Below are 227,397 nucleotides of genomic sequence, written 5' to 3'. Positions count from 1 at the left end.
TTATTCACGGCCTCTGCTGTCGCGCGGTTTCAGCAAGGATACGATCGAAGAGACCATTATCCTGAAATCGTTCGCCGCGCTGCGTGAAAATCGTATCGACATCATCAGCGGCGCCGAAATCACCGCGATTCACCCTGACGCGCGCGTGGTCGATCTGGAAGGCGCCTGCCAGGAAAAATCGCTGAGCTACGACAAGTTGATCATCGCGCAAGGCTCGGCGGCTTTCATTCCGCCGCCTTTAAGAGCGTATCATGAACTGTTTTTTTGCCTGAATAGCCTGGCCGATTTAAAGACGCTGCGCAAATTTCGCCAAGGCATCCTGGGTCAAAATCGCCAGCCGGACTGGGCGATCATCGGCGGCGGCCTGATAGGCTGCGAACTCGCATCCGATCTGGCCGTTTCGGGGGACAGCGTGACGGTGTACCATGCGATGGACCGGCTGATGGAACGGCAATTGGTCGAGGAAGATTCGCTGTCGCTGCTCGAAAACCTGAATCATGCCGGCGTCGACGTGTTGTTGAATCAGTCGGTGCAGAGCATCGCCAATGAAGGCGACAAGGTCTGCGTATTGACCGAGGCGGCGGCCGAATTCGACGCGGTGATCGTGGCTTGCGGCTTCAAGCCGCGCACCGAACTGGCCGAACAGGCGGGGCTTGCGGTCGGCCGCGGCATCAAGGTCGACGAGTGTTTGAAGACCAGCGACGAGCACATTTATGCGGTCGGCGACGTCGCGGAACTGCCGAACGGCAAGTTGTACGCCTTTATTCTGCCTATCCGCAGCCAGGCGAACTGGCTCGCCAGTTTCCTGGCCGGTCAGGAAGAGGAAGGCTGGACGCCGCCCGTTTTTACGACCAAGGCGAAGGTGCACGGCTTCGAGGCGGCGCATCCTTATCATCTTTGAGCATTGCCTCTAGCGCGACGCTCGATTCTTATCGATCCCATGACAGAACACCGTTATTCCGACGCGGAGCGCGCCGCGCTCTATCGTGCGATCTACGAGCGCCGCGACATGCGTCATTTCCTGCCCGATCCGGTCGAACCCGAATTGCTCAGGCGTCTGCTCGATGCGGCGCATCATGCCCCGAGCGTCGGCTTCATGCAGCCGTGGCGTTTCATTCAGATCACCGCACATGACTTGCGCGCACGGCTTCATGCGCTGGTCGAGCAGGAGCGGCAGCGCACCGCCAAGGCCTTGCACGAACGCGAGGACGAATTCATGAAGCTGAAGGTCGAAGGCATTCTCGACTGCGCGGTCGTGCTGGTCGCGGCCTTATGCGACCGGCGCGAGAAAGCCGTGTTCGGCCGTCGCACGCTGCCCGAGATGGACCTCGCCTCGCTGGCCTGTGCGATTCAAAATCTCTGGCTCGCGGCCAGGGCGGAAGGGCTTGGTATGGGCTGGGTCTCGCTGTTCGAGCCTGAAGATGTTAAACAACTGCTGGCGATGCCTGACGACAGTCATCCGGTCGCGATCTTGTGTCTGGGCCATGTCGAACGGTTTTATGACAAGCCGATGCTCGAAGAGGCGCGCTGGGCGCAGCGGATGCCGCTTGACGATCTGTTATTCGAAAACCACTGGAATGGCCGTGCCGCAAATGTTTGACATTCAACCTTTGTCGCAGGCGCTGGCGCCGGCCTTGCAGGCCAAAATCGACCAAAAGACCAAACCGCTCGGCGCCTTGGGGCAACTGGAAGCTTTGGCGCTGCAAATCGGCCTGATTCAAAACAGCCTGTCGCCTTCCCTGACCAAGCCCTGCATCATCGTGTTCGCGGGCGATCATGGCGTGGCCGCTGCCGGGGTCAGCGCCTATCCGCAAGCGGTCACCGCGCAAATGGTCGCCAATTTTGCCTCAGGCGGCGCGGCGATCAATGTGTTTGCAAGGCAGCATCAAATCGATTTACTGATCGTCGATGCCGGCGTCAATGCCGATCTTTCGGCAATGCCCGGCTTGATTGATGCCGGCATCGGCAAGGGCACCGCCAATTTTTTGGAACAACCGGCGATGACCCGAGAACAGTGCGCGATGGCTCTCGCCAAGGGCGCCGAGCTAGTCTTGAAGCAGCGGGACCAGGGCTGCAATTGCATCGGTTTCGGCGAAATGGGGATCGGCAATACCTCGTCTGCGGCGTTGATCATGCATTGTCTGACCGGTTTGCCGCTGGAGAACTGCGTCGGCCGGGGCACGGGCCTCGATGATGCGCAGTTACGGCATAAAGTCTCGATATTACAGCAGGCGTTAACCCGGCATCCGGGACTGTCCGACCCGAGCGAGGTCCTGGCGACATTCGGCGGCTTCGAAATCGCGATGATGACGGGGGCTTATCTGAAGGCGGCCGAACTGAGCATGCTGATCCTCGTTGACGGCTTCATCGCCGGCAGCGCGTTGCTGGCGGCGGCCGGATTGCGCCCTGCCGTGCTTGATTATTGCGTTTTCAGCCATATGTCAGGTGAACAGGGGCATCGGGCCTTACTGGATCACCTGCATGCTCGGCCTTTGCTGAATCTGGACATGCGCCTCGGCGAAGGTTCCGGCATCGCGCTGGCTTATCCTTTACTGTTATCGGCGGTGGTTTTTTTGAATGAGATGGCGACGTTTGCTGAAGCCGGAGTGGATCGCGATTGATTATCTTTTGGGCAGAACCCCGCACGCATTGAACGCATGAAACGATTCTTCCTGCTGATATTCACGATCTGGCGTCAACAAATGAAGCTTTATCTGTTGGCGGCGCTGGCCGGCGCCGTTATCGGTGTTTTTGTTCTGGCGCCAAGCTATGATTATATCAGCGCCCGCGAGTCATCCTCCGATCCGCTTTCGTCAGTCCAATTTATGTTGAATCAGGTCGGCGATATGCTGACGGGTAAGATCTCGCACGGCAATTTGATGCTGTTGGCCTTTTATGCGGAAATCGGCGCGTTGATCGGACTCTTGTCCTTGGCTTTCTACACGCTCATTCATAATCGCGTCGTCCATATCGATTATTTGAAAGCGGAACTGGATAAGGATTTGCCTTCGATCATTCGCCAGGGGGAAGGCCCCTATCTGGAGTTTAAATCGACGTTGCGCTGGGACATGGCGGAGTCGCGCATCAATCGTTCGCTGGAGGGCGTGATTCTGAAAACGCTGGCCGGATTTTTGAACAGTCATGTGGGCGGGACGCTCTTGATCGGCGTTGCCGATAACGGCGAGATCATCGGCCTCGAAAAGGATTTTCAGACGCTCAAGAAACCGGATCAGGATGGCTTTGAACAGGCGGTGATGACCGCCATTTCGGCGAATTTGGGCGCCGATCTTTGTTCCTTCGTGCATGTGCTGTTCCATGTGATCGACGACAGGCACGTGTGCCGCTTGATCGTTTCGCCGGCGAACCGGCCGGTGTTCATCGATCAGGGCAACGCGCAAAAATTCTATGTGCGCACCGGCGGCGCGACCCGCGACCTGAACATCAAGGAAGCGCTGGATTTTATTGCCGGACGCTGGAAACGGGGCAAATAAACATGCAGGCCCGTTGTGGCGGATGCGGCTGACATGCGTCATCCAAAACTGTTCTTCTTGGCGCTCGGCTTTTACACTCGCCTTCCGTGCCCGAAAAATCTCGATTACCGACAGTTGCCGCAAGCGGCGGTGTATCTGCCGGTGATCGGCTGGTTGGTCGGCGCTTTGTCCGGGGCGGCATTTTATCTGGCCGCCGGGCTCTGGCCGCAAACGGCGGCGGTGATCATCGCATTGATCGCCGGCATTGGGGTGACCGGCGCCTTTCACGAGGACGGTTTCGCCGATGTCTGCGACGGTTTCGGCGGCGGTTACGGCAAAGAGCGCATCCTGGCGATCATGAAGGACTCGGCGATCGGCGTTTATGGCGCGCTCGGCCTCTTGCTGTTGCTGCTGCTGAAGATCAGCCTGCTTGGGGCGATGCCTGCCGTTATCGTGCCGTGGACGTTACTCGCGGGGCACAGTTTCAGCCGCTTGATGCCGCTGGGGTTGATGCGGCGTTACCCCTACGCGCGGACCGAAAACAGCAAAAGCGGCATCGCGATGTTCAAGCCCGGGATTGCCGATCTCTTTATCGCGGCCGCTATGGCGCTGTTGCCGTTCATATTCTTGCCGGGCAATTGTCTGTTGGCGGTCGTTCCTGTCGTGCTTTCCACGCTCTGGCTGGGGCGCTATTTTGACCGCCATATCGGCGGCTATACCGGTGACTGCCTTGGCGCCTGCCAGCAGGTCGCCGAGACGGTGTTTTATCTGAGTATCAGCGCCCTATGGACATCTATCTGATCCGCCATACCCGTACCGCGACCGAAGCGGGGCTTTGTTACGGACAGAGCGATGTGGCGTTAGCCGCTAGCTTCAGCGAAGACCTGTCGGCGCTGCAACAAAAACTGCCGGAATTGACCGAGGACTGCCCGGTCTTCAGCAGTCCGCTGAGGCGTTGTACGCAACTGGCCGAAAGGTTGTCGGTGAAGGTGACGACCGATGACCGCCTGCTTGAGCTGAATTTCGGAGCCTGGGAAGGGGTGCGTTTTGATGCGATCGAGCCCGAAATCCTGAGGCATTGGAGCGCAAATTTTGTCGAGTCCGCGCCGCCGAATGGCGAAAGCTTTACCGACTTATACGAACGCATCGGCGATTTCTGGCGGGACCTCTTGCAACAACCGTTAGAACAGGCGGTCATCGTAACCCATGCCGGCGCGATACGCGCCTTGCTCGCGCATGTGCTGACCCTGCCGCTGGCGAATGCGTTTCAATTGCGCATCGATCCGGGCTCTGTGCACAAGCTGCGCCATCAAAATGCTTATACCTACATCGATTATCTGAACAAATGATGAAACCCTTGGCCGTTTTCGGCACCAGTTCCGATGCCGGCAAAACCACGCTGGTGATGGCTTTATGCCGGATTTTTGCCGACCGCGGCATCAAGGTCGCGCCGTTCAAGGCGCAGAATGTTTCGAACAATTCGGCGGTGACCGTCGAAGGCGGCGAGATTTCCAGGGCGCAATGTCTCCAGGCCGAAGCCGCGCGCGTCGAGCCGAGCTGCCGTTTCAATCCGGTGCTGTTGAAGTCGCACGGCAACGGTTCGGTGCAGGTGATCGTGAACGGCAAGGTGTTTCAGAATCAGTCTATCGCCGACTACTACGACCATATCGGCGCCTTGCGGGGCGAGGTCGAAAAAGCGTTCAATGGCCTCAGAGACGACTTCGAACTGGTGATCGCCGAAGGCGCGGGCTCTCCGGTCGAGCTGAATCTTCTGGAGAAGGATTTATCGAACACCTTTGTCGCGAAGACTTTCAACACGCAAAACATTCTGGTTGCCGACATCGAGCGCGGCGGCGTGTTCGCATCGATCTACGGCACGCTGGAGTTGATGGACCCTATTATGCGGGCGAATCTGATCGGCGTGATCGTGAACAAGTTTCGCGGCGACCGGCGTTTTTTCGATGAGGGAGAGAAGATCATCGCGGAGCGTTTCGGCGTGCCGGTGCTCGGCGTCGTGCCGTTCCAGTCGCTGAATATCGACATGGAGGACTCGCAGTCGCTGCAGAACTACCGTCAGCGCCTCGGCGCGGTCAAGATCCGGATCGCGGTGATCGCCTATCCGGGGCTCAGCAATTATAACGATCTCGACGTGTTGATCGCAGATCTGGAGATCGATGTCGAGGTGATTCGAGACTACCGCCCGCTGGCCGCCTTCGACATGGTGCTGTTGCCGGGCAGCAAGACCGTGATCCGCGATTTGCATTGGCTGAAGCGGCAAGGGCTGTTTGCGGAATTACAGAAATTTGCCGGGCCGATATTCGGGCTTTGCGGCGGCTATCAAATGCTGTGCAAAACGCTGCACGATCCCGATGCGCTCGAACACGAGGTCGCGGGTGTCGAGGAAGGTCTGGGCCTGATCGATGACGAGGTGATCTATCAAAGCCCGAAGATACTCGCGCGCGGCGCTTACCGGCTGTTTTCGCATGAGGCGATAGCGGGTTATGAAATCCACTGCGGCCGCCTGCAAGCTTATCCGGTGTCTTATCAACAAGGCCGCATCGCCGGAACGCATGTGCACGGCGTATTCGATCACGACGGCTTTCGCGCCGACTATTTCAAGGCGATCCATCCGGCCTATCAGGGGTTTTGTTATCAGGAATACCGCAACGGAGAAATCCGGCGCTTCGCGGAGATGGTCGCCGCGCATGTCGATATCGATCGTATCTTGGCGACGTTATGAAGACTTTATTTACCGGCGGCGTCAAAAGCGGCAAATCGCGTCTGGCGGAAGCTTACATTCTGGAACAAACGGGCGGCCGCAAACCCTACTACCTGGCGACGACCGAGTTTATCGACGATGAAATGCGAAAGCGGATCGATGCGCATCAGGAGCGGAGGCAGGATGCGTTCGTCACGATCGAGGAGCCGGTCAAATTGCTGGCGGCTTTACAACAATGCCCAGGGCCGGTGCTGGTCGAATGCATTTCGATGTGGCTGAACAATCAGCTCTTTCACGGGGTTTCGGTGGCGGGAATCTTGGAAGAACTGGATGCGGTGATGCAATTGCCGTGCAGTATGGTGCTGGTGCATAACGAGGTCGGCCTCGGCATCATCCCTGACAATCGGCTGGCCAGGCAGTATGTCGATCTGTCCGGCAAGGCCGCGCAGTTGATTGCGGCGCATTGCGAACAGGTGTTCTTCTGCACGGCGGGACTGAAGTTGCAGATGAAATAAAGTGACCCCCAGGATGGATAGGCTAGCGCTTATCCGCCCTGGGAACCGGTACAGCGAATCAAAGCGCTTTTTGACGGCTTTGGAATTTCGGCATGTTGATCAAGATTTTGATTATTGCGAATCCCACTGCGGCATAAAGCAGGGTCGAGCCGGCATAGGGCGGATAATACTGAACGACGCGAGCGGTATATTCACTCCAAGAGAGCGGATCGTAGCGTCCTGAAAGCAGATAAAAGCTGCCGTTCGAGATCAGGAAGGCTATCGTGGCGGAAAGCATCACCATGCCGAAGGTCAATGATACGCCGACGAAATCGAGCACCGTATAGCGGCTGCAATAACGTCCAGCCAGCCACATCACCGCGTAAGTCGGAATCAGGAACACATAAGCGGGAGACACGCACCAGGCGCTGGTGCCGTTTGCGATCGCGAGATAATCGATCACTCCCGCCAGCACCAACAGAAACGCAAACAAGGACGGTTTCCGGTAGAAGCCGGCAAAGAAAAATACCGCCAGCGAGGCATCGGGCATATGCAGCATGTCGCCGAAGTGATGGAAGCGGGTCAGCACCATCAGCGCAATCAGTGCGATAGGGCAAGACCGTGTTTGCAGGCGTTGTGTCGTGGTCATGAGATTATCTCCAAGGTGATTCGGGTTATGCGCCGGTCCCGGCGCGCGGTCAGTTATTATAATGGATAGAAACGAAGAAGTTGCGGTCCGCCGTATTATAAGTATCCACCAGTTGGTATTGTTTATCCAGCAGATTATTGACCTTGGCGTTGATCATCCAGTTTTTGTCGAAATGATAGGCGGCGCGTAAGTCTAGCGTGGCGTAGCCATTGACATGAACCGTATTGCCAGGATCATCGAAACGGTCGCCTTGCAGCAGAAGCATGCCGCCCACATCGACAGGCCCGAATGAGCGGGACAGGTCGAACGACAGACTCTTTTGATAGCGGCGGTTTAAGCGTTTATTGGTCTCCCGGTTTTGCGGATCCAACAAAGTCATGTTCAGTTTGCCGTTCCAGCCTAAAATTTGCGTGCCGATTTCTCCCTCCAAGCCATCAATCTGCGCTTTACTGACATTTTGAGGTGTCCATGGCGAGGAGGGATTCGTTGGATTCACCGGCGCCCAATTGATCAGGTCATCAATATTGGTGTGATACGCGCGGACTTCCCATTGCACAAGCTTATGGTTGCCGGCGACGCCGATTTCGGCCGTCGTCGATTCTTCGGGCTTTAAATTGGTATTGCCGAAGGCAAAGCCCGTGTTTGGCCAATAAAGATCGTTGAAAGTCGGCGCCTTGAAGGCTTTGCCGAAGCTCGCAAAAGGGCTGATGCCGATCGGCGAGTTATATCGCCAGCCGATGTTGCCGGTGACATTGTCGCCGAAGGCTTCATTTTTATCCCAGCGCACCGAGGCATTGATGAAATGATCCTCGAAAACCCGGCTATGCAAATTGCCGAAAACGCCGAAATCATAGCGGGAGCTGGCGCTAAACTTTTGCGTGCTGTCGACTTCATCATTGCGGCCATCAAAACCGAGCAGCAGTTGATGGTCTTCGGTCAGGTTAAATTCATTCAGCCAGGTGCCATTCCAGCGCTGCGTATAAAAACGCGACGCAAAGACGCCGTTGGGTGCAAAATTATTATTGTCGTCAAAACTATGGCCGAGACGTACGGTCGATTTCCAGAAGTCGAACAAGTTCAGGCTGCCGGAGAGTGATGCCACCTCGTTGATGAATTTGGCTTTGTCCTGCTGGGTGCCGTCAAAATCACTTCTGCCTTCCGAATGCATAAAGGAGGCGTCAATTTCGGCATTATTCGCAAAGCGGTGGCCGAGGCGCGCATTCACGCCGGTGTTGTGATAGCCGTCGTCATCCGGCTGATCGACGCCGAAAAAGCCGGTCACCGGTTCGCGGGTATTAAATCCCTGGGTGTTGTAATGCGATGCGCCGACGCTATACCAGGAATTTTGCCACTTGCCGCTGACCGTGCCCGCTGCTCGCATCGTATCGTAATTGCCGCCGCCGGCATCCAGTGTGACCGTGGGTTTTTCGCTCTGGCCGCCTTTGCGGGTAAAGATCTGGATCACGCCGCCGATCGCTTCCGAACCGTAAAGGCTCGATTGCGGGCCGCGGATGATTTCCACGCGTTCGATCTGATCGATCGGAATGAACTCGAACGCCGTCGTGCCCAAGGTTGCAGAGCCGACCTTGATGCCGTCGATCAACACCAAGACATGATCGGAGTTGGTGCCGCGCATGAACACGCTGGTCGTCTTGCCGTCGCCGCCTTGTTGCGTCAGGTCTATGCCGGTGGTGCCTTTCAGCAGTTCGGGAAGGGTCTTGGCCTGCAGCCGTTCGATATCCTTGCGGGTATAGATCGTGCTGGCCGTGGCGAGCTCATTTTTGTCGACTTCCGACCGGGTTGCGGTCACGACCATTTCGGGTAAAGCGTTGGAGTCGCCGGGAGAGGTGTCCTCGGCCTGGGCAAGAGTAGGGAAGCCCGCCAGCAATAGCGAACCGAAAAGCAGTTTTTGCATGTTGTCCTCTGCGCCGCCCGCGCATTTGGGTGAGTTACACAGCGGAGGACGAACGCACAGGCAGGCGGGAAAACCGCCGTGATCGTGTCGCGGACAGCCCTCCGCTGTTCCGAGTGATACTTTCAGGCCGGTCTCCGGGCTCATAAGCGGTTTCCCTGCATCATCGCCTTCCCATGCTCGCGCACAGTGGCTGTTGATGATGCTTAACTTATTTACCGTTGCGGGGGCAGCGCCGGCCTTGGAGTTTCCTCACCGGCTTCCCGTTTAATCATTGACGAAATTGCATCAATGGAACCTTTAAGCAGGCGGTGATTATAGAGGGTAAGAGGTGGATGTCAATGAAAAAGAAGCATTTGCGAAAATCATTTCAAACATGAAAACGGATTGTCTCCGCTTGTAAGTCGAGATTGTTTCTCGCAGAAAAACTCCCACAGTTCTCCCATTACAAATCGCAAAGTTTCCCCGATACTAAATCTCATGTTGAGACGGCATGGCTGCACAATGACACGGCCGACAGCCACGGTCCGTAACGTATCGATTAGAAAAATGCAATGGCGTTGATATACATTACCGCCAACAACCGGACAAAACTTGGAGAACACCACAATGAACAGATTGCCCGAAACCGTCACCAGCAAATTCAACGAACTGTTTGCCGCTATTACCTACGCTGCCGATGATCTCAAAATCGAAAGTGCCGAGGCGAGCCTTTTAGGGATTTCGCTTCGGTAGCAGCGAAAATGGATGACTGCAAACGATTACAGATGCTGGACATGGAATTGAGAGCTTGTTTAAAACGATTCGAGGAAAGGCAACCAAGCAAAGCGGTTGCGAAACCTGTCCGGATTCGTTCACGCCGGATTCCCCGCAAGTCGAGTGGTACGCTAAGGGTAAGGATTGGCGAAAAAGTTATCGAACAGGCCACGATCTCGGATACCTTTGTGCAAACTCTGGCAACGCTCGGCTTGGATAAAGTCGCGCGACTGAATAAAAGGCTTTCCGGCATACCGTTGTTAGCCAGAACACCGGCTAACGGCTATCAAACTCAAAAACTCTATCAAGGCTGGTATATCACCACGCATTTCAATAGACCGACAGCAATTAAAATGTTGCAGGATGTTGGGAAAGAATTGCAGATACCAATTAATGTCGAAAATTTGAACAATCAACGCGGTTGAAAAAATCTAAAGCGTTAGTTAAAACGAAAAATAAAGGAATTAATCATGGAAAACTCACAAGACAAAAGCAATAAAGACAAAGCGTTAAGTAATGATGTTTTCGGGTTCGATCTTGATGAGTTTGAAATGTCTTTAAATAATGGGGGGCTTCAATATAATCTGGCTATTGAAAAGTTAATTCGTGAATATCCAGGCTATGAGAATGGCATGGAAGACATGGTCGAAGCCGCCAAAAAGGGGAATCAAGATGCTTTGAATTGGCTTGTGAATGCGGGCATTCAAATCGTTGTTCCATATGACTTATGGGAGAAGAATAATATTCAACAATGCTGGAGCTTTGTCTTAACGTTCTGCAAGGGGTATGAAACAGGCCCCCATTCCGCAATGGCTCGATTTTTTCTCGGCTTATTGTATTTAGCAGGGAAAGGCGTTGCGAGCAATAAAGAATTGGCGATTTCTAATTTTAAAAAAGCGGCTGAAGGTCCATTTTTAGACGAGCTTGGTAACGATGGCGGCTTTGAAGAAAATTTAGGGGAAGCTTTAATAAATATGTACTTAGATGTTTTTTCTGACCAAATGGCTTTGGATGAAAATGATATAAATGCTGAACTGACATATCGGCACTTAGAAGGTATTGGTAATATACTGTGTAATGGTCTTAGTGGAGATTATCCTTTTCTTTGGATTGACAAATACTTTATTTTATCGCTTCGGCTTAACGTATTTATTCGATCTGGTGAGTACTTATTGGCCGAGGAACACATCGAAGGTTTTTTAAAAGAAGTGACTGAGCATGAAAGAATATTATTTGAGCCTTTTCGTGAAGTACTTTTCCAACAGCTTAAACTTGATAAAACAAATCAAAGTTTGAAAGCAAAAGAAAGCGAACTAGAAGAAACCATGGCGATGTTCGCCCACAAATTCCGCAGCCCTCTGGATGCCATCATCTACAACACCACCCACGAAAACCAGGTCAAGCTGTATACCGAAGCCGCGCAGACCATGCGCGGTCTGCTGGATGTTTTCAGCATCATTTCCACCGACCCGGACGTGCTCAACGAAAGGCTGAAACAGGATCATCGTGGCACCGGCAGTCTTATGTCTGTCTTTGGTAAAACCCTGGATATGATCATGTTGCACCTGCTTTCCGCGTCGGCCACCGAGAAAATCCAGCAACATTATCTGGCCTATGCGAAAGCTCACGGTCTTTGTGCGCCGGAACTGAGCTTCAAAAGTTGGTATGATGACTTTTATGAGCTGGAGCAGCAGTTGCAAGCCGAGTGGGAGCAAAGTTACGCGCAGTTATTGATGCAATCCGCTGGATTGGAGGAACGTCTGGCGTGGCTGGAACAACATTTTTTTAAACTGGAAATAAAGGGCTTTGACGATGCGGACATTCGCTTCAAGGAGTTCTGGGTCAAGGAGTCGTTTTTAACGATTCTGCTCAATGAAATCCTGGTAAATGCCTTTAAATACTATTCGTCTCCAACCCGGCAGCCGGTGGTTTTGGAGTGGGCGGAGCGCGAGGGTTGTCGGGTGTTGAGCTGCCGCAATCCTTCAACGCGAAGCGAACGCACCATCATTAAGGGTAGCCGTAAGGGGCATGCGTTTTTATCGGCCTTGGCACGAAAAACAGGGAGTCGGTTTACCAAGCCCGCGCTGCAGGATGATTTTGTGGTCGAATTCGGCATTCTTAACAAATTTCTGTAAAGGCAGGGTGGAAGATGAGTTATTTTCTGTGGATAGAAGACTTTGATAATTCTGCAATAACTACGGCAAGTAACCTATTTTCCGGCATTATTGATAAACAGAGTTTTTCAGACAACAAGCGGCAATTAAAAGCAAACTTAGAAAAATTCGGAGTTTTTATTGAAACGAGTTTGGATGATGGGTTACGTTTCATTAGAAACGACTTGAACAAGATCGACTACATCATTTTAGATATTGATTTGCCTGCTTATACAGGGGAACCTAGTACTTGTCTCCTTGAGTTGCTCGAAAAATTTCATGGCTATAAAAAGCCAAATGACGAATCGGAAGATGAAGCGCTATTAGGGGAAAAGTGTAAGGAAGTGAGGCCGTATGCCGGCTTTCATATTTATTCGGAATTAGTAATTGAACTTGGCTTTCCAAAACAAAACATACTTTTTTGTTCACAGAATGGCGATAAATTGAGTTCCACGCTTGAAGCTTTTGAAAGCGCTAAAATAAAACAACCCAATATATATCCTAAATCAGAAGACTCTTACGCACATGAGTGGATTTTAGAAAATAGTCACAACTCTTACTCTAAACTGCGCCGCGGAATTATTGAAGGTTGTCAATATGCGAAGAAGCTAGACAGCAGTAAATTATATTTCAAAAATTTTACAAATAAAAACGAGCCCGCTGAGTTTAAGGATTTAATCAGTTATTTAGAAATATTAGAAGCGTTTTTACCTTTGCAAGAACCTAAAAACAAACACGCCTTGTATAAGCTTTTTGTCAGAACCCTTTCTCATGAATGGGATTCTGCAAAGTTTATAAAACGGGATAAAGAGAAAAATGATGCAGTTTTGGCTTGGATAATGCGAAATACACGGCATTGGATAACGCATAATTCAAACTTATTTTCCGAAATAAATGAAAAGCTGGTTGCTTATTTGTTTATGATAAACATGCTTGTTATGTTTAACTACGGGAATGGGGATCTTCATGGCTACGAAAAAATATTGCTAAGCCTATTTGAAAAGGAAGCATTATCGGAGAACGATTTTAAATCCAAAACGATTCCTGTTAGTGAAACATATCTTTCTTTAAAAAATATTGTACTAGACGAAAGCCATAAAAAAGATATAAAAATTGAAGATGCTTTTTATTTTAACGAACTGGCTAACAATATTCAGCTAAGTAATTCGCCAGTCCGGAATGATAAGCAATTATTCATTAAGTTGCTTTATCAAATGTTCTGGCTTTGTACATCCAACCCCTTTATTAGCACTGGAAATAGAAAAAGTCTTCTGGAAATAAAGTTTTATGACTTTAAATACGAAGATACTACTTATATGTTTGAATTGGCAAGGCACATTTTCTATTGCAGTTTTCCACCAGAGTAAAAATTATGAAAACTTTACAATTCACCACACACATAGAAAACAACGCCCAACTCCATCTAACGCTGCCCTCCGAATACGCCAATCAGGATGTGGAGTTGGTAGTGATTATTCAGCCGCGCAAGGAGACCGTCGAGCGGCAGAATTGGTTGGCGTTCATTAACGAAAGCTATGGCTGTTTGGCCGATACTCCTTTGGAACGCCCCGAGCAACCCGACCTGGATGAAGTCGGGCCCATTTCATGAGATATTTATTGGATACCAACGCCTGCATCGTTTTTCTGAACAAGCGTTCCGATCGGTTAAAACAGCGACTGGAAATGTGCCAGCCTCAGGAAGTCGTGTTGTGTTCGGTGGTTAAAGCGGAACTTCTTTACGGCGCGATGAAAAGCCAGAACCCGGTAGGCAGTTTGTCCAAAGTCGAAAATTTCTGCGCCCATTTTCAATCCTTGCCTTTCGATGATAAGGCGGCAGCATTTTACGGCAAGATACGCAGCGAGCTGAGCGCGATCGGAAAGCCCATCGGCGCCAATGATTTCATGATTGCCGCCATTGCGTTGGCTCATGAAGTCATTTTGATAACGCACAATACTCGGGAATTCGGGCGGGTCAAGGGATTGGCATTTGAAGATTGGGAAGAGTAAAAATCGAATGGTCGCAATGGTAAAAATCGAAATTCCAGATCAACTTTATCTTCAAACTCGAAATCTCCATGGCCGATAACCTAATCAAAACGCTTATTCGGGAATTGCCGCGTTATGCGGAAGAGGAAGGCGATTTTTACAGCGTCGATAGGATCAGTTTAATTCGGGCGATCAGCGAGCATCATGCGGTCGAGCCGGCTGTCGCCGAGAATACGGTCATGTGGTGCGAAAGGCTGCTCGATACTTTGTCGGTTTTGAACCTCGATGATCTTGCGAAAGGCGAATGGAGTTTCGTCTCTTTTCCGGCCCAGTTGCTGGCAACTTCGGTTTTGACCGCGATGAGCGACGGCGAATCACGTTTTTTTACGCCTCATTTCTGGAATACTCGGGATATCGACAACAGCCGCAAAGAGCAACAACGCGACGTGTTGCGCTGGATTGAGCAGGCGCGTTTTCAACATCAAATCAGTCAACAAGCTCAGCCGATTCGGTACTGTTACGTAGCCTGGAGTATCATCAAGCTGGACGGCAAAATTCTGTTCTACCAACGCGAAGATACAAAAAAGAATTTCGACAGAACAGCGGGTGATTATGGTTTGATCGGCGGACGCGCCAATCAGCATGACGTGTGGGGTGTGGCCGACAAGGCCGAATTACTAAAAGCGCTACAATCGCCTGATTCGCCCCTCATTAAAAACGCCTTGCCGGAAACCTTGAAGCGGGAATTGCGCGAAGAGGCTGGCTTGGTGTTTGATACACATTACAAATTCGAGCTCTGGCGTCGTTTGCAACCGTATCGACAAGTTCAAGGCGCGGCACCAAATCATGCCTTGACCGAGTATTATCTGGATATTTTTAATATCGAACTGACGCTTGACGGTTATTTGTTTTTACAGCAACGCGTGAATAGCGATTCTCGGCTGACTTGGCTTTCACTTGCCGACATCGAACGGGGGGAAACCACCGACGGCAAAATTCCGTACATCAAGGCGTTGTATGATGAATTTGCCGGCAATCATGCGGCGCTGGCCGCCGAGTTATCGGCCCTGCCGGACAGCTTTGTTCCGAGCTATTTGTCGGATAAGGAAAAATACGGCATTACCCTGCCAAGAAATCCAGAAAAACCCGTCATGGCGGGTGTGCTGGGTAAGGAAAAACCGCTGGATTTAGCATTAACTCCCCGTCAATTAGCGTTGATTCTTGGCCTGGCGGCACATTTGCGTGGTTTTGAATTCGAATTCGCATCGCTCGAAAAAAATATCGGTTTTCATCCTCATGGCTGGCTGGAAGTGGACGAACATTCGCCCATTCGGGCGGAATTGATGGAACTGGCGGCTTTTCTAAACGGCAGAGATTTGGTGATGGAAAATCGCCGGGATCGCTTATTTCGGTTGTCAATCAGACCTGAAACGGTTTTCTTTGCCGATGAATTATTTTCGTTTAGGGTTGCGGAGAATGAACTGGAAAATAAAGAAAGCATGGTGTCTATTTTGGTTAGCAGACAAGGCTTTACTACAGCTTTAGGCTTTGTAAAAGATAAAATTGAATGTTTTGAGTTGACTCGTGGTTTTGTCAAGCGGATGAAAAAGTTGGCCGATGGTGACTTTACCATTTACGATAAAGACGCGGTGAGCATCGAAGAGAATTATAAAAAAGGGTTGCATAAAGACCCAAAATTCAAGTCTTTGGGTCTTAGGAATTTGATTCGGCAGAATGGCAAGGACATTCGTTTTGTAGTGCCGTATATTTGCAAATGAATTCCAGCATGCTATGCGGATAAGGACCTACGCGGGCTATCGATATCAGCGAATATGAATTATGGCGCAATGGCGATGCCGTCTACAAAATGGATGATCCGTGCAGTGCGCCTTAACGAATGCAAAACACCGTCGTGGTTTATTGGCGACCTACGGCTTACCAGTGATTTTATCTTACCCCCCTCATAATTTATCTATGTTTGAAAAGCTTATTACCCGCAACGCCCTCAAAAACCTGGCCGGCCCAGCGGTTTTCGCGCGCGGCGAGGCGTATTATGAGGACGGCCAAGTAGGGCCGCTGCGCGAGACGGGCCGTAAAGTCAGCGCGCGCGTCGATGGCACCGAAACCTACCATGTCGAACTGCGGGACGACCGGGGACTATCTTGGACACGATTGCAGTTGTCCGAACGCGGCGGACGGTTTTTTCTGCAAACACTGCGTGGCGGTCGGTCTGGCCTGGCTTGCCGAACACGAAGACGGCAGCGGCCAGCGTCCCGATCCGTGGCGCACGATTCGGGACTATCTGGAGATCCAGTCGCCGGACACATTGATCGCGTGGTTGATGGATGCGGCGGAACAGGATGATCGCCTATACCGGACGCTATTGCTCAAGGCCGAGTCCGTTGCCGGCGGCGCTCATGCCGTCAAGGCCTATCGCGAGGCCATCGAGAAGGCGACCCAGGTTCGCGGTTTTATGGACTGGGGTGATGCGGGGGCTTTTGCGGATGAGCTCGATCAGGTTGTGGATGCGATAGCGACCTTATCGACGCCGGAGGATGCACCTATGCTGATGGAGTTGACCGAATATGCGATCGGACGCGTAGCAAAAGCGCTCGACAACATAGACGATTCCAACGGCGAGGTCGGCGGCATCCTGAGCCGGTTGGGCGATTTGCACCTGCAAGCCTGCCGGCTGGCGAAGCCGGACCCGCAAGCGCTGGCGGAGCGGCTGTTCCGGATGGAAATCTCGCCTGCCAATGATTACGGCGATATCAATGCGATGGCCTACCGCGACCTTCTGGGCGAGGCGGGCCTCCGCCGTTACCGGGAGTTGGCCGAGGCGGAATGGGCCAAGATCGGTTTTCGTGACGGCGACAGCCCTTATGATTTCCAGCGCTACCGTATTACCCGCATCATGGAGTTCCTGGCCGAAGCGAGCGGCAACGTGGAAGAACTGGTGGCGATCAAGGCGCGCGATCTGAGTACGGCTTACCGTTATCTGACCATCGCCGGGATATGGGCCGCGAACGGCCGGGATGACAAGGCGCTCGAATGGGCGGAACGCGGTCTGCACGCTTTCCCTGCCGCCACCGACAATCGATTGCGCGATTTTCTGGTCGCGGCTTATCTCAAAAGCCAACGCAACGAAGAAGCCTTGCAGTTGACCTGGGTGCAGTTCGAAGAGCGGCCAATCCTGGACCATTATAAAAAGCTGCACGCGGTCTCCGAACGGCTCGGCGTTTGGCCCGAACAGCGGGAGCGCGCGCTGGCGAAACTGGCCGACGCCATTGCCGGAGGAGCCGCCGCCGTAAGCTATTGGAAAACGAAGCCCGGCATGCCCGATTATTCCGTGCGGCTGCAAATCGCGTTGTGGGAAAACAACCTGGATGATGCCTGGACGGCGGCGCATGCGGGCGTCCGCGATCGGAATTTGCTGATCGAACTGGCCGGCAAACTGGAAAAGGAGCGTCCTGACGATGCCCTGGCTCTGTATCGGCAGATCATTCCGACCATCGTAGAACAAACCAACAATGCCGCCTATGCCGAGGCCGTCGAACTCGTGCGGAGGATCGAAAGCATTCTGAACGGCCCCGAACGAAAGCGCGAGTTTATGGATTATCTGGCGGAATTGCGCAGCCGCTTCAAACCCAAGCGCAATTTCATCAAGTTGCTGGATGAAGTGAGCAGACGGGCAGAATAAATTTTTAAGAGTTTGCGGGAACGTTCGGAATGTTCGCCTTGACGGAGGGTGAACATGATAAACTGCGCGCTTCTCCAATCATTTGTCCCGATAGTCCTTGCCACCGCTCAGCCTTTACGTGCACATTCCCTGGTGCATCAAAAAATGTCCCTATTGCGATTTCAATTCCCACGCGGTCAAGGAGGGCGCGCCCGAGACGGCTTATGTCGATGCCTTATTGCGCGATCTGGCCGAGGATATTCGGCGCTATCGCATCACCCGGCCACTCCACAGCATTTTTGTCGGCGGCGGCACGCCGAGCCTGTTTTCGCCGGAAGCCTTCGACCGTCTGTTGAGCGGCATTGCCGAACAGATCCGATGGGTAGACGATATCGAGATCACGCTCGAAGCGAATCCCGGCACTTTCGAAAGCGAGAAATTCGCCGAGTTTCGCGCGCTCGGCATCAACCGCCTGTCGATCGGCATCCAGAGTTTCGACGACACCTTTCTACAGGCGCTGGGCCGGGTGCATTCGGCGCGCGAGGCGCTGCGCGCGGTCGACATCGCGCAAAAGTCCGGCTTCGACAATCTGAACCTGGATTTGATGTTCGGCTTGCCGGGCGCGAGCAAGGACAACGGCGTCAACGATATTCGCACCGCGATCAGGCTGAATCCGACGCATATTTCGTTTTATCAGCTGACGCTGGAGCCGAATACCTATTTTTATAAATTTCCGCCGAAGCTGCCCAATGACGAGCTGATTTTCGCGACCCAAAAAGCCTGTCAGGCGCTATTGGCCGAGCACGGCTATGCGCAGTATGAAATTTCGGCTTACAGCCGGCCCGGAAGGCAATGCCGGCATAATCTGAATTATTGGCAATTCGGCGATTATCTGGGCATCGGCGCCGGCGCGCACGGCAAGATTTCGCTGGCCTTGCCGGCAAACATCGTCCGTACCAGCAAGCCGAGAGGACCAGAGCAATATCTGCAAGACACGCACGGGCAGGGCGGCGCACAGGCGATCGTGGTGCAGGAGTTGCCGCTCGAATACGTGATGAATCATCTGCGTCTGAAGCAAGGCTTCACGCTGGATGCGTTTACCGCGGCGACCGGCCTTGCGCCCGCCGCGCTGGAACCCGGCTTGTCGAACAATTGCCGGCAAAATCTGCTGATCCTTCAGGACGGCCGCTATGTTTGCTCCGAAAAAGGCTGGGATTTTCTGGATACGGTTTTGCAGAATTTCATCACCTGATTTTTTTCACCTACCCTTAGAGCTATCACTGTTATGCACGACTATCAACAACAATTCATCCGTTATGCGCTCGAATGCGGCGTCCTCAGATTCGGCGAATTCCAATTGAAATCCGGCCGCACCAGTCCTTACTTCTTCAATACCGGCCTGTTCAATACCGGCGCGAAACTGGGCCGCCTCGGACGCTTCTATGCGCAGGCGCTGATCCAGTCCGGCATCAAGACCGACATCCTGTACGGGCCCGCTTATAAAGGCATCCCGCTGGTCAGCACCACCTCGATCGCCTATGCGGAACTGACCGGCAGCGACATTCCGTTTGCGTTCAACCGCAAGGAAAGCAAGGATCACGGCGAAGGCGGCACGCTGGTCGGCGCGCCGCTGGCAGGCAATGTGGTGATCCTGGATGACGTGATCACCGCCGGCACCTCGGTCCGGGAGTCGGTCGAGATCATTCGCGCCGCCCAGGCGACGCCGGCCGGCGTCGTAATCGCGCTGGACCGGCAGGAAAAAGGCCTGGACGAACGCTCCGCGATCAGCGAAGTCGAGCAACGTTACGGCATGCCGGTCGTGTCGATTATCACGCTGGCAAACATCATCGGCTATCTGACCGAGAATGCCAGAGAACGACCCGGCGTGCTGGAGGCCATCACCGCCTACCGCGACCGCTACGGGGTTTAGCGAAAATTGCGGAGCATGGCAAAAAACCGGGCATTCAACTATGCCAAAATCAAATATGGTCTACACTTTAAAGCAAACTCTCCCGAGGAAGCGCTTGCGCTTCCGTTTGCGCGAGTTGTTTTCTTAACAGTTTGAATTTCAACATCTTGTTGATCCAGACATTCGACTCTTAACAGACGCATATTGAGAAACAAAAGGCTTGCCATGAGGAATCTGGAATTTAAAGAGCAAATGCGCGAATATTCGCAGTGGCGTGCAAAATTGATACAAACGATCGACATGTATCAGCAATGGCGTCATCGCTATGGCTTGCAGGATACGCAAAGCGACAATACGATTTTGAACATCCTGAGCGGGTTGAAGTCCGATCGGATCACGCTGGCGTTTGCGGCTGAATTTTCGCGCGGCAAGACCGAACTGATTAATGCGCTATTCTTTGCCGAAACCGGCCTGAGACTATTGCCTTCGTCGCCGGGCCGCACCACGATGTCGCCGACCGAATTGTTTTGGGATGAGGCGGGCGGCAGCTATATCCGCTTGTTAGCAATCGAAACGCGTCTGGAAGATATTTCCCTGGTCGAACTGAAACAGCAGCCCAAGCGCTGGAAACATATTCCGTTGGATTGCAATTCGCCTGCGCAAATGCAGGAAGCTTTCATGGAACTGATGGCGACAAAGCCGGTCGAGCGCGAGCTTGCCGAAAAACTGGGCTTATGGAACAAGCGCGAGGCCGCCGAGCAGGGCAACGCGAATCCCGATAAAGTGGAAATACCGTGCTGGCGGCATGCGCTGATCAGCTTTCCGCATGCTTTATTGAAGGAAGGGCTGGCCATCCTTGACACGCCGGGCCTGAACGCGCTCGGCACCGAGCCGGAATTGACCTTGAGCATGTTGCCGAGCGCGCAGGCGATCGTGTTTTTGCTGGCCGCCGATACCGGCGTGACCAAGAGCGATCTGGAAATGTGGCGCAGCCATGTATTCAAGGCCAGCAGCGGCAGCAAGCAAAGCGTCGCGGTCGTGATGAACAAGATCGACGCGATGTGGGATGATCTGGCCGGTGAAAAAGGTTATGAAAGCGCGATTCAATCGCAGATCAAGGCTTCGGCCGAAACCCTGAAAATCAATCAAAAGGCCATTTTCCCGGTGTCGGCCAAGCAGGCCTTGCTGGCCAAGGTCAAAAACGATACGGATTTGCTCGAGAGAAGCCGGCTGGCGACGCTCGAAAATTATCTGGCCAACGATATTTTAAAGGAACGCCGGACGATCCTGATGAATGCGATCATTCGCGACATCGGCTTCATGGTCAATGAGTCGTTGAGCCTGACCGATTCGTCTTACAGCAATTCGATTTCCCAACTCGAGGAAGTCAAAAAAATCGACTTCGAGAACAAGGACATGACCGGCAAATTGCTGGCCGAAATGCGTGACAAGCAGAACCAGTACATGGCGACGGTCGAGAATTTCCAGACCAGCCGCCAGGTGTTTTTGACGCAGGCAAAAATGCTGGTCGACTCGTTCGCTAAGGAAAGAATCGACGAGATCGTGAACAGAACCCGCGATGACATGGCCAAGAGCCTGACGACTTACAGCATGAAACAAAACATACGTAAGTTGTTCGATGAATTGCGCGATTTGCTACAGGAGTCGGTCGACCTGACCAATGAAACCCGCCGCCTGGTCAAGGCGATCCACAAAAAATTCAAGGATGAATACGGTTTTGTCGAGATTGAGCCGCAGCTGTTTTCGATCTCGACCTATCAGTTCGAGCTGGAGCAGGTTTTTGCCGAGGGCGAGGCTTTCCGCGCCAGCGCCAAGACAACGATGACCGAGCAAAGCATCGTGATCAACAAGCTCTATGGCACGTTAATCGCGAAGGCGCGGCACATCCTTAAGCAGGCGCACGACGATGCGGCGACCTGGAGCGGTAACGTGATGACGCCGCTGATGCATCAGATCAAGGATTACAAAAAGCAGATCGACGGACGCCTGTTGATGCTCAGAAAGATCAATGACTCGAAAGGCAACGTCGCCGAAAGCATTACCGCGCTTGAAGAGCAATTGAAACAGCTCAGAAGGCGGCGCGAAGAGCTGTCGATGATGATCAAGCTGATGCGGATGGAAGGCTTGCAGTTCGACAACAAGTGACTGTCTGCACGGGCGGTAATGCCTGTTGACGTTTGCCCCGTTTGACTTTCCCTAACCCCTTCTGGGGCGGGGAAGGCGAAGGGAATTTCGAAGAGAGTCTCAGAGTTTCCTGAAAATCAAATCCCACACCCCATGACCCAATTTGATGCCGCGCTGCTCGAATTTGGTCAGCGGCCGGTAGTCCGGGCGCGGACAATAGGCGGCGCCGGGGCTGGCATTCGCTAGCCGTTTTTGTTCCGATAGCACCGCCAGCATCTGTTCCGCGTAGTGCTGCCAGTCGCTGGCGGCATGAAAATAGCCTCCCGTCTTCAGTTTTCTGCTCAATAGCTCGGTAAAACCGGGCTGCACGATGCGTCTTTTGTGATGTTTTTTCTTCGGCCAGGGGTCGGGGAAAAACAAATGTACGCCGCTTAAACTGTCGTCCGGCACCCGTTTTTCGAGGATCTCGATCGCGTCATGGCAATAGATCCTGACATTGGTCAGATTCTTCTCTGCCAGCAGCATCAACAAGTGGCCGACGCCCGGCCGGTGCACTTCGATGCCGATATAATCGATTTCCGGATTCGCCGCCGCCATCTTCGCGAGGCTCTCGCCATTGCCGAAACCGATTTCGATACAGCGCGGCGCGTTACGTCCGAAGACCTCGGCAAAATCATAATCGATATTCGGATCGAGTCCGTAAACATGCCACTGGTTATCCAGGGCAAGCTGCTGACCGGCGGTCAGGCGCCCCTGGCGGCGAATGAAACTTTTGATTTTGCGAGGAAACTGAATTTCGGACAACATGGACGGATAGTAGGATACGCGGTGCGTACCGTTTCTGATGGTTTCGGATATTTGGGGTATTGGCAAGGTACGCACTCGGCAATTGCTCCTGCATTGCTCTACCTCCTGCATCCATGCAGTCGAGCGTACCTTGCTTCGTTCGAAAATGCGGGCTTAAAAAAATAAGCCTTCGATCGGCGAAGACGCGGAAGCGAAGCGTTTGCGCGGCATGCGTCCGGCCAAAAACGCTTCGCGCCCGGCCTCGATGCCTTTTTTCATCGCGGACGCCATCAGCACCGGATTTTTCGCGGCCGCAATCGCGGTATTCATCAACACGCCGTCGCAGCCGAGTTCCATCGCCATCGCCGCATCCGAGGCGGTGCCGACGCCCGCATCGACCAGAATCGGCACCTTCGCGTTTTCGACGATGGTCAGGATGTTATAGGGGTTCCGAATACCGAGGCCCGAGCCGATCGGCGCGGCCAAAGGCATCACCGCGACGCAGCCGATCTCTTCGAGCCGTTTCGCGGCGATCGGGTCGTCATTGGTGTAAACCATCACCTCGAAGCCTTCCTTGACCAGCTGTTCGGCGGCGATATAGGTCTGCGCGACATCGGGGAACAGCGTCAGCTGATCGGCCAATACTTCCAGCTTGACCAGTTTATGGCCGCCCAAGAGCTCCCGGGCCAGTCGGCAGGTGCGGACCGCTTCTTCGGCGCTATAGCAGCCGGCGGTGTTCGGCAGGATCGTGTATTTGTCCGGCGAGATCACGTCGAGCAGGTTAGGCTCGTCCTTATTCTGGCCGATGTTGGTGCGGCGGATCGCGACGGTCACGATCTCGGCGCCCGAGGCTTCGGTCGCGAGCCGGGTTTCTTCGAGATCCTTGTATTTGCCGGTGCCGACCAACAGGCGCGAGCGGTAGGATTTGCCGGCGATCACAAAAGAGTCGTCCTGGCCGCCGCCGATCGCATGTACGATCTCGATATGGTCGCCGTCTTTCAATGCCTGTTCGCCATATTGATCATAAGGCAGAATTTCCTGGTTCAATTCGACCGCGATTTTCTTGCCGTTCAATTCCAACGCGGCAATCAAGGCGGCGACGGTGCTGTGCTCCGCGCACTCGCGCGCGGCGCCGTTCACAATAATATTCATCGGTTAAGCTCCTTTGCTGTCCAGCGACCGGCGCTCGCGCACGGCTTCCGCCAGGCTGTGCAGCAGCGGCACGGTATCCTCGAAACTGAGGCAGGCGTCGGTAATGCTTTGGCCATAGGTCAAGGGTTTGCCCGGCACCACGTCCTGCTTGCCTGCGGCCAGATTGCTTTCGACCATCACGCCCATGATGCGGTGATCGCCGCCGGCGATTTGAGTGGCGACATCCTCGCCGACGATCAGCTGGCGCTGGCATTGCTTCAGGCTGTTCGCATGGCTGAAATCGATCATGATGTTCGGTCTGAGCTTGGCGTTGACCAGGCCTTCGGCGACCTGTTCGACGCTGACCGCGTCATAATTCGGCCGGTTGTTGCCGCCGCGCAAAATAATGTGCACATCTTCGTTGCCGGTGGTCGAGAAAATCGCCGAATGCCCGCCCTTGGTCATCGACAGGAAGTGATGCGGGCTCATCGCCGCGCCGATCGCATCGATCGCGATCTTGATCGTGCCGTCGGTCGAATTCTTGAAACCGATCGGGCAGGACACGCCGGAGGCCAGCTCGCGGTGGCCCTGGCTTTCGGTCGTACGCGCGCCGATCGCGCCCCAGGCAATCAGGTCGGAAATGTATTGCGGCGAAATCAGGTCCAGGTATTCGGTCGCGGCCGGCATGCCGAGATTCGCGACATCGAGCAGCAAACGGCGCGCAATGCGCAGGCCTTTGTTGATGTTGAAGCTGGAGTCGATATCCGGATCGTTGATCAGACCTTTCCAGCCGACCGTCGTACGCGGTTTCTCGAAATAGACCCGCATCACGAGCTGCAAATCTTCCGCCAGTTCGTCCTTGACCGCCTTCAAGCGCTTGGCATAATCGATCGCCGCGGCCGGGTCATGGATCGAGCAAGGGCCGACTATCACCAGCAACCGATCGTCTTCGCCGGTCAGAATGTGATGAATTTCCTGACGCGCTTTCGCGGTGGTTTCGGCCGCTTCGTCGGTAATCGGCATTTCATCATGCACCTGATAGGGCGCGATGACTTCCTTCGTCTCACAAATTCTCAGGTCGTCGGTTTTGTATTTTGTATGCATGGGATACTCGCGGGGCAAAAGCCGAATGCGGTTTAAAACCCCGTATTTTACTCTTTTTTACCGGTTTGGGGGTAGCTTTGCTGACGATTGATCCGGGCAAGGGCCCTCTTGCTATTGAAGGAAAACGGGTACCCAAGGATTTGTCAGGCAATCGCTAGCGTCAACTCTGTTTGCTCTCTAGTATCAGCGGAGAATCCGCGCGACAGGGGATGGCGCGTTGCGCCAAGAGCGGCAATTTTTCTACAGCATTGCTGCTGGCGCGGCATTAATAATCGAGATGTTATAAATAGTTATTTATAAACAATGAGTTATGTTTGGCACAAAGCTCGCAATAGAGGCTTTCAGGCAGAACGTGTTTGTCCTTTATGAACCCTATTCGGACAAGCTAAACGGACGTGGCCGATACCTGAAAATATTTTATTGGAGTTTAACAATGAACACAGCATCGATTCCTCTCGGAAATGACAGACGCATCAATCTATGGCGGTTTAATCAGGTGATGTTATTGGCGCTAGCCAGTGCGGCATCGCCTCGCGTATTGGCGCTGAATACCGGCACTGACCTGAATTTGTCTGCAAAACCCATTGCCGGCGGTATGGCCGGCGCGGCTTATACCAAGCCGCAAGAAGTTTCCGCGGCGTTGTTTGGCAATCCGGCCACTCTGACTCAGTTTAAAGGCTTCAATTTTGGCTTAGGCGCCGCCATCCTCGAGCCGGATGTGGACAATTATCAAAGCAATAACGGCTTCACCAACCGATCCCACAGTCTGGCGCAGAATTATATCGCGCCGGATGTGGCGCTCAGCGGAGAAGTCTTGCCCGGCTTTGTGGTTGGTGCCGGCGTCGGGGTGGATTCCGGCTTGGGCGCGGATTATCGCACCCATCCGATCAACGCCGGGGCCGGACTCGGCCTGGGTGGCGCCGGGCTCGGCGGCGCGGCGACATTGCCGTTGGACGTAGAGTTACTGTCGTTTAGCGCCAACGTGGGGGCGGCTTATGAGGTGACGCCGGATTTGTCGTTAGGGGCCGCATTAACGGTGGGATTCGGTTTGGGCCAATTCGGGACTGCCGGCAATACGACGGGGCTCGCCGGCTTGTCGGGCGATTTTGGCGGGACGACGTCCAGCGTACATGATATTTCGATTCGCGGCGCCTTGGGCGCAACCTATCAGCTCACGCAGGATGTGAAGCTGGGTGCCTCGATCAAGACCCCTCTGCAATACCACTATCAAAATGTCTTGTCGACCACCGTGGGCGGCAGCCAGGCATACCAGGACGTCAAGCTCGAACAACCGCTGGAGGTTACCTGGGGTATCGCGGCCAATGCGACGCCCAACTTGTTATTGGAGGCGGACGTCGCCTGGAAAAACTGGTCCAAATCGTCTTTGTATAAAGATGTCTACAAGGATCAATTCCTGGCCATGTTGGGTGGCCAATATAGCCTCGGCAACTGGCAATTCCGCTCAGGTTACAGTTATGCCTCAAAGTTGCTGCGCGACGAACCGAACGGCACGGTGGGCGGCTTTACAGGTGTAGGGACGCTGCCTTTGGACACCAGTGTTCCCGGTGTGCTTAACAGCAATGATTTGATTAAAGTCGTACAAACGACTTTAGGCCCGGTCGTTTGGGAGCATACCGTCACCGCCGGTGTGGGGTACGCCTTTACACCCAAGTTCAGACTGGATTCGTTTGCGGCCTATGCCTTTGAAGGCACCGCAGACCGCAGCACGCTGGCGTTGGGCGATTACCATGTGAATGCCAGCGAATGGGCGTTGGGGGCGGGCGCGAATTTCAAATTTTAACGGAAAGATGCCGAATAATCCGCGCTGGGATTATTCGGCAAATCCGGCCTATCGGTCAAATCCGCAATAAACGCTTCGCGTTTTGATACAACACCCGATCCAGCACCTCCTCGTGTAAACCGAGCCGTATAAAGTCATCGAGCGTTTGCCCCATCGCCCGGAACGGATACGAGCTGCCAAACAGCAATTGCTCCTTCATAAAACCGTTGGCCGCTTCCACATACAGGCTTCCGCCCGGCAGAAAAATATACATGTCCGGGACGACGTAAACGTTTTCATAGCGAAACGCGACGCCGATCATTTCGTTCACATACGGATAAAAACCGTGGTAGCAGACAATAGGCAAACCTGAAAAAGCCCTGGCCACCTTGCCGACGGCGACCGGATTGGCATATTCCAGGTTCGGCGTGGTCGGACCTGACATTAAAAACACCGGTACATCCAGTTGCTCGCAGGCGTCGTAAATCGGGTAGAGCAACGGGTCATCGGCCTGAATGGGCGGCGCGCCGAATCCGGGTTCTATGTTAACTCCCTTCAAACCCAGTGTGTTCACGGCCTTTTCAATGGCTTCGGCGATGGCACGGCTATCCAGCGCCTGCGGGTTTACCGAGGCGATGCCGATCAGTTCCGGGTGCGGCGAGGTAATGTCCCGGATGGTCTCGTTGGAGATTGTGATGTCGGGCGTATCGCGGCCGACGACGACCGCATGGCGGATACCCACCTCGCGAATTTCCTCGATAAACCCATCCAGGGTATGCGAGCGGACAAAGTGATCGTCCTGTTTAGAGCCCAAGCGGCGATTAAGCCATTTGGCGGTTTCGTATTCGGGTGTTGCCGGCGTTGCGCCATAAAAATCATGCAGAAACGCAGGTCGGCTGCGCATGTCGATTATCGGTCTGGACATCTTGTCAATTCTCGGATTTGGCTAATGTGTTGAAGCGATCTTCGCTTCGGCTGGTGTTCAAGCCACAGAAGCAGCAGGTATTGTGCCAAATGATCTTGCACAGCCTTAACGCTGGGGTTGCCGGTTGCATGTCCCGCAACGATTGCCGCTGTAGCGGCAATCGTTGTGATTCGCTGCTGCAAAATCGGCATTCAAATCGATAAGGCTCTCGGCAATCATTTAAAAAACAATAGGTTACGTGTTGGCATAATCGGTGCTAAAGCTTAAGTACAGTACCCATGCTTTGCAGGCATTGGGATTTTTCAACCGTACAAAGGCAATCAACATGAGTACATTAAAAGTCGTGGTTGTTTCGGGCAATCTAGGGCTGCCGTCCAAGACGCTCGCATTGGCCGAGCAAATCGTGGAAGCCATCAAGCAGCAAGCTTACCCGCAAGCTTGTATTGAAGTCATAACTCACAGCTTGGCTGATCTGGGCCCGGTGTTCGGTCCAGCCCGTCATCCGGGCGAGCTGAGCGATAGTGGCAAAGCCGTGCTGGATTCTATCGGGTCGGCCGACATCCTGGTAGCGGTCACACCGGTTTACAAAGGTTCCTATACCGGCCTATTCAAGCATGTGTTTGATTTTCTGGATGTGAAGGCGCTGAACGACGTGCCGGTGATTCTCGGCGCCACCGGCGGCGGGGAAAAGCATGCCCTGATTATCGAACATCAACTGCGGCCGCTATTCGGCTTCTTCGGTGCGCAAACCGTCCCTTCCGGCATCTACGCCACCGAACAGAACTATGACGGATCACGCTTTAGCGATGCCATCGTCAATGAACGCATCCATGCGGCAGCGCGCCAAGCCGTTGTCGCGGCGCTTATCCGCGCGGATCAAACCCAATTATGTGAAGTAGCTTAAGGAGAGCATCATGTCTGTACACGATTACGAAAAAATCCGTTCCGAAATTCGCACCTTGGTTGACGAAGTCATCCGGCCTAATGCCGAACAAACCGACCAGGGCGTTTTCCCGCGGGAGAATCTTGAGGCCTTGGGCCGGGCGGGTTGGAATGGCGTGCTGATTCCGAAGGAATACGGCGGCCTGGGTCTGGATCATGTCGCCTTTTCGATCGTGGCGGAAGAAATCGGCCGCGCCTGCGCTTCGACCGGCCTGGTCTATGTGATGCACACCGGTGCGGCGCAGACCATCAACTTATTCGGCAACCACGACCAAAAAGAACGTTGGTTGAAGCCTGCCCGCGACGGTTTGATCGGCACCTATTCGACCAGCGAAAAAGCCTCGGGCGGACACTGGTGGTTTAACTTCAGCGAAGCTTCCCGTGGCAACGACGATAACTATCTGCTCAATGCGGAAAAGTCATTTACCACCAGTGCCGGACAAGCGGATTACTATATTTTTCAAACCCGTTCGCCGGGCGCCAAAGGCCCTACCGATATCAGCTTCTTCATCGTCGATTCCAAACTGGACGGCATCACGCACGGCACCTGGGAAGCGCTCGGGGTGCGCGGCAACCACAGCGGGCCGATCACCTATAAGGATGTCAATGTGAAAAGCATCGATCGCCTGGGCGACGAAGGCCAGGGCAAAGACATCGTTTACCACGGCGTATCGCCGGTCTATCTGGTCGGTCTGGGCTCTGTCTGGCACGGTGTGGCCAGGGCGGCATTGGAAAAAGCTTCAGACCATCTGACCGGCACCATTCACCGCGATTTCAACCGCAAACTGTCCGACTACCAAGTGCTGCGCCAGCAATTGGGCGAGTCCAAGGTGTTGGTCGAAAGCCTGCGCCCCTGGCAGCACGATCTGGCGCGGCAATTGGACCAATTGCAGGCCGCCGGTCAGCCGCAAGGGCAAATCCTGCTGCCGTTGACCGAATTCAAGGTGCATGCGGCGGAAGTCGCCAATATCTCGGCACGCAACGCCCTGGATGTCAGCGGCGGTTACGGTTACAAGAAAGGCCCGATCGAACGCATCTTCCGTGATGCCCGCGCCGGCATCGGCATGGGGCCGTCGAACAACATCGCCCGCGAATGGATCGGCAAGGCGCTGGTGGGATTGCCGCTGGAGCTGTTCGAGGCAGGCGGCGAGTAAAGCCTGCAAGAGCGTTTCGATTTATCAACCTTTGCCACGCCTCGATGGGAAGGAATAGGCGCGAAGCCAGCCTTCTCAATCGACAGCCCCAGCTCAATATTTCGGAGATTCACATGTCACAGAATGATTTGAAAGCCACATTAGAGAACACCATTGCCGCCCTGCAACAAAATCCGGCGGGCGCCCGCCTGGTCTTCAAGGCGCAGACCCGCCTGCTCGATGGCGTGCGCTGCGCCGCCGAAGTGCGGGATTTTCCGCCGCTGATCATTGACGAACCCCCCGAGCTGGGTGGGGGAGACGCGGGGGCAAACCCGGTCGAGCTGATCCTGGCCGCGCTCGGCACCTGCCAGGAAATCGTCTATGCGGCCTACGCCGCCGTGTTGGGCATCCCGTTGGAGGCCGTCGAGGTGAGCGCCAAGGGCTACCTGGATCTCAACGGGCTCTTCGGCTTGCAAGAGGTGCCCTCCGGTTTCCAGAAAATCAGCTTCGAAACCACATTGAAGAGTCCTGCGGACCCGGAAACGATCAGCCAGCTGGTGGCGGCTGTGGAAGCGCACTGCCCCGTGCTCGATACCCTGACCCGGCCGGTCGAGGTGGCCGGTACGGTCATACTCAATGGCGCGCCGCTGAACGCCCTGGCCAGCGACGCCGCGTGAGGAAATCCACATGAGCCCATCACATCACAGCGACAACCCGATCAAATTCGCCTACTGGGTGCCCAATGTCAGCGGCGGCCTGCTGGTCAGTAAAATCGAGCAACGCACCAGCTGGGATATCGACTATAACCGCAAGCTCGCGCAAATCGCCGAGCGTAGCGGCTTCGACTACGCCCTCACGCAGATCCGTTTCACCGCGGGTTATGGTGCGGAGTATCAGCACGAGTCGGTCTCTTTCACTCATGCCCTGTTGGCGGCCACCCAGAAACTGCGGGTGATCGCGGCCATCTTGCCGGGACCCTGGCATCCGGCCGTCGTCGCCAAGCAGATTGCGACGATCGACCACCTGACGGCCGGCCGTATCGCCGTCAATATCGTCAGCGGCTGGTTCAAAACCGAATTTACCGCGATCGGCGAGCCGTGGCTGGAGCATGACGAACGTTATCGCCGTTCGGAAGAATTTATCCGCGCGCTGAAAGGCATTTGGACGCAGGACGATTTCAGCTTTTTCGGCGATTTCTACCGTTTCCACCATTTCACCCTGAAGCCGAAACCCCTGCAACAACCGCATCCGGAGATCTTTCAGGGCGGCAGTTCCAGGGCGGCGCGCGATATGGCGGCCCGGGTTTCGGATTGGTATTTCACCAACGGCAATACGCTGGAGGGCATCAAGGCGCAGGTCGACGATATTCGCGCCAAGGCGGCCAAGGAAGGCCATGCGGTCAAGATCGGCGTCAATGCCTTCGTGATCGCCCGGGACACCGAGGCGGAAGCCCAGGCGGTGCTGAATGAAATCATTGAAAAAGCCGACACGGAAGCGGTCAATGCATTCGGACATGAAGCCAAGCAGGCGGGAAAAGCGTCCCCGGAAGGCGAGGGCAACTGGGCCAAGTCCACATTCGAGGACTTGGTGCAATATAACGACGGCTTCAAGACCAATCTGATCGGCACGCCCGAGCAAATCGCCGAACGTATTGTCGCGTTGAAAGCAGTCGGCGTAGACTTGATCCTGACCGGCTTTTTGCATTTCCAGGAAGAAGTCGACTATTTCGGGCAGCGGGTTTTGCCTTTGGTCCGCGAACTGGAAGCGCGGCAAGCCGACCAAGTGGCCGCCTGATGAGCAAGGCGAATCCTCCCAAGCAGGCGCAGGCAAAGACTCAGGCGTTGTTCGACAAGGCCGAACAATTGGCGGCGGAGTTTGCCGCCACCGCCGTGGAACGCGATCGGCGCGGCGGCACCGCTAAAAACGAGCGCGACAGCCTGCGTCAAAGCGGCCTATTAAACCTGATCATCCCGGGCGAATACGGCGGGCACGGCCTGGATTGGCACGATACCTTGCAGATCGTGCGCATTATTTCCAGGGCCGACAGCTCGCTCGGGCATCTGTTCGGTTTCCAGCATTTGCTGCTGGCGACGCTGCGGCTGTTCGGCGACCAATGGCCGCATTATTACCGCGAAACGGTTAAAAACAGCTGGTTTTGGGGCAACACCCTGAACCCTCTGGACACCCGCGCCAAGATCAGTGCCGACGGCCAGGACTGGCTGGTGCACGGCACCAAAAGCTTTTGCTCCGGCGCCAGCGATTCCGATCATTTGATCGTATCGGCCTTGACCGAGGCGGGCGGCAAATTGGTCATCGCCGCGATTCCTAGCGATCGCCCGGGCATCCGGATTCATTCGGATTGGGACAATATGGGGCAACGACAGACCGACAGCGGCACGGTGGATTTTGATCGGGTGCGCATCTATGACCAGGAAATCTTGAGTCAGCCCGGACCCTTGGGCAGCGTGTTTGCCACCTTGCGTCCGTTGATTGCGCAGCTGGTGCTAATCAATATTTACCTGGGGATCGGGGAAGGCGCCTTGGCGGAAGCGATCGGCTATACCCGCAGCCAGTCGCGGGCCTGGTTTTTGTCCGGCGTGGAAAGCGCGACCCGCGATCCTTATGTGCTCAAAAAGTACGGCGAGTTTTGGGTCGATCTGAACGCCGCCGCGCTGGCGACCGATTATGCCGCCAGTTTACTGGATGCTGCCTGGCGCCAGGAAAATGCGCTCACCGAGGCGGAGCGCGGCAGCGTGGCGATCGCCAGCGCGACGGCCAAAGTCCTGGCCACCCGCGCCGGGTTGGACGTGACGCAGCGCTTGTTCGAAGTCACCGGCGCACGGGCTACCAGCGCCAAAGCCGGCTTCGACCGCTATTGGCGCAATCTGCGCACCCATTCGCTGCACGACCCGGTCGATTATAAGCTGCGCGATCTTGGCGAATGGGTGTTGAATGCCAAGCCGCCCACTCCGAGCTTTTACTCCTAAGGATCAACAATGAGTTACGACACAATAGAAACGGCGCTGGAAGCCATCCGCAACGGCGGCTTCGTGGTGGTGGCCGATGATGCCAGCCGGGAAAACGAAGGCGATTTAATCATCGCAGCCGAAAAAATCACGCCCGAACAAATGGCCTTTCTGGTACGGCATAGCAGCGGCGTCGTTTGCGTCTCCCTGCCGGGCGAGCGCGTCGAGGCGCTGCATCTGGAGCCGATGGTCGCGAGCAATACCGATGCCCATGGCACGGCATTTACCGTGTCGGTGGACTTGAACAAAGGCACCAGCACCGGCATTTCCGCCGCGGACCGCAGCGCCACCCTCCGGGCCTTGGCGAATCCCGCCTGTACCGCCGACAATTTTGCGCGCCCAGGCCATGTGTTTCCGTTACGCGCCAGGCCGCATGGGGTGTTGGCGCGGCCGGGACACACCGAAGCGGCCGGGGATCTGGCGCGCTTGGCCGGTCTGTATCCGGCCGGTGTGTTGTGCGAAATCGTGAACGACGATGGCAGCATGACCCGCGGCGAGGCGCTGCGGGCATTCGCCAGCCGACATCAATTGCCCTTTATCCGGATCGCCGACTTGATCGCCTATCGCCGCCGTAACGAACAACTGGTCGAGCACGTCTCGGAAGCCAGGATACCCACCGCCGTTGGGGTTTTCACCGCCCATGTTTACCGTTCCGTGCTCGACGGTTCCGAGCATTTGGCCCTGGTCAAAGGCCAGGTGACGGGACAGCAGAACGTCCTGGTGCGGGTGCATTCCGAATGTTTAACCGGCGATGTGCTTGACTCGTTGCGCTGCGATTGCGGCAATCAACTCAAAATGGCGTTGGCAAAAATCGAACAGGCAGGCAGCGGGGTTTTGGTTTACCTGCGCGGGCATGAAGGCCGCGGCATCGGTTTGGCGCACAAGCTGCGCGCCTATGAATTGCAGGATCAGGGCCGGGATACCGTACAAGCCAATTTGGATTTGGGTTTGCCTATTGATTCCCGCAGCTATGATGTCGGCGCCCAGATCCTCAGAGATTTGGGGGTAACGACGATCAGGCTCATGAGCAATAACCCGGCCAAGTTCAGCGAACTGGCGGGATACCGGCTGAAAATCGTCGAGCGCGTGCCGCTGGAGCCCGTTCCCAATCGCGAGAATATCGTCTATTTACGCACTAAATCCGAGAAGCTCGGGCATTTGCTGAATCTGGACAATCTGCCCTGGGAAACGCTGAGTGCGAAATGAATGCGGATGCAGGACACGACCATAATGAATTTGGAGACAAGAAAGTGAATGTTTTCTGGTTTTTACCGACGCATGGCGACGGCCGCTACCTGGGTTCGGCTCAGGGTGCGCGCGAAGTGAACTTGCGCTATTTGCGCCAGATAGCCCAGGCGGCGGATACTTTGGGTTATGGAGGGGTTCTGATCCCTACCGGCGTCACCTGCGAGGATTCCTGGGTGGTCGCGGCCTCGTTGATTGAATCGACCGAGAATTTACGGTTTTTGGTGGCGGTTCGTCCCGGCCTGACCACGCCCACGGTGGCGGCGCGCATGGCGGCTACCCTGGACCGGTTTTCCGGCGGGCGCTTGCTGGTCAATGTCGTTGCCGGCGGCGATCCGGTTGAACTGGCCGGCGACGGCTTGTTCCTGGCGCATGACGAGCGTTATGTCCTGACCGCCGAGTTTTTGACCGTCTGGCAGCGCTTATTGGCGGGCGAAACCGTCAGTTTTGCCGGCAAGCATATCCGGGTCGATAACGCGAAACTGGCCTTTCCGCCCGCGCAGACGCCGAGTCTGCCGTTATATTTGGGCGGCTCATCGCCTGCCGCCCATCAATTAGCCGCCGAGTATATCGACCACTATTTGAGCTGGGGCGAACCGGTGCCGGCGGTGGCCAAAAAAATCGCCGATCTCGAAGCTCGCGCCAGGCTGGCCGGGCGGGTCGTGCGTTACGGCCTGCGCATACACATCATCGTTCGGGAAACCGAAGCCGAAGCGTGGGCGGCGGCCAATGCGCTGATCCGCCATGTCGACGATGAGGCGATTGCTTCCGCGCAGCGCGCCTACGCCCGCTCGGATTCCGAGGGGCAACGGCGGATGAACAGTCTGCACCGAGGCTCCCGGCAAAACCTCGAAATCGCCCCCAACTTATGGGCCGGTGTCGGTTTAGTCCGGGGCGGCGCAGGGACTGCGTTGGTCGGCGATCCGCAAACGGTCGCCAAGCGCTTGCAGGAATATGCCGATCTCGGCATCGAAACCTTTGTGCTCTCCGGTTACCCGCACCTGGAAGAAGCCTACCGGGTGGCCGAATTGCTGTTCCCTTTGTTGCCGGTCGCAAAAGCCCCTGAAAAAACACGCGCCAAACCGGTGTTCCATTTAAGCCCCGTGGGCGATACCGGAAAAGTCGAGTGGCAAGCCAAGGCCGGATGAGCCGAGGCCGCGTCGAGACTGGCAATGCCATCGTATGTCCCCAAGCCCGTTATCAGAACCGAAAACCAGACCTTTACAGACCCCATCAACCTCGTCAACCCTGAAGCCCATGAAACTAGAAACGATCGCCGTACACGGCGGCTACAGCCCCGACCCGACCACCAAAGCCGTGGCCGTGCCCATTTATCAGACCACGTCTTACGCCTTTGACGATACCCAGCATGGCGCCGATCTCTTCGATTTGAAAGTGGCGGGAAATATCTATACCCGCATCATGAACCCGACTTCGGACGTGCTCGAAAAGCGCGTGGCCGCCTTGGAAGGCGGGATCGCCGGGCTGGCGCTGGCCTCCGGCATGGCGGCGATTACCTACGCGATCATGACCATCGCCGAAGCCGGCGACAACATCGTCTCCGCCGCCACCCTGTACGGCGGCACTTACAATCTCTTTGCCCACACCCTGCCGCAATACGGCATCAACGTGCGTTTTGCCGATTATCGCGATCCCGCAGCTTTCGAGACGCTGATCGACGGCAAAACCAAGGCGGTTTTCTGCGAATCGGTCGGCAACCCGCTCGGTAACGTGACCGATTTTGAACGGCTGGCCGCCATTGCCCACCGCCACGGCGTGCCGCTGATTGTCGACAACACGGTGCCGTCGCCTTATCTTTGCCGTCCGATCGAGCACGGCGCCGATATTGTCGTGCACGCGCTCACCAAATATCTGGGCGGTCATGGCAACAGCATCGGCGGGGTGATCGTCGATAGCGGCAAATTCCCTTGGGCCGAACATAAAGCGCGTTTCCCTCGCCTGAACGAGCCCGACGTGTCCTATCATGGCGTCGTTTACACCGAAGCCCTGGGGCCTGCCGCTTACATCGGCCGGGCCCGCGTCGTGCCGTTACGCAATACCGGCGCGGCCCTTTCGCCCTTCAATGCGTTTTTGATCTTGCAAGGCATAGAAACCCTGGCGCTGCGCATGGACAGGATCTCTGAAAACGCCGTCAAGGTGGCGCGCTACCTGCAAAACCACGTCAAGGTGGAATGGGTCAACTACGCGGGGCTCGAAGACCATCCGGATAAAGCGCTGGTCGATAAATACATGGGCGGACGCGCGTCCGGCATTCTGACTTTTGGCTTGAAAGGCGGCCGCAAGGCGGGAGAACGTTTTCAGGATGCGCTAAAACTGTTCACCCGCCTCGTGAATATCGGCGATGCCAAATCGCTAGCTTGCCACCCGGCATCGACCACGCATCGGCAACTGTCTCCTGAAGAGCTGGTCAAGGCGGGCGTCACCGAGGACATGGTGCGTTTATCGATCGGGATAGAACACAGCGACGACATTGTCGCGGATCTGGAACAGGCGCTCGAGGCGGCTTGACGCCGGAGGATTGGCGGACGCTTGGCAGATCCCGGCTCAACAAGCCAGGATCTGTCCGGAAATCAGATCATTATTACATTTAGGCATACTAATATTGATCTTGATCATTTTATAACTTGAGACGCGCATGCTATCTTGGAGTCAGTTGTGACTTCAAGGGACCTGTTTTTACTTATGTCTTTACTTGCCTTTGCTAATCCTGCCGAGATGGCGCTCTCGATTCGAGCGTCCGCCTTGGTTTTCGAAGATCCAAAGTCCAGAGAACTGCTCGATAGAATCAAGCGGGTTGCCCCGAGCGAGTTAAATGCACTGGTCATTGGCGAAACCGGCACCGGCAAGGAACTGGTTGCCCGCCACATCCACGAGCTGAGCGCCAGACGCAACGGGCCGTTTTTGGCGGTCAATTGCTGCGCCTTGTCGGAAACCTTGATCGAAAGCGAGTTGTTCGGCCATGAGAAAGGGGCTTTTACCGGCGCGGTGACGACCAAACAAGGGTGGTTCGAGGCCGCTTCCGGCGGCACGATTTTTCTGGACGAGATTGGCGATTTGCCGCAGTCGATGCAGGTCAAGTTATTGCGGGTCTTGCAGGAACGCGAGGTGGTGCGGGTCGGATCCCATAAGGCGACGCCCATCGACGTGCGCTTGATTGCGGCAACTAACGTCAAACTGGAAGAGGCGGTCATGGCCGGCCGGTTTCGTGAGGATTTGTACTACCGGCTGAATGTGGCGGCATTGAATTTGTTGCCTTTGCGGCAGCGCACCGGGGATATTTTGCCGTTGGCCCGGCATTTCTTGAAGGTCTACGGACAGCGTCTCGGCTGCCCCGGAACCACGATTTCCCCCGCCGCCAAACAAGCCCTGTTAACGCATCCCTGGCCAGGCAACATTCGGGAATTGGAAAATGCGATCCATCACGCCTTGTTGGTGGCTCGCGATCTGACCATTACGCCGACCGATTTAAATCTCTCTCAGGCGCTCAGTTTTTCTAAAACGGTAGAGTCCGAGGCGGGAGATTTTGAGAAACTGGACAGCGTCTTGCAAACCTTATGCGAGCAGGAACACCCGGATCTGTATGCCCGTGTCGAACACGCCTTGTTACAAGCCGCGTATAAGCACACCGGCCGCAATCAACTGGCTACGGCGAGGTTGCTTGGGCTGAGCCGGCACGTGGTGCGCGCCCGATTGATTCAAAACCATATTTTGGCATCGGGCGATGCGGAAACCGAAAAATATCAGCCCCCCTTGCCGAAGAGTGTCAGTATTCCGCCCATCGTAGTACCTGAGGTGATTCCCAAGGAAAGAGGCTACAAGGAAATTGTTTTCTCCGAAGCATCGCAGGAGTGTTGGGGATTTTGATTGATCCCTAATTGACAATTTAGGCCCGGATGTCCAGCGCTATCGATCCCGCGGCTCGACATCGCAAAGATGCTCGCTGCGCAGATAGCTCTCCGACTGCATTTCCATCAGCCGCGACACCGTGCGTTCGAATTCGAAGGCGCCGTCGCCTTCGGTATAGAGTTCGCGGGCAGGCACCTCGGCGGTGCAGATCAATTTGACCTTGTGTTCGTAGAGCGCATCGATCAAGGTCACGAAGCGCTTGGCCTCGTTCCGGTAAGCGGAGGTCAGTTTCGGAATGTTCGCCATGATGATCGTGCTGAATTCGCCGGCGATTTTCAGGTAATCGGCCGCGCCTAAAGGCTGCACGCACAATTCTTCGAAAGAAGTAAAGGCGACATCGCCATGCGCCGCAGTCAGGCGTACCGTGCGGCCGAATACCGGCAACTCGACCGGCTGCATTTCGGAAAAATGCGTCAATTCGTCATAGCTGTGCCGGAGGAATGCGTCGGCATCCGGGTCCAGCGGGGTGTAATAGGTCGTTTTCAACGCGTGCAGATGGCGGAGGCGAAAATCCTTTTTGGCCGCCAGCTGGATAATGTTGGCTTCATTCTGCAACACCTTGATGAAAAACAGGAACTGCTCCCGTTGCAGGCCGCCCTGATAAAGATCGTTCGGATGCCGGTTCGAGGTCATCACGGTTACGACGCCGAGTTCGAACAATTTGCTGAACAGGCGGCCCAGAATCATTGCGTCGGCGATGTCGGTCACATGGAATTCGTCGAAACATAACAGGCGCGTCGACTTTCTGATTTGCTCGGCCAGCACCAGCAAGGCGTCGGCGATTTTTTGCTGCCGGCAGCGGTGCACAAAGGCATGCACTTCGATCATGAAGGTATTGAAATGCACGCGCCGTTTTTGGGGGAACGGACAGGATTCGTAAAACAACTCCATCAGCATTGATTTGCCGCGGCCGACGCCGCCGTAGATATACAGGCTTTTGCAGCGGGGCGGGCGGCGGGAGAAAAATTTTTGCGCGGCCGGTTTGTTGTCGTGGCAGGCGTTGGCGGCAAGGTCGTTCAAGAGATCTTGCAGATGCGCCAATACGCCGTGTTGCGCGGCGTCATATTGAATATGCGCCTGATCGACCAGAGCGAAATAGCGCCGTTCCAGTTCGCAGGACAAGTCGGGCAAGGGGGAAAGGGGGGGCGGCTTGGCTTTCTTCAGGATTCTTTTCAGCATGACGCGAACAGGGTTGCGAAACGAAGATGGGCAACCGGATAATCAACCGATTTAGGGAACTCCTTAATTCAATTCCATTTTAAAGGCCGCAGGCAGGGGCGGCGTCGGCCGCCCCGAAAACCGAGTATTTATTCGGAAATCCGCTTAAACGCTCAGTGCGGCCTTATCCGCTTTCTCCCGGTAATTTTTGATCTGATCGAAATTCAGATAGCGGTAGGTATCCGCGGCCGATTTGTCGATCTGCGCGGCATATTGCATGTACTCCTCGACGCTCGGGATCTTGCCGAGGATCGAGCACACCGCCGCCAGTTCGGCCGAGGCCAGGAAAACGTTCGCGCCGTTGCCGAGCCGGTTCGGGAAGTTGCGGGTCGAGGTCGACACCACGGTTGCATTTTCTTTGACCCGCGCCTGGTTGCCCATGCACAGCGAGCAGCCGGGCATTTCCATCCGCGCGCCGGCCTTGCCGAAGGTGCCGTAATAGCCTTCTTCGGTCAGCTGGCTCTGGTCCATCTTGGTCGGCGGCGCGACCCACAGGCGGGTCGGGAGGTCCCCCTTCTGCTGTTCGAGCAGTTTGCCGGCGGCGCGGAAATGGCCGATATTAGTCATGCACGAGCCGAGGAAGACTTCGTCGATCGGGGTGCCGGCGACCTCGGACAGCGGCTTGATGTCGTCCGGATCGTTCGGGCAGGCCAAGAGAGGTTCCTTGATCTGGTCCATGTCGATCTCGATGATCTCCGCGTATTCGGCGTCCGCATCGGCTTCCAGCAATACCGGATTGGCGAGCCAGTCTTCCATCGCCTTGATCCGGCGTTCGATCGTGCGCTTGTCGCCGTAGCCTTCCGCGATCATCCATTTCAAGAGCGTGATGTTCGAGGTCAGGTATTCGCGGATCGGCGCCTCGTTCAGGCGAATCGTGCAGCCGCCCGCCGAGCGTTCGGCCGAGGCGTCGGACAATTCGAACGCCTGTTCGACTTTCAGGTCAGGCAGCCCTTCGATTTCGAGAATCCGCCCCGAGAATACGTTCTTCTTGCCTTTTTTCTCGACCGTCAACAGGCCCTTTTGCAGCGCCGCGTAAGGAATCGCATTGACCATGTCGCGGAGCGTGATGCCGGGCTGCATCTTGCCCTTGAAGCGCACCAGGACGGACTCCGGCATATCCAGCGGCATCACGCCGGTCGCGGCCGCGAAGGCGACGAGGCCGGAGCCGGCCGGAAACGAGATGCCGATCGGGAAGCGGGTATGCGAGTCGCCGCCGGTGCCGACCGTATCGGGAAGCAGCATCCGGTTCAGCCAGGAATGGATGATGCCGTCGCCGGGGCGCAACGAAACGCCGCCGCGGTTCATGATGAAGTCGGGCAGGGTATGCTGCATCTCGACATCGACCGGCTTCGGATAGGCGGCGGTATGGCAGAACGACTGCAACACGAGGTCCGCCGAGAAGCCGAGGCAGGCCAGGTCTTTCAGTTCGTCGCGGGTCATTGGCCCGGTCGTGTCCTGCGAGCCGACGGTGGTCATGTGCGGTTCGCAGTAGGTGTTCGGGCGGACGCCTTTGATGCCGCAGGCGAGGCCGACCATCTTTTGTGCCAGGGTATAGCCCTTGCCGCTGTCCTGAACGCTGCCGGGGCGGCGGAATACGGTCGAAAGCGATAATCCTAAGGCCTTCCGCGCCCGGTCGGTCAGGCCGCGGCCGATGATCAGCGGAATCCGGCCGCCGGCGCGGACTTCGTCGAGCAGCACGTCGGTTTTCAGTTCGAAACGGCAGACGATTTCCTCGCTGCCGTGGCGCTTGACCACGCCGTCGTAAGGATAGATGTCGATCACATCGCCCATCGACATGCCGGCCACGTCGCATTCGAACGGCAAGGCGCCGGAGTCTTCCATCGTGTTGAAGAAGATCGGCGCGATCTTGCCGCCGATGCAAACGCCGCCTTCGCGCTTGTTCGGAATGTAAGGGATGTCGTTGCCCATGTACCAAAGCACCGAGTTGGTCGCCGATTTCCGGGACGAGCCGGTGCCGACCACGTCGCCGACATAGGCGACCGGAAAGCCTTTCTGTTTCAGTTCGGTGATTTGCTGTTCGGCATTGGTGATGCCTTCGCGCGGCATTTTCAGCATCGCTTTCGCGTGCAGCGGAATGTCCGGGCGCGACCAGGCGTCCGGCGCGGGCGACAGGTCGTCGGTATTGGTTTCTCCGGTCACCTTGAACACGGTCACGGTCAGTTTGGCCGGGACTTCCGGCTTGGCCGTGAACCATTCCGCATCGGCCCAGGACTGGATCACCTGTTTCGCATAGCCATTGCCGGCATCGCTCTTGGCCTGCACGTCGTGGAACGCATCGAAAATCAGCAGCGTATGCGACAGCGCCTTCGCCGCGATCGGCGCCAGTTCGGCATGATCGAGCAGGTCGATTAAAGGTGCGACATTGTAGCCGCCGAGCATCGTGCCGAGCAGCCGGGTCGCCTCGGCGGGAGACAGAATCGGCGAGGTCGCCTCGCCTTTTGCGATCGCCGCGAGGAATCCGGCCTTCACGTAAGCCGCATCGTCAACGCCGGCCGGAATCCGGTTCGCGAGCAAATCCAGGATAAACGCCTCTTCGCCCGCCGGCGGATTTTTGATTAGTTCGACCAGCGCGGCGGTTTGCTGCGCGTCGAGCGGCTTCGGCACGATGCCTTCGGCGGCGCGTTCTTCGACGTGTTTACGGTAGTGTTCTAACATGGGGGAATTCCTTCGAGTATTCCTAGATAAAATTCAATGAGGGAGATGATAGGTTAATGTTGGGGATTGAACGTCCGCAAATACCGGGTTAGATCATCCAGACAGGCATGGGAAAAGTCCCAAAGGTCTTTTTTGAGGCTTGCCTCAAGGTTGCATTTTCTGCCGGCCTGTTTTTGTTCTGCATTCGCGCAGCCATCGTAACGCAGATAGACGCTGAGCCAAAATTTATCGAAATCCTTGGTTTTGATCGGTTTATTTTTGGCGGCCAAACAGTTTTGCCAAGCCAAGAGGCAATCGGCATAATTCGAATCTTTCGACTTGATCGTTTTGAGCAAGGTTTCCAGTTCGCCGCTGCCGTTCACATTCAACACATGACAGGATATTTGAACGTCCAACAATGCACTTGGATACCAAGTGTTTGTTGCTGAAATCGTCAGTTCAGAATCAAGCGACTTGATTGCTTGATTGACAAGTTGAACTCTGGCGTCGATGCCTTCTTGGTCCGCATCGATTAGGATGCCGATTTTGTCGAGGCCTTTTTTTTCGATATCGCGTTTGATTGTCTTTAGTTTGTTTTCGAGAGCCGTGAGCGACAAACCGCCCAAACATTCATATTCGGAGATCGTGCAAATCGGGGTGTCGACTTCAAAATCGGCAGTGGCAATTTCCTGCTTGAGACGTTCGATGAATAACTTGTCGTTTTCGCTCTCGACGATCAATAAATTGTTACTCACCGCGTATCCTTCCTTCGTGAGTCAGCGAATAGCGCAGTTGTTCTTTATCGATACCGGATGCGTCAATCAATCCGGTTTTCAGATTATTATAGAATTCGAAATATTGGGTATCGCATGTCTCGTTTTCGAACTGCACGTCGTTGAAGGCGCTGATGCATTCTTTCGAATGCGTAGTGATGAACAACTGGCAGTTAGCCGCGACACTGGCCTCGAAAATGATTTCCCAGAGTTTTTTATAGTTGGTGTAGTGGATACCGTTTTCGATTTCGTCGATCAATAAAAAGCCATCTTTGTTGGCCCAAATGGCGCATAGGATAGCAATGTAGCGATTAACACCTTCGCCTAAGGATGATAAAAGAACTAAGTTATCTTGGCCTTTTAACTTGAATTTTAGGACAACGCCATGTTTGGTTGTTATTTGTTTAATTGAGACAATATTGGGGTCAAATAACGATAGCGACTGATTTAAAAAATCTTCTTTATCCGAATCAACTAGTGACCCTAATAAAATAGCAATATCTTGCTCATTTAATTTTGCTGACGAGATATATGTAATTATTCCACTGAATTTTTTCCAAAAATCTATACCAAAGTCATTAGATTCGGGTTTTGTAAACATATACGAAGGGAGGCTCTTTTCGTCTTCATAGCCATCTTCATTTTTTAGAAAAAAAGATAATCCCTCGGTTGGTAACCCTTTATCACCGATTGACGTTGAATTATCTATGTAATCGCTAAGACGTTTAATTCGGCAGGATTTAAGATGGAGGGTTGAAAGTGTTATGTTATTTTCATTGGAGTAGAAAATGTCTAGTTCACAATACTTTATTTCATTTTGTCGCCTTTTTAGGATAGTGTCGAGCATGAATATCAAGTCGGAAGCTGTTTTTGAACTTAAAAATAGCTCGGCGGCCTCTAAAAATGCCGTCTTACCGACATTATTCTTGCCGCCAATCAAATTAACTTGACCAATCCCGGAAACCTTCAGGTCCTTGAAGCATTTAAAATTAGTGATTTCTAAATTTTGAATGGCTTGTGTTGGCATTGAAGGTTCATCAAGTTGAAATTGCGGTTGCACAAGATGCTGAGTGAAAAAAAGTGCTCAGCATCTTGTGCTTATTGGAACGGCGGATTTTATTCCATCGCGTCAACGATCGCGTTGCCCATCTCGATCGTGCCGGCTTTCGAATGCGGATTCAAATCCGGCGTTACGAACTTGCCTTCATTCACGACCTTTTCGATTGCCTTGATCACCCGGTCGGCCGCTTCCTGCTCGCCCAAGTGGCTCAGCATCATCGCGCCGGCCATGATTACCGCGGTCGGATTGGCCAGGTTTTTACCGGCGATGTCTGGCGCGCTGCCGTGTACCGCCTCGAAAAGCGCCGCGTCGTTGCCGATGTTCGCGCCCGGAATCAAGCCCAGGCCGCCAACCAGGCCCGCGGTCAGGTCGGACAATATGTCGCCGAACATGTTCGTGCAGACGACCACGTCGAACTGCTGCGGATTCATCACCATATGCATGCAGGCTGCGTCGATGATTTTTTCGTCGAACTGAATGTCCGGGTAACGCGCCGCGGTTTCGCGCGCGACATCCAGAAACAGGCCCTGGGTGTATTTCAGGATATTGGCCTTATGGCAGACGGTCACCTTCTTGCGGTTGTTCTCGCGCGCATATTTGAACGCATAGTCGATGATCCGCTCGGAACCGGCGCGGGTTACGACCGCCAGACTCTCGGCGATGTCCTTTTTCGGCGTCAGATAATGTTCGAGGCCCGCGTACAGGCCTTCGGTGTTTTCGCGAACGATCACGATATCGACATTGTCATAACGGGTCTTGACGCCGGGCCAGCTCTTGGCCGGACGCACGTTCGCATACAGTTCGTATTTTTGCCGCAGCGCGACATTGATGCTGCGGAAGCCGGTGCCGACGATCGTGGTCAATGGCCCTTTGAAGGCGACCCGGGTTTTGTCGAACGATGCCATCGTTTCTTCGGGCAGCGGCGTGCCGAATTTTTCGTGCGCGCCGAGGCCCGCGTGTGCTTCTTCCCACTGAATCTTTGCGCCGGACGCGTCAATCACTTTGACGGCCTCATCCATAATCGAAGGGCCGATACCGTCGCCTTTTATCAAGGTCACCAGATGCATTCAAAACTCCAAAAATAATAGAAAAAACAAGGATAATACACAGCAATGCCCGAGCCGGGCAAAAGTCTTACAAAACCGTAGCCACCAGCGCAAACACGAACACGAAGATCACGAACAGGGTGAACTTGGCGCGGCCGCCGAGCCCGGCCCACCAGCGTTTGCATTCGGCCTTCAGCGCGAGTTTGACGTTGTCCGCCTGGAAGATGCGCCGGCATTGGCCGCGAAACGACCGTTCCTCTTCGTCGGCGGCTTCCTGGTCGATCAGTTCGATGATCTTCGAATAATAACTCCCGCATTTGGGGCATTTCGTCTCGGGCAGCGGGTTTTCATGACCGCAAGCAGGGCATTTTTTCATCGGCAGCACCTCAAGCTTAATGTTCAAAGCAAAAAACAGGCCTGCTTATCTTAGGCCATTCGGCGAACAAAACAGACTCCAATCGTTCCCACGCTTCGGTGTCACTGCCATTAAGTTAAGGATGGCAGGTCCCTTCTCCCCCCGGGAGAAGGCTAGGATGAGGGGATCAAAATAAAGTATTTTTCCTTATTTTATTCCCCTCACCCCGACCCTCTCCCGAAGGGTGAGGGAGATAACCGCCTTGACTTAAGGGTAGTGACGCTTCGGTGTAAGAATACCTGTTCACCGCTCCAGCGGTGCCTCATCGTTATACATACATAAATAGATATATATTGTAACTCGAAACCGGCGCTAAAAGTGCGGGGAGGTAAGTGCATCTCCTCTCATGGACGCGATGCCTTCGGACAGGAGCGCTTGCGGCAATGGGCAGCGGAACTCGGCATAGAAACATTTAGCGGCAGATCCGGCCGTGCCTTTCCGAAAGCGATGAAGGCCGCAATTCATTTTTGTTAAACCTATACCGTCAAGCCGGCCCCATGCTTTCGCAGCCATTCCTTGCGCTCACGATAGTCCGGCATCACCTTGTCCACTTCATTCCAAAACGCATCGGTGTGGTCGCGGTGATGAAAATGACACAATTCGTGCACCACGATGTAATCGATGATTCGGGGCGGCGCCATCATGCACTTCCAGTGGAAATTGAGCTGGCCGTTTTTGCCGCAACTGGCCCAGCGGTAACCCATCTCTTTCACTTTAATGCCGGCGACGTCGACGCCGACCTTCGGCGCGAAGTAGGCTACCCGCTCACTGAAACGCTGCATGCCTTTGTCACTAAAATAAGATTCGAATGTCTGCCTGGCAGCTTCGGTGCCGCCCTGTTCGATCACGGCACGGCTCAGACAGAAACGGCCTTCTTTCAGTTGCAAGGCACAAGCCTGATCAGATACCAGCGACAGGCGATAGGCGCGGCCCAAGTATAAAAAGGTTTCGCCGTTGACCCATTCACGCGCCACGGCGCTGGCGTTCAGGTCTTTCCACTCGGCCAGATTACGATAAATCCAGAGGCGCTTGCTTTCGACCACCGCATCGACCTGTTCCGGCGTGTAATCTTCAGGCGGGCGCACGGTTACGACGCCGTTGCGTTCGATCACGATATCGGTCGTTTTACGCGGGCTGCCTGGCAGCAACTGGTATTCAATGTCTCGGACACGGCGCGTATTCATGCGTTGTTAACTCCCGCCGCGCCTTTCAGTAATTCGTCGTGGCGATTCTTGGCCAGTTTCATAACTTCGATTGCGATGCGTTCGCGGTTTTCTTTGAGTTCGACAATGCCGGTCAGGGTCAGTGCGGTTTTAATTTCGCTACGGGTTTTCTTTTGCTTGTCGCTGTTGTGCCAGAAATCGATGCTGCCAATGCTGTGCTGTAAGGTCTCAACGATGGCCTCCATCAGCGCCTTCATTTTGGGCTTGACATCAGCGGGCACTTCACCGTTGTCAAAGGCTTCATTGGCAATGTGCTCGTAGAATGTCGTTGCTTCCTTGCTCATGCCTTCCTCGCCTTGCTTGCGGCCTTCAATGGCCACGGCGCGCAGTTTTTCCAGCTCCTCGGCCAGTTTATCCCATTGATCCTGATACTGGTCAATCAGGTTTTCGACCTTCTCCGCCAAGCTTTTATAAAACGCCGGGTCCTCATCGTGATGCACGGTGCAGTGCTTGCGAATGGCGTGTTCCATTTCGCTGGCTTTGGCTTCCGCGTTGCCTCCAGCGTGCTCATTCAACTTGGCGATAAAGTCCTCCGACAACAGCTCGATCGGCGGCACCTTGGGGTTGATGCCCAGACTGATCAAATGCTCGTTGATCAGATCGCGCACTTTCTGCCCGGCATCGCCCAGATTCAGGCTGGTGTCTTTATAACGCTCTTTGGTCACCCGCAAAATATAACCCAGGCGTTTGGCCGGCACCCGGTACGCATGGGCGGCCTTGTTCGGCAGAATGATGTCCAGACTCATCAGGAATTTTTTCAGATACACGTCAAAGTCGGCGCGGATTTTCTCATCCTTCAGAAGCTTGACGGCCTCATGCACCACGGCGGCATCTTCCTCGACACTGGCCAACTGGCCCTCGACAAACTCGCGTACCTTGGCGACCTTGTGCTCGCTGAATAACTGCAACAGGCGCTGGTAGCGCTCTTCCAGCACCGGCATTTCCGAGGTGATATTTTTCAGCCCCAGGGCAAGTTCCTGCTGTTCATCGGCAGCGGCATACAACGTCAAAGCGTCGGTGAGGTTGTCGGTCAGGCCGATATAATCCACTACATAGCCGCGCTGCTTGCCTTGCTTCACCCGGTTGGTGCGGGCAATGGCCTGCAGCAAGGTGTGCTCGCGGATTTTCTTGTCGAGATACATCACCTGCTCGATCGGCGCATCAAAGCCGGTCAGCAGCATGTCGCACACGATCAGAAAGGCGATGCCGCTGTAGGATTTGTCCGGATCGTCAAAGTCGAACGGCTTGCAGAAATTGTCCACCGCATTCCAGGCTTTGGCTTGATTGCGCGCTTCGGTGATATAGGCCGCTTCGTTGGTGCCATCGCTGGAAATTACCACCGCCGCTTTCAGAAAACGAATTTTACGGATCAGCTCAGCATCCGATTCCAGCACCGCTTCCAGTTCGGCCACGGTGTCGGTCAGCGCCTGATGAATGGCTTTCTGGTAACGCACCGCCGCCAGTTTGGAGTGGCACACCACCTGCGCCTTGAAACCATTGGGAAAGATATGTTCCAGATAATGCTGCACCATATCCTTGGCAATCGCGGCAATGCGCTGCTCGGCTTCCAGCAAATCGCCGGTGGCGCCGTATTTTTTCTTAATCGCCAACAGCTCTTCTTCACTGCGATCCTTGAACAGATTTTCAAACCGGGTTTCAAAGCCGTGCTTATCGTTCAGTGCCGCATCGGCAGTGCGGCCCTCATACAGAATCTGCAAGGTGGTGCCGTCTTCCACCGCATCCATCAACCGGTAGGTATCGATGTAATCGCCAAAGCGCTTCACGGTTTTCTTTTCGCCGTGGCGCTCGGTAATCAATGGCGTGCCGGTAAAGGCGATGCGGGCGGCATTGGGGAAAGCTTCAAAGATGTTGTCGCCGAGATCCGAGCTTTGCGTCCGGTGCGCCTCGTCGATCATCAGTACGATGCGCGAGGAGTTATTGACCACTCCGAAAGTCTGGCTGGATGGGATGGCCTGATAGGTGCCCAGGGCTTCGGCGACTTTCAACGGCAAGCTTTGGTCGTGCAACTGGAACTTGTGCACCATCACCATGTTGATGTCGGAGCTGTCCGTGGCCAGTTGTTCGCGCAGCCTCTTGCGGCTTTCGATCACATGCACCCGGCCGCCGATCAGGGTGGCGGTTTCGGCGAGCTGCTCTTCCAGGTCCACCCGGTCGTTGATTAGCAAAATCTTGTAATCGTTCAGGTCGCGGGAGGCGCGCAGCATGCGGGCCACAAACACCATGGTCAGACTTTTGCCGGACCCTTGCGTGTGCCAGACCACGCCGCTTTTTTCCTCGACGGATTGTCCGTTGCGCAGCCGCTCGATGATTTTATTGGCGGCTCGGAACTGCTGGTAGCGGCACACCACCTTGATGCGCGGGCCGCCGTCGGTATCCATGAACACGCTGGATGTGCGCAGCATGCTGAGCAGGTTGGCTTTGTTCAGCATGCCGTTGACCAGCTTCTGCTGTTGGTTCATGCCTTCGGCCACGCTGTCCGGCTGTGGCCACTGGGTTTTCCAGGGGTAGAAATGCTCTTCACCGGAAGTGATGGTGCCGTAATCGGCTTCGACGCCGCTGCTGCGGATCAGCAGCATATTGCAGTGAAACAGGCGCGGTTCGCCTTCTTTCAACCCTTGTTGCTTCGTCGCCTTGCGTTGGTTCATATAACGCTGCAACTGCTCGAAGGCTTCCGCCATCGGGTTGGCGCAGGTCGGCCCGCCTTTTTTGCACTCAACCACGATTAGCGGAATGCCGTTCACGAACAGCACGATGTCGGGAATGATGAATTGCTTCACGCCGCCCGGCGTATCGATGCGGAACTGGTTGATCGCGAGAAAATGATTGTTCTCCGGGTTGGCAAAGTCGATCAATTTGACCACCGGGTCCTGCTCGCCGGTGACCTCGCTCATATCCACCTGAGCTTTGAACAGCAGCTTCTGTATGGCCTCGTTGGCTTCCAGCAGGGTGCGGTTAGGCTGGCGCAGAACCTGGTCCTGCAAATCCTGCAGTTGTTTATCGGTCAGCCAGGGCGTACCGTTGGCGGTCGTGTTCAACGCCGCGACGGATTGTGTAAAAACTTCCGGCAGCAACCACTGGCGAAAATTCAGGCGCAGGCTTTTGCTCGGGTCGGATGGAATATCCGGCCCCTGGTCGACGATCTCCCAGCCCAAGTCTTGCAACTGGTGCAGGAAGGGCTGTTCAACTTCGGTGTATTCAGACATCAGGCTATTCGAACGGATTGAGCAGTGTTACGCCGGTAAAGGCAAAATCCCGCACGTTGCGTGTCACCAGGGTAAAACCATAGCTCAACGCGGTCGCGGCAATCTGTTTATCCAGGGCATTTTCCGGATGAGGTACACGCAACCGCCCCCAGATCTGGGCTTCCTCCTTGCCAAAATCCAGGATGTTGTCAGCATAATCATTTAATAGGAATTGCAACCAGGTCTCCAGCGCCCGGGCCTGATCCAGGTCGCCCCTGTGCCGGATCAAATCGACGCCACGGCGTAACTCGCCGACGGTGACCACGCTGATATAGGTTTGCGCATCCTGGTCGGCGAGTTGACGAACGAAACGTCTGAGCCCAGCATTTGCCCGATCTTTTTTACGCATTTCACTGACGATGTTGGTGTCCAGTAAGTACATCAGTCAAACGGGTTCGGAGCCTGTTGATCCTCTACCCGGGCAAAGTCTTCATCGGTGCCCACATCGGGAATCTGGCTCAACACCTCGAGAAAAGGCCGTTTTTTCGGGCGCGTCAGCGCCTGCTCCAAAATTCGCCGGTGTTCGGCCTCGGCGCTGATGCCGTGGCGGCTGGCCCGCATTTTCAGTGCATTCGCGATTTCATCGTCCACGTTGCGCACGATCAAATTAGCCATCGTTGCTTACCTCATCGTAATTGCTGCATTGGCAGAATGATAGCATTGATAGCATGCAAATCCAATGCCTGGTTTTTACTCGGCCGGATCATCCGCAGGGATATTGTGTCCGACTGCCGCAAAAAAGTTGTTCGACTTCGATGTATTCGCTCATGCCTCTTCATCCTCCTGAGCAAAATCATCGCCGCCTGCCAACTCTTGTTCAATTTGCTCGATACTGGGCAGACTGGTTTGTAGTTCGGCAGGCAGAGAGTCGAGCAGTTTGTATTCGGCAATGCCCATGGGTTGGCTCTTATCGCCCAAGGCATATTCGGCCACTACCTTGTTTTTGCTCTTGCACAGCAAAAGGCCAATACTTGGGTTGTCATGCTCGCTTTTGACCTTGCGGTCCACAGCGGTCAGATAAAACCCAAGCTGCCCCAAATGTTCGGGCATAAACTTGCCGGCCTTGAGTTCGATCACCACATAGCAGCGCAACTTGAGGTGGTAGAACAGCAGGTCGATGAAAAACTCGTCTCCCCCCACATCCAACAGTACCTGTCGCCCGACAAACGCAAAGCCCGCACCCAGCTCCAGCAGGAATTCGGTCACGTGCTTCACCAAGGCGTTTTCGATCTCGCGCTCCTGCGCCTCGTCGGTCAGGCCGAGAAAGTCGAAACGATAAGGGTCTTTCAGCGACTCGCGCGCCAGATCAGATTGTACTTTGGGCAAACTGGCTTCGAAGTTGGTGACTGCCGCGCCGCTACGCTCCAGCAACCGGGTTTCGATCTGCATCACCAGAATATTGCGCGACCAGTTGTGTTCAATCGCTTTGGCGGCGTACCAGCGGCGAGTTTCGGGGTTGGGCAGCTTGTCCAGCAGCGCCAAGTGGTGATACCAGGGCAATTGTGCAAGCACCCCTTGCACAAATTCCGCATCCGGCCAGGCTTCGGCGAAAGCGCGCATGTATTTGAGATTACGCGGCGAGAAGCCCTTCATCTCGGGAAAGGCCGTGCGCAAATCATGCGCCAGCCGATCAATCACCTTGGCGCCCCAACCTTGCTCGGCTTGACGCATCAGAATCTCGCTGCCGATACTCCAGTACAGCCCCACCAGCTCGCGGTTAACGGCCAGCGCAGCGCGCTGCCGGGCGGTGTGGATGCGCTGTTTCAGCTCAATCAGCCATTCAGCGTAACCGCTGGGCGGAGGATTCAGGGATGCGGGGCGTTCGTTGCTCATGCCTTTGCCGCCGTGTTGGGTTCGTTGACATTGACCTGGACTTTACCGGTGAGCAGGTCGTGCATTAGGCCGGATTTTTTTTGTTTAAGTTTTATCAAATTGCGTTTTTCCTCAGCAATAAATTTCTGCGCTTGACTTATTCTTCTGCCAATCGCAATCTGCTCCGCAATATCCGGAAAAGGTACAGTCAACTCTTTAAATTCACCGAGAGAAACTCGCTCACGAGTCCCTTCAATTGATATTTTCTTGATTGCTTGTCTGCCGTAGCCAGAATTAAACCAAGAGGAGAAAAATTCAGCCCCATACTCCGAGGAAGGCCTTATCCGAATAACATCTTGGGTAACCACTGCACTTGACTCTTCCTCATAAACACAACTATCACAAGGAGGAGAGCCAACTTTGGCAAGCAGAATGTCATTTTTGCGAACATTGCAGAAGGCTAATTGGGCCGCTTTGAAGGGAGTAACATTTGAATTTGAGATACGGGTAAAGACTCCAGGCTTTATATCTTGGCAATACAAGACTGAGATACCTTCTTTTTTCAGCTCTGAAGTTAGAAGATCGCTTCCAAATGGGCCGTTTACGATATTCTTTGCTCCAAAGATATTTTTTAGAGAATCAAACTTCCACTCCTTCGGAATCCACCCAATCGGGGTTTCCTGATACAGTTCCGGAGCTTGTTCGTGGGGCGGGCGCAGTTTGCCGTCGGCGCCGATGCCGCGGGTAAAAAGATCGTGCATCAGCCCCGCTTTGATATGCTGGTATTTTTCAATCAGCGCTTCGGTTTTTTCGATGGCTTGGTCGATGGTTTGGAGAATCCTGGCGATTTTTTGTTGGACGTGAATTTCGGCGGGAATTTTGACAAGATGTTTCTCAAAATCTGACCGAATTATTCCATTTATGCTGGTGCCTTGGTTTAACTTCTTGAGTTCTTCCAATTCCTTAACAAGCAAAAAGTAAAGAAACAGAGTATCCGTCTTAGTCGGATCAGGATAAACACCTGTTATATCCTGACTGATCGCAATCGGCTCCTTTGCAATCGCTAATTTGCCTACACCTGTTCGCGTAACAACGAGAAGATTGCCTGGGTCGACCACTGATGTGGAGCTTGAACGAATACCACTTTCAGATACATATCGGCGAAACTCTCCAATCCCTCGACTGGTAAAGTCTGCTCCAGTTACCCACGGAATTGACCCTCCCCAATAACTTGCAATGTCAGTAGAGGGCGTCCCGCCATTCACAAGTTTTGAGAACAGCTTTCCAAGCTGGACTTCCATTAAGCCCCCCATCACTCCGTCGCTCCTGCGCATCCTTGCGCTCGCGGCACTTGTGCAGCCTCGGCAATTGTTCCCGACATTGCTCTACCTCCTGCATCCATGCAGTCGTGCACGTCGTACCCCAACTCCACCAAAAACGCTTTTAACTGCTCAGCCGCCGCATCGCGCTCGGCTTCGATGGTCTTGGCGGTGACCGCGTATTTGCTCCACAGGTTTTCAATGGCCTTGATGCAGGCGCGCTGGTCGGCGCGAAGATAAGCGCGGTAGGTGTGCATCAGTAGTTGCCGCAGGCGCTCGATAATCACCGTGCGAGCCTCGTCGGTGGAGATTTTTTCGCGGGCGCTTTGCACCAGTTCGTCGCGCTTGCCCTCGATTCCTTTTATCGTAGCCCTGAGCGTTTTGACTTCGTCTTCCAGCACTTTGTGGCGATCAAGTTGTGCCTCGATCTGCTCGGCTTCGCGCTGATAGAGCTCCGCATCGCCCATGTTCGGGTCGCGCTTGCACAGCCTGGCCATGCCTTTGGCTTCTTTCAGGCGGGCTTTCAGATCTTTCACTTGATCTGAATTCATCACGCCGGTGTCGTCGCTGTCTTCAAAGTCTTCCTCATCGGCGGCGGCAAACAGGGCTTGCAGCTCGGATAGCCGGGATTGGGCCTGTTCCAGCGCTTCCAGCACCTCGGGGAACTGGCTTTGCAGAATGTCCTCGTCCGGGATCAGCTCCGGCCCCCAGCCGCTGGCGGCGATGGATTTGAAATCGGCCTTGAGGACATCGACATAGTTGGCAAAGGCGCCGCGCACCTGGAAAGGAGTCAGCAGGTTTTGCCCGGCCAGCGCCTGTTCGATGCTGGCCAGCAGACTGCTGCGCATCACATAGACATTGCGCGGTTTGCCTTCCTGGTTCGCGGCATCGGGCGCCAGCGCTTCGACTATCGGCAAGTTGGCCTGCCACCAGTTTTCCAGGGTTTGCATAAATTCTTCGTGACGGGACATCACGCTTTGATGGCTTGCCACAAAGTCGGCGATTTCGCGCTTGTCGGCTAAAACCGGGGCAAAATCAAGATAAGTTTCATCCCGGCTGACAAAGGCATCGTCTTTCAATTGCGGGTAGTTTTGCCAGAAGTTCGCCAGGCTTTCGACTTCCACCCTAGGCACGCCGCCATGCAGATGGGCGCGCACGTCGTGCGGTTCGGGCGGCGGAGCGTTGTCCACATAGCGGCGGATATTGCAGTTGTAGTCTTCGGCGACGATTTCCGCCTTCGGCACGCGGCGGGCGTAGGCAGGAATGTCTTTATTCGCGCGGTAGGCGTAGATGATCTTGTCGATGTCTTCCGGGCGCAGATGGTTTTGCGCCTTGCCTTCGCGGTATTCGCGGTCGGCGTTGATGAACAGCACATGGTCGCGGTTGGCGGCGCCGTCTTTATTCATCACCAGAATGCAGGCAGGAATGCCGGTGCCGTAGAACAGGTTGCCGGGCAGGCCGATGATGGCCTCCAGATAGCCGTGCTCGATAAAGTGCTTGCGCGCTTCGCGCTCTTCGCCGCCACGAAACAGCACGCCGTGTGGCATCACCGTCGCCATGCGGCCGTTGTGCTTGAGTACGGACAACATGTGCTGGACGAACATCAAGTCGGCCTTTTTGCCTTTCTCCGGCATCATCACCGGAAAGCGGCCGGAAAATTTCAAATCCTTTTTGATGTAGTTCTGGCTGAACGGCGGATTGGCGACGACGCGGTCGAAGCGTTTCAATTCGTTGGTTTCGTCCAGATGCTGCGGCTCGCGCAGGGTGTCTTCCTGACGAATATCGGCATGGGAAATGCCATGCAGCAGCATGTTCATTTTGCAGATGGACCAGGTGGTGCCCATTTTCTCCTGGCCGTAGAGCGCCAGCTCATCGGCGCTGCCGCCTTTTTCGCGCAGATAATCGCGCATCTGGATCAGCATGCCGCCGGAGCCCACCGTCGGGTCGTAGACGCTCATACCTTCTTCCGGATCGCAGATTTCGACGCAGATGCGCACCACTTCGGCAGGGGTATAGAACTCGCCGGCTTTTTTACCGGCGGAATCGGCGAAGTATTTGATCAGCCATTCGTAGGCGGCGCCAAGCAGGTCGGGGAATTCAAAGTCGCTGTCCTTGAGCGGGATTTTTTCGAAGTTCTGCACGAAGTCGGCCAGGGTATCGTCATCCAGCGTACGCTGGCCGATCTTGCGGTTGAAGTTGATGCCCTTGAGCACGTCCTGTAAGGCGTCCATGTTATGGTCTTCGATCGCTTCCAGCGCCTTGTTCAGGGCGGAGCCGACGTTTTCCTTGACGTGCTTGAGCGCCGGACGGTCGATGATCTTTTCCTGGCCGTTCTCCACCACGGCTTCCTGCCAGCCCTGATTCCAGCGGGCGCGCGGCGGCACGAAGAAATATTTGCCGGAATAGTGGTCCGAATCTATCAGTGCTCCTTCAATATCGTCCGGTGACATGCCCTGGGCGGCAAACTGTTTGCGCAGTTCGGCCTGACGCTGATCGAACAGGTCGCTGGCCCGTTTCAGAAACAACATGCCGAAGATGTATTCCTTATATTCGCTGGCATCCATGCTGCCGCGCAGGTCGTCGCAGGCGGTCATCAACAGGTTTTCTAAACGGGAGAGGGTTAACTTCAATTTCATTCGTGTTCGGGGGGTTGGATTTTTTGAGTTATCAGTGTACAGGGTGGCTGGGGGATTTTGCACATAAAACGTTGACATTAACTGGCGAGCGAAAACGGTGCCGTTAATCACCCTGAAAAAATTACCAGGGACTCAGGTAAGTCAACATTGAAAATTTTCCAGACACCAAGATGACCGCAAGGCTCAATCAGTATCTTACCCCAATGAATTTGGCGTTTTTCTAGTAAAGTGGTCAATGTTAAAGTGGATTGCATGCCCACGCGGCGTTAATCGGCTGTATGAGGCCCCTTAAAAACAGATGAGGTTATTTGATGCAGTGTCGAATCGGCTGTGGCGCTTGTTGTATCGCGCCATCTATTTCTTCAGCCACGCCTTTACATCCTTTCGGTAAACCCGCTGGGGTGCGTTGCCTGCATTTGGATAGTGAAAATAAATGTTCAATTTTCTTGCAGCCTAGCCGGCCTCTTGTGTGTAGCGGCTTTCAGGCGACCGAAGATGCCTGCGGCAGCACTACGGAAGAGGCGATGGCTATTTTATCTGAATGGGAGATTTTGACGAGGACCGGTAACAAGGGCTGACTGCCGCGTATGAGGCACGGCCGTGCCGATTCGGTTTTTAAAATCCAGGTCAACAGGCCGCCGCAGACTATTGAGCCGGCTCCTGATTAATCATGTGGGTGGATAGTTGCTGCAAAGCATTTTGGATATTGGTTTTCAGCTGCGGGTCCATGGTCATTTCGTCCAGCGCTTTATTCATGCACAGCATCCACTGGTCACGCTCCGATTCGCCAATGGCGAAGGGCAAATGGCGGGCGCGCAGCATCGGGTGGCCGAATTCTTCGATGAACAAATTGGGACCGCCCAGCCAGCCGGACAGAAACTTGAATAGCTTGCTCTTGGCGGAGGCAAGACTGGGCTGATGTATGGCGCGTAGGCCTTGCGCCTCGGGCAGGGTATCCATATAGAAGTAAAATCGGTCGACCAAACTGAGGATGGCCTGTTCGCCGCCGATGGCCGCGTAAGGCGTGAGGGTTGTCATAACTAATTGCTCTTTAAAGTGGGTTTGCTGTTTATACTAGGGTCGTCAGGGACATAATTCAAGGCGGATTTTTTGCGCTTCCGAATTGTTAACGACGGCATTTAGGTTAAAATGCGCGCCTAGCCAAACTTCAACAGCCCCCCTTATGACCGAGTATACCGCCCCGCAAGTTGCCATTATCGGCGGAGGTCCGGCCGGGCTGATGGCTGCCGAAGCGCTGAGTCTTGCGGGCGTGCAGGTCGATGTTTACGACGCCATGCCATCGGTCGGCCGCAAGTTATTGCTGGCCGGCATCGGCGGATTGAATATCACCCACGGCGAAGCCTACGACACCTTCTGCGCCCGCTATGGCGATCGCCGGCCGCAGCTGCAAGCCGTTCTCGACCGGCTGCCGCCGAGCGCCTTGCGCGCGTGGGTGCACGGGCTGGGTATCGACACCTTTGTCGGCAGCTCGGGCCGAGTCTTTCCCACGCAGATGAAAGCCGCGCCGTTGCTGCGGGCTTGGCTGCATCGCCTGCGCAGTGCCGGCGTGCGCCTGCATGTGCGCCACCGCTGGCTGGGCTGGGATGCCGACGGCGCGTTGCGGCTGGCCAGTCCGGGCGGCGAAATTTCGCTCAAGCCGCAGGCGACGGTGCTGGCGCTGGGCGGCGCCAGCTGGCCGCAACTGGGGTCGGACGGCGCCTGGTTGCCGTGGCTCAAGGCTCGGGGCGTAGAGATCGCGCCATTGCAAAGCGCTAATTGCGGCTTCGAGGTGGCGTGGAGTGCGCATCTGCGCGATAAATTTGCCGGCGCACAGCTCAAATCGGTGGCGCTGACGTTTACCGACGCGCAGGGCCGCACCGAGCAGCGCCAAGGTGAAATGGTGGTTAGCGCGCATGGCGTGGAGGGCAGCCTGGTTTACGCGTTTTCGCAGCGGCTGCGCGAGCAGTTGAATGCCCACGGCAGCGCCACCTTCACGCTTGATCTGGCGCCCGGACGCGACGCCGCGCGGGTGGTGGCCGAAGTCAGTCATCCCCGCGGATCGCGGTCGCTCTCTAGCCATTTGCAAAGCCGCGTCGGCCTTACCGGCGTTAAGGTGGCCTTGCTGCACGAGGTGCTCGGTAAGGCACAATTTGCCGATGCGGCCACGCTGGCGGCGACGATCAAGGCCTTGCCGATCACCGTGCGCACCCCCCGCCCCCTCGCCGAAGCGATCAGCACCGCCGGCGGCGTGCGCTTTAACAGCCTCGATCAAAACCTGATGCTTACCGCTCTGCCCGGCGTTTTTGTCGCAGGTGAAATGCTCGACTGGGAGGCTCCCACCGGCGGGTATCTGCTCACGGCCTGTTTCGCCACCGGCTTGTGCGCGGGGCAGGGCGCGCGTGACTGGCTAAATCGCCGCCATCCGGCTTGGGCGCTTGGCAAGGGATAAACTCGCATTTGCCTAGGTGACGACTCCGAAGCAAAAAGCTGTATTCAATCAATGCGGAATTCAATTACAATCGGGCGTTTTACGTGCTCCGTTTAGCGGATAACGACTCGAATCGACTCGCAGCCGGGCGATAGGTTATTTCAGCGGAATGCATCTATATTTTTATCTCCCTCCATGGAGAATTGCCTATGCTCAACGCCAAGGGATTTTTTCATCAGTTCGTCGCGCTGGCCGGACCTTATTGGAATTCCGAAAATAAACGCTTCATCCGCAATCGCACATTGGCCTTGACCGTGCTGACCGTGATGCAGATCGGCATGGCGGTCGTGATCAATGCCTGGAGCGCCGCGCTTTTCGATGCGCTCGAACAACATTCGATGGCGGGATTGATCCAGCAGATCGGTTTGCTGGTGATTATCTTCGGAGCCGGCATCGCCATTACCTCGACGCATATGACGGTCAAGCGGAGTCTGCAGATCGGCTGGCGCAGCTGGCTGACCGAGCGGGTCAGCGGGCTGTGGATGGACGATGGCCGGCAATACCAGGTCATCTTCATGCCGGGCGAGCACGACAATCCGGACGGGCGTATCGCCGAGGATGTCCGCATCGTGACCGAAGAGGCGGTCCAATTGCTGCATTCGTTGTTTTACAGCCTGTTGCTGCTGATCAGTTTTACCCAAATTCTTTGGCGGCTCTCCGGTACGGTGGTTTTAGGCGGCATGCAGATTCAGGGCCATCTGGTCTGGATCGCGTTGATTTATGCGGTCGGCGCGTCGATATTGGGTTGGTGGATAGGGCGCCCCCTGGTCAAGGCGACCGATGCGCGGCAAACGGTCGAAGCCAATTTCCGCTTCGGTCTGGTCAAGGCGCGCGAAAACTCGATGGCGATTGCGCTGGTCCATGGCGAAGCGAATGAAAGACAGCGCTTCGGCTCACTGTTTCAAACGATCAAAGAGACTTACGACCGGCAAACCTTGGCCTGGCGTAACATCATGATGTTTACCTCCGGCTACTCGGTCCTGTCGATGGCCTTTCCTATTCTCGTCTCGGCGCCGCGCTATGTGCTGGGCTCGATTTCTCTCGGCACGCTGATGCAATCCGCGCAGGCATTCCAGCATATGGCGTCGGCATTGTCCTGGCCGGTCGATAACATGGCGGCGTTCGCCAATTGGCGCGCTTCGGCCGACCGCGTGCTGGGTCTGGTCGGCGCATTGGATAACCTCGAACAGGAAATGACCTGCCCCGATCCGCACCGGATTTGCCTGAGCAAATCGGAGATGTCGGTGCTGAGCATTCATGATCTGTGTTTGAACAAGCGGGATGGCGAGATGATCGCTGCCGGCATCAATATCGAAATCCGGCCGGCCGAACGGGTATGGGTCAACGGCAACTCCTCGACCGGCGCCAAACTCTTCAAGGCGATCGTGGGCCTCTGGCCTTGGGGCAGCGGGCGTATCGAACTGCCCGACGACGAGCCCTTGTTTTTGATGCCGCCGCGGCCTTATTTGCCGAGCGGAACGCTCTGGAGTGCGATCTGTTATCCTCAGGGCATCGAACGGTTCGGCACGATCGAGATCAAGGAAGTTCTGAACAAAGTCGGTCTAGAGGAATTGCAAGAGCAACTCGACGAGACCGAAAATTGGGATACCGCGCTGACCCGCGAGCAGCAGCAACGACTCGGTGCCGTGCGTTTGCTGTTGAATCGCCCGAAATGGATCTTGCTGCAAGAAGCGTTCGATTCGCTCGATCCTAAAGGCGAGGTGGCTATGTTGACTTTGATCCGCAATGAACTTCCCGAAGCCGCGATGTTGACCATCACCAATCAGCCGACCGCCAACGCGTTTCATCAGCGCCGGATTGTCCTTCCATAATAGACCGCAGGGAGAACGTCGATGACCTCTTTGAACGAACGTAACGAAGGCAAAAAACTGCGCGGGGTGAACCTCGGCGGCTGGCTGGTGCTCGAAAAATGGATCACGCCGAGCCTGTTCGAAGGGCTCGCCGCGACCGACGAGACCTCCTATTGCACCGAACTCGGCGAACGCGCGGATGCCTTGCTGAAGCAGCATTGGAATGCCTTTATCACCGAAGACGATTTCGCCTGGCTGGCAAAAGCCGGTATCAATGCGGTCAGGATTCCGGTCGGGCATTGGTTGTTCGGGCCGGGCTATCCTTACCACCGCGCCTATGGCGCATCGACGCAGCCTTTTGTCGTCGGCGGCCTCGACATTCTCGACCGCGCTTTCGACTGGGCGGAAACCTATGGCTTGCAGGTCGTGCTCGATCTGCATGCGGCGCCCGGCTGCCAGAACGGTTTCGACAACGGCGGCATCATGAATGTCTGCGAATGGCACACGAAACCGGAATATGTCGAGTATTCGCTGGATGTGCTCGAAAGACTGGCCGAACGTTACCACGGGCGCCGCGTTTTACATGCGATCGAGGTGCTGAACGAGCCGCGCTGGGACATTCCGACCGACTTTCTGAAACGCTACAATCAGGCCGGCTACGCACGCATCCGCAAGCATTGCAGGCCCGAAGATGTCGCGGTGGTCTTTCATGACGGCTTCCGCACGTTCCGCGAATACACCGGGTTTATGAATGAACCCGATTTTCGCAATGTCGTCCTCGATATCCACCGCTATCAATGCTTCGACCGTAACGACATCGACATGGACATTTACGGCCACATCCAAAAGTCCGCGATGCATTGGAAACAGGAGGCCGACGAGATCATTCAGGAGCTGCGGCAGCCCATCTATGTCGGCGAATGGAGCCTCGGGCTCAATCTAAAGATGGTTTCGCTGTGGGCGGAAGGTCCTTTCAACTACGCCCTCGAAAAGATGGACCGCTTCCAGATGGATGTCGGTTACCGCGCCTACGCCGACGCGCAACTGATCACCTTCGAAAAATACCTCGGCTGGTTTTTCTGGAACTATAAAACCGAAACCACGCCGGAGTGGTGTTTTCGCGATTGCGTTGAAAGAGGCTGGCTGCCGGCCCGATTCGATTGATGTCTATCAGGCGCTTGCCTTCGAAAATCTGCCCTTGTCGCGGTGGTGCCAATAAGCCGTCGCCAGTTGCTGGGCGGCTTCCTGGCTATCGGCCTTGCCGAGCAGCTTCAGCGCGACCGCGGCCGTGCCGATCACCGACGCTTCGGCGAATTCGTCGATCGTTTCGCCGCGCCAGACTTTAGCCAATTGGCCGGCGTCCAGTGCTTCCGGTTTGACATGGCGCTTCGCAAACAAGGCCGGCCAGTCTTCGTCGGAGAGTTCGCCGTGATGCACGCTTTGCACCAGGCAATCCATGTCCGGGTTGCGTTCGGTTTCGCCGCCTTCGCCTTTCAGCACCGCCGCATGCGGCTGCTTTAACAGCTGCGCGGCGAGTTGATGCACCGGCCGGTAGCCGGGGTGGAAGATGCCCTGGATGCTGTAGTCGGCGTTGAACGGGTTCAACAGGCGCACCAGGGTATGCACCGGCGAGCGCAGGCCCAGGATAGGGCGCAATCCGATGATCTCGTGCAGTTTCGGGCAAAAATGCTCCAGCGACAGATAGCTGAACGAGCGCTCCTGGAGTTGCTGCTTTGCCTCGGCAATCGAGGTCGCCGCGGACAGCCCCAGAAATCCGAGCATGTCTTCGGTGTAAAGCCGCCCGGCGGCAGGCCCTTTCGCGCCGTGCATCAGCACCCTGACGCCATTTTCGGCGAGCAGGAGCGCCGACAGCAAATACCAGGGTAGATGCCGGCGTTTGCCGGCGTAGGTCGACCAGTCCAGGTCGGCCAGGTCTTGTCTATCGCCGGCGGCAAACGATTCGCGCGCGGCCTGTACGAAACCTGCCAGTTCTTCCGGCGTTTCCTCCTTCACCCGCATCAGCATCAAAAACGCGCCCAACTGGATCGGCAGCACTTCGTCCGCCAGGATCATCCGCATCGCCTGATAGGCTTCTTCCTGGGTCAACGGGCGCGAGCCGTGTTTGCCCTTGCCGAGAATCCGGATGAATTCTGCAAACGGATGCTCGAGTTCGGAAGTTTGTAAATGGTGAGAGAAATTCATGGTCTTATCATCAGGTAATGATCGAGCAGCAGCGCCGCGAACAGCACCGTGAGATAAATGATCGAATAGGCGAAGGTCCGCATCGCGGTCTTGTTGTCCTTGCGCCGCATCATCAGGAGCGCGAAATAAATGAACACCAGCCCCAGCGGCACCGCCGCGGCGAGATAGATCAAGCCGGTCATGCCGGTCAGATAGGGCAGCACGGTCACGATCAGCAGCAGCAGCGTATAGAGCAGGATCTGCAGGCGCGTGAATTTGATGCCGTGCGTAACCGGCAGCATCGGGATGTTAACTTTCGCGTATTCCTCGCGCCGGGCGATCGCAAGCGCCCAGAAATGCGGAGGCGTCCAGACGAAGATGATCAGCATCAGCAGCAGCGCATAGGGATGCACCTCATTGGTCATCGCGGTCCAGCCGAGCAGCGGCGGGGTCGCGCCGAAGGCGCCGCCGATCACGATGTTTTGCGGGGTCATTCGTTTCAGGTAGACGGTATAGATGAACGCGTAGCCGAACAGAGACAGAAAGGTCAGCACGGCGGTCAACACGTTGACCTTCACGACCAACAGCACCATCGAGGCGACGCCGAGGATCGCGGCGAACGCGATCACCTGCGCGGCGTTCAACTCGCCTTTCGGCAACGGCCGGTTTTCGGTGCGGCGCATCTCCGCGTCGGCCTTGCGGTCGATAAACTGATTGATCGCGGCGGCCGAGGCAGAGGCCAAGGCAATGCCGGTAATGCTGTAAGCGAGCGTGTCGAGCGGCGGCATGCCGGGCACCGCCAGCAGCATGCCGACGATCGCGGTGAACAGCATTTCGAGGACCACATTCGGCTTACACAGGGTCAGATATTTTTTCCAGGCCAGGGCCGGAGAGAGGCTCGTCATCGTAAATCACACCAACGTACACAATTCTTATAGAATACAGTGAACGCTAGCCGATTGAAATAGTCGGAGGCGCTAACATTGGTCAACAAGAGGGAGTCATGAAAAAGCGATTATTTTGTGCAATAGTGCTTGGCCTGCCGGTTTATGCCGCCGCGACGGAACCGAAAGTAGCGGAACATCAACTGAAAAACGGCCTGAAAGTTTTGGTCCAGGAGGATCACCGCTCGCCGGTCGTGGTCTCGCAGGTCTGGTACAAGGTCGGTTCTAGCTATGAGCCGGGCGGCATCACCGGCATTTCGCACATGCTCGAACACATGATGTTTAAAGGCACCGACAAGCATAAGCCGGGCGAATTTTCCAGGATCATCGCCGAAAACGGCGGCGATGAAAACGCATTTACCGGCACCGATTACACCGCTTATTTTCAGACGATGAATGCGTCGAGGCTGGCGGTCAGTTTCGAGCTCGAAGCGGACCGGATGCGGCATCTGCATCTGTTACCCGACGAATTGAAAAAGGAACTGGAAGTCGTGACCGAGGAACGCCGGATGCGCACCGAAGACAATCCGCAGGCGAAGGTCGGCGAGTATTTCTCGGCGACCGCCTACACGAACAGCCCTTATCAGCATCCGGTGATCGGCTGGCCGTCGGATATTGCAAACTACAAGGTCGAAGATTTAGAGGCTTGGTACCAGCGCTGGTATGCGCCGAACAATGCGACATTGGTCGTGGTCGGCGATGTAAAGACCGATGAAGTCTTCGCGCTGGCCGAGAAATATTTCGCCGAACTGAAACCGAGCGAGATCAAGCCGATCAAGCCGCAAACCGAGATGCCGCAAGTCGGCGTGCGCCGGATTGTCGTGAAGGCGCCGGCCAAACTGCCGTATCTGACGATGGGCTACAAGGTGCCGTCGCTCAAGTCCGCGGAGCAGGAAGCGGAAGCCTATGCCCTGGAAGTGCTGGCCGGCGTCCTGGACGGCGGCAATAGCGCGCGGCTGTCTTCGCGTCTGGTGCGCGGCAAGCAGATCGCGGTCGGCGCCGGCGCGGGTTATAGTCTGACCTCGAAGCTGTCTTCCTTGTTCGAACTCGAAGGCACGCCGGCGGACGGCAAAAAAGTCGCGGACCTCGAGGCGGCATTCAAGAAGGAGATCGAGGATCTGCAAAAAAACCTGATCAGCAAGGAAGAACTGCAACGGATCAAGGCGCAGGTATTGGCGAATCAGGTCTATCAGCGCGATTCGAATTTCTACCAGGCGATGCAACTCGGCATGTTCGAAACGGTCGGTCTCGGCTGGCCAAGGGTCGATGAATACGTGAAGAAGATCAATCTGGTGACCGCAGAGCAGGTGCGCGATGTCGCGAAAAAATATCTGATCGAGGATCATCTGACCGTCGCCGTTCTCGATCCGCAACCGATTAACGAAAAAGCCGTCAACAAGGGAGACAAGTAATGCGTAGAAGTGTGTTGGGATTATTTTTGTTCGCGCTCAGTCAGGCCGTCTGGGCCTCGGTCAACATCGAGCATTGGCAGACGGCAGAGGGTTCCCGGGTCTTTTTCGTGCATGCGGGCAGTTTGCCGATCGCGGACATTGTGGTCGCTTTCGATGCGGGCAGTGCGCGCGACGGTAAGCGGGCAGGGCTTGCGGCGCTGACGACGGGTTTGCTGGAAGAAGGCGCAGGAACGTGGAATGCGGATCAGATCGCCGAGCGTTTCGAAAGCGTCGGCGCGAATTTCGGCGCGAGCATTTCGAGCGACATGGCCAGCGTCACGCTGCGCACGCTGACCGACAAGCCGCTGTTCGACAAGGCGCTCGACACGATGCATGTGATCTTGACTCAGCCCGCGTTCAGGGAGGCCGACTTTCAGCGCGAGAAGAAACGGACGCTGGCCGGCCTGAAACAGCGCGAGGAATCGCCCGGCGATCTGGCCGACATCGCCTTCTCGAAGGCGCTTTACGGCGATCACCCTTACGGGCATCCGGACAGCGGCCTGATCGAAACGGTCAGCCCGCTCAAAGCGAGCGACCTCCGCGCCTTTTACCGCCAGTATTACGTGGCCGCGAATGCGGTGGTCGTGATCGTCGGCGACTTGAGCAAGGAGCAGGCCGAGCAGACGGTCACGACCTTGTTGAAGGATTTGCCGACAGGGCAAAAGCCCGCGCCGCTGGCTGATGTCGTGATGCCGGCCAAGGCCAGCACTCAGAATATCAAGTTTCCTTCCGCGCAGACGCATGTATTGGTCGGCATGCCCGGCATCGAGCGCAAGGATCCGGATTTTTTCAGCCTCTATGTCGGCAATCACATCCTCGGCGGCAGCGGGCTGGTGTCGAAACTGTTCGATGAAATCCGCGAGAAACGCGGCCTTGCCTACAGCGCTTCCAGCGCGTTCAGTCCGATGCGCAAAAAAGGGCCTTTCGTGCTCGGTTTGCAAACGCGCAACGACCAGACCGGCGAGGCGTTGAAGGTGCTGAATCAGACCCTGGCCGATTTTATCGCCAAAGGCCCGACCGAAGCGGAGCTGACCGCGGCGAAGAAAAACATCACCGGCGGTTTTCCGATGCGTTTCGATACGAACAAGAAACTTGCCAATTATGTCGCGATGATCGGTTTTTATGACATGCCGCTCGATTATCTGGACACCTTCACGCAGAAGGTTGAGGAAGTGACCGTGGCTTCGATCAGCGATGCGTTCAAGCGCCATATCAAGATCGATCTCTTGCAGACCGTGACGGTCGGCAACGACGAGAAAACGAACGGTGGCAAATAAAGTCCGGATCATCGGCGGCGAATGGCGCAGCCGCCTCTTGCATTTCGACGATGCGCCGGGGCTTCGGCCGACGCCCGCGCGCGTCCGCGAAACCCTGTTTAATTGGCTGCAATACGATGTGGCCGGCTGCCGCTGCCTGGATTTATACGCGGGCAGCGGCGCGTTGGGTTTCGAGGCCGCCTCGCGCGGCGCGAAGGAAGTCGTGCAGGTCGAAAGCGATGCGAAGGCCTGTAAAAATCTGCGCGCAAATGCGGCCGTGTTGGGCGGCGGTAAAAACCGCATCATCGAGAGCGAGGTGGAACGGTTTTTAGCCGGGCGCCCGGAGCCCTTCGATCTGATATTCCTGGACCCGCCCTTCGCGAAAAATCTGGCGCTAAAAACCTGCCTGTTGCTGGAGCGGCACGGCTGGCTGGCCGGCCATGCGCTTATCTATGTCGAAACCGAAGTCGGCCTCGAATTGGAAGGGCTACCGGACAACTGGCAACTGTTGAAGCATAAAACGGCGGGCGAGGTGGCTTACCGCTTGTTCGCCAGAACATCAATATTAGACTAGACAAAATCCTCTTCCCGCAGGAGAGGGCGGCAATGCCATTAAGTTAAGCTTCGCTCCTTCTCCCTCCGGGAGAAGGCTGGGATGAGGGGATCAAAATAAAGTATTTTTCCTTATTTTTGATCCTCCTCACCCCAACCCTCTCCAACAGGAGAGGGAGCTTCCTTCTTAACTTAACAGACATGAGGTTGCTTTCCTCACCCCGCAAAATAAAAATCATCCGTGGGAGCGACGCCTACGTCGCGACTTGAGGCTTTAATCGCGACGTAGGCGTCGCTCCCACCACTCACCTATCGATTTTCACGGTAACGGCATTTGGAGGGCAGGGTGAGGGTGATCAAGTGGCATCCTTTCCTTGCAGCCCCCAATTCCTTTATGCGGCGTCTTGGGTTAAAATCGCCGCTTTTAAAAATCCCCCGAGTCCATGAAAATCACCGCGATTTACCCCGGCACCTTCGACCCGATCACCCGTGGGCATCTGGATCTGATTGCCAGGGCGTCCCGCCTGTATGACAAGGTCATCGTCGCGGTCGCGCTGAACAAAGGCAAGACGCCGTTGTTTACGATGGCAGAGCGCGTCGAGCTGGCCGCGGCGGTCACGACCGAATTTCCCAATGTCGAGGTCAGCGGCTTCGATACCCTGCTGGTCGAATTCGCGAGGAAGCAGGGCGCCCATGTGATAATACGCGGCCTGCGCGCGGTATCGGACTTCGAATACGAGTTTCAACTGGCCGGCATGAACCGCCGTTTGGCGCCCGAGCTCGAAACGGTGTTTTTAACCCCGGCCGAGCAATATGAATTTATTTCATCGAGCATGATCAGAGAGATAGCACAACTGAAAGGAGACGTAGCGAGCTTCGTTCCCGACCTTGTGCATCAGCGTTTAATCGAAAAATTTAGTTAGGAGAGTAGTACCGCATGGCCCTTAAAATCGACGACGAATGCATCAATTGCGATGTCTGCGAGCCGGAATGCCCGAACGGCGCCATATCCCAAGGCGAAGAGTTTTACGTGATCGATCCCGCATTGTGCACCGAATGCGTCGGCCATTATGACGAGCCGCAATGCATGGCGGTGTGCCCGGTCGACTGTATCGACAGGGATCCCGAGTATCCCGAGGACAAGGAATCGTTGTATCAGAAATATCTGAAATTAACGACGGCTTGAGAAGCAAGTAGCTCCGATTAGCGTAGCGAAATCGGAGGAATATTGCCATTTTTACATGCGTGCGATTACGCTACGTTAATCGCACGGTCCTGAACGTTCACTCCCCACTTGGGGGTTTTGCCTCCGGCGCCCACAAATCATCCAATTGCAAAACCACTTCGGCGAACGGCGCTGCCCGCACCGCGTCGTCATCTTTCCATGTGCCTTCGAGCAGCCAATGGCCGTTGGACAAACTGTAAACTTCCAGCGTGCGGATATCGGGATCGAGCAGCCAGAGCCAGTTGATCTCATGCGCGGCATAAAGGGGCATTTTGACCGCACGGTCGATGCGTGCGGTACCGGGTGACAGCACTTCACAGACCCAGTCGGGGGCGAGGCTGAAATAGGCCGCGTCGGGCAGCGTCGGCATGCGTTCCCGCCGCCAGCCGGCGAGGTCGGGAACCAGAATATGCGGTCCCAAATGCAGTTCCGGCTCGTCCATGATCCACCAGCCGCCGGGACCGCCGCGTCCGTATTGAAACGGATCTCCGAATTTCATGCCCAGGCCGGAACCCGCCAAAGCATGCTTGGGCGCCGGCCGGGGTTGGGTGATCAGTTGGCCGTGGATAATTTCACCGATCAGATGGTCGGGCAAATCGAAGAGGTCTTCGTAGGTCGCGAAGCGTTGTGCGGGCTGGTTCATGGTCTGCCTCGAATGACGATGCGGTATCGATGAATTTATCTTAACGCGTTCGTTCCGTTTAAGATAGCCATGTAGAATGCATCGCGTACCTTTTTTGGGGATTACCGATGATCGTAATGATTCAACCAGCCAAGAGTTGTCGAAGTTGCCCCGCTTGGCTTGTATTCGGCCCCGGTCCAGCCATCATAGCCTGATTGGTCGATCGCCGAAAATAGCGCAGCCCAATCGGCATGGCCGGTGCCGGGCTGTCCGCGTCCCGGACAGTCGGCAAACTGGATATGGCCGATACGCTTTGCATGCTCTGCGATAAACGCGGCGGGATTTTCGCCCATCCTGAGCATGTGGTAGATGTCGTATTGCAGGAATATATCCCTTCGTTTCAGTTCGTCCAGAACCGCCAGCATCTTCGCGCCGGTATCGATGATGAAGCCCGGCATATCGAGGCTGTTGATCGCCTCGAACACGGTCTTGACGCCCAAAGGCGAGAAGGCGTCGGCGGCCAGGCAAAGATTCTGTTTGAAGGTGCTCAGATAGTCGGCGTAGCGCGCCGGATCGAGACAGCGGCCGGGCAATACATTGATGGCGGCCGGCCGCAACTCCTTCGCATAGTCGACAGCCAGCGCCAATGCTTCCCGGAACTGATCCTGTTTTTCCGGCACGCAGGCTAGCCCTTCGCCGCCCTGCAACAAATCATCGGCCGGCACGTTGAACAGGACCAGTTGCAGACCCTGTTCGGCCAGCTTGCGCTTAATCGTCTCCGCGCCGAGTTCGTAAGGAAACTGAATCTCGATGGCGTTAAAACCGTGTTCGCGCGCGGCCGCGAAACGGTCGATCAGCTCGACCTCGGTAAACAGCATGCTGAGGTTCGCAGTAAAACGCGGCATCAGTCTTTCCCGTAAAGTTTGATCAATGTGGCCGGGTCCTGCTCCAGATAACCTCGGCTGCCGTGCAGCTGCATCAATTGCGCGGCGAGGCCCGACATCGGCAGCGCATTGCCCAATTGTCTGGCCAGTTCGGTCGCCATCTGCAAATCCTTCAACAAGGTCTTCACGCGCCATTTGACCGGCTCGAAAAGTTCGAGCGCCATTTCGGGGCCGGCGATCTGCAAAGGCTTCGAGTCGGCAAAGCCGCCGGCCAGCGCTGCCGGGATTTTTTCCGCATCGACGCCGGCGGCTTTGGCCAGCGCGATCATTTCGGCGATCACCAGCATGTTGCAGCTGACGATCATCTGATTGCAGATTTTGGTGGTCTGGCCGCTGCCGACCGGGCCCATGTGGGTCAGTTGTTTGTATAACGGTTGCAGCACCCGGCGGGCGATGTCGATATGATCGGGGAGTCCTCCCGCCATGATCGCGAGAGTGCCCTGTTCGGCGCCGCCGACGCCGCCGGATACCGGCGCATCGACCCAGCCCATGCCGCAGTTTTCGTGCAGCGCGGCCGCAAAGGTGCGGGTCTGGTTCGGATCGATGCTGGACAGGTCGATCAGCAGTTTGTCCGGCGCGCCGTGATCGATGATGCCCTGCTGCAGCGCCCATTCGACCGCCTGGGTGTCGGCCAGACAGGTGATCACCACATCGGAGGCGCGCACCAGTTCGGCGATGCTCGCGCAGGCCTCTGCGCCAGCTGCGACGACAGCTTGCAGTTTTTCCGGGCTGCGGTTCCAGACGTGGACCCGAAAGCCGTGCTGCAAAAGCCTCAGCGTCAGCGGCTTGCCCATCAGACCGATACCGATGAAGCCGAGGGTGGGATTAAATTCTGACATGATCGTATTCAGGAGGGTTGGGGGTGAAAGCGGTGAAGGCCGGGCTCAAGGCAGCAAAGCCGCTTCGAGTTTAAACAGTTTCCCTGGTTAACTCTTCCAGCAGCGTTTGCTGCTGGGCGGTGAATTCAAACGCGCATTGCTGAAGCTGAAACCAGTAGCGGCTGATCATCCCATAATTGTTGCTGACCAGACACTCTTCGAGGCTGTGCGCCTGTTTCCGGATGTTTTCGAGCCCGCAAAAACTCAGCGAGCCGTGCAGTTTATGGATGATTTGGCGGGCGAGATCGTATTGTTGACGATTCAGCGCATTCTGTATGCCGTCCAATTGCATCGGCAATTCTGCAAATAACTGCGAGAAAATCGTTAGCGCCAGCTGCCGGTCGTTACGGGTCTTGGTCAGAATCATCTGGAGGTAATCCGGGGCGTCGTCGTGCATGTCTCTTATTTTTTGCTAAGCGGTGGGCAACGCCCTACATGGAAACCTATTTTATGGGTATTATGTCCGGTTTCAAAGCTTACCGTATCGAATCGCCAATGCATCCCGTCGAATCCGCCTTGACTGTCCCGGCCGAATTACAAGAAATTCATGCCGCCAATCTGCAAAAAATGACCGAAAGGCTGGCCGAGCTGAACCTTGCGCTGCCGGGTTCGCCCGCGCTTGCGGAGTCTTTGCCGAGAGTCTGGTGCGGCAGCGCGTTTGTCGCCGAACAATGCGGCAAAAGCCCGGACCTGCTGATCGATCTGATCGACTCCGGTGATTTGACTCGCGTTTATCCGGCGAATTTTTACCCGGACCAGCTGAATGCGCTGGCCGTCGATTCCGAAAATGCCCTGATGTCAGAGCTTAGGAAATTCCGCCGCCGCGAAATGGTCCGCATCGCCTGGCGCGATCTAGCCGGCTGGGCAGACCTTCAGGAAACGCTGATGGATTTGTCGCAGCTTGCGGATGCCTGCATCCGCCATGCGCTCGATTTTCTCTACCGGCAGGCGACCGAAAAACGCGGGACGCCGGTATTCAGGGACGGACGCCCGATGCAAATCATCGTGCTCGGCATGGGCAAGCTCGGCGCCTATGAACTGAATTATTCGTCCGACATCGATCTGATCTTCGCGTTTCCGGAGGAAGGCGCGCTGCAGGACCGCAAAGAAACCAGCTACAGCGAATTTTTCACCCGCCTCTGCCAGAGTCTGGTCCGGGTGCTCGACGACATTACCGCCGACGGTTTCGTGTTCCGCACCGATATCCGGCTGCGGCCCTATGGCGACAGCGGCGCGGTGATCATGACCTTCGACGGCATGGAAAACTATTATCTGACCCAGGCCAGGGAATGGGAGCGCTATGCGATGATCAAGGCGCGCCAGGTCGCCGGCGACTTCGAAGCCGGCAAGCAACTGATGGCGATGCTGCAAGCCTTCGTGTACAGGCGCTATCTCGATTACGGCGCCTTCGAGGAACTGCGTTCGCTGAAACGGCAGATTACCCAGGAATTGAAGCGCAAGGACCGGATGGAAAACGTCAAGCTCGGCCCCGGCGGCATCCGCGAGATCGAGTTTATCGGCCAGGCCTTTCAGCTGATTCGCGGCGGCAAGGAAAAGTCGCTGCAAGTGCGGGGGATCATGGACGTGTTGAAACGCCTCGGCGAATTGAATCTCTTGACCGCCGAGGACGCCGAGCAGTTGCAGCAGTCCTATCGCTTCCTGCGCATCGTCGAAAATCACATCCAGCAATATCAGGACAAACAGACGCATGATCTGCCTGTCTCCTCCGAGGCGCGATCGGCGTTGGCTTTTTCGCTCGGCTTTGCCTGCTGGGATGACTTCAAGCGGGAACTGGACCGGGTCAGAAGCGCCGTGCACGAGGTGTTCGGCCAAGTCTTCTCATTGGGCAAACAGGAGAGCCCGCAGGAAGCCGGCCGGCTGGCCTGGAACGGCGACAACGATGACGCCGAACGGCTGAAAGCCTACGGTTTTGCCGATGTCGAGGCGACGCTCGAAAACCTCGAGGCTTTTAAGGATTCGGCGCCGGTGCGGCGGCTGACCGCGAAGGGCGCGGCCGTGCTGGACCGTCTGATGCCGCAGGTGATCGAGGCGATGCGGGAATTTGAGCGGCCCGACGAGGTGTTCAAGCGTGTATTGGATATTTTCACCGCGGTCGCCGGCAGGACGGTCTACCTGACCTTGCTGTCCGAAAATCCACAGGCCTTATCGCTGTTGCTGCGGCTGGCCGCGGCCAGTCCCTGGATCTGCCGCTATCTGGCGCAATACCCGGTGGTGTTCGATGAACTGATCGATGCCCGCTCGCTGTTCGCGCCGCTGAACAAAAAGGACCTGGCCGCGCAACTGGACTGGCTGTTGCATTCGACCGATGCCGAGGACCTGGAGCAGGTGATGATTCTGCTGCGCCAGTTCAAACAACAGCAGGTGCTGAAGGTCGTGGCGGCCGACCTGATGGGCGCGATCCCTTTGATGGTGGTCAGCGATTACCTGACCTATATCGCCGAAAGCATCGTCGAAAAAGTCGTCGAACGCGCCTGGCTGGCGCTCGTGCAAAAGCACGGCACTCCGCCCGGCTGCGACAGCATGCAGAGCGGTTTTGCGGTGATCGGTCTCGGCAAGTTCGGCGGCATTGAACTTGGCTACGGCTCCGATCTCGATCTGGTGTTCATTTACGACTGTGCTGACGACAATGCGTTAACCTCTGGCGACAAGCCGATTTCAACGGCCCAGTTTTACGGCCGGCTCGGCCTGCGCGTCCGGCACATCCTCGACACCAAGATGCTGTCCGGCGTGTTGTATGAAGTCGACATGCGCCTGCGCCCGAACGGCGACTCCGGCCTCCTGGTCTGTCATATCAACGGCTATGAGGACTATCAGAAAAATCAGGCCTGGACCTGGGAGCACCAGGCGTTGGTCCGGGGACGCTTCATCGCCGGCGACCCGAAATTGAAAGCCAAATACGAAGCCGTCCGTCATATGATCCTGAGCCTCCCGAGAGACGCCGAGGCGTTGAAAAAAGAAGTCAGAGACATGCGCGAAAAGATGCGCGCCTCGCTGGTCGAGAAGGAAAGCGGCAAGTTCGACCTGAAGCAAAGCAAGGGCGGCATCGCCGACATCGAGTTCATCGTGCAGTACGGCGTGCTGAGTCAGGCGGAAAAATTTCCGGCGCTGACGACTTATACCGACAATGTCAGACAGTTGGACGGGTTGGCCGAAGCGGGTTTTCTTTCCAAGGAAAATGCGAAAAACCTGAAAGCCGCTTATTGCGCCTATCGCGATTATGGTCATAAGCAAGTGCTTCAGGACGACCGTGCGGTGATAGAACCCTCCGAAGTGGCGGCGCTGAGTGCGCAGGTTGAGGCGTTGTGGGCAAGCATCATGGACGCGTAGTCGAGGGGAGGATGATTCCGCTGAGATAATTAAACATTGTTATCTGGCGCAGATAGTATGCGGCTCATCGCCTATCTCCACTGAATATGCTTGCGTGGCGTATCGCGCCGGGGGGTACTCAATAATGAAATGTGTGTCATTTGACCTGTTTCGCCGAGGCTGTCATGCGAAGTTTGCTTCCTGGGAGATATGGCACGCTAAGTGCTTATTTCTTTGTGATCCTACAAAAAATTTGGAGTATTACCGGCATCTAGCCTGGCCGGCGCCTCCGTCTCAGGATCAAATCGATTGAAAATTGCTTATTGACGTCACTCTCAGGATTGTTATGGCAATGTTTTCTCCTTCCTCAAGTTCTGTAGCTGCGGTCGTTTCGGTGCATTAAGCGAAATGACCTTATTCAATGTCTTCAACCCAGGGTCGCCGTGCAATGCGGCGATTTTGGGTTGTGTCGGCGGATTCTCTTGGTGTTCCCGCAAGGCCTCGGTTGTAAAAAATAGCAAGGAGATAGTCCGGTGGTTTAATTAAACTATGTTATTTGACGCATTTATTTCGCGTCATATCACGCATTTTGCTTGAAATACGCAAACAAGGGAGAGATGGCGCGGAAAAATAGTGCGATTTCCAGGCAATTGTGAGGAATCGATGTTGGCATTCTTCTGGGCGGGCTTGTTTTACGGGTGTCTGATTAGGCTTGAGAAGCACCAGATTTATTCGGTGTATGGATCGTAAGTGAGCGATAGATAAGGATTAATTAACAGAGGTGCGGCCAGGCATCCAATTTCCGCCGGTGGGGCGGATGACCATAACATAAAAACAGAACTCAATTTGTGGCACGGATCATGCTTAATGTTCATTCGGTAGATTTGACCATGAGCGTCGCGGGTTCGTCCTGGTCGACTGGCAGCGTAGGTCGCAAATCGCTTTGAGCCATCAAGCGGTAGTTCGGATAGGGTCAATTCGCCATGGCGTGATCAAAATCAATTGGTTAGTCCATCTCGAGAATGCCAATAGAATGCTCGCTACTCACTTAAAAACAATAAGATCGATATCCATTGGAAAGCTAATGAAAAACTCTAAGGCCTTGAAAAAAATAACTTTGTGTTCGCTGGCAACCGTTATTTCCGGAGCGGCGCAATTTGCTTACGCACATACGGTGATACAAAACTCCGTGACCACGGGCTCCACGACTTACAACAGCATCGTCATTGGGCACACTTGCGAATCCAAGGGTAAGAAAATTCCTGTCGTGGCGCAGAGTGTGTTATTTCCAACGGTCAGCCCAATCATCCTCAAGGGAGATCAGGTTTTTGACAGTACGCCGACCTTAACTCTTGGTGATGTTTTTGAGACGCCCGCCGTCATAGCTAAAGAGGCTCAAGGAACTCCAGGCACTCCAGGGTATAAACCGGCGGTTATCGCGAAAGCTGCGGTGCCTCTTGATAGTTTGGCGAATATCCCGCAATTGATTCAAAATAAGGACATTTTTAAGTTTCAGCGGGAAAAAACCGATGCAACCGGCAATGTGATCGGTTTCGAGGGCTTTAATGGCAAATTGGACCCGACATTGCACGGTCTGGTGCCTTTCAGAACATCAGGGTTGAATTTCAAGACGAGCTCGTGCGCCAAAAAAGTTTATATCAAGGTCGCAATCGCCGATATCTGCAAAATGTCTTTCCCGCCTCAAGAAGGCACGGCAAACCTCTGGATGCCTAATACTACAACAAAGTTTCCGAATGTGGTCGATGGCACCAGCGCAACCGCGTTTGCCGGATCGCCAGCGACTTTGACGGTAGAAAGGCCTCTTTCTACCAATCCGCTGCCGGAGGCCTGTGGCTCGGGGGATGATGTGTATATCTATCCTTCTAAAGCGGACATAGATGCCAATTTGCCAATCCAAAAGCGTTGGGGTAAATGATTTTTACCCAGGCGTGTTTTCAAGGAGCAATTGATGACTTCAGCTGAGAGGGTAGGTGTCTTCGAGCCTACGTTCCCGTATGCGCCGCTGGAATCCAGCAGCCAAGGGGGGCAAGCTTCGGATCCGGGATGCCGAGTCCGGCTCAATAGGTTCGGGGTTTGACTGTTGTAGCCGCCCAGGCGATTTTGCCGGGCGGCTTTGTCGTTTTGGCGGGCATGCGGGACGGCGTTGCATGTTATCATACCGCCTTATCGACGCTTTCGATCGAGAGTCAGGCTGCGCGCGAAACAATGCTTTGTTGAGAGTCCATTCAGGTGTATTTATGAAGAAAAAACGTTTAAATTACATTGTCTCGACGGCATTCGGGTTGTTTTTTCTCGATTATAGCAATAGCGTTCTGGCTCACACTCAGTCTGGATCGTTAGGCGAAAGCGCCAATGCCACCGATTTTTATGTGATTACCTGCGGCGAGGGCTCTGACCGGCTTGAAACGCAAGTGCGCAATATCACCGCTAAGGGGCCTCTAGTCAGCATTCAGGCGCACAGCGAGAATCTATCGTCGCATAGCACTGATCCTGTCAGTGGCGACACAGATTATGGTCCGGCCGTCCCGCTCAATGGCGGAGGAGGCGCTTATTATGTCACTGTCGATAAGGCTGGGGCCGGAGAAGCCGACTATAGCATGCAGTTTCATTGCATGAGCGGAATTACGCACACGGAGACTGCTTATCGAACGCTGCAGGATGATGGAGTGGCGTCGGTGTCGCCAGCTATCAAGCCTGAGCTGGTTCCGACCGTCATCAAGGATGAAGTACGGGTAGAGTCTGAAACCCTGAATGCGGTGGTTGTCGGGCAAGGATGTCGGGACCCCAAGGGAAAAGTTTTGCCAGTGATCGCCCAAAGCGTCTTATTTCCTACGGTCAACCCCAAAATATATAAGTCGGATGCGCCTCTAGGCGGGCCATCGTCTCTAACGCTTGGGGATATTTTGGGCACACCTGCCGAACTTGCCGAGCCCGAATCGGGCATTATCGGCACGCCGGGTTATCTGCCGGCGAAACCCCAGAAGTCGGCAGAACCGATTACGTCATTGGCCAATATCGTTCATCTGATTTCCAGTAATGATGTAATGAAACTTAGCCGGGAGAAAAAAGATGCTCTTGGCAACAGTATTGGTTTTGAAAGTTTCAAAGGAAAGCTGGATAGTTCTTTGCATGGAGTTGTGCCGTTTATGACTTCGGCGCTGCCCTTTAAAGCCGACTCATGCGCAAAGAGTCTGATAGTGAAAGTGGCGATTGCCGATATATGCAAAAAGAAGTTTCCACCCGTGCCCGGATCAGCTAATTTGTGGATGCCCAATACTACGGCTAAATTCCCGAATGCCGTGGATGGGACCAGTACGACCGCTTTCGGCGGCATACCGTCCACATTGACTTTTGTGCGCCCGATCACTGGGGATCCTGCAAAAGACCTGGACGAAACCGCCTGCGGCGGGCCGGGATATGATGTCTATGTCTACCCGTCCGAAGAAGATATCGATGCGAATTTACCGATCAAGAAATTTTGGGGGAAATGACTATCAAGCCATCCTCAAGCCTGAATGATCGGCGCATATCCGTAGTCCCTGAATTTAAATTTTTGAAAGTACGGCGGTACCATTATGAAAAAACCGACCTTAAAGTCTGTGTCCGGTGTAGGGTTATTTTTAACCGCATGCGGGTATACCTGCCTTGCCTGGGCCGATAGTCAAGTCGGGGCATTAGGAGCAGATCCGGGCGCCATCGACCGCTATCTGGTGACCTGTAGTGCCAACGGCTCGGGAGAGACGGGGCGTTTAGAGGTCCGTATCCGTACGATTTCAAACTCGAGTCCGCTGGTCAGTGTACAGGCGTATCAGGCGCCTACGGCAACGTCACCGGGCACCGCATCGAATACGACAGATCCGGTGGGCGGAGACGGGTCTGAAAGCGCTCCGGCCTATATCCCTGGTGTTGACGGTGATTTCTATGTCACCGTCGACAAGTCGGGCTCTGAAGCGGCGGATTATGAGCTTAATTATCAATGCCAAACGGTCAATGGCAGTACGAGTACGGGGACGGCAATCAATTTGCTTCAGGATCAATGAGGCAGTATGGCATTCGCTAAATCGGGTACAATTCGCAAAAATTGACCGGACATTTTTTCCATAGCCACCTCTAACGCTCCATGAATGATTTACTTGCACGGGCGAAAATACCTGCCGCCCAAACCGTATTCAGTGCGATTCTGTCGCTTATTCCCGTTCAAGCCCTATTGGCGGTTGATGTGGGGCAGAAGGCGCCTGAATGCGCATTAAATGGGCTAAGTGATGGGCAAAGCTATGATGCCAAAGCGCTTCGCGGCAAGGTAGTCTATATAGATTTTTGGGCGTCATGGTGCGGCCCATGCGCAAAATCCTTTCCTTTCCTGGCCGAATTGTCTGGTGATCTCAAAGGCAAGGGGCTAGAAGTGATAGGCGTCAATTTGGATGAAAATCTAGAGGATGCTAAAACTTTTGTCAGCCAATTCCCGGTGAATTTCATGCTCGCCAAAGATTCCACGGAGCAGTGTGCGAGTGCCTACGATGTGAAAGCCATGCCGTCTTCTTACTTGATTGGGCGTGATGGTATCGTGCGCCATGTGCACATGGGTTTTCGCTCGGATGAGGGCGCGGAGCTGCGTAAAACAGTCGAAGCGTTATTAGCAGAGAAGCCGGCCGGCGGTTAACGAAATGTAGTTAAACAATTACAGTTTCGTACGAGTTATTGATGAATTCATTTTTCAGCACCAAAGCCGCGTTCCTGTTTGCGGCAATCGTCATTTTGGCAGGCTGTGCTAAGGTCGCGCCTTGGGAGCGCGGCAATCTTGCCAAACCACATATGGCGCTTGATCCGTACCCTCTACAAAGTGCATTGCGAGCCCATAGCTATGGAGCTCGCGAGGCCGCCACGGGAGGAAGCTCGTCCGAGGGAGGTGGATGTGGCTGCTATTAAAGGGGATCAGGCGGCATTGGGCGGCGCAAATCCATCTCAATCTCCACTCGGCGCACTGACTGCCGCCGCGTTGGCCTTGCCTGGACTGGTGTGCCATACGGTTCAAGCGGCGGATGATCAGTTCGAAGTTCAATACGGTCATTATCAGGAGGAGAATCGCCAGCTTTTCGGGGTCGAGAGTAAATTTCGTCCGATCGAAGTCGATTCCCTGCAAGGCAGCGGCAACCTCAAATTAACGGACCGCGTCAAGTTTTCCTTCCACTACACGCAGGATACCTGGTCGGGTGCCACGCCGGTCTCGACGGCGCCTTTGGATATGCGTGGCAACAGCACTCTGAACTCCCCTGATGGCGTGACGGGCGCAACCCCACTCATCACTAGTACTGCGCCATTATTTTTCGACTCGCAATTAAATATATTGCGCACGAATGGGTTCGGAAAATTGATCGGTGGCGTCGATAACCGGTTGGTTCATACGCTTTCATCCGCTTCGCCGGAAACTCGGAAACAAGGCGATTTCAAGCTCGGTTACGAATGGGACGAAGCTGCGGTGGATGTCGGTGGCGGCATTTCGTTGGAGGACGACTACGAGTCGCGTTTCGTGAATCTGGGGGGGCGGCTGGATTTCAATCAGAAGTTGACGACTGTGAGCGGCGGATTGAGTTATACCGCTAGCGACACCAAGGCCAGACTGGATCACGATATTCTGGGATATGTCAACACCGACGCATATACCAATCAGATCGAGATTACTGGTGAGAATGGCAAAATCGTTCATGGTAATCGGAAGGATTGGGGCGCGCATTTCGGCCTGACGCAGGTATTGAACAAGAATGCGCTGATCGACGCCGGGCTCGGATATACCTATAGCGATGGCTATATGGAAAACCCCTATAAGGTCGTCGAGATCGCGTTTCTAGAAGCGGCAACAAACCGAGACTATGCCTATTCGGGACAGGTGCAGGCGTTCCTTGAACAAAGGCCGAATGTCCGGCATCAATTAAGCGGCAATGTTGGTTACAAGCAATACATTGGCGCCTTCGATGCGGCATTGCATTTCAATTATCGCTACTATGTCGACGATTGGGGCATCAACGCGCATACTTTCGAAGCGGATTGGGGGCAGCCTTTGGGTCGCGGCTGGACGGTGACTCCGCGAATTCGTTATTACTCGCAGGATGCGGCCGATTTTTACGCGCCTTATCTGACGACCCAGCAGAACTATGCCGATTTGAACCGCAAGTTGCTGCCGGATAATTTTTCGAGCGACCACCGCTTGTCGGGTTATGGCGCGCTGAGCGGCGGCATCACGATCGACAAACAATTCGCGAAGGGCGTCAATATCGGTTTGGGATTCGAGTATTACACCCACCAGGGCGGCCTGAAGCTGGGCGGAAGTGGCGAGGGCGATTACGCCGATTTCGATTACTGGGCCGTCAACGGCGCGCTGAAGGTGAATCTGGAGGCGCTGGCGGCGAGCGGCGATCATGGCAGTCATGCGCACCATCAGCACCATCACGGCGCGATGGCGCCGGCCGGAGTGATGTTTGATCACATGCTCGGCAAGGGCGGCTTCATGGTCGGCTACCGCTATATGTACGGCAGTCAAGGCGGCGACATGCTGCACGGCTCGAATCTGGTCGGCGACCAAGCCATCGTGGCTAACGGCTGCGGGCCGAATCCCTGCTTCGTCAAGCCGAACAGCATGGCGATGCACATGCACATGCTCGACATCATGTATGCGCCGACCGACTGGCTGAATTTGATGGTGATGCCGCAATTCATGGATATGAGCATGACGATGCGGCGTTTGAGCGGGGCGCCGCCGGACGACGAAGCGCCGGACGGCGGCGGTGTACACATTCCGCATCACGTCGAGAACGGCCACGAAACCGGCGGCATCAGCGACATGGGCGTTTATGCCTTATTCAAAGTGCTCGACGCCGGTCATCATCATCTGCACATGGGCCTGGGTCTCAGCATCCCGTTCGGCGACGTCGATATCGAACTGCGTCGCAACCACCAGGTGGACGGCGGTCTGATCCATTACGGCATGCAGCTCGGCAGCGGCACGCTCGATTTCAAACCGAGCGTGACGTATACCGGCAATTACGACAGCTGGTCATGGGGCGCGCAGCTCAGCGGAACCAAGCGGCTCGAAAAAAGCGGCGAAACTGGGTATCGATTAGGCGATATTTTCCAGTCGACCGCCTGGGGCGGCTACAATTTGACGCATTGGCTGTCGGCGAACGTACGTGGCGTCTATACGATCCAAGGTGCAATTGATGGTCAGTTCAACCAATACATCGATCAGCTGGGGCCGATGGATTATCCGATGAACTATGGCGGCCGTTTCTGGGACGTCGGTTTCGGCCTCAATGCCATGGTGCCGGGCGGCGATCTGGCCGGCAATGCGCTGGGCGTCGAATGGCTGCAGCCGGTCGGCACCGATTACAATGGCTATCAGCTGGACCGCGACGGCACCTTGTCGGCGACCTGGCATTATGCCTTCTAGTCGCGCGGGCTGCGCGTTTCAGCCCGCCGCGCTGCCGGGAAACTGAAAGCCTTGCAGTTTTACCGGCACGTCTTCAAGGCCATGGGCACGCCTTGCGAGATTCAGCTTTTTGCGAACACAGGCCAGGCCGCCCGGCGCGCCGCCGAGGCCGCGATGGCCGATGTCGCCCGCCTGGAAGCGCGCTATTCGCGCTATCGCCATGACAGTTTTCTCTCCGAAATCAATCGCGTCGCGGCGGCGGGCGGCCGCATCAGCGTCGACGACGAAACCGCCGGCCTGCTGAATTATGCCGCCACCTGCCATGAACAAAGCGGCGGACTGTTCGATATTACCTCCGGAATTCTGCGGCGCGCCTGGCGCTTTGACAGCGGCGCCTTGCCTGAGCAAGGCTTGATCGACGCACTGCTCGTGAAAGTCGGCTGGGATAAAGTCGTCTGGCAACCGCCGGTTCTCGAATTTCCGTTGCCCGGCATCGAACTCGATTTCGGCGGCGTGGTGAAGGAATACGCCGCCGACCGCGCCGCCGGCCTGTGCTGGTCGGCGGGAATCCGGCACGGGATGATCAATCTGGGCGGCGATATCAACGTGCTGGGGGCGCGCGCGGACGGCAGCCCCTGGCGGATCGGAATTCGCCATCCGCGCCACAAAGACGCGCTGTTGCAAACGGTGGAATTGGCCCGCGGCGCGATGGCCAGCAGCGGCGATTACGAGCGCTGTCTGACCATCGAGGGCGTGCGCTATGGGCACATTTTGAATCCGCGCACCGGCTGGCCGGTCAGGCATCTGGCGTCGGTCAGCGTGATTGCCGATTTCTGCGTGGTGGCCGGCAGCGCCTCGACCATTGCGATGCTGAAAGAGGCAGAGGGCCCGGCCTGGCTGGAGTCGCTCGTGCTGCCGCATCTTTGGGTCGATGTGAACGGCGAGGTGGGCGGCACTCTGCTCGGCGAGACGCGCTGAGTACGGGGCTTGCTTCCAAGGCGAAAAAATGCGCCGCATCAACCTTTTACCGAATCCCGGTATGGCCGGCGCCGACTTTATAGTACAATTCTTCCCTTACACCGGGGCGCATAAATTCAACTACCGGCAGCGTGCGCTTTGATACGAATCGGCGGCGATCGATGCCGCACGGATGTCTCCGGCGGACGAATTTCATATTTATACATTCATTAAGCACACTTTGGAGTATCGGAAATGACGATGGACGATAGAGACGGCTATATCTGGCTGGATGGAAAATGGGTTGACTGGCGCGATGCGAAGACTCACGTCCTGACCCACACGCTGCATTACGGCGGCGGCGTGTTCGAAGGCCTGCGCGCCTACCACGCCGAAAAAGGCACCGCTATCTTCAAGATGAAGGAGCATACCGACCGCCTGTTCCGCTCCGCGCACATCATGAGCATGCCGATGCCGTTCAGCAAGGACGACATCAACGAGGCGCAACGCGACGCGATCTCCAAGAACAATCTCGACAGCGCCTACATCCGCACGATGTGTTTCTACGGCTCCGAAGGCATGGGACTCAGAGCCGACAATCTGAAGGTGCACGTGATGGTGGCGGCCTGGACCTGGGGCGCTTATCTCGGCGCCGACAACATGGAAAAAGGCATACGGATCCGGACCTCGTCCTATACCCGCAATCATGTGAACAGCACGATGCTGAAGGCGAAGGCGAACGGCAACTATATCAACTCAATCCTGGCCTTGCAGGAAGCGAAGGCGAACGGTTATGACGAGGCGCTGCTGCTCGATCATGAAGGCTTCTGCGCCGAAGGCAGCGGCGAGAATCTATTCATCGTCCGTGACGGCAAACTCTATACGCCGGAGACGACTTCCGCGCTGGAAGGCATCACCCGCGACACGATCATGACGATCGCGGCCGAGCAGGGGCTCGAAGTGATCGTCAAACGGATCAGCCGCGACGAAGTGTATATCGCCGACGAAGCGTTCTTTACCGGTTCGGCCGCCGAAGTGACCCCGATCCGCGAGCACGACGGCCGCACGATCGGCAGCGGCAGCCGCGGCCCGATCACCGAGAAACTGCAAGCGCTGTATTTCGATTATGTCCACGGACGCAGGGACGACCATGCCGAATGGTTGACCTATACCGCGAAATAAATTTGCAGTCTAAACCTTTGGGCAAGATACTGGTCGTCGGCCCGTCCTGGGTCGGCGACATGGTAATGGCGCAGAGCCTTTTTATCGCGCTGAAAGCAGGCGACCCTGCCTGCCAAATCGACGTGCTGGCTCCGGCCTGGACCTTTCCGCTGCTGGACAGGATGCCGGAGGTGACCCGATCGATCACGATGCCGCTGACGCACGGTCAGTTCGGTCTGACCGATCGGATCAGGCTCGGCAGGCAACTCCGTAGCGAGGCCTATACCCGCGCCATCGTGCTGCCCAATTCCTGGAAGTCCGCGCTCGTCCCATTCTTTGCGAACATCCCAGTCCGCACCGGCTATATCGGTGAATGCCGTTGGGGCCTGTTGAACGATGCCAGAAGACTCGACAAGCAAAAATTGACGATGACCGTGCAGCGCTTCGTCGCCCTGGCGTTGCCGAAAAACGCGGCGCAGCCTCCCGCCTATCCGATCCCCTCCATTCCGATTGACCCTGAACGGCAGGCGGCGGTCTCCGAAGCTTTTCAAATCCAAACCGGCGGCAACATCCTGGCCTTGTGTCCCGGCGCCGAATACGGCCCTGCCAAACGCTGGCCGAGCGGCCATTTCGCCGAACTGGCGCGTAAGAAGATCGCCGAAGGCTGGCAGGTCTGGTTGTTCGGCTCGGAGAAGGACAGGGCGGTAACCGGGGAAATCAATCAAAAGACCGGCGGATTATGCGTTGATTTTGCCGGCCGCACGCAACTGGATCAGGCGCTCGATCTGTTGTCGCTGGCCACCGCGGTGGTCAGCAACGACTCCGGCCTGATGCATCTGGCGGCCGCGCTCGATAAGCCGCTGATCGCGGTCTACGGCTCGTCCGATCCGGGCTTTACGCCGCCCCTGCATGCCAAGGCCCGAGTCATATCATTGCAGCTGGACTGCGCGCCCTGCTTCAAGCGCGTCTGCCCTTTGTATCCGGAAGGCCATCCGGAGCATGCGCGCTGCCTGAGCGGCATCGGTCCTGAGCGTATTTTAGCGTTGCTGGCCGGGTAATTCAGCGTGCGGATCGCGATCGTCAAACTTTCGGCGTTGGGCGACATCGTGCATGCGATGGTGGCGCTGCAATTCATCAAGGCACAGTTTCCCGAGAGCCGGATCGACTGGATTGTCGAGGAACGCTTTGCGGGCGTGCTGGCGCACAATCCCGACCTGAACCAGATATTGACCGTCAATTTGAAAGCGCTGAAGACCGACAAGTCGCGCTTCTTCGCGGAGCTCAGAAAAATCCGCGCGTTTGCGGAGTGCCACTACGATTGGGTCATCGACGCGCAAGGCCTGATCAAGTCGGCGGTCGTCGCCCGCTTGATCGGCCAAAAGGTCGCCGGTTTCGATGCCGACTCGATACGCGAAAAAGCCGCCTCTTGGGTTTATCATCAGAAAGTCCACTGCGCCTATGATGCGAATACGATAGACCGCAATGCGGCGGTGCTGTCGCGGCCCTTGGGATTTGACATCAGCCGCGAGCAAATCCTGCATAAAACCCCGTTTCTGTTTTATCGGGCCCCATCGCCCTGCCTCGACGACTATCTGCGGCAAGACCGAAAGAACATCGTGCTGGTGACCGGTTCGACCTGGGACAGCCGGAATTACCCGGCCGAAAGCTATGTCAAAATTGCCGAGGCGCTAAAACAAAACTGCCTGGCCGTTTGGGCTAGCGATGAGGAAAAAGCGCGCGCCGAATGGATGGCGGCGCAAAGCGGCTATGTCAAAGCCTTGCCGAAGCTGGATTTGAACAGCCTGAAAGCGTTGATAGCTCGCGCCGATTTATTGATCGGCAACGACACCGGGCCGACGCACATGGCCTGGGCGCTGAACAGGCCGTCGATCACGATCTTCGGACCGACGCCGGTCAGCCGTGTGTATCAGACCGACATCAATCAAGTCGTCAAGTCCGCATCCGTGGTGAATCCTTTCAAATTGAACAAAAACGACTTTTCGATCCGCGAGATCGATGCACGCCTCATCATCGAACGGGCAGCCAGATTAATCGGATAGCAAGAAAGTCGTGGGGATTTATTGCCGCAACGCGTCGATTGTGGAATTAAGTGCCTCAACATTATGTCCTAAGGTCAACGCCGAGGTTTAAGAGCACGAGCGCAGGTTGATCAGCAGCCATGCTAACTATTTCGGCAAATCGCCAAGATTTCAGAGCGGAATGGCCCGGTTTTGCTCGCCGGCGAATTCGGAACGGGCAAGAAACGGGTTGCCGAATCGATTCGCCAAAACGCAAGGCGCGCCGAAGCGGATCAGGATGCAATTCTTTCGGCGATGCGTTATGCTAATTATAATGTGACCAGGGCGGCAAGAGTTTTGCATATTTCTCGCGCCACGCTGTACAGCCTGATCGATAAATATAATTTGCGTTTTGTCTCCAGCCAGGGCAAATCCTCTCGGGACCGGGAGTCATCGGCGACGTCATTAATATTTTAATTCTACTGTCACCCTTAGGTCTTAAAATTGTCATTTTTGCCGGCTCATCACAGTTGAGGGATTCAATATGGAAATCGTAATGGAAAAGGCTGCGACACCTTATCAATCCTTTCTGAACATTCTGCACGATAAAAACAAGCTGTCCGCCAGCGAATTGAAAAAGGTCGAGCGGATGCAGAAGTCTTCGGTTGCGGAAGGGCTGCCGCATTTGCTGGTCAAGCTGGGCTTGTGCTCCGAGCTCGACGTGGCCGATGCGTTTGTCGCGTCGGGGCATTTCGAGAAGACCGTGTCCGGCGAATATCCGTTGGAGCCGCAGTTGCCCGACAGCGTGTCGCTCAGGTTTCTGAAGAACTATCATGTGATCGGGATGGCTAACCGTGACGAAGAGATCGAGGTCACGATGATGGACCCGGAAGATCAATTCGTGATCGATGCGTTGAAACTGGCGACCGGCAAAAGGGTTCTAACGAAGGTTGGTCTGTTGTCCGAAATCGATGCGGCGCTGGAGATGCAATATGGCGAAGGGCGCTCGCAAATGGACAGGATCGTCGATGATCTGAGCGTCGATGAGGTCGGCGAGGAAGATCTGGAGCATTTGAAGGATTTGGCCAGCGAGGCGCCGGTGATCAAGATGGTGAATCTGATCATGCAGCGCGCGATCGAAACGAAGGCGTCGGATATTCATATCGAGCCGTTCGAGCATACCTTGAAGGTCCGGCTGCGCATCGACGGCGTGTTGCAGGACATCAATTCGCCGCCGGTCAAGTCGACCGCCGCGGTGATTTCGCGGATCAAGATCATGGCGAAGCTGAACATCGCCGAACGCCGGCTGCCGCAGGATGGCCGCATCAAGGTGCAGATGCTCGGCAAGGAGCTCGATTTGCGGGTGTCGACGATCCCGACGATGTACGGCGAAAGCGTGGTGATCCGTTTGCTGGACAAGGAAAACATGGTGTTCGATTTCGCGGCGCTCGGTTTTTCGGGGCGGCATTCGGAGCAATTCCTCGAAGTGTTGGCGCAGCCGCACGGCATCATCCTGATTACCGGTCCGACCGGTAGCGGTAAATCGACCTCGCTGTATGCGGCGTTGAAGATGCTGAATACCTCCGAACGCAAGATCATCACGGTCGAGGACCCGGTCGAATACCAATTGGAAGGCGTCAATCAGATTCAGGCCAAGCCGCAGATCGGCCTGACCTTTGCGGCCGCGTTGCGGTCGATCGTCCGGCAGGACCCGGATGTGATCATGATCGGCGAAATGCGCGATCTCGAGACCGCCAAAATCGCGGTGCAATCGGCATTGACCGGTCACTTGGTGCTGTCGACGCTGCATACGAATGATGCGGCGGGCGGCGTCACGCGTCTTCTGGACATGGGGCTGGAAGAATATCTGTTGAGTTCGACCGTTAACGGCATTTTGGCGCAGCGTCTGGTCAGAAAATTGTGTCCGCACTGCAAGGAGGGCCATCCGGCGCCGCCCGAGCTGGTTACCGAATTGAATCTCAAGCGTTATCAGCCGGAAGGCGACATCACATTATTCAAACCGGTCGGCTGCGCCTCCTGCGGCGGCGTGGGCTACCGCGGACGTCTGGCGATCATCGAGTTTTTGCAGATGACCGATCCGCTGCGCAAATTGATCATGGCGCACGAAGAAGCCGGCGAGATCCAGAAACTGGCGGTCGCAGAGGGCATGCGGACGATGTACGAAGACGGCCTGAACAAGGTGGTGCAGGGCGTCACGACCCTCGAGGAAGTGTTGCGCGTCACGACGGAAGCCTGATATGCCGCTGTATGCCTATAAAGCGATCAACAGCCTCGGCGAAACCGAGGAAGGGGTGCGGGATGCCAGCGACGAGGCCAGCCTGATCGGCCTGTTACAGGCGGAAGGCTACATTCCGATCAAGGTCAGCCCGGCCAGCGCAAAAAATTTTCTCGGCCTGAGTCTGGGAGCAAAACAGACCAAGCTGAGTCAAAAGGAAATCGGCATGTTTACCAGTGAACTGGCGACCCTGCTTGATTCCGGCTTGCCGTTGGATAAGTCGCTGACCGTGTTGATCGATCTGACCGAAGACAATGAAAAACTGAGCAAGCTGATTGCGAGGGTGTTGGAAAAGGTCAAGGGCGGCTCGTCCCTGGCCGACGCGCTGGACAAGCAGCCCGGCGTTTTTTCGCGTTTCTATCTGAACATGATTCGGGCTGGCGAGGCTGGCGGCAGCCTGGGCGATGTGTTGAACCGGCTGGCGGAATATCTGGAGCGCTCGCGCGAATTGAAGGACACGGTCAGCACCGCGCTGATCTATCCGGCGGTGTTGTTGGTGATGTCGCTGGCGTCGCTGTTCGTGATGCTGATTTTTGTGGTGCCGCAGTTTACCGAAATGTTTGAAAGCGCGGGCCAGCAATTGCCGGTGTCGACGCAGATCGTGGTCGGCCTCGCCGAATGGCTGCAGAGCTATTGGTGGCTATTGATCGGCGGCGCGATTTTTGCGGTCAGCTATATGCGCTTTCAATTGGCCGATCCGGTCAGAAAGAAGGTGTGGGACGGCCGTTTTCTGAAACTGCCGCTTGCCGACATGGTTATCGTGAACAAGGAAACCGCGAACATGACCCGGACCCTGGGAACTTTATTGGGCAATGGCGTTTCCATACTTTCCGCCTTGGTCATCGTCAAGGAGACCGTGGACAATCTGGTGCTGGTCGACGCGATCCAGTTTGCGGAAGAGGAGTTGAAGCAGGGCAAACGGATGTCCGATGCCTTGGTCAAAACCGGAATTTTTCCCAAAATGGCCGTGCAAATGATTAGAATGGGCGAAGAAACCGGGCATCTGGAAGAAATGCTGCTGCGTGTGGCCGAAATCTACGATAAACAGTTGAGAATCGCGATTCAGCGCATGCTGGCCTTGCTGGAGCCGGCCTTGATCATCACCCTGGGGCTGATGATCGCCGGCATCATCGTCTCGATTCTGCTGGCCATTTTGAGCGTCAATGATTTGGCTTTCTAAAGCGATGGCGTTTGGCGGGGCAGGGCGAAAGCCCCGCGGCCGTGCCGTTTTGAGAGTGAAGAGAAGTTTTTATATAAATTAAACATTGCTAATGGATAATGACAAACACATGAGACACATTTATCGTAAACAGAGCGGTTTTACCCTGTTGGAATTATTGGTCGTGTTGGCGATCATTTCGATGCTGGCCGGTCTGGTCGGACCGAAAGTCATGAAACATATGGCGGAAGCCAAGAGCAAAGCCGCAAAAGTACAGATTTCCGAATTGAGTCAGGCGCTGGAAATGTACAAGCTGGACATGGACCGTTATCCTACGTCTTCCCAAGGCTTGGCGGCGCTGGTCGAGTCGTCCGATAATGCAAAGCGCTGGAATGGCCCTTATCTGGGCAAGTCAAAAGTGCCGCTGGACCCGTGGCAAAATGAATACCATTATGTTGCACCGGGCGAACATGGGCCCTTCGATCTGTTTTCTTTCGGTGCGGATGAAAAAGAAGGCGGCGAAGGCGAGAATCGGGATGTGCTGAGCTGGGAGTAAATCCCTGCTCGCGCCGCTTGCAGCGATGGATATGTTGCCCGATCATAAGTCCTCTTGGCCGCTGCGGATAACGCGCTGAAATGATATGAGGCCTCTCTTGCAGGTTTCGCTGCGCCGATCCCAAGGATTTACCTTGCTCGAACTGCTGATCGTACTGGTCATCATCGTTCTCGGGTTTTCGGTCGTCGCGTTAAATTTATCCTCAGGCACAGGCGCTTTTGAGCACAAGGCCGTGGTCAGGGACGTCGTGTCCGCGTTGCGGTATGCCAGGGGCCAGGCGCTGATGAGGCATCAGGAGATGACCGTGGCGTTCGATCTTGCCAACAATACGTATAAGGTAGGCGACCGTGACAAGGACTATTCGATACCCGAGTCGATTGCGGTGACGGTGGTGACAGCGCAGAGCGAACTGACCGGAGAGGGTCAGGCCAATATCCGCTTTTTTGCGGACGGCTCTTCGACCGGCGGGCGGGTGGTTTTGGACCGAGGCGAGGTGTCGAAGCAAATCGACATCAACTGGCTGACCGGTCAACTCGAAGTCGAAGATGTTACGCGCGACTGACCGGAGCCAGGCGATGCTTGCGATGCAAAGACAGCTTAAATTTCAGCGCGGCTTTTCGTTGCTCGAAATTCTGGTGGCTTTTTCGATCATGGCAATCGCCTTGGGCGTGTTATTGAATATTTTTTCTTCGGGTCTGCGCAATGCAACGGTTTCGGAAGACTATACCGCCGCGGTGCAGATCGCCGAGGCCATGATCGCGATGCCGGGTGTCGAAGGCCCCTTGCAGTCAGGGCAGGCGTCCGGCGTGGTAAATGATAAATATCGTTGGGATCTGACGGTAACGCCTTTTGTTTTGACCGCCGAAGGGATCGATACGCAGGCCATTCCCGCCCAGTTATTCATGGTCACTGCCACGGTCAGCTGGGGAGGGCAAAATCGCCGAGGCGGTGGCGCAAGGCAGTTCGAGCTGACAAAGCTGAAATTGGCGGGGGTTGCCGTTGCGAAGCCCTAAGTCGGTTCAAGGTTTTACGCTGATTGAAGTGCTGCTGGCGATGACTCTGCTCAGCGTGATGATGACGCTGTTGTTTGTCAGCTTGAAAATGTGCGCGGAAAGCTGGGAAAAGGGCGAGAAAAAAATTTTTGAAGTCAGCGAAACCGCCGGCGTCGTCAATTTTTTTCAGCGCCATTTGGTGATGGCGAAGCCCCTCTGGAATGATTTTACCAAGGAAGAACGGCTTTTTTCCTTTCAAGGCGATCGCCAGACGTTGCAGTTCGTCTCTTCTTTTCCGGCCAGCGCGGGCAGAGCCGGCTTGCAGCTGTTCACGATACAATTACTGAACGAAAACAGGGAAAATGTCATAAAAGTGACGATTGCGCCGTTTTATCCTGTTGCCGAGGGCGATGAATGGATCACTGAAGAAGAGACCTTGATCAGGCATGTCGGCAATTTTTCGCTGGCCTATTTCGGCCAGGAAGCCGGAGAAAGCGAGAGCCGTTGGCAGGACCAATGGCTGCAAAGGGAGGAATTGCCCAAATTGGTCAAAATCAAGGTCGATCTTGAAAATCAAGTGTTCTGGCCGGAAATGACTTTCGAGTTAAAATTGGCGGGCGCCACAGATGCTTCAGGGGTGGCATCGGATCAATCCGGCGATGAAGATAGTCAGGATGCCCAAGGCGATGAGGAGGGCGCGCAAGACAATGCTGACGAATAATTCCGGAGGCCGCTGCGGAGATTTGATGGCGTTGCGCATGCGGCCGCTTGCGTTCGCCATGCCGAGACACCAAGGCTTTGCCTTGGTGTTGGTGCTGTGGGTGTTGTCGTTGTTGATGATCATGGCGGCAAGCTTTTCTCTGACGATGCGGCGAGAAACCGGGGTGATAGCCGGCCTCACCGGCGGCGCGCAGGCTCTGGCGGCGGCCGAATCCGGCATCGCGATGGCACAGATGATGCTGATGAACCCGGACCCGGCCAAGCGCTGGCATACCGACGGTAATATTTATCAGATACAATTTCTGAATGCGTTGGTCAGAATCCGCTTGCAAAGCGAAACCGGCAAGATCGATGTGAACAACGCGAATCAGGTGCAGCTGCAGCAACTGATGGCGCAAGTTCCCATTGACGAGGAAAAACAGACCGCTTTGGTTTCGGCAATCATGGATTGGCGCGATCCTGACGACCTCGTCAACATCGAGGGGGCGGAAAAAAAAGAATATAAAGAGGCGGGCAAACTGTATCAGCCGAGAAATAAGCCGTTTCAGTCGCTTGAAGAACTGCAAATGGTATTGGGCATGGATGAGACGATTTTGAAGCAATTGGAGCCCTTGGTCACGATATACTCCGGGCAGCCGCAAGTCGATTTGGCGCAGGCATCGAGAGAAGTGATGCTGGCTTTGGGATTGGATGCGGCGCTGGTGGAGCAATGCATGGAATTGCGCAGGCAAAGTGCGATAACCGGGTTGCCGATGCAGCCTGTGAGCTTGGGGCCGGGTTTCAATTGCGGATCGGGACAGGGCAACATCATTGAAATTATTGCCGAATCTCAACTTGAGAATGGTTCGGGCGCTATAATAAAAACCATCGTGACCTATAATCAGGTGGTGGGCGGAACGGCGGGCGGCGCGTTGCCGTTTCAAACTTTAAGCTGGAAACGCGAAGAAAGAGCCGATACATCGTTATTTTCCGAGGACAAGGACTCATTATTAGTGACGCCGAATGCTAAATCTTAATTCGACAATCGAACTGGATTTTAAAAAGTTCTTTAGATGGTGGCGGAAAGAGCTCGCTTTTTTGGTGCCTGAAAAACTCAGGGCGCTCATTAGCGACAAGCACGATACGGTCATCATAAGGACCCAGGGCAATCAATTCGAATTGACTTACGCCGGCGAGGCGCAAGAGCCTTTGGCCGTGCTGAGCCGTAATGAAGAAGGCGCTGCGCAATTCAGTGAATTGTTGGCAACGGATGAACGGCTCGCCAAGGCCCATTTTATTGTGCGTCTGCATCGTGCGGAAGGGATTTGCCGGGAGCTGGCGTTGCCGGCGGCCGCCAAAGAAAATCTGGCACAGGTGGTTGCCTACGAATTGGCGAGATTTACGCCGTTTAAACCGGAACAGGTCTATTTTGCGGTAAAATTACTGGATACGGCGGCTGAGCCCGGGCTGATCCAGGTGCTGCTGATATTGACCCCGCGCGAAGTGTTGGATGGCCTTTATGCGGATCTTACCGCGCTTGGAATTGCACCGTTATTCGCGGATTATGAAGACGCGGAAAATGATTTGGAGCAACTCGACGCAGCCTACGATTTATTCCCGGAGTGGCTCGGCGCCAACACCAGTAAAACCTCCCATCTGATCTATGCGGCGCTGGCGGGGGGCGTGATTCTGCTATTGGCGGCGGTGTTGTTCTTGCCTGTGCTGTTTGAATATCAGACGGTCACGCTGTTGCAGGAAAAAATCGATGCGATAGAGAAAGATGCCAAGAAGATCAAAGGCATGCAGGCAGAGATCGATGCCGTGATAGCGGAAACCGAAGATTTGATCAAGGCGAAAAACGCTTCGCCGCCCGTCATCGAGATGCTGAATACGCTGAGCGCCTTGATCAAGGACGACACTACCTGGCTGACTTATTTGCAGTTTGCGGACGGCCATCTGCAGATACAAGGCGAATCGCCTTCCGCTTCCGGCTTGATTGCGGTGCTGGAAGATTCGGAAACCTTTGCGAATGCCAAATTCGTTTCGCCGGTGACTCAGGATACGACGACCGGTTTTGAGCGTTTTCAGATAACGGCCGATATTGTCAAAGCGGAACAGTCCGGTGAGCAAAGAAAAGAATAGGAACATACAGCGCGGGTTGGCCGTCGGTCTTCTGGCCGCGGTGATTTTGCTGCTGATCGCGGTTGTTTTTGTGCCGGCGGTCAGCAAGTGGATGGATCTGCACGAAGAAAAAGGCCAGCTTGCGCTTAAATTGAGGCAATATGAAAGGATATTGGCCGGCAAGGATGCGGTGATCGATAGCGTCGGCACCGTCAAGGAAGCGATCCAGGAGCAAAACTATTTCAATAGCCAAAGTACCGAGGCGCTGGCTTCGGCCGAAGTGCAGGAGTTCATTAAGAAAGCGATCGTGGATGCGGGCGGCCAACTCAGCAGCACGCAAGCCTTGCCGGTAAAAAGCAAGGACAAATTCAGCCTGTTGACGGTCAGCGTGCGCATGACCGGCAATTCGGAGGTGTTGCGCTCAGTCCTCTATCGGCTGGAAACATCGACTCCGCTGATTATCATCGATCAGTTGGACATCCGGCCCATGCGCGGAGTCAGGAATCGGAACACCCGGCAGATTGAACAGACCAATGACTTGAATGTGAATTTTCAGGCGGTCAGTTTTATGAGAAAGAAGGCCGAATGAATATCAATATTAAAATTTTAAAATTGGTATCGGCTATTTGCGCGGCATTGCTCGTTATTATCGTTGCCGAATGGCTGCTCGCGAAATTTTCCGAAAGCCGCCTGCTGAGCTCAATCGAGTCTTCAACGTCGTCGGATTTTTCCAGCGAGCAGATTCCGGAAGTGGATCTGGGCGCGAAAACCGAGGAAAGTTATGTCGATCTGGTTGCCAGGCCGTTATTTTTAAAAGGCAGAAAACCGGTAGAAGAAGCTAGCTCCGAAAAAGAGAAGGAGCAAATCGGCAGCGAAACCTTTGATTGGCGCCTGGACGGAATTTTTACCGGAAAAAATGGCTTGTCCGCGTTGTTGAGCCGCACCAAGGACGCCGCCGTTGCCCCGGCCGTGGCGGGAGCCGTGCCTTCTGCGGCGCCCGGAGCAAAGGGCAAAGCCGATAACTATCGGAAAGTCGCGGAAAATGAGGACGTGGACGGCTGGCGCTTGACGAAGATCAAACCGGATCGGGTGGTTTTTGAGTTAGGCGGGGAATCCAAGGAATTGGTACTGAGAAAACCCAAGCCCAAGGAGTTGCCGCCGGAGCAAATTAAAAACCAGAATACGCAACAACAAAATCCGCGGCGGAATGCACAGCGACCGCTCGCAAAAACAAACGACACAGGACAAATACAGGACGATGCTATCCGGCGAAGGCTTAACAGAAGGCAACCCGTTGAATCCGAACCCGCTGAAGATGAATCCGAGACTAGCGAAAATGAAGAATAATTCAACCACCTTAAAAACAGCTTCATGTTTAGTTGCGGCGGGTTTAATGCTTTCCGGTTGCGAGTTTATGGGGCCGAAACCGGCGGAAAAACTGAAGTTGACGCCGGTATCCGAACCGGCTTTAAACGAAAACTCCGGCGTTTTATTTGAAGAACTGCAAAATAAAAAAGCGACTGAAGAGTCTTTAAAGTCAAAAATCGAGTTGTATCCTGCTTCCGGCCGTTTTTCGCCAAGACCATCATCGAGGGCGGGCGGCGGCTCCAGACAGCCGCAAGCCAAATCGGCTGGGCCCGGCACTTATAGCCTGAATTTCGACGAAGCCGATCTCGGCGAAGTCTCGAAGGTGATTTTAAGCGATATCCTGGGGCAGAATTATGTGTTGAGCCCGAAGGTTGCCGGTAAAGTGACCTTGCAGACGACCGAACCCTTGACCAAGGAAGAACTGCTGCCGGCTCTGGAAATGGTGTTGCGATTGAATAATGCGGCGCTGGTCAAGGAGGGGCGGATTTACCATATCGAGCCGGCCGCGGATGCCGTGTATAGCGCCGGCGTGGGGCAAGGCGCGGGTCAGGCGGGTTTTCAAAGCCGCGCGATTCCGATCCGCTATGTGGCGGCGGCCGATCTGCTCGAAGTGATCAAGCCGCTGTTGCAGGAAAAAACCGGCATCAGTGTGGATCCCGGCAGAAACGCGCTGATCGTTTCCGGGTCATCCGCGGAACTTGAGCGTATCATGGAATTGGTCGCCACCTTCGATATCGATGTGCTGCGCGGCCGCTCGTTCGGTCTGTTTACTTTGGAGCATGCGGCTCCCGAGGACGTTATCAAGGAGCTGGAGGCCGTGTTCGATTTGAAGGGCGGAGAAGAGGGCGGTGATTTTTTCCGCTTTTTGCCGATTGAGCGCTTGAATGCGGTATTGGCGATTACGCAGCAGCAGAACTATTTGCGCGATATTGAAAGCTGGGTGTACCGATTAGACCGGGCGACTTCGGCGCATGGCGGCGGCGTCAATGTCTATCGTGTTCAGCACATGGATGCGGTCGAATTGGCTGACGAATTGAACGCGATCTTTACCGGCGCCGCGATGCCGAGCAAGCAGGCCAAAGTCGCGCCAGGTCAAACGGCGGCTACGATAACCAATAAAAGTTCTACCGAAAAGACTAAGAGTTCGCAGCGGACGGCATCAACCGGAAAGACCGGCGATGCCTCGGTTTCCAATGTCGGTGAAAATGTCAGGATCATTGCCGATGAAGCGAACAATTCGGTTGTGGTCGTGGCGACGCCTCAGGAGTATGAGGTAATCCATAAAGTGATCACGCAGCTTGACGTCATGCCATTGCAGGTGTTGGTGGATGCCCAGATCGTCTCCGTCTCGTTGACCGATAATTTGGAATACGGCATCAGGTGGTACATCGAACACTCGTATGCGGGGGGAACTGGTGTTGCACAAAACAGAGGTGCACCCTTAAACTCGTCGACGCCAACTGCCGATGTAGGTATAAAATCGCTTGCGCTTGCGGCCGCTACGGGGGGATTCGGTTATGCTTTCGCAAGCGATTCAGGTGATATCCGAGCCCTTTTAACCTCAGAAGCGAACAAAGGTAAAGTCAACGTCATCTCGACGCCCTCCTTGATGGTCTTGAATAACCAGGAGGCATCAATTCAGGTCGGTGACGAAATTCCGTTAAGAACCTCGCAATCCACGAATGTCACCAATGTCAACTCAACAACCCCTATTATTGGAAATAGTAGTACCCAGACTTCGGGTGGATTAGTCACCAGCGGCATCCAACAGCGTAAAACCGGTGTGAAATTGAAGGTTAAGCCGAGGGTTAACGCCAATGGCATGGTCATCATGGATATCGAACAAAGCGTCGAAAGACCCGTTCAAACCCAGTCCAGCCAAATCGACTCACCAACGATCCAAACCCGCGAAATCACAAGCAATGTGGCGGTTTTAAGCGGGGAAACCATCGTGCTCGGTGGTTTAATCGACGACAATAGAAGCGTGGTAAAAGGAGGCTTTCCCTTTTTACATGAATTACCGTTGATTGGACCGTTGTTCGGTAACACGTCAAATACTCTGGCTCGAACTGAGCTGGTGGTTCTCATTACTCCGCGCGTCGTGAAATCCAATCAGGATTCAAGGCAGATAGCTAATGAATTCAAACGCAAACTGACCGGAATTTATGAAGACACTCCGGCGCCCTCACAGGGTTCACGGGTGAATTAGTCGGAACGGAAGCAGTCAGCGATGAGCGTGCTGCATGGGAACGAGAAAAAAGCATAACCGCTAGCGTTCCCGCGCTCATCGTGATACACAAAGATTCACGAAAGGGATCGCTCATTTTCTTGTTCCCAGGCCCATCCCGCTTGGGAGCCCATGACGCGAAGCGCCTGCTTCTCTGGGTGCCGGACGGGAGATACATCCCGTCCGTAACGTTTCACGGCCTTGGGCATGTATAACAATGAAATTCGCGTGGCGGTTACAGGACGAAACCGCCAGGGGCGGGTTAAATCGTTGAGTGGCTGCTATCCACCAAAACTTTCAGTGTTTGGCCGGGCTGTAAACCTTTAGACAACGCTACCGCGTTTGATTTGCGCAGATCGGTCACCGAAATATTGAATTTTCTGGAAAGCTGGGTCAGCGTATCGCCTTTTCTGACGGTGTAGCGGATCAAGCGCAGGCTGTTTGAGGAGGAAGCGACCTGTTGCTCGCGGCCTTTGATCGTCAGCTTGCGTCCGGGCGTCAGCGCGGCGTTTAAGCTGACACGGTTCCAGCTTGCCAATTCCTTGGGGCTGACGGCGTAACGCCGGGCAATGTTATAGAAAGTATCGCCTTTTTTCACGGTGTGGTAGCTTTCCGCGGCGCGGGAAGCCTTGGCTAAGATAAGCGATTTGGCGCTTGGGTTGGCGGCTGCAGACGGAATCTTCAAGATCGAACCGTAATTAACCGAGTTTCTCGCCAAATGATTGGTGCTGCGCAGGTTTTGCACCGTCGTATGATTTCTTTGGGCGATCGACGCCAAGGTTTCGCCGCGTTTGACCCTGTAGCTTGCAAAATTTTGCGCCAAAGACGGGCGCGCCTCTGCGGGTTTGATCACAGTGGGCTCGGGCTTATGATAATTCGATTCGGCAATGATCTGTTCTTCCTGTTCCGCGACCAGTTTCGAGTAGTTGACGCGCTCGTAATAGGGTATCTCGGCCAGATTCTTCTTAAACAGCGGCGCGTTTTTTACCGGTATCAACAAGCGATGCGGCCCGTCCGGCGCGGTGCACCAGCGATTGAAGCCCGGGTTTAATTTGAGAAACTCGCTGAGCGGTGTGTTGGCCATCCGCGCGGCCTTGCTGAGATCGATCGGCGCCTTGATGTCGACGACTTCGAAATAAGGTTTGTTCGGGATGTGGCGCAGAGGAATATTATAGCGCTCGGCGTTCGCGAAAATCTTGGCGACGGCGAGCAGCTTCGGCACGTAATGGTAGGTCTCATCGGGAAGGTTCAGCGACCAGTAATCGGTCGGCAAGTCCATGTCCTCGTTTTTTTCGATACATTTTCTGACATTGCCCTTGCCGTAGTTATAGGAGGCCAGAGCCAGCAGCCAGTCGCCGTTAAAGTTTTCGCTGAGCTGCTTCAAATAAGACGTCGCCGCTTTGGTTGACGCATAGACATCGCGGCGTCCGTCGTACCAGGAATTTTGCTTGAGTCCGAACTCTTGGCCGGTGGAAGGAATAAATTGCCAAAGCCCGGAGGCGGCGCTCTTTGAATAGGCGTCGGGAACAAATGAGCTTTCCACGACCGGCAACAAGGCCAATTCGCCCGGAATGTGCTTGGCCTCGATCTCATCGAGGATGAGGTGCAAATAGGGTTCCGCGCGTTGCTGCAAGGAAACGAGCGATTGCGGATGCTGAAGATACCAGCTGATCTCGCGATCAACGCGCTCGTTATCGATTTCGGGCAGGGCATAGAGCGATAACAGGCGCTCCCATACCGTTTCGTATTGGCCGCCGTGGCTTTTGCTATGCGAACGGTTAGAAAATCGACCGAAAAAACTACTGTCATCAGCTGAAACTTGCGGCGGCCTGTCGTAGGTGTGCAAGGAATCTTTTGAAGTCTGGGAGCAGCCAGCGGCGATCAACGAGAGCGACAGGGACAATAATTTGACTGACCTGTTAGAATTAATTTGCATTTTCTAACCCTTTTTATGTCTATAAGGTGCTGATTTGTGGCATCATAAAAAAACGACGCCCCCTTCAGCAGATTACTTGTCTGAATCCAGTTGCGAACAAGTGGCGGTTGTCATTTTTGCAAACGAATTTTAAAGCCGTTTGCTTCAAAGTATATAACATTTTTTTCGGAAAAACACCAACCAATCCTCATGTGTTGACATGCGATGAAGCGCGACTTTTTATTTTCCTACTATCAAACTCCGCGCGGCGAAGTGCTCAGGCGGCAGGAGACCGATTATTTGCAGCGTTCGATTACGGTCAGCTGCAAACAGACGATCTTGCAGATTGGCGCCTTGGGCTGGGAAACGGAATTGATCGACTGCACCTTATATAAGTATTATACCGTACTGGATGCGAGGGGGCTGGGCGACCCCGCGGTCAAAAAAATCCGGGCGGAAGCCAGTTGCTTGCCGTTGCAGTGCGATAGTGTGGATATGATCATCTTGCCGCATTTTCTGGAATTTGATCCCTGTTGCCTTAGGACCATGCGCGAAGTCGAACGCGTCTTGAAGCCGGAAGGCACCCTGGTGGTGGTCAATTTCAATCCCTGGAGTTTGCGGATACGCTATGAATATCTGTGGGAACGGCAGAAACATGATGCCTGGTCGGGGCATTTCATCAGCCGCACCCGCGTCATCGACTGGTTGAAATTGCTCAATTTCGAAGTTATTTTATTCACCGAATTCAACGCCAAATCGGTGCGTTCGACACACGGAAAATTTATGGACAATTGTTATTCATTGAGTGCCAGCGCCTATGCGATCAAGGCGATCAAGCGGCGTTACAATATCATTCCGCTGACGCCGGTTTGCGAAGCCGCGCCGCGTCTGGCGCTGGCCAATTCGATCAATCCTGCGACACGGGTCGGTTCATGACGGATACGGTGATCATCTATACGGACGGCGCCTGCCGAGGCAATCCCGGCCCAGGCGGCTGGGGCGTGCTGTTGAGTTATAAAGGCGTCGTCAAGGAATTATACGGCGGCGAAAAAGAAACGACCAATAATCGAATGGAGCTGACGGCGGCCATTCAAGGGCTCGAGGCGTTGAAAAAGGAATGCAGGGTGGAGGTGAATACCGATTCCAAATACGTGATGCAAGGCATCACCGAATGGCTGCCGAACTGGAAAAAAAGAGGCTGGAAAACCGCCGGCAATAAACCGGTCAAAAACGAGGATTTATGGCGCCGTCTGGATGCGGCCAGAAGCGGACATGCGGTCGAATGGAAATGGGTGAAGGGTCATTCGGGGCATAAGGAGAATGACCGGGCGGATGCACTGGCAAATCTTGGGATTGATCGCTTGAAGTAGGCTCAGGGCGCAAGGCGGCGCCTTTTACCCTAAACCTGAATCCTGCCTATTTCTTGCCCAGCAAATCTTTCAGTCCCGCAAAAGGATTATGGGTCGACACCGGAGCCGACGACTTCAGCGCATTCGAAGTTCCGAAACGCATTTCTTCGTAACGGGAATGTTCGTTGTCATGGCAGTAAACGCACAACAGCTCCCAGTTGCTGCCGTCGAGCGGATTGTTATCGTGATTATGATCCTTGTGGTGCACGGTCAGTTCGGGAAGATTTTTGGAGGTGAATTCCCGTGCGCAGCGTCCGCAAATCCACGGGTACAGCTTAAGCGCCCGCTCACGGTAGGTGTCTTCTCTAAGCTTTTGATTAAGCTTGACTTCGCTGACGAATTTCTGCATCTTGTCTTTGTCGAGGGGAGTTTTTTTCATGGTCATAATGCGAGCGGTTATAGAATTGATGATCGGGTCGTGAGGCGGTTTGCTGCATCGGCTTGTGTCGTCATCCGACACAGCGAGGTCATTAAAAACGGGCTCCGCTTCAAATTTTACCCGAAGTCAGCGCGCTTTGAATGGCGATTTTGAAAAAATGCGGCTCCGATGATTCATCTCGCGTATCACGCCGAATTTGATCCCGAGAAGTATCCGATTTTAAAACGCCTCGAAATGCTTTATGTTGAATGAGTAAAGGCCATGAACCATAGCTCTCCCGCCCCAAACAACCAAGCCGGAAGTCTAGATATCAGAGACTTGCTGGGCGATGTCCAGGCTGAATATCTCAGCGATTATTTAACGCTCTCGATCCGCAGCGAATTTACAGATGCTGCTAAGCGAAACCACGGTCAATACCTCCCTCGATTCGATAGTCTGATTCGCCTCGGTTGGCAAGCCATCCCACGGGCGGCCGGCAGGCGAAAATTCGCGTCTTAGTACCAAAGTACAATACTCAACTGTCAGTGATTGTGAAACAATCATAGCATCCGCTATTTTCAGTAGCGTCAGATTCTATACAAAACAAAGTCAGCAATTCCCCTGGTGGAGAGTATCAAACATGGCAAAATTCGGCATCGTAAAATTTGTGACGGGTGTAGTGAAGGCGGTTTCGGCCAACGGCGTCGAGCGCGTACTCCATACAGGGGATAAGGTCCTTCCGGACGAAGTCATCGTCACCGCGGATAACGGCAATGTCGTCATCGAATTCAATGACGGCATGACCATGGACCTCGGCCGCAATCAGCAGGCCGCGTTGAACGAAGATGCCTTGGTCCACCAGAATCCGGTCGAGCCAGCCGCCGTTCAAGCGGCGACCGGCTTGCACGGCGAGGTTGCCGCCGTTCAGCAAGCATTATTGCTCGATGCAGACTTCGATCCTAACAAGGCATTGAGAGCGACTGCCGCAGGCGAGGCCCAAGCTGCCGACGATTCCGCCGAGCCCCGCCCCGAGGGTAACAAAGGCCATGGCGCGGTTTTTGTCGTGGAGTATAACGATCCTACTTCGCAGCCGGACAGCGGTTACGATACGATTGGAATAAACTTCGGTTTTCCTCCGCCGATGGACGTGCTGATTTTAAATCCCGCACTCGCCTCCGACGCCCCCCCTTTTCTTGAAATAGCTCCTCCAGACGGGCAGGGAGGTCCTGGAGTAGTCCATGAGAAAGGTCTGCCCAATGGCTCAGATCCGACGTCGAACGCTCACATTGTTTCCGGAGGAAAGATTACCGTTGGGGACCCGAATGGCTTGTCCGATATAAAAACCATTACCATAGGCAATCAGACTTTTGATGTCGGGGGCAATAAACTACCCACCCTTGTTGGCCAAACGATTCCTGGAACGCACGGGACCATTACGATAACAGATTATGATGGTAAGGGGACATACACCTACACATATACGCTGACTGAAAATGTCGTCGATGATTTTCATACGACAAATGGCAATCCTGACCCTGGTCAGAATCCCGATGTTCCCGAGAATGATGGTTTTCATGTCACTGTCTCCGACAAGACCGGCGGCCGTGCCGAGGGCGATATTACCATCAGGATTGCGGACGACGTACCGACCGCGGTAAACGACACCGACACTATTCCCGGAGGCTCTTTCGATCCGGCAACGGGCAACGTGATCACCGACGCGGAAGGCGACGGCGGCGCCGACACCCAGGGCGCGGACGGCGCCACGGTGACGGCGATCGCCGGCAACAACCCGGGCGGCTCGGCGCTGACGCCGGTGGGCGGCGGCACGACCGTCAACGGCCAGTACGGCCAGTTGACCATCAACGCGGACGGCAGCTACAGCTACAGCCGCAGCGCCGGCACCCCGGGCGGGGTGAGCGATGTGTTCACCTACACGCTGACGGACGCTGACGGACGCTGACGGCGACGCCAGCACGGCAACGCTGACAGGGTAATCGCGCTTAAATCATCCCGATGACACGGAGTAAATAATCGTTATCCCATCCGGCCTTTAAGCGCTTGATTTTCACTCCCACCTTAGACGTTTTTTCAGCTTTGGTCAGGTTCAGGGCAATATGCCGGATCACCGCCAAGTTCGCCGCACTATGTCCTTTCCGCGTTCGATTGCTGTCCTCATCAAAGGCGATATCAAGCACCCAATGAAGATTATTTTCAATCGCCCAGTGTGCTCGCACCGCACGCTCCAATCGCTTCGGATCATGGGCATCCAGACTGCTGATAAAATAGCGCGTTTCCTCGGTTACTTTGTTATCGATTTCTCTTTTGGCCGTGACGGCGATAATACTTTGCAAGCCTTTCCAGCCATGCCGCTCTTGCAGCCAAGCAATGTCGGCGGTTGCTCGAAGCGAGCGCGTTTCGATTCGGCCATGCTCGCCGTCATAACTGACAGAGGCGACTGCCGGCGATAACGACGAGGTAAAAAAGGTAAGGACATCCTCATGCAGAGTACCCTGGTTGCCTTTCAGGCTCAACACATGGTCACCACCTTGCTGTTTAATCTGCTCGGCTATCTTCTTTTGGCACCCCATCGCATCGATAGTCACCACGGTCCCCGCTATATCCAGCCGTGACAATAACTTCGGAATGGCCGTAATTTCATTCGATTTGTCATCGACTTTGACCTACCCTAAAACCAGGTTATTTTGTTGCGCCCATGCGCTGACCATATAGATCGCGGCTTTTTTTGAGGCTTTGTCCACGCTCCGCCTTAAGCACTTGCCGTCGATCGCAATGACTTCCCCGTCGGTGAGACGGGCTAAATCAGATACCCAACGGGAAAAGCAGTCGCTAAACTGGTCGGTATCAATGGCCGCATACACTTCACCGAAGGTGTCGTGCGAAGGGATGCCATGCTCTAATCCCAGCAATTCAGTGAACCAGTCCTCTTTGGCTAAGCCAAATTCTTCAATCGCAACCCAGTTATCCGCTCCGCAAATCACTGCGCGGAGGCTGATAAAGAATATATCTTGCAGTTGATGCTTCTTTTGCCGGTTAACCCTAGGGTCTTTAATGCTCGAAAAGTGATGAATAATTGAAGGCGTTGGTTTTTCTATCATTGCAATTCAAAATGATAGACTTATTACCTCATCTAAATTCTATTTTCAAGTGCTTTTAAGCGCGATTGCCCTGATGCCAATGCCGCGTTGACGCAGTTGCAGGACAATATTACGGTACAACAGCAACCGTAAGCCATAAGACCGATTCGCCATACGGCGACAGGGATAAAGGATTGCCCCTCGGACATGCTCTGAAGCGGGACGGGTTATTCAACCCGTCCCAAACGTTTGCAGGCTTCAATGTCGGGGAGGAATGAAATCTCAGGTCGAGCGCCGGGATTTTAGGCGATGGCGATCGTTCGCAGGGTTTCGGCACGGAAGCGGTAATTTTTATTCAGGCAATGATCCAGCCATTTTTGCAGAAAATAATTTAACCGCCATTTGTAATTCATAATCTCAAGACTCAGGCCGGGATCCTTGTAAACCTTGGCGACGGCGGCGCGGGCGTGGTCGCTGATCACTTCGGCCAGGCGCAGGTCCAGATAGAGCCGTATCGTGACGGCGGGTTCCAGAAATTCCTCAAGATTTTTTTTGAAGCTGTGGCTCAGCAGAATCGTCAGCGTATAGGGCGAGCGTTCGAGCACTTCGAGATGCAGCGTCGAACTTCCTTCGGCAAGGCCGGTCGCGGTGTCGCGGTAGTCGAGCAGGTCGGGAATCAAGCGCAAGAGCTTTTGATAGTTGGCGGCGCAGACCTGTTCGAGGCAGAGCGATTTGTTGACCGGGTTCAGCTGGCTCATAACCGCGGCGAATCTTCGCTGTAGCAGGCATAGGCGCTGGCGGTCTCCCATAATACGACCTGAGACACATTCAAGCCGGCCTGTTGCAGGTAACGGTAGATCATTTTGCTGAGCACCTCGGCGGTCGGATGTTCGTCCAGGGCCAGGAAGCGTTCGTTGTTCGCGACCAGCATCGGGATGATCGGGTCGTCCTTGTGCAGCAGAAAATTATGATCGAGATGTTGATCGATATAGGCCTCGACGCAATCCCGAACGTCAGAAAAATCGCAGACCATGCCTTGGGCGTTAAGCTGTTCCTGCTGGATCGAAATGGAGGCTTTGACGCTGTGTCCATGCAGATGACGGCATTTTCCGGGATGGTTCATCAGCCGGTGGCCATAGCAAAAATAAACCTCTTTGGTTATCGTGTACATTTAAATCAACATCCTTTGATGCTTTTGATCGCCGCGGCGATTTCGAAACTGTGGGTGGTTGCTGGAGTGCAGCGAATGATCTCAATAAAGGCGGTGACCGGCGGGCCTTGCGGGCTTCTGAAGACATGAATCTCGGCGGCCTTGCCCTGCGGCAGCGCCTGGTCTGCGATAAACGAAATTCCTGCGCCGCTGATCGATTTACAATGACCTGACCTTTGCTCGGACGAACCGGCCAATTTGATGGTGATTTCGCTGCCAAGCGTCAGCCGCATTTGTTGGCGCTTCTCATTATAATCGGGCAAAATTTTAACCTGGATTGAGTGATAAAAACACAGGGATTTGAGCAGCATAGCCTTCGCATCCCGTTCGGTTTAGCCAAAGTTTACTATAAAAGTCTTGCCAGGGGCTAAAAATCCCGATGCCGAGTTTTCGCCGGCCATTAGCCCTGCAAAATCGTCTGAATTTCGGTAAGATGTGCGGATGACCCGATGCCGTTCAGTATGCAAGACGAGGGACATGCTTCGATTCACGTCAATAGGCAGGCGTTCGAATGGATTGGCATCGATTTTTTGGTCGCATCAATTGACTAAGCACAGACCGTTGAGTGGGAATAAATGAGTAAAGCAACAGTATTAACAGGCATCACGACCACCGGCACGCCGCACCTGGGCAATTATGTCGGCGCGATTCGGCCGGCGATCGCGGCGAGCAAAAACGACAATGTCGCGCCTTTTTATTTTCTGGCCGATTATCACGCGCTGATCAAATGCCAGGAGCCGGAGCGGGTCCGCCAGTCCAGTCTGGAAATCGCCGCGACCTGGCTGGCCTTGGGGCTCGATACCTCGAATGCGGTTTTTTACCGGCAGTCGGATGTGCCCGAAATCCTGGAACTGTCCTGGATTTTGACCTGCGTGACCGCAAAAGGCTTGATGAACCGCGCGCATGCCTACAAGGCCGCCATCGCGGACAATGAACAAAGCGGCGAAAATGATCCGGACAAAGGCATCACGATGGGTCTGTTCAGTTATCCGATTCTGATGGCGGCCGATATATTGATGTTCAAGGCCGACAAGGTACCGGTCGGCAAGGATCAGATTCAGCATATCGAAATGGCGAGAGACATCGCGGCGCGCTTCAATCATATTTACGGCGAGCATTTTGCCCTGCCCGAGGCGGTGGTCGAGGAGCACGGCGCGACCTTGCTGGGACTCGACGGCCGCAAGATGAGCAAGAGCTATAACAATACGATTCCTTTGTTCGAGCCCGAGAAAAAACTCAGAAAGTTGATCAACAAGATCAAAACGAACTCGCTGGAGCCGGGCGAGCCGAAGGACCCCGAGACTTGCACCTTGTTCAGCATTTACCGAGCGTTCGCGACGCCGGCCGAAGTCGGCGAGATGCGCGTGCGCTATGCGAACGGCATCGGCTGGGGCGAGATGAAGCAGGCCTTGTTCGAATACATCAACGAGCATATCACGCCGGCCCGGGAACGCTATGAGGCGTTGATGCAGGCGCCCGATCATATCGAGCAACAGTTGCAGGACGGCGCGCGCAAGGCGCGTGCGATCAGCGCCCCGTTCATCAAGGAGTTGCGCGATGCGGTCGGTATTGCCAGGATTTCCGCGTGAGCAAAATCACCTTCGGCGACTGGCTCAGGGAATCCTTGCAGTTTATCGGCCGCGCCCCGGTTACCTGGTTCGGCTGTTGCCTGATCATCGGCGTCTTGATGACGCTGGGAAAATTGTCCCTGGCGCTGGGCGTGTTCGTGTCGGTCAGCAGTCTGTTTGTCGGCGTCGGCGTCGCCAAATATATCGATCTGAAGTCCAGCGGCGACAATCCGGTCGCTTTGGGCTGGGCGGTCAAGAAAAGCCTGCCGCTGGCGATCCTAGCTGCAGGCAGTCTGGTGCTTTGCTGGGGAGCTTTCAGGGCGATAGCCGGCATTGCGGCCGGCGATTGGCAAAACATCGCCAAGTTTTTCTTCTATTGGGAATTCACCCCGGAAAACCTGCTGCGGCAAACGACGCGCGAATTGGCGATCTGGCTGTTCGGCTATGCCAATGTCGCGCTAATTTTTTGCCTTTTGATGCTGAACAGCTTCGCGAACTGGTTCAGCTATCCGTTGATGCTGTTTAGAAATTACGGTTGGAGCGCGGCGAAGGAAGAGGGCCGGACGGCGCTATCCGAATGTTCGAATGCGTTCTATAAATTGCAGGGCTTCATTTTTTTGCAGGCGCTGCTGTGCCTGTCGGTCACGCCGTTGTTGACGCCGGTGCTGTACATGCTGACATCGACATTGATGTATGTGTCTTATCAGAGCGTATTCGGCGGCAAGTCCAAATAAATTCCAGTCGGGTTCGATCGCCTAAGCGCTCCCGATCAGATTTTTTCAAGCAGCGGAAAGGCTTGTTGCAGTGTCGGCAACTGATCCGCGGGCAGTTCGAGCACCAGCTTGATCTGTTCGGCAAATTGCTGCTCGAGGATGCGGCCGTCCAGTTTTTTGAGCAAATACTCCAAGGGCTGCAACTGGTTGTAAGTCACCGCCAGCCTGACGCTGGTCATGGCGATGAAGGGTTCGATGTCGGCTTCGTCGATGACCCGTTTGGCGGCGTTGCCGTAGGCGCGGGTCAAACCGCCCGCGCCGAGCTTGATGCCGCCGAAATAACGGACCACCACCAGCAGCACGTCGATCAAATCCTTGCCTTCCAGGTGCTGAAAGATCGGCTTGCCGGCCGTGCCGGAGGGCTCGCCGGCATCGTGAAAACGGTAAACGAAGCCTTGCGGCGTCTTGAGCCGGTAGGCATAAACGATGTGCGTGGCGTCCGGGTATTCGGCATGCAGTGTTTTCAAATGCCGGACGACCGCTTGTTCGTCCTTGCAAGGAAAAATCATGCCGATAAAGCGCGATTTTTTGATGTTGTCTTCAATCGTGTGTTGGGATTTGACACAATACACGCATCACTCCGAAATTGGCCTGCAAATCGCGTATGATAACAACACATCCGCATGCTTCCGAAAAAATTCGCCATCCGGCCGACCGCCGGCGCCTGCTCGAAGAATTCAAGCGCTGGTTGCCGCCCGCCTCGATCCTGGCCGAGGCGGAAGCGTTAAGGCCGTATGAATGCGACGGTTTGTCGGTTTACCGCTGCCCGCCGTGGCTGGTTTTACTGCCGGAAACGGTAGAACAGATTCAACAGATCCTGCGCATTTGTTATCGCGAGGGCGTGCCGGTCGTGGCCAGGGGCGCGGGCACCGGGCTGGCCGGCGGCGCCTTGCCGCTCGACAATGGCGTGCTGCTCGGTTTGGCGAAACTGAACCGGATACTCGAAGTCGATCCCCGCAATCGGCTGGCCAGGGTGCAGCCCGGCGTGCGCAATATTGCGGTTTCGGAGGCGGCGCGGCCTTATGGATTGTTCTATGCGCCCGATCCGTCGTCGCAGATCGCCTGCACCCTGGGCGGCAATGTCGCGGAAAATTCGGGCGGCGTGCATTGCCTCAAATACGGTTTGACGACGCACAATGTGCTGGAGGTCAAGCTCGTGACAATGGAGGGCGAGTTGCTTACCTTGGGCGGCGGCGGACTCGAGGGTCCGGGGCTCGATTTGCTCGCGGTGGCGATCGGCTCGGAAGGACTGCTCGGCGTCGCGGTCGAGATCACGGTCAAATTGCTGCCCTTGCCGGAAGACACGCAGGTGTTGCTGGCGGCGTTCGACGCTGTCGAAAAGGCAGGGCAGGCGGTCGCCGGGATCATCGCCGCAGGGCTGCTGCCAGCCGGTCTGGAGATGATGGATCATACGATCATTCAGGCCGCGGAGGACTTTATCGGCGCCGGTTATCCGGTCGAAGCCGAGGCGGTTTTGATCGTCGAATTCGACGGGATGCGGGAACAGGTCGAGCAGGACCTGGAGCGTGCGGCCTACTTGCTGAAGGCCTGCGGCGCCTATCGGCTCGACATCGCCGCGACCCCGGAGGACAGGCTGAAAGCATGGGCGGGCCGGAAGGCGGCATTCCCGGCCGCGGGCCGGATCAGCCCCGATTATTACTGCATGGACGGCACGATACCGCGCCGTTTTCTGGCCGACACCTTGAAAAAAATCGCCGAATTATCCACCCAGTACGGTTTGACGGTCGCGAATGTGTTTCATGCCGGCGACGGCAATCTGCATCCCTTGATTCTTTATGATGCGGCAAAACCCGGCGAGCTCGACAAGGCCGAGCAATTGGGCGGGGCGATTTTGGCGTTGTGTGTCGAGGTCGGCGGCACGATTACCGGCGAGCATGGCGTCGGCATCGAAAAAATGAATCACATGTGTTTGCAGTTTTCGGCAAGCGAATTGAGGCAGTTTCACGCGCTAAAACGCGCATTCGACGAGAAGGGCTTGTTGAATCCCGGCAAGGCCATCCCGAGCCTGCACCGCTGTGCGGAATGGGGGGCGATGCACGTGCATCAGGGCAACGTGCGTTTTCCCGAGATTGAGCGGTTTTAGAGGCTAAGCGGATCTTGCGGTCAAATCAATTGACCCAGGCCGAAAGCTCCCAGGTAGGTCAATACGAAATACAGCAAGGCGAGGACGCCGCTCGCGATGACATTGACTTCAATGACTTGTTTAAAGATGTAGGTAACCAGCGCAAAATCCCAGAAGATCAGCGCAAACAGCAGGTAATAGCTCAACGGATCATCGCTGACGGTCAGCCAGATCATCACCGGGATGATGAATAAGGCGACCACATTCGCGCAGAGCATCATCGCGGTCGTGACCTGGATGAAGCCGTACAGCGTTTTATTAAAAAACAGCATCAGGCCGATAAACAGCAGGGTCAGTCCGGTTTCGATCGTGACCTCGTAAAAGGACTCGAACGGGTCGTCGGTCATGTTGGCCTGCAGGAAATACTCGACCAGGTAATAGAAAATCAGGTTCTGTTTAAAAAATCCGGTTGATCGAATCAGTTCGAGCGGATTGTGCCGGAACCAGCATAAAGGCAGATATTGTCTGATGTTATCGACGGTTGCCATGATGAGTCTGACTCGTTATGCGCTAGCGGCCGGAGAAGGTGTTTTACGGCAGTTCCTTGGGGCCCTTGCTGTCCGCGAAAACGTCGAAAAGCTGCGCATTATAGGTGCTGAACGTATCGTTTAAGGACTGCACCAGATCCTTGGTTTTGCCGGTCAATTGGGTCAGCCGGTTCTTGGTTTTCTTGTTCCAGAGGGCAGGTTCGGAAATCGGCAGCAACATGCGCGAAAAAGTCAGATTTTTTTCGAACATGCCGGCCAGATTTTCGAGCAGATTCAGCTCCTTTTGGCGGTTGTTCAATTGCGCGATGATCAGCTTCGCGTGCAGGCGACTGAAGATCAGGTGAATCGGCGTCATGATCGCGATCAGCACGAGAATCGAGATGGGGCCCAAAATCGGATCGATCAGCGTGGCCAGGACGATGCCAGTGTTAATTTCCGCAAACAAGGCCAGCACGATGAACAGGCTGAGCACCAAGAGGCTGGACATATTGACCCGCTCCTTCCAGGAGGCGATGCCTTTTTTGACTTCCGGAATCACCACGTTGTCGATTTCGGCGATGTTGTCTTCTAGCGCCTGCAGCACGCGGTAAGTCCGGTCGTAGCCGACATTGGCGAGGCGTTGGTCGATCAGGCTGAAATCGATTTTGCCGGCCTGTGGGATGAAGCCGCCATCCTGGCTTGGCAGAATCATGAACTGGCCTGAGGAAACGCCGATATCGGCCAGGCGCCGTTGCCAGGTCGAGATGATTTCGCCGCTTCTGGCTGCCGTCAAGGCGGCGGGCGCATCGATCAGATAAACCAGTTTATTGGTATCCTGGTGCAATTGAATCTGCGTGATCAATTGGTCCAGCAAAGGCGACGGCGTTTCGAAGGCATCGGTAAAGATGAATACCGTATCGGAGTTTTCGATCGCATAAGTGATCAAAAAAGACGTGACCGCGTTGGCCGGCGTCGCGCCGATGGCGGGGGCTTCTATGAACAGCTTGCCTTTCAGGTGGTCGCTGGGCAGCGTTTTGAGTTCCAGATAGGCATTGATGCGGCTGCCTTCGCCCGGCTGCAATTGCTCGAGCTTGTGGCTGATCTGATAAAACGGGAAGCGGTGATCGACATCGAGCGCGGTGCCGGGCAAGATGGTCGGGCTAGTCTGGTTGTTGTGCAGCAGCACCGAAAATTTGTTATGCGAGGTTTGCAGGCCGGTCAACTGCAAATCGGAGCCGAAATAACTGTTCATGAATTTCGACTTGGCGTTGGAATTGCCGCCGATCAAGGTCACGATCGGCCACCAGGAACTTTTAGTCGCGGTGGTTTGATCCGCATCGATCAGGCCGAGGTCGAATTCCAGTTGATCGAGTTCATGAAAGACTTTGGAGGTTTTTTGTAAAATCGGGCTGTCGCTGGCGAAATATTTTTCCAGATTTGCCAGGTATTTGCTTACAGTCTTTTCAGTCATTGTCGTCACACCGGTTTGTTAAATTTATTATTCTGGGTATGGAAAGCCGAATGCTTGCCGCCCTGGGTGAACTGGGGCCGAACTTTATCGTTCGGTATCTCAGGGCGTCATGGGCGGCCGCATCGGGCTAGCTACCGGTTTGTTAAGCCGTGCTTTACAGCTTTAATTCATCTCGTTATTGTTTTTATTATGCATGAGCGCTTAACGAATCGGTTACGAAAACCGTTGCTCTCCGCTCGGAAAAAAAACCGTAAAAAAGAGCGTATTGGTACGATGATACAAAAAATGGAGCAAATATTAAAGGTATTTTATTGCCGGAAGACTCGCGGTGACTGAGCTTCGCAGGCGGTCTTCGCTTTGCCGCGGAACTTCGCTTTTGCCGATGACTCACGGCTAAAAGTTTTTTTGATGAAGGGCTTGGATTTTGGCCGCGTTGCCGTCAAGCCGCGAGAGTCGGTTGATGCCTGTATTTTTCTCCACGGCAGGCCGCGAATTTGTGTATATTTATCGGGTTTTCAACCGGGCCGGTTATCGCCTTGTTACGTTCGAATGGCTGATCAAACATGAAGCTGCCTTATTTCCTTGGCTTGTTTATATGCATGCAGGCCGCCCTGTTACAGGGATGCTCGCTGCCGTTTGTCGGAGGGGTCGGCGACACCGGATTGAGTAAAGAAGAGTTCGCGCACTATGTCGAAGAGGTGTTCCGCTTTCAAAACCGGATGACCAGCGAAGTGATGATGCTGACGGCGAGCGATGACGACAGCGACTTTTCCGCCTTATTGAAGTCCGAACAGCATATGCAGCAGGTCTGCGCGCCGCTGAACGAATATGTCTCCCGTGATATTGACGGGCTCGGTACCAGTTTGATATTGCGGCGGAAAGTCGTCAAAACGACGCTCGATTGCGACCACGCCGCGCATGAAGTCGAGGTGTTGCTGAAACGTTAGGCGGCTTCAGGCGTCCCGGTGCTGCGGGGGGCAGGGACGCCCGGCGGTTTTTCATTCACCCATTTCGTAGGTATTGCGCCCTTGCAAGCGCACCGGCTGCAAGATCGTCGGCTCTGGCGGTTTGCTCTGGTCGAGATTGGGATAATCCAGCGTATAGTGCAGGCCGCGGCTTTCCTTGCGCCGCATCGCGCTGCGGATGATCAGCTCGGCGACGATCACCAGATTGCGCAGTTCGAGCAGGTCGCTGGTGACCCGGAAGTTGCCGTAATACTCGGCGATTTCCTTTTTGAGCAGCTCGACGCGGCTCTGCGCCCGGTGCAGGCGCTTGTCGCTCCTGACGATGCCGACATAGTCCCACATGAAATTCCTGAGCTCGTTCCAGTTGTGCGAGACGACGACTTCTTCATCGGAGTCGCTGACCTGCGATTCATCCCAGGGCGGCAGCGGCGGCGGCGGGGCAATCTCGGGCAGTTTTTTGACCAGGTCGATATGCGCGCGCTCCGCGAACACCAGGCATTCGAGCAGCGAATTGCTGGCCATCCGGTTGGCGCCGTGCAAGCCGGTGCAGGCGACTTCGCCGATCGCGTAGAGATTGGCGATATCGGTGCGCGCATAGCTGTCGGTCAGCACGCCGCCGCAGGTGTAATGCGCGGCCGGCACGACCGGAATCGGCTGCCGAGTGATGTCGATATCGTAATCGAGGCACTGTTGATAAATGGTCGGAAAATGCTCGCGGATGAAGGCTTCGGGTTTGTGGCTGATGTCCAGATAAACGCAGTCGATGCCGCGTTTTTTGATCTCGGCATCGATCGCGCGGGCGACGATGTCGCGCGGCGCCAGTTCGCCGCGCGGGTCGTAGTTTTGCATGAACGGTGCGCCGTTCGGCAGGATCAGCTTGCCGCCTTCGCCGCGGACCGCTTCGCTGATCAAAAAGGCGCGCGCCTGGGGATGATAGAGGCAGGTCGGATGGAACTGCATGAATTCCATGTTGCTGACGCGGCAGCCCGCGCGCCAGGCCAGCGCGATGCCGTCGCCGGTCGAACTTTGCGGATTAGTGCTGTAGAGATAGACCTTGTTTGCGCCGCCTGTCGCCAATACCACCGCGCGCGCGGCGATCGTTTTGACCTGTTGTTTTTGGGTGTCCAGCACATAAGCGCCGAGAATGCGCTTGCCGATCGGGCTGGCGCCGTCAGCGCAAGGGCCGGTAATCAGTTCGACTACGTTATAATGCTCTAACAGGTCGATATTGGCATGTTCGCGCGCGCGTTCGATCAGCGACAGGGACACGGCCTTGCCGGTCGCATCGGCGGTATGTACGATGCGCCGATGCGAATGGCCGCCCTCGCGGTGCAGGTGCAGTTTGAATTCGCCGGATTCGGTTTCTTCCCCGGTAAACACCACGCCCTGGCTGCGCAGCCAGTTGATCGAGCTTTTGCCGTGCGTCACGGTCAATCGGACGATGTCCGGATCGCAAAGGCCGGCGCCCGCGTCCAGGGTGTCCTCGATATGCGATTCGATCGAGTCTTCGGCGTCGAACACCGCAGAGATGCCGCCTTGTGCGTAAAAAGTGCTGCCTTCGGTGAGTGCGAATTTCGAGAGTACCGCGATTTTGACTCCATGTTCGGCCAGTTTTAAGGCTAAACTTAAGCCAGCGCCGCCGCTGCCGACGATGAGAACATCAGGGTGATTGACTGAATTATGCATCTGAAGTTGAAGGAAGGTGTGCGGAATAAGGTGTCAGGCGTTGATCGAGGGTTTTGCCACGCTCGGAAAACAGCAAGGAATTCAGATTGAAGCGGATACTAATCAACGGCCTATACTCTGGAAATGCAGTGTCGCAAGGATAAATCGGTGCCTGCTTAAGGGCCGGACTGGCTTAGTTGGCAAGCATCATGGATAATAGCCATTTTTGCCGTGATAGCAATTTTTTTTGTCATAGCAGAACTAATGCGGTTTAATTCTGTCCATTCTACCATCCAAGAACATAAGTGAAGAGTCATTCTAGGGCGAGCGAACAACTGGACGAAGACCTGGTATTGCGGGTACAGCAGGGCGATAAGTCCGCGTATGATCTTTTGGTGATCAAGTATCAGCATAAGATTGTTCAATTGGTCAATCGCTATGTTAAAGATCCTAGCGAGTCGCAAGATGTCGCGCAGGAGGCTTTTATCAAAGCCTATCGGGCGCTGGGTAGCTTTCGCGGCGAAAGTGCTTTCTATACCTGGCTATACCGGATCGCAATCAATACCGCGAAAAATTATCTGATGTCCAGATCAAGGCGAAATGTCGATATGCAGATAGACGTTCAGGATGCTGAAGTCTATGAAAATCTGCCGCAGTTGCATGGCCAGGAAACGCCCGAAAGGGAACTGCTGAGCCGGGAAATTGTCGAGACGATCAAAACGGCGATCGCAAAGCTGCCTGAAGAAATGCGGATCGCCATCATGCTGAGGGAATTTGAAGGAATGAGCTATGAGGAGATTGCTCAGGCGATGGATTGCCCTGTAGGAACGGTGCGCTCACGCATTTTCAGAGCGCGTGAAGCCATTGATAGTAAACTCAACCCCCTGCTCGATTGACGGTGATATTTGATGCACGAAGATTTAATTCAAAAAATTTCTCAATTTCTGGACGATGAGCTTCCCGAAGAAGAATCCTTGCGCCTCTTGCAAAAAATGCGGACCCACTCCGAGTTGGCAGGCAAGATGCGCCGTTATGAGGCAATTAAGCAAGCCATAAAAAATGATGAAGAGTTAATATCGGCAGCGCCCGATTTCGTGGCCTCGGTCAGCAGCCAGCTTCAGCAAGAGCCGACCTACCTGATTCCGAATACGACGCGGCACTGGATTCGCCACCGACATTTTGGGCGTTCGCATAAAATTGCCGCCGCGGCGGCATCGGTCGCGGTGATCGCGTTTGTGGCGCACACGCAGCGTCCTGAACCTGCCAGCCCGGTACAGATTGCCGCCGTCAAAGAGACGGCCAAACCCGCCCCGCAATTGGCGGAGGTCAAGGCTTCCCGGAATGCCTATCCGGTCAATCAACAAATCAGCGATTATTTGCAGGCGCACAGCAGCATTTATACCAATAGCCAGGCTGATTTTCAGCCTTATGCGCAAGTTACGCATTACAGTCAAAAATGATTTTGGTTGTTCGCTTTTTCCTGATAATTTTCTGCTCAATCGGGCCGGTCTCAGCCGAAGACAGCGACTTAACCGCCAAACAGATTTTGGCGAATATGGTTCAGGCCATGAGGTCCCTCAATTACGAGGGCACCGTCGTGTTTTTCCGTAACGGCAGGCTCGAATCGATGAAATATTCGCATGCGTCCGCGCCGGACAGGGAGCAGGAACGTCTGATCTCATTGAATTCGCCATTGCGGGAAATCGTCAGAAATGGCGACCTGGTCAGTTGTCGTTATAATGACACGCAAACCGTCGTGTTCGACCATAGGCCTTTCGAGCATTCGTTTTTGGTCAATTTTTCGAGCCATCTTGACGCACTGGCCAATCTTTACGACTTTGCTCTGTCCGGCGAAGAAGATGTGGCGATGTTTCCGGCCTATGTGATCGATATTCAACCGAAAGACGAATTCCGCTACGCGCGGCGGATCTGGGTCGAAAAGCTGCAGTTTTTGCCGTTAAAAATCACCGTGTATGACCTCAGCGGCGCGCTTCTCGAACAGGTCGTTTTTACCGAGCAGCATGTCAAGGAAGCCTTGCCTTTTAGCGAGGTGAAACCGGAGGATGCCAATCGGAGCGGCCGAGCGATCAAAGAGAGCGTCCCCGGCGCTTTGCGCTTTGCCGTGAAGAATCCGCCGGCCGGTTTCAAAGAAGTCTATTTTGCGCGCAGAACGATGCATGATTCCCGTTTACCCGTCGAACACTTGCGGATGAGTGACGGTTTGGCTTCGGTTTCCGTTTATGTGGAAAACAAAAATCCCGAGATCGAATCAGGCCCTAGGTCAGTCGGTGCGGTCAACTTCTACAGCCGCAATCTCGATGATTATCAGGTGACGGCGATGGGCGAAGTGCCGCCGTTAACGGTCAAAACGATTGCCGAAGGCATTGGGCTCAAAAACGGCGGCCGCTGAAGGCTTCCCTCTATTCAATATTGCGGAATTGCCGAAGGTGATCCGATTTTTTAAATTTTTTACTGTGTATTTCCGGCCCTACAGACCATCGCTAAAATGGCGGGTAGGCGATCATTTTATTATTTGGGATTAGAGGTTTTATGCTTAAAAGGCTTGGGTGGTCAGTTTTTCTGGTCTTTTTGTTCGGTCACGAGGTTTACGCGCAGCTGCCTGATTTTACCGAAATGGTCAAAAAAAATGGTGTGGCGGTCGTCAATATCAGCACCACCCAAAAAGCGCCTCCGGAAACCAGCAGTCTTCCTCCTCAGGAGCAACAACTGCCCGAGGACTTGCCGCCCGAAATGGAGGAGTTTTTCAAACACTTTTTCAATGCGCCAGGCGGTGATTCCGTCCCCAGGGATACGCAGTCGTTGGGTTCGGGATTCATCATCTCGGCGGACGGTTACGTGCTGACCAATCACCATGTCGTGAAGGATGCCGACGAGATTGTCGTCAAGCTGACCGATCGAAGAGAGCTGGTCGCCAAGCTAGTCGGTTCCGACGCGCGCACCGATGTCGCGTTATTGAAAGTTGACGCCAAGGATTTGCCGATCGTGACTATCGGTTCGCCGGATAAATTACAGGTCGGCGAATGGGTGCTCGCGATCGGCTCGCCTTTCGGTTTCGAACAGTCGGTAACAGCCGGCATCGTCAGCGCCAAAGGGCGCAGTCTGCCCGGCGGCAATTATGTGCCGTTCATTCAGACCGACGTCGCGATCAATCCCGGCAATTCCGGCGGCCCCTTGTTCAACATGGAGGGTGAAGTCGTTGGCATCAATTCGCAGATCTACAGCCGGACCGGCGGCTTCATGGGCTTGTCGTTCGCGATTCCGATGGATGTCGTGACGAATGTGGTCGATCAGATTAAAACCAAGGGCAAGGTGTCACGGGGCTGGCTGGGTGTGCAGATTCAGGACGTGACCCGCGAACTGGCCGAATCGTTCGGCATGAAGCGTCCGCATGGCGCGTTGGTCGCGAAAGTGTTGCCTGGAAGCCCGGCCGAAAAAGCCGAGATTCAGATCGGCGACATCATTACCGAATTCAATGGCCATGTAATCGAAACCTCGGGCGAATTGCCGCCGATGGTCGGCATGACACCGATCGATGACAAAGCGGAACTCAAGCTGATCCGTCAGGGCGAAACGATGACCGTGCCGATCAAAATCGGCTTGTTGCCCGAGCAGGAAGAGAAATTGGCGGATGCCGGCGGCAAGGGCGAAGTCAAGCCCGACAACAAACTCGGCATCTCGGTGACCGAATTGACCGCCGAGCAACGGGAAATGCTGGAAGTTGCGAAGAATGGCGTACTCGTCAAAAATGTCGGCAAGGGCCCTGCGAAGGACGCCGGTATTCAGCCGGGCGATGTGGTCCTGCGCATTCAGAGCAGCGTGATCAAAAGCGTCGCCGATTTTGACAAGGTCGTCAAAAACCTGCCGGAAGGCAAATCGATTGCATTGCTGGTTCAACGCCGCGGCAATCCGGTATTCTTGGCGCTGAAGATAGGCAAGCAATAACACGCGTTTGTTACCCCCGGCCCCATCGGCATACCGATGGGGCCGGGCGGCCTTCCCGATCGATCCCTATATTTCGCTCAAAAAACCCTTGAAGCGGTCATGAATTTGATCGCTAATCGCGGCGATCCGTTCTTCCGTATACGGAATACGATCAAATTTCCCCCACACCGGCGCCGGCCATGCCGCATCATTCTGGTATCTGACGATATGATGGATGTGCAGTTGCGGCACCAGGTTGCCGATCGCGGCGATATTCATCTTGTCGGCCCGGTACAGGTCCGCGAGAGCCTCCGCAAGTAGACTCGACTCTTCGGTCAATTGGATCCGCTCGTCTGGGCTTAATTGATAAATCTCGGTCAAATCGGGGTTTTCCGGCACCAGAATAAACCAGGGATAGTGGCTGTCGTTCATCAGCAAGAGCCGGCACAGGCCGAAGCGTCCGAGCGTGATACAGTCTTCCGCCAAACGCGGATGCAATTCAAATGTTGGCTTCATGCAGGCTGGGATTCCTGATATCAGGGAAGAGGGAGTCGTTCCATGAGATAGCACAGGCAATCCTGCCGGATCACGTGTTCGTCCAATGTCAGCATCGAAGGCATCGTTTGGCGGGTGATCTGCAAATTGCCGCTCTTCAGGTCAAAAAAACGATCGGTCACATCGTTGCCCTGTTCATCTTGGGCGAGCAAGGGCGACAGGGCGGCATTGCGGGCTTGGCCCAAGATCGTGCCCGGCGCAATTTCGGTAAAGTTCATCCGTTCCAGATCTTCGTTCAATAATAAATCGCAATCGGCCCGCGTGAAGCTGAACGAGACGGCGTCGGCGACCTTGACCTGCGCGACCGTATGGAACAGATCGAGGTCGCGGGCATGCACCGGATGTTCCGGCAGTTGGGACAGATGCAGGCAACTGTCCAGAAATTCAAAGGCATGATCGACGCCGTGCTGCTGGCCGGGGCGTCCGCATTCGAGGGTTACCGACGGGCATAGCGCGGCGAAGGCGGCCGATTGCACGCCGGTTGGGCGCTTGAAATAAACGACCAGGCGGCCGAACAGGGCCGCCAATTGCATAAAGTCGTTATCGAGCCGGTTGATGCAGGCGTAATGCGGGTTGAGGCCGGTGTTGTTGTGCACGTCGATGCTCGCGAAGACTTTACGTGCCCGCATGACTTCGAAGACCGCGGCGGCCATCTCCGTTTCCGGTGAGGCAGGCAGTTCGGTGCCGGGCCAGATCCGGTTGTAATCGGGCTGCTGCTCCAGTCGCCTGACATTCTGCGCGGCTGCGTCGATGTTGCCGAAAAACAAAGACAGCGATCTCGGCAATTCCCGCTGCCTGTATTTTTTGAGCAGTTGCTGCAATGCTAAAAAGCCGGTCGGTTCATTACCGTGCAGCAGTACCGAGATGAACAAGGGTTCCGCCAGTTTGCCCGGCAAATGCATCAGCGTGGGTTTCGGCAAAATCTGCCGCAGATCGATCGTGTCGGCCTCCAACAGGCCTTCCGGCAGCGCATGCAATTGATCAAACCGGGGCTCGGTCATGGCCACTCGCTGACCGCATTGCCGCTGTTCTGGCTTTTCAGGTAAGTTCGGGTCATTTCAGTAAAATTTCGCTCATGTTCGTTCGCAAAGCGCCGCTGCCAGTCGCTGCCGTTCTGTTTGTTCGCGATACGCTGGCGGATGACGCCTAAATAAGCGTCGATATCGGTGGGGTTGACGCCGAACGCCTTTAAGCCTTCGGCCGCCCGCGGCAACAGTGCCGTGCGTAAGAGGTGGTCGATCCTATGCCGGGAGCCGTCAAACCAGACGATCGTGCTGTCGAGTCCGTGGCGGGCGGCCTGATAAAAATTATCCTTCGCTTCCGGAAAGGTCAACGGCAGGCCATGGCTGATCACCTGTTCGCAAATATTATGCGTCAGGCCGAAATAAAATGCCGCATTTGCGATGGCGTCGAGCGGCGTCGGTCCGGAAGCGGGCGTCCTGTGTTCAATCCGGATGTGCGGCGTGCCGTCCGGGTCGAAGCCGACCAACGGCCGGTTCCAGCGCCAGATCGTGCCGTTGTGCAGGCGTAAATGCGCAAACTGCTCGGCGCCGGTATCCTGAGTGACCGGCAGCAAGACCGGAAAATGCGCCAGATTTTCTTCAAAACATTCGATCACCGAATGCCTCAGATAGCCCGAACCGAAGCCGACACGGTGCAGTGGCCCCCGCGCCGCGCCCGCGAAACCGCCGGTTTCGACGGCCTGCTCGAACAAGGGAATCCGGGTTTCATGCCAGAGTTCCTTGCCGAACAAAAACGGCGAATTGGCGCTGACGGCGACGATCGCCGCGGAGGCGATCAGCGAAGCATTGTAAAAATGATGCGCCAGATCCGGAGGCAATTGAATGTGAGTCTGAAACGAGGTGGTCGCCGCTTCGAGCATCACGTCATGATGGTCGACTTTCAGATGTTCGGCGCCGTTGATGTCGATATGAATCGGTTTGCCGCGGGCCCGCAGGATTTGCTCGTTCAACGCCTTATAGCGGTGCATGTCGGACATATTGCCGATGTGCAGGTCGCTTTGCGCGAGCGTCGGCAGAATGCCGATCATCAGCGCGCGATGGTTCATGCTTTCTGCATGCCGGCTGGCGTTTTGCCAGGTGCGCTCCAATTGAGCATGCAGGCGGCCGAACACCTCGCCGGTCAGCGGCTCAGGATCGCAATTCAGCTCGAAATTAAACTTGGCGAGTTCGGCGCTGGCCAAGGGATCGTTCAGCGTCGCCAGATACTGCCGATTGATCGGGGCGGGGCGCATCGCCTGATCGACCAGCCAGGCCTCGATCTCGAAACCGGCGACGGGCGGCCGACTCGAACAGGATTTCCGGGTTAGCATCTGTTTGAGCAAAGCCGTTTCCTGAGCAAGCTTCTGATGGAAAGCGATAAAATCGCCTTCTTCGAATTGGGTCAGCGCGATTTCTTGTCCCATGGCGGCATCCGGACTGACGGAGATGTCCCATCATACGAGCTTTTTAAAGCCAGCGTCAATGTTAGGAGGATAACGTGTTGAGAGTCAATACGTTGTCCGGTTTTGATCCTTGCCGCGGAGTGATATGGCTACACTGGACTGGGCGCTGAATTTCCTAAGAGCATTGAGAGAAAAAGAGCGGGAAACCTTATCTTGGGGGGCGGCTCGTTATTTTTAAGAGTGAATTGTTGTGTTAAGCGTTTGTTATCACTAAACTTCCAAACATCTTGCCGTTAATAAATGAGAGCACAATGAAAAATAATAATCCCAGTCAGTCAGTCAGTCTGTCCGCCGCATCAAGATAGCACAGTTATCCTGTGCGCTGGGTGTTCTGACCGTCACGCCATTGGCGATGGCAGAAGTGACTTTGCTCGACGATGCCTACATCTCTTACGCCGCGGCTGCGAAAAACTTCGGCAAAACGACCACGCTGAATGTGGTTGATGGCGCAAGCGACGGCTATCTTCGCTTCGACTTGGCTCATTCCCTCCCGTCAGGTTCACCGCGTGTCGCTAAAGCGACTTTAAAAGTGTTTATTTCGAGCATCAAAAAAGGCACAAGCGGCTCTTTGACAGTCAATCAAACCACCACTCTTGTCGATGAGTTGGAACTGATCAATACGCCGCCGTTGGCAGTGGGAGACGTTATCGGCTCCGCGGCGGCGAGCCTGAATCGCTGGGTGACCTTCGATGTGACAAGTTATGTCTCGGTACATCAGTACGACGAATCTCTTGCCTTTGCTTTGCAGGGAATAGGAGGTCTGAACGTCAAAATCGACAGCAAGGAAGCCAAGACCACCAGTCATGCGCCGGTGCTGGATATCGTGTGGGATAATTTGGGTTCCTTTGGCTACGAAAATACCGCTAATGGAAACCATGCGCTTGCTAATAATACGACGGGAGCTTCAAATACCGCATACGGGGTCTATGCACTGGGGTCAAATACTGCGGGTTCTCTAAACACCGCGCATGGAAATGCGGCGCTTTATTCAAATAGTACGGGAAGCTATAACACCGCTGTTGGGGTCGCCGGACTACTTTCAAATACTACGGGAAGTAATAATACCGCCAGCGGATACCAGGCGCTTTATTCGAATATTGAAGGAGAATATAACACTGCCCTTGGAAATAATGCGAGTTATGCAAATAGCGCGGGATGGTACAATACCGCTATCGGCTCGGTGGCGCTGCAATCCAATACGACAGGTAGCGCCAACACCGCCTTAGGCTTTGGGGCCGATGTGACTGCCAGCGATCTTATCAATGCGACCGCCATCGGTTCAGGCGCGAAAGTAAACGCCTCCAATAAGGTGAGGATCGGCAATACGGAGGTTGCCGTCATTGAGGGGCAAGTGCCTTTGACTACCACCTCCGACCAACGCTATAAGAACCACATCCAGGATTTGCCGCTAGGCGTGGATTTTATTAATCGACTGCGCCCTGTCGAATACATTCGTAATAACAACCAGACTCAAACCAAGGAATGGGGGGTTATTGCGCAAGAACTGAAACAGACGCTGGTCGATGTCGACTATAAAAATGCTGGCATCGTCTCAGAGGACTCTACGCCGCAAAAATACCTGACTGTCCGCTACAACGATTTTCTGGCTCCGATGATCAAGGCGATCCAGGAGCAGCAGCAAACCATACAAGAGCAGCAAAAAACTATTGCGGCCTTGTCGAAGAGAATTGAAGCATTGGAGCAAAAATAATCTCGCTGAACGTTCTCCGGATTGAGTTTCAGATCGGTTATTCTCTGCGGCAGAAAATAACCGGGATTGGACGAATCATCAAGATGGCGTCGGCGATGCGACAAGCTACAGCGTTGGCTTCTATAACAGCCAACGCTTGTATTCCACACTGGGCTTCTGCCTCCCAACGTTTATGAGCGTGAGATGGCGGCAACGCCCCCTGCCTCGGTGTCCGAAAAAACTAGACGACTACATATCAGGTTTGTCAGTCAGGCTTTCCAGCTGTTTCCAGCGGTTTACGATCTTGCAGAACAAGGTCGCGGTCATTTCCGCATCATAAAGCGCCGAGTGCGCTTTCTCGTTGTCCCAGGCGAGTCCTGCGGCCTTGGCCGCCTTTGCCAGCACCGTTTCCTGGTAGACGAGTCCGCCCAGGGTGGCCGTGTCAAAGGTGCTGAACGGATGAAACGGGTTGCGTTTGTTCTGCGTGCGCTGAATCGCCGCATTCAGAAAGTTCAGGTCGAAGGCCGGGTTGTGGCCGACTAAAATTGCGCGGGTACACAGATTGCGTTTGATGGCATGACGGATCGGCCGGAAAATCATATGCAGCGCCTCGTCCTCGTCGATCGCCATCCGAAACGGATGATAGGGCTCGATGCCGTTGAATTTGAGCGCGGCTTCATCGAGTTCGGAGTTTTTGAACGGAATCACATGCGCCGAATAGCGTTCGGTGATCTCCAGGTCGCCGTCGGCATTGAATTCCACAATCACTGCGCCAATTTCGAGGAGGGCATTTTTCTTCGGATTAAAGCCGGCCGTTTCGATGTCGATAATGACCGGTAGATAGCCTCTAAAGCGTCGGTCGAGGGGGATTGATGGGGATTCCATTAAGATACTATTAAGATGTGATGGGCAGAATTAAGGGGGAGGTAGGTTGTCGCTATTAGGAGACTCGAAGAGCCGTCATATTTGTGATATGTTACGCGCACTTTACTGGTATTGGAACCTTGGCGAAATCGAGAGTGAGAGAAATGCGAAAGTTTGAAAAGTTAACGAAATGTGTTGTATTGGGTCTCGCGGCTCTGGCGGCCGGCTGCGCGACGACATCCCAGGACAAAAGGGATCCATTGGAAAGCTGGAATCGTGATGTACAGGACTTCAACGATGGCCTTGATAACCATGTGATGAAGCCGGTCGCGAAAGGCTACCAATGGATCACGCCGACGTTCGTCGATCGCGGCATCACTAACTTTTTTAGCAATCTCGGCGATATTGGTGTGACGATCAATGATTTGCTGCAAGGGAAGGTCGTGCAGAGCGGTCAGGACGGGGCACGTTTTCTGGTCAATACGACTGCCGGCGTCGCAGGTTTCGTCGATGTGGCATCAATGATCGATTTGCAGAAGCATAACGAAGATTTCGATCAGACCCTGGGTTATTGGGGATTGTCAAGCGGACCTTATCTGGTCTTGCCTTTCTTCGGGCCCAGTTCACCGCGTGGCATAGGCGGTTTGGTTGGCGATGCGGCAATGAATCCTATCAGTTATGTGGGCTTAGGCGTGTCTTCCGGTATCTCTACCGCAATTTCCGGCGGGCTCTTTGCGACGAATGCGGTCGATATGCGGGCTGACAATCTGAGCTCCGAAAAAATCGCGACCGAGGCGGCGGTAGACCGCTACGATTTCTTCAAGAATGCGTATTTCCAGCAGCGAGAATACCTGGTGCATGACGGCAATGTTCCGCAAGATAAGGAACATGAGCAATTTGATATCGAGAAGGAATTCGATGAGCAAAACATGTCTCCGGTCAGTCCTTATTAACGAATGGCGCTGATCTTTCGGGCATATTCGCGGTTTCTCGGTTGGCTGTCGCGGTAGCGCGAGATTCAGGCGTTTTTTCGCGGTGATCCCGAGGACCCGTTGTCGAACGCCCTTTGGGATGTGGGCTTACGGACCTATGTTTGAAAAATGCATGGGCCGGCTAATCATTATGCGAGGTGATCGATTATGCCCAGACCGATCGTGGATTACATCATCATTGGCGCGGGCTCGGCCGGCTGTGTGCTTGCCGGTCGGCTGAGCGAAGATCCAGGCTGCCGTGTGCTGCTGCTCGAGGCTGGCGGCGAGGATGCGGCAGCGGCCATCCAAACGCCGGCGCGATTTGGCGAGTTGCAGGATAGTCTCTACGATTGGGGCGACAGGACTGAGCCGCAGTCCACCATGCACAACCGGCGTATTTTCTTGCCGCAAGGCAAGGCGCTCGGCGGCTCGAGTTCGATCAATTACATGATCTATATCCGTGGCAACCGCAACGATTATGATCATTGGGCCAGCCTCGGTAATACAGGCTGGAGCTATGACGATGTGTTGCCCTATTTCATCAAATCCGAAACGAACGCAACGTTTCGAGACCGTTTCCATGGCGCATCCGGCCCTCTGCGCGTCTCCAGCCATTCCCGCTTAAGCCCGATCACTGAGCGTTACCTCGCCGCCGCCGAGGAGGCCGGCATCGCATTCAATCCCGATTTCAACGGCGAACGCCAGGACGGTTGTGGTCCCTTGCAGCGCACGATAGCCCAGGGCGAGCGCTGTAGTACGGCGAAGGCCTATTTGCATCCGGCTCGTTCTCGTCCCAATCTGACCGTGATCAGTCATGCCCGTGCCACCCGGTTGCTGTTCAATGATCGGCGCGCAATCGGCGTGCAATATTTGCACAATGGCGTGATTGAGCAGGCCTATGCCAGAGCCGAAATCATTCTTGCCGCAGGCGCCCTGCGTTCGCCGCATCTATTGATGTTGTCAGGGGTGGGGCCGGCTGCGGAACTGGAAGCGTTGGGAATCGAGGTTCTGCATGATGCGCCGGAAGTCGGCAAAAATCTACAGGATCATATCCATGCCAGGGTGCGCTCTGAACTGAGTCAGCCGTTGACTTTCGCACCGCTGTCAGGCAGCGAGAAAGCCTTTGCACGACAACAATACGAGCGTGAAAAAACCGGGCCGCTGGCTTCGAATTTTCTCGAAGCGGGCTGTTTTGTCAAAAGCCGGCCGGATGTCGATACTCCCGATCTGCAATTGTCTCTGTTCGGCAACCTGACGCCCGAATATCCGGAAGCGGGTACGCCGACGCGGCATGGTATCGCGCTGACCGCCTATGTGAACAGGCCGCGCAGCAGGGGGCTGATTACCCTGGCTTCCGCCGATCCGCTGGACCGGCCGCGCATCGATCCTTGTTACTTCAGCGATCCCGATGATTTGCGTTGTTTGGTTGCGGGGGTGCGCTGGAATCTGAATATTCTCTATGCCAGCGCTTTCGCCGAGATTCGCGGCGCAGAATTGTCGCCGGGCATCGACATTCGCGACGATGACAGCTTGGCGGCCTTTGTTCGGCGGACCGCGTCAACCACATGGCATCCGACCAGTACGTGCCGGATGGGCGTGGATGCATCGGCGGTCGTCGATCCGTCCTTGCGCATGAATGGCATTGACGGTCTGCGTGTCGTTGAAGCGTCGGTGATGCCGGTCATCGTCAGCGGAAACACCAATGCGCCGGTGATCATGATCGCCGAGAAGGCGGCGGATCTGATCCGGAATTTTGCCTAGTCATCCTTCGCGAGCATCTTTTGTCCAAAAGTCGGCGCGGCGTTAATTTAAATTGTACAGAGTTATGCAGAGTGCTAAAGTGCGAACTTGACGAATAAGGGCTGCATGATCTTTTTCTCGTTCCTTAAAGGTCGAAGTCAGGAGGTGCATCGATGGCGACTACAACAGAGCGCGATCAGGATCAGATTGCCGGCTATATCGAGCGCGCGCGGAAAGCCCAGCAGCGGATTGAAGACTATTCGCAGGAACAGGTCGATGATCTGGTCAAGGCGGTTTGTTGGGCCGTCGTGCGCCAGGACCATGCGGAGCAACTGGCGAAACTGGCGGTCGATGAAGGCGGCTTCGGCAATTACAACGACAAGGTGACCAAGATTCGCAATCGCTGTATGGGAACCTTGGCGGACATTCTGCCGGTCAAAACGGTCGGCGTGGTCGAGGAAATTCCCGAAAAAGGCCTGGTCAAGATCGCCAAGCCAGTCGGCGTAGTTGCGGCGTTAATTCCGACGACCGGTCCTGACGCGACGCCGCCGTTGAAAGCCTTGCTGGCTTTGAAGGGGCGCAACGCGATCATCGTGGCCGCACATCCCCGAACGCAAAAAACCACCGAATTGAGCGTGCAACTGATGCGCGCCGCTTGCGAACAGGTCGGCGCGCCGGCCGATCTGGTGCAGGTGATCGAAAATCCCTCTCTCGCCAAAACCCAGCGCTTGATGCAACTGGCCGATCTGATCGTGGCGACCGGCGGCGCGGCGATGGTCAAATCGGCCTACAGTTCCGGAACGCCGGCCTATGGCGTCGGCGTCGGCAATGCCGTGCATGTCGTCGATGAAACCGCCGATCTCGACGATGCGGCCAACATGATTGCCGCCGCCAAGCGCCATGATCATGCGACCAGCTGCCTGGCCGATAATGCGGTTGTCGCGCAGGAATCGATATATCAGACGCTGCTCGGTAAGTTGCGGCAGGCCGGCGGCCATCTTTGTTCGGACGCGGAAAAAGCCAAGTTGCAGGCGTTGATGTGGCCGGACTCTGCGATACATCTTCCGAGTGTCGCGGTAATCGCCAAATCGGCGCGGCATATTGCGGGTCTTGCAGGTATTCAAGTACCTGACAAGTGTACCTTTCTGATCGTCGAAGAGCGCGGAGCGGGGCCGGATTTTCCATTTTCTGGCGAAAAGCTGTCGCCGGTGCTGGCGTTGTACCGTTACCGGGATGGCATCGAGAATGCGATTGCCGAGGTCAATGCGATCACCGCTTACCAGGGGCAGGGTCATACCTGCGGCATCCACACCGCAAATGATGCGCATGCCATGGCGCTGGCGATGCGGACCAAGACTGCCCGGGTCATGGTCAACCAAAATCTGAACGAAGGCGCGGGCAGTCCGCGCAACGGCTTGCCCTATACGCTGAGTTTGAGCAGCGGCACTTGGGGCGGCAACATCACGACCGAAAATGTGAATGCCCGACACATGATCAATCTGACCTGGATGTCGCGGCCGATTGCGCCGAGAACATTCGACGAGCAGGCGCTGTTTCAAAGTCATTGGCTCAAGTATTCACGCTAAATCAGCCGAACGACGTAATGACGATCGCCGAAGCGGCCGATTTATTGAAGGTCAGCAAGGCGGCGCTCGCCCTGCTTTTCGCCGTTACCGGCTGCCTTTTAAGCGCTTTTTATGCATTTATTCAGGAGGAGCCATGCCGATTTATCTCCTCAAGTGTCCCGATTGTGGACACGAGTTTCAAAGCCTGGTGTTGAATGGCGCCAAAATTCCCGAAGTCTGGGTGTGTTCCGAATGCGGAAGCCGCGCGGCCCAGCCGATAGGCGAGCGGCCAAGTGATTTTCATCCGCTCGAAAAACCCCACGGCAAGGGCTGTCCCTGCTGCGGTGGCAATTGAAGCTATGTTCGGTGTTAAGTCTGTATAGGTATTTATACGTTGTACATAAAAATATAACTGCGATAAGGTTGAAAGACGGTCTCTTGGCGTAACATTCGGATTTGGCATAGGGATTCTTAACTTTATTAACGCGGTAAGCGATCGAATGTCATTGTGAACATTGGGGAGCAAGCTATGAATACGAATAAAGTATTGATTCCAACCAGCATGGTGGGCAACTATCCGAATCCGAGATGGTGGGACGCAACGTTTGCGAGACATTTCAAGGGCGACCGGCAGCCGCCCGACGCACTGTTCCGGGAAGCACTCGAGGATGCGACCGCCGCGCTGGTGACCGATCAACTGAAGGCAGGCCTAGACATCATCGCGGACGGCAGGTTGCACGGCGACAATTATGCCGATCAGGCGCTGTATTACTACTTTGATCGGCTCGGTTACGATCTGTCAGGCAGCCATTTGGGCTTTCCGATCTACAGCCGCCTGCATTCGGCGACCGTGACCCAGGAAATCAAACGCCGTGGCCAGATCATGGTCGAGCAGGCCCGCGCGTTGAAGCGGGCGACCGACAAGCCGGTCAAGGTGCAATATACCGGCGTGCAAGTGCTGGCGCAGTGTACGAACGATCTGCATTACTCGAACAGCCGTGATCGCGCGATGGATATTGCGAAGGCGATCAACGAAGATATTCTGGAAGTCGATGCACTGGGCGTCGATTATATTCAACTCGACGAATTCACTTGGCCTTATTTCTATGAAGACTGGGCGATCGAAGCATTCAATCGCGCGGTGGCCGGCGTCAAACATGCGAAAATCGTCTGCCATATCTGTTGGGGCAACTGGGGTAGGACGCCAGCCTATTACCCGGATGAAACGGCATCGGCGGGCGAGGTTTTCGACTTGACCCAGCGCGCGCAAAACGCCAAAAAACCGAATCCGACCGCGTCGGTCGTGCCGAAATCCTACCAGGCCAACATCGACGTCTTCAATATCGAGGGCATCGGCCGTCTGCCGTTCGAGAATTCAGGCCTGGGCCTCCCCTGAAGGAACATCCGATTCCGAAAAACGTGATGTTCTGGGCCGGCGTGATTGACGTCAAAAGCACCGTCTGCGAAACGGCCGAGCAGGTCGCCGCGAAGATTCGGCAGTTGCTGACCGTGGTGCCGGCTGAGCAATTGGGCGTCACGACCGATTGCGGTCTGATCCTGCTGCAGCGCTACATCTGTCAGGACAAACTGCTCGCGCTGGTCGAAGGCGCGAAGATCGTCCGTAAGGAACTCGGAGTGGCTTAACCGGAGCTGCCCATGTTCACGCAGGCCGACAAGCGTTGTACGTTGTCCGAACTCGTCGCTCAGGTGAAAGACGGCGATGTGCTTGCGGTCGGTGGCGGCCTGTCCTGGCGCGAGCCGATGGCTGCCTTGCGCGAGTTGATCCGGCAGGGGCGCAGAGGACTTACGGTGGTCGGCTCCGCCCATGGCATCGATATCGACCTGTTGTGCGGCGCCGGCGTCGTGGCAGCGAGCGGCGAATCCTATGTCGGTTTCGAGCAGGATTTCGGCATGGCGCCGAATTTCCGGCGCGCCTGTGAATCCGGCGAAGTCCAGGTTAGGGACAATTGCTGTTATACCTTGGTGCAGCAATTGCGTGCCGCGATCTCGGGGCTGCCGTTCATGCCGATCCGCTCGGTGCAGGGTACGAGCTTTGAGGCGCTGCATCCCGAATTCAAAACGATGACCTGCCCTTATACCGGCGACAAGATCGTGCTGGTGCCGCCATTGCAGCCCGATGTGGTGGTCCTGCATGCGCATTTCGCGGATCGTCACGGCAATTTGCGCATCGAAGGACCTCCGGTCGCCGATATCCTGTTCGCGAAAGCCTCCCGCAAAGTGATCGTAACGGTCGAGGAAATTATCGCGCATGAAGAACTCGCAGAAATAGGCGTCACCATCCCTTATTTTTACGTGACCGCGGTCTGTGAGGTTCGCTATGGCGCGCACCCGACCTCATGCTATCCGAACTATGCCTATGACCGGCAGCATACGCAGTATTACTACGATCAAGCCCGACAAGGCGCCGAGGTTTTTCGGGAAAACTATCTGAAACCGTTCGTTAGTCAATGTCCCGATCATCAGGTTTATCTAGAGGCGATAGGCGGCCGTGAGCGCTTGCACCGACTGGCAACATGGCGCGAGAGCGCCGAGCAGTGGATGAGCCTCTATGACTGAGCCAATCCGCACCTGCACGCTCGGCGAATTGATGATTTATCAGATCGCATTGACGATCGAAGACGGCATCCTCGCGTTTCACGGTTTCGGCTCGCCCCAGGTACAACTCGCGCTGCACCTGGCCAAGCGCAGCCATGCGCCGAATCTGGTGTTGGTGGCGGGCGCGACTTATGCGGTGAATCCGAGCCCCCTGTTTTTGACGCCGACCTCGAACGATTTCGCGATGAGTGTTGGCGCCGAATGCGACTTGGATATCGAGGAGCTATTCGATCTGGCGGCAAGCGGCAGGATGGGGCGGATGTTTTTGTCTGGCCTGCAAATCGACCGTTGGGTCAATATGAACGTGACCCGGCTCGGCGATGCCGGCCATTTGAAGCTAAAGCTGCCGGGCGGAGGCGGCGGCTGCAATCTTTCCGCCGATGCGGAGCATATCACGATCTGGACCGCGGCGCACCGTGCGCCCCCAGATCAACAAGGACGTCGTCGCTTCCGGCTGGTCGAGCGCTGCGATTTCGTGACCAGTGTTGGGCATCGCACAACTGACGGCAGTCCGCGTCGGGGTAAAGGTCCTGACTGCATCGTGACCGATCTCGGCGTTTTCGATTTCGATGAAACGGGCCATGCGCGCCTGCAAGCGATTTATCCCGATACCTCGGCGGCCCTTGTCGCCGAGAATACCGGATTTGATTTTCCGGTTGCCGATGATCTGGCGATTACGCCAATGCCCGAGCCGGACATGATTGAGCTGATCCGCCGTCTGGACCCGATGCAGATTCACCGGCGGGAACTCAGTCATGATGACCAGACCCGCGAATTCGAATTGTAGGTGGGATGGATGGCAAACGAGAACGGCGGCATTCTTGAAATCGGACAATTAAAGCAGCGGGAAAACTTCGTGCCGTTGCCGTTGCCCTACCGCTGCGTCAGTTTTCAGCCGTATCACGGTGCGATGACGGCGGAAGTCATCCAGGATTACCTGTTAAGCCGGGAGGTTTATCGGCGGACCAATATCGTGATATTGCATGGCCCTGATCGACAGTATGCGGTTGCGGCAGTGCAGCGCGCTGGATCGGATAGCCTGTTTTCGCGGGTCGAGAAGGTTGAAGTTCTCGGTCTGCCCCACGACTGTATTTTGATCGAAGCCCCCAATACCGATCCCGCCAACCGTTCGGCGTTGGCTCAGGCCGCCGTGAAGCATGGCGTGAGTCCGGATCAAACCGCGATCGTGATCGGCATGTTTGATCATATCAATATCATTCATCATCCGAATCCGCTACGCCTGCGCGTCGTCGAGGTGGTTCCACCCAATCCGCCCAAATTATTGCACATGGCGGAACACGTCTTGAGCTATGCGGACCTGCCGCCGATATTATTGGAACCGGTCATCATCGATTTGCGCGATCTGGCCGCTACCGTAACCCCGGAAGCGTATCTGGTACCCTGCCGTTCGGGCGGATTGAACGACCTTGGCGCGCCGGTGTATTTTTTGGACGAGCGGCCGAAAGAGCGCGAAAACTGGACCTTGCTCGGCTGTGAGCGCAGCCTGCAATTTCACCGGCATTACTACGGCGACGAGCCGCCGCGCGTCGAGATGTGCCCGCGCATGCTGACAACGCCAGATCGATGCCCTACGCTACTGAAATGTTGTTTGCTCGAATACGATATTGAACAGGAAGGCAATCGAGTGATCGTTCCCTGGGGTGCCGATCTGCCGATGATCGAAAGAGCCTTGCATCGATTAACAAGAGATTTGGCCTATGTCTGAGCTGGCCTGGGAACATATCATTGCCGGCGTGCGCGAAGCCGCGCAAAACCGGTTGTACGATGGTAATGGATGTCGGCAAGGGGCTCTTCGAAACGCAGAGCATTTTGGAGATGTCGGAAGCGTATATCGATCATTGGAAGTTCGCGTTCGGCACCTCGGTTTTCGTCGAGAAAACCCGATTGCAGGAAAAATTACGCCTGTTGGCCGAGCACAATATCCTGACTTTTCCGGGCGGGACCCTGCTTGAAGTTGCGATGCTGAAGATGCATTGCCGGGTCTACATGACGCATGCGAAGGAACTCGGTTTTCAGGCGGTCGAAATTTCGGACGGCACCCTGCCGATTCCGCGCTTCAGACGGCGGCGCATCATCGAGTGCGCGTTGAATACGGGTCTGATCCCTATCACCGAAGTCGGCAAAAAAGATCCGAAACGGCAGCCGACCGTCGATCAACTCGCGGACGAGATATTGCAGGACCTGGAGTGGGGGGCGGCCTGGGTGATTCTCGAAGGCAGGGAGTGCGGCCAGGGCGTCGGCGTTTTTGATGACGCGGGCAATGTCGAGGGTTTCGAGGTCGAAAGGCTCGTCGAATTGCTCGGTTCCAGAATCGACGCGTTGATCTGGGAGGCGCCGCTGAAGGCGCAGCAGGTCTATTTCATCGAAAAATTCGGCGTGAATGTCGGCCTCGGCAATATCAGTCCGGATCAGATACTTGCGGTCGAGGCGCTGCGCAACGGCCTGCGCTTCGATACGTTGAATCGGGTTTCCGAAAAGCTGTTGCGCACCGGCTTCTGGGATCCGAATGCGGTAGAGCAAGACAAACCGTAGTTATCCATCTTGTTAAAGTTGAGATCAGCATGACAGCCCTGCATCCGGCGGAATCACTCCAGCAACACGTGCTCGAAATCGGCGCCCGCTTGAAGAGCCCACCTTCCGATTTATTGGTTAATTCGGTGTTTGCCTCGGAACTCGCTCATCAACAGCATCTGTTTGATGCGCTGGGTATGACCGATATCGCACAGACCCTGGTTGCTCTCGAATTACAGCCGATTCCGGAAGCCGAGGGGCGTGCATTGCTGGCGGCATTGCTGGAACTGCAACAGAAACCGGACGATTTTGTGCTTAGCCCCGAGTGCGGCGACCTCTATACCAACCGCGAGGCCTGGCTGACCGAACGCACCGGCGCGGTCGGCTGGCTCGGTGCAGGACGCGCCCGCCGCGAAGCGATCACGACCGCGTTTGTGATCGTGATGCGCAAGGCCTTGCTGGACTTTGAACTCGCTCTGGCCGGGCTGGGTTCTATGATGGTCGAACAGGCAGCCATCCACCGGCTTTCGATCATGCCGGACTATACCTATCTGCAAGCGGCGCAGCCGACTACGCTCGGACATTATCTGCTGAGCTTTGCCTATCCCTTGATCCGGGACCTGGAACGGCTTGATCTGCTGTTCAAGCAACTGAACTGTAGTCCGATCGGCTGTGGCAGCACCAACGGTTCGCAGATCCCGCAAGGCCGGCAGCAAGCGGCGCAACTCCTCGGTTTTGCCGGCGTGATCGAGCATGCCCGCGACGCGATGTGGCAGGCCGATGTGTGCATCAACTGCGTCTCGATACTCAATACCGGCAGCATCACGTTGAGCCGCCTGGCCGAAGACCTGCAGATTTTCAGCACGCAGGAGTTCGGATTGATCGAACTTGACGACCGCCATGCGCGCGCGAGCAAAATCATGCCGCAGAAAAAAAACCCATTCGCGTTGACGCATGTCAGGGCCTTCGCGAACAAGATGATCGGTCTTAGTGCGACCGTGACCGCAAGTTCCAGAACGCCGAGCGGTCAGCCGGATAACCGCTTGTTGATATATGGCGAACTGCCCGAAGCGGTGCGGCAGGCGACTGAGGTGAGCGAACTGATGGCCGAGGTGCTCGAACATTTGAGGTTCAAAGCCGACAGAGGCAGGCAACTTATCGAGTCCGGTTGGACGCTCGCGACCGATCTTGCCGAAACGCTGGTGCTCGAATGCGGTCTCGATTTTCGTGCGGCGCATCAACTGGTTGGATTCCTCGCCGGCGAGTTTCAGCAATACAGTGTCAGCGTACTGTCTCCCGAAATCATTATCGCCGCCTGCGAGCAGCGACTGGGACGGCGCATTGAATTGTCTCGCGCGCAACTCGAAAAAGCGCTCGATCTCTTGCATGCGATTGAATCCCGACAGGAGGCCGGCGGCACTTCAATGTCCAGCATGGAGGCCATGCTGAATGCCTGTTCGGCGCAGTTCACCCGTTATCGGGAGCAAGCCCTGATTCTTCGCACCTACCTTGAAGACAAGGAAGAGGAACTGCTGAGGCTCGCTGAGGCGTTGGCGACAAGATGATCGATTCGGTACATATCAGCGATTCAACGATTTACGGCTCGGCCTGGAGCACGCCGCCGATGCGTGCGTTATTCGCCGAACAGAATAAAATCAAGGGCTGGCTCGAAATCATGTCGGCATTGGCGGCCGTGCAGGCTGATTACGGTCTGATTCCGGCCGAAGCCGCCAGGGAGATTGAAGCAGGTCATGAGCATATCGAGATCGACGAGGCTTTCCTGCGTGAGGCCGGCGAAGGTTTCGCGAAGACGAATCACTCGCTGCTCGGCATCATCAACGCATTGAAGGCGCGGCTCGGGTCCTTAGGCGGCGAATGGATCTGCTATGGCGTGACCGTGCAGGATATCACCGATACCCAGACGATGCGGACCTTGATACAGGTCCGGCAACTTTTTATCAAGGAGATCGGCGAGATCGAGCATTGTTTGCTCGCTCTCGCCGACCGGCATCGCGATACGCCTATGTGCGGCAGAACGCATGGGCAGCCGGGTCTTCCGATTACCTTCGGTTTCAAGGCCGCCTGCTGGCTGGACGAAATGGACCGTCACCGCCGCCGCCTGATCGAGCTCGGCCCGAGGCTCTGCGTCGGCCAATTGGCCGGCGGCGTCGGCAGCCTGTCGTCATTAGGACCGGCAGCGCTGGCGTTGCAGCAAGCGTTTCTGCAACGCCTCGGCTTGCAGTCCCCCACGATCTCCTGGACCAGCAGCCGCGACCGTCTTGCCGAATGGCTGAATACGCTGGCGCTGATCACCGCGACCGGCGATCGCATCGGTCAGGAAATCGTGCAGTTGCAGCGGCCCGAAATCGGCGAACTCAGCGAAGGTTTTACCGAGGGCGCGGTCGGCAGCATCACGATGCCGCAAAAACGCAACCCGGAAATTTCGGAACATCTCGGCACACTCTCCAGAGTCGTTCGGCACCATGCCGCGCATATGGCCGAAAATCTGGTGCACAGTCATGAGCGCGACGGCCGCGCCTGGAAGGGCGAGTGGACGATCGTTCCGGACGCCACGCTGGCGGCCGGCAAGGCGCTGGACTTGTTGAAGACTCTCTTGAATGAACTCGAGGTGCACGAGCAGCGCATGCTGGCGAATATCGGCGCCAGTCGAGGCCTTATTTACAGCGAACAGGTGATGCTGGCGTTGGCGAAAAAGATCGGCAAGCAAAGCGCGCACCGAGCGGTTTACGAAATCGCCATGCGCGCTTATGAACAAGGGCTGCATCTGCAGCAGGCATTGCATAATGACCAGGCCATTGCTGGACTGCTGACAGGCGCCGAGATCGATGCGCTGTTCGATCTCGGCGCCTGTACCGGACATTGTGCGGAGATGGTCGAGCGGGTGGTCAATTCAATCCGTTTGCCGGGGCCGTCATCATGATGCTTCCAATGACTGCCGCAGGGCGTCTCGATGTGGCCTGCGACATCGAAAAGAAAATCCCGCGCCAGAGACTGGCGGTCTATCCTACGCCTTTGCAGTCCTTCAACCGCTTATCCGCGATGCAGCCCGGTCCGAAACTTTGGGTCAAGCGCGACGATTTGATCGGCTTTGGGTTGGGCGGCAATAAAATTAGAGGCCTGGAAGTGATGCTGGCCGATGCCCTACAGGTTGAAGCCGATACCTTGATCACCGGCGCCGGCGTGCAGTCCAATCACGTGCGTGCGACCGCCTTCGTGGCAGCATTCGCAGGGCTCGACTGCATCGCTGTTTATTGGGGTAAGCCGCCGCTGAACATCGACGGCAATTATCGCGTCACCACGATGCTGGATGCGCAGGTTCATTTCACGCAGAACGATGACAGAGCAAGCGTGGATGCCGCGATCGAAACCCTCGCGGACCAAATGCGCAGAAGCGGCAAATGCCCTTATCCGATTCCCCGCGGAGGCGCCTGTATGATGGGCGTTTTGGGTCACGTATTGGCCGTGTGCGAGGCGTACCGCCAATGCCTGGAACTCGCAATCAGTCCGGATGCGATCGTGATCGCGGTCGGCTCCGGCGGTACCTATGCGGGTTGGCTGCTCGGAACGAAGTTGCTGAATCTAAATTGGCGAATCATCGGCTACAGCGTCAGCCGCGATCCAGCGGAGGCCAGCGTGCAGATCGCTCGTCTGGCCAATCAAGCGGCGCTATGGTTGGGCTCTGAATTTGGCTTCTCGGCCAAGGATGCGCCGGTGCAGGGCGGCTTCATCGGGCCGGGCTATGGCATTCCGAGCCCCGAAGGCGCGAACGCGATCAAGCTCGTGGCCCGCTCCGAGGGCCTTTTGCTCGATCCGGTTTATACCGGCAAGGCAATGGCCGGCTATCTGGAAGGGTTGACCGCCGGCTTGTTTGATGAATGCGGAAACGTGATTTTTTTGCACAGCGGCGGCGAGCCGGCATTTTTTGCCGGGCAGGGCGAATGGCTGGGCATTCATCCACGGGTCATTTAATCAGAAAAGGGGAATGACATGCGCATCGTTATCATAGGCGGCGTGGCGGCCGGGGCCAAGGCGGCGGCCAAAGCCAAGCGGGTGAACGCCGATCTGGAAATCATCGTTTTTCAGGACGAGGCCGAAGTGGCCTATTCGGCTTGCGGGCTTCCGTATGTGATTGGCGGTACGATTACGGATCAAAATAAACTGGTGATCAGGAAGCCGGAAGAATTCGCCAAAGACGGCATTCAGGTTCACACCGGCCGCCGTGTCGTCGCTTTGGATGCGGCAAAGCGGCGGATGACGGTGCGCAATCTACAGGATCAAAGCGAAGAAAGCGTCGCTTACGACCGCCTGATTGTGGCCACCGGCGCGTTGCCGATCGTGCCTCAGGTGGCGGGCATCGATCTCGACGGCGTGCTGACACTCAGAAAAATCGGCGATCTGGCCCGGTTCACATCGGTTTTCGATACGCTGCGGCCGCAAAAGGCGGTGATCGTCGGAGCGGGCTATATCGGCATGGAGCTCGCCGAAGCCTTTCATCAACTGAATATCAAGACAACTATCGTCGAGACATTCCCGCGCGTTCTCCCGAAGTTTGATCCCGAGATGGCGCAACTGGTGCATGATCAGTTGGTCGAACAGGATATCGAATTGATCCTCGGCGATGGTCTCAGCAAATTGCAGGATGAAAACGGCCGGGTCATCGCGGTTGTGACCGAATCCGGCAAAGTCATTCCGACCGACCTGGTCGTGATCGCGATCGGCGTGCGTCCGAATACCGAACTTGCGAGGGCCGCCGGCATTACGCTCGGCAAGACCGGTGCGATTGCTGTCGATGCGCGGATGGAAACAAACATTCCGGGAATCTATGCGGCCGGTGACTGCGCCGAGACCACCGACCGGGTAACAGGTCAGCCGGCCTGGGTGCCGCTTGGCGATATCGCCAATTTGCAGGGACGGGTCGCGGGCGAAAACGCGGCCGGCGGCAATGCGCATTTTCCGGGCGTGTTCGGCACCGCGATTTTCAAGGCCTTCAATCTGAATGTCGCAATGACCGGCTTGTCCGAGCAGGCGGCGCGCGCGCAAGGTTTTGATCCGGTCTCGGTGTTGCTCAGGCGCGGCGATCGGGCCCGTTATTATCCGGGCGGCCGGGAGCTGAATCTGAAATTGATTGCCGATCGCCGGGATGGCCGCCTGCTCGGCGCTCAGGTGATCGGTCCGGGCAAGGCGGATAAGATGATCGATATTGCGGCGACCGCCTTGCTCGGCAAATTAACCTGTCAGGATTTGGAGAATGCCGATCTGGCTTACTCGCCGCCGTTCAGTCCGGTGTTGTCGCCGATGATCATGGCGGCCGGCGCCTTGAGCAGCCGGCTTTCGGGCGTCGCGGATTGAATAGGGCTACGCTGCCTCCATTTTCCAGGACAATGTTTCTCCCGCCCTCAAAGGCGTTATCGCGATCTCAGCGTCTGCGTAAGACGCCGGCACCTGCCAATCCCTTTTTTCGAGCGTGATCGTGCCCCGGTTTCTCGGCAGCCGGTAAAAATCGGCGCCGTAAAAACTCGCAAAACCTTCCAGTTTGTCCAGCGCATCGGCTTTTTCGAATGCCTCCGCATAAAGTTCGAGCGCCACCGGCGCGCTGAAGCAGCCGGCGCAGCCGCAGGCGTTTTCTTTCAATGCGGTCAGATGCGGCGCGCTGTCGGTGCCGAGGAAAAATTTAGGATTGCCGCTGGTCGCGGCCTGCACCAGCGCCTGGCGGTGATGCTCGCGCTTCAGCACCGGCAGGCAGTAATGGTGCGGGCGGATGCCGCCGGCCAGAATCGCATTGCGGTTATACAATAAGTGTTGCGGCGTGATCGTCGCGGCGATGTTCGGGCCTTGGGCCTTCACGAAATCGACCGCCTCGCGCGTAGTGACATGCTCGACGACGATGCGCAGCGCCGGGAAACGCTCGACGATACGGCTCAACTGGGTTTCGAGAAAAACGCGCTCCCGATCGAAGATGTCGCAGTGCTCGTCGGTCACCTCGCCGTGGATCAACAGCGGAATGCCTTGTTTTTCCATTTCTTCAAGCAAGGGGTAAGCGGCCTCGATGTTCGCGACGCCCGAGTCGGAGTTGGTCGTGGCGCCGGCAGGATAGAGCTTGAACGCATGCACGTGCTCGGATTCGGCGGCTTTCCGGATCTCTTCCGTTTGCGTCGAGCCGGTCAGATACAAGGTCATCAAGGAGGTAAAATCGAGCCCTTCCGGGATCGCCAGCAAGATTTCCTGGCGGTAGGTCAAGGCCTGCTCGACGGTCGTGACCGGCGGTTTCAGGTTCGGCATGATGATCGCGCGGGCGAATTGCCGGGCGGTATGCGGCAGCACCGCTTTCAGCATCGCGCCGTTGCGGACATGCAAATGCCAGTCATCGGGGCGGGTGATGGTTAATTTCTTCATTTGAAAGGCCGTTTTCTGTAGAATAACTTGATATTCTATCGTAGCTGCTTGAAAAAAACGCAAGCATCCCTATCTCGATTATTATTTTCTTACCGGAGTCATCCATGCCAATCTATGAGTATAAATGTCAATCCTGCGGGCATGAGCACGAAGCCTTACAAAAACTCAGCGACCAGCCGCTGGTGCATTGCCCGGCGTGCAGCAAGCCTGATCTGATCAAAAAAATATCGGCGGCCGGTTTCCGTTTGAAAGGCGGCGGCTGGTACGAAACCGATTTCAAGAGCGGCGCGAAGAAAAATGTTGCCGGTGAAAGTTCGGAGCCGTCCAAGCCGCACAGTTGCAGCGGCAGTTGCAGCCATTAGGCCGCGACTTGAATTAACCACGCCAAGCAGTTAATATCGATCATTTTTTCGGATTTACAGGAATAACACCACCATGCGGACGCACAAGTGCGGGGAATTAACGAAACAACATACCGGGCAAACCGTTGAATTGTGCGGTTGGGTGCATCGCCGCCGTGACCACGGCGGGGTCATTTTTATCGATTTGAGGGACCGTACCGGTCTGGTACAGGTGGTCTTCGATCCGGATGTGCGTGAGGCGTTCTCTCTGGCCGAGCATGTGCGTAGCGAATATGTGCTGAAAGTGGCCGGCACCGTGCGCGGACGCCCCGAAGGCACGATCAATCCGAACATGGGCACCGGCGAAGTCGAAGTGCTGGTCAGTGAGCTGATCGTGCTGAACGAGTCCGAAACGCCGCCGTTCCCGGTCGAAAGCGAGATCGAAGTCAACGAGGAGCTGCGCCTGCGCTACCGCTATATCGACCTGCGCCGTTTTGCGATGCAGGAAAAGATGAAGGTGCGCCGCGACGTCTCCAGGGTTCTGCGCAATTTCCTGGACGATCACGAGTTCTTCGAGATCGAAACCCCGTACCTGACCAAGGCGACCCCGGAAGGCGCGCGCGACTATATCGTGCCGAGCCGGACGCATGAGAATGCGTTTTTCGCGCTGCCGCAATCGCCGCAGTTGTACAAACAGATTCTGATGATCGCGGGCATGGACCGCTATTACCAGATCGTGCGCTGCTTCCGCGACGAAGACTTGCGCGCGGACCGCCAACCCGAATTCACCCAGCTCGATATCGAGACCTCGTTCATGGACGAGAACGAGATCATGCAGATCATGGAAGAAATGATCCGTCAGCTATTCCAGAAAGTGATCGGCGTGAATCTCGGCGCGCATTTCCCGCGCATGACCTATCAGGAAGCGATTTCGAAATACGGAATCGACCGGCCCGACCTGCGTATTCCTTTGGAACTGGTCGATATCGCCGACGATATGAAAGCCGTCGATTTCAAGGTGTTCTCGGCGCCGGCCAACGATCCCGATGGCCGCGTCGTTGCGATGCGCCTGCCGAAAGGCGGCGACTTGAGCCGCAAGGACATCGAGGATCTGACCAAGTTTGTCAGCATTTATGGCGCGAAGGGCCTGGCTTATATTAAGGTGAACGACCTTTCTGCGGGCATTGACGGCCTGCAATCGCCGATCGTGAAGTTTGCCCCGGCCGAAGTCTGGGACAGCGTGCTCGCGAAAACCGGCGCGCAAAACGGCGACCTGATTTTCTTCGGCGCCGACAAGGCAACGATCGTGAACGAAGCGATGGGGGCGCTCCGCGTCAAACTCGGCCACGACCTGGGCCTCTTGGAAGGCGAATGGAAACCGGTCTGGGTCGTCGACTTTCCGATGTTTGCATGGGACGAAAAAAGCCGCCGCTATGCCGCAATCCATCACCCGTTCACCGCGCCAAGCTGCTCGATCGAAGAATTGCAGGCGAATCCCGGCACGGCCTTGTCGCGCGCCTACGACCTGGTGCTGAACGGCACCGAAGTCGGCGGCGGTTCGATCCGTATCAACCGGCCGGCGATGCAGCAGACCGTGTTCGAAATTCTCGGCATCAAGGAAGACGAAGCCCGCGAAAAATTCGGCTTCCTGCTCGATGCCTTGAAATACGGCGCGCCGCCGCACGGCGGTCTGGCGTTCGGCCTGGATCGTCTGGTCATGTTGATGACCGGTTCGACCTCGATCCGTGACGTGATCGCGTTCCCGAAAACCCAGTCGGCGGCCTGTCCTCTGGTCAGCGCGCCGGCCGTCGTCGCGGAGGAACAATTGCGCGAACTGGGCATCAAATTGATCAAGCCGGCGGGTAAAGAAAAAGCTTCATAAATAAAAGCTCGTAAGGTGGATAAGCGCTAGCGCTTATCCACCTTACAACGAAGGGGTACTCGGTTGAACGAAATTATTTTCTTAGTCGAAGAGGCGCCGGAGGGTGGTTTTACCGCGCACGCACGGGATGTTTCGCTATTCACCGATGCCGATGATTTATGCGATCTGCATCAAAAGGTGCGCGATGCGGTGAGCTGTCATTTTGATCCGGCCGATAAGCCGAAAATGATTCGTTTGCATTTTGTACGCGAAGAAATCATCTCCGCATGAAATTACCTTGTAATATAACGGGATTGGAGCTTTCCCGGCGGTTGGTCCTAGTGGGTTATCAAATCAGTCGCCAAAGCGGCAGTCACATTAGCCTGACGACGCACCAACAGGGCGAGCATCATCTTACCGTGCCGCAGCATAATCCGCTAAAAGTCAAAACGTTGTCCGCCGTATTGAATGATGTCGCCAAACACTTTTCGCTCAATCAGGATGAGCTTATTAAGTTTTTGTTTGACTGAGTCAAAAATGAACTGTTTCGCTTGCAATCCACATTAAGTGGTTTGTGCTGTTTTCCAGGATAAATAATGTTAACTACTGCTTTTCCGATAGAAGATTACGCTTTGCTGAGTGATGCCGAATGCGATGCGCGCATCGTTGCGGCCAAAGCCAAGCTCGGCAAGCGCTGCGTGATTCTGGGGCATCATTATCAGCGCGATGAAGTGTTCAAGCATGCCGATTTTACCGGCGACTCGCTGAAGCTGTCGCGCAACGCGGCCGAATCCGACGCCGAATATATCGTGTTTTGCGGCGTGCATTTCATGGCCGAGGTCGCCGACATATTGTCTCGTCCCGAGCAGATTTCGATCTTGCCCGATCTTGCGGCCGGCTGTTCGATGGCGGACATGGCCAATCTGATCAAGGTGCAGAAATGCTGGCAGGAACTGACCGAGGTGATCGACGTCGAGAACGAAGTCACGCCGGTCACCTACATCAATTCCGCGGCCGACCTGAAGGCGTTTTGCGGCGAGCATGAAGGCATCGTCTGCACCTCATCGAACGCGCAGAAAATTCTCGAATGGAGTTTTGCGCGGCGCAGCAAGGTGCTGTTCTTCCCGGATCAGCATCTGGGCCGCAATACCGGCTACCGGATGGGCATCCCGCTCGAACAGATGGTCGCCTGGGATTTCAATAAACCGCGCGGAGGCCTGACCATTGATCAGATCAAAAACGCCGAGATCATCCTCTGGAACGGCTATTGTTCGGTGCATCAGGCGTTCAAGCCGGAGCAGATCGACCAGTTCCTGGAACGCTATCCCGAAACGAAGGTCATTGCGCATCCCGAGGCCTCATTCGAGGTCTGCCAGAAATCCGAATACATCGGCTCGACCGAATACATCCTGAAAACGGTGCGCGAAGCCGAGCCGAATACGCGCTGGCTGGTCGCGACCGAGCTGAATCTGGTCAACCGGCTGAATGAGGAATGCAAGGCGCAGGGCAAGCATGTGCACTTCATGTCGCCGATGCTGTGCATGTGCTCGACGATGTTCCGGACCGATCCGCAGCATTTGGCCTGGGTGATGGAAAATCTGGCCGCGGGTCATGTGATCAACCGGATCACGGTGCCGGCGAAAGAGGCGGCGCTGGCGAAAAAGGCGCTGGATAATATGCTGGCGGTGGCATAAGCTGTTTTAATCATCGGAAAAAATCACGGCCGGTTTTCATGAATCCCAGAGGTATTAACGTATGCGCGTGAATTCATCATCATTCAAGTGGGGGTTGCTGGCGGCGTCTCTTTCGATCTTAGTGTTTGCGGCCGGCTGCGGAAAAGAGGCTCCGAAAAGCGCATTTCCCCAGCAGTCGGTCAAAAAATACGCGCAGGCGACGATGCTGGAAGGCTTGGTCTTCGACGATAAAGGGCCAGTCAAATCCGGCACGGTCAAGGTCAGCGACGAACAAGGCGGGGTGATCGCCGAAACCGCCTTGCAAGGCAGCGAGCATTACCGCGTGCAAGTAGCCGCAGGGACCGTGCTGCCGGTTGTGCTGACTTATTATCCGGTGGCAGCCGGCGAGCAGATGATCACCGCGGTGATCCATCCGGCCGTGACCCAATACGACATCAATCCATTATCAACCGCGATCGCGAAAAAAGCCAAGGCGCTCGGCGGCTATACGCATGGAAATCTTCTCGTCGCGGGGCAAGGCATGGGTAGCGTGCCCGACGACAACAAAATGACCGCGGGTTTTCGCGGCGATCCGACCAAGCAATATGGCGGCTGGCATTGAGTTCCTGCGAATAATCAGTGCATGCTGCGAGCGTTGTGCATTGCGCCTTGATTTAAAACGTTTCGGCCGTTATAATTCCACAGCTAAATTGATAGGAGCGTTGTGTGGCAGATAGAAAATTGTCTACTGTCAGCAAGATAGTGCTTTATCAAGCTCTGATAATTATAATGATGACGGCCGGATTCGCCGTCGCAAGCGGAAAAATGGCGGCTTTGTCTGCGGCTCTGGGCGGGGCGGCGGCATTTTTTCCGAACCTGTTTTTTGCTTACAGAATTAAAAAGGCGACCGGGCAGGAAGCGCGCAAGATCGTCGTTTCATTTTACAGCGGCGAAGCGGGCAAGCTGTTGTTAACGGCGGCTTTTTTCGTCCTGATTTTTCAAATCCCTAATTTAGATTTATTACCGTTGCTTGTCGGTTATCTGACGGCATTGTCGGTTTTTTGGTTTGCGCTATTGATGCGCTGATATTTTTTTTGACGAGAGAGGAACGATGGCAACCGAAGCGCACGCGGCTGAAGGGGCAACCGGCTATATCATCCACCATTTGACTCCGTTGAGTGCAGGCGAAGGATTCTGGACCTTGCACCTGGATACCCTGTTTTTTTCAGCCCTGCTCGGCGCATTGTTCATCTGGTTTTTCAAGTCGGCCGCGGAAAAAGCGACCGTCGGCGTGCCGGGTCCGATGCAGAACTTTGTCGAAATGTTGATCGAATTTGTCGACCAACAGGTGAAGGACAGTTTTCACGGCAAGAGCCCCCTGATCGCGCCGTTGGCGTTGACGATTTTCTGCTGGGTGTTCATGTTCAACTTCATGGACTTGTTCCCGGTTGACATACTGCCGCTGATCGGTGGTGCAATGGGCATTCCGTATCTCAGAGTCGTGCCGAGCACCGACCTGAATGCGACCTTTGCGATGTCGATTTCGGTGTTCTTGCTGATCATTTTCTACAGCATCAAGGTCAAGGGCGTCTGGGGTTTCGCGAAGGAACTGATGTTTCAGCCTTTCGGTCCGTGGCTGTTGCCGTTCAACTTGCTGCTGAAGCTGGTTGAGGAAATCGCCAAGCCGATCTCGCTGGCACTGCGGTTATTCGGTAACCTGTATGCGGGCGAATTGATCTTCATCCTGATCGCGCTGCTGCCTAGCTACGTGCAGCCGCTCTTGAGTCTGCCGTGGGCGATTTTCCATATTTTGATCATCACTCTGCAAGCGTTCATTTTCATGGTATTGACGATCGTCTACCTGAGCATGGCGCACGAAGATCATTAGTCTTTACTTTTAACTGTTCTTATAACTTTTTACCTTTGGAGGTATCATGGAAATTGCAAAATTGATTGCTGATGTACAGGGTATGACTGCGATTGCGGTTGGTCTGGTATTGGGCATGGGCGCACTCGGAACCGCGATCGGTTTCGGTCTGTTGGGCGGTAAATTCCTGGAAGGCGCGGCGCGTCAACCGGAAATGGTTCCTATGCTGCAAGTCAAAATGTTCGTTGTTGCGGGTCTGTTGGACGCAGTAACCATGATCGGCGTCGGTTTGGCTTTGTTCTTCACTTTCGCAAACCCGTTCCTGTCAGCCGTACAAGCTGCTGCGGGCTAAGTTGAGCCTTACCCATTTTATAAAAAACGACAAGAGGAACGCATCGTGAGTATCAATGCTACTCTGATTGGACAAATGATCACCTTTGCACTTCTGGTAGGATTTACCATGAAGTACATTTGGCCGCCTTTGTTTAATTCGCTGGAAGAGCGCAAGAAGAAAATTTCCGAAGGGCTGGCTGCGGCCGATAAAAGCCAGGAAGACTTGAAGCTGGCCGAAAAGAAAGCCAAAAATATCATCAAGGAAGCGAAGGATCAGTCTTCGGAAATCGTGACGCTGGCGCAGAAACGCGCGAACGAGATCGTCGAAGAGTCCAAAGATAACGCCGGTAAGGAAGCCGAGCGCCGCATTCAAGCAGCCAAGGCGCAAATCGAACAGGAGATCGAACAAACCAAGGAAGCCCTGCGTAAAGAAGTGGCAGCTTTGGCGGTCAGTGCGGCGGAACAGATTCTCGGTGCGGAAATCGATAAAACCAAGCATCAGGACATCATCGGCAAAGTCTCCGATAAACTATAAGGTTAAGCATAATGAGCGAATTGGCAACATTGGCGAGACCTTATGCCGCGGCTGTGTTTAAGCGTGCCAAAGAGACGGGTTCGTCCGGAAAATGGTCAAAGACACTGGCGTTTCTGACGTCTATTTTGAGCGAGCAAAGCCTTGCGGTGTTCGTGAATAATCCCAAGGTCAGCAACGAAAGTTTGTCGAACCTGCTGCGGGAGATTTCCGAAGGTCAAATCGACAGCGAAGGCGCCAACTTTCTGAAGCTGCTCGTGCAAAACCGGCGGCTGAATCTGGTTCCTCATATCGCGAAGATTTTCGAAGCCTACAAGGCAGAGGATGAAGGCTACCTCGATGTTGACGTCTATGCCGCTTATGAGTTCAGTAAAGAAGGCCGGAAGGAATTCTCCGCTAAATTAGAAAAGCGGCTGGGCAAGAAAGTCAATATGAACGTGACGGTCGACAAATCATTGATCGGCGGCGTTCTGGTGCGCGCGGGCGACAAGGTGATCGACGGGTCGGTTAAAGGTCAACTCCAACACATGCAAAAAGCGCTACAGTGAGAGTGATAAAAAATGCAATTAAATCCATCTGAAATTAGTGATCTAATTAAAAAGAAGATCGAAGGCTTCGATCTCGGCGCTGAAGCGCATACCGAAGGCACCGTAGTCAGCGTGACCGACGGCATCGTCAGAATTCACGGCTTGTCCGAAGCGATGCAGGGCGAAATGCTCGAATTCCCGGGCAATACCTACGGCATGGCGCTGAACCTCGAGCGTGACTCGGTCGGTGCGGTGGTGTTGGGTTCCTATCAGCATATTTCCGAAGGCGACACCGTCAAATGCACCGGCAAGATTTTGGAAGTGCCGGTCGGCGAAGCGTTGCTGGGCCGCGTCGTGGATGCGCTCGGTAAACCGATCGACGGCAAGGGCGCAATCGAAACGACTGAAACTTCTCCGATCGAAAAAATCGCGCCGGGCGTTATTGCGCGTCAATCGGTCAGCCAGCCTGTGCAATTGGGCTTGAAATCGATCGATGCGATGATTCCTGTCGGCCGCGGCCAGCGCGAATTGATCATCGGCGACCGCCAAACCGGCAAGACCGCGATTGCGGTTGATGCGATCATCAACCAAAAAGGCACCGGCATCAAATGTATTTATGTCGCGATCGGCCAAAAACGTTCGTCGATTGCGAACGTGGTGCGCAAGCTCGAAGAACACGGCGCGATGGATCATACCATCATCGTGGCCGCATCCGCCTCCGAATCGGCCGCATTGCAATTCATTGCGCCCTATACCGGCTGCGCGATGGGCGAATTCTTCAGAGACCGCGGCGAAGACGCGCTGATCATTTATGACGACTTGACCAAACAAGCCTGGGCCTACCGCCAAGTTTCGCTGCTGCTCCGCCGTCCACCGGGACGTGAAGCATATCCGGGCGACGTATTCTATCTGCACTCGCGCCTGCTCGAAAGAGCCTCGCGCATCAACGCGGACGAAGTCGAAAAATTGACCGGCGGCAAAGTCAAAGGCAAGACCGGTTCATTGACCGCATTGCCGATCATCGAAACCCAAGGCGGCGACGTCTCCGCGTTCGTTCCGACCAACGTGATTTCGATCACCGACGGCCAGATCTTCCTGGAAAGCAACCTGTTCAACTCCGGTATCCGTCCTGCGGTCAACGCGGGTCTGTCGGTATCCCGGGTCGGCGGCGCCGCGCAAACCAAGATCATCAAGAAGCTTGGTGGCGGTATCCGTCTCGACTTGGCGCAATACCGCGAGTTGGCGGCATTCGCACAGTTCGCATCGGACCTTGACGAAAGCACTCGTAAGCAGATCGAACGCGGCCAACGCGTGACCGAACTGATGAAGCAAAACCAGTATTCACCGATGTCGGTCGCACAAATGGCGGTTTCGTTGTTTGCGGCAAACCAGGGCTTCCTGGATGCGGTCGAAGTGAACAAGGTATTGGCTTTCGAATCCGCGCTGCAGTTGTACATGAAAACCGAACAAGCCGCGCTGATGGACAAAATCAATGCAACCGGCGACTGGAACGGCGAAATTGAACAAGGCTTGCAGACTGCGATCGAAACTTTCGTCAAAACGCATAGCTGGTAAAGGGCGCATCCAATGGCAGTCGGCAAAGAAATACGCACCAAGATCGCGAGTATCAAAAATACTCAAAAGATCACCCGCGCGATGGAAATGGTCGCCGCGAGTAAAATGCGTAAGACCAAAGACAGAATGCAGGCGACTCGGCCTTATTCGCAACGGATTGGCCGGATCATCAAGCATCTGGCGCATGCGAATCCCGAGTACAAGCATTCGTATTTGCTCAAGCGCGACGTCAAGCGGATCGGCGTGATCGTGATCAGTTCGGACCGCGGCCTCTGCGGCGGTCTGAATTCGAATCTGTTCAGAAGAACGCTGACCCAGTTGACCGAATGGGACAAGGCGGGCATCCAAGTCGATGTCTGCACGATCGGCGCCAAGGCGACCGGATTTTTCAGCAACCTGAAAAAGGTCCAACTGGTCGGCCAGATTTCGAAACTGGGCGATACGCCGCATCTGAATGACATCATCGGCATCATCAAGATCATGCTCGATGCCTACGATGAAGGCAAGATCGATGAACTGCACGTGATCAGCAATGAATTCGTGAACACGATGACGCAACGTCCGACCATTGAAAAGTTGTTGCCGGTCGTCGCCGATGAGATCGAAGAAAAACTGACCGGTCATTGGGATTACATCTACGAACCGGATGCGAAGGACGTGCTGGATCACTTGCTGAGCCGGTATATCGAATCGAAGGTTTATCAGGGGCTGGTCGAAAACAATGCCTGCGAGCAGGCAGCCAGAATGGTCGCAATGAAAAGCGCGTCGGACAATGCCGGGAACTTGATCGGCGAGTTGCAGTTGATCTACAACAAAGCCAGACAAGCCGCCATTACCCAGGAAATTTCAGAAATCGTTGGCGGCGCTGCTGCTGTTTAAGCCCAAAAAAGCGAGACAAATAAGAGGAAAACTCAATGAGTTCGGGTAAAATCGTACAAATTATCGGCGCGGTCGTCGACGTGGAATTTTCACGCGAAGAACTGCCCAAAGTTTATGATGCATTGAATGTGCAAGGCGCCGATCTGGTGCTGGAAGTACAGCAGCAATTGGGCGACGGCGTGGCCAGAACGATTGCGATGGGCAGCACCGACGGCTTGAGCCGCGGTATGGCCGTCACTAATACCAAAGCGCCGATTTCGGTGCCGGTCGGTTTGGAGACTCTGGGCCGGATCATGAACGTGCTCGGTCAACCGATCGACGAAAGAGGTCCGATCGGCGAAAAGACATCCTGGGGCATTCACCGCGAAGCGCCAAGCTATGCAGAACAAGCTGCCGGAAACGAATTGCTGGAAACCGGCATCAAGGTCATCGACCTGATCTGCCCGTTCTCGAAAGGCGGTAAGGTCGGCTTGTTCGGCGGCGCCGGCGTCGGCAAGACCGTCAACATGATGGAGTTGATCAACAACATTGCGACCGCGCATTCCGGCTTGTCGGTATTTGCAGGCGTGGGCGAGCGGACTCGTGAAGGTAACGATTTCTACCACGAAATGCAGGAAGCCGGCGTCATCAATGCGGAAGACCTGACACAATCCAAAGTTGCGATGGTTTACGGTCAAATGAACGAGCCGCCCGGAAACCGTCTGCGCGTCGCGTTGACCGGTTTGACGATGGCGGAATATTTCCGTGACGAAGGCCGTGACGTCTTGTTCTTCGTCGACAACATCTACCGTTACACCCTGGCGGGTACCGAAGTCTCGGCGTTGCTCGGCCGGATGCCGTCCGCGGTAGGTTATCAGCCGACCCTGGCGGAAGAAATGGGCGTGTTGCAGGAACGGATCACTTCGACCAAGACTGGTTCGATTACCTCGATCCAGGCCGTTTACGTGCCCGCGGACGACTTGACCGACCCGTCTCCGGCTACGACTTTCGCGCATTTGGACGCGACGGTCGTATTGTCTCGTCAAATCGCCGAACTGGGTATCTACCCTGCGATCGATCCGCTCGATTCGACCAGCCGTCAGCTGGACCCATTGGTGATCGGTCAGGAACACTACACTGTGGCGCGTAAGGTGCAAAGCATCCTGCAACGCTACAAGGAACTGCGCGACATCATCGCGATTCTGGGTATGGACGAATTGTCGGAAGAAGACAAGCTGACCGTGGCCCGGGCGCGTAAGATTCAGCGTTTCCTGTCACAGCCGTTCTTCGTCGCGGAAGTATTCACCGGTTCCCCAGGCAAGTACGTTTCGTTGAAAGACACGATCGCCGGCTTCAAGGGCATCATCGACGGCGAATACGACTCGATTCCTGAACAGGCGTTCTACATGGTCGGCACGATCGACGAAGCGCTCGAAAAAGCGAAAAGCCTGAAAGGTTAATTTTTTACAGGAAATATCATGGTCATGACCGTACATGTAGATATCGTCAGCGCCGAAAAAGAAATCTTCTCCGGCTCGGCGGAAATGGTGTTCGCACCGGCCGAAATGGGCGAGGTCGGCATCTCGCCGCAGCACGCGCCGATGATCACCAGGCTGAACCCCGGCGAGGTCAGAGTCAAGATCAGCGACAAGGAAAGCCTCCCGTACTATATTTCGGGCGGAATCCTGGAAGTGCAGCCGCATCTGGTTACGGTCCTGGCCGATACCGCGATCCGCGCGAAGGATATCGACGAAGCGGCGGCCTTGCAGGCCAAAGCCAGAGCCGAGGAAGCACTGGCCGACAAGTCCGGCAAGATCGACTATGCGACCGCGCAGGCGCAGCTCGCGCAGGCGATCATGCAGCTTCGCACTCTGGACAGACTCAGAAAGCGCGGCGGCTAGGCTAAGCGCGTAATCTGCGATTGACGCGAATACAAGAAGCCCGATAGCGACGAATGCCGTTATCGGGCTTTTTTATTTTTCAACTGGCCGTCTTTTCCCACATGGCTCCACAAAGAGAGCATTCCGTCTTGGATATTTCGAGAGCCTATGCCGTACAGTAATTTATGGAAAAATTAATGTGACTGCGCCAAAATTAAGGGGCGTAGCCCCAAAATTCAATCTCTAATCCTATTTTCATGATCAACGCTCATCGATGAGGATGCGCGTAGGAAAACTGCAATGAATCTGACCACCATCATTCTCGCCGCTGGCAAAGGCACCCGAATGCGTTCGGAACTGCCGAAAGTCCTGCACAAAATCGCCGGAAAACCGCTGCTCCGCCATGTCTATGACATGAGCCGTGCACTGGAAAACAACCGGATTCTGATCGTTTACGGCCACGGCGCCGAACGCGTGCTCGACACGCTGAAGGACATCGATGCCGGCTGGTTCGAGCAACAACAGCAACTCGGCACCGGCCATGCGGTGCAGCAGGTCAGCGATCAAATACAAGATAATGACGCCGTATTGATTTTGTATGGCGATGTGCCGTTATTGAAACAATGCACCGTGCAACGAATGCTTACGGCTGTCAGCGAAAAATCGCTAGCTCTGCTGACCGTCACGCTGGATAATCCGAAAGGTTACGGCAGAATCGTCCGCAACGATCAGGGCCTTGTGACCCGGATCGTCGAAGAAAAAGATGCGGGCGAGGCCGAGAAACAAATCCGCGAAGTGAACACCGGCATCATGGCGGTGCAGGGCGGGCAGCTGAAAAAGTGGCTCGGCCAATTGAAGAACCATAACGCCCAAGGCGAATATTATCTGACCGACATCATCGAAATGGCCGTCGCCGAACAAGTGACTATCGCGACCAGCCAGCCGGAAACCGAGGATGAGGTGCTTGGCGTGAACGACCGCAACCAATTGAGCCACTTGGAACGGGTGTATCAATCCGAACAGGCCAAAGCCTTGATGACCCAAGGCGTCACGCTTTACGACCCGGCGCGTTTCGACCTCAGGGGCAAAATCGAGGCGTTAGGCCAGGACATCGAAATCGACGTGAATGTGATTCTGGAAGGCAACATCCGGATCGGCAACAACGTCAAGATCGGTGCGAATTGCCAGATCAAGGACTCGGTGATCGAGGACAATGTCGAAATCCTGGTCAACAGCGTGATCGAAAATGCGGTGATCGGGCAGGGCAGCCGGGTCGGACCTTTTGCGCGCTTGCGCCCCGAAACGGTCCTGGCGCAAAATGTGCATATCGGCAATTTCGTCGAGATCAAAAAAGCCACGGTCGCCGACGGCTCCAAGATCAATCACCTGAGCTATATCGGCGACAGCGAGATCGGCAGCAAGGTCAATATCGGCGCCGGCACGATCACCTGCAATTATGACGGCGTGAATAAATTCAAAACCGTAATCGGCGACGGTGCCTTCATCGGCTCCGACACGCAATTGATCGCACCGGTCACGATCGGCAACAATGCGACGATCGGCGCCGGTTCGACGATTACCCGAGACAGCCCGGAAAATCAGCTGACCTTGTCTAGGGCGAAACAGATTTCAGTACCCGGCTGGCAACGGCCCGCGAAGAAGGAGAATTGATATGTGCGGCATCGTAGGTGGCATCGCAGAGCGGAACGTGGTTCCGATCTTACTCGAAGGTTTACGGCGGCTCGAATACCGCGGCTATGATTCGGCCGGACTCGCGGTGATCGACGGCAAGAACATCCGGCGGAAGCGCGAGGTCGGTAAGGTTCAAGGCTTGGACGATTTGATCAAGGCCGATCCGGTGTCCGGTTCGATCGGTATCGCGCATACGCGTTGGGCCACGCACGGCAAACCGAGCACCGCGAATGCGCATCCGCATGTCAGCCGCAACCGGGTCGCGATCGTGCACAACGGCATCATCGAAAACCACGAAGATCTGCGTAGGGCACAAAAGCAGCTCGGCTACGAATTCACCTCCGAAACCGACACCGAAGTGATCGTGCATGAGATCGATCACGTGCTGGATACGGCGGACGGCCTGTTGAACGCGGTCAAGCAAACGGTCAAAAAGCTTGAAGGCGCCTATGCGCTCGGCATCATCAGCACCGCCAATCCGAACCTCTTGGTCGCCTGCCGCAAAGGCAGTCCGTTGGTGATAGGCGTCGGCATCGGCGAATATTTCATCGCCTCGGATGTGGCCGCCTTGTTGCCGGTCACCCAGCGCTTCATCTTTCTCGAAGACGGCGATATTGCCGCGTTGCAAATCGACCAGTTGGTCATCTACGATGCCAAAGACAACATCGTAGAACGGCCGATCAAGGAAAGCCAGCTGAAGGCCGATGCGGTCGATAAAGGCAATTATCGGCATTACATGCTGAAAGAAATTTACGAGCAGCCTTTCGCGATTGCGCAAACGTTGGAAGGACACTTCGTAAATCACCGGCTGCAGGAAAATTCATTCGGTCATAATGCCAGCGAAATTTTCGATCAGGTCAAATCGGTGCAGATTCTGGCCTGCGGCACCAGCTATCACGCAGGATTGGTTGCGCGCTACTGGTTCGAGCGGCTCGCGCGCGTGCCTTGCAACATCGAAGTCGCCAGCGAATTCCGTTACCGGCATCCGGTGCTGGCGCCGGACACGCTGGTCATTACGATCTCGCAATCGGGCGAAACCGCCGACACGCTCGCCGCGCTGCAGGAAGCCAAGACGCAGGGCGCCAAATATTCAATCGCAATCTGCAACGTGCCGGAAAGCTCGTTGGTTAGGGAATCGGATCTGGCGCTGATGACAAGAGCCGGCCCGGAAATCGGCGTCGCCTCGACCAAGGCCTTCACGACGCAGTTGGCGACGCTGATGATGCTGGTGATCGCGATCGGCCGCCGCTTCCAACTGCCGAACGCGCTGGAAGAAAAAATCACTTCCGAACTGTTCGCCTTGCCCGGTAAAATCGAAAAAGTCCTTGAACTGGACGATCAGGTGAAGGAACTGGCTGAGCAATTCGCCGAAAAGGAACATGCGCTATTCCTCGGCCGGGGGTCGCAATATCCGATCGCGATGGAAGGCGCGTTGAAGCTGAAGGAAATATCGTATATCCATGCCGAAGCCTACCCGGCCGGCGAATTGAAACACGGCCCCCTGGCTCTGATCGACGCCGACATGCCGGTGATCACGGTCGCGCCGAACAACAGCCTGCTCGAAAAGCTGAAGTCGAACATGCAGGAAGTCAGCGCCCGCGGCGGCCAGTTGATCGTGTTCATGGACGAAACGCTGGTACCGGCGGATGACAACAATGTGCAATACATCAAAGTCCCCCAAATCGAAAACGAAGTCGCGCCTATCGTATTCACGATTCCGTTGCAGTTGCTGGCTTACCATGTCGCGGTGTTGAAAGGCACCGACGTGGATCAGCCGAGAAATCTCGCGAAGTCGGTTACGGTGGAATAAAGCGATAAGGATTTGCTCAAAAATAACTTCCCGAAACGCTCCTACGGAAAAGCCCGATAATTCCAACGAGGAAGATGTTTATCAAAAACGATCCTGATGTTTTCGAGGAAATCCGTAGCACATTTTTTCCCGGTCTCATAAACGCCCGCCAACACCTCCACCGTGACCTTCAGTCCGGTGGACGTTCTTGCCTGTTCCATGAACTGCTTGGCAATGGCGAGCGAATGAAAGACGATGCCTTGGCAGGCGCGGGTGATGTGCGGAAACAGGCGATGTTCAATCGGATTATGTTTTGAGCAATACGGCGGATAATGCGCAATGCGAATTTCCAGCCCCAATTGGGTCGCCAGCGCCTGCAACGCTTCCTTGAACACATGGCGATTGGCAGCATTACTGCCGCCGCCATCGCAGAGGATGAGCAACCTGCGCGCTTCGGGATAGTGCCGGTTGCCGTGCCGTTGCCACCATTGGGCAATGCTGGCACAGCACAATTCGCTGGTATCGTGGCTGGTGTTGAGGTGTATCGTGCCTTCGTTCCGCGCTAAATCATAGAGCCCATGCGGGATCAATTTTCCGTTGCCGACGCTAGGAAAATCATGGTCCAGGGTGTCGACCGGCACCTGCGTGTAGGTGTAACCGTCGCGGGCGAAATCGCCCAGCAGTTCTTTCTTTTTGGTATCGATGCTGAGCACCGGATCGCCTGCGCTCAGATACGCGTCTTTGAGCCGGGCGATGTTTTCGAACTGGGCATTGCGGTCAGGGTGAGCCCCCAACGCCTTTTTCTTGCGCGCTTTACGCCGACCTAATTTGTGTTTTTTCAACAGTTTGCGCACCGTGTTCGGGCTGACCGGCGTCGCTTTCGCGCCCAAGCGCCGACTGATTTCGCCACACGACAGATTCGTCCACAAGACGCCTTCGCGCATCGGGTCGCCGGCGGTGAAGTCCGCCAACAGGTCGAGAAAGTGAGTCTCCAACTGCGCCGATTGCTCAAGCGCCGTTTTCCGGCCCCCACCTTTTTTTTCGGACCCGATCCGCTGCCGGGTCATCGGTCGCGTCGAGTTCCAACTGGCCCCGGCGGATGGTCTTGGGGTCCAGGGCAAATAGTCGGGCGATATAATCAATGCCGCCATGCCCCAGCTTGGCGGCTTCTATGCCGGCATAGCGGCGCCTATCTTTCTCGGATAGGCTCGCAAAAAGGCGTTGCATTTTGACTTCTATTGCAGGCTCGTAACCAATCATGTCCTGTTGGGATTTGCGTTGTCGATGGCGTGTTATTATCCGCTAATTCACTTTCATTTAGGGAAGTTGTTTTTGACGAAATCCTAAGTGAACGATTGTTGATTTGATGGTTTTGTATCGGCCAGTTTTTTAAAATGTCTGCCAAAATTATCGGTCACATGTCTCGCAAGTTCTGTAAATATAGCCTTAAGGATTGTTGATTACATATTGATAGGCAGAAACCGACCCCTATGTGTAGTGGCAAACTATGTGTATATGCAATTTTACCGTTGAGGTCCACCCTTGAGTGCTGTCACTTGGGGCAAACCTCAACTACACATAATTACAGCGCCTGAAGAAACTGCATCAATGTATCGTCATCAGGATGGTAACGGCAACTTTTTGTTTCCGGTGATTGGAGCCTTGCCAGCGCTTTATTCTTCATCGCCAAGTCGGCCTCTACGTACCGATGGGTAGTGGTCGTGCTCTCATGTCCCAGCCATAGGGCAATCACGTTAAAAGCCACACCCGACTGGAGTAGATGCATGGCCGTGGTATGACGGATGGTGTGTGGCGATATCTTTCGTTTGGAAAGACTGCTCATCGTCTGGGCAGCATGCGCGACTGCAAGATTGAGTCGCTGCGTGACGTTAAATCGCGACATTGACTGGCCATCTCGATTCGGTAACAGTGGTGAATCAACGCTTAACGTTGGGTTGTGCTTTAACCAAGCTCGAATTTCCTGGATCGTGCTTTTCCATAAAGGTGTTGAACGCTGCTTACGGCCCTTGCCGCGCAGATGGACACAAGCCGATTCACCCATGACGATATCACCGACCTTGACGCCAATGATTTCAGAAACGCGAGCACCGGTGTTGTAAAGTAGGGTCAGCAACAGATGGTCACGCTGGGATGTCCAGGTTTCACCGGGTTGGCCCAAGATTGCTAACATCTCCTCGCGGCTCAGAAAACCCAACATGGGGCGTTCGAACCGCTTCATGGGGATACCCAACGCCTGTTCGATGACAAAAAATGACGATACATCGCGTCGGGCGGCGAATTTCAAAAATGCACGTAAGGCGGTCAGCCTCAAGTTCCGGCTACGCACTGCGTTGTGGCGATGCTGCTCTAAATGGTCCAAGAAGGCCAGGATCAAATCCGGCGTTATATCCGCTAAATTCAGCGCCGTCGGCATTTTACCCAGGTGATGGCGGGTGAAATCCAGGAATAGCAACATGGCATCCCGATACGAGGCAATCGTGCGCGGACTCATGGCACGTTGATTGACCAGATATTCGGTAAAAAACTGCTGGACCAAAGCCGAGAAGGAGACTGGATGGGGTGCTGTTGTTTTAGTCATGGCCTGTCTCCGGTAGCTGCGCAAAGGCTTCAAACCGATTGGCCGCCCCGGCCATGAGCTCAGGAATGCCAGTGAGATACCAGTACGTATTGGTGACCATGGCATGCCCGACATAGGTAGATAATGCCAGCATCTGTTGGTCGACATTCGTGCCTTGGGTTTGCCACAGCAGTATACGGCGGACTATAAACGTATGTCGCAAGTCGTGAATGCGCGGGCCATTGTGAGCACCCCGATTAATCCAGCCCAAGTGATTGCGTATAGCGATGAATACGCGATGAACTTGCCTTTGACTGAGCGGTTGTCCTAGCCGTCGGCCACGATCGCCCACAAAAAATCGTGTCTCATCGGACACCTCGATATGACGATTTCGTAGTGATTGGTATTGCCTTAATGCATCCACCGTGCTGGGATGGAGCGGTACATAGCGTGATTTGGCAAATTTGGTTTGCCGTATGGTGAGTATGCCAGCCTTTAGATCGACATTCGAATCCAGTAAATGCAAGGCTTCGGAAATTCGCAGACCCGTGGACGCGAGTAACCCGAACAACGTCTCGTAAGTGGCACCCCTAAGCCCTGGAATAAAGGAATCCAGGTTATGCGCGGCATTCAGCAAGTCGATAATCTCCTGCCCGCTATAAATGTGCGGCGCTAATCGCTGGCCGACTCGGCCAAAGAGACTGTCGTCGGGCACCTCGGTGCGCGGCTCAAATTGTCGCAGGTAACGGCAAAACGAGCGCAGATGCTTCAACCGCCTCGCCCAGGTGGTAGGATCAGCGCTATGTCCCTGGTCTTGTCGTGCCCAATCTGCCATCATCTCGACGGTTAGCGGTTCTTGGGTGTTCAAGGCATCAATATAATGAGCAAAACTGATAATCGAGTAGCCAGGCGAGCGCAAGCCAAAGCCTAGTCGCCGCCGTTCATGCAAGTAATTTTCGGCATGGGTGGCCATCGTGATAGGGGCATTCATGACGCACTCCCAGGCCAAGGCAAAGCGACTGCCGCCAGGTTCTGGCTGTCGAGTTTGGCGTAAACCAGCGTGGTATTAAGTGACCGATGCCGTAAGACATCCGCGACTTCTTTGAGGGAACTACCACTCTCCAGGAGTCTGCTAGCCATGGTATGCCGCAGAAGATGCGACCGCGTATAGGGTAAACCCGCACGCGCATAAGCCTGACGGATCGATTTTCGGATCAGATCAGGGCCGACAGGCTGATCGCGTGGCGCCACGTTACGCACGAACACCGCACGATTGCTGGTGGGTGGTCGTTCATACTTCAGGTAATCGGCAATCGCTTGACCGGTGGCTGCTGGTAAGGGCATGATAGCTTCACGTCGACCCTTGGTGCCACGTAGTGTAATTGTCGCCGCAGACCAATCGATGTCATCCAGTCCAAGGTAAGCGACCTCGCTACTGCGTAAGCCAAGGTCCAATGCGCAATGCACGATGGCCGCCGTTCGGAGCGCCGCCGGGCCATCCTGCGCAAGCGCACCTAATAAGCGTTCAACTTCGTGCTTGGTCAGGGTTTTCGGTAGCGAAGCTTGTTGCCAGTTGGCCGGAAAACTGGTGGCACCTATTAAATGATGGACTGCATCGCCCAGGGTAGCGCGATAGCGAAAATAACTGCGTAATGCCGAAACCGATGCGCCGATACTGGACGCCACACGACATTGCGAGCTTTGGCTGGCTATGAACTGGCGAATCTGGTTTGCTTTGATCGCAGCAATCACGACCTCTCGATCAGCAAACTGCGCTAATAGCAGGCAGCGAACGACAGCAAGATACTGTTTACGTGTTCTGGCAGCGAGTCCACGCACATGGCTCATGTGGTCATCGAATCGTCGAAGCTCCTCGTCTACGGGCGTTTGGCCTATCGATGAATCGGCGATGATGGCGTTGACCCGCAGAACTCTCAGTAAATGGCCCAGTGCCGCATGTAAATCCTTGGCATCAGAGAATGCCGGTTTCTCGCAGCAGCAGTTCGGCAGATGATCATCCAGAAAACGCTGGATTAGCCTTTCGTCGATGGTTTTGACATCAATATGGCTCTCGGTAAGCCAGTGAGCAAAATGGGTCAGTCCGGCAAGGTAATTATTAATGGTATTGAATGCATAGCGGCAGTCGAACAAGCGCAGCATAAAAGCATCAACGAAAGGAGCTAATTGGCTTTCAAGCAGCCAACTGCTGGTATGGTGATCAGAATACATGGCAATCTCCTGAGGTGAATGAGTTTTCACTTCAGGACTTCGGCAAAACTATGTCAAGCTACGGATAAAGCATCTCGGCTCAAACCCAGTCGCGCTCAATCTCTCAGGCAATAAAGATCAACAAGCTACACATAGTTTGCAACTACACATAGGGGTCGCTATGTTAAGCTCAACATAGCGACCCTTAACGGCCTCTGGCGGTTAGTCGTATGTTTGGCTGCTTGCCGCCACATAGCCGACTGCTGGCCAGAATTTATTGCCTAGAAAGTGGCAATCAGGGATGATAGACCGAAACCATATACGACTTGTTATACGGTCCAATGTGTAAAGAAGAATATGAATCGAGAAATTAAACGCCTTGATAGCCGGTTCGCCATTTATCCTCTTTGCTTGGTCCTCTTCGGGGCGGCGCTGTGGCTGATACTCTTAGTTGGCTCGGCTATACAGCCGAGCCTTCCCACTCCAACGACCGTTGCGGCCGCAGTTCCAAGCAGCTTGAGTGCAGAGCTTTATAGGAATCTGCGCAGCCCGCTCGGTGTTTTGCTGCTTCAGATTTTGGTCATTATCGCCTTCACCCGCTGCTGCGCAACAGTCATGCGGAAATTCGGCCAGCCCGAGGTGATCGGCGAAGTCATCGGCGGGATACTCCTGGGGCCCTCCGTACTGGGCTTGCTCTGGCCTGCCGCCGGTGCCTTGCTGTTCCCCGCGACTTCCCTGGTGAATCTGGGCCTATTGAGCCAGATCGGATTGATCGTCTTCATGTTCGTCGTCGGAATGGAGCTAGATACCGAAGTCCTGACAAAAAAAGTCCGTTCAGCCGTGCTGATATCTCACGCGAGCATCATCTTGCCCTTCCTGCTTGGCTCGCTGCTCTCGCTTGTCCTTTATAAAGGCTATGCGCCTGTCGGGGTGCCTTTCACTCCATTCTGCCTTTTCATGGGCATCGCGATGAGCATCACGGCGTTCCCCGTTCTGGCCAGAATGCTCCACGAGCGAGGTTTGAGCCGATCCCCTCTAGGGACCGTCGCGCTCACCTGCGCAGCGGTCGATGATTTGACCGCCTGGTGCGCGCTGGCCGTGGTAGCAGCGATCTCCCGGGAGGGTACAATCGCCAACTCCCTGATCGTGACCGCGCTCTGCGGCCTGCATATCGCGGCGATGCTCTTTGTGGCCCGGCCCTTCCTGGAACGTTTGATAGAGGTCCGCGCCACCGAGAACGCTCGCGAAAAGGGGGCTATCGCGGCCGTCTTGTTCACGGTATTTTTCTCCGCTTTTATGACGGAGGCCATCGGGATCCACGCGCTCTTCGGAGCCTTTCTGGCGGGCATCGTCATTCCCAAAAAAACGGCCTTCCGTGAGGCTCTCGCGGTCCGCCTCGAGAACTTCAGTACGATCATTCTGCTGCCCCTATTCTTCGCTCTCAGCGGCCTTCGGACCCAAATCAACCTGCTCAACGATTGGGCATCGTGGATTCTCTGCGCAGTCATCATCCTTGTGGCGATCACCGGGAAGTTCGTGGGCAGCGCCGGAGCGGCGCGCTGGTCGGGCTCAACGTGGCGCGAATCACTCGCGATCGGGGCGCTGATGAATACCCGAGGACTCGTCGAACTCGTCGCTCTCAATATCGGCTACGATCTGGGCATCATTACTCCAGCGATATTCACGATGATGGTCCTCATGGCGCTCGTCACGACTCTGATGACCGGCCCTTTGCTCGGTCTCCTCGTGCCGGAAGCTCTCGCCGCCTCGCACGAAAAGCCGGCTGCGGATGCATAAGGCCGCGTAACCAAGCGCTTCTTGCCGACGCGCGCTTTCTTTAAGGCGTTTCAATAATGCGTGCGGCAGAACGTAACATTATGAAGGACCACTTTCCAAAATTGACCAGCCATACAGTTGGCAATTTTGACAGTCGGCTCCTGGCCGTTTTCTACCACCTGGTCATGGCTTTAATGGGGGTAAGATCGAATAGAGAGTTTGTGGAGATTTTGCTGATTGCGCTAATAGTTCACTTTCTTAGAGGATCGAGCAGTGGTTTCAGTCCGTTGTGATCTATCTCTTGCATCAAGGCCAATAACCGGCCTAATTCACCATTAGGAAATCCTTCTCGCGCAAACCAATTAAGGTAATGGCCAGGCAAATCAGCGATGACTCGTCCTTTGTATTTGCCATAAGACATGGCAAATGTAACTAACTTTTGTAAGTCTTTGGAATTCATGAGGGTGTCTCGAAATTAACCAATCTAACCTGGCACCAATTCAGACAATGACTTACTGTTACTTGTCATGGGATTGACACAGACTTATCCACAGTTTCTGTGGATTAAATTTAGGCGGTATGGTTATGGCTTTTCGTTATCAGAAAGCACTGTGTATTCGGCGGTAATGCTTTCGCCCTCTGTTCCGCGACTGGTTTGTTTCTGCGCAGTTTTCAGCATACGCCATGCTTTGAATCCAACAATTCCCAGCGGAATCAGCAAAACGGCAAAAAACACGGAAAAGACCAGCGTGCCCACGACTGCACCGGCAATCATTGCCGGACTTGCCAGGATGTTGGAAATACTGGAATGGTAATTTTTTTCAACCTGATATTCAAGTCGCTGCTGAGGATTTTCCGATGCACGGATATGGATGGTTCGTTTGTAGATTTTGAGCATAGGCCGGACCAAAGGTTGAAGACAGGGATTGTTCCTGTCAGGATGAAGGTGGTAAAAAATGACGTTGCGCCCGCGCGATAGCGCAATAAGTCTACTGGTATTTTACGATTCTCCCATCTAAAGCAGGCATTAAAAATGGGGTAAACTGCCCAATACCTTTTTTTGCAAACAGGATGAGGAGTACGGCAATGAAGACAATGCCAATTAGCAAAGCGTTCACGCTGATCGAACCAGGCCCAGTTGTTTTGATTACAACAAATGATGGAGAGAAAAATAACATCATGACCATCTCCTGGACTATGGTCATGGATTTTTCGCCGAGATTTGCGATAACGACGGGGTCTTGGAATTATTCCTATAACGCGCTTCGGAACTCCAAAGAATGCATCATCGCTATACCAACGGTAGATCTCCTTGATCAAATTGTTGGGGTTGGAACGTGTTCTGGTGTCGATACGGACAAATTTGAAAAGTTTGGACTTACCCCTCTGAATGGAAAGCATGTCGGGGCTCCTTTGATCCAGGAATGCCTGGCAAATATTGAATGTAAAGTGATTGATATCGTCGAAAAGCACAACATCATTGTTTTAGAAGGTGTCGAAGCGTACTTTGATGATGAACGAGAAGAGAAGCGAACCATTCATGCGATCGGGGATGGCACCTTTGTAGTGGATGGAGAAAAGTTGGATCGACGGGAAATGATGCGTTCGAAGCTTCCAGAGGATGTCTAATGTTGAAAAGTTAGCGATTCGCAAAGGCGGATCGTAAGGCCGGCATTATGATGATCGCGTTATGAATGGAAACCCAATTTTTCCAGCACGTCCGATTAGCGTAGCGTAATCGGACGCATGTTATTCATCGCCAGCAACCGAAGAATTAACATCGCCCAATCGAGTGGATAAAGACCCTTCGCCACCTATCGATAAAGGTGGAATATGGCTAGTCACACGATTGACATGGCTGCTTCAGAGGGTTCACATGTATGTAATCCACATGATGTTCATCATCAGAATCATCGCGGATAAAATGTTCCCAATAATGCCGTTACCTACAGGGATGCAGGCAAGGCGCGTGAGCGGAAGCTTTGCCATATCCCACGCTCTCCTGCCGCTGTACGTACTTTAGACCGGCGTTCGGTTTTGGGAAGTGCTCGAAAAATCCACTTTTAATTAAACGCCATCGAGTACTGAAATCGGTACCACCGGGCGCCAAGGCCCACACGCCATGCAAATGATCCGGTAAAATAATACAGCTTGATCATGGCGTATGATCTACTGATGCTATCCCCCCCTCTAAAATGAACAAGATAGACAAAAAAGCCAAGCCTTCCTGGAGCGACATCAAATCTAAATTGTCAGACTTTGACCGAGTGGGGTTGCTCGGTTTAGTTCATGACTTGTATGCCGTTAGCAAGGACAATCAAACCTTTCTGCATGCCCGCTTTGGACTTGGGGATGATGTACTCAAACCTTATAAGACGGCCATCTCCCGCTGGATATGCCCTGATGTGATGCGCAGCAATCAAACCATCTCTGTAGCCAAGGCCAAAAAGGCAATCACCGATTACAAAAAGGCGGTGGGGCAGCCTGAAGGGCTGGCTGAACTGGCAGTATTTTATTGCGAGGAAGTTTTTGTCTTTTTAGGTTATTGCGGCATGGACGACGAAGGTTATTTCGATGCCGTGGTGCGAATGTTCGAGCAAGCATTGAAATATGTGATGGTTCTACCAGAGACGAAATGCCAGTCGTTTATCGAGCGGCTTGAGCAAGTCTGCGCACAGGGTCAGAATATCGGCTGGGGTGTGGGTGATGATATGAGCAGGCTGCTGTCCGAATATGGGATCGACGACTAAGTTTGATTCTTTGGTCGAACTGCGTACAGAAAATGCGCGTTTAATCGCGCTACTAGAGGCTCATGGCATAGAGTGGCGTTTATCGCCAGAGCCACCTCTCTATTATGAAGAACCACTGCGATTGTGCGAACAATAAAGTATGAGACCAAGCAATAAAGATTAGTCCCTACCCTGAGACAAAGCCGTTAATTTAAGGCAAGTCATGCAGGATGTGCCGAACAACGTGAGGCGCACATGTGCGCTTCGCTTATGCTCAGCGCACCCTATGGTCCTGATGGGTGGCACCGCCGGCCGTATCGTTAAAGAGTGGATCGTGCCGATTAGGCAACCGCGCGCACAACATCTGCATCGCTTGATCGATTTACGCATGGAAATATTTGAAACCTTATCGTCCAGTTTTGCTAACTCTAGCGACAGTTAGGCTATGTTTTAATACATCCCTTTGGCGACTTTCTTCCAGCAAATCCCCGGCAATATCCCCCAGCTTCTTCAACGCTTTTTCTATCCTGTCATTCCACGGCACCGCGCAACTCAAACGGATGAAGTTGCCATATTTCTTTTGCGTGGCCGAAAACAAAGGGCCGGGGGCGATGATGATGTTTTCCTGGCTGGCGCGGCGGTGCAATTCCATCGCATCAACGCCAGTTGGCAGTTCCACCCACAATGCAAAGCCGCCCTCCGGTTGAGTGACGCGGGTGCCTTCGGGGAACAACAGGCTAACGGCCTTCACGGTTAATGCCACGTTGTGGGCATATTCTTGGCGTACATGCCGTAGATAGCGGTCGTAACCACCTTGTTCCAGCATGTGCGCTACTATCAGTTGGTTCAGGGTTGGTACGGCCTGATGCATCATGTATTTCAGGTTTTCGACTTTCTCCTTGTAGCGGCCCGGCACCAGCCAACCGACACGGATGCCCGGCGACAAGGTCTTGGCGAAAGAATTGCAATATAATACCTGGCCGTTCCGGCTCCAGGCTTTGCAGACCGAAGGTCGGCGCAAGCCAAAGCCCAGGTCGCCGTAGACATCATCCTCGACCAATGGGATCTCATGTTTTTCCAGTAAGGCTACCAAAGCCTGCTTGCGCTGATCGCTCATACAGGAACCAAGCGGGTTGTTGTAATTGGAAACGATCAAACAGGCTTTGATCGGCCATTGCTCAATGGCCATTTGCAAGGCATCCAGCGACAATCCGTCGCGCGGATGCGTGGGGATTTCCAAGGCCTCCATGCCGCAGGATTCGATGACTTGCAACAAACCGTAAAAGGTTGGCGACTCAATGGCAATCAAGTCGCCAGGTTCGCAAACGGCCATTAACGCCAGCTTTACCGTCTCACGCGCGCCGTGGGTGACGACGATGTCGTCAGGGCTGTCGGCACATTGCAATTCCACCATACGCTTGGCGATTTGACGGCGCAGTTCCTGATTGCCTAGCAACTCGTCGGCATCGAAACAGCGTTTACCAAAGGTGCGCGCCACCTTGCCGGTAGCTTGTTGCAGTGCATGAGTGGGTAAGAAATCGGCATGCGGCACCGACGAGCCCAGGTTGATCTGATACGGGTCTTTGGCAGCGCGGAGGATTTGCCGGGTCAGCGATTGGCCGGTGACTTTGGCGGGCGTGACCGGCGCATCGGAGATTTCCGGCTCAACGATCGCCTGCCGGCGAAAGCCGCTGACATAGTAACCGGAGCGCAAGCGAGCCTGAATCCTGCCGCTGTCTTCCAACATGCGATAGGCTTCCAGTGCGGTAGAGATACTGATACTCAATTGTTGACTCAGCTTTCTAACACCCGGCAGTTTTTCGCCGGGTTTGTAAACACCCTGTTCGATATGCGCAATCACCGTATCCGCGACGGTTTCGTATAAGTGTTTCATGTATTTATCCACGTTAATCCTTGCGTTTGCGCGGAGCATTAGCTCGTTTGGGTTCGATCAGAAAACTCGATTTTGATGATCGCCATTATAAAGCCATGCGCTTGCCTTCCCACGCCGATAGCTTCAGCAGTTTTGATACATCCCAGTGGATAAGATGTTCATTGCATGACTTCCAATGCTAGGCCGAATACGCTGAGTATTCGGCCTTTAGGGTTTTGCCTGACTTCAACGATTAAACCTCATAAGCTACCTCCTTAACCGCCAATTTGCGCTGAATCACTTCTGCTAAATGCTGTGCATCGTCAGCAATCCCCAAGAACCGTCCAGAACCCCAGGTATGCAACCAGGGCAAACCAATAAAATACAGGCCTTCCACGTTGGTGATACCACGATCAAATTGTGGGAAGCCGCGACCATCGAAGGCCGGCAGTTCTATCCAGCGGTAGTTCGGTCTAAAACCAATTGCCCAGATGATGCTTGTGATGTTTTCGGCGTTGGCGTCAATGCTGGTGGGATCGAACTCGGGTTCCCAAACTTTGCGGAACGGCGGCTCGACCGGTGCGTCGATATTGTTTTCGGTGATGTAGCGGTCGATATCATTGCGAATTTTGACGTAAATTTCGTCGGCGTCGTCCAGATTTTTGGTCAAATCGGGCAAGAACTCCAATTTGTCGCCGTCGATGTTGGCCATGCTGCCGTAAAGTTTGACGCCTTCCAAGGCAAACTGGCGCAAATCGATTTCGTGACCACCGCCACGCCCGGTCAGATAATGATTGGTTTTGTGTTTGGCTTCATCGCCCAAAGGATGGCGGTCGACGGTCAATTTGTAAAAGCCCAGATCGAATAGCCATTCTGTGGCCTCGCGGCCTCGATACATACGCGGCGAACGCGGTGCGCTACCAACCGCAAGATGCACCTTACGGCCGGCCAGATGCAGGTCCTCCATCAGCTGCACGCCGGATTGGCCGGTGCCGACCACTAGCACTTCACCGTCGGGCAGTTGATCGGGATTTCGGTAATTGACAGAATGAATCTGTGTGATGTGCTTGGGCAGGCTGTGGGCATAGTCGGGCACAATAGGAATATCGTAGCCGCCGGTTGCTACTACCAAATGGTCTGCGGAAAACTCGCCAGCCGAGGTGTTGACATTCAATTGGCCGTGCTCGCCACGCCAGACGCGATTCACCGCAACGCCTTCCATGATGGGTGGATTCACTTTTTTCGCAAAAGCTTCGACATATTCGACGATTTCATCTTTCAGCATGAAGCCTTGCGGATCGTTGCCCTGATAAGGAAAGTCCGGCAGTTGGCATTGCCAGTTAGGGGTGACCAAACAAAAGCTGTCCCAACGGTCGTTGCGCCAGGCGTGGCCGATGCGGTTTTTTTCGAAGATGATGTGGTTAATGTCGTGTTTTTGCAGGTTATAACTGACGGATAAGCCCGCCTGGCCGCCGCCGACGATAATCGTGTCATAGTGCAGGCGGGTGTTTTCTGATTTTTCTTTCATGACGTCCTCTTATTGGCTTTGCTGTTTGAGTTGAGTGGCTGCGTTGTCTTGGCTTATTCGATGAACTCGGTCACCGTTACCTGAGGATTGTTGCTTTCCAAAAATTGGCTGGCCTTGGCTTCGATTTCCGCCAGTTGGCTCATCGCGCTGGAGCAGGTGTAGCCGTATTTCTGCCGCACCCGCTCGCTGGCTATTTCCAGCGCGTCGCGGCTGAGCTTGACGAATTCGTGCAAGGGATAACTGTGACCGGGTTGGAAATAATCCTTAATGACCAGTGACGGCGAATAACACAGGCTTTCGGTTCGGTCCGGCCAGCGGATGCGGAAGCGCATTTCAGGCATATTGAGTTCCTTTGGCGTTGATGAGTGAACGGTAAATGTCGAGATGGTTGTTGGCCGACTGCGCCCAGGAAAATTCCTCACTTAAGCGCTGGGCGATAGTTGGAAGTCGATCCTTGGGGAAAGTATCGATGGCCGCCTCTGCCAATTGCATGGCGTGTACGACACCACCGCGTGGGTTAACGGAATGGGCCGGCATGGCAATTCGTAATCTTTGCATGACGAGTCCTTCTATTTAGGGCCGCAGCCAATCAAGGGTTCGGTGTTTAAATCCCAGAGCAGCTGTTCTTCGTCGTCTGCTTTGAGCCGTAACTGACCGCTGTCATCAGTCCTACCGATTGCCGCGCAAGCGATACCGCGCTGATTAAACCGTTCGATTACGGCTTCGCTGTCAACCTCGTCTACACTCAGCACGAAGCCGTAGCTGGGAAAGCAGCGCAACCATCTTTCCAAATCAATATCGGTGGGACGGGGTATGGCGTTGATGTCAATCACGCCGCCCAAACCGGAACACTCCAGCAACATCAACAGCGTACCGATCACACCAGCATTACTAATATCCTTGGCCGATACGCATAGATCTGTTTCGGCCAGTGTTGGTAATAGCTCTAAATCCTGGCGCAAGCGTTCAAGTGGTGCGCCAGTGCTGGCATCCCACCATAGATACGGCTCGCGGAAATGGCCGCGCAAATCGATGGCCGCCAAAAGATTCTGTTCGGGTTTTGCGGCAAAGCTGCTCAGCAGCCGTTTGGCTCGACCCAGGATGGCTACCGACAATTGCGGGGCGTCGTTTCTTAAATTGGTATGGCCGCCGACCACCGGCACGCCATATACTTGCGAAGCGGTCGCCAGACCTTCCAGAATCGGTTTGGCTTGGTTTTCACCGTCGCTCCAGATTGCATCGACTACTGCGATTGGCCGACCGCCCATTGCATAAATATCGCTGACGTTGACCATCACTCCGCAATACCCGGCAAACCAGGGTTGGCTGGCGACAAAGTCGTTCAGGTAGCCCTCGGAGGCAAGCAATAGATAGCCGTCACCATCCGGGATGGCGGCGCAGTCATCGCCTACTGCAATCTCAGCGCCGGAATGCCAGTGGGGAACCTGAGGCAATTGCTTCATCACGTAGGAAATATCACGCTTGTGCGCCAGTCCTAAGCCTTGGCGGATTCTGAGCGTCAAGTCAGTCAACCAAGTCATGCAGCAATCCGATTAGTAGTAACAAAACCGATAGCACCGTCTGCATAAGGCGGGTACCAAGCTAAGTCAGCTTGCATCAGATGATGCGGCCGACCATGCACCGAGATTTCCTGCAAGGATTTCCAGTGCAGCCGGCGGAACAGCAATTGGTTACGGCTTTGCACCTGCGCCAGAAAGGTGTTGCAGCCCTTGGCGTGAGCAGAGGTTACTGCCAGTTTGATCAGCGCCGCCCCGAGACTGCCTTGTTTGCGATAATTTTGATCCACCGCCAATCGTGAGCCCCACCAAATGCCCGGTTTTTCCTGATGGATGCGCACGGTGCCGACTACGCGATCTGGCAATCCGGCGACGCAGGCGATGGCGACGATGGGCGTCGCGATGGTGTCAATGTCGTCCAGATCGTCGCCGGCGAAGATACCTTGTTCCTCACAGAACACGGCCTGGCGCAGTGCCAGCATTTGCTTATGCTCCCAATTCTCGGTGACGAATTTGATCAAGTATTCGTTTGCAAAAAACGGTTTAAAGTTATCGATCCACATCTCACACCTCGTAGCTGGCAAGTGCCGAGCAGGCGCCACATTTGGCGCAGCCGGCTTTCATGTCGTGGGATAGCAAGTTTGCTTTCTTCAGCATCGCGCCCAATTGCGGCAGGATTTGCGCCATGAAGGCTGGCGTCGGCGCCGGATGGTTTTCCAATGGTGTGCCGGTAATGGGCACGAACGGTACGACGAAGGGGTAAACGCCTTTTGTGATCAACTGCTCGGAGACCGACAGAATCACGTCCGGCGTATCACCCAAACCGGCCAGGATATAGGTGCTGACCTGGCCGCGACCGAACACCGCGACCGCAGCGTCGAAGGCATCCATGTAGCGCTCCAGCACTACGCCGGCCTTGCCGGGCATAATTCGGGCGCGTACCTCAGGGGTGATGGCTTCAAGATGCATGCCTAAGCTGGCTATGCCGGCAGCTTTCATGCGTTCGAACCAAATGTCGTCGTCCGGCGGCTCGCATTGGCCTTGAATCGGTAGATCGACTACCGCTTTAACTGCTTCAGCACTTTCGCACAACAGTGCCGCACCCCTATCAGTCAGATTCGGCGTGCCGGTGGTCATTACCATGTGTTTGACGTTATCCAACTCGACGGCTGCTTTAGCGACCTCTGCCAGTTGTTCAGGCGTTTTACGCAATATGGTCTTGCCCGCAGACAGTGACTGACCTATCGCGCAAAACTGGCAGGAGGTGTTGCGGTTGCCGTAACGGATACAGGATTGCAGTAGTGTGGTTGCTAAGACATCCGACGAATGCAGCGTGGCGATCTGCGAATACGGTATGCCTTCGGTAGTCTGCAAATCGTAAAAACGTGGTTGGCGTGGAAATTCAATGTGGCTGACCACGACGCCGTTGCGGCGAATCTCGCTGATGCCGTTTGCGTCCGGCCGGCTGGCGACGAACGGTGACTCGCAAGCTGAGACCGTGGCAATCGGTATCATCACGGTCCGCCCAGCCAAGCTAACGGCTTTGTGATCGGAAGGGCCGGCGCCGCCTCGACGGCCAGTTACGCCAACTTCGTTGTCTTCCAGGCGTAAGCCTAAGGATTGCAGATCCGATATCAGCCCTGCTGGGCCAACTTTAGTTTGTGCTGATAGCGTCATGGCGGTCGCTCTCTTTGACGGATTGAGATGAAACGGCTGGTATATCACTGAACATCGGTACCGCCGGTCTGTCATCTATGCGCAGGCTTAGTAGTTCTGGCCGGGCGTAATGGCCGACCGAATCCATCATGCGCTTACGCTTGGTGATTAAATTCATGTCCAGATCGGCGATCAGGATGCCTTCGCCTTCGCGCAAGGGTTCGATTACATGCTGGCCTTCCGGCGAGATGATGGCCGTGCAACAACCACCGCGCAGGGCTTTTTGTAAGCCAGGGTCGGTGGTAACCGCGTCAATTTGCTCGTCGCTGAGCCAGCCGGTGGCATTGATTACAAAGCAGCCCGATTCCAAGGCGTGGTGGCGTATCGTCACTTCAATTTGATCGGCAAAGATGGGGCCGACCAACGAGCCAGGAAACTGGCTGCAATGAATTTGTTCGTGCTGGACCATCAAAGCGTAGCGGGCCAGCGGGTTGTAATGTTCCCAGCAGGCCAACGCGCCGATGCGGCCAACGCCAGTTTCCACGACCTTTAATCCGGAGGCATCGCCCTGGCCCCAGATCATGCGTTCGTGATACGTCGGGGTGATCTTGCGGCGTTTCAACGCCAGACGGCCGGTTTCATCGAAAATCAATTGGGTGTTATATAAGCTGCCGTGGTCGCGCTCGTTGACCCCCAACACCACCACGATGTCGTGAGCCTTGGCTTGTGCCGCGACGGCATCGGTAACCGGGCCCGGGACTGTCGGGGCATAGTCGTACAGTTTCAAGTGCTCGCGACCGGCGGCAACCGGCGGCAATACGAAGGAAAAATACGGGTAGTAAGGCACGAAGGTTTCTGGGAACACCACGATTTGCGCGCCTTTTGCGGCGGCATCACTGATGGCTTGGCAAACTTTGTCACCGGTGGCTGTAGCGGATTCGAACACCGGCGTCATTTGCACTGCGGCTGCTCTTACGATATGGGGGATAGTCAAAACGAAATCTCCTGCTGCGAGTCAAAAAAAGCCCGAACTGGGGTTCGGGCGAGTGCTGATGGCTAGAGGATTTACAACGTCCAAGTATCCAAAACAAAGGCGTTGTCACGCTGATGGATTAGCACGATGTCTAATACATCTAATGGGCTGATAGGTCGAATACCCGGCAGTAAACTGGGTTCGCCATGACCGTACAAGGCTTGCAACGCAAACCGACAGGCATAGACTTTGCCGCCTTCCTCGATGAATTTGGCGATTTGGTTAGCGTAGTTTTGGTGGCCCGGGAAAGATTCGTCTCCCAAACGCGGAAAGCCGCGTTGCAGACCCAATGTCACACCTGGACCATAGAGCAGGATGGAGGTTTCGAAGCCTTTGCGTTGCAAACGGGTAGCTTGCAGCAGATTGACGAAGCCAATTGAACCTTCGAAAGCGACGGTGTGGAATTTGACTAAGGCTTTCTGGCCTGGCTCTGCTTTGACGTCTTCAAAGACTTTTTCTTCGAAGTCGACAAAACAATCGCCTTTTTGATGTGCCGGTGCGGTGACTGCTGGCATGAAGTTCTCCTGGATGTTAGTAAAAAAAACCCGCATCGGAGGGATGAGATGCTGGGAAGGATTTATGATCGTCAACCGTTAGGTGATCGACGGTGAATACTTTACTAACGAAGGAAAAAGCGAAACAGATTCAGTTCATTGCCTAATTTTTAAGTACAGATTTAAATATAAGCAATCTGTATGGTTTAAAAAAACGCATATCTGTTATGGTTGGGGCGACCGCAGAATTCGGAAAAAATAGTACGCTAAGCTGTGCTTGCGAGTTTGAATTTCCGACCCTAATGGAGGGTGTAAGAATTTTTGTGTAAACGGTCATTTGGTAGGAAACTGCCGTTTCTTTGATGACATGATCCAATGTTTTGAAATGCATATCCGGATTTATGCAACTTTCAGGCATTCAAATAACCAAAAATATAGGTTTTAGCTGATTTCCGAACCGGTCAATTGTTTCAGTTTGACGATGACGCCGAATTGATCTTCTCTCACCGCAGAACCAAGTTAAATTGTGATTTTTTATCAACACGTCTTAGGCAAACCCAAACCCATAATGGCTGAAAATGCAATGAACTAAAGAATCAAAATCTGTTCTTATTGATTAATAAAAAATTAAATAGTATCCAGATTTCTGTCGTGAACTCTATAACTGGAGCCATTAAAAAACAATACTTGCTGACTTGTTGCAAAGCGCTTATAGCAAGAAAGTAATTTGTTTAAAGCTTGATTAGCCATATTTTACGGTGTGGGTAATTTTGCATTATTTAGGAGAATGGTTATGGCTATCAAAAAAATAAATCCTCCTTAAAAATGTTAATTATTTCGGCGCTCGCATCGATCTTTATTGTTTCAATACCGCAAACAGCAAACGCCAATAGTTGGCCTTCAGCAGGTTCGATGGAATTGATTAATTCTTTCTGCCCAGTTGGCTCCGAACAATCTCAAGAACTCAACCAATTAAAGAAAGAAATTACCGCTGCTGACACACTTGTATGGAGAAGCGCACATGCTTGAAACGTTAGCTATCGTACTCATTATCCTCTGGCTGCTGGGTTTTGTCTCCTCGTATACACTGGGCGGTTTCATTCATATTCTATTGGTTGTCGCGGTAGTCATGATCCTACTGCGTGTTATACAAGGTCGACGTGTCCTGTAGCGGCACAGCAAAGTGCTAAGGTAACCTCGGCAGAGCCCTTTCGTGTCTGAATGGCTTTATGCAACGAGGCGGCAGCTGTCAGTGTTGCGCTTCGACGCGTTTAGGATTCCTGGTTTATGCCGGGCACTGTTGGGCGAGCCGCGCTGAGCTTGACTCAAGGGTATTATTGATAGGAGAGACAAAATGGACACAGTTAAAATCGTGGCAATCGTGTTGATCATAGCTGGACTGATGGGGCTGGCGTATGGTCGTTTTAGCTATACTCGGGAAACCCAGGAAGCCAAGTTTGGCCCTTTCGAGCTGACAATTAAAGACACGCAGACGGTCAATATACCGGTCTGGGCTGGTGTGGCGGCAGTTGTGGCCGGCGGCGGGCTCCTGCTTTTTGCAAGCAGGAAGCGCTAGCGGCCGGAGCCGCGATTCCCTTGCGCGTTATAAAATTGCCGCGAACATAAGCGGCAATTTCTTCGTTGTTCTCCTTTTTCGTCAAGTGCTTCGGCGATCTTACTATTCGACTCAATGTCTATCAGATCCTGCGGACGATTTGTCGGCAAGGGTTGATTGAAGGGAACATCTCCATCGTTCAAACCTGCTGTGAAGCTACTCTATCTTAATGGCACCCAGCTGCCGTAAAAGATAAATTTTGATTTTTGCAGTATGTCCCCGAGTAAATCCACCACTTTGTCCAATACAGAATGGCATCGACTCGGCCGGACTATATCCACAAACAGGCAGTAACGCGGGGCATCGGTTTGATTAAAGGATTGATGCGATAACGTATCGTCAAAAATAAACAGTTTATTATCGCACCAATGGTTTTCCCGTTTTCTGACTTTGATATACGAAGCGCTGTCCTTCACGTCATTGATGTTGTAGAGTACTCTTAAGGTGGCCCGTAGCGGCCCAAAATGCTCATCGGTGGACTCTTTTTTATTAAAAACTGAAACACCTATCGTTTTAATATATTTATAATCTTGATGAAATGCGGGAACGCTGACAGAATTCTGAAGATTGATTCCATACCATTTAAAAAACAGCATCCCTCTTTTTACGTTCTCAACACGGTTAGCCAGCTGATCTACAAGGTTTTCTGACTTGGCCGCAGCCAAAATATGCTCGATTTCCTGCTGACAATCCGCCGGCAGATCATGCAGCTGATAGATTTTCTTATTGATATAGGGGAGGGTCAGCAGATCCATCAAGATATTGAAGGGGGAGAGTGCCCAAGTTGGCACGCCATTGCCCAAAAAATACCGCTGCAATATCCTCATGTCGATATTGCTGTTCCGGCTGACATCATAAATGCCGCAAAGCAGATAAAACAGCATGAATTCGGAAAAGTAATAGGTCATTAGCGCCAAGAATACATACCAGACAGCGGTTTGCAGCCAGAACCTTTTTTTTCTCCTGTCATAGGATTTTGCATCCATCGATTTAGCCTTATGCGTTGAGTTTATTGTTATCGGCGCTAATCTAACATATTTTTCCAAGCCAGGTATGGCCGCCCTTAAAAAGTCCTGAATTTTTAAAATATCGGTGAAGGGTGGAACTCAACCGTATAGAGCTGATCCCTCATGCAACCGGAGACCGCTTTAGGTCGATTCAAGAGGTTTTTCTATACGATGCAGGGTTACGGCGCATGTATTCCGTGCCACGGAGAGTGTGGGGGCGATGCTTAGGCTTTAATTTATAGCCCGCACCCTTAATCTAAGCCCGCCCTTCGGGCGCAAGGTCACCGCCATGTCATGCTCCGGTTCCTGGTCGCTACAGAGCGCAAAATCGAAATGTTGCGCGAGCATCGCCAAGAGCAGGGTCAGTTCCACGGTCGCGAACTGATTGCCGATGCAGAAGCGCGGGCCGATGCCGAACGGTAAGAACCTATATTTGGAGGCTTTCTGGCCGAGGAAGCGGTCCGGGTCGAAAGCCTCCGGGTTTTCCCAGAGCGCCGGATGGTGATGGATGTTGTAGATGCTGATCATCGCCAGGCTGCCGGCCTTCAGCGGATAGTTTTGCAGGCGGGTGTCGCGACCGATTTTTCGGATCATCAGCGCGACGGCGGGTTTCAGCCGCATCGCTTCGAACAGCACCGCCTTCGTGTAAGGCAGCTGATCGAGCTGATCTTCGCTTGGAATGCCGCCGTTCAACACGCGGTGTAATTCCGCTCTGAGTCTGGCCATCACCTCCGGGTGTTTGGCCAGATAATACAGTGTCCAGGTCAGCACATTCGCCGAGGTTTCATGGCCCGCCACGAACAGCGTCGCCATTTCGTCGCGCAGTTGCCGCCGGCCCATGCCGGCGCCGGTTTCAGGGTCCGTACTGGTCAGCAACAGATGCAGTAAATCATTATATCGGCCGGGGTTCGCCGTGCGTTCGTCGATCAGGCCGTAGATGATCGAATCCAGCGCGGCCAGCGCGCGCTTGAATTCGCGGTTGCGGCGGGTCGGAACCCACAACGGCGGGTCGAGGGGATTCAAAACCGTCGCGGCGGCATAACGCAGACACACCTCCAGCGCCGGTGCGATCACGTCAACCCGGTCCAGCACGCTGGTACTGAACATCGTGCGCGTCAATACTTCCAGCGCCAGATGCAGCATTTCGGCGGAAATGTCGACTTCGGTATCGGGTGCCAATTGCCGCCAGCGTGCGATCAACTGCGCGCCGGCCTTTTCCATCTCCGGCAGTAAGGTCAAAATATTCCGCCGCTGAAACACCGGCTGCAGCAGGCGCCGCTGCTGATTCCACAACGGTCCGGTGCTGGTCACCAGCCCCTGTCCCATAAACAATTGCAGGCCCTTCGGTTTTTGCGGGTCGTAAATCTTCACGAACACATCCTGCTGTTCGGTCATCGCCTGTTCGACCAGATCGGGGTGGCTCAGCAGATAAAAATTTTGCGAGAGGATCCGGAAATTGACGATGTCGCCAAATTCGCGTTGCCAGCGAATCATGCAATCGAGCGGATTTTTCTTGAATTCCGCCAGATGGCCGAGCAACCGCTGACCTTTAGGGGTGGGGATGGAGGAATGCGGCATGTGCTTGCTTGGCTGTGGGTTAATGTTCGGGTCGGAACAGGGGTCTTGGATTGTCGTAGCTTATCAAAAAATGCGGCATCTGGATCATAAAAAGGTAACAGCGTTTTGGCATGTCGATGCGCCGTTAAGTGAATCGATCTTCAGCACGATCAATAGCCACAACCCCCCCGAAAACAACGGTTGAACGGATTGGGCTATGAAATTTTTCGTGCCGTTCGCGTTTTTCGTGGACGATGCATAACCTCATTTATGAGGATCAGCGCGTTGTTCGCTAATGCTCAATCCGCCAAAGCCAGCTCGTCCTGCAGACCCTTTACATCCAACACTTCCACCGATTTGCCTTGCACCGAGATCAGGCCCTTACGGCTTAATTGCTGGAGGATACGGGAGAAAGTCTCTGGGCGTACCGATAGCCGGGAAGCCAGGATTTGTTTGGGGGTTTCCCATTCCAGGCTGTAGCGGCCGGCGGTGCGGTCGGGAGCCGATTGCAGCAGCAATTGAATGACCCGCATGCTGGCATTTTGCAGCGTCAATTGATCGATGTCTTGTATCGCGCCGTGCAAGCGCCGGCTCATGCCGCCCAGCAAACGCAGGCACAGCGCATTGGATTCCTGAAGCAAGCCGAGAAATACCGCCATGTCGATTCGCCATAACTCGCTGTTCAGTACGGCTTTGGCGCTGACCGGGTAACTGTGGATATTAAAAAACATCACCGCCTCGGCAAAGGTTTGGCCGGGCTGGATGATCTCGATCACTTTTTCCTCGCCGCCGGGCGATAGCCGGTAAAGCTGAATCTGCCCCGTGCGCAGCAGATAAAAATAGCGCGCCTGATCGCCGAAATGAAACAGATGTTCATCCTCGGCCAGAGCCATGCGCTGGGCTGTCGACAGCACGCGGCCCAATTGGGCGTCATCCAGCATGGCAAACAGATAGTGTTGGCGGAATTGTTTTTGGGACTCGATGGACATAAAACCTCGCTTGATTTAAGTCAAGGACACTTTAGCGGCGCGCTTGTATTCTGGCAACCACTACGAGCCATCAATCCATTCAACAAGGAGATATCATGTTTTGTTATCAATGCGAACAAACCACGCGCGCAAGCACCGGCAATGGCTGCCACGAAGTCAAGGGCGTTTGCGGTAAGGACGAAACGACCGCCGATTTGCAGGACCTGATGATTTACGGTCTGCAAGGCATCGCCCAATACGCCAAACGCTTGCGCCAATTCGGGGAGAACCCGTCCGAAGCCGACGATTTCATGCTGTATGCGTTGTTCACCACCTTGACCAACGTCAATTTCAACGCCAGCCGCTTTGTGCAGTTGATCAAGGAAACGGCAGTGTGGCGCGACCGGCTGAAAGCGCAATACGAAGCGCTTGCCGAGCAGCAAGGTGTTGCCGCTGAAGCGCTGACGGGTCCGGGTCAATGGCGGCCCGCATCGACCCTGGCCGGGCTGATGATCCAGGCCCAAGAGGCGGCCATCAATCTCGAACTGCAACAAGTCGGCGAAGACATCATCGGCCTTAGGGCAATGCTGTTGTACGGCATCAAAGGCGCGGCGGCTTATGCCTACCATGCGTTGATGCTGGGTTATCGGGACGATGACATTGGCGCAGGATTTGAAGAAGCGCTGGATTTTCTGGCGACGCACCCTGGCGACGCCGACCAATTGCTGGATTGGTCTATGCGTATCGGCCAATTGAATTACAAAGTCATGGCGATGCTGGATGCGGCAAATACCGGCAGCTTTGGCGCGCAGCAGATCAATACGGTCAACCTCGCCCAGGTAAAAGGCAAGGCGATACTGGTCAGCGGCCACGATTTGCACGATCTGGCGCAATTGCTGGAGCAAACCCAGGGGCTGGGGATCAATATCTATACACATGGCGAGATGCTGCCGGCGCATGCGTATCCGAAATTGAAAGCCTACCCGCATTTGGTCGGCAATTACGGGACGGCCTGGCAGAATCAGCATCAAGATTTTACGCAGTTTCCGGGGCCGATTCTGATGACTTCGAACTGTTTGGTGGAACCGTCCCCGGCCTACCGGCAGCGGATTTTTACCGCAGGGCCGGTCGGTTGGCCGGGAGTCCGGCATATCGTCGGCGGCGATTTTGCGCCGGTGATTGAGGCGGCTCTGGCATTGCCGGGCTTTAGCGAGGATGCGCCGGAACAGCTGATTACCGTCGGTTTCGGCCGCGATACCGTCATGGGCGTCGCCGACAAGGTGATCGACGCGGTGAAAGCCGGCGCGATCCAGCATTTCTTCCTGATCGGCGGCTGCGACGGCGCGGCGCCGGGTCGCAACTACTTTACCGAAGTGGCGGAGCAAGCTCCCGACGAAACCGTGATCCTGACGCTGGGCTGCGGCAAGTACCGCTTCAATAGCCACGATTTCGGCGACATCGGCGGCATTCCCCGGTTGCTGGACATGGGGCAATGCAACGATGCTTATTCGGCGATTCAGGTGGCGTCCGCACTGGCCAAAGCCTTCGATTGCGGCGTCAACGACTTACCGTTATCGCTGATGATCTCCTGGTTCGAGCAAAAAGCCGTGGCGGTGCTGTTGACCTTGCTGTCGCTCGGTATCCGCGGCATCCGGCTCGGGTCGACACTGCCTGCCTTCTTGACGCCGGCATTGCTGGCCAAGCTCGGTGAAGCGTTCGATCTGAAAGCGACCGGCACGGCTGCCCAAGATATTCAGGACGCGATGAAAAAAGCCGCCTGAGCGGCGCACAACCGGGAGTGATTATGTCCGAACATCAAATTACGCTGACCACCCGCGACGGGCACGAGGTGACGTTCAGCTGTGGCGACAGCTTCGATGTGGTGAGTGCCGGCGAGCAAGCCGCTATCCTGTTGCCGTCGCTGTGCAGGGACGGCGGCTGCGGCGCCTGCGTGGGTCATTGCGCCGAAGGCGAATACACGCTAGGCGAGCACAATGCCGGCGTTTTGTCCGAAGCGGCCGTGTCGGGGCGCGATGTGCTCTTATGCCGAACCTATCCCCAAAGCGACCTTAAGATTACCGCGCCTTATGACTATGCGCATATCCATTTCGGCCATTGCGAGGCGCGAAATGCGGTGATTACCGGGCTAAAGACGATTGCCGACCGGACGGTGCGGATCAGGCTGAGCTGGCAGGACGAAGAGGGCGGCAAGGCGGTCGAGTTTGAACCGGGTCAATGCATGGAACTGGAAATCCCCGATACCGGAATCCGCCGCGCCTATTCTCTGGCCAACACCGGAAACTGGCGGGGCGAGCTGGAGTTTTTGATTCGTCTGCAGCCCGAAGGCCGGTTTTCAGGCTATCTCAGCCGGGGCGCGGAGGTCGGTCAGATTCTGAAGGTCTACGGGCCCAGCGGCGCTTTCGGCTTGCAGTCCGATAGTCTCAATCCGGCCGTCTTTATCGCCGGCGGCACCGGCCTGGCGCCGTTTCTGTCGATGCTGCGCCGGCTTGCCGAATGGGGCGAGGACCGGTCCATACACCTGTTGTTCGGCGTTAACCGGGAAAGCGAGCTGTTTTATATCGATGAATTGGATCGATTGAAGCAGCAACTGCCCGGCTTGAGCGTGACGCTGTGCGTCTGGAAGCCGGAGCCGGACTGGTCCGGATTCAGCGGAACGCCTGCCGAAGCCTTGCAACACTATTTGCAGGATCATCCGGGCGACTACGATATCTACCTTTGCGGCCCGCCGTTACTGGTGACGGCGGCAACCCAGGTCGCATTGGCCAGAGGCATTGCCGAGCAGCGGATTTTTTCGGAAAAATTCGGCTGAGGCGGCGTTTCGGTTTAAACACCGCAAACTGTGGCTTCGGCATGAGGTCATCGGCTTAAAAAATCGATGACCTCATGCTAGATATTCAGCGCCCGGAACGCGGTGCAGGGCTCGCATCGCTGCCAGAATCGGTCGAATGTTTCGGCAAGCTGGCGGCTGCGGCTCGGCAGGGCGGGACTCCAGACGCCGGCGTAACGGTCGTCGAACAGCCGGAACAAATAGCCGTCCCGGTCATTGAAAATAAAGGCCGATGCGTATTGCTGGTCTTCGGGTTCGACCGGTGTGCGAAATTCAAACGAGGACGGCAGTTTTTGGGCGAGTTCAATCAGGGGATGCGCTTGGCCGATAACCGTTGTCGTATCCTGCACGATGATGCGGGCGCCGCCGTCCTGGCTCTGGATCGCGAATTGCCGGAGGGCGGCGGCGATATCGGGATGCCCGTACAGAGGGTATTCCAGGTTAGGCGTGCAGATGCCGAGGCGGCGGCGAGCGTCTTTGATGATGTTGAGCGTCGCAGCCAAGGCGTCGTCGAAATGATCGAATTCGGTCGCCGCAACCGATGGCCGTCCGGGGTTGATGGCTCGCCGCTCAGGCGCTGCCAATGGCTCTAGTTTCAGGCGCATCGATTGATGCGGAATGCCGCCTTCGATAAAGCTCTCGCCTGCTTTGACAAAGCCGAACCGTTCATAAAAAACCAGTGCTGAAAGTTGGGCGTTTAAACTGACTTCCGGCCGGCCGCGCTTTTGCGCCTCATTCAGCAACGCCGCCATGATCGATTTGCCGACGCCCTGATTGCGCCAGGCGCTCAGCACCGCCAGGCGGCCAATCTTGCCTTCGGGCGAAAGTCGGCCCGTGCCGATGGGTTGATGGTGCGCATCGCGGGCGATCAGATGCAGGCTATGCGGGTCTTGTTCGTCCCACTCGATTTCGGCGGGTATGCGCTGTTCGATCACGAACACCGCATCGCGCACCGCGTGCAAATCGTCGTTGTCGGCGTGAAAATCCGCGGGTTCGATACGGTAGTCGGGTATGATCATCTTGGCTGGGAGCTTTCGTTCAAATGCCACATCAAGACTAGCAGAGCGGCGGGAATTTGTTCATCGATTACACGCTTGCTCCCGCCCGCAAGACCCTGCGCCGCAATTAACGGGTCGACCGTAGTGTGCGCGCTTTTCTCAACGACATCGGCAGTCGCATGCCAGTCAGCCATAAGGTCGCCGCGTAAAGCGACAGCCCTGCCGCTATCCATCCGACAAGATGCAGCGCTCTCTCGCCCGAACTTCTTGCTATCCAGTCGTTCGGCTCGACCTGGCTGTATAACACGGCCGACATCACGCCGGTGCCGAGCAGAATGCGCAGCAAAAATAGTCGCCAGCCTGTCGCGGGCAGGTAAATCTGATCGGTCCTCAATTTTCTGAACAGCAAAATGGCGTTGAAGAAGGCGCCGAGCGATGTCGCCAGCGCGAGTCCTGCATGCGCGAGCGGAATCGCCAGCACGTTCAGCGCTATGCTCGCGATCATCGCGTAGATGCTGTAGCGGAGCGGCGTTTTGACATCTAGGCGCGAGGAAAACGCGGGCGCGAGCACTTTGATCAGAATGAAGCCCAGAAGGCCTGCCGAATAGGCTTTCAGGCTAAGCCCCGTATAATGCACGTCGGACACCGAGAATTCATTGTACTGGAACAGCGTGAACAGGATCGGCTCGGCCAACAGGATCAGGCCGATAGAGGCGGGCAGACCGATCAATAACACCAGGCGCAGGCCCCAGTCCAGCGCGGCCGAAAACGCCCCAGAGTCGCGCGCGGCATGGGTTTTTGACAAGTTCGGCAGAATCGCGGTCGAAACCGCAACGCCCAAAATGCCGAGCGGAAATTCGACCAGCCGGTCCGAATAATACAGCCAGGACACGCTGCCGGCGGCCAGGAAGGATGCGATCAGCGTATCGAATAACAAGTTGATCTGCGTGACCGAAACGCTGAACATCGCCGGCAGCATCAAGCCGATCACTTTTTTGACGCCGGGGTCCGAAAAGCCCGGACGCAGTTTCGGCAACAGGCCGAGGCGCAGGACGGCCGGCAGTTGAAAAGCCAATTGCACGATGCCGCCGGCGAATACGCCCCAGGCCAGCGCGGTAATCGGCTCGTCCAGCAGCGGGCTCAATTCGATCGCGGCGGCGATCATCGCGATATTCAGCCAGACCGGCGTCAGCGCGGGCAGGGCGAATTTGCCGTATACATTCAGGATCGAGCCGAGGAACGCGGTGAGCGAGATGAAAAACAGGTAAGGCAGGGTGATCCGCAACAACTCGACGGCCAGCTCATGCTGCGCGCTGTGCCAGGCAAAGCCGGGGGCGAGCAGCGTGATCAGGAGCGGCGCAGCGAGGATGCCGAGCGCGGTGATCGCGGTCAAAATCAACGCCAAGGTGCCGGCGGTTTTGGCGATAAAATCCTTCAGCGTCTGAGGGTCGTGGTTTTCCTTGTAATCGGTCAATACCGGCACGAAGGCATGCGCGAAGGCGCCTTCGGCGAACAGGCGGCGCAGGAAGTTAGGCAGCTTGAAGGCGGCAAAAAAGGCGTCGGTTGCGATGTCGACGCCGAAAAGCCGTGCGATCAGCATGTCTCTGGCAAATCCCAGCAGCCGCGAAATCAGCGTCATGCTGCCGACCGACGCGGTCGATTTCAGTAACTGTTTGCTCAAGGGTGTCCCGTTCTTGTGGTTAAGGCCTTGACAATCATATCATTTATCATGATAATGATCGGTCTATTTAACTCAATTTTGTTTTTTGCACGAGTCGAGACACTATGGCTAATACAGCACAAGCTAAAAAGCGCGCGAAGCAAGCGGAAAAAAGCCGTGTTCGCAACGCAGGACAACGCAGCAATTTGCGTACTTTCATCAAAAAAGTAATTGCCGCCGTTAACGCGGGCGACAAGGAAAAAGCGCAAGCCGCTTACAACACGGCGGTGCCAGTGATCGACTCCGCTGTAAACAAAGGCCTGATCCATAAGAATAAGGCTGCCCGCGGCAAAAGCAGACTGAACGCAAAAGTCAAAGCGCTTGCTTAATAAAGCGGAACGGCGATAACGCCAAAAAAAGGCCGGAACTCTTCGAGTTTCGGCCTTTTTTTTGTTCGGTAACCGGCTGGCGCGCCGCTTAGATCAGCACCATGTTGTCGCGGTGTATCATTTCCGCGTCGTCGGCATAGCCGAGAATCTTTTCAAATTCCGCGCTGTTCTTGCCGGCGATCAGTTCTGCATCCGTTTTGCCGTAATTGGTCAGTCCGCGCGCGATTTCATTGCCTTCCTCGTCGACGCAGGAGACCAGTTCGCCGCGTTCGAAACGGCCCGAGACCGCTTTGACGCCGGCGGCCAGAAGGCTCCTGCCGTTGGCTTTCAATACCTTGACCGCGCCCGCGTCGATCACTAATTCGCCCTTGATCTGGAGTTGTCCGGCCAGCCAGCGTTTTCTGGCGACGAGAGGTTCCAGGTCCGGGATGAAGTAGGTGCCGATATTTTTGCCTTCCATCACGCGGCTGATCACGTCTTCGGCGACGCCGGGCGCAATGACGGTGGCGGCGCCCGAGCGCGACGCTAGGCGTGCGGCGCGCACTTTCGTGGACATGCCGCCGCGTCCGAGGCCGCTGCGGCTTGCGCCGGCCATTTGATCGAGGTTCGGATCGTTCGCGCGGATTTCCGAAACCAGCGTCGCGTCGGGGTAGACGGTCGGGTCGCCGGTGAAAAGGCCTTGCTGATCGGTCAGGATGATCAGGAGTTCGGCTTCGACCAGGTTCGCGACCAGTGCGGCCAGCGTATCGTTATCGCCGAAGCGGATTTCCTCGGTCGCGACCGTGTCGTTTTCGTTGATCACCGGCACCACGCCGAAATCGAGCAGCGTCAGCAGGGTGCTGCGCGCGTTCAAATAACGCCGGCGGTCGGAGAGGTCGTCGTGGGTCAGCAGCACCTGCGCGGCATGCAGGTCGTGCTGTTGAAAGTTGTCGTCGAATACGCGCACCAGCCCCATCTGGCCGACCGCGGCCGAGGCCTGCAATTCGTGCAGCGTGGTCGGGCGGGTTTTCAGGCCCAGGCGGCACATGCCTTCGGCGACCGAGCCGGAGGAGACCAGCACCACGTCGATAGACTGCCGGCGCAAACCGGCCATTTGCGCGACCCAGCCGGCAATCGCGGCTTGATCGAGGCCTTTGCCGCCTTTGGTCAGCAGCGAACTGCCGATTTTGACGACGATCCGTTTAACATGCGAAAAATCATTCCTCTTCACTGTCTTTGCGCCGCTCTTGTTCTAAAAAGTCCATGATCGCGAACATCAACTCGCGCGTGCCTTCGCCGCTCGTCGCCGAGATTTTGAAGACCGGTCCGTCCCAGTCCAGCGCCTCGACGATTGCATCGCAGTGTTCGTCGACTTCGTCCGCAGGCAGAATGTCGATCTTGTTCAGTACCAGCCAGCGCGGTTTGTCCGCCAGATCGTCGCTCCATTGCTCGACTTCGTGAATGATTTTTTGCGCTGAGCTGACCGGATCGTCGCTGCTTTCGTAGGGCGCGATATCGAGCACATGCAGGAGCAGGCCGGTACGCGACAAGTGTTTTAGGAATTGCAGGCCGAGACCCGCGCCGTCGGCCGCGCCTTCGATTACGCCCGGAATGTCCGCGATCACGAAGCTGCGCATCTCGTCGACGCGAACCACGCCGAGATTCGGATGCAGGGTCGTGAAAGGATAGTCGGCGACTTTCGGGCGGGCGGACGACACGGCGCGGATCAGGCTCGATTTGCCGGCGTTCGGCATGCCGAGCAGGCCGACGTCGGCGATCAGCGTCATTTCGAGAAGCAGCGTCCGATGCTCGCCCGGCGTGCCTTTGCTGGCCTTTTGCGGTGCGCGGTTGATACTGCTTTTGAAGCGCGTGTTGCCGAGGCCGTGAAAGCCGCCTTTCGCGACCAACAGGGTTTCGCCGACCTCGGTCAAGTCGCCCATCACTTCGCCGGTATCGGCGTCGCTGATGCGCGTGCCCAGAGGAACCGGGACATAATGGTCCTCCCCTTTTCTGCCGGTGCAATTGCGGCTCATGCCGTTCTGGCCGCGCTCGGCCCGATGCACGGCGTGATAGCGAAAATCCGCCAGCGTATTGACGTTTTCGACTGCGATTAGAAAGACGCTGCCGCCGTCGCCGCCGTCGCCGCCGTCGGGTCCGCCCAGCGGAATGTATTTTTCGCGCCGGAAACCAATGGTGCCGTTGCCGCCGTCGCCAGCTTCAACGCGTATTTCTGCCTCGTCAACAAATTTCATGGATCAAATATGCCGTGCAGGTTTGCCTGCGTTCAAAACAAAAAAAGCCCCGCGATGGATTGCGGAGCTTTCTTGGGGAGTTCCGGGTTGCTAAACGCAAATCCCGAAACATGACTTACGGAGTTGCCCTAGATTATCGGTTTAGGCTTAGGCAGCAACGATGCTGACAAACTTACGGCCTTTCTCGCCTTTAACCTGGAATACGACTTTACCGTCGGCTGTCGCGAACAGGGTATGATCCTTGCCGAGACCTACGTTGTCGCCGGCATGGAAATGCGTGCCGCGTTGACGAACGATGATGTTTCCGGCTTTGACGACTTCGCCGCCAAAACGTTTAACGCCTAATCTTTTCGCGTTTGAGTCGCGACCGTTCCGAGTACTACCACCCGCTTTCTTATGTGCCACAATAACACCTCTTAGGAATTATGCAGAAATGCCGGTAATCCGGACTTCTGTGTAATATTGGCGATGACCCATTTGTTTCATGTGGTGCTTACGCCGTCTGAATTTAATGATCTTGATCTTTTTGTGGCGGCCTTGCGACAATACGGTCGCAGAGACTTTGCCGCCTTCGATGAAAGGCGCGCCAACTTTGACTGCATCGCCTGACTGAATCAACAGAACTTTGTCGAATTCAACGCTGTCGCCAGTACCAAGTTCCAATTTTTCTATTTTTAAGGTCGTACCTTCGGCCACCCGGTACTGTTTACCACCCGTTTGAATTACCGCATACATCTGAGTAAGCTCCGTCAAGCATTTACTGTAAAAAGTGAACAGACTATTATATTTGTAATTGCCGACTAGTCAACTAAAATTTGGCTAGGTTGCAAGTTATTCCGAATAAGATAGCAAAATTATCTATTGACATCAATAGCCTTTATTCAATAGGATGGGGAGTTTGCTGTTCATTAAGGAGATATGAGCAGATAGTATGCAGCGGATTTGCGGCTTTACGATCAAAAACAATCCTATTTTTTATACTGATTAGCATGGCATTGCAAACACACATCGACCCGAGTCCAACGGCGCCGATCGACTTCGAATCGATCAAAAATTTAACGAAATCCGAAGCCAGAGCTGTTGACCAACTGATCATCGACGAGCTCAGTTCAGATGTCGTGCTGATCAATCAGATGGGGCATTATATCGTCGGCAACGGCGGCAAACGCCTCCGGCCGATGCTGCTGTTGCTCGCGTCGAAGGCGCTCGGCAAGGTCGACGACAAGCATCTGATCCTGGCGGCGGTGATCGAGTTCATTCACACCGCAACCTTGCTGCATGACGACGTGGTCGACGAATCCGACCTGCGGCGCGGCAAGGAATCGGCCAATGCGGTCTGGGGCAACGCGGCCAGCGTGCTGGTCGGCGACTATCTGTATTCCCGCGCCTTCGAAATGATGGTGCGCACCGGCAACATGCGGGTGATGGAAATCCTCTCGAAAACCACGACGTTGATCGCCGAGGGCGAGGTGTTGCAGCTGTTGAACTGCAACAACCCGGAAACGACCGAAGCCAAATATCTCGAAGTTATATCGCGCAAGACCGCGATCCTGTTCAGCGCCGCGATGCGTCTTGGCGCGGTGGTCTCCGGCGTGTCTTCCGCGACCGAAGAAGGGCTGGCGAAATACGGCCAGCATTTGGGTATCGCGTTTCAATTGATCGACGACGCGCTCGATTACAAGGCCACCAAAGAAGAGCTCGGCAAGAATCTCGGCGACGATCTGGCCGAAGGCAAGCCGACGCTGCCGTTGATCTATGCGATTCAAAAAGGCAACCAGGCCGATGCGAAAATCGTGATCGACGCGATCCAGAACGGCGACCGCGAGGCGTTCAACGAAGTCTATGCGGTCGTGCAGCGCACCCAGGCAATCGCTTACACCGAGCGGCGCGCCGACGAAGAAGCCGAAAAAGCGATCGATGCGCTAGAAGTGCTGTCGGAATCCGAATACAAGGACGCCTTGATTCAGCTGGCTAAGTTTTCGGTGCAGCGGAATTATTGATCAGCCGCGTAGGGTGCGCACTGCGCACCTTCTTCGGTGCTTAAATCCAGACTCGCTCGCATTTATGGCAATTGTCCCGTGCCGTAAATGCGCATGAGCATTTCGGACATTGTCAGTGGTGCGCGGTGCGCACCCGTGGTTATTCAACCTGCTTAACCATAATCAATTTGTCGGTTTCAAATCCCTGTCTTTTGGCGTTCTCGATTAAAGCGTCGAGAGTTTCCTTTGGTAGGGTCTTGGTTCTGGCCAAAATCCACAGATAGGATCTGTTCGGTCCGGTCACCATCGAATATTGGTAGTTTTGCTTGTCCAGCGCGATGATGTTGTAGCTGCCGTAAAAGGGTCCAAAGAACGAGACCTTGAGCCGGCCTACCGTCGGCTGGTCGATAAAATACGCCTTGCCCTCGGCCTTTTTCCATTTCCCGGTTTCCTGATTCCGGCCCTGATTCAGGACTTCGATGCCGCCGTCCTTCGCGAGCGTGTATTGGGCCGAAATATTGTCCAGGCCTTTTTCAAAGCTCTGTTCCAGACGGGCTATTTCATACCAGGTGCCCACATAACGGTTTGCATCAAAGTCTTCCACAGGTTTCAGTCCTTTCGGCAAGCCTGTGCAGCTCGCGAGTAAAAAAGCTAGCAGCCAAAAAATATTCATCTTGAATCGATCCAGGTTATATCGCATGAGCGAACGGGATTTACGAAGACCGGGGGGATCTTGTTTGGATGTGCGGGCGATTCGCTCTCAGCAGATGTGCCGAAAGGCCGAAAGCAAGATGGGATACGCCGGTATAGGCGAAAAAAAGCGATAAATTGGGATCCACTTCAATAGCGTTGATCAAGCTGTAAACCTGTAAAGACCCGGACATCAGCGTCAGAGATAAACCGACCAGCATAAAATAATGGGTATTGCCTGAAAAAAAGCAGCCGATACACAGAAAAATTTCCGTCAAAGCCAGATAAACCAGCATCATGCGCAGATTATTTGCCAGTGGTCCATAAAGATCGGTATGAAACTCGAAGATCGAGCCGTTATCCGAGAGCGACAGGATGCCGGACGCTATCAGCACGATGACGGATAGGTAGAAATTCATCTCGACACATTTTTTCAGGATTGTCAGGCTTATCGATGGCGTCGTCAACATGTTTCAACCGTCTGCAAAAAATCTCCCTTTGGGGGAAAGGGAGGCTTGAGGGGAGGATATTAAGTGCCAAGCACTACAGAAAATAAAAGCGGCGACAATTCGGCAATATAAGGGTCGAAAATTTATATTCTGTAAATGAAAGTTTACCGGGCTGCGATTTTTTGTCAAGATATTATTGTACAATACATGTACATTGATTTGCCTTGAGATTGCCTGCATTCGGGTGACCACGCATTCTGACTGCGCTTAGGCTCAATTTACAGGATAAAAATCGGCGGGATAGCGCATTAGTCCAGATGAAAGGGCTGCCCCTGTTTCGGCGTAAGCGGAGGGATTTTGGTTAGGTCTTGTCAAGCTATTGGGAGCAAGGAGAGGCCTTGGCTGACCCCCGTTTTCGTCTTGCGAGGAAGAAGCGGATCAGAAATTGGATGATCGAGAGTAAGAAGCGGTCACCGCTTCATATCTTGAAGGGTTTGCCGATTGCCTGGACGCTGAGCGGCAAGGAAATCGGCGATGTCGTGACGGTCGAGGCGCCTGTCGAATAGTCGCGATGAGTCTATCTATTCACCGCGGCAGGTGTTTACGCTTTACACGTGGCAAAAATATCCAGCTTGGCATCATAAACCTGCGTATGCACTCCCATTAAGCCCAATAAGGAGTGAAACAAGTTGTCGTGGCTATAAGGGCTGTCTTTATGCTGCCGCAAACACGCCGAATCGATTTTATGATCCCGAATAAAATCCTGTGAAAACCAGGTGATCAATGGCACATGCTTCTGTTCGTCCGGCGCGATAAAGTAGGGCAGGCCGTGTAGAAAGACATTATTTTCACCGAGCGATTCGCCGTGATCGGATACATAGAGCATCGCGGTATCGTATTTAGCCGAATTTTTCTTTAAAAATTCGATGACCTTGGCTAGAAAATAATCGGTATAGGCAATGGTGTTATCGTAGGCGTTAACCACTTCCTGATGGCTGCAATCGTTTAAATTGTCCTGCTCGCATTCGGGTTTAAAAACGGTGAAATTGGCCGGATGACGCAGGTTATAACCCGGCCCGTGGCTGCCTTTTTGATGCAGCACGATCACACCATGGCTGGTTAATTTATCCACATAGGCCTGCAGTTGATACAGCAGCGCTTCATCGTAGCAATCCTCCGCGTTGCATAAGTTGGCGAGTTTTAAATGCGAAATATCCTCGCTCGCCACCCGCTTGCAGACGCCTTTGCAGCCGTCGTTATTATTGCGCCATAACACTTTGACCCCGGCATGGCTCAAGACATCCAAGACGTTTTCGGTATATTGGGCTTTTGCCGGATCGTAATGGTCGTGGCCCTGGTTGGAAAACATGCAAGGAACGGATGCCGCGGTCGCGGTGCCGCAAGAATGCACGTTGGTAAAACTCAATACCTGTTGTTGGCTCAAATAAGGGTCCGTTGGCCGAGGATAGCCGTCCAAGGCAAAATTTGCCGCCCTCGCCGTTTCGCCGAGGACCAGTACGGTCAGATTTTTTTTACCGGATGGATTCGGGTTGGCGGTAATTTTTGCATCAGCGCCCAGCGGAATCAGCGCGTGTTGGCCTTTCAGTTTGCGTTTCAGATTGGAAACCGAAGAATCCACCAAATTGACCGGGTTAATCAAGTAGCGCAGTTCACGGTGGTTTCGATAAATCGACGTGTAATCGCCGTAAAAGAAATAGCCGAGTCCCCCGATCAAAGCCGCGCAAACGAGTAAGGTTCTGAGATTGTTCAATAATTGTCGTGGCAAAGGTTGGTAGGCGATCTTCGTCCGCACAATCAAAGCTGCGGGAATGCCGCCTAGCACGATCAAATACCCCAGCATCTTCCAATTCAGCAGTTCGAATGCTTCACCGGTATTGGTTTCCAGCGCGTTTTGCAGCATGCTTTTGTCAATCACGACTCCATAGTTGACCATGAAGTAATCGATCGCTGCAGAGGCGAATAAAAATAAAACCAGAACGCCCTTAAACAGATATTTCAGCCGGAAGAGCGTGAAAAACAATTTTAACAGCAGCGTTAACACCAGGAAAAATGGCGCATAGAACAAGAGCGTGTCGAGGGATAGGCCGCCTTTGATCTTAAAGAGTTCGTGCCACAACGCGGTATTGCAAAACAGGATTAAAAATAGCGAATTCGTCAGGGCTGGACAAGGAACGGTCAGGCGTTTAAGGTTTTCCATGACACTAAGATAAAATTGAAAAATTGGTTAACGTTACATCAGTTTGCTGAATCAAAACTGAAAATATACGCGGGGCTGTCAACAGCCTGACCCATGAGAGTCCTAATTGCTGGCGTCTTCGATCAAGGCATCGAGCGTTTCCTTCGGCCGTGTCTTGGTTCTGACCAAGATCTACACAAGTAATATTAAATGACAAATCGAGAAATCCCTTGTCAAAGGCTCTACTTATCATGTATGTTTTATGTAAATATCTTGTATATTATAGAGGTTTACCATGCACATCAACTTATCGGCCGAAATGGAGCAATATCTTCAAAGCAAGGTCGGCACAGGCTTTTACAGCAACGCTTCCGAAGTCGTCCGTGACGCCATTCGCCGGATGCGGGAAGAGGATGAAAAACTGGCGGCGCTTCGGGCGGCCGTGCAGATCGGCGACGACCAGCTTGATCGTGGCGAAGGGATTCCGTACACGCCGGAGCGGCTTGAAACCATTACAGCTAAAGCTCTTGCCAATTCCCGTAACGGCAAGAAAGTAAATCCCGATCCAGGTTTACTCATAGGCTCATGATGGCCTTGAATGGTTTCTAGTGCCGCGTGCTACATAAATAAAGGATAATAGCAACCCCAAAAAGTCGATCTTCGGTTAAAGGTCTTGTTATCCCGCAATCCGTAACGGATTGAAGAGGCTTGCTTTTATGTCATTCGGCCAATGCATTTCGCCCTTTTCGAGATCGAACGGTGTTACCCATAAACGCAATTTTTCTGAAAACTTGAATGGCTGCAAGGTCTCCGGAAAATTCTCGGTTTTCGGATAAATCAGGATCATGTCGCCCTCGCCAGGCAGATAGTTATGCCCATAGGCAAACATCTGGTAGAAATCGCTCTGGCTCAGGCCGTATTTATTCTCGCTATCCGCAGCCGAGAGGAGTTTCCATTTGGTGTCCAGCACCAACACGGTTTTCTGACGGCTTTGAATCAGAAAATCGGGCCGCAACTGGAATAGGTTTTTGTCTTGATGGATGCAAAGCGATTGACTAGCTGCTTGCGCTTTCAGAGTATATTGAGCGGGAAGCCGCTGGCGCAATTTGACTTCCACATAACGCTCGAACAATTTTTCCATCGGGAACAGCAAGCTGATGCCGTGCGTTTTTCCGCGCATCGCCAACGGCATGTGCTGGCCCAGCACCAGTTCGCACCATGGGCGCACCGGCTGGTAATGCGCCATCAGACGGTCGCTTCGCCACTGGCGAAAATCGGCGGCGATGTTCTGACTATCGGGGATTTCGGCCACTAATCCGGCCAGTTCGTGGGAGAGCCGCCAGGTATCGGCCTCCTGGGTCAAGCCGCAGATACGCATCAGGGCCGACTTGAGCAGGCGGTTCTCGGGGCGGTCCGCCAGAAACAGGTCATGGCGGATATTGAAAATATGCGCGCGCCCCGGCGGCTGGCGCAACTGTTTGTTCATGTCCAGCCGGCCGCGCAGGTAGCGCTGTTCTTCCTCGACGCGGCGGTAATCGAAGCGCAAACCGCGTTTCAGCAAGTGATCCAGGGCCAGCACGAATTCTTTCATCACCCATTCCAGCAGGGGATGGCGATAGGTCTGGATATGGGTTTTCTCGGTGGTGCGCGCCGGCAGATCGAGCGCCACCTCCAGCATCTTGATCAACAATTTGCGGGAGGCCTCGATGGCGGCTTCGCCGGAGGCCTCGGTATGTTTGGGCAGGATTTCCAACAACGTGCCGCACGGCGTCTCCACGATCCCGACAAAATTGTCCAGGCGCAGCCACTGGCGATTCTCCAGATGCAGCAGCGAGGCGCCGTTTGTTCTGAAACCGGCGGACAGTCGGCACAGCCAATCGAACGCCGATTGAGGGATGCAGGCTCGGTCCAGGCTGGTTTCTATCGAGTCATCGGTCGTGAGCCGCGCATATTCGCGCACGACGATGGGTGTCATTCGAGCGCTCCGAGAATTCCGCGATAGCTTTCAATCTTGCCGAATGCATCCTCATTGATATGCCAGCGCCTATCCTGCACGTTCCCCGTGAAGTCGTCGCCAAATAAGCTCTTAGGGTCAGACGATGCTTTTTGCAAAAACTTTTGCCCATCGGTTTTTTTGTGATCATTCAAAACCCAGGCAATCCTCTCCCAGTCTTCGAAGAAATACTCCTCCAGAAGAGGCAGGATTTGCTGGCGGAAAATGAAAGACAGTTTTTCCATGGACTTGTTCTTTTTCAAGGACATGAAATAAGCATGACCCAAACAATGGTCGCGGTCCAGCAGTACTTCGATGCGCTCGTTCATTTTGCGTAGCATCTGTCCGATGTTCACTTCGTCATTCCCTCCCTCAATTACGATGTCATCGAGCAATTCCGGTTTGGGAGGCATTTCCTTGAAGGTAAAGCGGCGACGCAAGGCGATATCCAAACCGGCCAGCGAGCGGTCGGCCGTGTTCATCGTGCCGATCAGGTAAACGTTGGATGGAACACTGAAGGGATTCTTGGAGTAAGGTAAAGTGATTTTAAGAGCTTCATCGGCTCCTTCTCGTTTAGATGGTTCGATTAAAGTTATGAGCTCGCCGAAAATACGTGAAATATTACCCCGGTTAATCTCGTCAATAATTAAAACGTGAGGTTTATGCACATCGGTCACCACCCCGGATACGGCCGGATTAACACCGAATTTTTCAATGTGAGATAAGAGATCTCCCCATTTCAACCGCAACGGGTACACCGTCTGTTGGGTAAATCGTTTACCGTCGTTAAGTGGGTCTATCGGAAGTTGTAAATCCCGATACAGCCAGTTCACAGGCAGAACATGGTTGTAGTTTTTACGATCGACTTCACTTGGTACATTTTGCTCGTAATAGTATTCTCCTGTCACCACACCCACGCCAGCGATTGTTTCCGCTGAATGGATGCATACCAGAATGTCACCTTTCTCTATTTTCTCGGAAAAGTACTTTAATGTTCCTTGGTTTTTTGCGCTCAGATCATTGTAATAATCGTTTGGGGTATATGACTCGCGTAAGTCACCAGTTTGGCCCCATCCAATCCGCGCCTCGCCATGATTAAAACAGTATGTCTTTGTCGGATTTTGCCCAGTACCATTGATAGAAATCTTCCAGATAATGGGGTCCCTACGGATGCCAAGCTCAGGCTGAACACCTTGCGTTCTGGCATTATCGCATAAGCGCTTAAATATACCGGGCTCAACCAAATACTCTAACTGATTTTCGTCATTGGTTTCTGCCCGCAACCCTTCCACAAAGTCTTCATAGCTGAAACTCTGGTGGAACGTTACAAAGCGGATTAGACCTTCCTTTACCAAAGCATCATAACGCTGTTTTAACTTATCCCTTCGCGCACATTGAGTTTTCCAATCCGAACCGGATACTTCTGGATGTTTGGCCAAAAACTCCGGATCAACAATTTCAAGCGCGGCATCGATCGTGGCATAGGTTTTTCCTGTGCCCGGAGGACCAAACAGAATTTGATTTAGAGATGTTTTATTTGTCATGAGTTTGCTTACTTCTGTGTTTTTTGGTTCAATCTCTTTGCCTAATGTTTTGTCAGTCGTAATCGAGTGGATATCTATGGTATTGACATCACACCCTATGCCGAAAGGGCCAGGTTTAAGTTGCAGCCAAAGAGCCTTATCATCCTGCTCATAGCGTGCGGGACCGCAGTCGAAGGTGTGGTCTGGGCTGCAATTCCTGCTGGCCCCATCTTTGAGTATTCCCTTGATAGGTATCCCTTGGTTGAGCGCTAACTCCAGGTTATCCCAGTGAGCAGTCCAGTTATTACTTTCGCCTGGGATTGGCTTCCCTACTCGGTACCAATACGTTCCATCGTGCTCGTCACGATATATAGCCTCGTGACGACCATTTTCATCTGGCGAACCGTGAAGATTCCAGATAGTTGTAACAAGCCGAGTGGCACGACCTTTTTGGGCTTCATCTTTCATTACGTCAAACATAGACCAGCGTTGATAGGGTTCAAGTGCTCCAAGGCCACGAAATGCCTCGTTAGTTCCTGTTTTGAATTGGGCTGGCTTGGGTTGGGTAGGTGCTGGAGTGGGGCTTTCTTGAGTTAAATTTTTTTCTGCAGACAGGCTGTTTTTTTCTTCTTCGGTTATAAAGTCATTCATTTCGTAGTTTCCTAAATTTATTTTTTGCTTCCTATTTTCATGCCAAGATCTCGTTGGGTGCGGTGAACGGAGGGAACCGCACCAAGTGCCCTTTAGGGTATCGTTCGCGATCGGTGCGGTTCGTGCCTCACCGCACCCTACAGAGTTCTTTCATCAAAGTTCACCGCGCCCATCATTGCAGAGTCGGCGGCAAACTTTTCATCCTGGATACGTTCCTGCCGGCTTTTCTCGTCGAAATAACGCCTGGGATTGCCGCACATCCAGCAACTGCACTTGGCGGGCGCATTCACATGCCGGCCCAGCGTGGCCGAATCGCCATGCCGGCTTGCGCCGATCGCATGATCGAAGGCGCGGGTTTTTTTCAGTCGTTGCAGATGATGGCGTCTGATTCCTCGAATGATCTCTTTCATGGGCTTCTCGTATGCAGATTGTGTTTCGTCATGCCGTAAAGTGGACTGCGATGGCAGGTATTCTGGCTCATTCGCTTTTGTAAATTCAATCACTTTCGGAGGCGTTGGGTCGTTTTCGCGGTTAAGATGCTGAAGCATTGAGATTTTTTTTCTCGGCAGGACCTTGGGTTTTGCCAAGGCGATATGAAATTCCGTAGGCCGGATAAGCGTGGCGCACTTGTGCCCTGTGGGTATCCGGCGCGGCATCAGGGGGAATGCGCTATAATCCAGTGACCAATAGCTCCGGAACGTAAAGTTTCCAATGTTGCGGAAACCCGGACAATCCGGGTTTTCTATATCCCTCTGCAATAGGAATGATGAATCAGGATAACCTAAAGGAATTATTGTTGGCTTTGAGTTTTGAACCCACAGGCCAAAACAGCATCAATGCCACTAAAATGCGCCACCTCAAAGTGCCGTTACCTCCGTTGTCCGAACAACAGCGTTTCCTCGCCGAAATCGAACAACTCGAACAAACCAGCGCCGCCGCCCCGTCCAGAAAACAGGCGGTCATGCAGCGGTATTTATGACGCCAAAAGAATGACGGAAAACCGCAATGCCCGAAATTTGCCGCTTCTATGGAATTCTTATCAGAATGTATCTGATCGACCGAGAGCACCCGCCGCGCCATATCCATATTAAATACGGCGAGCATGAAGCGGTGATGGAGTTGATCAACCTCAACATCATCGACGGGAGCATTCCTAAAAAATGCCGCCAGTTGGTCAGGGAATGGGCGGAGTTGCATCAAGATGAATTAATCGAAATGTGGGATACTCAAAATTTCCATGCCATTCAACCACTGGAGTAACTCATGAAACTCAAACGCTTTGAGCATCTGGAAGGTTATCGTTTTATGCTGACTTTTGAGAACGGGGAGATTAAGCAGGCCGATTTGCATGAATTGATCGGCGCTTATGTGGCCCCGGATGCGTTGTCGACGGCGCGTATAAATCCGGAGTGGGAATGTTTGGAATTTAACGACGGCAGGGTTGATATAGAACCCAAAACGCTGTATCGGTATGCGACCGCGGCTGATTCCAGGCAGGCTGCATAATGTCGTCGCCGCTCCAGCTAAAACGCAGGTGATTATGCAGGCGTATTTGTCATGAAATTCGAATGGGACGAAACCAAAAACCAGGCGGACATCCGCAAACACGGCATCGACTAAGCGGGACGGGATTTGCAATCCCGTCTCCTTCGTTTTGAGGCTGCCGCTAGCCCAAAGCGTGTGGAAACTCTGCGACGGAGCAACATGCCCTGTCCGGCGAAGTTTATTCAGCCGGAGTCTACAGGATTTTTCATCCGCGCCTTGACGGCCTGATCGAAAACACCTTCCCGGCTTTCCAGCAGGGTAAAGTTTTCCTTGGCCCGGGTGATGCCGGTGTAGATCAGCTCGCGGGTCAAAACCGGGCTTCGGGTTTCGGGCAGGGCCAGCACGACGTGATTGAATTCGGAGCCTTGCGATTTGTGCACCGTGATCGCGAACGCGGTTTCCGCATCGGGCAGGCGCATCGGCGACAGCCAGCGGATTCGGGTTTCGGCCAGCGGGTCGTCGGCGGGAAAAGCTACCCGCCGTTTGCCAGTATGATCATAAAGCGCGATGCCGATATCGCCGTTCATCAGGCTCAGGTTATAGTCGTTGCGGGTGATCATCACCGGCCGACCTTCGTACCAAAGCCCCGACGCCAGCTTCGGAAACAGCCAGGCTTCAATGCGCCGGTTCATTTCTTCCACCCCCCAGCGGCCGCGCCGCAGCGCGCAGAGCACCTGGAAGGCGTCGAACGCGGCCAGGACCCGTTCGGCCCAGTCATTGTAGGAAGCGGGATCGCCGGCCGGGCGGTTTCGGATCGCGTCCAGGTAGTAGCCGTAGCCTTGACCGGGATTCGGCTTGCCTTCGGCATTGAAACCGGCATTGGCCGTGACCAGTTTTTTCAGCAGGGCGTCGGCCGCATCGGGCTCCGGCCGGGTTCTGAGCCGCAGATAGTCGGCGGCGGTCGCAGGCAGCAGATCCTTGAAGCGGGCCGTATCGTTCAGGATGGCTTGCGCCTGGATGCTGTCGCCCGCATTCACCGCGCGCGCCAGCCGGCCGATGCCGCTGTGTTCGCCGAAGCGGTGGCTGTAACGCAGCATTACGGTTTGCTGGTTGATGTGCGTGCCCGGAGCTGCCGAGGGCGGGAGCCGTTCGCCGGAATATTTTTCGATCCAGGCGCGGGCGTCATTATCATAGGCCGCGTTTTCGGCGTCCCGGCACAGATCGCCCATCACCGAGCCGGCTTCGACGGATGCCAGCTGGTCCTTGTCGCCGAGCAGGATCAACTGCGCGTTGTCCGGCAACGCTTCGAGCAAGGAGGCCATCATTTCCAGATGGATCATCGAGGCTTCGTCAACGATCACGATGTCCGCGGCGAGCGGGTTGTGCCGGTTATGCTTGAAGCGGCGGGAATCGGGGCGGCTGCCCAGCAGGCGGTGCAGCGTGCCGGCTTTTTTGGGGATGCTTTCCTTGATGTTGTCATCAACATTGAGCTGCTTCAGCGCATTGGCGATCGATTCGCTGACCCGCGCCGAGGCCTTGCCGGTCGGCGCGGCCAGCAGGATATTCGGTTTGCGCGCGCCGGGCGATTCGACTTCTACAAGCTGGATTAGCAGCGCAAGCAGTTTGGTCAATGTCGTGGTCTTGCCGGTGCCGGGGCCGCCAGTAATGATCGCGAAGCGCGAGCGCAGCGCCAGCACGCAGGCGATTTTCTGCCAGTCCGGCTGCGGCTGCTCGGGTCTGCCGGGAAACAGCGCGTCTATCTGTTCAAGCAAGGTTTCGGGCAGGTCAAGGCGGGCCGGCGCCAGGCGGTCCTGAATGCACCGGTCCAGCGTTTGTTGATATTGCCAGTAGCGACGCAGATACAGGCGGCTGCCGTCCAGCACCAGCGGCGTATTGCCTTCTCCCGTCGAAACCAGCTTGGATTTCTGGAGATCGGATTGCCATTGCGACAGGGGCAATGTTTTGAGCGCCGCAAGCTCCGCCTTCGCGGATTCGGAGCGGGAAGTCCAGTCCTCGTCGCTCGGGATTGCCAATGTCAGGCCGGGCTGCTGTGACAGGCTTTTCAGGTCCAGGTACACCTCGCCCCGGTCGAGCTGATGGCTGACCAGCGCGCCGGCCCAGAGAAGCGCATCGTCCGCATTCGGCTCCAGTTCCCGCAGGAAACGCGCGAAGGCGCGGTTCAACTGGCTCAGCCAGCCCGCTTCGACCCAGCGGTCGATTTTCGTCAGTACGGACGTATCCGGGTTCATGCCGCGCCTCTTTTCGTAAAGAGTCTGTCCAGTCCTTCGATCAGCGCTTTGGGCGGCTTCACGAACACGCGTCCGCGCGTCGGGCTTTGGCAGCCGCGCAGAAACAGGTAGAGGCTGCCGCCGATATGGGCGTCATAGTCGTAATTTTCCCCTAATCTGGCTTTCAGATGGCGGTGCAGGGCGAGCAGGTACAGCGCCGCCTGCAGGTCGTAGCGTTTCGCGAGCATCGCCGCGGTCAAGGCTTCCGGCGTATAGGCCGTATCGCCGCCGCCGAGGCTGTTGAATTTATAATCGGCCACGTAATAGCGCCCCTCGTGCACAAAAACCAGGTCGATGAAGCCTTTCAGGAGGCCGTTCACCCGCGCGGGCAGCAGCGCCGGGCGGGGCGCATGGGAAAAAGTATGCCGGGTTACGAGGCGGTCCAAGGCCTGGGCATCCACGTGTTCGGCGCCGATCAGGAACTCCAGCTCGGGCTGATAGGCGCCCGGCGCCAGCCTGCCCAGGCAGAGGTCCGCGCTTTCCAGCAGGGGCAGGGCCAGCCAGTCCGACAACGCGGAGGCGACCACGCCGTGTTTGCCGGCCCAGTCTTTGGCCGCGAAACGCTCTTGTATCCACTCGCTCGCCAGTTCCGGCTTCGCGTGAATTTCCGCAAAGCCGAGGCGCGCGCAGCGTTCGAGCAGGTCGTGGATCAGCACGCCGGGGGCGGCGCCGCGGGGCAAGGCGTGAATCCCGGTCGCGGCGACAGGTCCCGTGTCCGGCTCCGTTTCGTCGCTGCGCTTGTCGTCCCTTGCCGTTTCGGGCTCGTTCGGGGTGCCGGCGGCAGGGGATTGTTCCGCCTGGGGTTTGTCTTCGGTCGAAAGCACGCTGTAGCTGGCGATCCACCAGTCGGACGGAATCCGTGCTTTGACCGTGCGCGCCGGATGAATATGCCCGGACTCGGTCGGAGGTATGTACTGCGCATTGCTGGCCGCGGGTAGTGCGGTGATTTCGATCGCCGCGCAATCGCCTTTGAGCTCGGCGAGCTGCGTCCCCAGCTTTTCGATCTCCGTATCGAATTTCCAGTTCAGCAGCGCACCGACTGCGGATTTATCCAGCTGACACTCCTTGCCGGTCGATTTGACCGGCGCGATGCCCAGCCAGCAGCCATGGCACGCTCGGGTCATCGCGACATAGAGCAGGCGCAAATCTTCCTGAAGGCGCTCGGCGTCGTGTTTTTGCTTGTTCTCCTCGCTCTTGTCGAGGTCGATGATCAGCCGGTGGTCGTCGTCCTGTTCGTCATGGTAGCGGTAATGCGAGGCTTTGCCGGTGACTTCCTTGTAGCTGCAGATGAAGGGCAGAAAAACGAGCGGATATTCGAGTCCCTTGGATTTGTGGATCGTGACGATCTTGATCAGGTCGGCGTCGCTTTCGAGCCGGATGATCTCTTCGTTGCCCAACCGCCCGCTCCCGTTTGCGATCGACTCGGTCAGGTAGCGGATCAGCGCCTGTTCGCCTTCGAGCTGGCTGCCGGCCTGCTGCATCAGCTCGGCCAGATGCAGCATGTTGGTCAGGATGCGCTCGCCCTCTGTATCCTGACTGAGCCGCGCGTACAGCCCGTAGTCGTCGATCAGCTGCCGCAAGGCCGGCAGGATGCCGTCTTGCCGCCAGCGCTTGTGATAGACAAGAAAGCGGTCCAGTTGCAGTTCCCACTCCGGTTCGTTTTGGGCCAGTCGATGGAGCTTCCGGTAAGGCCAGCCGAAGGTGGCGGTGCCGAGCGCCGCACGAACCTTGCGCTCGTTCCGCGGATCGGCTAGTGCTTTCAGCCAGATCAGCAGGTCGGAGGCTTCCTGTGTCCTGAAAATCGACTCTTTCTCGGAAAGATAGACGCTGCGCAGGTTTCGCTTCGAAAGCGCCTTGCGCATCGCTCTGGCTTCGGTGCCGCTGCGGACCAGGATCGCGATGTCCGACGGTTTCAAGGGCGTAAGGCCGTCCGCAGACGATTGGAATCCGGCCTGCCCAGCCTGGGCGCGCTCCAGCAGCCTGACGATCTCGCTGGCGGCGGCTTCGGCCATTTTTTCACGGTACTCCGGCATTCCGACCGCTTTTCCCTCGTTCAAAAGCCAAAATGTGAGGGCAGGCGCGAGTCGATGATCGATCTGCCATTCCTCTTCTCGCCCCTTTGCGCCGACTTCGAGGAAAGGCAGGGGATTTTCCTGCTCGCGCCTGAAGCGGAAAACCCCGGCCGGATGTTTGCCGTCCGCATACAGGAAGACCTGGTTGACGGCCTCGACCAGGGCGTTTGTGGAGCGGTAATTGGTCGTCAGTGTATGACGGCGTCCTTTCGTGTGCCTGTGAGCTTTCAGATAGGTGTAAATATCGGCGCCGCGGAACGAATAGATCGCCTGCTTCGGGTCGCCGATCATAAAGCAGCCCGCGCCGTCTTCGGTGTCCGCCGGGTAGATGGCCGAAAATATCCGGTACTGGATCGGATCGGTATCCTGGAATTCGTCGATCAGCGCGATCGGGTATTGCTGGCGGATCGTCTTTTTCAATGACTCTCCGCTGGGTCCTTGCAGCGCGTTATCCAGGCGGGTCAGCATGTCGTTGAAAGTCATCCGGGCCATGCGCTGCTTTTCGCGGTCATAACGTTCCCGTATCCAGTGAATTGCATGCTTCATCAGCTCGACTTTCAGTTTGGGGAGCGACGCGAGTTGCTGGGGTAATAGGGCGATTGCGTCGAAGCCGGGATGCATGGGCAGGATTTTGCCAGGGTCGGCCAGGCTCTGCATTCCGCTGGGGGAGAGATTTTCGAAGCCTTTGCCGAGATTGAGCGTCCCTTCCATAGGGTTCGAGCTCCAGGCGGTGATTTTGTCGAACCAATCTCGAACATGGTTGGATTTATAGTTTTTGGCGGGAAGGACTTTATTTTTAACCGCGTCTTCAACTAGGGCTTTTACTTCACCTGCCCAGCGGTTCCATGGCTCTTTCAGGGCTTTCAGCGCCTGCAGCTTGGCATCATCTACCGACGCCAGCAGGGATTTGATATCGGGATGATTCTCCAGGCAGCGGTCGATCGGGTCCGAGCTGTTCAGGTGCGCCTTGAGATCATTCAGCAACGCGTCGGGATGGCTGAAATGGTTGTAAAGTTGAACGATATCCGGATCGTCCTCCACGTCATAGTAAAAGTTGCGCCAGTAATCCTTGACAACTTCGTGCAAAAGCTCCGTGTCGTCGTTATTGACTTCCTGGCGGAACAGGCTGCCGCTGTGAAACGCATGCTGCTGCAGCATTCTGTTGCACCAGCCGTGGATGGTATAAATCGCCGCTTCGTCCATCCAGTTGGCGGCCAGTTCCAGGCGATGGGCGCAGGCAGGCCACGCGGTTTCGGGGAAATCCGCGCGTACGGCTTCCAGAAAGGGGTCCGTTTTGACGGATTTTTTGCGGAAAAAGCGCGCCGTCTGGCTCAGGCGGTCGCGGATACGCTCCCGGAGTTCCTGCGTCGCCGGGTCGGTGAACGTGACAACCAGGATTTCCGGCGGCAATAGTTGGCGTTCCGGTGCCGCATTGTTCGGGGAGTGACCGAGGATCAGCCGTACATACAAGGCCGCGATCGTATAGGTTTTGCCGGTTCCGGCGCTGGCTTCGATCAGGCGGACGCCGGACAGGGGAAAATCGACGGGGTTTAACGGGATGGCCGCTGTCATGATTGCGCTTCCGTTGCGAATGAATAATGGGTGATAAGGTCAGGATCAAAAATAGGACCGTATAGCGTTTCGGTCCAAAATTCGAAGCCTATGTCGGAGTCGGCTTGACGCAGTTCCTCGAAGGTCGGGAAAAACCGCGCCAGATAGGGATCATAAGCCACCTCTCCGTCTTTCCAATCGCTGCCTTCGTAGCAGTCTCGGGCTTTTTCCATCGCCTTATCTTGTTGTGCTTTGTCCTTATCCAGAGCGGACAGCCAGGCGAACGCAGTCTTGCAGGCGATCGGTAGCGGATCGCGCATGCCCTGATACACCGCATATAACAGAGTTTGCAACTGGTCTGACGCCTCTGCCCGGTCAAGCGATTTTATTTTGAGTATGCCGTCCGCTGCGGCCACATAGGTTTCAAGCTCCAATCCTTCTGCGCAGGCGGTTAGATGCAGTACCCAGTATTTCATCAGATTATGGTATTTGATCCCTTCTTTTGGCTTCAACGACTGCACGGTCAGATACACCAACGCGAGCTTTTCATGGTCGCGATGCCGGCGCAGCTGGCTGAGTTCGCCGGTCAGTTCCACTACCGGCCCTTCCTTTGGCTGGAGCCGCAACGTTATGACATGAGCTTCCCGCCCGGTGGGCCAATCCGAAAGCAGTGCCTGGTAATTATCCCAGGCTGTTTTTACCGGCTCGGTCAGGCTGGTATAGAAGGCTTTCGCGAAACCGCCGAGCGGCAGCTCGCCTTTTTGCGCCATCACGGTTTGCTGGTGGTCAAGAAATGCCTCGACATCGTCTGGGTTCGTGTTTTTTATCGCATCAAGCAAACGATTGCTGTACATGTAGGCTTGCAGAGCCTCGAACTGAAAAGGCTCGTGGTCCTTGCTGGTGACCGTTTCGTCGTCGAAGCCGAATTTCAGCGCGAAATTGCAGAATTCCTTGACCGGCGCTCTCAAAAAGCTGGCCAGGAATTCCGGCGAGAAGGTCAAGGGTTTTTCATTCGCCGGGACAGGCGCCGATTCGTCCGATTCGGCCACAGCCGTTTCCGAAAACCATTCCTTCGTATAGGTGTACAGTTCCGGCCCAGGGTCCTGGGTTTTGGTTACATACTTGCGGCTGAACGGTTGCAGCGGATGGCAGGCGGTGATCTCGTCAAGCAGTTTTTTGCCGTTTGGCGGCACCCATCCCTGCGCCAGTACGTCGCGCAACTGGCCGACCAGCACCGACGGCGGACGCTTGCTGTCGTCGCGGATGCTGCGGCCGATCCAGCTGATATAAAGCTGCTCCCGCGCGGACAGTAAGGCTTCCAGGAACAGGTATTGGTCGTCCTGTCGGCGCGAGCGGTCGCCCGGGCGATACTGGCCGCGCTGGCTCATCAGGTCGAAACCGTTCACCTGCTGATTGCGCGGATAATCGCCGTCGTTCATGCCCAAGAGGCAAATCTGACGGAACGGAATCGCCCGCATCGGCATCAGGGTGCAGAAATTGACCTTGCCGCTCAAAAAACGCTGGTGCAGGGACGGTTCGTCGACGCCGGCCAGCCAGGCTTCGCGCGCCACTTGGATCGGCAGCTTGTCGTCCGGGCCGAGTCCGGCCTGTTTGCAGTGCCGGCCCCACGTTTCCAGGGCCTCGGTCAAGGAATCCAAGGTCTTGCGTTCGGCTTCGCCGCCGGCGATGAAGAAATCGTCGAGCAGGCTTTGCAGGGTTTGCCGCCAGTCGGAAAAGCTTTGCGGCTGCGCGAGCCTTCGAGCATAGTTTTCCAGCGCTTCGAGCAGGAAGGCCAGGCCGCCGAGCCATTGGGCGTCTAGGCCGCCGATTTCCTCGTAAGGCTCGATGCCGCCGAACGCTTCGCCGGCGCCGACCGCGTAGCCCAGCAGCATCCGGCGCAGGCCGAATTGCCAGGTATTCGCTTCCAGTTTCGGCATGTTGACGATCCGGGCGCGCTGTTCGGCGTTTAGCCCCCAGCGGATGCCGGCTTCCTCGATCCATTGATGCAGTTTGGGGATCGCGCTTTCCTCGATTTTAAAACGAGCACGCAACGTGCCGACTTCGAGCAGGTCGAGGTATTCGCTGACCGTGAAGCGCGAGTCGGGCAAATCGAGCAGGGACTCGATCGCGGTCAGCAAGGGATCGTTGCCGCGCTGCTGGCGGTCGGCCAGGCTGTAGGGAATATGGCGCGGATCGTCGGACGGATAGAGGCCGAAGACGGCCCGGATATGGGGCGCGTAGGCGTTGATGTCCGGCACCATTACGATCACGTCGCGCGGCGAAAGGGGGGAATCCTTCTTCGCAGAGGCTTCGAAGCGCGCCAGCAACCGGTCGTGCAGGATTTCGACTTCGCGCTGCCGGCTGTGCGCGACATGAAAGACTATCGAGTCGTCGACGCGCTCCAGCAGGGCCGGCGGGGAAGGCAGCGGTTCCAGGTCGAGGATCGATTGCTGGAGATGCTGCAGCAAGGTGCGCCGGTCGGGAGACTCGCCGTAATCGACGAACAGGTCGATTTTGTTGTCCTGCCAATTCCAGTCCTGGTAGCGTTGCTTCTCGTCGTAATGGTCCAGCAGGCGGATGTAGTCGCGGCCCTGCTTGCCCCAGGCCGCCAGCAGGGGCTGTGCGTCGAGGTGAAGATCGCCGGTATTTGAAATTTTTGCGGGATCTTTATAGGTCTGGCGGCGGCGTTCGGCCTTGAGCAAGTCCTTGTCTTCGATGATGTCGGCCCAGTAGTGCCGGCAGGGATTGTGCACGAACAGCACGATCTGGCAGAACTTGCCCAACTTTTCCAGGACTTCGAGCGATTGCTGGGGCAAGGAAGACAGGCCGAATAGGATGATCCGGCGCGGAAGTCCGGGCGGCCGGTCCTTCAGTGTTTTTATGCGGTCCATGAACTGCGCGTGCACGGCAGCCCGGCTGGCGAAGGGGGCGACCGTCTCGCTGCCTAAATCGGCCAGTACCGCTCGCCACAAGTCGGCCTGCCAGCACTGCGCGTCCGGGATAGATTGGTCTTTGCCGTGCGAGTCGCGCAGGACATTTTCGCCTTTGGCCCAATCGGTCAGCCAGTCCGAACGGTACACCTGATACTGGTCGAACAAATCGGCGAGCTGCTCGGATAGCTGGTAGCGTTTCCGGCTGTCGCGGTCATCGGCCAGGAATGTCTTCAGAGTTTCGAAACCGGATTGGGATACAAGGGTAGGCAACAAGCGATAAAGCCGCCAGGTCAGCGGGGCTTTCGCGAGCGGTTGCTCCAGCGGAATTTTTTCGCCCAATACCGCCCGATAAACGCTCCAGATGAACAGCGAGGGCAGCTGCATCTGGATTGCAGCCGCAACGCTCAGCGCGGAGTTTTGCGCCAGGTTCTGCTTCAGCCATTGTCCCATGCCGTTGCTTTGCACCAGGAAGACTTCTTGCTCCAGCGGCATCAAAGGATGTTGGCGCAGCCAGTGCGCGACGACATCGCGGAGCTCTTCGAGTTGGTTCGAATGGATGACGGCAATGCCGCTGTCCAGCGGGGTGAGGGGGCTTGACTCGGTCATTAGGGTGTCCCTTTAGGTATCGCGTGTCCAAATTGACAGGATGGGGCTAAGCGTTCAACACAACAAAATAGCGCATAGGGCCGCATTTGGGGATAACGAGAGGGACCGAGGCGGCTGTTAAGCGGCGATTGACGGGCTTCCGCCGGCAATAGGATCGCGCGAAACAAGCGGATCAGTTATACTAGGGCGGGCAGCATGCCCGCTATCGCGTTCCTCTTGCAAGCCGGCTTGCCTGGTGTGCGGATTTATCGGGTGGGGGAATGGGATTCGAAATAAACCGCGGTTTTGGACACATGATCATGCCAGCCGCGTTTTTGTTTGTCGAAAACAATCCACCAGAAGCCGAGCCCGAAAAACAGCCAGGACAAGAGCGCCGAGACAAAGCGGAGTGCGGCCTGACGCCAGCTGATCGGATCACGGTCAAAGGTCAGGATTTTGATTTTCCAGGCGCGCATCCCTAAGGTTTGGCCGCCGTGCGTCCAGAACCAGGCAAAAAACAGGAAACTGACGCCGAGCAGATAGGCAGGGTAGAAAAATTGCTCGGCCGTAAAGGCCGCGCCCGCATTGAACGGCAATATCGAGGCGGTCGCGACGAACAGCACCGCGGCCAGTAAAAACGCATCATAAACGATGGCCGCCAGACGGCGGAAGAGGCCGGGCGCGGCATCGGCGCCCGGCAACGCAGCGCTTCGATCCGGCAACTGCAATTATTTGAACAGGGCGGTTTTTTGGCCGATGTACATGCTGCAACCGGCAAGCGTACCCAGCAAGATTAAGGAAAAGAAGACCGGCGGACGAATGAAAAGCAGCAGCAGAAAGTCCACTGCCAAAATGCTGCTTACCAGCGGGTTGTCGATAAAACCGTTAATTAATTTTCTGTACATAGCCATCTCGTCAGACGTGTTAGTGAATGCGCGCCGGTGAATAAAAAAGATAATATCCTGATCCTTGATGCAGATTCAATGCCGTGCCAATCAGGATGGGTTTGCTAGCTTCCGGAAATCATTTTACTATATCCGAATCGATTATCAAAGAATAGTGCCTGTTGGGCTATCAGGCGTGAAATGATATGATTTAGACAAATAACAATAACCAGGGAATGTCGATTATTTTAAACTTCTTCAAAAAAATAGTTAAATCAACTGGCGGCAAATCCGTACCCGAAGCGCCGCAAGTTCGAATTTACCCGCGTCCCGAACATACGATTTCTCGGGCCCAGATCAGCGATCATGCGCTGAAGGTGCTGTATCGTCTGCAAAAATCGGGATATGAGGCGTATCTGGTCGGCGGTTGCGTGCGTGATTTATTGCTCGGGCGCGAGCCGAAAGATTTCGATGTGGTGACCAATGCGCATCCGGAACAGATCAAGGGCGTGTTTCGCAATTGCCGCCTGATCGGTCGGCGCTTTCGTCTTGCGCATGTGCATTTCGGTCATGAGGTGATCGAGGTGGCGACCTTTCGCGGCATGGGCGATCAGCAGAACGACAATCAGGTCACCAATGACGAGGGCCGTCTGTTGCGCGACAATGTGTACGGCACGATAGAGCAGGATGTCTGGCGCCGCGATTTTACGGTCAACGCGCTGTACTACAACATCAAGGATTTTTCGGTCGTCGACTATACCGGCGGCATGGACGATCACAAAGCCGCTACGCTCAGGCTGATTGGCGACCCGGACACACGATTCCGCGAAGACCCGGTCAGGATGCTGCGCGCGGTGCGCTTTGCGGTCAAACTGGGTTTCAACCTGCATGCCGATTGCCAGAATGCGATGCACGACGCCGCCGAACTGCTTTACAGCATTCCTTCCGCGCGGCTTTATGACGAGGTGCTGAAGCTGTTTTTGTCCGGCTATGCGCTGCAAACGTTCGAAATGCTGCGGCATTACGGGCTGTTTCAGGTATTGTTCCCGGATACCGAGAAAAGCCTCGCGGTCGAGGAAAACGGCTTTCCCAAGCTTCTGCTGATCAAGGCGTTACAAAACTCGGACAACCGGATCGCCGAAGGCAAGACGGTGACGCCTTATTTTCTGTTTGCCGCGTTTTTATGGGAACCGGTCAAGATGCAGGTCAAGCTCAACCTCGAGCGCGGCATGGACGACTATAACGCATTCCAGAGCGCGGTCGGCGAAGTGCTGGCTCATCAGGTCAAAAGCACCGCCTTCCCGCGGCATATCAGCATCGCGATGCGCGAAGTGTGGAGTTTGCAGCCGAAGTTCGAGCAACGACTCGGGCCGAAGCCTGCGCGCCTGTTGACGCATCCGCGTTTTCGCGCCGCTTATGATTTCCTGGTGATCCGCGCGCAAAGCGGCGATGCCGAAGCCGAACTGGCCGACTGGTGGGGACAATTCCAGCTGGCCGATGAGGCAATGCAAAAAAAGATGACGCAGCCGTCCCGGAATCTGAAAAACAGCCGCACCCGCCGTAGGCGCAGCAGCAAAAAGAAAAATACCGGACCGAACGAAAATCCGTCCCCTTAGTGTGGCATAGCCGCTTATTTTCGCGCGCTAAGGATTCGGTCAAAATTAACTTCCCACATTGACCCCAGGCAAGTTGGCATTTTAGAGATGAGCAAAGCATTCACCGGCGCTGTCACCGCCTACATCGGGCTGGGCAGCAATCTGGCCGATCCCGTCGCACAAGTCCGCTCGGCGCGCGCCGATTGCGCGGCGATTTCGGGCATGTGCGAACTGGCTTTTTCGAGCCTGTACCGCAGTTCGCCGATGGGGCCTCAGGATCAGCCCGATTATATCAATGCGGTAATGGCGGTTAAGACCGACCTGGCGGCTCTGGACTTGCTGCATCAATTGCAGCGCATCGAGCACGAACATGGGCGGGTCAGAACTTCTCTGCGCTGGACCGCGCGCACGCTCGATCTGGATTTGTTGATCTACGACGAACAACGCATCGAGACTTCCGAACTGACGGTGCCGCATCCGGGGCTGAGCCAGAGGGCCTTCGTGTTGTATCCGCTGCACGAAATCGCGCCGGATCTGCGGGTGCCGGGGCTCGGGCCGATTGCCGACCTGGTCGCAAACTGCCCGCTGGATGGGCTCGAAAGGATGGCGTGAAATGCAGCAGAAACCCTTATCGATTCATGATTTGGCGGCGATGAAGCGGCAAGGCGAGAAAATCGCCTGTTTGACCGCTTACGACGCCAGCTTCAGCGCCTTGATCGATGCGGCCGGCATCGAGATGATGCTGGTCGGCGACTCTCTGGGCATGGTGTTCCAGGGCCAGGCTTCGACGCTGACTGTCACGCTGGACGACATGATTTACCATACCCGCTGCGTGGCGGCCGCGCGCCGGCGCGCGTTTGTGATCGCGGATTTGCCGTTTTTGACTTATCCGGACCCGCTCGGCGCGGCGGTCAATGCGGCCAAACTGATGCGGGCCGGCGCGCAGATGGTCAAGCTGGAGGGCGCGCGCTTCGAGGTGGCTCGCTTCCTGATCGACCAAGGCATTCCGGTCTGCGGCCATCTGGGCTTGCAGCCGCAGTCGATCAACCGGCTGGGCGGCTACAAGGTGCAGGGCGTCGAAGCCGCCGATGCGGACAAGATCGTTTCCGATGCGCAAAAACTCCAGGAAGCCGGGGTCTCTCTGCTGGTGCTCGAATGCGTGCCCGCGAAGCTGGCCGCCGAAATCAGCGCGCAGTTGGCGATTCCGGTGATCGGCATCGGCGCGGGCGTCGACTGCGACGGCCAGGTGCTGGTGTTGTACGACATGCTGGACATCGGCGTCGGCAAGCGGCCGCGTTTTTCAATGAATTTCATGCAGCCGCCGGTCGCAATCGCCGAGGCGCTAAGCAACTACCGCCGGGCGGTCAAAGAACGCCGTTTTCCGGCCCTGGAGCACAGTTTTTAGTCATGCAAACTGTCACTGCGATAGCCGAATTGCGAACGATCATTGGAGCCTGGCGGCGCGCCGGAGACCGGATTGCGTTCGTGCCGACGATGGGTAATCTGCACGCCGGACATATCAGCCTGGTCGATGCGGCGCGGCGGCGGGCCGAGCGCGTCGTGGTCAGCATCTTCGTAAATCCGACCCAGTTCGGCGTCGGCGAGGATTTCGCGGCTTATCCGCGCACCGAAGCCGAAGACCGCGAAAGATTGCTCGCGGCCGGGGCCGATCTGTTATTTTTGCCGGCGGTCAGGGAAATGTACGATTCGGCGGCGAAAACGGTGGTTAGTGTCGCGGGTTTGTCGGACCTGCATTGCGGCGCCTTTAGGCCCGGCCATTTCAACGGCGTGGCGACCGTGGTCGCGAAATTGTTCAATATCGTGCAGCCGGATACGGCCTTTTTCGGTCTGAAGGATTATCAGCAATTGGTGATCATCCGGACGATGGTGGGGGATTTGAACATGCCGGTCGAGCTGGTGCCGGTCGAGACGGTTCGTGAAGCCAACGGTCTGGCGATGAGTTCCCGGAACGGGTATTTGAGCGCTGCGGAAAAAGCCAATGCCGCGAAGCTTTACCAGGCTTTGTGTACGGCGAAAGAAGCTGTGTTGTCCGGCGCCGCCTATGCGGACATCGAAGGGCAGGCGCAGGCGTTTTTGTCTGCGGCGGGTTTCCGTCCCGACTATTTTTCGATCTGCCGGAGCCTGGATTTGGCCGCGGCAGCGCTCGAAGACCGCGATCTGGTGATTCTGGCCGCGGCGAGGCTGGGGAAGACGCGGCTGATTGATAATATTTGTTTTTCGAAGTAAATTAATAGTGAAGTGGCAGAATCTCGCGCATCAGTTCGTCCGCGTTCGGCGGCGAAAGATAGGTTTGGCGCCTTCTATGCGTATTCCTGCGTGGTCCTATCTTGCCGGATTCACGGGAATAAGCGATAATTGAGGGTTTATTAAGCTATTTTATATCGGGTTATTATGCAAACTACGATGCTGAAAGCGAAACTTCATCGGGCGACCGTTACACGTTCGGAACTCGGCTATGAAGGCTCATGCGCAATCGACGGCGACTTTCTCGATTTGTCGGGGATCAGGGAGTACGAACAGATCCAGATATACAATGTCAATAACGGCGAGCGTTTCACGACCTATGCGATTCGCGCGGAAGCCGGGTCCGGCGTCATTTCGGTCAACGGCGCGGCCGCGCGGCTGGCTTGCGCGGGCGATGTGGTGATCATCTGCGCCTATGCCGTTTACGACCAGAATGAGTTGGCCGATTATAAGCCGGCGCTGATTTATTTTAACGAAAGGAACGAAGTGATTCGCACCGCTTCGTCCATTCCCGTGCAGGCTCATTCGGCCTGATCTTTCCTGTTTCGATGACCCCGGAACCGTCCGGGGTCATCGAAAATCGAGGTCTTTCTGCCGGCGCCGAAGCCTCGGCGCCGGCAGCGCATTAAAACAACTTGCCCGTATCCTCTTCGGTCTCGGTCAGCACCATGTTGTCTCCGGCCGAACTGCTGACGCCTTCCGCGCCGAGCTTGATCATCAGGCGGACTTCGTTCTTCGAATCGGCCGAATTCAATGCATCCTCATAGCTGATCTTGCCGGCGACATACAGATCGTACAAGGCCTGATCGAAGGTCTGCATACCCTGTTCGCGCGATTGTTTCATCAATTCCTTCAGTTTGTGCACCTCACCCTTACGGATTAAATCTTTCGCCAGCGGCGTGTTGATCAGGATTTCGATCGCAGGATAACGCCCTTTGCCGTCCGCACGCTTGATCAATTGCTGCGCGACGATGCCGCGCAGATTCAGCGACAAGTCCATGAACAACTGCGGGTGCATGTCCTCGGGGAAGAAATGCAGGATACGATCGATCGCCTGGTTCGCGTTATTCGCATGCAGGGTCGATAAGCACAGATGCCCGGTTTCGGCGAAGGTGATCGCGTTCTGCATCGTTTCGCGGGTCCGTATTTCGCCGATCAGGATCACGTCGGGCGCCTGTCTCAGGGTGTTTTTCAACGCGACTTCATACGATTCGGTATCGACGCCGACTTCGCGCTGGGTCACGATGCAGCCTAAATGCGGATGTTCGAATTCCATCGGGTCTTCGATCGTGATGATGTGGCCGCTGGTGTTTTGGTTGCGGTGTTTGATCAAGGATGCCAGCGAGGTCGACTTACCGGTGCCGGTCGCGCCGACGAAGATCACCAGGCCGCGTTTTTCCATGATCAGATCTTTCAGCACCGGTGGCAAATGCAGCGCTTCGGTGTCGGGAATGTGGTTTTCGATCCGGCGCAAGACCATGCCGGCGGCGTCGCGCTGCATGAAGGCGCTGACCCGGAAGCGGCCGAGGTCAGGCAGGCTGATCGCAAACTGGCATTCCTTGGTATTGTCGAATTCGTCCTTTTGCCGCTGATTCATGATGCTGAGCACGATTTTCATCGCCTGTTCGGGCGTCAGCGGATTTTTGGAGACTTCGACCATCGAGCCGTCGACCTTGATCGTCGGCGCGCGGCCTGAGGTAATGAACAGGTCGGAGGCTTTCTTTTGCACCATCAGTGCGAGCAAGGCTTTGAAATCCATGAGCTTTCCTTGGGGTGATGGGCTTAACGGAACATGTCTTTGTTGACCGCACGGGTCATTGCGATCTTCGAGGTGATCAGGCCCTTGTCGACCAGTTCCTTCAGATTCTGGTCGAGTGTCTGCATGCCGTCCTTGCGTCCGGTTTGAATCGCCGAATACATTTGCGCGACTTTCGCCTCGCGGATCAGGTTGCGGATCGCGGCGGTGCCGACCATGATCTCGTGCGCCGCGATACGGCCGCCGCCGACTTTTTTGAGCAATGTTTGCGAAATGACCGCCTGCAGCGATTCGGACAGCATCGAGCGGATCATGTCCTTTTCGGCGGCCGGAAACACGTCGATGATCCGGTCGATCGTTTTCGCGGCGGAAGTCGTATGCAGGGTGCCGAACACCAGGTGGCCGGTTTCGGCCGCGGTCAGCGCCAGCCTGATCGTTTCGAGGTCGCGCATTTCGCCGACCAGGATGATGTCCGGGTCTTCCCGCAGGGCCGAGCGCAAGGCTTCGTTGAAGCCGTGCGTATCGCGATGGACCTCGCGCTGGTTGATCAGGCATTTCTGGCTTTCATGCACGAATTCGATCGGATCTTCGACGGTCAGGATGTGCGCGTAATCGTTCGTGTTGATGTGGTTGATCATCGCCGCCAGCGTGGTCGATTTGCCGGAACCGGTGGGCCCTGTGACCAGCACCAGGCCGCGCGGCTTGCGGGTCACTTCTTCGAAAAATTTCGGCGCCTTCAGGTCTTCGAGGCTCAGAACTTTAGACGGAATGGTCCGGAAAACCCCCGCCGCGCCGCGTTCCTGATTGAAGGCGTTGACCCGGAAGCGCGCGACGCCGGGTAGCGCAAACGAAAAGTCGGTTTCGAGAAATTCTTCATAATCGCGCCGCTGCTTGTCGTTCATGATGTCGTACATCAGCGAGTGTACCGCTTTATGATCGAGAGGCGGCACGTTGATCCGGCGAATATCGCCGTCCACCCGAATCATCGGCGGCAGCCCTGCCGATAAATGTAAATCCGACGCATTGTTTTTGACCGAAAAAGCCAGTAACTCGGCAATATCCATAATTTTCTCTAAAAGGGGGTTAAAAGTGGCTGATCTGTTCTTAAAAAGTAGTTCAACTCTTTGTTTTTTGAAAGGCGTGGTGTTTAATAGCCGGCTCTCTCGTTATTTCGACATTAAGACGCCATGATCAGCCAAAATCTGAAACTCATCCGCCAGCAAATTCGGGACTATTGCGGCACCGCTAAGCGCCCGGAGGATAGGGTGCTGCTATTGGCGGTCAGCAAGACCAAGCCCGCGCATGACATTGCCGAAGCCTACCGGGCCGGGCAGCGTCATTTCGGCGAGAGTTATTGCCAGGAAGCGGTGAAAAAACAGGCGGAATTGGGCGCTTATGACATCACCTGGCATTTCATCGGTCCGATTCAGTCGAACAAGACCAAGCTGCTGGCCGCGCATTTCGATTGGGTGCACAGCATCGATTCGTTCAAAAACGCCAAAAGGCTGAACGATCAGCGGCCGGCGGGCTTGCCGCCGTTGAATATTTGTTTGCAGGTCAATATCAGCGGCGAGGCGTCCAAATCGGGCGTCGGCCTCGACGAACTGCCGGCGCTGTGCGAACAGGTCATGTCGCTGCCTCATTTAAGGCTGCGCGGGGTGATGGCGATTCCGGCGCCGGAAAGCGATTTTGAACGGCAAAGGCAGCCTTACCGGGCTTTATGCGAGGCGGTCAAAGAGCTCGCGCGGCCGGAGCTTGATACTTTTTCGTTCGGCATGTCCGGCGATTTAAAGGCGGCGGTTTTGGAAGGTGCAACGATCGTCAGGGTCGGCACCGCGTTGTTCGGCGAGCGCGCGGCACACGCCGCCTGATTTTATCCGGGCGCAAAAAATCGCTCAGGCCGTTTGCGCATCGAGGACCCGGATGATGTCCTCGCAGGCGATCACATTTTTACCTGAGCTCAGGATGAAATCGGCCAACGCGGTAATCGCGCGCCAGTGCGAACGCTGGCTGATGAATTGGTAGGCGGTCATGAACAGTTCGGCGATCAGCCGCTCTTTTTCCCGCGGTTCCGCGATCAGGCAGGCTAGGTATTCCTTGGCCAGCGCGACATCCGCCGTGCCGCCGTAAAAATGCAGCGCATCGAGATTCACCAGGCGTGGATTGAAGATTTCGTCATCGCATGACGCCACATATTTGGCTTCGGCGAGCGGGCCTGCCAGAAAATTGACGATATCCGCCTCGAAAGCGGACTGATAGGCTTGCCGCTCCAGCGGCGAAAAGCGCCGTGTGGCTTCCGGCAGCGAGGAGGGCAGGGTATGAATCAGGCGGCCGCCTTCGACTTTTGCAAAGCAGGTCATTGCGGCAGAGGGAGTGCCGGTCCGGCATGGCCAGGGGGGGTCATGCAGCGCATCCTGGATCAGGATCTGGAAGAAAACCGGCGGCAATTGTTTTTGTTTGTTGCCGAGATAGATCGCGGCGGCGTGTCCGGCCTCATGGATCGCGGTTTGTTTTTTTAGGGTTTCAGGATTTGCCGGAATGTGGTTGATCAGTAGCGTGTTGTAGCGTTTCATGTCGGCCCCTTAAAAAAATGTGCGGACCGGAAGCCGGCCCGCACCGAGAGAGGAAGGATGATAACTTAAGAGGTTTTACAGGCCTTGCAAAAGTTGAAACCAAGTCTACCGGCACAGTTCGCGTTAGAAAATGCGGCGGATTGACGCGCGACAAAATGTCGCATAAATTGGCATGATTACTGCTGGATATAGCGGTTTTGTCTAAGCAAAATCCGCCATTTTCAATGGGTTAGGGAGCAGGAGAAAGCGGCGGTTGTGGGATATGACCGACTCGCTGCGGCATATGACACAGTTTTTCGAGGCATTCAAAAAAAATACCGGCGATCAGACGGTAAGCGGCCATAATCAGGCGAAAAATAAATTTTGACCGTGCCGCAATCCCTGCGGCTGCCGCCTCGCTTGCAGATTGGGGCTCAGACCATGATTAGCCCGGAAACAGCACGTCATGGCGCCGCATCAGGCCCGGGATGTCTTTTCGGTAAACCGATTCGATGGGCAGGCAGAGGTCGCCCGGCTTCAGCCCCCGCTCTTCGAGCGATTCGGCCTCGGCATAGATGTGTTTCACGTCATAAATTTCGAGTGCAGGATAGATCGACGCGGTATCCTTCATGCCGAAACGTTCCGGCTGTTGCCCTTTTTTTAATTGGAAGACCGCGTCGTCGAGCAACAAAATCGACGTTTGCTGGTCGAATGCGGCGGTCGTCAAGATAATGTCGAGCATTTCCTGGACGAAGGCGCCGCCGTGAGCCGGTTTACGGAGAATAAACAGATAGCTTTTCATCGCGATTTACCCAAAGACCAGGAAGCGGTCCGCGTGCCGCGTCGCCTCAACCAGTTGACCGAGGCCGCCGATTCGAAAGCCCGCGGCCAGATCGTCATCGCGCTTGCCTTGGCGTTCGGCTTCGTCGCGGCAGAGGAGGCCGCGTTTTTGCGCGGCCGAAATGCACAACACCAGATCGAGCCGGTGGCGCTGTGCAAGTGCGCTCCACTTCGCGGCGTAGTTGAATTCATCGTCGGGCGGGGTCGCATATTTCAGGCCGTGATAAATGCCGTCATGATAAAAAAAGACCCGCACGATCTCGTGGCCCGAGGCGAGCGCGGCCTCGATGAAGCGCAAGGCGGTATGGCCGGCGTTCGAGGCATAGGGGCCGGCGTTGATTTGTATCGCGAATTTCATGATCCTGACCGTTTTTTGTTGCGGCTAGGTTAACACAATCGGACGCGCCGATAATCATGAGTTCAAACCGCCGCGTCGTTTGTGCGAGTTTCTTTTCGCCCCCCGGACCTTTACAATAACCCTTAATTTTTGCAGTTTTCATCGCCGCATGACCCCCAAAAAACGTTATTTATTAATCTCGCTCGTTGCCGCCTTGGCAGGCGCGGCCTGGTGGCTGGCGCCATTCGGGCTGGAAAAGGGCGGCGCGCTGTCGCCTTCGACCGTTTATACCCGTTCGGCCGAAACCGGCGGCACCGAGAAGCCTTGCCCGGACGAGCATCCCGAATGGCGCCAGGCGCAAACGATCGACGGCGTCAGCATCGACGAGGCGCTGTCCTGCGATCCGGACAATCCTTATGACATCGCCGCGGCGGTCAAGGGCACCAACAACATCTCGATGGCGACCCTGATGCAGACGCGCATGGCGCAGGATGCGGTCGTCAAAAAAGACGACCTCGACGGCGACGGCGACCCGGACGTGATCGAAATCAAGCTCGAAGTGGTCGAGTTGAATGGCGCGAGTCCAGACGGCGAATTCCTGATCAACACCTTCGACATCGCGCCGGGTATCAAACCGGGGCTTTGGGTGTTCGCGCCGAAATCGCAAGGCATGGCGCTGAAGAACTTCTTCACGATGCAGGCCAATCCGATCTTGCGCGCGCCGTCACCGACGATCAGGGTCGAGCAGGGCGATACGGTCAAGCTCACGCTCGAAAACATCCATTATCTGCCGCATACGATCCATCTGCACGGCGTCGATCATCCGTTCATGACCGCGGCGGGCGAGGACAACGACGGCATGGAGGAGCATGCGGTGTTTCCGGGCGCGAGCCATACCTATGAGATGAAACCCCGGCATACCGGCACGATGCTCTATCATTGCCACGTGCAAACCGCACAGCACATGATGATGGGGCTCAGCGGCATCTTCGTGGTCGAGGAAAACAAGCCGAACAACTGGGTGCAGACCTTTAACATCGGCGCCGGCCAGGTCCGGCATCCGTCGGTCAAGGTCAAGGAAGGCTATAGCCGCGAATTCGACCTCTTGTATCAAGCGCTCGACAAGAAACTGTCCGCGGTGATCCAGAATGCGAACGACGCTCGCCTGATCTCGAAACGGATGAGCCGCGAATACAACATCACCGAGTCGCATGAAAACTATTTCCTGCTGAACGGCCATTCCTTTCCCTATACGGTGCGCGACGGGTTGATCGCGGCCGGCGAAAACGAAAACATCAAGTTGCGCATCGCGAATGCGCAGCGTTCGCCGATGGCGCTGCATATCCACGGCCATAAGGTGACCGTGACCGCGACCGACGGCGTCGAGAGGCCCGAGGCGGTCAGGGAGACGCGCGACGTGCTCGACATCGCGCCCGCGCAGCGGATCGATGTCGATCTAAAAACGGTCAACGACGGTCTGCACAGTTACGGGCCGGGCGTGTGGATGTTCCATGATCATGCCTCGAACGGCGAGACGACCGACGGCATGGAGCCGGGCGGCAATATCTCGCTGATCGGCTATCAGGCTTATCTGGACGATAAAGGGATGCCGAAGATGCATGACGAAATGCTCGATGTCGCGTTCGACAAAAATTATTATGCGAAAAAACAGCCGCCCTGGGCCCAGGGCGATTTTACCGATATGCTCGGCGAGCCGGGCCGGATCGAGCCGAACATCTTGAAGCTGGCCGCGTTCGGCTTGTCCTGCGGCGGCGCGTTCGGGCTTTTCGTCTATCTGATTTTCACCGGTTACCGGAGGCGTCAATGATGAAGTCCAGAATGACCGCGATCTCCGCCGGCTTGCTGCTGGCTGTCGGCTTATTGCCGCAGGCAAACGCCGCCATGATGCATCATCAGGGCATGATGATGGATGAGACCGGCATGATCATGAACGCGAATCCGGACCGGCTGCCGCGCGATTGCCCGCAAATTTCCGAAACGGTCGAGCTGACGATCCGCGCCGGCCGCGAGCACGCGAAAAAGTTTCCCGGCAAGATGTTCGCCTACGACCAGCAGGAATGGAACGTCAAGCCGTGCGCGAAGATCAACATCACCTTCATCAACGACGACCATGTTCGGCATCAGATGATGATCCACGGTCTGCCGGGCTATCTCTATCCCGAAGGCATGCTGCATCTGGAGCTGTTCGGGCACGGGCAATTGAAGGCCTCGATGATCCTGCCGAGCCGGAAAAAGACTTATCTGGTGCACTGCGAACTGCCGCAGCACCAGGAAAAAGGCATGAAGGCGCAATTGAAGGTCGACGGCGGCGACGGCGATTTGCCGAGTATTCCGGGGTTGACAGGGCCGGTCAGGGCCGATGTGTATCCGGTCAATTGGAGCCGGCAGCATATCGGCATGGTGCTGTTTTCGATCTTGATCGGAAGTGTCGTGCCGTTTTTGTTCAGGAAGTGGATTCGATAATCATGAAATTACTCGCGGTGGAGACCGCAACCGAAGCGTGCTCGGCCGCGCTGTATCTCGATGGCGAAGTGATCGAGCGCTACCAGGTGTCGCCGAGAGACCATGCGCAATTGATCCTGCCGATGATAGACGGCCTGATGAGCGAGGCCGGATTGAAACTCTCCGAACTCGACGCGCTCGCGTTCGGCCGCGGCCCCGGTTCGTTTACCGGCGTCAGGATCGCGACCGGCGTGATCCACGGCATCGCGCTCGGCGGCGATCTGCCGGTCGTGCCGGTGTCGACGCTGGCGGCGGTCGCGCAGGAGTTTTTCGACAGAAATGCCGAGGGCCCCGATACCGCTTTCACCGCGATGGACGCCCGGATGGGCGAAATCTATTTTGCGGTGTATCAACGCGGTGCGTCGGGTTTTGCCGAGTTATTGGGCGAAGAAAAAGTCACGCCGGCAGAAGCGATCACCTTCCCCGATCTGACCGGCGCCGGCATCGGCACCGGATGGGGTGTTTATCGGGAGGCGTTGACGCAACGGTTGGCCGGGCGCATCGGTTTAATCGAAACCGATAATCTGCCGCGAGCGGCGGCGGTCGCACGGTTGGGCGCGCGCGGTTACGCGTTGGGGCAGGCTGTCGACGTCGAAGATGCGCAGCCGGTTTATTTACGCAACAAGGTCGCGAAGAAAGAATCCGAGCGCTGATGCTAGCTATCTTATCGTGTTCCCATGCAGGGCGCCTTCCCCAAATGGCAGAAACTCCACTATATTCAATACATTATTCAACGGTTTGGGGAGCGAATACGTTATAATGACACATTGTTTGACGCCCTTCTTAAAAATGGCCCAGTTTTTTGAAATTCATCCCGAAAATCCGCAGTTGCGCTTGATCCATCGCGCAGTGGAGATTATTCGCCAAGGCGGAGTCATCGTTTATCCGACCGATTCCTCGTATGCGCTCGCCTGCCAGATCGGCGATAAGGGCGCTCTGGACAAAATCCGCCGCATTCGCCAGCTTGACGACAAGCACGATTTTACGCTGGTCTGCAAGGACCTCGCGCAGGTGTCCAATTTCACCAAGATCAGCAACGACGCCTATCGGATGATCAAGGCGCTGACGCCGGGCCCGTTTACGTTCATCCTGGACGCGACCCGAGAAGTGCCGCGCCGCCTGCAACATCCGAAAAAGAAAACGGTCGGTATTAGGATTCCGCAACACCCGGTCGCGCAGATGCTGGTCGAGGAGTTGGGAGAGCCTTTGTTCACGTCCAGTCTGCTGTTGCCCGGCATGGATGAGCCGCTGACCGATCCTTATGATATCCGCAAACGCCTGGAGCATGAGATCGAGCTGGTGATCGACGCCGGGATCATCGAGTACCGCGAAACCACGATCATTGAATTTTCGAGCAACGGTCCCGAAATCGTCCGGCAAGGCATCGGCATCGCGCCGATGCTGGATTAACTGAGGAGACCGCATTATGATGGATGAATTGTCGCTGGTGCAGCGGATCGTGGTCTGGATATTGCCGGTGATTTTTGCGATTACCGTGCATGAAGTCGCGCATGGCTGGGTCGCCAAAAAATTCGGCGATAATACCGCCGACCAGCAGGGCCGGCTGACCTTGAACCCGCTCAACCACATCGACTGGCTCGGCACGGTGATTCTGCCGGGCTTGTTGCTGCTGACCGGCACCGGCTTCATTTTCGGCTGGGCCAAACCGGTGCCGGTCGATGCGCGGAATTTCAAGAACCCGCGCAAGGACATGGCCTGGGTCGCATTGGCGGGACCGATTTCGAACCTGTTGATGGCGATCGGCTGGGCGCTGCTGGCGCGGCTTGGCGTGCTGATCGGCATCGAAGCGATTTCAATGCCGTTGATTTACTCCGGCGTCGCCGGTATTTCGATCAACCTGGTGCTGGCCCTGATCAACCTGTTGCCGATTCCGCCGCTGGACGGCAGCCGCGTGCTCACCGGGATTTTGCCGAACACTTGGGCATGGAAGTACAATCGCCTGGAGCGTTACGGGTTCCTGATCCTGTTGGTGCTGCTTTATACCCGGATTTTGAATGCGATTCTGGAATATCCGATGTATCTTGCGCAACAGCTGTTTTTTTCGATCGCCGGCATCTGATGCTTATGCAGAGGCGCCGGGCGATGGTTGAGCGATGAATGATTTGAGTCACGATTTCGTACCGGAGCGGGCGGCGGTGCTTGCGATCGTGAACGGCGAGCCGATCGAGCAACTGCCGGACGATCTTTACATCCCGCCGAATGCGCTCGAAGTGTTTCTCGAACTGTTCGAGGGGCCCTTGGATTTATTGCTGTATCTGATCCGGCGGCAGAACCTCGATATCGTCGAGGTGTCGATCGCCAATGTGACGCATCAGTACATTTCGTACATTCAGATGATGAGCGAAATGAACCTGGAGCTGGCGGCCGAATATCTGGTGATGGCGGCGCTGCTCGCGGAAATCAAATCGCGTATGTTGCTGCCGCGGCAGCAGGAAGCGGAAGAAGACGAGGCAGATCCGCGGGCGACGTTGATCCGCCGCCTGCAGGAATATGAATGCATCAAAAAAGCAGCCGAGGAGATCGAACTGATGCCGAGGCTGGAGCGCGAGCTTTTTACCTGCGTTGCCGATACCTCGAACTTGACTTTCGAGAAGAAACTGCCCGATGTGACGATGCAGGAGCTATTGCAGGCGTTGCAGCAAGTCTTGAAGCGAGCCGAGCAATTCAGCCATCACCAGGTGGTCCTGGAGCCGCTGTCGGTCCGCGAACGCATGACCACCATCCTGGATAACCTGAAAGGCGCCGAAAGCCTGCGCTTTACCGAATTGTTCCTCTACAAGGAAGGCCGTCCCGGCGTGCTGGTCGCGTTTTTGGCGATCCTCGAACTCGCCAAGGAAGGATTGATCGAAATCATTCAACTCGAACCGTTTGCCGAGATCACCGTGCGCGGCGCCGCCGCGGCGACCCCTAACTGAAACGCGATAAATCGCCGTGGAAATTCAACCTATCGTAGAAGCCATACTATTTGCCGCGAACCGGCCGATGACCTGCAAGGATGTTCAGCAGGTCTTTCCCGAGATCGAACAGCCTGAGCTTGCCGAGATTCAGGTCGCGATTGACGCGATTGCGGCCGACTATCAAGCCCGTCCGGTCGAACTGAAACAGGTCGCGAGCGGCTACCGTTTTCAGGTCCGGCAGGAATTATCGCGCTGGGTCCAGCGCCTGTTCGAGGAAAAACCGCCGAAATATTCGCGCGCCTTGCTCGAAACGTTGGCGATCATCGCCTATAAGCAGCCGGTCACGCGCGGCGACATCGAAGACATTCGCGGCGTCAGCGTCAGTTCCGGCATCATTCAGACCTTGCTCGAACGCGAATGGATTCGTGTGGTCGCGCATAAGGAAGTGCCGGGTCGGCCGGGTTTATACGGCACGACCAAGCAGTTTTTGGATTATTTCAATATCAAGTCATTAAGTGAGTTGCCGACGTTGGAGCAGATACAAGCGCTCGAATTGACGCCGGAAGTCACGCAAGCCCCTGAACAGGAAGCCAGTGAAAAACAGGAAACCAGAGAAGAAGTTCTCGAAACCCGAGACGAACCAGCCGAAACAGCCGCCGAGGCCGACCCGGAAACCATCGCCTGAAGCCAAACCGCCCGCCAGACCGAAAGCCGTAGCGGCCGCGCCGGAAGAAGGCGCGGGCGAGCGTATTCAAAAAGTCCTGGCGCGCGGCGGCGTCGGCTCGCGCCGCGAAATCGAGCGCTGGATTCAGGAAGGCCGGGTGATGGTCAACGGCGCCGTCACGGCTCTGGGGGTGCGCTTGCAGCGGGGCGATACGCTGCAAATCAACGGCCGCTATGTCGATTGGCAAAAATACGACCGCCAGCCGACCCGCGTGCTGCTGTACCACAAGCCGACCGGCGAAGTCGTCACCCGCCGCGACCCGGAAGGCCGCCCGGTGGTCTTTACGCAATTGCCGAAACTCGCGGCGGCGCGCTGGATCGCGGTCGGCCGTCTCGACATCAATACCTCGGGCCTGCTCCTGGTCACCAATAACGGTGAACTGGCGAACCTGCTGATGCATCCGAAAACCCAGATCGAACGCGAATATGCGGTGCGCATCCTGGGCGAGGTGTCCGAGGCGACGATCGAAAAATTGAAGCAGGGCGTCGAACTCGAAGACGGACTGGCCAAGTTCAACGAGGTCCGTTTTTACGCCGGCGAAGGCGCGAATAAGTGGTATTACGTGACGGTCAGCGAGGGCCGCAACCGCCTGGTCCGGCGTTTGTGGGAGTCGCAGCAGGTGGTCGTGAGCCGCTTGATGCGGGTGCGCTACGGGCCGGTCGTGCTGCCCGAACGCCTGAAAGCGCATTCCTTTTACGAACTGTCCGACAAGGAACTGGACATCCTGTTTGAATTTGCCGGTTTGCCGAGAGACAATGCCGCGGCTCAACCGAAGGCCGAAGCCAGAGGCGGCAGCAGGCCCCGCAAAAAATAATCCTTTCACCGCGTTCCCGCGCTAGCGCGGGATCGCTCGTAAAATCAGGACTTGTTCTGGTCCGGTTTGATTGTTTCAGTCTTCATTTCGAAGTCCATCAGCACGCGTTTGGCGGCTTTGGTGACTTCCTTCTTGCTCTTATAAGGGCCGGCGATCACATGGTATTGATCGTTCAATTTGACCTTGCGCGCCGGGATCGGCGGTCCCTGATGATTCAGCATCGCCGCCAGTTGGTCGGCTTCGGCTTCGGTTTGATAGCTCGCGACTCGCATCGACCAGTCGCTGTCCTTCAGGTCCGCAATTTCGGGTTGTCCGTACAAGCGTTCAGGGTGCGTAAGCTGCACCGCTTTTTGTGAGAGTTCCGCGAGTTCCGGGCTGTTTTTCAATACCGGCGTCGGAATGCCGTCCGCACGCGCTATCACCCGTTCGACTTTTTCCCAATCGATGTCAGCGTTTTTGTCGGCAGCCAGCGTCTTCAGTTTTTTGAGGAACTGCTTTTTCAACTTGCTCTTGCCTTTACCCTCTGCCCATTTGTCCAGCGGTTCGTGCGCCTCGATATACAGTGCATCCTGCTGCCAGGCCGCCAGGTAAGGCTGATGCACGATGCGCACCTTGGTGCCGACCGATACTTTCTTGAACAGCGTTTCGATGTCTTCCGGATACAGCTGAATGCAGCCGTGGCTGATCTGCATGCCGATGCCGTAGGGTTTGTTGGTGCCGTGGATCAGATAGCTCGGAAAGCCGAGCCGCATCGCAAAATAGCCGAGCGGGTTGTCCGGGCCCGAGCGCACCGCGGCCGGCAGTATGTCGCCTTTTTCGGCATGTTCGCGCAGGATCGACGGCGGCACATGCCAGACCGGATTGGCTTGTTTCTCGACGATGTTCGTCACTCCCATCGGCGAACTCCAGCCTTGCCGGCCGATGCCGACCGGATAGGTATATAACGTGCCCGGCTCTTTTTTCGGGTAATAGAACAAGCGCATGTTCGCGAGATTCAGTACGACGTCCTTGTGCGGCGCATCGGGCAAGATGAACTCCAAAGGCAACAGCGCCCGGCTGCCTGGCTTGGGCGTCCAGGGCCGGATCGCGCTATTCGCGATCGCGATGTCGTTAAAGCCCAGGCCGTAATGGCGGGCGATGTCGGAAAGCGTGTCGCCTTCACGCGTGTCGACTGCCGCGAGCGTGCCGACCATGCCCTGGTCGGGCGCCAGATCAAATTCGTGGCTGGCGATGGTATCGATTTCTGGGCGTGGCGCCGGCGCGCTGACGCGGGGAGGGGCGTCATCGAAAGGATGCCAGGAAGACAGTGTTTGACAGCCGTTCAGCATGCTGCCGAGTAGCGCAATCAGGAGCGGCGCTGCGCGCCGGCTTGGGGAGTGTGGAGATCTGATCATGACGATTCGTGGAGCTTATAATGAAAATAAAAGTATCTTCTTGCTGATAAGTCTGAGCATACAGATTAAAGATGAAGTAGAGATTAAAGAAAGATTAATAATAGATTAAATGATAGCGATTAGGGACCGGTAGCGCAAGAAGATTCGTTTGTAAATCAACGAAGTAAGAGGGGCGTGAAAGACTCTAGCTTAAAAACTGCTTACAAAAGGCTTTTATATAGGGATGAAGTAGCCTTATAATTAACTTCACAAATCTGCCGACGTGAGCACGGTAATTTTTTTGCATCAGGGTATGGTCTTCTGCGAAAGGCCCGTGACTCAGATTTCCTGAGGCTTTTCTTGAATTTTGACGGTTTAAATTTTAAATGAGGACAAAATAATGAACAAAAAACTAATTTATACCGGCATTTGGCTATGCCTGGGCGGCTTGGCATTAGGTCAGAACGTATGGGCCAAATCCGACAATGCCAATAAACAGTCGATGAAAAAATGCCCGGAGAGCGTGATTAAATCGGCAAACGTAGTTTTGACCAAACAACTCACTTTTTTCGGCGATACTGACGCCAATCTCGAAGACGACGTACATGCTTATCAATTATGCGATGCAGATAAAAACAATTGCCAAGACATTGTGCTCCCGCAAGGCTATGAGGAAGGTATAACAGGCTTGACCATTATCGGAAGTAACAAATCCGATACCATTTATGGCACGAGTGGTCCCGATACTATTTGCGGAATGAACGGCAAAGACGTCATTTACGGCTTGGAGGGCAACGACACCATTCATGGCAACAACAGTTCCGATCATTTAGTCGGCGGTCCTGGTGATGACTTTGTTTACGGCGGCAACAGTAATGATTTTTTATTCGGCTATGATGATGACGATATTGAGGATCCTGCTGAAGTCGAAGATGAAGCAGGCGGCGGCGATTTTAACCAAGACGGTGTCGTGGACGCATTAGATACCGATATTGACCATCTTGAAGGCGGCAACGGCAAAGATGAGCTGAACGGAGGCCCCAACGGCGATGACTTGAGCGGCGGCAACGGTAAAGATACACTCCGTGGCGACGATGGGGATGACACCCTCGACGGCGGCACCGGTAGTGATGACGTTGACGGCGGAGACGGAGATGACACCAAAATCAAAGGGAAAGGAAAAGACACCTGCATCGATGATGATGATTTAGAGGGTGATGACTGCGGAGAGGTTGAAAGCGAAAATGAGCACGGCAACCCGCATAATTAATTCTTTGTAATGAAGCATTTACGAGTTGAGCTTCAATATTTGGAAATGAAGCTCAGCATAGACACGCTTTTTTAAAACGATCTACAGATCGAAAGGTCATAAGGATAGCCGCATTAGCGGCTATCCTGCTTTTGGAGACAGGAAAATACCTATCAGTCCTGCGCTGATCCTATCTCATGATAAGGCGAATGACTCAGGCGGCTTTGGCGTTCGGCGAAAGCTTGACAGTTTCCTACCTAAACACTCAGAATTAAAGAACGCCCAATCGTATAGGCAGTCTTATTAATTCATGAACTCTCGAACATTCCTTTCCTCTCTCGACGACCTGGTCTTCGACAACCGCTTCATTCGCGAACTTCCGGGCGACCCCGAAACGGCCAATTTTAGAAGGCAAATTGCCGGTGCCAGTTATTCGAGGGTACTGCCGACCCAGGTTTCCGCGCCGCAACGGGTTGCCTATTCCAGCGAAGTGGCCGAACTGCTCGATTTGTCCCCGGAACTTTGCGCATCCGCAGATTTCACCCAGGTGTTTGCCGGCAATCGGCTCGCGCAAGGCATGGAGCCTTATGCGATGTGTTACGGCGGTCATCAGTTCGGTCACTGGGCCGGCCAGCTCGGCGACGGGCGCGCGATCAATCTCGGCGAAGTCATCAACCGGCGCGGCGAGCGTTGGGCCTTGCAGCTGAAAGGCGCGGGGCCGACGCCATATTCCCGCAACGCGGACGGTCTGGCGGTGCTGCGCTCGTCGATCCGCGAGTTTCTCTGCAGCGAGGCGATGCATCACCTCGGCGTGCCGACCACGCGCGCGTTGAGCGTGGTGCTGACCGGCGAAGCGGTGATTCGCGATACGTTCTACAACGGCAACCCGAAGGCCGAGCCGGGCGCGATCGTCTGCCGGGTCGCGCCGTCGTTCACGCGCTTCGGCAATTTTCAGATTCTGGCCGCGCGCGGCGAAATCGATCTCTTGCGCCAGTTTGTCGACTATACGTTGCGGGTCGATTTTCCTCATCTTCGCGCACCGTCGCCGGAAGTTTATGCGGACTGGTTTCAGGAAGTCTGCCGCAAAACCGCGGCGATGATCGTGCACTGGCAGCGCGTCGGTTTCGTGCACGGCGTGATGAATACCGACAATATGTCGATCCTGGGGCTGACGATCGATTACGGTCCCTACGGCTGGATGGACAATTACGATCCGCACTGGACGCCGAATACGACCGACTCCGAGGAGCGCCGCTACCGTTTCGGTCAGCAGCCGCAAATCGCCTATTGGAACCTCGGGCAATTGGCCAACGCGCTGTATCCTATTTTCGGCGAGGCCGAACCGTTGCAGGCGGGCATGACGGCCTATGCCGAAACCTTTGATCGGGAATGGCAGCGGATGATGTCAGGCAAGCTCGGTTTCGCTTCCTATCGCCCCGAAACCGACGGCGATTTGATTACCGAACTGATGGCTCTGCTGCAACGGGTCGAAACCGACATGACGCTGTTTTTCCGGCGGCTTGCGGATTTGACTACTACCGAGCATGAGGGCTGGGAAACCGAAGTGATGGCTTTATTACAGGATTGTTATTACCTGTCGGAACAATTGACGCCCGAATACAGGGAAAGGCTGTCGCATTGGCTGTGGCAATATCGCGAACGGCTCATTCAGGACGGCCTTGCCGATGCGGAGCGGCGCCAGCGGATGAACGCGGTCAATCCGAAATATGTGCTGCGCAATTATCTTGCGCAACTCGCGATCGACAAGGCAGAGCAGGGCGATTTTACGCTGGTCAATGAACTGCTCGATCTGCTGCGCCGGCCCTACGACGAGCAGCCCGGCAAGGATCATTACGCGGCGAAGCGCCCGGACTGGGCGCGCAGCCGTCCCGGTTGTTCGATGCTGTCGTGCAGTTCGTGAGGCTGAATCACAATACCTGTTCGTACCCTACGGGGTTACATCATCCGAAATAACTTCAGCCCGAGCTGAAATCCCCGGTTTCAACGCTGCCTGGCGCGTTAAAACAGGTCCTCGGTCACATAAACATCGTATCCTGAAACGACGACGCCGATGCCTTGCCGATCGTATTGCGGCGAAAGCATCACTTTGCGGTGATGCGGACTGTTCAGCCAGCCCTGGACGATCGATTGGACAAGCCGATTCGGATCTACCCACTCGTATTCCTTCTTAACCACTCTGCCGTCTTGTTTGGTGGTATAGATCTTGTCGTAAAGACGAGCCAGAAAAATATTCTCAGCCACGCCCGTGGCCACTGTGGTCGGATCGATCTGCTTTTGCTGGTTCCAGCCTTGGCGTTTGGCTCTGTCCGAAGGATATTCACCGTGCAGATTGATATGGTTAAAAAAATGATGGTGCGCCATGTCAAGGCTATGATTGCGGGCAACGGCAACGAGTTGCTCCTCGCCATTTAATGGCGACAGGCCATGGTTTTGTCTCTCCCGATTAATTTGTTGATGAATTTGCCGCTCCAGTTCAGCGGCATCAAACGGCGGGGGCGAGTCTGCGCGGGCGATTGATATTAATTGAATAGAGCCGAGCCATAAAAGGATGAGAGAAATTTTTTGCATGGTCTATGCGGGTAAAACAGCGTCCAAAATCTGCTTTAGATACGGCATAGGGAAGCAAGTTCAAAATGAGACTTAGTCCCACTGCTTTTCTTATCGTGTTGAGCGGTTGAGATTCAATGCGACAAGGTTTTGGGGAATTGTGTGACAATTTTTTCAACGGCTTCACGAATACGTTTGGCATTGGTTTGCGGATCGCTAACGATGCCGGTGCCAGTGCCGCGAAACACCAATTTCTGAGTCTTTGCATCCACGAAATCCAGTATCAGCGTTCCTTCGGTATATTGCGATATGTCAGTATAGGTGCTGGGAGCATTTGCCCAAGCTCCGTAACGTCCGTAGCCATAGGGCATCCCGCGGTAATTCCAGTCATTGGTTTGATATACGGCCAGTTTTTCTTTGGTGGAAATATGGCGAACCACATGAAGATCGGCGTCTTTGGAAACTTCGGCAATGTTGCGCGCCGCAAGATTGGTGCGAAGGGAGTCGCGGAGCGCTGATTCGCTTGACGGCGACAACGCAATGTTTTCACTCGATGGCGCCAAGGTATAGGTTCGGTATTGCTCGAAAGCTGCCGAATGGTCGTAGTCGGAGGTGACCGAGACTGATGAGCAGGCAGCCAAGAACAAGTT

General features: G+C 55.1%; 218 protein-coding genes, 1 pseudogene and 1 riboswitch (2 of these 220 running past the window's edge). Of the genes and pseudogenes, 134 read left to right on the top strand and 85 right to left on the bottom strand.

Annotation, left to right across the window (positions count from 1 at the left end; translation table 11 throughout):
* The 8 genes in view from METLA_RS0113375 to METLA_RS0113340 are tightly spaced (at most 39 nt apart) and all read left to right on the top strand, a layout consistent with a single transcriptional unit that may run on beyond the window.
* A protein-coding gene (locus tag METLA_RS0113375) for an NAD(P)/FAD-dependent oxidoreductase (protein WP_024299031.1) crosses the window boundary here: on the top strand, positions 1-901 show its 3' portion. Its footprint begins 113 nt before the window's first position; only the last 901 of its 1,014 coding nucleotides appear in the window; its start codon lies beyond the left edge, outside the window; its stop codon occupies positions 899-901.
* Between the two features lie 39 nt (positions 902-940).
* Entirely contained in the window at positions 941-1,600 is a 660-nt protein-coding gene (gene bluB / locus METLA_RS0113370) for a 5,6-dimethylbenzimidazole synthase (RefSeq protein ID WP_024299030.1), read from the top strand.
* The gene (cobT, locus tag METLA_RS0113365; protein ID WP_024299029.1) at positions 1,584-2,621 is read left to right on the top strand and encodes a nicotinate-nucleotide--dimethylbenzimidazole phosphoribosyltransferase; all 1,038 of its coding nucleotides are present in this window, start codon (positions 1,584-1,586) and stop codon (positions 2,619-2,621) included. The genes bluB and cobT overlap by 17 nt, the downstream gene beginning before the upstream one ends.
* A gap of 36 nt (positions 2,622-2,657) precedes the next feature.
* Positions 2,658-3,491: an AlbA family DNA-binding domain-containing protein gene (locus METLA_RS0113360; protein ID WP_024299028.1), complete on the top strand. Its 834-nt coding sequence runs from the start codon at positions 2,658-2,660 to the stop codon at positions 3,489-3,491.
* Between the two features lie 33 nt (positions 3,492-3,524).
* On the top strand, positions 3,525-4,271 hold the full coding sequence (cobS, locus tag METLA_RS0113355) for an adenosylcobinamide-GDP ribazoletransferase (protein WP_024299027.1): 747 nt from the start codon (positions 3,525-3,527) through the stop codon (positions 4,269-4,271).
* A complete protein-coding gene (cobC, locus tag METLA_RS0113350; protein WP_024299026.1) occupies positions 4,256-4,819 on the top strand; it encodes an alpha-ribazole phosphatase in 564 nt (187 codons plus the stop codon). The genes cobS and cobC overlap by 16 nt, the downstream gene beginning before the upstream one ends.
* Complete coding sequence (locus METLA_RS0113345) at positions 4,819-6,210, top strand: cobyric acid synthase (protein WP_024299025.1); 1,392 nt, start codon at positions 4,819-4,821, stop codon at positions 6,208-6,210. The genes cobC and METLA_RS0113345 overlap by 1 nt, the downstream gene beginning before the upstream one ends.
* Positions 6,207-6,704 (top strand): bifunctional adenosylcobinamide kinase/adenosylcobinamide-phosphate guanylyltransferase, encoded by a 498-nt coding sequence (locus METLA_RS0113340; protein WP_024299024.1) that lies wholly within the window; start codon positions 6,207-6,209, stop codon positions 6,702-6,704. The genes METLA_RS0113345 and METLA_RS0113340 overlap by 4 nt, the downstream gene beginning before the upstream one ends.
* A 58-nt stretch (positions 6,705-6,762) precedes the next feature.
* Here METLA_RS0113340 and METLA_RS0113335 read toward each other — a convergent pair whose 3' ends face one another.
* Complete coding sequence (locus METLA_RS0113335) at positions 6,763-7,332, bottom strand: hypothetical protein (protein WP_024299023.1); 570 nt, start codon at positions 7,330-7,332, stop codon at positions 6,763-6,765.
* 49 nt (positions 7,333-7,381) lie between these two features.
* A complete protein-coding gene (locus METLA_RS0113330) occupies positions 7,382-9,247 on the bottom strand; it encodes a TonB-dependent receptor domain-containing protein (RefSeq protein ID WP_024299022.1) in 1,866 nt (621 codons plus the stop codon).
* Positions 9,248-9,355: 108 nt separating this feature from the next.
* Positions 9,356-9,561: riboswitch (cobalamin riboswitch) on the bottom strand.
* A 292-nt stretch (positions 9,562-9,853) separates the two neighbouring features.
* Here METLA_RS0113330 and METLA_RS23765 point away from each other — a divergent pair.
* The 11 genes from METLA_RS23765 (at position 9,854) to METLA_RS0113275 (ending at position 21,893) form a co-directional block, all read left to right on the top strand.
* Positions 9,854-9,979 carry a hypothetical protein gene (locus METLA_RS23765; protein WP_281171954.1) on the top strand — a complete coding sequence of 42 codons (126 nt, stop codon included), beginning with the start codon at positions 9,854-9,856 and terminating at the stop codon, positions 9,977-9,979.
* An 8-nt stretch (positions 9,980-9,987) separates the two neighbouring features.
* Positions 9,988-10,425, top strand: coding sequence for a hypothetical protein (locus tag METLA_RS0113320; RefSeq protein WP_024299021.1), 438 nt, complete (start codon positions 9,988-9,990; stop codon positions 10,423-10,425).
* 45 nt (positions 10,426-10,470) lie between these two features.
* Positions 10,471-12,135, top strand: coding sequence for an SEL1-like repeat protein (locus METLA_RS0113315; protein WP_024299020.1), 1,665 nt, complete (start codon positions 10,471-10,473; stop codon positions 12,133-12,135).
* 14 nt (positions 12,136-12,149) lie between these two features.
* The gene (locus tag METLA_RS0113310; RefSeq protein ID WP_024299019.1) at positions 12,150-13,520 is read left to right on the top strand and encodes a hypothetical protein; all 1,371 of its coding nucleotides are present in this window, start codon (positions 12,150-12,152) and stop codon (positions 13,518-13,520) included.
* A gap of 5 nt (positions 13,521-13,525) precedes the next feature.
* On the top strand, positions 13,526-13,762 hold the full coding sequence (locus tag METLA_RS0113305) for a hypothetical protein (RefSeq protein ID WP_024299018.1): 237 nt from the start codon (positions 13,526-13,528) through the stop codon (positions 13,760-13,762).
* Positions 13,759-14,160: a type II toxin-antitoxin system tRNA(fMet)-specific endonuclease VapC gene (gene vapC / locus METLA_RS0113300; protein ID WP_024299017.1), complete on the top strand. Its 402-nt coding sequence runs from the start codon at positions 13,759-13,761 to the stop codon at positions 14,158-14,160. Before METLA_RS0113305 ends, vapC begins: the two co-directional genes overlap by 4 nt.
* Positions 14,161-14,228: 68 nt before the next feature.
* Complete coding sequence (locus METLA_RS0113295) at positions 14,229-15,917, top strand: hypothetical protein (protein WP_024299016.1); 1,689 nt, start codon at positions 14,229-14,231, stop codon at positions 15,915-15,917.
* Positions 15,918-16,252: 335 nt separating this feature from the next.
* On the top strand, positions 16,253-17,839 hold the full coding sequence (locus METLA_RS20925; RefSeq protein ID WP_198408471.1) for an SWIM zinc finger family protein: 1,587 nt from the start codon (positions 16,253-16,255) through the stop codon (positions 17,837-17,839).
* 97 nt (positions 17,840-17,936) lie between these two features.
* A complete protein-coding gene (gene hemW / locus METLA_RS0113285) occupies positions 17,937-19,070 on the top strand; it encodes a radical SAM family heme chaperone HemW (protein WP_024299014.1) in 1,134 nt (377 codons plus the stop codon).
* Between the two features lie 33 nt (positions 19,071-19,103).
* Positions 19,104-19,748, top strand: coding sequence for an orotate phosphoribosyltransferase (pyrE, locus tag METLA_RS0113280; RefSeq protein WP_024299013.1), 645 nt, complete (start codon positions 19,104-19,106; stop codon positions 19,746-19,748).
* Positions 19,749-19,952: 204 nt separating this feature from the next.
* The gene (locus tag METLA_RS0113275) at positions 19,953-21,893 is read left to right on the top strand and encodes a dynamin family protein (protein WP_024299012.1); all 1,941 of its coding nucleotides are present in this window, start codon (positions 19,953-19,955) and stop codon (positions 21,891-21,893) included.
* 99 nt (positions 21,894-21,992) lie between these two features.
* On the opposite strand, the gene trmB is transcribed toward METLA_RS0113275, so the two are convergent.
* The 3 genes from trmB to METLA_RS0113260 all read right to left on the bottom strand — a co-directional run bounded on the left by trmB (position 21,993) and on the right by METLA_RS0113260 (position 24,893).
* Entirely contained in the window at positions 21,993-22,679 is a 687-nt protein-coding gene (gene trmB / locus METLA_RS0113270; RefSeq protein ID WP_024299011.1) for a tRNA (guanosine(46)-N7)-methyltransferase TrmB, read from the bottom strand.
* Positions 22,680-22,832: 153 nt separating this feature from the next.
* The gene (thiS, locus tag METLA_RS0113265) at positions 22,833-23,810 is read right to left on the bottom strand and encodes a sulfur carrier protein ThiS (RefSeq protein WP_024299010.1); all 978 of its coding nucleotides are present in this window, start codon (positions 23,808-23,810) and stop codon (positions 22,833-22,835) included.
* 3 nt (positions 23,811-23,813) lie between these two features.
* Positions 23,814-24,893, bottom strand: a complete 1,080-nt coding sequence (locus METLA_RS0113260; protein ID WP_024299009.1) for a 3-deoxy-7-phosphoheptulonate synthase — start codon at positions 24,891-24,893, stop codon at positions 23,814-23,816.
* Positions 24,894-25,326: 433 nt separating this feature from the next.
* Here METLA_RS0113260 and METLA_RS0113255 point away from each other — a divergent pair, with 433 nt between their 5' ends.
* Positions 25,327-26,694 carry an OmpP1/FadL family transporter gene (locus tag METLA_RS0113255; RefSeq protein WP_024299008.1) on the top strand — a complete coding sequence of 456 codons (1,368 nt, stop codon included), beginning with the start codon at positions 25,327-25,329 and terminating at the stop codon, positions 26,692-26,694.
* Positions 26,695-26,749: 55 nt separating this feature from the next.
* On the opposite strand, the gene METLA_RS0113250 is transcribed toward METLA_RS0113255, so the two are convergent.
* Positions 26,750-27,598: an amidohydrolase family protein gene (locus METLA_RS0113250; protein WP_024299007.1), complete on the bottom strand. Its 849-nt coding sequence runs from the start codon at positions 27,596-27,598 to the stop codon at positions 26,750-26,752.
* A gap of 325 nt (positions 27,599-27,923) precedes the next feature.
* On the opposite strand from METLA_RS0113250, the gene METLA_RS0113245 reads away from it, so the two are divergent.
* From METLA_RS0113245 to METLA_RS0113205, 9 genes are all read left to right on the top strand, one after another.
* Positions 27,924-28,502 (top strand): NAD(P)H-dependent oxidoreductase, encoded by a 579-nt coding sequence (locus METLA_RS0113245; protein ID WP_024299006.1) that lies wholly within the window; start codon positions 27,924-27,926, stop codon positions 28,500-28,502.
* A 10-nt stretch (positions 28,503-28,512) separates the two neighbouring features.
* A complete protein-coding gene (locus METLA_RS0113240; RefSeq protein ID WP_024299005.1) occupies positions 28,513-29,694 on the top strand; it encodes an acyl-CoA dehydrogenase family protein in 1,182 nt (393 codons plus the stop codon).
* Positions 29,695-29,807: 113 nt separating this feature from the next.
* On the top strand, positions 29,808-30,350 hold the full coding sequence (locus METLA_RS0113235) for an OsmC family protein (RefSeq protein WP_024299004.1): 543 nt from the start codon (positions 29,808-29,810) through the stop codon (positions 30,348-30,350).
* Between the two features lie 10 nt (positions 30,351-30,360).
* Positions 30,361-31,467 carry a dimethylsulfone monooxygenase SfnG gene (sfnG, locus tag METLA_RS0113230; protein ID WP_024299003.1) on the top strand — a complete coding sequence of 369 codons (1,107 nt, stop codon included), beginning with the start codon at positions 30,361-30,363 and terminating at the stop codon, positions 31,465-31,467.
* Positions 31,467-32,660 carry an acyl-CoA dehydrogenase family protein gene (locus tag METLA_RS0113225; RefSeq protein WP_024299002.1) on the top strand — a complete coding sequence of 398 codons (1,194 nt, stop codon included), beginning with the start codon at positions 31,467-31,469 and terminating at the stop codon, positions 32,658-32,660. The genes sfnG and METLA_RS0113225 overlap by 1 nt, the downstream gene beginning before the upstream one ends.
* 9 nt (positions 32,661-32,669) lie before the next feature.
* Complete coding sequence (locus METLA_RS0113220) at positions 32,670-33,905, top strand: bifunctional 3,4-dihydroxy-2-butanone-4-phosphate synthase/GTP cyclohydrolase II (RefSeq protein ID WP_024299001.1); 1,236 nt, start codon at positions 32,670-32,672, stop codon at positions 33,903-33,905.
* Positions 33,902-35,092 carry an FMNH2-dependent alkanesulfonate monooxygenase gene (ssuD, locus tag METLA_RS0113215; RefSeq protein WP_245598795.1) on the top strand — a complete coding sequence of 397 codons (1,191 nt, stop codon included), beginning with the start codon at positions 33,902-33,904 and terminating at the stop codon, positions 35,090-35,092. The genes METLA_RS0113220 and ssuD overlap by 4 nt, the downstream gene beginning before the upstream one ends.
* 109 nt (positions 35,093-35,201) lie before the next feature.
* Positions 35,202-36,473 (top strand): bifunctional O-acetylhomoserine aminocarboxypropyltransferase/cysteine synthase, encoded by a 1,272-nt coding sequence (locus METLA_RS0113210; protein ID WP_024298999.1) that lies wholly within the window; start codon positions 35,202-35,204, stop codon positions 36,471-36,473.
* A gap of 174 nt (positions 36,474-36,647) precedes the next feature.
* Positions 36,648-37,829, top strand: a complete 1,182-nt coding sequence (locus METLA_RS0113205; protein ID WP_024298998.1) for a sigma-54 interaction domain-containing protein — start codon at positions 36,648-36,650, stop codon at positions 37,827-37,829.
* A 39-nt stretch (positions 37,830-37,868) separates the two neighbouring features.
* Here the strand turns inward: METLA_RS0113205 and zapE are convergent, their stop codons facing one another.
* From zapE to METLA_RS0113140, 13 genes are all read right to left on the bottom strand, one after another.
* Positions 37,869-39,050: a cell division protein ZapE gene (gene zapE, locus METLA_RS0113200; protein WP_024298997.1), complete on the bottom strand. Its 1,182-nt coding sequence runs from the start codon at positions 39,048-39,050 to the stop codon at positions 37,869-37,871.
* A gap of 144 nt (positions 39,051-39,194) precedes the next feature.
* A complete protein-coding gene (acnB, locus tag METLA_RS0113195; RefSeq protein WP_024298996.1) occupies positions 39,195-41,765 on the bottom strand; it encodes a bifunctional aconitate hydratase 2/2-methylisocitrate dehydratase in 2,571 nt (856 codons plus the stop codon).
* A gap of 53 nt (positions 41,766-41,818) precedes the next feature.
* Positions 41,819-42,499, bottom strand: coding sequence for a DUF3226 domain-containing protein (locus tag METLA_RS0113190; protein WP_024298995.1), 681 nt, complete (start codon positions 42,497-42,499; stop codon positions 41,819-41,821).
* Positions 42,492-43,544 carry an AAA family ATPase gene (locus METLA_RS0113185; protein ID WP_024298994.1) on the bottom strand — a complete coding sequence of 351 codons (1,053 nt, stop codon included), beginning with the start codon at positions 43,542-43,544 and terminating at the stop codon, positions 42,492-42,494. Before METLA_RS0113185 ends, METLA_RS0113190 begins: the two co-directional genes overlap by 8 nt.
* Before the next feature lie 89 nt (positions 43,545-43,633).
* Entirely contained in the window at positions 43,634-44,644 is a 1,011-nt protein-coding gene (locus METLA_RS0113180; protein ID WP_024298993.1) for an isocitrate/isopropylmalate dehydrogenase family protein, read from the bottom strand.
* A gap of 67 nt (positions 44,645-44,711) precedes the next feature.
* Positions 44,712-44,999: a hypothetical protein gene (locus tag METLA_RS0113175; protein ID WP_024298992.1), complete on the bottom strand. Its 288-nt coding sequence runs from the start codon at positions 44,997-44,999 to the stop codon at positions 44,712-44,714.
* Between the two features lie 515 nt (positions 45,000-45,514).
* On the bottom strand, positions 45,515-46,222 hold the full coding sequence (locus METLA_RS0113170; protein ID WP_024298991.1) for a M48 family metallopeptidase: 708 nt from the start codon (positions 46,220-46,222) through the stop codon (positions 45,515-45,517).
* Positions 46,219-49,485, bottom strand: coding sequence for a type I restriction endonuclease subunit R (locus METLA_RS0113165; protein ID WP_024298990.1), 3,267 nt, complete (start codon positions 49,483-49,485; stop codon positions 46,219-46,221). The genes METLA_RS0113170 and METLA_RS0113165 overlap by 4 nt, the downstream gene beginning before the upstream one ends.
* Positions 49,486-49,489: 4 nt before the next feature.
* Positions 49,490-49,906 carry a type II toxin-antitoxin system VapC family toxin gene (locus METLA_RS0113160; protein ID WP_024298989.1) on the bottom strand — a complete coding sequence of 139 codons (417 nt, stop codon included), beginning with the start codon at positions 49,904-49,906 and terminating at the stop codon, positions 49,490-49,492.
* Positions 49,906-50,139, bottom strand: a complete 234-nt coding sequence (locus tag METLA_RS0113155) for a FitA-like ribbon-helix-helix domain-containing protein (RefSeq protein ID WP_024298988.1) — start codon at positions 50,137-50,139, stop codon at positions 49,906-49,908. The genes METLA_RS0113160 and METLA_RS0113155 overlap by 1 nt, the downstream gene beginning before the upstream one ends.
* Before the next feature lie 150 nt (positions 50,140-50,289).
* Positions 50,290-51,357, bottom strand: coding sequence for a PDDEXK nuclease domain-containing protein (locus tag METLA_RS0113150; RefSeq protein WP_024298987.1), 1,068 nt, complete (start codon positions 51,355-51,357; stop codon positions 50,290-50,292).
* Positions 51,354-52,637 (bottom strand): restriction endonuclease subunit S, encoded by a 1,284-nt coding sequence (locus METLA_RS0113145; protein WP_161635410.1) that lies wholly within the window; start codon positions 52,635-52,637, stop codon positions 51,354-51,356. The genes METLA_RS0113150 and METLA_RS0113145 overlap by 4 nt, the downstream gene beginning before the upstream one ends.
* A gap of 11 nt (positions 52,638-52,648) precedes the next feature.
* Positions 52,649-55,291: an HsdM family class I SAM-dependent methyltransferase gene (locus METLA_RS0113140; protein ID WP_024298985.1), complete on the bottom strand. Its 2,643-nt coding sequence runs from the start codon at positions 55,289-55,291 to the stop codon at positions 52,649-52,651.
* Positions 55,292-55,602: 311 nt separating this feature from the next.
* On the opposite strand from METLA_RS0113140, the gene METLA_RS23860 reads away from it, so the two are divergent.
* The gene (locus METLA_RS23860; protein WP_084480138.1) at positions 55,603-55,869 is read left to right on the top strand and encodes a YkgJ family cysteine cluster protein; all 267 of its coding nucleotides are present in this window, start codon (positions 55,603-55,605) and stop codon (positions 55,867-55,869) included.
* A gap of 67 nt (positions 55,870-55,936) precedes the next feature.
* Here the strand turns inward: METLA_RS23860 and METLA_RS0113135 are convergent, their stop codons facing one another.
* Complete coding sequence (locus METLA_RS0113135) at positions 55,937-56,329, bottom strand: group II truncated hemoglobin (RefSeq protein ID WP_024298984.1); 393 nt, start codon at positions 56,327-56,329, stop codon at positions 55,937-55,939.
* Between the two features lie 145 nt (positions 56,330-56,474).
* Here METLA_RS0113135 and METLA_RS0113130 point away from each other — a divergent pair, with 145 nt between their 5' ends.
* The 3 genes from METLA_RS0113130 to METLA_RS0113120 all read left to right on the top strand — a co-directional run bounded on the left by METLA_RS0113130 (position 56,475) and on the right by METLA_RS0113120 (position 60,754).
* A complete protein-coding gene (locus tag METLA_RS0113130; RefSeq protein WP_024298983.1) occupies positions 56,475-57,740 on the top strand; it encodes a TIGR03862 family flavoprotein in 1,266 nt (421 codons plus the stop codon).
* Positions 57,741-57,928: 188 nt separating this feature from the next.
* Entirely contained in the window at positions 57,929-59,611 is a 1,683-nt protein-coding gene (locus METLA_RS0113125) for an ABC transporter ATP-binding protein/permease (protein ID WP_024298982.1), read from the top strand.
* 21 nt (positions 59,612-59,632) lie between these two features.
* Positions 59,633-60,754 (top strand): glycoside hydrolase family 5 protein, encoded by a 1,122-nt coding sequence (locus METLA_RS0113120; protein ID WP_024298981.1) that lies wholly within the window; start codon positions 59,633-59,635, stop codon positions 60,752-60,754.
* Between the two features lie 6 nt (positions 60,755-60,760).
* Here METLA_RS0113120 and METLA_RS0113115 read toward each other — a convergent pair whose 3' ends face one another.
* Both METLA_RS0113115 and cyoE read right to left on the bottom strand, forming a co-directional pair.
* Complete coding sequence (locus METLA_RS0113115; protein ID WP_024298980.1) at positions 60,761-61,792, bottom strand: glycosyl transferase family protein; 1,032 nt, start codon at positions 61,790-61,792, stop codon at positions 60,761-60,763.
* Positions 61,789-62,676: a heme o synthase gene (gene cyoE / locus METLA_RS0113110; RefSeq protein ID WP_024298979.1), complete on the bottom strand. Its 888-nt coding sequence runs from the start codon at positions 62,674-62,676 to the stop codon at positions 61,789-61,791. Before cyoE ends, METLA_RS0113115 begins: the two co-directional genes overlap by 4 nt.
* Positions 62,677-62,774: 98 nt before the next feature.
* On the opposite strand from cyoE, the gene METLA_RS0113105 reads away from it, so the two are divergent.
* The 5 genes from METLA_RS0113105 (at position 62,775) to METLA_RS0113080 (ending at position 67,160) form a co-directional block, all read left to right on the top strand.
* On the top strand, positions 62,775-64,127 hold the full coding sequence (locus tag METLA_RS0113105; protein WP_024298978.1) for a M16 family metallopeptidase: 1,353 nt from the start codon (positions 62,775-62,777) through the stop codon (positions 64,125-64,127).
* The gene (locus METLA_RS0113100; protein WP_024298977.1) at positions 64,127-65,443 is read left to right on the top strand and encodes a M16 family metallopeptidase; all 1,317 of its coding nucleotides are present in this window, start codon (positions 64,127-64,129) and stop codon (positions 65,441-65,443) included. Before METLA_RS0113105 ends, METLA_RS0113100 begins: the two co-directional genes overlap by 1 nt.
* Positions 65,433-65,996 carry a 16S rRNA (guanine(966)-N(2))-methyltransferase RsmD gene (rsmD, locus tag METLA_RS0113095; RefSeq protein WP_024298976.1) on the top strand — a complete coding sequence of 188 codons (564 nt, stop codon included), beginning with the start codon at positions 65,433-65,435 and terminating at the stop codon, positions 65,994-65,996. The genes METLA_RS0113100 and rsmD overlap by 11 nt, the downstream gene beginning before the upstream one ends.
* A gap of 421 nt (positions 65,997-66,417) precedes the next feature.
* Positions 66,418-66,897: a pantetheine-phosphate adenylyltransferase gene (gene coaD, locus METLA_RS0113085; RefSeq protein WP_024298975.1), complete on the top strand. Its 480-nt coding sequence runs from the start codon at positions 66,418-66,420 to the stop codon at positions 66,895-66,897.
* A gap of 14 nt (positions 66,898-66,911) precedes the next feature.
* Entirely contained in the window at positions 66,912-67,160 is a 249-nt protein-coding gene (locus tag METLA_RS0113080) for a YfhL family 4Fe-4S dicluster ferredoxin (RefSeq protein WP_024298974.1), read from the top strand.
* A gap of 97 nt (positions 67,161-67,257) precedes the next feature.
* Here the strand turns inward: METLA_RS0113080 and METLA_RS0113075 are convergent, their stop codons facing one another.
* From METLA_RS0113075 to METLA_RS0113060, 4 genes are all read right to left on the bottom strand, one after another.
* Positions 67,258-67,842 (bottom strand): Uma2 family endonuclease, encoded by a 585-nt coding sequence (locus tag METLA_RS0113075; RefSeq protein ID WP_024298973.1) that lies wholly within the window; start codon positions 67,840-67,842, stop codon positions 67,258-67,260.
* A 101-nt stretch (positions 67,843-67,943) separates the two neighbouring features.
* On the bottom strand, positions 67,944-68,726 hold the full coding sequence (locus tag METLA_RS0113070) for a hydroxypyruvate isomerase family protein (RefSeq protein WP_024298972.1): 783 nt from the start codon (positions 68,724-68,726) through the stop codon (positions 67,944-67,946).
* Positions 68,726-69,604 carry an NAD(P)-dependent oxidoreductase gene (locus METLA_RS0113065; protein WP_024298971.1) on the bottom strand — a complete coding sequence of 293 codons (879 nt, stop codon included), beginning with the start codon at positions 69,602-69,604 and terminating at the stop codon, positions 68,726-68,728. The genes METLA_RS0113070 and METLA_RS0113065 overlap by 1 nt, the downstream gene beginning before the upstream one ends.
* A 70-nt stretch (positions 69,605-69,674) precedes the next feature.
* The gene (locus tag METLA_RS0113060; RefSeq protein WP_024298970.1) at positions 69,675-70,040 is read right to left on the bottom strand and encodes an Hpt domain-containing protein; all 366 of its coding nucleotides are present in this window, start codon (positions 70,038-70,040) and stop codon (positions 69,675-69,677) included.
* A 98-nt stretch (positions 70,041-70,138) separates the two neighbouring features.
* On the opposite strand from METLA_RS0113060, the gene glnE reads away from it, so the two are divergent.
* The 23 genes from glnE (at position 70,139) to gspD (ending at position 95,947) form a co-directional block, all read left to right on the top strand.
* Positions 70,139-72,991 carry a bifunctional [glutamate--ammonia ligase]-adenylyl-L-tyrosine phosphorylase/[glutamate--ammonia-ligase] adenylyltransferase gene (gene glnE, locus METLA_RS0113055; RefSeq protein WP_024298969.1) on the top strand — a complete coding sequence of 951 codons (2,853 nt, stop codon included), beginning with the start codon at positions 70,139-70,141 and terminating at the stop codon, positions 72,989-72,991.
* A 1,063-nt stretch (positions 72,992-74,054) separates the two neighbouring features.
* A complete protein-coding gene (locus METLA_RS0113050; RefSeq protein ID WP_036281732.1) occupies positions 74,055-74,906 on the top strand; it encodes a hypothetical protein in 852 nt (283 codons plus the stop codon).
* A gap of 322 nt (positions 74,907-75,228) precedes the next feature.
* Positions 75,229-76,482 carry a hypothetical protein gene (locus METLA_RS0113045; RefSeq protein ID WP_024298967.1) on the top strand — a complete coding sequence of 418 codons (1,254 nt, stop codon included), beginning with the start codon at positions 75,229-75,231 and terminating at the stop codon, positions 76,480-76,482.
* An 84-nt stretch (positions 76,483-76,566) separates the two neighbouring features.
* Complete coding sequence (locus METLA_RS0113040) at positions 76,567-77,031, top strand: hypothetical protein (protein WP_024298966.1); 465 nt, start codon at positions 76,567-76,569, stop codon at positions 77,029-77,031.
* 80 nt (positions 77,032-77,111) lie between these two features.
* Entirely contained in the window at positions 77,112-77,651 is a 540-nt protein-coding gene (locus METLA_RS0113035) for a TlpA family protein disulfide reductase (RefSeq protein ID WP_024298965.1), read from the top strand.
* 41 nt (positions 77,652-77,692) lie between these two features.
* On the top strand, positions 77,693-77,917 hold the full coding sequence (locus METLA_RS23855; RefSeq protein WP_084480137.1) for a DUF4266 domain-containing protein: 225 nt from the start codon (positions 77,693-77,695) through the stop codon (positions 77,915-77,917).
* The gene (locus tag METLA_RS0113030; RefSeq protein WP_024298964.1) at positions 77,904-80,432 is read left to right on the top strand and encodes a DUF3570 domain-containing protein; all 2,529 of its coding nucleotides are present in this window, start codon (positions 77,904-77,906) and stop codon (positions 80,430-80,432) included. Before METLA_RS23855 ends, METLA_RS0113030 begins: the two co-directional genes overlap by 14 nt.
* Positions 80,433-80,513: 81 nt before the next feature.
* Complete coding sequence (locus tag METLA_RS0113025) at positions 80,514-81,389, top strand: FAD:protein FMN transferase (protein ID WP_051459778.1); 876 nt, start codon at positions 80,514-80,516, stop codon at positions 81,387-81,389.
* Positions 81,390-81,623: 234 nt separating this feature from the next.
* Positions 81,624-82,550: a branched-chain amino acid transaminase gene (locus METLA_RS0113020; RefSeq protein WP_024298962.1), complete on the top strand. Its 927-nt coding sequence runs from the start codon at positions 81,624-81,626 to the stop codon at positions 82,548-82,550.
* A 59-nt stretch (positions 82,551-82,609) separates the two neighbouring features.
* On the top strand, positions 82,610-83,587 hold the full coding sequence (gene waaF, locus METLA_RS0113015) for a lipopolysaccharide heptosyltransferase II (RefSeq protein ID WP_024298961.1): 978 nt from the start codon (positions 82,610-82,612) through the stop codon (positions 83,585-83,587).
* Between the two features lie 6 nt (positions 83,588-83,593).
* Positions 83,594-84,589 (top strand): lipopolysaccharide heptosyltransferase I, encoded by a 996-nt coding sequence (gene waaC, locus METLA_RS0113010; protein WP_024298960.1) that lies wholly within the window; start codon positions 83,594-83,596, stop codon positions 84,587-84,589.
* Between the two features lie 138 nt (positions 84,590-84,727).
* Positions 84,728-85,024: a helix-turn-helix domain-containing protein gene (locus tag METLA_RS0113005; protein WP_152539436.1), complete on the top strand. Its 297-nt coding sequence runs from the start codon at positions 84,728-84,730 to the stop codon at positions 85,022-85,024.
* A 79-nt stretch (positions 85,025-85,103) separates the two neighbouring features.
* Entirely contained in the window at positions 85,104-86,804 is a 1,701-nt protein-coding gene (gspE, locus tag METLA_RS0113000) for a type II secretion system ATPase GspE (RefSeq protein ID WP_024298958.1), read from the top strand.
* 1 nt (position 86,805) lies between these two features.
* Positions 86,806-88,023 (top strand): type II secretion system F family protein, encoded by a 1,218-nt coding sequence (locus METLA_RS0112995; protein WP_024298957.1) that lies wholly within the window; start codon positions 86,806-86,808, stop codon positions 88,021-88,023.
* A gap of 109 nt (positions 88,024-88,132) precedes the next feature.
* Positions 88,133-88,558 carry a type II secretion system major pseudopilin GspG gene (gene gspG, locus METLA_RS0112990; RefSeq protein ID WP_245598794.1) on the top strand — a complete coding sequence of 142 codons (426 nt, stop codon included), beginning with the start codon at positions 88,133-88,135 and terminating at the stop codon, positions 88,556-88,558.
* An 85-nt stretch (positions 88,559-88,643) separates the two neighbouring features.
* Complete coding sequence (locus tag METLA_RS0112985) at positions 88,644-89,120, top strand: GspH/FimT family protein (RefSeq protein ID WP_024298955.1); 477 nt, start codon at positions 88,644-88,646, stop codon at positions 89,118-89,120.
* Complete coding sequence (locus METLA_RS0112980; RefSeq protein ID WP_245598793.1) at positions 89,104-89,571, top strand: type IV pilus modification PilV family protein; 468 nt, start codon at positions 89,104-89,106, stop codon at positions 89,569-89,571. The genes METLA_RS0112985 and METLA_RS0112980 overlap by 17 nt, the downstream gene beginning before the upstream one ends.
* A complete protein-coding gene (locus tag METLA_RS0112975) occupies positions 89,558-90,271 on the top strand; it encodes a prepilin-type N-terminal cleavage/methylation domain-containing protein (RefSeq protein ID WP_024298953.1) in 714 nt (237 codons plus the stop codon). Before METLA_RS0112980 ends, METLA_RS0112975 begins: the two co-directional genes overlap by 14 nt.
* Complete coding sequence (locus METLA_RS0112970) at positions 90,258-91,286, top strand: type II secretion system minor pseudopilin (RefSeq protein ID WP_024298952.1); 1,029 nt, start codon at positions 90,258-90,260, stop codon at positions 91,284-91,286. The genes METLA_RS0112975 and METLA_RS0112970 overlap by 14 nt, the downstream gene beginning before the upstream one ends.
* Positions 91,273-92,391, top strand: a complete 1,119-nt coding sequence (locus METLA_RS0112965) for a PilN domain-containing protein (protein WP_024298951.1) — start codon at positions 91,273-91,275, stop codon at positions 92,389-92,391. The genes METLA_RS0112970 and METLA_RS0112965 overlap by 14 nt, the downstream gene beginning before the upstream one ends.
* A complete protein-coding gene (gspM, locus tag METLA_RS0112960) occupies positions 92,372-92,959 on the top strand; it encodes a type II secretion system protein GspM (protein WP_024298950.1) in 588 nt (195 codons plus the stop codon). Before METLA_RS0112965 ends, gspM begins: the two co-directional genes overlap by 20 nt.
* Positions 92,956-93,717: a hypothetical protein gene (locus tag METLA_RS0112955; protein WP_024298949.1), complete on the top strand. Its 762-nt coding sequence runs from the start codon at positions 92,956-92,958 to the stop codon at positions 93,715-93,717. Before gspM ends, METLA_RS0112955 begins: the two co-directional genes overlap by 4 nt.
* A 46-nt stretch (positions 93,718-93,763) precedes the next feature.
* Positions 93,764-95,947, top strand: coding sequence for a type II secretion system secretin GspD (gspD, locus tag METLA_RS0112950; RefSeq protein ID WP_029646650.1), 2,184 nt, complete (start codon positions 93,764-93,766; stop codon positions 95,945-95,947).
* A 280-nt stretch (positions 95,948-96,227) separates the two neighbouring features.
* On the opposite strand, the gene METLA_RS0112945 is transcribed toward gspD, so the two are convergent.
* Positions 96,228-97,901, bottom strand: coding sequence for a lytic transglycosylase (locus tag METLA_RS0112945; protein WP_024298947.1), 1,674 nt, complete (start codon positions 97,899-97,901; stop codon positions 96,228-96,230).
* 204 nt (positions 97,902-98,105) lie between these two features.
* Here METLA_RS0112945 and METLA_RS0112940 point away from each other — a divergent pair, with 204 nt between their 5' ends.
* Both METLA_RS0112940 and rnhA read left to right on the top strand, forming a co-directional pair.
* The gene (locus tag METLA_RS0112940) at positions 98,106-98,816 is read left to right on the top strand and encodes a class I SAM-dependent methyltransferase (RefSeq protein WP_024298946.1); all 711 of its coding nucleotides are present in this window, start codon (positions 98,106-98,108) and stop codon (positions 98,814-98,816) included.
* Positions 98,813-99,250, top strand: coding sequence for a ribonuclease HI (gene rnhA, locus METLA_RS0112935; RefSeq protein ID WP_024298945.1), 438 nt, complete (start codon positions 98,813-98,815; stop codon positions 99,248-99,250). The genes METLA_RS0112940 and rnhA overlap by 4 nt, the downstream gene beginning before the upstream one ends.
* 46 nt (positions 99,251-99,296) lie before the next feature.
* Here the strand turns inward: rnhA and METLA_RS0112930 are convergent, their stop codons facing one another.
* Positions 99,297-99,674 (bottom strand): YajD family HNH nuclease, encoded by a 378-nt coding sequence (locus METLA_RS0112930; RefSeq protein WP_024298944.1) that lies wholly within the window; start codon positions 99,672-99,674, stop codon positions 99,297-99,299.
* A gap of 613 nt (positions 99,675-100,287) precedes the next feature.
* Between METLA_RS0112930 and METLA_RS0112920 the strand changes: the two genes are divergently transcribed.
* Positions 100,288-101,610, top strand: a complete 1,323-nt coding sequence (locus tag METLA_RS0112920) for a retention module-containing protein (RefSeq protein WP_024298943.1) — start codon at positions 100,288-100,290, stop codon at positions 101,608-101,610.
* Positions 101,611-101,650: 40 nt separating this feature from the next.
* Here the strand turns inward: METLA_RS0112920 and METLA_RS20920 are convergent.
* From METLA_RS20920 to METLA_RS0112900, 4 genes and pseudogenes are all read right to left on the bottom strand, one after another.
* Positions 101,651-102,766: pseudogene (locus tag METLA_RS20920) on the bottom strand (ISAs1 family transposase).
* Between the two features lie 281 nt (positions 102,767-103,047).
* The gene (locus METLA_RS0112910) at positions 103,048-103,503 is read right to left on the bottom strand and encodes a DUF1249 domain-containing protein (protein WP_024298942.1); all 456 of its coding nucleotides are present in this window, start codon (positions 103,501-103,503) and stop codon (positions 103,048-103,050) included.
* Complete coding sequence (locus tag METLA_RS0112905; protein WP_024298941.1) at positions 103,500-103,916, bottom strand: 6-pyruvoyl trahydropterin synthase family protein; 417 nt, start codon at positions 103,914-103,916, stop codon at positions 103,500-103,502. Before METLA_RS0112905 ends, METLA_RS0112910 begins: the two co-directional genes overlap by 4 nt.
* A gap of 5 nt (positions 103,917-103,921) precedes the next feature.
* On the bottom strand, positions 103,922-104,266 hold the full coding sequence (locus METLA_RS0112900; RefSeq protein WP_245598792.1) for a PilZ domain-containing protein: 345 nt from the start codon (positions 104,264-104,266) through the stop codon (positions 103,922-103,924).
* 264 nt (positions 104,267-104,530) lie between these two features.
* Between METLA_RS0112900 and METLA_RS0112890 the strand changes: the two genes are divergently transcribed.
* The gene (locus METLA_RS0112890) at positions 104,531-105,544 is read left to right on the top strand and encodes a tryptophan--tRNA ligase (RefSeq protein WP_024298939.1); all 1,014 of its coding nucleotides are present in this window, start codon (positions 104,531-104,533) and stop codon (positions 105,542-105,544) included.
* Entirely contained in the window at positions 105,541-106,257 is a 717-nt protein-coding gene (locus tag METLA_RS0112885) for a hypothetical protein (RefSeq protein ID WP_024298938.1), read from the top strand. The genes METLA_RS0112890 and METLA_RS0112885 overlap by 4 nt, the downstream gene beginning before the upstream one ends.
* A 35-nt stretch (positions 106,258-106,292) precedes the next feature.
* Here the strand turns inward: METLA_RS0112885 and METLA_RS0112880 are convergent, their stop codons facing one another.
* Positions 106,293-106,868 carry a YigZ family protein gene (locus METLA_RS0112880; protein ID WP_024298937.1) on the bottom strand — a complete coding sequence of 192 codons (576 nt, stop codon included), beginning with the start codon at positions 106,866-106,868 and terminating at the stop codon, positions 106,293-106,295.
* Positions 106,869-106,900: 32 nt separating this feature from the next.
* Between METLA_RS0112880 and METLA_RS0112875 the strand changes: the two genes are divergently transcribed.
* On the top strand, positions 106,901-108,400 hold the full coding sequence (locus METLA_RS0112875; RefSeq protein ID WP_024298936.1) for an FAD-linked oxidase C-terminal domain-containing protein: 1,500 nt from the start codon (positions 106,901-106,903) through the stop codon (positions 108,398-108,400).
* Positions 108,401-108,420: 20 nt separating this feature from the next.
* Here the strand turns inward: METLA_RS0112875 and METLA_RS0112870 are convergent, their stop codons facing one another.
* Complete coding sequence (locus METLA_RS0112870) at positions 108,421-108,927, bottom strand: hypothetical protein (protein WP_024298935.1); 507 nt, start codon at positions 108,925-108,927, stop codon at positions 108,421-108,423.
* A 43-nt stretch (positions 108,928-108,970) separates the two neighbouring features.
* Positions 108,971-110,377, bottom strand: coding sequence for a P-loop NTPase family protein (locus tag METLA_RS0112865; RefSeq protein ID WP_024298934.1), 1,407 nt, complete (start codon positions 110,375-110,377; stop codon positions 108,971-108,973).
* Positions 110,378-110,940: 563 nt separating this feature from the next.
* Between METLA_RS0112865 and METLA_RS0112860 the strand changes: the two genes are divergently transcribed.
* Positions 110,941-111,324 carry a hypothetical protein gene (locus METLA_RS0112860; RefSeq protein WP_024298933.1) on the top strand — a complete coding sequence of 128 codons (384 nt, stop codon included), beginning with the start codon at positions 110,941-110,943 and terminating at the stop codon, positions 111,322-111,324.
* A gap of 51 nt (positions 111,325-111,375) precedes the next feature.
* Here METLA_RS0112860 and nadB read toward each other — a convergent pair whose 3' ends face one another.
* The gene (gene nadB, locus METLA_RS0112855; RefSeq protein ID WP_024298932.1) at positions 111,376-113,028 is read right to left on the bottom strand and encodes an L-aspartate oxidase; all 1,653 of its coding nucleotides are present in this window, start codon (positions 113,026-113,028) and stop codon (positions 111,376-111,378) included.
* Between the two features lie 284 nt (positions 113,029-113,312).
* Between nadB and rpoE the strand changes: the two genes are divergently transcribed.
* The 4 genes from rpoE to METLA_RS0112835 all read left to right on the top strand — a co-directional run bounded on the left by rpoE (position 113,313) and on the right by METLA_RS0112835 (position 116,970).
* Positions 113,313-113,903 (top strand): RNA polymerase sigma factor RpoE, encoded by a 591-nt coding sequence (gene rpoE / locus METLA_RS0112850; RefSeq protein ID WP_024298931.1) that lies wholly within the window; start codon positions 113,313-113,315, stop codon positions 113,901-113,903.
* Positions 113,904-113,915: 12 nt separating this feature from the next.
* Positions 113,916-114,467, top strand: a complete 552-nt coding sequence (locus tag METLA_RS0112845) for a sigma-E factor negative regulatory protein (RefSeq protein WP_024298930.1) — start codon at positions 113,916-113,918, stop codon at positions 114,465-114,467.
* Positions 114,468-114,574: 107 nt separating this feature from the next.
* Positions 114,575-115,417 carry a MucB/RseB C-terminal domain-containing protein gene (locus METLA_RS0112840; RefSeq protein ID WP_245598791.1) on the top strand — a complete coding sequence of 281 codons (843 nt, stop codon included), beginning with the start codon at positions 114,575-114,577 and terminating at the stop codon, positions 115,415-115,417.
* A 140-nt stretch (positions 115,418-115,557) separates the two neighbouring features.
* Positions 115,558-116,970: a DegQ family serine endoprotease gene (locus tag METLA_RS0112835; protein WP_024298928.1), complete on the top strand. Its 1,413-nt coding sequence runs from the start codon at positions 115,558-115,560 to the stop codon at positions 116,968-116,970.
* 66 nt (positions 116,971-117,036) lie between these two features.
* Here METLA_RS0112835 and METLA_RS0112830 read toward each other — a convergent pair whose 3' ends face one another.
* From METLA_RS0112830 to METLA_RS0112820, 3 genes are read right to left on the bottom strand one after another with little or no spacing between them, the layout of a single operon-like run.
* The gene (locus METLA_RS0112830; protein ID WP_024298927.1) at positions 117,037-117,465 is read right to left on the bottom strand and encodes an HIT domain-containing protein; all 429 of its coding nucleotides are present in this window, start codon (positions 117,463-117,465) and stop codon (positions 117,037-117,039) included.
* Between the two features lie 20 nt (positions 117,466-117,485).
* Positions 117,486-118,505 (bottom strand): M14 family metallopeptidase, encoded by a 1,020-nt coding sequence (locus METLA_RS0112825; protein WP_029646647.1) that lies wholly within the window; start codon positions 118,503-118,505, stop codon positions 117,486-117,488.
* On the bottom strand, positions 118,502-119,929 hold the full coding sequence (locus METLA_RS0112820) for a glutamate-cysteine ligase family protein (RefSeq protein WP_024298925.1): 1,428 nt from the start codon (positions 119,927-119,929) through the stop codon (positions 118,502-118,504). The genes METLA_RS0112825 and METLA_RS0112820 overlap by 4 nt, the downstream gene beginning before the upstream one ends.
* Positions 119,930-120,320: 391 nt before the next feature.
* On the opposite strand from METLA_RS0112820, the gene METLA_RS0112815 reads away from it, so the two are divergent.
* Positions 120,321-121,679 carry a CBM96 family carbohydrate-binding protein gene (locus METLA_RS0112815; protein ID WP_024298924.1) on the top strand — a complete coding sequence of 453 codons (1,359 nt, stop codon included), beginning with the start codon at positions 120,321-120,323 and terminating at the stop codon, positions 121,677-121,679.
* A 228-nt stretch (positions 121,680-121,907) separates the two neighbouring features.
* Here METLA_RS0112815 and rnt read toward each other — a convergent pair whose 3' ends face one another.
* Complete coding sequence (gene rnt / locus METLA_RS0112810; RefSeq protein WP_024298923.1) at positions 121,908-122,543, bottom strand: ribonuclease T; 636 nt, start codon at positions 122,541-122,543, stop codon at positions 121,908-121,910.
* Positions 122,544-122,686: 143 nt separating this feature from the next.
* Here rnt and METLA_RS0112805 point away from each other — a divergent pair, with 143 nt between their 5' ends.
* The 14 genes from METLA_RS0112805 (at position 122,687) to METLA_RS0112745 (ending at position 137,316) form a co-directional block, all read left to right on the top strand.
* A complete protein-coding gene (locus METLA_RS0112805; RefSeq protein WP_024298922.1) occupies positions 122,687-123,475 on the top strand; it encodes an MlaA family lipoprotein in 789 nt (262 codons plus the stop codon).
* A 186-nt stretch (positions 123,476-123,661) separates the two neighbouring features.
* On the top strand, positions 123,662-125,254 hold the full coding sequence (locus METLA_RS0112800; protein ID WP_024298921.1) for a GMC family oxidoreductase: 1,593 nt from the start codon (positions 123,662-123,664) through the stop codon (positions 125,252-125,254).
* Positions 125,255-125,406: 152 nt separating this feature from the next.
* The gene (locus METLA_RS0112795) at positions 125,407-126,819 is read left to right on the top strand and encodes an aldehyde dehydrogenase family protein (RefSeq protein ID WP_024298920.1); all 1,413 of its coding nucleotides are present in this window, start codon (positions 125,407-125,409) and stop codon (positions 126,817-126,819) included.
* Between the two features lie 133 nt (positions 126,820-126,952).
* Positions 126,953-127,153 (top strand): FmdB family zinc ribbon protein, encoded by a 201-nt coding sequence (locus tag METLA_RS22055; RefSeq protein ID WP_084480134.1) that lies wholly within the window; start codon positions 126,953-126,955, stop codon positions 127,151-127,153.
* Positions 127,154-127,327: 174 nt separating this feature from the next.
* Complete coding sequence (locus METLA_RS20915; RefSeq protein ID WP_281171953.1) at positions 127,328-128,194, top strand: uroporphyrinogen decarboxylase/cobalamine-independent methonine synthase family protein; 867 nt, start codon at positions 127,328-127,330, stop codon at positions 128,192-128,194.
* A 26-nt stretch (positions 128,195-128,220) separates the two neighbouring features.
* Positions 128,221-128,442, top strand: coding sequence for a uroporphyrinogen decarboxylase/cobalamine-independent methonine synthase family protein (locus METLA_RS23760; RefSeq protein ID WP_281171952.1), 222 nt, complete (start codon positions 128,221-128,223; stop codon positions 128,440-128,442).
* A 12-nt stretch (positions 128,443-128,454) separates the two neighbouring features.
* Positions 128,455-129,375 (top strand): CoA transferase subunit A, encoded by a 921-nt coding sequence (locus tag METLA_RS0112780; protein WP_036281720.1) that lies wholly within the window; start codon positions 128,455-128,457, stop codon positions 129,373-129,375.
* Positions 129,368-130,201, top strand: coding sequence for a CoA-transferase (locus METLA_RS0112775; protein WP_029646646.1), 834 nt, complete (start codon positions 129,368-129,370; stop codon positions 130,199-130,201). The genes METLA_RS0112780 and METLA_RS0112775 overlap by 8 nt, the downstream gene beginning before the upstream one ends.
* 9 nt (positions 130,202-130,210) lie before the next feature.
* Positions 130,211-131,140: an XcbA family protein gene (locus tag METLA_RS0112770; RefSeq protein WP_024298917.1), complete on the top strand. Its 930-nt coding sequence runs from the start codon at positions 130,211-130,213 to the stop codon at positions 131,138-131,140.
* Between the two features lie 20 nt (positions 131,141-131,160).
* A complete protein-coding gene (comA, locus tag METLA_RS0112765; RefSeq protein WP_024298916.1) occupies positions 131,161-131,967 on the top strand; it encodes a phosphosulfolactate synthase in 807 nt (268 codons plus the stop codon).
* A gap of 29 nt (positions 131,968-131,996) precedes the next feature.
* Positions 131,997-133,511: a 2-phosphosulfolactate phosphatase XcbC gene (xcbC, locus tag METLA_RS0112760; protein WP_024298915.1), complete on the top strand. Its 1,515-nt coding sequence runs from the start codon at positions 131,997-131,999 to the stop codon at positions 133,509-133,511.
* A complete protein-coding gene (xcbD, locus tag METLA_RS0112755; protein ID WP_024298914.1) occupies positions 133,508-134,887 on the top strand; it encodes a 3-sulfopropionylcysteine synthase XcbD in 1,380 nt (459 codons plus the stop codon). Before xcbC ends, xcbD begins: the two co-directional genes overlap by 4 nt.
* The gene (xcbE, locus tag METLA_RS0112750; RefSeq protein ID WP_245598790.1) at positions 134,887-135,936 is read left to right on the top strand and encodes a coenzyme M biosynthesis enzyme XcbE; all 1,050 of its coding nucleotides are present in this window, start codon (positions 134,887-134,889) and stop codon (positions 135,934-135,936) included. The genes xcbD and xcbE overlap by 1 nt, the downstream gene beginning before the upstream one ends.
* Before the next feature lie 18 nt (positions 135,937-135,954).
* A complete protein-coding gene (locus METLA_RS0112745) occupies positions 135,955-137,316 on the top strand; it encodes an FAD-dependent oxidoreductase (RefSeq protein ID WP_024298912.1) in 1,362 nt (453 codons plus the stop codon).
* A gap of 6 nt (positions 137,317-137,322) precedes the next feature.
* Here METLA_RS0112745 and pyrC read toward each other — a convergent pair whose 3' ends face one another.
* Positions 137,323-138,360 (bottom strand): dihydroorotase, encoded by a 1,038-nt coding sequence (gene pyrC / locus METLA_RS0112740; protein WP_024298911.1) that lies wholly within the window; start codon positions 138,358-138,360, stop codon positions 137,323-137,325.
* Positions 138,361-138,464: 104 nt separating this feature from the next.
* Here pyrC and METLA_RS0112735 point away from each other — a divergent pair, with 104 nt between their 5' ends.
* From METLA_RS0112735 to glmS, 17 genes are all read left to right on the top strand, one after another.
* Entirely contained in the window at positions 138,465-138,722 is a 258-nt protein-coding gene (locus tag METLA_RS0112735) for an FmdB family zinc ribbon protein (protein ID WP_024298910.1), read from the top strand.
* A gap of 73 nt (positions 138,723-138,795) precedes the next feature.
* Complete coding sequence (gene aspS / locus METLA_RS0112730) at positions 138,796-140,583, top strand: aspartate--tRNA ligase (protein WP_024298909.1); 1,788 nt, start codon at positions 138,796-138,798, stop codon at positions 140,581-140,583.
* A gap of 63 nt (positions 140,584-140,646) precedes the next feature.
* Positions 140,647-140,853 (top strand): hypothetical protein, encoded by a 207-nt coding sequence (locus tag METLA_RS0112725; protein WP_024298908.1) that lies wholly within the window; start codon positions 140,647-140,649, stop codon positions 140,851-140,853.
* Entirely contained in the window at positions 140,850-141,092 is a 243-nt protein-coding gene (locus METLA_RS0112720) for a type II toxin-antitoxin system HicA family toxin (RefSeq protein ID WP_024298907.1), read from the top strand. The genes METLA_RS0112725 and METLA_RS0112720 overlap by 4 nt, the downstream gene beginning before the upstream one ends.
* A gap of 66 nt (positions 141,093-141,158) precedes the next feature.
* Complete coding sequence (nadA, locus tag METLA_RS0112715) at positions 141,159-142,256, top strand: quinolinate synthase NadA (RefSeq protein WP_024298906.1); 1,098 nt, start codon at positions 141,159-141,161, stop codon at positions 142,254-142,256.
* A 61-nt stretch (positions 142,257-142,317) separates the two neighbouring features.
* Positions 142,318-142,857: a hypothetical protein gene (locus METLA_RS0112710; protein ID WP_024298905.1), complete on the top strand. Its 540-nt coding sequence runs from the start codon at positions 142,318-142,320 to the stop codon at positions 142,855-142,857.
* A gap of 104 nt (positions 142,858-142,961) precedes the next feature.
* Positions 142,962-143,321 carry an ATP synthase subunit I gene (locus METLA_RS0112705; RefSeq protein ID WP_024298904.1) on the top strand — a complete coding sequence of 120 codons (360 nt, stop codon included), beginning with the start codon at positions 142,962-142,964 and terminating at the stop codon, positions 143,319-143,321.
* 25 nt (positions 143,322-143,346) lie between these two features.
* The gene (atpB, locus tag METLA_RS0112700; protein WP_024298903.1) at positions 143,347-144,123 is read left to right on the top strand and encodes a F0F1 ATP synthase subunit A; all 777 of its coding nucleotides are present in this window, start codon (positions 143,347-143,349) and stop codon (positions 144,121-144,123) included.
* 46 nt (positions 144,124-144,169) lie between these two features.
* Complete coding sequence (atpE, locus tag METLA_RS0112695) at positions 144,170-144,454, top strand: F0F1 ATP synthase subunit C (protein ID WP_005374759.1); 285 nt, start codon at positions 144,170-144,172, stop codon at positions 144,452-144,454.
* A 45-nt stretch (positions 144,455-144,499) separates the two neighbouring features.
* Entirely contained in the window at positions 144,500-144,970 is a 471-nt protein-coding gene (locus tag METLA_RS0112690) for a F0F1 ATP synthase subunit B (RefSeq protein WP_024298902.1), read from the top strand.
* An 11-nt stretch (positions 144,971-144,981) separates the two neighbouring features.
* Positions 144,982-145,515, top strand: coding sequence for a F0F1 ATP synthase subunit delta (locus METLA_RS0112685; RefSeq protein WP_024298901.1), 534 nt, complete (start codon positions 144,982-144,984; stop codon positions 145,513-145,515).
* Between the two features lie 12 nt (positions 145,516-145,527).
* Positions 145,528-147,069, top strand: coding sequence for a F0F1 ATP synthase subunit alpha (gene atpA / locus METLA_RS0112680; protein WP_024298900.1), 1,542 nt, complete (start codon positions 145,528-145,530; stop codon positions 147,067-147,069).
* A gap of 12 nt (positions 147,070-147,081) precedes the next feature.
* The gene (atpG, locus tag METLA_RS0112675; protein WP_024298899.1) at positions 147,082-147,948 is read left to right on the top strand and encodes a F0F1 ATP synthase subunit gamma; all 867 of its coding nucleotides are present in this window, start codon (positions 147,082-147,084) and stop codon (positions 147,946-147,948) included.
* Positions 147,949-147,983: 35 nt separating this feature from the next.
* The gene (atpD, locus tag METLA_RS0112670; RefSeq protein ID WP_024298898.1) at positions 147,984-149,387 is read left to right on the top strand and encodes a F0F1 ATP synthase subunit beta; all 1,404 of its coding nucleotides are present in this window, start codon (positions 147,984-147,986) and stop codon (positions 149,385-149,387) included.
* 18 nt (positions 149,388-149,405) lie between these two features.
* Complete coding sequence (locus tag METLA_RS0112665; RefSeq protein ID WP_024298897.1) at positions 149,406-149,828, top strand: F0F1 ATP synthase subunit epsilon; 423 nt, start codon at positions 149,406-149,408, stop codon at positions 149,826-149,828.
* 279 nt (positions 149,829-150,107) lie between these two features.
* Positions 150,108-151,478, top strand: a complete 1,371-nt coding sequence (gene glmU, locus METLA_RS0112660; RefSeq protein WP_024298896.1) for a bifunctional UDP-N-acetylglucosamine diphosphorylase/glucosamine-1-phosphate N-acetyltransferase GlmU — start codon at positions 150,108-150,110, stop codon at positions 151,476-151,478.
* A 1-nt stretch (position 151,479) separates the two neighbouring features.
* Positions 151,480-153,309, top strand: coding sequence for a glutamine--fructose-6-phosphate transaminase (isomerizing) (gene glmS / locus METLA_RS0112655; RefSeq protein WP_024298895.1), 1,830 nt, complete (start codon positions 151,480-151,482; stop codon positions 153,307-153,309).
* 41 nt (positions 153,310-153,350) lie between these two features.
* Here the strand turns inward: glmS and METLA_RS0112650 are convergent, their stop codons facing one another.
* From METLA_RS0112650 to METLA_RS0112630, 5 genes are all read right to left on the bottom strand, one after another.
* Entirely contained in the window at positions 153,351-154,355 is a 1,005-nt protein-coding gene (locus METLA_RS0112650; RefSeq protein WP_198408442.1) for an ISAzo13 family transposase, read from the bottom strand.
* Positions 154,297-154,548: a hypothetical protein gene (locus METLA_RS23255; protein WP_029646383.1), complete on the bottom strand. Its 252-nt coding sequence runs from the start codon at positions 154,546-154,548 to the stop codon at positions 154,297-154,299. Before METLA_RS23255 ends, METLA_RS0112650 begins: the two co-directional genes overlap by 59 nt.
* Positions 154,549-154,870: 322 nt before the next feature.
* Positions 154,871-155,887 carry a tyrosine-type recombinase/integrase gene (locus tag METLA_RS0112640; RefSeq protein WP_024298171.1) on the bottom strand — a complete coding sequence of 339 codons (1,017 nt, stop codon included), beginning with the start codon at positions 155,885-155,887 and terminating at the stop codon, positions 154,871-154,873.
* Positions 155,880-156,857, bottom strand: a complete 978-nt coding sequence (locus METLA_RS0112635) for a tyrosine-type recombinase/integrase (protein WP_024298170.1) — start codon at positions 156,855-156,857, stop codon at positions 155,880-155,882. Before METLA_RS0112635 ends, METLA_RS0112640 begins: the two co-directional genes overlap by 8 nt.
* Positions 156,854-158,095: a site-specific integrase gene (locus tag METLA_RS0112630; RefSeq protein ID WP_024298894.1), complete on the bottom strand. Its 1,242-nt coding sequence runs from the start codon at positions 158,093-158,095 to the stop codon at positions 156,854-156,856. The genes METLA_RS0112635 and METLA_RS0112630 overlap by 4 nt, the downstream gene beginning before the upstream one ends.
* 336 nt (positions 158,096-158,431) lie before the next feature.
* Here METLA_RS0112630 and METLA_RS0112625 point away from each other — a divergent pair, with 336 nt between their 5' ends.
* The gene (locus METLA_RS0112625; protein WP_051459777.1) at positions 158,432-159,871 is read left to right on the top strand and encodes a cation:proton antiporter domain-containing protein; all 1,440 of its coding nucleotides are present in this window, start codon (positions 158,432-158,434) and stop codon (positions 159,869-159,871) included.
* Between the two features lie 229 nt (positions 159,872-160,100).
* On the opposite strand, the gene METLA_RS22050 is transcribed toward METLA_RS0112625, so the two are convergent.
* Positions 160,101-160,310: a DUF3820 family protein gene (locus METLA_RS22050; protein WP_084480132.1), complete on the bottom strand. Its 210-nt coding sequence runs from the start codon at positions 160,308-160,310 to the stop codon at positions 160,101-160,103.
* 123 nt (positions 160,311-160,433) lie between these two features.
* Entirely contained in the window at positions 160,434-160,748 is a 315-nt protein-coding gene (locus tag METLA_RS0112615) for a hypothetical protein (protein ID WP_024298891.1), read from the bottom strand.
* A 188-nt stretch (positions 160,749-160,936) separates the two neighbouring features.
* Here METLA_RS0112615 and METLA_RS0112610 point away from each other — a divergent pair, with 188 nt between their 5' ends.
* Both METLA_RS0112610 and METLA_RS23250 read left to right on the top strand, forming a co-directional pair.
* Positions 160,937-161,479 (top strand): flavin reductase family protein, encoded by a 543-nt coding sequence (locus METLA_RS0112610; RefSeq protein WP_024298890.1) that lies wholly within the window; start codon positions 160,937-160,939, stop codon positions 161,477-161,479.
* Positions 161,480-162,045: 566 nt separating this feature from the next.
* Complete coding sequence (locus METLA_RS23250) at positions 162,046-162,600, top strand: hypothetical protein (RefSeq protein ID WP_024298889.1); 555 nt, start codon at positions 162,046-162,048, stop codon at positions 162,598-162,600.
* A gap of 385 nt (positions 162,601-162,985) precedes the next feature.
* On the opposite strand, the gene METLA_RS0112595 is transcribed toward METLA_RS23250, so the two are convergent.
* The 9 genes from METLA_RS0112595 to METLA_RS0112555 all read right to left on the bottom strand — a co-directional run bounded on the left by METLA_RS0112595 (position 162,986) and on the right by METLA_RS0112555 (position 170,701).
* Positions 162,986-164,473, bottom strand: a complete 1,488-nt coding sequence (locus METLA_RS0112595) for an aminotransferase-like domain-containing protein (protein ID WP_024298888.1) — start codon at positions 164,471-164,473, stop codon at positions 162,986-162,988.
* Positions 164,474-164,705: 232 nt separating this feature from the next.
* On the bottom strand, positions 164,706-165,980 hold the full coding sequence (locus METLA_RS0112590; protein ID WP_024298887.1) for an MSMEG_0569 family flavin-dependent oxidoreductase: 1,275 nt from the start codon (positions 165,978-165,980) through the stop codon (positions 164,706-164,708).
* A 53-nt stretch (positions 165,981-166,033) separates the two neighbouring features.
* Positions 166,034-166,321, bottom strand: coding sequence for an MSMEG_0570 family nitrogen starvation response protein (locus METLA_RS0112585; protein WP_024298886.1), 288 nt, complete (start codon positions 166,319-166,321; stop codon positions 166,034-166,036).
* A complete protein-coding gene (locus METLA_RS23245) occupies positions 166,314-166,538 on the bottom strand; it encodes a hypothetical protein (protein ID WP_024298885.1) in 225 nt (74 codons plus the stop codon). The genes METLA_RS0112585 and METLA_RS23245 overlap by 8 nt, the downstream gene beginning before the upstream one ends.
* Positions 166,539-166,549: 11 nt before the next feature.
* Positions 166,550-167,521, bottom strand: coding sequence for a sll0787 family AIR synthase-like protein (locus tag METLA_RS0112575; RefSeq protein WP_029646639.1), 972 nt, complete (start codon positions 167,519-167,521; stop codon positions 166,550-166,552).
* Entirely contained in the window at positions 167,518-168,060 is a 543-nt protein-coding gene (locus METLA_RS0112570; RefSeq protein WP_024298883.1) for an MSMEG_0567/Sll0786 family nitrogen starvation N-acetyltransferase, read from the bottom strand. The genes METLA_RS0112575 and METLA_RS0112570 overlap by 4 nt, the downstream gene beginning before the upstream one ends.
* 1 nt (position 168,061) lies before the next feature.
* Entirely contained in the window at positions 168,062-169,174 is a 1,113-nt protein-coding gene (locus METLA_RS0112565; protein WP_084480131.1) for an MSMEG_0568 family radical SAM protein, read from the bottom strand.
* Positions 169,152-170,147 (bottom strand): Nit6803 family nitrilase, encoded by a 996-nt coding sequence (locus tag METLA_RS0112560; RefSeq protein WP_024298881.1) that lies wholly within the window; start codon positions 170,145-170,147, stop codon positions 169,152-169,154. Before METLA_RS0112560 ends, METLA_RS0112565 begins: the two co-directional genes overlap by 23 nt.
* Before the next feature lie 71 nt (positions 170,148-170,218).
* Positions 170,219-170,701 (bottom strand): MSMEG_0572/Sll0783 family nitrogen starvation response protein, encoded by a 483-nt coding sequence (locus tag METLA_RS0112555; RefSeq protein WP_024298880.1) that lies wholly within the window; start codon positions 170,699-170,701, stop codon positions 170,219-170,221.
* An 804-nt stretch (positions 170,702-171,505) separates the two neighbouring features.
* On the opposite strand from METLA_RS0112555, the gene METLA_RS22640 reads away from it, so the two are divergent.
* The 3 genes from METLA_RS22640 to METLA_RS0112545 all read left to right on the top strand — a co-directional run bounded on the left by METLA_RS22640 (position 171,506) and on the right by METLA_RS0112545 (position 172,256).
* A complete protein-coding gene (locus METLA_RS22640; protein WP_152539435.1) occupies positions 171,506-171,709 on the top strand; it encodes a hypothetical protein in 204 nt (67 codons plus the stop codon).
* Complete coding sequence (locus tag METLA_RS22635) at positions 171,702-171,851, top strand: lmo0937 family membrane protein (protein ID WP_152539434.1); 150 nt, start codon at positions 171,702-171,704, stop codon at positions 171,849-171,851. Before METLA_RS22640 ends, METLA_RS22635 begins: the two co-directional genes overlap by 8 nt.
* A 183-nt stretch (positions 171,852-172,034) precedes the next feature.
* On the top strand, positions 172,035-172,256 hold the full coding sequence (locus tag METLA_RS0112545; protein ID WP_024298879.1) for a hypothetical protein: 222 nt from the start codon (positions 172,035-172,037) through the stop codon (positions 172,254-172,256).
* Positions 172,257-172,456: 200 nt separating this feature from the next.
* Here the strand turns inward: METLA_RS0112545 and METLA_RS0112540 are convergent, their stop codons facing one another.
* The 3 genes from METLA_RS0112540 to METLA_RS0112525 all read right to left on the bottom strand — a co-directional run bounded on the left by METLA_RS0112540 (position 172,457) and on the right by METLA_RS0112525 (position 175,848).
* Positions 172,457-173,281 carry an aspartyl/asparaginyl beta-hydroxylase domain-containing protein gene (locus tag METLA_RS0112540; RefSeq protein WP_024298878.1) on the bottom strand — a complete coding sequence of 275 codons (825 nt, stop codon included), beginning with the start codon at positions 173,279-173,281 and terminating at the stop codon, positions 172,457-172,459.
* Between the two features lie 252 nt (positions 173,282-173,533).
* Positions 173,534-174,880: a cytochrome P450 gene (locus METLA_RS0112535; RefSeq protein ID WP_024298877.1), complete on the bottom strand. Its 1,347-nt coding sequence runs from the start codon at positions 174,878-174,880 to the stop codon at positions 173,534-173,536.
* Positions 174,881-175,158: 278 nt separating this feature from the next.
* Complete coding sequence (locus tag METLA_RS0112525; protein ID WP_029646636.1) at positions 175,159-175,848, bottom strand: Crp/Fnr family transcriptional regulator; 690 nt, start codon at positions 175,846-175,848, stop codon at positions 175,159-175,161.
* 95 nt (positions 175,849-175,943) lie between these two features.
* Between METLA_RS0112525 and hcp the strand changes: the two genes are divergently transcribed.
* Positions 175,944-177,608 (top strand): hydroxylamine reductase, encoded by a 1,665-nt coding sequence (gene hcp, locus METLA_RS0112520; protein ID WP_024298875.1) that lies wholly within the window; start codon positions 175,944-175,946, stop codon positions 177,606-177,608.
* Positions 177,609-177,631: 23 nt separating this feature from the next.
* Positions 177,632-178,657, top strand: coding sequence for an FAD-binding oxidoreductase (locus tag METLA_RS0112515; protein WP_024298874.1), 1,026 nt, complete (start codon positions 177,632-177,634; stop codon positions 178,655-178,657).
* A 77-nt stretch (positions 178,658-178,734) separates the two neighbouring features.
* Here the strand turns inward: METLA_RS0112515 and METLA_RS0112510 are convergent, their stop codons facing one another.
* Together METLA_RS0112510 and murJ are read right to left on the bottom strand one after the other, a co-directional pair.
* Positions 178,735-179,694, bottom strand: a complete 960-nt coding sequence (locus tag METLA_RS0112510) for a GNAT family N-acetyltransferase (protein WP_024298873.1) — start codon at positions 179,692-179,694, stop codon at positions 178,735-178,737.
* A gap of 106 nt (positions 179,695-179,800) precedes the next feature.
* Positions 179,801-181,354, bottom strand: a complete 1,554-nt coding sequence (murJ, locus tag METLA_RS0112505) for a murein biosynthesis integral membrane protein MurJ (RefSeq protein WP_024298872.1) — start codon at positions 181,352-181,354, stop codon at positions 179,801-179,803.
* 104 nt (positions 181,355-181,458) lie between these two features.
* Between murJ and rpsT the strand changes: the two genes are divergently transcribed.
* Positions 181,459-181,722: a 30S ribosomal protein S20 gene (gene rpsT / locus METLA_RS0112500; RefSeq protein ID WP_024298871.1), complete on the top strand. Its 264-nt coding sequence runs from the start codon at positions 181,459-181,461 to the stop codon at positions 181,720-181,722.
* 88 nt (positions 181,723-181,810) lie between these two features.
* On the opposite strand, the gene proB is transcribed toward rpsT, so the two are convergent.
* From proB to rplU, 4 genes are all read right to left on the bottom strand, one after another.
* The gene (gene proB / locus METLA_RS0112495; protein WP_024298870.1) at positions 181,811-182,932 is read right to left on the bottom strand and encodes a glutamate 5-kinase; all 1,122 of its coding nucleotides are present in this window, start codon (positions 182,930-182,932) and stop codon (positions 181,811-181,813) included.
* Entirely contained in the window at positions 182,919-183,953 is a 1,035-nt protein-coding gene (cgtA, locus tag METLA_RS0112490; RefSeq protein ID WP_024298869.1) for an Obg family GTPase CgtA, read from the bottom strand. Before cgtA ends, proB begins: the two co-directional genes overlap by 14 nt.
* Before the next feature lie 147 nt (positions 183,954-184,100).
* Positions 184,101-184,358 carry a 50S ribosomal protein L27 gene (gene rpmA, locus METLA_RS22040; protein ID WP_084480130.1) on the bottom strand — a complete coding sequence of 86 codons (258 nt, stop codon included), beginning with the start codon at positions 184,356-184,358 and terminating at the stop codon, positions 184,101-184,103.
* A gap of 18 nt (positions 184,359-184,376) precedes the next feature.
* On the bottom strand, positions 184,377-184,688 hold the full coding sequence (rplU, locus tag METLA_RS0112480) for a 50S ribosomal protein L21 (RefSeq protein ID WP_024298868.1): 312 nt from the start codon (positions 184,686-184,688) through the stop codon (positions 184,377-184,379).
* A gap of 254 nt (positions 184,689-184,942) precedes the next feature.
* Here rplU and ispB point away from each other — a divergent pair, with 254 nt between their 5' ends.
* Positions 184,943-185,953: an octaprenyl diphosphate synthase gene (gene ispB, locus METLA_RS0112475; RefSeq protein ID WP_024298867.1), complete on the top strand. Its 1,011-nt coding sequence runs from the start codon at positions 184,943-184,945 to the stop codon at positions 185,951-185,953.
* Between the two features lie 139 nt (positions 185,954-186,092).
* Here ispB and METLA_RS0112470 read toward each other — a convergent pair whose 3' ends face one another.
* The 3 genes from METLA_RS0112470 to METLA_RS0112455 all read right to left on the bottom strand — a co-directional run bounded on the left by METLA_RS0112470 (position 186,093) and on the right by METLA_RS0112455 (position 189,289).
* On the bottom strand, positions 186,093-186,605 hold the full coding sequence (locus METLA_RS0112470) for a lipocalin family protein (protein ID WP_024298866.1): 513 nt from the start codon (positions 186,603-186,605) through the stop codon (positions 186,093-186,095).
* Positions 186,606-186,645: 40 nt separating this feature from the next.
* Positions 186,646-187,092 carry a hypothetical protein gene (locus tag METLA_RS0112465; protein WP_024298865.1) on the bottom strand — a complete coding sequence of 149 codons (447 nt, stop codon included), beginning with the start codon at positions 187,090-187,092 and terminating at the stop codon, positions 186,646-186,648.
* A 580-nt stretch (positions 187,093-187,672) separates the two neighbouring features.
* A complete protein-coding gene (locus tag METLA_RS0112455) occupies positions 187,673-189,289 on the bottom strand; it encodes a phosphoethanolamine transferase (RefSeq protein WP_024298864.1) in 1,617 nt (538 codons plus the stop codon).
* Positions 189,290-189,563: 274 nt separating this feature from the next.
* Here METLA_RS0112455 and METLA_RS20910 point away from each other — a divergent pair, with 274 nt between their 5' ends.
* A complete protein-coding gene (locus tag METLA_RS20910) occupies positions 189,564-189,857 on the top strand; it encodes a type II toxin-antitoxin system ParD family antitoxin (protein WP_024298863.1) in 294 nt (97 codons plus the stop codon).
* A gap of 87 nt (positions 189,858-189,944) precedes the next feature.
* Here the strand turns inward: METLA_RS20910 and METLA_RS0112445 are convergent, their stop codons facing one another.
* The 3 genes from METLA_RS0112445 to METLA_RS23350 form a co-directional block, all read right to left on the bottom strand.
* Positions 189,945-191,243, bottom strand: coding sequence for an McrC family protein (locus METLA_RS0112445; protein WP_024298862.1), 1,299 nt, complete (start codon positions 191,241-191,243; stop codon positions 189,945-189,947).
* Positions 191,240-193,435 (bottom strand): AAA family ATPase, encoded by a 2,196-nt coding sequence (locus tag METLA_RS0112440; RefSeq protein ID WP_024298861.1) that lies wholly within the window; start codon positions 193,433-193,435, stop codon positions 191,240-191,242. The genes METLA_RS0112445 and METLA_RS0112440 overlap by 4 nt, the downstream gene beginning before the upstream one ends.
* A gap of 137 nt (positions 193,436-193,572) precedes the next feature.
* Positions 193,573-194,022 carry a hypothetical protein gene (locus tag METLA_RS23350; protein ID WP_206740952.1) on the bottom strand — a complete coding sequence of 150 codons (450 nt, stop codon included), beginning with the start codon at positions 194,020-194,022 and terminating at the stop codon, positions 193,573-193,575.
* Positions 194,023-194,198: 176 nt separating this feature from the next.
* On the opposite strand from METLA_RS23350, the gene METLA_RS23755 reads away from it, so the two are divergent.
* From METLA_RS23755 to METLA_RS0112420, 3 genes are read left to right on the top strand one after another with little or no spacing between them, the layout of a single operon-like run.
* A complete protein-coding gene (locus tag METLA_RS23755) occupies positions 194,199-194,414 on the top strand; it encodes a restriction endonuclease subunit S (RefSeq protein WP_024298859.1) in 216 nt (71 codons plus the stop codon).
* Positions 194,415-194,440: 26 nt separating this feature from the next.
* The gene (locus tag METLA_RS0112425; RefSeq protein WP_024298858.1) at positions 194,441-194,695 is read left to right on the top strand and encodes a DUF4160 domain-containing protein; all 255 of its coding nucleotides are present in this window, start codon (positions 194,441-194,443) and stop codon (positions 194,693-194,695) included.
* A gap of 3 nt (positions 194,696-194,698) precedes the next feature.
* Positions 194,699-194,941 (top strand): DUF2442 domain-containing protein, encoded by a 243-nt coding sequence (locus METLA_RS0112420; protein ID WP_024298857.1) that lies wholly within the window; start codon positions 194,699-194,701, stop codon positions 194,939-194,941.
* A 221-nt stretch (positions 194,942-195,162) separates the two neighbouring features.
* Here METLA_RS0112420 and recD read toward each other — a convergent pair whose 3' ends face one another.
* The 5 genes from recD to METLA_RS23240 form a co-directional block, all read right to left on the bottom strand.
* Positions 195,163-197,169 (bottom strand): exodeoxyribonuclease V subunit alpha, encoded by a 2,007-nt coding sequence (gene recD / locus METLA_RS0112415; RefSeq protein ID WP_024298856.1) that lies wholly within the window; start codon positions 197,167-197,169, stop codon positions 195,163-195,165.
* Entirely contained in the window at positions 197,166-200,852 is a 3,687-nt protein-coding gene (gene recB / locus METLA_RS0112410; RefSeq protein ID WP_024298855.1) for an exodeoxyribonuclease V subunit beta, read from the bottom strand. Before recB ends, recD begins: the two co-directional genes overlap by 4 nt.
* Positions 200,849-204,370 (bottom strand): exodeoxyribonuclease V subunit gamma, encoded by a 3,522-nt coding sequence (gene recC, locus METLA_RS0112405; RefSeq protein ID WP_024298854.1) that lies wholly within the window; start codon positions 204,368-204,370, stop codon positions 200,849-200,851. The genes recB and recC overlap by 4 nt, the downstream gene beginning before the upstream one ends.
* A gap of 245 nt (positions 204,371-204,615) precedes the next feature.
* A complete protein-coding gene (locus METLA_RS0112400; RefSeq protein WP_024298853.1) occupies positions 204,616-205,077 on the bottom strand; it encodes an RDD family protein in 462 nt (153 codons plus the stop codon).
* On the bottom strand, positions 205,078-205,254 hold the full coding sequence (locus METLA_RS23240) for a hypothetical protein (RefSeq protein ID WP_198408470.1): 177 nt from the start codon (positions 205,252-205,254) through the stop codon (positions 205,078-205,080).
* A 215-nt stretch (positions 205,255-205,469) separates the two neighbouring features.
* On the opposite strand from METLA_RS23240, the gene pcnB reads away from it, so the two are divergent.
* From pcnB to panD, 5 genes are all read left to right on the top strand, one after another.
* The gene (pcnB, locus tag METLA_RS0112390; protein ID WP_024298852.1) at positions 205,470-206,849 is read left to right on the top strand and encodes a polynucleotide adenylyltransferase PcnB; all 1,380 of its coding nucleotides are present in this window, start codon (positions 205,470-205,472) and stop codon (positions 206,847-206,849) included.
* An 87-nt stretch (positions 206,850-206,936) separates the two neighbouring features.
* The gene (gene folK / locus METLA_RS0112385; protein WP_024298851.1) at positions 206,937-207,440 is read left to right on the top strand and encodes a 2-amino-4-hydroxy-6-hydroxymethyldihydropteridine diphosphokinase; all 504 of its coding nucleotides are present in this window, start codon (positions 206,937-206,939) and stop codon (positions 207,438-207,440) included.
* 1 nt (position 207,441) lies between these two features.
* On the top strand, positions 207,442-208,233 hold the full coding sequence (gene panB, locus METLA_RS0112380) for a 3-methyl-2-oxobutanoate hydroxymethyltransferase (protein ID WP_024298850.1): 792 nt from the start codon (positions 207,442-207,444) through the stop codon (positions 208,231-208,233).
* Between the two features lie 2 nt (positions 208,234-208,235).
* Positions 208,236-209,075, top strand: a complete 840-nt coding sequence (gene panC, locus METLA_RS0112375; RefSeq protein WP_024298849.1) for a pantoate--beta-alanine ligase — start codon at positions 208,236-208,238, stop codon at positions 209,073-209,075.
* A 165-nt stretch (positions 209,076-209,240) separates the two neighbouring features.
* The gene (panD, locus tag METLA_RS0112370) at positions 209,241-209,627 is read left to right on the top strand and encodes an aspartate 1-decarboxylase (protein WP_024298848.1); all 387 of its coding nucleotides are present in this window, start codon (positions 209,241-209,243) and stop codon (positions 209,625-209,627) included.
* A 91-nt stretch (positions 209,628-209,718) separates the two neighbouring features.
* Here the strand turns inward: panD and METLA_RS0112365 are convergent, their stop codons facing one another.
* Together METLA_RS0112365 and METLA_RS0112360 are read right to left on the bottom strand one after the other, a co-directional pair.
* Entirely contained in the window at positions 209,719-210,852 is a 1,134-nt protein-coding gene (locus METLA_RS0112365) for a PilT/PilU family type 4a pilus ATPase (RefSeq protein ID WP_024298847.1), read from the bottom strand.
* Between the two features lie 23 nt (positions 210,853-210,875).
* A complete protein-coding gene (locus tag METLA_RS0112360) occupies positions 210,876-211,913 on the bottom strand; it encodes a type IV pilus twitching motility protein PilT (RefSeq protein WP_024298846.1) in 1,038 nt (345 codons plus the stop codon).
* 123 nt (positions 211,914-212,036) lie between these two features.
* Here METLA_RS0112360 and METLA_RS0112355 point away from each other — a divergent pair, with 123 nt between their 5' ends.
* The gene (locus METLA_RS0112355; RefSeq protein ID WP_024298845.1) at positions 212,037-212,720 is read left to right on the top strand and encodes a YggS family pyridoxal phosphate-dependent enzyme; all 684 of its coding nucleotides are present in this window, start codon (positions 212,037-212,039) and stop codon (positions 212,718-212,720) included.
* 24 nt (positions 212,721-212,744) lie between these two features.
* Here METLA_RS0112355 and METLA_RS0112350 read toward each other — a convergent pair whose 3' ends face one another.
* The 3 genes from METLA_RS0112350 to tusD all read right to left on the bottom strand — a co-directional run bounded on the left by METLA_RS0112350 (position 212,745) and on the right by tusD (position 214,599).
* Positions 212,745-213,422: a hypothetical protein gene (locus METLA_RS0112350; protein WP_024298844.1), complete on the bottom strand. Its 678-nt coding sequence runs from the start codon at positions 213,420-213,422 to the stop codon at positions 212,745-212,747.
* Between the two features lie 424 nt (positions 213,423-213,846).
* A complete protein-coding gene (gene tusC / locus METLA_RS0112340) occupies positions 213,847-214,203 on the bottom strand; it encodes a sulfurtransferase complex subunit TusC (RefSeq protein ID WP_024298843.1) in 357 nt (118 codons plus the stop codon).
* Between the two features lie 6 nt (positions 214,204-214,209).
* Entirely contained in the window at positions 214,210-214,599 is a 390-nt protein-coding gene (gene tusD / locus METLA_RS0112335; protein ID WP_024298842.1) for a sulfurtransferase complex subunit TusD, read from the bottom strand.
* A gap of 148 nt (positions 214,600-214,747) precedes the next feature.
* Here tusD and METLA_RS0112330 point away from each other — a divergent pair, with 148 nt between their 5' ends.
* The 8 genes from METLA_RS0112330 to rluB all read left to right on the top strand — a co-directional run bounded on the left by METLA_RS0112330 (position 214,748) and on the right by rluB (position 221,557).
* Positions 214,748-216,406 carry a multicopper oxidase domain-containing protein gene (locus tag METLA_RS0112330; protein ID WP_024298841.1) on the top strand — a complete coding sequence of 553 codons (1,659 nt, stop codon included), beginning with the start codon at positions 214,748-214,750 and terminating at the stop codon, positions 216,404-216,406.
* Positions 216,403-217,062 carry a copper oxidase gene (locus METLA_RS0112325; RefSeq protein WP_051459776.1) on the top strand — a complete coding sequence of 220 codons (660 nt, stop codon included), beginning with the start codon at positions 216,403-216,405 and terminating at the stop codon, positions 217,060-217,062. The genes METLA_RS0112330 and METLA_RS0112325 overlap by 4 nt, the downstream gene beginning before the upstream one ends.
* Before the next feature lie 2 nt (positions 217,063-217,064).
* Positions 217,065-217,754, top strand: coding sequence for a tRNA (adenosine(37)-N6)-threonylcarbamoyltransferase complex dimerization subunit type 1 TsaB (gene tsaB, locus METLA_RS0112320; RefSeq protein WP_024298839.1), 690 nt, complete (start codon positions 217,065-217,067; stop codon positions 217,752-217,754).
* Between the two features lie 136 nt (positions 217,755-217,890).
* Complete coding sequence (locus tag METLA_RS0112315) at positions 217,891-218,511, top strand: L-threonylcarbamoyladenylate synthase (RefSeq protein ID WP_024298838.1); 621 nt, start codon at positions 217,891-217,893, stop codon at positions 218,509-218,511.
* A gap of 16 nt (positions 218,512-218,527) precedes the next feature.
* Entirely contained in the window at positions 218,528-219,181 is a 654-nt protein-coding gene (locus tag METLA_RS0112310) for a site-2 protease family protein (RefSeq protein WP_024298837.1), read from the top strand.
* Positions 219,182-219,215: 34 nt separating this feature from the next.
* The gene (locus METLA_RS0112305) at positions 219,216-220,037 is read left to right on the top strand and encodes a segregation and condensation protein A (protein WP_024298836.1); all 822 of its coding nucleotides are present in this window, start codon (positions 219,216-219,218) and stop codon (positions 220,035-220,037) included.
* Positions 220,038-220,053: 16 nt separating this feature from the next.
* Positions 220,054-220,704, top strand: coding sequence for an SMC-Scp complex subunit ScpB (scpB, locus tag METLA_RS0112300; RefSeq protein ID WP_024298835.1), 651 nt, complete (start codon positions 220,054-220,056; stop codon positions 220,702-220,704).
* Entirely contained in the window at positions 220,613-221,557 is a 945-nt protein-coding gene (gene rluB / locus METLA_RS20905; RefSeq protein WP_024298834.1) for a 23S rRNA pseudouridine(2605) synthase RluB, read from the top strand. Before scpB ends, rluB begins: the two co-directional genes overlap by 92 nt.
* A 44-nt stretch (positions 221,558-221,601) precedes the next feature.
* On the opposite strand, the gene METLA_RS0112290 is transcribed toward rluB, so the two are convergent.
* Positions 221,602-222,951 carry a L,D-transpeptidase family protein gene (locus METLA_RS0112290; RefSeq protein WP_024298833.1) on the bottom strand — a complete coding sequence of 450 codons (1,350 nt, stop codon included), beginning with the start codon at positions 222,949-222,951 and terminating at the stop codon, positions 221,602-221,604.
* Between the two features lie 379 nt (positions 222,952-223,330).
* Here METLA_RS0112290 and METLA_RS22630 point away from each other — a divergent pair, with 379 nt between their 5' ends.
* Positions 223,331-224,200, top strand: a complete 870-nt coding sequence (locus METLA_RS22630; protein WP_024298832.1) for a calcium-binding protein — start codon at positions 223,331-223,333, stop codon at positions 224,198-224,200.
* Positions 224,201-224,489: 289 nt separating this feature from the next.
* Entirely contained in the window at positions 224,490-226,100 is a 1,611-nt protein-coding gene (locus METLA_RS0112275; protein WP_024298831.1) for a protein adenylyltransferase SelO, read from the top strand.
* 98 nt (positions 226,101-226,198) lie between these two features.
* Here METLA_RS0112275 and METLA_RS0112270 read toward each other — a convergent pair whose 3' ends face one another.
* Both METLA_RS0112270 and METLA_RS0112265 read right to left on the bottom strand, forming a co-directional pair.
* Positions 226,199-226,768, bottom strand: coding sequence for a CAP domain-containing protein (locus tag METLA_RS0112270; protein WP_024298830.1), 570 nt, complete (start codon positions 226,766-226,768; stop codon positions 226,199-226,201).
* A gap of 113 nt (positions 226,769-226,881) precedes the next feature.
* On the bottom strand, positions 226,882-227,397 hold the 3' portion of the coding sequence (locus METLA_RS0112265; protein WP_024298829.1) for a DUF4136 domain-containing protein. The gene runs 39 nt beyond the window's last position; the window shows 516 of its 555 coding nt (coding positions 40-555); its start codon lies beyond the right edge, outside the window — the gene reads right to left on this strand; its stop codon occupies positions 226,882-226,884.

It is taken from the genome of Methylomicrobium lacus LW14 (genome assembly GCF_000527095.1).
Taxonomy (GTDB): Bacteria; Pseudomonadota; Gammaproteobacteria; order Methylococcales; family Methylomonadaceae; genus Methylomicrobium; species Methylomicrobium lacus.
This window is presented reverse-complemented; position numbering and strand designations above follow the sequence as displayed.

What these genes read in the sequence shown, in the direction of transcription:
- bluB (WP_024299030.1), top strand. Translation starts at nt 941, where the DNA reads ATGACAGAACACCGTTATTCCGACGCGGAGCGCGCCGCGCTCTATCGT.
- METLA_RS0113360 (WP_024299028.1), top strand. Translation starts at nt 2,658, where the DNA reads ATGAAACGATTCTTCCTGCTGATATTCACGATCTGGCGTCAACAAATG.
- cobS (WP_024299027.1), top strand. Translation starts at nt 3,525, where the DNA reads ATGCGTCATCCAAAACTGTTCTTCTTGGCGCTCGGCTTTTACACTCGC.
- cobC (WP_024299026.1), top strand. Translation starts at nt 4,256, where the DNA reads ATGGACATCTATCTGATCCGCCATACCCGTACCGCGACCGAAGCGGGG.
- METLA_RS0113345 (WP_024299025.1), top strand. Translation starts at nt 4,819, where the DNA reads ATGAAACCCTTGGCCGTTTTCGGCACCAGTTCCGATGCCGGCAAAACC.
- METLA_RS0113340 (WP_024299024.1), top strand. Translation starts at nt 6,207, where the DNA reads ATGAAGACTTTATTTACCGGCGGCGTCAAAAGCGGCAAATCGCGTCTG.
- METLA_RS0113335 (WP_024299023.1), bottom strand. Translation starts at nt 7,332, where the DNA reads ATGACCACGACACAACGCCTGCAAACACGGTCTTGCCCTATCGCACTG.
- METLA_RS0113330 (WP_024299022.1), bottom strand. Translation starts at nt 9,247, where the DNA reads ATGCAAAAACTGCTTTTCGGTTCGCTATTGCTGGCGGGCTTCCCTACT.
- METLA_RS23765 (WP_281171954.1), top strand. Translation starts at nt 9,854, where the DNA reads ATGAACAGATTGCCCGAAACCGTCACCAGCAAATTCAACGAACTGTTT.
- METLA_RS0113320 (WP_024299021.1), top strand. Translation starts at nt 9,988, where the DNA reads ATGGATGACTGCAAACGATTACAGATGCTGGACATGGAATTGAGAGCT.
- METLA_RS0113315 (WP_024299020.1), top strand. Translation starts at nt 10,471, where the DNA reads ATGGAAAACTCACAAGACAAAAGCAATAAAGACAAAGCGTTAAGTAAT.
- METLA_RS0113310 (WP_024299019.1), top strand. Translation starts at nt 12,150, where the DNA reads ATGAGTTATTTTCTGTGGATAGAAGACTTTGATAATTCTGCAATAACT.
- METLA_RS0113305 (WP_024299018.1), top strand. Translation starts at nt 13,526, where the DNA reads ATGAAAACTTTACAATTCACCACACACATAGAAAACAACGCCCAACTC.
- vapC (WP_024299017.1), top strand. Translation starts at nt 13,759, where the DNA reads ATGAGATATTTATTGGATACCAACGCCTGCATCGTTTTTCTGAACAAG.
- METLA_RS0113295 (WP_024299016.1), top strand. Translation starts at nt 14,229, where the DNA reads ATGGCCGATAACCTAATCAAAACGCTTATTCGGGAATTGCCGCGTTAT.
- METLA_RS20925 (WP_198408471.1), top strand. Translation starts at nt 16,253, where the DNA reads ATGGCACCGAAACCTACCATGTCGAACTGCGGGACGACCGGGGACTAT.
- pyrE (WP_024299013.1), top strand. Translation starts at nt 19,104, where the DNA reads ATGCACGACTATCAACAACAATTCATCCGTTATGCGCTCGAATGCGGC.
- METLA_RS0113275 (WP_024299012.1), top strand. Translation starts at nt 19,953, where the DNA reads ATGAGGAATCTGGAATTTAAAGAGCAAATGCGCGAATATTCGCAGTGG.
- trmB (WP_024299011.1), bottom strand. Translation starts at nt 22,679, where the DNA reads ATGTTGTCCGAAATTCAGTTTCCTCGCAAAATCAAAAGTTTCATTCGC.
- thiS (WP_024299010.1), bottom strand. Translation starts at nt 23,810, where the DNA reads ATGAATATTATTGTGAACGGCGCCGCGCGCGAGTGCGCGGAGCACAGC.
- METLA_RS0113260 (WP_024299009.1), bottom strand. Translation starts at nt 24,893, where the DNA reads ATGCATACAAAATACAAAACCGACGACCTGAGAATTTGTGAGACGAAG.
- METLA_RS0113255 (WP_024299008.1), top strand. Translation starts at nt 25,327, where the DNA reads ATGAACACAGCATCGATTCCTCTCGGAAATGACAGACGCATCAATCTA.
- METLA_RS0113250 (WP_024299007.1), bottom strand. Translation starts at nt 27,598, where the DNA reads ATGTCCAGACCGATAATCGACATGCGCAGCCGACCTGCGTTTCTGCAT.
- METLA_RS0113245 (WP_024299006.1), top strand. Translation starts at nt 27,924, where the DNA reads ATGAGTACATTAAAAGTCGTGGTTGTTTCGGGCAATCTAGGGCTGCCG.
- METLA_RS0113240 (WP_024299005.1), top strand. Translation starts at nt 28,513, where the DNA reads ATGTCTGTACACGATTACGAAAAAATCCGTTCCGAAATTCGCACCTTG.
- METLA_RS0113235 (WP_024299004.1), top strand. Translation starts at nt 29,808, where the DNA reads ATGTCACAGAATGATTTGAAAGCCACATTAGAGAACACCATTGCCGCC.
- sfnG (WP_024299003.1), top strand. Translation starts at nt 30,361, where the DNA reads ATGAGCCCATCACATCACAGCGACAACCCGATCAAATTCGCCTACTGG.
- METLA_RS0113225 (WP_024299002.1), top strand. Translation starts at nt 31,467, where the DNA reads ATGAGCAAGGCGAATCCTCCCAAGCAGGCGCAGGCAAAGACTCAGGCG.
- METLA_RS0113220 (WP_024299001.1), top strand. Translation starts at nt 32,670, where the DNA reads ATGAGTTACGACACAATAGAAACGGCGCTGGAAGCCATCCGCAACGGC.
- ssuD (WP_245598795.1), top strand. Translation starts at nt 33,902, where the DNA reads ATGAATGCGGATGCAGGACACGACCATAATGAATTTGGAGACAAGAAA.
- METLA_RS0113210 (WP_024298999.1), top strand. Translation starts at nt 35,202, where the DNA reads ATGAAACTAGAAACGATCGCCGTACACGGCGGCTACAGCCCCGACCCG.
- METLA_RS0113205 (WP_024298998.1), top strand. Translation starts at nt 36,648, where the DNA reads ATGTCTTTACTTGCCTTTGCTAATCCTGCCGAGATGGCGCTCTCGATT.
- zapE (WP_024298997.1), bottom strand. Translation starts at nt 39,050, where the DNA reads ATGCTGAAAAGAATCCTGAAGAAAGCCAAGCCGCCCCCCCTTTCCCCC.
- acnB (WP_024298996.1), bottom strand. Translation starts at nt 41,765, where the DNA reads ATGTTAGAACACTACCGTAAACACGTCGAAGAACGCGCCGCCGAAGGC.
- METLA_RS0113185 (WP_024298994.1), bottom strand. Translation starts at nt 43,544, where the DNA reads ATGCCAACACAAGCCATTCAAAATTTAGAAATCACTAATTTTAAATGC.
- METLA_RS0113180 (WP_024298993.1), bottom strand. Translation starts at nt 44,644, where the DNA reads ATGCATCTGGTGACCTTGATAAAAGGCGACGGTATCGGCCCTTCGATT.
- METLA_RS0113175 (WP_024298992.1), bottom strand. Translation starts at nt 44,999, where the DNA reads ATGAAAAAATGCCCTGCTTGCGGTCATGAAAACCCGCTGCCCGAGACG.
- METLA_RS0113170 (WP_024298991.1), bottom strand. Translation starts at nt 46,222, where the DNA reads ATGAATACGCGCCGTGTCCGAGACATTGAATACCAGTTGCTGCCAGGC.
- METLA_RS0113165 (WP_024298990.1), bottom strand. Translation starts at nt 49,485, where the DNA reads ATGTCTGAATACACCGAAGTTGAACAGCCCTTCCTGCACCAGTTGCAA.
- METLA_RS0113160 (WP_024298989.1), bottom strand. Translation starts at nt 49,906, where the DNA reads ATGTACTTACTGGACACCAACATCGTCAGTGAAATGCGTAAAAAAGAT.
- METLA_RS0113155 (WP_024298988.1), bottom strand. Translation starts at nt 50,139, where the DNA reads ATGGCTAATTTGATCGTGCGCAACGTGGACGATGAAATCGCGAATGCA.
- METLA_RS0113150 (WP_024298987.1), bottom strand. Translation starts at nt 51,357, where the DNA reads ATGAGCAACGAACGCCCCGCATCCCTGAATCCTCCGCCCAGCGGTTAC.
- METLA_RS0113145 (WP_161635410.1), bottom strand. Translation starts at nt 52,637, where the DNA reads ATGGAAGTCCAGCTTGGAAAGCTGTTCTCAAAACTTGTGAATGGCGGG.
- METLA_RS0113140 (WP_024298985.1), bottom strand. Translation starts at nt 55,291, where the DNA reads ATGAAATTGAAGTTAACCCTCTCCCGTTTAGAAAACCTGTTGATGACC.
- METLA_RS23860 (WP_084480138.1), top strand. Translation starts at nt 55,603, where the DNA reads ATGCAGTGTCGAATCGGCTGTGGCGCTTGTTGTATCGCGCCATCTATT.
- METLA_RS0113135 (WP_024298984.1), bottom strand. Translation starts at nt 56,329, where the DNA reads ATGACAACCCTCACGCCTTACGCGGCCATCGGCGGCGAACAGGCCATC.
- METLA_RS0113130 (WP_024298983.1), top strand. Translation starts at nt 56,475, where the DNA reads ATGACCGAGTATACCGCCCCGCAAGTTGCCATTATCGGCGGAGGTCCG.
- METLA_RS0113125 (WP_024298982.1), top strand. Translation starts at nt 57,929, where the DNA reads ATGCTCAACGCCAAGGGATTTTTTCATCAGTTCGTCGCGCTGGCCGGA.
- METLA_RS0113120 (WP_024298981.1), top strand. Translation starts at nt 59,633, where the DNA reads ATGACCTCTTTGAACGAACGTAACGAAGGCAAAAAACTGCGCGGGGTG.
- METLA_RS0113115 (WP_024298980.1), bottom strand. Translation starts at nt 61,792, where the DNA reads ATGAATTTCTCTCACCATTTACAAACTTCCGAACTCGAGCATCCGTTT.
- cyoE (WP_024298979.1), bottom strand. Translation starts at nt 62,676, where the DNA reads ATGACGAGCCTCTCTCCGGCCCTGGCCTGGAAAAAATATCTGACCCTG.
- METLA_RS0113105 (WP_024298978.1), top strand. Translation starts at nt 62,775, where the DNA reads ATGAAAAAGCGATTATTTTGTGCAATAGTGCTTGGCCTGCCGGTTTAT.
- METLA_RS0113100 (WP_024298977.1), top strand. Translation starts at nt 64,127, where the DNA reads ATGCGTAGAAGTGTGTTGGGATTATTTTTGTTCGCGCTCAGTCAGGCC.
- coaD (WP_024298975.1), top strand. Translation starts at nt 66,418, where the DNA reads ATGAAAATCACCGCGATTTACCCCGGCACCTTCGACCCGATCACCCGT.
- METLA_RS0113080 (WP_024298974.1), top strand. Translation starts at nt 66,912, where the DNA reads ATGGCCCTTAAAATCGACGACGAATGCATCAATTGCGATGTCTGCGAG.
- METLA_RS0113075 (WP_024298973.1), bottom strand. Translation starts at nt 67,842, where the DNA reads ATGAACCAGCCCGCACAACGCTTCGCGACCTACGAAGACCTCTTCGAT.
- METLA_RS0113070 (WP_024298972.1), bottom strand. Translation starts at nt 68,726, where the DNA reads ATGCCGCGTTTTACTGCGAACCTCAGCATGCTGTTTACCGAGGTCGAG.
- METLA_RS0113065 (WP_024298971.1), bottom strand. Translation starts at nt 69,604, where the DNA reads ATGTCAGAATTTAATCCCACCCTCGGCTTCATCGGTATCGGTCTGATG.
- METLA_RS0113060 (WP_024298970.1), bottom strand. Translation starts at nt 70,040, where the DNA reads ATGCACGACGACGCCCCGGATTACCTCCAGATGATTCTGACCAAGACC.
- glnE (WP_024298969.1), top strand. Translation starts at nt 70,139, where the DNA reads ATGCATCCCGTCGAATCCGCCTTGACTGTCCCGGCCGAATTACAAGAA.
- METLA_RS0113050 (WP_036281732.1), top strand. Translation starts at nt 74,055, where the DNA reads ATGAAAAACTCTAAGGCCTTGAAAAAAATAACTTTGTGTTCGCTGGCA.
- METLA_RS0113045 (WP_024298967.1), top strand. Translation starts at nt 75,229, where the DNA reads ATGAAGAAAAAACGTTTAAATTACATTGTCTCGACGGCATTCGGGTTG.
- METLA_RS0113040 (WP_024298966.1), top strand. Translation starts at nt 76,567, where the DNA reads ATGAAAAAACCGACCTTAAAGTCTGTGTCCGGTGTAGGGTTATTTTTA.
- METLA_RS0113035 (WP_024298965.1), top strand. Translation starts at nt 77,112, where the DNA reads ATGAATGATTTACTTGCACGGGCGAAAATACCTGCCGCCCAAACCGTA.
- METLA_RS23855 (WP_084480137.1), top strand. Translation starts at nt 77,693, where the DNA reads ATGAATTCATTTTTCAGCACCAAAGCCGCGTTCCTGTTTGCGGCAATC.
- METLA_RS0113025 (WP_051459778.1), top strand. Translation starts at nt 80,514, where the DNA reads ATGGGCACGCCTTGCGAGATTCAGCTTTTTGCGAACACAGGCCAGGCC.
- METLA_RS0113020 (WP_024298962.1), top strand. Translation starts at nt 81,624, where the DNA reads ATGACGATGGACGATAGAGACGGCTATATCTGGCTGGATGGAAAATGG.
- waaF (WP_024298961.1), top strand. Translation starts at nt 82,610, where the DNA reads ATGGTAATGGCGCAGAGCCTTTTTATCGCGCTGAAAGCAGGCGACCCT.
- gspE (WP_024298958.1), top strand. Translation starts at nt 85,104, where the DNA reads ATGGAAAAGGCTGCGACACCTTATCAATCCTTTCTGAACATTCTGCAC.
- METLA_RS0112995 (WP_024298957.1), top strand. Translation starts at nt 86,806, where the DNA reads ATGCCGCTGTATGCCTATAAAGCGATCAACAGCCTCGGCGAAACCGAG.
- gspG (WP_245598794.1), top strand. Translation starts at nt 88,133, where the DNA reads ATGAGACACATTTATCGTAAACAGAGCGGTTTTACCCTGTTGGAATTA.
- METLA_RS0112985 (WP_024298955.1), top strand. Translation starts at nt 88,644, where the DNA reads ATGAGGCCTCTCTTGCAGGTTTCGCTGCGCCGATCCCAAGGATTTACC.
- METLA_RS0112980 (WP_245598793.1), top strand. Translation starts at nt 89,104, where the DNA reads ATGTTACGCGCGACTGACCGGAGCCAGGCGATGCTTGCGATGCAAAGA.
- METLA_RS0112970 (WP_024298952.1), top strand. Translation starts at nt 90,258, where the DNA reads ATGCTGACGAATAATTCCGGAGGCCGCTGCGGAGATTTGATGGCGTTG.
- METLA_RS0112965 (WP_024298951.1), top strand. Translation starts at nt 91,273, where the DNA reads ATGCTAAATCTTAATTCGACAATCGAACTGGATTTTAAAAAGTTCTTT.
- METLA_RS0112955 (WP_024298949.1), top strand. Translation starts at nt 92,956, where the DNA reads ATGAATATCAATATTAAAATTTTAAAATTGGTATCGGCTATTTGCGCG.
- gspD (WP_029646650.1), top strand. Translation starts at nt 93,764, where the DNA reads ATGCTTTCCGGTTGCGAGTTTATGGGGCCGAAACCGGCGGAAAAACTG.
- METLA_RS0112945 (WP_024298947.1), bottom strand. Translation starts at nt 97,901, where the DNA reads ATGCAAATTAATTCTAACAGGTCAGTCAAATTATTGTCCCTGTCGCTC.
- METLA_RS0112940 (WP_024298946.1), top strand. Translation starts at nt 98,106, where the DNA reads ATGAAGCGCGACTTTTTATTTTCCTACTATCAAACTCCGCGCGGCGAA.
- rnhA (WP_024298945.1), top strand. Translation starts at nt 98,813, where the DNA reads ATGACGGATACGGTGATCATCTATACGGACGGCGCCTGCCGAGGCAAT.
- METLA_RS0112930 (WP_024298944.1), bottom strand. Translation starts at nt 99,674, where the DNA reads ATGACCATGAAAAAAACTCCCCTCGACAAAGACAAGATGCAGAAATTC.
- METLA_RS0112920 (WP_024298943.1), top strand. Translation starts at nt 100,288, where the DNA reads ATGGCAAAATTCGGCATCGTAAAATTTGTGACGGGTGTAGTGAAGGCG.
- METLA_RS0112910 (WP_024298942.1), bottom strand. Translation starts at nt 103,503, where the DNA reads ATGAGCCAGCTGAACCCGGTCAACAAATCGCTCTGCCTCGAACAGGTC.
- METLA_RS0112905 (WP_024298941.1), bottom strand. Translation starts at nt 103,916, where the DNA reads ATGTACACGATAACCAAAGAGGTTTATTTTTGCTATGGCCACCGGCTG.
- METLA_RS0112900 (WP_245598792.1), bottom strand. Translation starts at nt 104,266, where the DNA reads ATGCTGCTCAAATCCCTGTGTTTTTATCACTCAATCCAGGTTAAAATT.
- METLA_RS0112890 (WP_024298939.1), top strand. Translation starts at nt 104,531, where the DNA reads ATGAGTAAAGCAACAGTATTAACAGGCATCACGACCACCGGCACGCCG.
- METLA_RS0112875 (WP_024298936.1), top strand. Translation starts at nt 106,901, where the DNA reads ATGATAACAACACATCCGCATGCTTCCGAAAAAATTCGCCATCCGGCC.
- METLA_RS0112870 (WP_024298935.1), bottom strand. Translation starts at nt 108,927, where the DNA reads ATGGCAACCGTCGATAACATCAGACAATATCTGCCTTTATGCTGGTTC.
- METLA_RS0112865 (WP_024298934.1), bottom strand. Translation starts at nt 110,377, where the DNA reads ATGACTGAAAAGACTGTAAGCAAATACCTGGCAAATCTGGAAAAATAT.
- METLA_RS0112860 (WP_024298933.1), top strand. Translation starts at nt 110,941, where the DNA reads ATGAAGCTGCCTTATTTCCTTGGCTTGTTTATATGCATGCAGGCCGCC.
- nadB (WP_024298932.1), bottom strand. Translation starts at nt 113,028, where the DNA reads ATGCATAATTCAGTCAATCACCCTGATGTTCTCATCGTCGGCAGCGGC.
- METLA_RS0112845 (WP_024298930.1), top strand. Translation starts at nt 113,916, where the DNA reads ATGCACGAAGATTTAATTCAAAAAATTTCTCAATTTCTGGACGATGAG.
- METLA_RS0112840 (WP_245598791.1), top strand. Translation starts at nt 114,575, where the DNA reads ATGAGGTCCCTCAATTACGAGGGCACCGTCGTGTTTTTCCGTAACGGC.
- METLA_RS0112835 (WP_024298928.1), top strand. Translation starts at nt 115,558, where the DNA reads ATGCTTAAAAGGCTTGGGTGGTCAGTTTTTCTGGTCTTTTTGTTCGGT.
- METLA_RS0112830 (WP_024298927.1), bottom strand. Translation starts at nt 117,465, where the DNA reads ATGAAGCCAACATTTGAATTGCATCCGCGTTTGGCGGAAGACTGTATC.
- METLA_RS0112825 (WP_029646647.1), bottom strand. Translation starts at nt 118,505, where the DNA reads ATGACCGAGCCCCGGTTTGATCAATTGCATGCGCTGCCGGAAGGCCTG.
- METLA_RS0112820 (WP_024298925.1), bottom strand. Translation starts at nt 119,929, where the DNA reads ATGGGACAAGAAATCGCGCTGACCCAATTCGAAGAAGGCGATTTTATC.
- METLA_RS0112815 (WP_024298924.1), top strand. Translation starts at nt 120,321, where the DNA reads ATGGCAGAAGTGACTTTGCTCGACGATGCCTACATCTCTTACGCCGCG.
- rnt (WP_024298923.1), bottom strand. Translation starts at nt 122,543, where the DNA reads ATGGAATCCCCATCAATCCCCCTCGACCGACGCTTTAGAGGCTATCTA.
- METLA_RS0112805 (WP_024298922.1), top strand. Translation starts at nt 122,687, where the DNA reads ATGCGAAAGTTTGAAAAGTTAACGAAATGTGTTGTATTGGGTCTCGCG.
- METLA_RS0112800 (WP_024298921.1), top strand. Translation starts at nt 123,662, where the DNA reads ATGCCCAGACCGATCGTGGATTACATCATCATTGGCGCGGGCTCGGCC.
- METLA_RS0112795 (WP_024298920.1), top strand. Translation starts at nt 125,407, where the DNA reads ATGGCGACTACAACAGAGCGCGATCAGGATCAGATTGCCGGCTATATC.
- METLA_RS22055 (WP_084480134.1), top strand. Translation starts at nt 126,953, where the DNA reads ATGCCGATTTATCTCCTCAAGTGTCCCGATTGTGGACACGAGTTTCAA.
- METLA_RS20915 (WP_281171953.1), top strand. Translation starts at nt 127,328, where the DNA reads ATGAATACGAATAAAGTATTGATTCCAACCAGCATGGTGGGCAACTAT.
- METLA_RS23760 (WP_281171952.1), top strand. Translation starts at nt 128,221, where the DNA reads ATGTTCTGGGCCGGCGTGATTGACGTCAAAAGCACCGTCTGCGAAACG.
- METLA_RS0112780 (WP_036281720.1), top strand. Translation starts at nt 128,455, where the DNA reads ATGTTCACGCAGGCCGACAAGCGTTGTACGTTGTCCGAACTCGTCGCT.
- METLA_RS0112775 (WP_029646646.1), top strand. Translation starts at nt 129,368, where the DNA reads ATGACTGAGCCAATCCGCACCTGCACGCTCGGCGAATTGATGATTTAT.
- METLA_RS0112770 (WP_024298917.1), top strand. Translation starts at nt 130,211, where the DNA reads ATGGCAAACGAGAACGGCGGCATTCTTGAAATCGGACAATTAAAGCAG.
- xcbC (WP_024298915.1), top strand. Translation starts at nt 131,997, where the DNA reads ATGACAGCCCTGCATCCGGCGGAATCACTCCAGCAACACGTGCTCGAA.
- xcbD (WP_024298914.1), top strand. Translation starts at nt 133,508, where the DNA reads ATGATCGATTCGGTACATATCAGCGATTCAACGATTTACGGCTCGGCC.
- xcbE (WP_245598790.1), top strand. Translation starts at nt 134,887, where the DNA reads ATGCTTCCAATGACTGCCGCAGGGCGTCTCGATGTGGCCTGCGACATC.
- METLA_RS0112745 (WP_024298912.1), top strand. Translation starts at nt 135,955, where the DNA reads ATGCGCATCGTTATCATAGGCGGCGTGGCGGCCGGGGCCAAGGCGGCG.
- pyrC (WP_024298911.1), bottom strand. Translation starts at nt 138,360, where the DNA reads ATGAAGAAATTAACCATCACCCGCCCCGATGACTGGCATTTGCATGTC.
- METLA_RS0112735 (WP_024298910.1), top strand. Translation starts at nt 138,465, where the DNA reads ATGCCAATCTATGAGTATAAATGTCAATCCTGCGGGCATGAGCACGAA.
- aspS (WP_024298909.1), top strand. Translation starts at nt 138,796, where the DNA reads ATGCGGACGCACAAGTGCGGGGAATTAACGAAACAACATACCGGGCAA.
- METLA_RS0112720 (WP_024298907.1), top strand. Translation starts at nt 140,850, where the DNA reads ATGAAATTACCTTGTAATATAACGGGATTGGAGCTTTCCCGGCGGTTG.
- nadA (WP_024298906.1), top strand. Translation starts at nt 141,159, where the DNA reads ATGTTAACTACTGCTTTTCCGATAGAAGATTACGCTTTGCTGAGTGAT.
- METLA_RS0112710 (WP_024298905.1), top strand. Translation starts at nt 142,318, where the DNA reads ATGCGCGTGAATTCATCATCATTCAAGTGGGGGTTGCTGGCGGCGTCT.
- atpB (WP_024298903.1), top strand. Translation starts at nt 143,347, where the DNA reads ATGGCAACCGAAGCGCACGCGGCTGAAGGGGCAACCGGCTATATCATC.
- atpE (WP_005374759.1), top strand. Translation starts at nt 144,170, where the DNA reads ATGGAAATTGCAAAATTGATTGCTGATGTACAGGGTATGACTGCGATT.
- METLA_RS0112685 (WP_024298901.1), top strand. Translation starts at nt 144,982, where the DNA reads ATGAGCGAATTGGCAACATTGGCGAGACCTTATGCCGCGGCTGTGTTT.
- atpA (WP_024298900.1), top strand. Translation starts at nt 145,528, where the DNA reads ATGCAATTAAATCCATCTGAAATTAGTGATCTAATTAAAAAGAAGATC.
- atpG (WP_024298899.1), top strand. Translation starts at nt 147,082, where the DNA reads ATGGCAGTCGGCAAAGAAATACGCACCAAGATCGCGAGTATCAAAAAT.
- atpD (WP_024298898.1), top strand. Translation starts at nt 147,984, where the DNA reads ATGAGTTCGGGTAAAATCGTACAAATTATCGGCGCGGTCGTCGACGTG.
- METLA_RS0112665 (WP_024298897.1), top strand. Translation starts at nt 149,406, where the DNA reads ATGGTCATGACCGTACATGTAGATATCGTCAGCGCCGAAAAAGAAATC.
- glmU (WP_024298896.1), top strand. Translation starts at nt 150,108, where the DNA reads ATGAATCTGACCACCATCATTCTCGCCGCTGGCAAAGGCACCCGAATG.
- glmS (WP_024298895.1), top strand. Translation starts at nt 151,480, where the DNA reads ATGTGCGGCATCGTAGGTGGCATCGCAGAGCGGAACGTGGTTCCGATC.
- METLA_RS0112650 (WP_198408442.1), bottom strand. Translation starts at nt 154,355, where the DNA reads ATGACCCGGCAGCGGATCGGGTCCGAAAAAAAAGGTGGGGGCCGGAAA.
- METLA_RS23255 (WP_029646383.1), bottom strand. Translation starts at nt 154,548, where the DNA reads ATGATTGGTTACGAGCCTGCAATAGAAGTCAAAATGCAACGCCTTTTT.
- METLA_RS0112640 (WP_024298171.1), bottom strand. Translation starts at nt 155,887, where the DNA reads ATGACTAAAACAACAGCACCCCATCCAGTCTCCTTCTCGGCTTTGGTC.
- METLA_RS0112635 (WP_024298170.1), bottom strand. Translation starts at nt 156,857, where the DNA reads ATGAATGCCCCTATCACGATGGCCACCCATGCCGAAAATTACTTGCAT.
- METLA_RS0112630 (WP_024298894.1), bottom strand. Translation starts at nt 158,095, where the DNA reads ATGTATTCTGATCACCATACCAGCAGTTGGCTGCTTGAAAGCCAATTA.
- METLA_RS0112625 (WP_051459777.1), top strand. Translation starts at nt 158,432, where the DNA reads ATGAATCGAGAAATTAAACGCCTTGATAGCCGGTTCGCCATTTATCCT.
- METLA_RS22050 (WP_084480132.1), bottom strand. Translation starts at nt 160,310, where the DNA reads ATGAATTCCAAAGACTTACAAAAGTTAGTTACATTTGCCATGTCTTAT.
- METLA_RS0112615 (WP_024298891.1), bottom strand. Translation starts at nt 160,748, where the DNA reads ATGCTCAAAATCTACAAACGAACCATCCATATCCGTGCATCGGAAAAT.
- METLA_RS0112610 (WP_024298890.1), top strand. Translation starts at nt 160,937, where the DNA reads ATGAAGACAATGCCAATTAGCAAAGCGTTCACGCTGATCGAACCAGGC.
- METLA_RS23250 (WP_024298889.1), top strand. Translation starts at nt 162,046, where the DNA reads ATGAACAAGATAGACAAAAAAGCCAAGCCTTCCTGGAGCGACATCAAA.
- METLA_RS0112595 (WP_024298888.1), bottom strand. Translation starts at nt 164,473, where the DNA reads ATGAAACACTTATACGAAACCGTCGCGGATACGGTGATTGCGCATATC.
- METLA_RS0112590 (WP_024298887.1), bottom strand. Translation starts at nt 165,980, where the DNA reads ATGAAAGAAAAATCAGAAAACACCCGCCTGCACTATGACACGATTATC.
- METLA_RS0112585 (WP_024298886.1), bottom strand. Translation starts at nt 166,321, where the DNA reads ATGCCTGAAATGCGCTTCCGCATCCGCTGGCCGGACCGAACCGAAAGC.
- METLA_RS23245 (WP_024298885.1), bottom strand. Translation starts at nt 166,538, where the DNA reads ATGCAAAGATTACGAATTGCCATGCCGGCCCATTCCGTTAACCCACGC.
- METLA_RS0112575 (WP_029646639.1), bottom strand. Translation starts at nt 167,521, where the DNA reads ATGACTTGGTTGACTGACTTGACGCTCAGAATCCGCCAAGGCTTAGGA.
- METLA_RS0112570 (WP_024298883.1), bottom strand. Translation starts at nt 168,060, where the DNA reads ATGTGGATCGATAACTTTAAACCGTTTTTTGCAAACGAATACTTGATC.
- METLA_RS0112565 (WP_084480131.1), bottom strand. Translation starts at nt 169,174, where the DNA reads ATGACGCTATCAGCACAAACTAAAGTTGGCCCAGCAGGGCTGATATCG.
- METLA_RS0112555 (WP_024298880.1), bottom strand. Translation starts at nt 170,701, where the DNA reads ATGCCAGCAGTCACCGCACCGGCACATCAAAAAGGCGATTGTTTTGTC.
- METLA_RS22640 (WP_152539435.1), top strand. Translation starts at nt 171,506, where the DNA reads ATGTTAATTATTTCGGCGCTCGCATCGATCTTTATTGTTTCAATACCG.
- METLA_RS22635 (WP_152539434.1), top strand. Translation starts at nt 171,702, where the DNA reads ATGCTTGAAACGTTAGCTATCGTACTCATTATCCTCTGGCTGCTGGGT.
- METLA_RS0112545 (WP_024298879.1), top strand. Translation starts at nt 172,035, where the DNA reads ATGGACACAGTTAAAATCGTGGCAATCGTGTTGATCATAGCTGGACTG.
- METLA_RS0112540 (WP_024298878.1), bottom strand. Translation starts at nt 173,281, where the DNA reads ATGGATGCAAAATCCTATGACAGGAGAAAAAAAAGGTTCTGGCTGCAA.
- METLA_RS0112535 (WP_024298877.1), bottom strand. Translation starts at nt 174,880, where the DNA reads ATGCCGCATTCCTCCATCCCCACCCCTAAAGGTCAGCGGTTGCTCGGC.
- METLA_RS0112525 (WP_029646636.1), bottom strand. Translation starts at nt 175,848, where the DNA reads ATGTCCATCGAGTCCCAAAAACAATTCCGCCAACACTATCTGTTTGCC.
- hcp (WP_024298875.1), top strand. Translation starts at nt 175,944, where the DNA reads ATGTTTTGTTATCAATGCGAACAAACCACGCGCGCAAGCACCGGCAAT.
- METLA_RS0112515 (WP_024298874.1), top strand. Translation starts at nt 177,632, where the DNA reads ATGTCCGAACATCAAATTACGCTGACCACCCGCGACGGGCACGAGGTG.
- METLA_RS0112510 (WP_024298873.1), bottom strand. Translation starts at nt 179,694, where the DNA reads ATGATCATACCCGACTACCGTATCGAACCCGCGGATTTTCACGCCGAC.
- rpsT (WP_024298871.1), top strand. Translation starts at nt 181,459, where the DNA reads ATGGCTAATACAGCACAAGCTAAAAAGCGCGCGAAGCAAGCGGAAAAA.
- cgtA (WP_024298869.1), bottom strand. Translation starts at nt 183,953, where the DNA reads ATGAAATTTGTTGACGAGGCAGAAATACGCGTTGAAGCTGGCGACGGC.
- rplU (WP_024298868.1), bottom strand. Translation starts at nt 184,688, where the DNA reads ATGTATGCGGTAATTCAAACGGGTGGTAAACAGTACCGGGTGGCCGAA.
- ispB (WP_024298867.1), top strand. Translation starts at nt 184,943, where the DNA reads ATGGCATTGCAAACACACATCGACCCGAGTCCAACGGCGCCGATCGAC.
- METLA_RS0112470 (WP_024298866.1), bottom strand. Translation starts at nt 186,605, where the DNA reads ATGAATATTTTTTGGCTGCTAGCTTTTTTACTCGCGAGCTGCACAGGC.
- METLA_RS0112465 (WP_024298865.1), bottom strand. Translation starts at nt 187,092, where the DNA reads ATGTTGACGACGCCATCGATAAGCCTGACAATCCTGAAAAAATGTGTC.
- METLA_RS0112455 (WP_024298864.1), bottom strand. Translation starts at nt 189,289, where the DNA reads ATGGAAAACCTTAAACGCCTGACCGTTCCTTGTCCAGCCCTGACGAAT.
- METLA_RS20910 (WP_024298863.1), top strand. Translation starts at nt 189,564, where the DNA reads ATGCACATCAACTTATCGGCCGAAATGGAGCAATATCTTCAAAGCAAG.
- METLA_RS0112445 (WP_024298862.1), bottom strand. Translation starts at nt 191,243, where the DNA reads ATGACACCCATCGTCGTGCGCGAATATGCGCGGCTCACGACCGATGAC.
- METLA_RS0112440 (WP_024298861.1), bottom strand. Translation starts at nt 193,435, where the DNA reads ATGAATGACTTTATAACCGAAGAAGAAAAAAACAGCCTGTCTGCAGAA.
- METLA_RS23755 (WP_024298859.1), top strand. Translation starts at nt 194,199, where the DNA reads ATGATGAATCAGGATAACCTAAAGGAATTATTGTTGGCTTTGAGTTTT.
- METLA_RS0112425 (WP_024298858.1), top strand. Translation starts at nt 194,441, where the DNA reads ATGCCCGAAATTTGCCGCTTCTATGGAATTCTTATCAGAATGTATCTG.
- METLA_RS0112420 (WP_024298857.1), top strand. Translation starts at nt 194,699, where the DNA reads ATGAAACTCAAACGCTTTGAGCATCTGGAAGGTTATCGTTTTATGCTG.
- recD (WP_024298856.1), bottom strand. Translation starts at nt 197,169, where the DNA reads ATGAACCCGGATACGTCCGTACTGACGAAAATCGACCGCTGGGTCGAA.
- recB (WP_024298855.1), bottom strand. Translation starts at nt 200,852, where the DNA reads ATGACAGCGGCCATCCCGTTAAACCCCGTCGATTTTCCCCTGTCCGGC.
- recC (WP_024298854.1), bottom strand. Translation starts at nt 204,370, where the DNA reads ATGACCGAGTCAAGCCCCCTCACCCCGCTGGACAGCGGCATTGCCGTC.
- METLA_RS23240 (WP_198408470.1), bottom strand. Translation starts at nt 205,254, where the DNA reads ATGTACAGAAAATTAATTAACGGTTTTATCGACAACCCGCTGGTAAGC.
- pcnB (WP_024298852.1), top strand. Translation starts at nt 205,470, where the DNA reads ATGTCGATTATTTTAAACTTCTTCAAAAAAATAGTTAAATCAACTGGC.
- folK (WP_024298851.1), top strand. Translation starts at nt 206,937, where the DNA reads ATGAGCAAAGCATTCACCGGCGCTGTCACCGCCTACATCGGGCTGGGC.
- panB (WP_024298850.1), top strand. Translation starts at nt 207,442, where the DNA reads ATGCAGCAGAAACCCTTATCGATTCATGATTTGGCGGCGATGAAGCGG.
- panC (WP_024298849.1), top strand. Translation starts at nt 208,236, where the DNA reads ATGCAAACTGTCACTGCGATAGCCGAATTGCGAACGATCATTGGAGCC.
- panD (WP_024298848.1), top strand. Translation starts at nt 209,241, where the DNA reads ATGCAAACTACGATGCTGAAAGCGAAACTTCATCGGGCGACCGTTACA.
- METLA_RS0112365 (WP_024298847.1), bottom strand. Translation starts at nt 210,852, where the DNA reads ATGGATTTCAAAGCCTTGCTCGCACTGATGGTGCAAAAGAAAGCCTCC.
- METLA_RS0112360 (WP_024298846.1), bottom strand. Translation starts at nt 211,913, where the DNA reads ATGGATATTGCCGAGTTACTGGCTTTTTCGGTCAAAAACAATGCGTCG.
- METLA_RS0112355 (WP_024298845.1), top strand. Translation starts at nt 212,037, where the DNA reads ATGATCAGCCAAAATCTGAAACTCATCCGCCAGCAAATTCGGGACTAT.
- METLA_RS0112350 (WP_024298844.1), bottom strand. Translation starts at nt 213,422, where the DNA reads ATGAAACGCTACAACACGCTACTGATCAACCACATTCCGGCAAATCCT.
- tusC (WP_024298843.1), bottom strand. Translation starts at nt 214,203, where the DNA reads ATGAAAAGCTATCTGTTTATTCTCCGTAAACCGGCTCACGGCGGCGCC.
- tusD (WP_024298842.1), bottom strand. Translation starts at nt 214,599, where the DNA reads ATGAAATTCGCGATACAAATCAACGCCGGCCCCTATGCCTCGAACGCC.
- METLA_RS0112330 (WP_024298841.1), top strand. Translation starts at nt 214,748, where the DNA reads ATGACCCCCAAAAAACGTTATTTATTAATCTCGCTCGTTGCCGCCTTG.
- METLA_RS0112325 (WP_051459776.1), top strand. Translation starts at nt 216,403, where the DNA reads ATGATGAAGTCCAGAATGACCGCGATCTCCGCCGGCTTGCTGCTGGCT.
- tsaB (WP_024298839.1), top strand. Translation starts at nt 217,065, where the DNA reads ATGAAATTACTCGCGGTGGAGACCGCAACCGAAGCGTGCTCGGCCGCG.
- METLA_RS0112315 (WP_024298838.1), top strand. Translation starts at nt 217,891, where the DNA reads ATGGCCCAGTTTTTTGAAATTCATCCCGAAAATCCGCAGTTGCGCTTG.
- METLA_RS0112310 (WP_024298837.1), top strand. Translation starts at nt 218,528, where the DNA reads ATGATGGATGAATTGTCGCTGGTGCAGCGGATCGTGGTCTGGATATTG.
- METLA_RS0112305 (WP_024298836.1), top strand. Translation starts at nt 219,216, where the DNA reads ATGAATGATTTGAGTCACGATTTCGTACCGGAGCGGGCGGCGGTGCTT.
- METLA_RS0112290 (WP_024298833.1), bottom strand. Translation starts at nt 222,951, where the DNA reads ATGATCAGATCTCCACACTCCCCAAGCCGGCGCGCAGCGCCGCTCCTG.
- METLA_RS22630 (WP_024298832.1), top strand. Translation starts at nt 223,331, where the DNA reads ATGAACAAAAAACTAATTTATACCGGCATTTGGCTATGCCTGGGCGGC.
- METLA_RS0112275 (WP_024298831.1), top strand. Translation starts at nt 224,490, where the DNA reads ATGAACTCTCGAACATTCCTTTCCTCTCTCGACGACCTGGTCTTCGAC.
- METLA_RS0112270 (WP_024298830.1), bottom strand. Translation starts at nt 226,768, where the DNA reads ATGCAAAAAATTTCTCTCATCCTTTTATGGCTCGGCTCTATTCAATTA.